Origin of the sequence: Pseudaestuariivita rosea (assembly GCF_017592335.1) — a bacterium.
GTDB classification, from domain to species: Bacteria; Pseudomonadota; Alphaproteobacteria; order Rhodobacterales; family Rhodobacteraceae; genus Parasulfitobacter; species Parasulfitobacter rosea.
In genome coordinates, this window is sequence record NZ_JACNMP010000005.1 from 1 (window position 1) to 172982 (window position 172982).

Here is a 172982-nt window from a genome sequence, read left to right on the forward strand (position 1 = left end):
TCGCCTCCGATTACGTGGCCCATGCGGCGCAAACGGTTCGAACGGCTTACGCGGCCCCACTGGGGCCACGGTCCATTCTCACTCCATCCTCGCCGCCACCGCCCAGAACCTCCGCAAACTCGCAAAGCTCATCCCGGCTTCACAAAAGATATCCGCCATATGACCAAGATCTCGGCTGGGCAGATACCAAGGACAAACCCAAGCATTCAAACCGTAGAGTTTTTCAACGGAATAAGCCCAGACCGGATGTTCGCAGTATCATATCATGTCGATCCACGGACATACCCAGACACAGACCTCGGAGGTCTACACAAAAGGAGTCGAACGCTGGAAAATGGTCGCCGATGCGATGCGGAAATTAGAGTCGATAGAGTGGTAAGTGTCCCACGGTCAATTATTACATGGGACAGGTTTAATAATAACCTATTGAATTACAAAAATAATATTTTTTAAAATGGAGCGGGCGATGAGATTCGAACTCACCACCCTTACCTGTCTCTGAAAACTATTGGCTGACTTGCAAGGTTCCCGATGCAGCTTGTTGGCAGGCAGTTTGAGCTAGAAATTCAGTATGTGCCCTTTCGCCCTGACCATTTGCGTTCAAGCGGACATAGTAAGGCTTGAAGCCAACATATGCGCCAAAGCTATTTTTACCGTTCACTTCGCCACAAACAACAGTGCCGCCTGTAGCCATACGATAAACTCTTTCATTTCTGAATTGAGCGGCGGCAGGGTCTTTGAAGTTGAGGCCTACTGTCAATGTATTTCGCGCCGTTGCCAAAGTAGTTTCGTTTGCGACGATCGGAGTAACCTGCACAGGTGTTGGTGGTGGACCGCAGCTTGCAACAGTTCCAATTATTAGCAGAGCAAAAATTCGTTTCATTGTATAAACCCAAGTTACTGTTCAAAGATTGGTTACGTATCAATCCTGACGAAAGTTTGGCCAATAAAAGGTATCGGTCCTTTTGCTTGCTAGACCTTAAGTGACTTCGATGGCCATTGAACTGTCGGACCAGCCGTTATGGGGAGGGATTCGCGCCTATATTGTTTGTGATAAAAATACCGCAAAATTTCTACCCCATTGTACACCCCAGCACTCAGAAAAGCAAAAAGACCGCTGGAGCAGTCTCATGCTAACCAATTAGTTTTTCTGTATTTTTTGGAGCGGGCGATGAGATTAGAAAATCCTGATTTATTTAATAATATCAATAGCTTTATGTCCCACAAGCGCACTATAATCGCTCTAATGAAATCAATAGGTTACAATGGAGCTGTCCCACGATAATCAGCTACATTTAGACACTTGAACCATCCGACAACCAAGCTCTAGGCCGATCCATGCCACATATTTTTCAATCATTATGCCTTTATAACTGATACACTTTTTGCAGGTATAATTCAGGCGGAAATTCAGCTCATAGCTGACAAGCTCTTGGCAAGACTGATCTTATCAGAATAGATTAACTGAGTTGGTTATTTGCAGAGGACTTATTTGATGAACACGCGTGAGGCTCTGACATAACCTTATCAGTTTAAGTTCCAAAAAAATTCTGAGAGATTTAACCAGTCCATGATCGACTACGATGGCATAAACTTCAACCAGTGGGATATGGCAACCGAGCCACAGACGGCACCCGACAGCCCCGGCCTAATCATCGAAACAATCGATGGCGTTGAACCGCTGGATGATCAGTTTGGGGTTGATCCCAAAAAGACCGTACCTGACGCGCTCTATGATTCCCTCTTCGGCCAGCCCACCCCAACCGCAGCCGAATTTCAGGCGGTCAGTGGCGGCCGACTGCTGCACACCTACGCCATTCTCGATGCCGCCAAAGTACCCAATCTGCCCGAATTGCTGGCCAGCTCTGACCTTGAGCATAGCTGCCTCTTCAAAGGCCAGGCCCAGGACGACCTCGGACATGCCGCTCCTTGGTTGGTCAGAATGCTGGAGGACAGAAGACTCACACGAAATTTATTCACCCATGACGAAAAAACAAACGATGCTATGGGGTATCAATGGGCGCGGGAACCTGGTGTTTTTGTCCGTACAACTGCGGATTTTGAAGCTGTCTGGAAACATTTTCGTAGATTTACAAAAGTGCAGGCTGAAAACGGAAAGTGGCATTTCTTCCGGTTTTATGATCCCGCAGTGGCATCTCCATTTTTTGAACACAACCGCCTGGATACTTCGCTTTGCGATACGTTTTTCAAATCAAACGATATCACTATTCAAAGCTTGATCTCTGTGCGCGGGCTAACTGGTAAAGCGGATATTTTCAAACCAACGGCTTCAGAAACATCCATAAAACGCCCACCTCATCTAACCCTAACGGATCAACAACTGATCCCATTCCGCATGACGCAAGCCGACAAAGACATAACCTCGATGGCTCAGAATTTGCGCCAGGACTTCCCGAACGAACTGCACACCCAATCCGATACACAGCTACACCAAGCAATTAAGACATCAATCAACCGCATGACGGCTTACGGCTTTCGTCAGAAAGAAAACCTTTATATTCTGGCTGCATGGGATCTGTTTCTTGGCAAAAACTTCGAAAGCCGTGAAGAAACTGGAACCCTTAAATCAATCTTGGAAAACGACACGCCGGAAACGGTGAAGATGCAGAAACTCAAATCCCTTCTAGGTCAATCCCATTTGGAAAGAAGCTCATAATGCAGCCCGGAGACATCCTGACACGAACCGAGCACACAGCTATGCGCAACGCAGGCGAATTCGGTTGTCCAACACAGAAATGCGGCCGAGCGCTTGGCGTTCAGTTTTTCTATGACGATCCACTTCAAACACCGATTGTCGGTTTGGAAATCGATCTTCAGGACGCACAGGGAAATGTCCTGATCCCGAGTATTCCGACTGAAACCCCTATGGCGCGGGGTATGGAGGATGGCACACAACATGTTGCTGAGGTGCGACAGGACCTTGGCGGTGTAATTCACGGGGAGGTTCCTCTTTCAGCCGGAGCATCCGTTGCAACCACAAATCCGTCTCAAGACATCGAGAGTGCTGCTGATGAGGCATGGGAGATCGAAAAGCAGATTGTCGGCAATCTGTGGGACTTCGAGCAACAGATGAAAGCCGCTTTCGCTGAATACGTGCAGGAATGGGAAGAGGAAGGCTGGCTGGGTGCCGGCGGTGATTTTGTAAGCGGAATCGGCTCGGGCATCGCTGCATGGTGGAACGGCGAGAAAGAATTCTGGGGATCGATCTGGGGTGCCCTGCGCAGTACAACAGCCGTTCCCGTGACACGACCGGTTGTCCCGGTCAGAACTGTTTCGTCAGCTCGCTTACCTGGACAGATGGGTGACATCCCGCGCGGTTATGAAACCAATATGTTGGATCATATGGCGCATATGGACCATTTCCATCGGACGGGTGAGAATGCCGTGCCGGGGATCCATGGCGACTATCCAGGTCAACAACCGCCGCCACCCGAGACATCAGACGGTCGTAGCTGGGGCGATATCCTTGATGCCGGCGTCGAGATGGCCAAACCGTTGGTCGAACTGATGCGGGCCATGCTGACCGGCGATATCGATGAGATTATGGCGCGCATGCGCGATTTGCGGCCGCTTGAAAAAGTCGGTGGTGTTATTGGCGAATTTGCAGCTGCTCTGCGTGAGGCACTGGACAGAGGCGTCATCTGGCTCGGCAATATGATTGAAATGTTCCGCCGAACGCCGGTGTTAAACTTGATCTGCAACACGATGATGCGGGTCATCACCATGATGACACCCAATTTCTGGGCCAAAGCTATGGGGCAACTCGTGGGCTTTATCATCCCGGAAGTGATCATCACAATTGTCTCAAAGATCATTGCAGCGCTTGCCAGTGTAACAATCGTTGGTGCCGCAGCGGGGGCCGCCCTTATCGCAGCGCGTTTTGCCCGGATCGCAGACATGGCCCGAAGTGGCATCAAAGCTGTACCACACGTCGCTAAGGTTGGCACATTTGTTGATGAACTTGGTAAAATTATCAAAGACCTACCCAGACTGGCCGGTGCGCTTGGACGCAGCATCAAGGAACGTGCCGACGACATCTGGACAAACAGGCAACAGTTTTTTCGTACAAGTCGGTATTGGAACACCAAGTTGGATGACCTTGCACGACAAGGACATGGTCCACAGAAACATGAGGGCGATGTCACGGGCACACAATTATTCGACCGAGTTTATCGAGGTGTTGACCCTGAAACCGGCGCGATACGTCGAAATGCAAAAGGAAACATTATTGGTGTAGGCAAGCATTCAACCAAGTTTAATACACCTGCTGACTACGTTAGAGCATATGAAAAAGCGCTAAAACACCCTGATTATGATGCATTTGTTAAGTCTGCAGATGCTAGAGTTGAGATTACGGTTAAAATGTCAGATGTTTTTGGCTCGAGATTTCACTCAAGAATTTCAGGCTACTCGATTGTTTCAGGCAAAGTAGGGCAAAACCCAACTATAGCTAAAACAGCTTTTGGACCAGATACAAATATCATTGTACGATTTCGGCGCGAAAACGGTATCATAAAGTTAACAACTCTATATCCAAATCCATAGATCTTGGAGCAAAAGATGAGCTTGAATGTATCAGCACGTATGAAAACTTTACTTGGATCATACCGCCCCGAAGTTTGGGAGGTTGATGACATACCCGAAATAATTGCATCCTTTGGTGTCGAGGGTGTTTCGAAATTGCATGAAGAAGCTGAAGAGCTTCTTCGTAAAAAAAGAATTAATACAGAATTTATAGAAGCAATGACGGCTTGGGAGCTACCAAACGACAAAAAAGCGCGTGATTTTTTCATACAGTTTAGCCAGTTATTAAGCGGAAACGCAGACATAGTGCCTGATATTGCTGATTTTACTGACTGATTTCAAATGCTTTGCATGATTACAATCTTATCGCGAACATTTTGTATCAGCGAGGTTGATGCAGCCACTGAACTCAAAGGCCGCGCTAAGGTAATCGACGGCGACACTCTTCAGGCAGTCCGTACTTGCTAACTACGTATCCAAATCCGTGAAGAGAATTAACATGGCGAACAGTAATCAAATATCAAATAATCTGAAAAACCTACTCAGCTATTTCGACTCTAACGCTTACTATCCAGATGAGGTGAAAGAATACATTATCGAGTGCTCAGATGATAAACGGCAAGAATTAGAGCTAGAGCTGAAGAGAATGATTTCTGGCTCGGGTGATGTCGCCAACATTTTAGAAACCAATACTGGTTTTGGTATAAAAGATCAGAAAACTGCAAAGAAATTTTTTGATGATTTAAGAATACACCTTTTTGATAACGGCCCCGTTCCTGAGATTTGAGATGGCTTGCTATGATATCAGTACATCTTCGCACACTATTGAGCAGCTATCACCCAAACTCCTTTGCCCCGAACGGCATTGGTGCTGACGTCGAGCCATATCTAGCCGCTTTGAGCCAAGACGATATAGATGCGCTTTATGAGGAAATGAATAAGCTCTTGAAGGATAAGAAGGTGGACAAAGAATTCATGGAGCGCGCTTTAGGTGAAAATCTTTTGGATGAGCAGTCTGCCATCAAATGCTTTAGTGAATTAAGAGATTTCTTTTGCGGTAAACGCTCTGAGCCTGACATTGCCGTGTACTTTGAATGACCAGAAAGTGCTGACTGTCTGTCAGAATGTAAACACTTCTTGGATCATGCTATGTCGATGGAAACAAACTCGCGGCATCAGTAATTGCAAACAGTAATACCGTAGATTGCCCAAGATATTTGGGTGGTGGTATCGGCAGTTTGAAACGCCAGATTTAAGGCGGTTTATTCGACAGGCGCCATATTGTTAAATGTTCGGAAGACTGGCATTCACCGGCGACGCGAACGGAGTATCATTTTGCAACAAAAGCGGACTTTGGCTTCTAGTAGGAAAGCCAAGTTTAGACTTTAATCAAGCAATAAGGTTTTGGACGTCGTGACCACTTATGACGATAAGCGAAAAAAGCGAAATTGACGACTGGACTGCTGAGCAAGAAAAAAAGAAGGGGAGCAAAAATGACAGGTCAGCAACGAGCCGAGGCTCTGCGCCGAGAAATCTGGCAAATTGCCAACAGGGTGCGAGGAGCGGTTGACGGCTGGGACTTCAAACAGTTTGTCCTGGGCGCACTGTTCTATCGCTTCATCAGCGAGAACTTCATCAGCTACATCGAAGGTGGTGACGACAGCATCAACTATACCGGTATGGCCGACACAGACATCCCCGATGAAGCCAAAATCGATGCGATCAAGACCAAAGGATACTTCATCTATCCAAGTCAGCTTTTTGAAAACGTGGTCAAAACAGCAAACCAAAACGACAGCCTGAACACAGACCTGGCCGAAATCTTTACAGCGATTGAGGCCTCGGCCAATGGCTACCCATCCGAGCAGGACATCAATGGTCTCTTTGCCGACTTCGACACCACCAGCAATCGCCTTGGCAGCACGGTCAAGCAAAAGAACGAAAGGCTTGCAGAAGTCTTAAAAGGGGTGGCTGGCTTGCCGCTGACATTCGAGGAAAACAAAAACGACCTCTTCGGCGACGCTTACGAGTTCTTGATTTCAAACTACGCCGCCAACGCTGGTAAGTCGGGTGGTGAGTTCTTCACGCCGACGCATGTGTCCAAGCTGATCGCGAAACTGGCCATGCACAAGCAGACCAACGTCAACAAGATCTATGATCCAGCGGCGGGTTCCGGATCGCTGCTTTTGCAGGCCAAGGAGGAGTTCGACAACCACATCATCGAAGACGGCTTCTTTGGGCAGGAGATCAACTACACCACCTACAATCTCGCCCGCATGAACATGTTCCTGCACAATATCAACTACGACAAGTTCAACATCCAGTACGGCAACACGCTGGAAGATCCGCATTTTCAGGATGACAAGCCCTTTGACGCCATCGTATCGAACCCACCGTATTCAGTGAAATGGAAAGGCGCGGATGATCCAACCCTGATCAATGATGAGCGCTTTGCGCCCGCCGGTGTTCTTGCCCCAAAGTCGAAGGCGGATTTCGCCTTTGTCCTTCATGCGCTGCACTACCTGTCGGCCAAGGGCCGCGCTGCGATCGTTTGCTTCCCTGGTATATTCTACCGTGGCGGGGCAGAGCAGAAGATCCGCAAGTATCTGGTCGACAACAACTTTGTTGAAACGGTGATCGCGCTCGCGCCGAACTTGTTTTTTGGCACGACCATCGCGGTGAACATTCTTGTGCTGGCAAAGAACAAGACTGACACGGCCGTTCAGTTCATCGATGCCACGGGCGAAGAGTTCTTCCGCAAAGGCACGAACAACAACTTCATGGAAGACCGGCACATTGCCGAGATCATGAAGATGTTCGACAACAAAGAGAACGTGCCTCATGTAGCTGAAACCGTCCCCTACGATACGATTGTCGAGAAAGACTATAACCTGTCGGTCAGTGCCTATGTTGAACCCAAGGACACCCGCGAAGTTGTCAATATCAAGGAGTTGAACGCGAAGCTGGTGTCCACTGTCGCCAAGATTGACCAGCTACGCGCAGACATCGACGCCATCGTTGCGGAGATCGAGGCATGAGCGATCTAAGCTTTCTGGAAAAGCTTCTGGATGGGGCTGCGGTCGAGTGGAAATCTGTTTCTGATATCTTCCATGTCAAAAACGGGTATACGCCGAGCAAGAGTAACAAGGCGTTCTGGGAGCATGGCACGGTTCCTTGGTTCAGGATGGATGACATCCGTGAAAATGGCCGAGTGTTGAGCCAATCGCTCCAGAATATCACTGAAGATGCAGTGAAGGGGGGGAAGCTGTTCCCCGCGAATTCGATGATATTTGCCACCTCGGCAACCATCGGAGAGCACGCACTGGTCACTGTTCCATACTTGGCAAATCAGAGGTTTACCAACCTCGCTTTGAAAGATGAGTATACAGAAAGTTTTGACCGTAAATTCTTGTTCTACTATGGTTTTTTGCTGGCAGATTGGTCCAAGAACAATACGACGAAATCCAGCTTCGCATCTGTAGATATGGACGGTTTTCGCAAGTTTCCTGTGCCCATCCCATGCCCTGAGGACCCAGAAAAATCGCTCGCGATCCAAGCGGAGATTGTTCGGATTTTGGACAGCTTCACCGAGCTGACAGCCGAGCTTAAGGCCCGTAAGCAGCAATACAACCACTATCGAGAGCAATTGCTAGACTATGAGGGCCAAGACGTTGAGCATTTGCCGATGGGTGACGAGCGGGTGGGATCCTTTACGCGCGGCGGCGGCCTTCAAAAGAAAGACTTCGCAGAGTCTGGAGTGGGCTGCATTCACTACGGTCAGGTTTACACCCACTACGGGACCTATGCCCACACAACAAAAAGCTTTGTTTCAGAAGAGTTTGCGAAGAAAGCTCGCATGGCAAAGCCGGGCGACTTGGTGATTGCGACAACGAGCGAGAACGATGAAGACGTCTGCAAGGCCGTCGCTTGGCTCGGCGATGAAGATATCGCGGTTAGCAGCGACGCGTGCTTTTACTCGCACAAGTTAAACCCTAAGTTTGTCGCCTACTTCTTCCAAACGGAGCAGTTTCAAAAACAAAAACGGGTTCACATTACTGGCGCAAAGGTCAGACGTGTGAATGCCGACAACCTAGCCAAGATCTTGATCCCTGTCCCTTCTGCCGAAGAGCAAGACCGTGTTGTCGAAATCCTCGACACGTTCGACACGCTGACCACATCGCTAAGCGAGGGCTTGCCGCGTGAAATCAAGTTGCGTCAGCAGCAGTATGAATACTACCGCGACCTTCTCTTGAGCTTTCCCAAACCCGAGGAGGCCGCGTTGTGAGCCAGACCCTCGAGCAGATCGCGGAGCATCTGCGAGATGCCAACAAAAAGGTGCAGTTGATCTACGCTTTCAATGGCACCGGCAAAACCCGTCTTTCCCGCGCCATGAAAGACCTGATTGCCCCCAAGCCTGAAGAAGGTGAGGATGGCGAACCGTCTCGCGAAAAGGTGCTGTATTACAACGCGTTCACGGAAGACTTGTTCTACTGGGACAATGACCTTTTGGGCGATGGTGAGCCCAAACTGATGATCCAGCCGAACACTTTCACTGACTGGATTCTTGGGGAGCAAGGCAAGGGCAATGAGGTAATTGCGAACTTCCAGCACTATACGAACAAGAACCTGACACCCGTCTTTTTGGAGGAAGACGGGTCATCGGCGGGTGGAAAAACCTATCCGTCGGTGTCTTTCTCCATAGCGACCGGAGATGACGAAGCTTCGAGTGGGATCAAGATTTCAAAAGGTGAGGAAAGCAACTTTATCTGGAGCATCTTCTATACCCTGATCGACGAGGTGGTTTCGGTTCTAGCTGTTCCTGAGCCTGCCGACCGGAGCACCAATCAGTTCGATAATTTGGAGTACGTGTTCATCGACGATCCAGTGAGCTCGCTGGATGACAATCATCTGATTGAGCTGGCTCAGAACTTGGCGACATTGATCAAGATGGCTCCGCAAGATGGGCCAAAGTTCATCATCACCACTCACAACCCGCTGTTTTTTAATGTTCTTTTCAACGCTCTTAAGAAGGGGCTGAAGTATCGGCTTTCCCACAACGACGACGGAACCTTCTCGCTTGAACCGCTACGAACCGATAGCCCTTTTTCCTACCATCTTCATCTGATTGAGCGGTTGAAGTCGGCCTCAGATGCCGACGCCTTTGAAAAATATCATTACAATTTCTTGCGAAATATCTTGGAGAAAACTTCGACCTTTCTGGGGTATGACGACTGGTCAGAGTTGCTGCCAAAGACGGCAGACGGAACCAACGATGCATACTTGAAGCGCATCGTCGATATTTCGAGCCACTCAAAACACTCTGGTTATGAACTGGCGGAACTCTCACAAGACGACAAGCGTGTCTTAGGCTTTCTTCTGGGTGCTACGGCCAACAAGAAATATGAGTTTCCTGACAGGTATCAGGTGCCTTTGAGGGACGACGCGCAAGATGATTGAGCAGACGAAAACTATAGCCGAAACGAAGAATTTCATCGTCCTCGACAAGTATACCAAGGAGTGGGACGCCGCTGATCGGTACCAGAGCGAAGACGATCTGGAGCGCGAGTTAGTGCAGGATTTGGTCAATCAGGGCTATGAGTTCCTGCCCGCCCTGACGAATCCAGACGCGATGCTTGCCAACGTCCGAGTGCAGCTGGAACAGCTGAACAACGTCACGTTTTCAGATGATGAGTGGAAGCGTTTTGTGGAGACCTACCTCGACAAGCCTAGCGACGGCATCGTCGACAAAACCCGCAAGATTCACGATGACCACATCCATGATTTCGTTTTTGACGACGGGCGCATCCAGAACATCTACCTCTTCGACAAGAAGAACATGGCCCGCAACAATCTGCAGGTGATCAAGCAGTTCGAGCAAGTCGGTACGCACGCCAATCGCTATGACGTGACGATCCTGGTCAACGGTTTGCCATTAGTGCAGATCGAGCTGAAGAAGCGCGGCGTTGCGATCCGCGAGGCGTTCAACCAAATCCACCGCTATAGCAAAGAAAGCTTCAACAGCGAGCATTCCCTGTTCAAGTTCCTGCAGCTCTTCGTGATTTCGAATGGCACGGATACCCGGTATTTCGCCAACACGACCAAGCGTAACAAGAACAGCTTCGACTTTACCATGAACTGGGCAAAGTCCGATAACAGCTTGATCAAAGACTTGAAGGATTTTACAGCGACCTTCCTCCAGAAGCGTACGCTGCTGAACGTTTTGTTGCAGTATTCGGTTTTTGATGCGAATGACACCTTGCTGGTCATGCGCCCTTACCAGATTGCCGCGACAGAACGCATACTGTGGAAGATCAAAAGCTCATATGAAGCCAGGAAGTGGCGAAAGCCGGAGGGAGGAGGCTTCATCTGGCACACGACCGGCTCTGGCAAGACTCTAACAAGCTTCAAGGCCGCGCGGTTGGCGACCGAGCTGGATTTCATCGAAAAAGTGTTCTTCGTCGTGGACCGCAAGGACCTCGACTACCAGACCATGAAAGAATACCTGAGGTTTTCACCTGACAGCGTCAACGGCTCTGACAGCACGGCCGGGTTGAAGCGCAACTTGAGCAAGGACGATAACAAGATTATCGTCACAACGATCCAGAAGCTGAACAACTTAATGAAATCGGAGGCTGACCTGCCGGTCTATGGTGAGCAAGTGGTCTTCATTTTCGACGAATGTCACCGCAGTCAGTTCGGCGAGGCGCAGAAAAACCTGAAGAAGAAGTTCAAGCGGTTCTATCAGTTTGGCTTCACCGGAACGCCGATCTTTCCCGAAAATGCCCTGGGGGCCGAAACGACCTCAAGCGTGTTTGGGCCTGAGTTGCATTCCTACGTGATCACTGACGCTATTCGCGATGAAAAGGTACTGAAGTTCAAGGTCGACTACAACGATGTGCGCCCAAAGTTCAAAGCCATCGAAACAGAGCAAGACGAGAAAAAGCTCGGCGCCGATGAAAACAAGCAAGCGCTGCTTCATCCAGAACGTATTCGAGAAGTCTCTCAGTACATCCTGAACAACTTCCGTCAAAAAACACATCGGATGCAGGCAGGAGGTAATGGGTTCAATGCCATGTTCGCCGTCAGCAGTGTAGAGGCGGCAAAGCTCTATTATGAAACCTTGAACGCCCTGCAATCCGATAGCGAAAAACCGTTAAAGATCGCGACGATCTTCTCGTTTGCAGCTAACGAAGAGCAAGATGCGATCGGGGACATTCAGGATGAGAGTTTTGATGTGTCAGCGATGAATAGCAGCGCGAAGGAATTTTTGAGCGCCGCAGTCGAAGACTATAATGCCTTTTTCAAGACAAATTTCAGTGTCGATAGCAGTGGTTTCCAAAACTACTATCGCGACCTTGCTAATCGCGTTCAATCGAAGGATGTCGACCTACTCATTGTCGTTGGCATGTTCCTTACGGGCTTTGATGCTCCAACGCTAAACACCTTGTTCGTCGATAAAAATCTCCGCTACCACGGATTGCTACAAGCGTTCTCGAGGACCAACCGAATCTTCGATGCGACTAAGAGGTTCGGCAATATCGTCGCGTTCAGGGACCTTGAGCAAGCCACCGTTGATGCGATCACGTTGTTTGGTGACAAGAACACTAAGAACGTCGTACTGGAAAAAAGCTACGACGAGTACATGAATGGTTTCGTTGACGAGGAAACTGGCGCGGCGCGGCGCGGCTTCATTGATGTTGTGAACGAGCTAACCGAACGCTTTCCCAATCCGGATGAGATTATCAAAGAAGAAGATAAGAAGGAGTTCGCGAAGCTTTTTGGTCACTATCTTAGGGTAGAGAACGTGCTTCGGAACTACGATGAGTTCTCTGCATTGAAAGCCTATCAAGGTCTGGATGTACAAGACGCTGATGCTGTCGAAGAATTTAAGCAAAGGTACTACTTGAGCGACGATGATCTCCGTGACCTAGAAGCAATATACCTGCCTTCAGATAGAGCAATTCAAGACTATAGATCGACGTACAATGACATTCGCGATTGGCTGCGACGTGAGAAGTCATCAGCTGGGCAAGAACAGAGCAATGTCGAGTGGGATGACGTTGTTTTCGAGGTGGACCTTCTGAAATCTCAAGAGATCAACCTGGACTACATCCTAGAGCTGATCTTCGAGAAGAATAAAGAGGCGAAGAGCAAAGGAGATCTAATTGAAGATGCGCGCCGTGTAATTCGCGGTAGTCTTGGTCACCGAGCGAAAGAAAATTTGATCGTTGATTTTCTCAATCAGACTGACCTCGACCAGGTTGATGACAAGTCGGGTGTGCTGGAAGCATTTTATTCCTATGCTCAAGCCGAGCAACATAAGGAGGTCCAGGAGCTTATAAAGTCAGAGAACTTAAATTCTGACGCCGCTAAGCGTTATATTTCAGCCTCTATCAGACGTGAATTTGCAAGTGAAAACGGTGCTGACCTAAATACCATACTTCCTAAAATGAGCCCATTAAATCCGGAGTTTCGCACTAAGAAGAAGAACGTCCTTGAAAAGATTTCATCCTTCGTCGAAAAGTTTAAAGGGGTGGGCGGACAAATCTAGTAAGTTCGGGGAAGTGTTCAAACCTCACACACCATAACGCCTAAACTTGGATCCCTTTTGCTACGGTTTTGAAAAAAGATCATTACAAAACAGAAGAAGTAACGTTCCAACAGCACCATCGACAATTGCGAAGTAAGTATTAAGCCTTTGCCAATCCCAGTTCTCAGCACCTGTAATATATCTATATGGACCTAGTGCTAAAGCCGCACAATACACTATGAATAGTAGAACAACGGCAAATACATATACAAAGCCAACCTCATTTATAACATCTACGCGCCCTTGATTTGCTACTATCCAATTTGACACAGTCACTGCATAAGCCATTGTGATTGGTAAGCTTATTTCAGCGATAGCAACTTCTTCTTGAAATGCTTCGTCAAAATAGAAGAATAAAAGTCCGCTTAATGCACAGTGCATGATTAATAATGCACAAGCCAACGTACCTGAAACATATCCTTTTTTCATAATTCACCCATTTGGTGATACATCATTCAACACTTCGTCAAACGTTTGAAAATGCTTCGCGATGTTACCGGCGCCTCTATCACTTAAGTTCACTATACCTGGTTGATCCAATGCGCGGACTGCATCATTAAATGCAGCCATCATCTCAAGTCCTCCTGCGGAAACTGCTAATGCTTGCGCGTTCAACCGTGCGCTGTTTGTATTCGATCCTGAAGCAATGCGAACTTTTGATGCACATTCAGTGGCTTGGGTAAGCGAATTTAATAGACTTGATCGCCCAAGTCGTCCTAAGTCAGAAAGTACGGTGCTATCGCCTCTTTTTTGACGTCCTGCAGCTGCAATAGCCCTCAGGACAGTTGTAGACAGACGTATGCAATGATCGTGAAGATCAAGGTCGTTAGCTGCGGCAATCGACTGATCCGCTTCCCTGAAGGACTGTTCAAACAGTCTACCGCTGTAGATAAGAAGCAATTCTTCAATCGTTCTTTCATGCAATTGTCGTCCACGGATTGGACGGTCGCTAATATCTCTAAGTATTTTATTGAGGATGCGTGCATGTTCCTCAACATATTGAGAATGTAAAGTTGAGTCTGACAAGCTTTCGCCAATACTACCCAGATATTCGAATACTCTAAGGACTACTGAGGGGTCTCCTTCAGCTACATAACTGATGTTCCTTTTAAATGTGAATACAAGAGCCTCAAACTGATCTGCAGTGATCTCATCGTTGGTCAAAAGGAAATCAATCTGCTTTTGCATCGCCCGAAGCCGAGCCATTTGATCATCACTTCGACTAGTTGAAGGAGTAAACGGAAAGCTTTCCCGAAAAAACCTATTAAGATTGTTAACAACACGCAGATTTATGCGTTTTTCGTTACCCTGCACAACAACCCTAGAAATAGGAACATAGCGCAGCGGTTCGCCCTCTACACTTTTAATCACGCCCCAAACTAGTAAGTCATCAAACTCGAAGTTAAGGTTTTTTATTATTTCTGGTTTGAGATTCACCACAGACGTCTCACCGCGCCCGCTGGATTTCGTATTCCAACTATGAAGAAACGGAGAGAATTCACTATCTGGTGGAAGATTTGATCCTACAAATAAGCTAAGATCGATAGTCACTTCTTGAAAACCCGAACCCACTCCTGCGACAGAACCCGTCAGCCGTAGATCACGATCTTCCGCAAAAAGTGGAGATGTAAGCATGAATACCAAACAATAAAGAAAGCTAATTCGAAGCATTATAAGACCTGAAAAGACACGAATTTACAATCTGTGATTGATATTATCAGCCATCACCCTGAAATTTCAAGTAATAAGTGTATTTATCCGTTTTTTTCCAAACACTCCCTCTCATACGCCCTATTCGTCTTCACATCTTTCGCGAGGTTCTCGCGATCATGCTGGATGCGATACTGCAGCACATCCTCTGACGGAAAGACGCGGGGTTCTTCGATGTCGCAAAAGAACGGCCCGCCTTGGGGCGGGTTAATCCTGTCGCAGCCACTCACGAGCGGCGTCAAGAAGACTGTCGTCAGGCAGGCGATCCACTTGGCTGTCACGGGCTTTGTCCTTTTCGATGTGGGTTTTGCGGGCGTCCTGGGCGGCGCGCTGGCAAGCCTGTTCCCCGGCGGTGTAGCGGGCGTTGCCGAAGGCCCAGAGGCCGCCCAAGAGGATAAGCGCCAGAACGAGGATGAGCTTGATCCGGGTCATGACGTGGCCCCTTGCTTGGCCAGCAACGCTGCGATCTGATCGCGAATGTCCCGCTTGACCCCGCTGGCGAAGATCGGGCGATAATCTTCGGTCAATCGTGTGATCTCCAGCACGGTGCCGTCGTTCGACCACTCCCCATGGAAGAACAGATCGCGTTCCTTTTCCCGGCGGGGAAGGATCTCGGCCGGTCGTCGCCAGTTCATAAAAGCCTGGCGCGCGCCGTCGATGTTACCCTCGTTCCAGAGCCGCACCCAGGTGGCGCGATGAACGCCGCCGGTGTTGAAGTCAAAGGACAGCGCGGCCGCAAACTGCGCCTCATTTAACGTGCACAAACGGAATTCTCGGCGTACGCGGTCTGCGTAGCGCTGCAGCGACCAGACATAGACTTCAAGACAGCGTTCCAGCGAGGCCGGGTTGTCCTTGTAGCGCGGATAAACCTGATGCCCCGAGGCATTGGTCAGACCGATGCTCCAGGTCCAGACACCAACGCTGTCGCGATAGGCTTGCCGCACAAGGGCTTCATGATGCGCTATCTCTAGCGCAACTTTGGCAGTGATTTGCATGGGGGGAGATTCCTCAGAGGTAGGCGTCAGAATGCAGACGATCCATGATCGCCCAAAGCGGATCAAAATCGCCTTTAGCCATCAGTTCGGCAGGTGCTGTGCCCCTAAGTTGCGGGTGTGGGCTTGTCAGCCAAATGCGGGTTTCGTCTTCTGTGTAATAATGGCCGAGTTCATACCAGAGGTTTCGATCACAATCTGTCTTCATCTGCGTGTCCTTTCTGTCAGCCAACCCACATTTCCCAAAGCACCGTGATCAGCACGAGGACCAGGATGGCGATGATCCAGGCGCGGCATTCTTCGCCCGCCAGCTGGCGCAGGCAGGCCCACAGGCTGCGGTGATGGTCATCGTCTGGTCTATCGCTCATTTCCCACCTCCGATGCGCTTGGCCTGGGCTTCGACGAGGGAGACGACCATGCGGGCGACGGACATGCCGACGAGGCCTGCCAGAAAGCCGCTGGTCATATAGAGATCGGGGCCGGTGTCGAGTTTGAGGCCCGCACTGGCGAGCAAGGCCAGCACGATAGGGCCGAGGTAACTGGCGGCAATGGCGCCCGAGATCACCGAGATCACACCATCGCGCAGCTTGCGGCGCTCGGCCATGAACCAGCGATAGAGGCCACCGAAGGCGCCAGCCGAGACCGCGCGGCCGGTTTCTCCGGTGAGCCAGGTCAAGACCGCCAGCCCGCCCTGGACCAGCCGATCCCAAAGGGTCGGATCATTGAGGGACATGTTTTCGGGATCCTTTCTCAGTATTCACGCCACCAGACATTCGGCGTCCGGTTGAGGCGGTAGTACCATCCAGGGGGCACCACATAGGGACCCTGGGCTATCATGTTGATATGCGAGTTTGAGCTGCGGTCTAAAGCGGACTGACCGATAATCGTGAACGTGACCCCGTCATGCGAGATGTAAAAGAAGTTGGGGCCATCATTGTCGATGCGGGATTCATAAATTGACACATATCGCGGCCGCGCCCAGGTGTTCTGGTAGACCGTCCCGCCCGTGCGTTGTGCTGTGACATCCTGCACGCCACCGGGATCGCCGGGCTGACGTGCGTCAAAGGCCGTCCCGACCAGATTGGCATCCATGATCCCCGGCCCGGTCAGCGCTTCGGCCTCGGCAACCGTCGCCTTCGGCCGATTGCCGTCATGCCAGACGTCATGGCCATTGCGCCGGAGAGTAGAGCCACCACTGACATTGATGACGCCATTGCCTTGCTGGTCGATCACCAAGGCCCCATCGGCCCCCTGATTGCGATTGATCGAGGCCGCCGGGGTCACACCCGCTGCGTTGGCCGAGTAAAACCGGATCGCCGTCCAGAGGTTCGTGGTCAGCGCGGTGCCGAGATCAAGGGTTTGCCGCGTGCCAAAGACGCCCGCCACCCGCGCCGCAATCGCCTGAGCCACGCGCAGGGGCGTCATCAGTTTGCTGCTGATCACGCCCGCCTCAGCCTCGGCCTGAGTGGCGCGCGGGATGCGTTCGGCGGCAAACTCACCGCTGGTGATCAAAGGGGCACTGCGCAGGAAGGGCGCGACATCGGTGATGCTGTTGGTCTGGGGGTTGTAGCTCACCAGCGGGATATCCCCGGACCCGGTGAAGACCATCAGCCGGTTTTGTGTGGGCGTCTGTTCCTGCACCCACAGCAAGCCAGGCACGGCATAGCTGGGGCGCGTGGGGCCACTGTGCCGGGCGTGGATGGCATCGCGCAGCTGCATCAGCATATCGGCCAGCTCAATGCCCGAGGTGTCGGGATCGATGACCCCAAAATCATATTGCGTCATGTTTGAACTCTCCCATAGCCTTTCGCGACCCAATCGAATGTGCAGCTCACCCCCTGACCGGTGTCATCGACAAAGCGTTGCGTGAAGCCCGCCCGGCTGACCCCGGACCTTTCACTGACCGCGCCCGAGGGCAGACCCTGGCCGGTCACAGTGATCGCAGGCTTTTCCCGGAAGGCGGGCGTGAAGGGCACAAAGACCCCGGCCGGGGGACAGGGCACATCATCGCCCGCCTCAATGCGGTCGGGCATGTCGATCTCAATGGCGGCACTGTCCACGCGCACGGTGGCCTGCGGACTTGTGGTGGCCATCAGGATCCGGAACTGGAACCCGCGCGCAGCATAATCGCCCACGTAGAAATCCGCCCACTCAGTCCAGACCGCGGCCAGATCGGCAGGATCATCGACGGTAGTGCGCAATTGCAGCCGGATCGACCAGGCGGTATCGGCGACCCCGGTCAGGCTGTCTACATCGCGCAAGCGTTCCCAACTGGAGATCGCATTGGTCTCGCTGAACCCGAACGCGCGCAGCCGGGCGGACAGACGCGAGGCATAGACCTCGGTCAGATCGACCCTCTCGGCAAAGCTGTAACTGCCTTCGGTGATATCGCCGCCATCGTGGCGCAAGATCAACGATCCTGCCTCGATGACGACAGGCCCGCTACGGGGGCCCGGAAAGGCTGGGGCCTCATCCAGGGTTTTGACGACATTCAGCGCTTGCACGCAGCAGATCGCATTCTCGGCCGTGATCGCACTGCGGCTTTGGAAGCCAAAGATCGACACGGCCTTGACCAGATAGGTGCCCTGCAGGGCGGGCACCGACAGGCTGCGGCCGGGCACCAGGGGATCGACATCAACGGCCTGGGGCCAGCCACCGGGCAGCCCGCGCGCCAGGAATTTCACATGGTAATGGGCCACAGCGCCTGTGGCCTCAGGCCAGGCCAATTCGATCCGCTCGCCCACCGCCGTGATCCGCAGGTCCGGCACATCGCCCGGAAAGAGCAGATCGGGGCCGACGGAGAAGGTCTTTTGGGTCACGCCAGAAGCCACGCCCAGGGCGTTCTGCGCAGAGACAAAGACCTCGAAGGGGCCTGTCGCTGTCCCCTCCAGGGGAATGTCGATGGATTGCACACGGGTCTCGGCCACGAGCGCCCGCACCCCATCGGCCCCTTTGAACTCGACCCGCCAGGATAGCACCGTCGTACCGCCCGGTTGCTCCCAGGAGACTGTGGCCACCAGACCCGCCGGTTGCCTGCGATAAAAGAGGCGCGTCGCCAGGGCCTGGGGTGCGAGCGGGGGCCCCGTCACATCGGGCAGGAGATAGGGCGGTGGGTCTTCAACGCGCAGACCCTCTTCGATGCGCGCATATTTGTTCGGATCATCTTCGACAGCCACAATGGTAAAGAGATGCTTGTCTGGCGTGTTGCTGATCACGCGGAACAAGCGCGGCGGCAGATTTGTGGCCCAGAGAATAAAGACCGCGCCCGGCACCACGTCAGGCGGCAGAGGTGTGCTGAGTTGGAGCCTCTGATGCAGATTGCCCGGTCCGTCGAGGCCCAGAACCACATCCACGCGGGTGATGTCGCCAAGCGTTTTGGCGACCAGCAGTTCCTGAGAGGCGTTCGGGTCGACGAGCGCAGGCGCATCGAGTTCGACCTCTCGCCGGTCGGGGCTGATCGAGACCAGACGCCCGGTCATCCGAAAGCCACTGCGATATCTGTCCGAGATCAGAACACGGTCGCCCGGCCGGATGGCGGCATGATCAAACCCCGCCTGATAGGTGACACCTTCCTGCTGATTGATGTTGGTGTCGACCAGCCATTTGGCCTCGCGCAATGCGCCGCCGCGGCTGGTTTGATAAGGCAGACTGATGTCCACCTGCCGACGGTCAAACCTCTGAATGGCTTCAATGTTCTCATGCACCAGATTGGCCTTCAGCCGGTAGTGATCCGTGGGATCGCGATAGCTGGCCACAACGGCGGTCTTATGCGCAGCCAGCGCCGCCCCGGAATAGGTGAACGCGCCATCGACGACATTGGCATTGCTCACGAGTTTCACCGGATCGGAGGGCGCGTCCTGGACAGGCACAATCGCCCCCGCGCCCCAATAGGTCACGCCGCGGAAGGTCGCCGAGAGCTGTGTGACCACATCATAGGCCGCTTCCCGTGTCATCATCACACCATTGATCGTAAAGCGCGGCTCCTGTCCGCCCTGACCGTCATCGACCAGCGCATCGCAATACTTACCGATCTGATAAATCCGCCATTTATCGACGAGCTGTGGATCGATCCGCTCGCCCAACCCCCACCGGTCTTCAATGTAGACGGTATAGGTGAAGAAGGCCGGGTTATTGCTATAGGCGAGCTTAAAGGTGCCATCCCAGATCGTGGTTTCATCGTAGGTCCGGGTTTCTGGATCGTAGTTAATCGGCACCCAGCATTTGATGCCCTTCAGCCGATAGGACCGCCGGGGGATGCGCCCGCCAAAGGCCTGCGCCGGGACTGCTAGGGCGACATAGGCGGTGTTGGGATAGGTCAGCTTGGCGTCGATGATCTCGGCATAGGACACAAAGAAGGTATCATTCTGCAGCGCGGAGGACTCAGAGTCTGGCGTCTCGCGCACCAGGCGGATCGAGACTGGGCGGATGTCTGGCAGCTCAACGCGGTAGGCCCTCTGATAGCCCGAGGTGGTTTTGCCGCTGGTCGTATAGGTGCCAACGCGCTCCCAATTCCCGGCCCCGGCTTGCATATCAATGTGATAGGTGACCGAGGTGCCTTTCAGATCGCCATCGTCTTCCTGTTTGGTCAGCACCGAGAACCCGACCTTGATCCGGACGGCATCGACATCGGCCGACGAGATCGTGCGGGTGACAGGCAGGTCTTTGGTGAACTGCACCCCGACGTTGATCTCGTTCTCGACCTGGGCAAAGCCCGGCACCGGCTCCTGATCCGGCAGCCCCGTGCGCAGAAAGAACTCAACGCCCTCGACGGTGAACGTCCCGTCTGCACTCTGCAGCGGTGTGTCGTCGAAGTAGATACATTTGGCGGGGTTTTCGGGGTCTGCCCAACCCTCAATCGGCCCCTCGGAAACGACATCGATGATATAGGCTGTTGAGTCCGTCAGAAGGTTATCGGGCGCTTCTTTCGGCGTGCGGCTGGACCCGCCGCCCTTACCGCCGCCCCCTGCGCCACGAAGGGGCTTGGTCATGCGCGATCCTCAATATGGATGGCGGCCGAGGCGACGACCGATCCCACCTCGCATTCGCCCACCAGCACCGGCACCGCGACCCCCGGCGTGGTGACATTCGTCGCGCTGTTGAAGAGTTGGGACTTGGGCTGTTCCCGGTCATCGTAATCCGCCTCAATCGGCGGTGGGGCCAGCATCTGCGAGATGCCGCCCAGCACCATCGCCGCGCCCATTTGCGTGAGCGCCGCGGCAAAGGCCGGACCGACCCCTGGAATGAACGAGGCTGCAATCAGAACCGCGCCAGTGATGATCTTGCCGAGACCGCCGTCTTTCGCGCCTTGCGCGCGCGGCACGATATGCAGCTCGGTCTCCTCCGGGGCAAAAGCGATATGCAGCTCCTGGGGTGACTGATCGCGCCCGTCGACCTCGGCCCCGCGAAAGACCTGATAGAGCCGGTCCCGCACATGGGCCTCAAACCCCTCAACCAGGGTGCAGAGTGCGCGCACCGCCTCGGCCGGGGTGTCGATGGCCAAGCGATGTTCGCGACCAAAGGCTTTGCCCAGGGCCCCGTGTAGGTAGATGGTGCGGATCATCGGCAGAAAGCTTTGCACATTGTCTCTTGCGTTTTCATACTTATTTGTGCATAAAAAACCGTGACCAAGAGACGCGATATCATCAAGGCGCTGGAAGCGGCCGGGTTTGTCAGCAAAGGTGGCACCAACCACGAGAAGTGGCTCCACGCAGATGGGCGCAGCACCATTGTGGGACGCCACAAGGACATCCCGCTGCCAACCGCCCGGATGATCGCAAAGCAGGCTAAAATCAAACTGCCGAAGTAGGAAAGACCGAGATGCCAAAGACGATCAGTAAGGAAGTCCGGCTCTACCCCGTGGTTCTGCACCGGGAGGGCGATATCTGGGGGTATTTCAGCCCGGAATTCGGCGGCGGCGGCGCGGCCACCGAGGCCGATGCCCTGCGTCTGGCCCAGGAGATGGTGGAGAGTGCCCTGGCAGAGCTCTCCGAAGAGGGCCAGGACCTGCCCGAGCCCACAGGACTTGAGCACCTTGAAACAGATGGCGGCAAACTGGTGTTCATTCCGGCGATGATCAGCAATGCGGCCGAGCGCATTTTTCTCACCTTGCCAAAATCCCTGATTGCCCGGATCGATGCGGTTACAAGCAATCGGTCTGCGTTTTTCGCGGAACTGGCGCGCGAACGTTTGGAGTCGCATTAAGCCCCCTTAAACCTCAACCAATGGGTGATGTGTTTCAGCTTGCGGGCAATGGGTTCGCGATGGGACAGGTTGCCCTGCATGTGTTCCAGCAGTAGCCCGTCGCCCAGGTAAATCCCGCCGTGGTTCGGCACGCGGGACCGCACTGCCATCAGGTAGACATCGCCCGGTTGGGCGATGGCGGCATAGGTTTCCGGGGCCGTGGACAAGATTTCGAACCGCTGCCCATGCAGATTGTCCAGGTACATCCCGGTTTTGAGATCCTTCTCGGTCCACCATTCCCAGTCGCGTGGCATCTCGTCGAGGATCTCGCCGTAGACCTCGGCATAGAAATCCCGAATGAGCGTATAGCAATCGCTCACCCCATGCAGAAAGGCGCGGGGCACATGCAGATCGCCCTGGAACACCGGCGGGCGTGTCCCGCCCCAATGGCAGGCGAGCGCCGCACTGTCCTCGCCCGGCACCAGGATCGCCCAGGGCACATCGGTCTCGATCTGGCCCAGCATATCGGCTTTCGACGGCCACCAGGGCCCGCCGGGATGGGAATGGATCACACCTTCCAGATCGCCTGCCGCATAGGCTTCTGCAATGTCTTTTGGCGCGATCTCAAAAGCCGCTGTGGGATCCGCGGCCCGGTTTTCGCAGGGCACGAAGTTCCCCGCCCGAACCAGCCCACAGCGCTCGACCGTTGGGTCTTCACAGACCCAGGCCATGGCCTCCTTTAAAACCGCCTTCGTAAACGGGGCCACTGGCTGGCGAAAGAAATCAGGACGGAGCATTGTTCTTACGCCCGGAACTTTCCAGCGCCGGGGAACCCGCCGAAGGGCAGTCTGGCATTTTCCCCGAAGCGCAATTTGCAATCGGTGAGACTTTTGCCGCAGCGATCCTGGGTGACAGACTCCACCCTATTGCCATTGGCGTCAAAATACATCGGGCCGACATAGGGACAGGTGGCATTGGTGTAATCGAAGGTCCCATCCGGATTGGCCCGCCGATAGGTCCACTGGCAATAGTTCAGCACCTGGCGGCGGGGCAGTATGACGTCTTCCAGATCCAGCGCGGCCTGCAGTTGGAATTCGACCATCACTGGCGTCTGGTTGGTCTTCTGCGCGACGATATAGATCTGCACGCCCAGATGCGCCTGCGGATTGGGATCGTCCCCATCGTCGAGGTGCTTGCGCAGGGTTTGCATGCGGGTGAGTGTCGCGCCCAGAAAGTCATTATAGACCTCGACCAGGGACAACAGGAAGGCCGCGGCCGAGGCCTGATCCCCATCCTCCCGCGCCATCAGAAAGCGCACCGTGGGCCTCGGCAAAGGTCCACCAGCCACCCAGTCCCAGCCCTCGGACTCAAACGGAATGACCGTATAGCTTTGACCCGCAAAGACGGGCACCTGCTGTTGTCCCGCCGCATTGACAACAGGCGTCGGCGCGAAGTGATAGACATCTCCGCCGATCTTGCGGGCATCGACGGTAAAAAGATCAATGACCTCGCCCACCTCGAATGTTTCCAGTTCGGCCCGGACGCTGTCGACAAATTCATCCATCACAGAATATCAAACTCCTGTCTGAAAGTGGCGCGCAGGCGCCAGAAAGGCGTTGTGCCACGCCAGCCGATCGGGGCCTGTGTCCAGGCCGCGCATGTCCAAAGCCGCGCGGTGCTTTGCCAGGGCAGCTGATAGAGAAAGGCCTCGGCCCCGCGGCGCGCGGCCAGGAACCGGGCGATGACGTCTTTGTCCGGCTCGGCCAGGTCCCAGACCAGGGCCGCGGTTTGGCGCAGCGCATTGGGACCGGTTGTCGAGCGCTGGCTGTAGCCGCCCTCGAACTCGGCCCGGCGCGTGCTTGTCTCGTAGCGCTCTTCATAGCCCTCGATCGTGGGCTGGACGGGCGGGGCAAAGACCAGAGCCATCAGGTACCCCTTTTGCGCTCATAGGTCTGATCCAGATACCCGCCGCCGCGGGATGCCCTCTGCAGGCTGCGGGCAAACATCTGCTCAAACATCCCCTCAAACTGACGGACCATTTCACCCGCCATCGCATCCGGTTCGTCAGATTGGGTGTGGATCACAATATCGCCGGTAAAGCTGACACTGACATGCATGCCGCCCTCGGCAGACCCCGCACTGGATGTCATCCCCTCAGGGATCACCGGCACCTGGGCTGTGACGCCAAGGCGCCCATCGGGCCCACGCTCCAGGGGTAGAATGGCCTCTGGTCCCGCTTCGCCCATCACCCCAAGCCGACCGCCGCCATACATAAACCCGGTCGGCCGGGTGACGACACCGCCGCGCGCAAAGGGCGTGACATCGCCGCGGTCAAAGACGTTACCGCGGGCGCTGAAGAGCGACACACCGAAGGAGGCCAGCGCTCCGCCCAGTCCGCCGCCACCTCCGCCGCCCAGGCCTGCAAAAGCACCGGCGATCCGCTCGGCAATGATGTCAAAGATCTGATCGGCTGCCAGATCGTAAAGCCGATCCGAGATCGAACCGATGGCATCGGCGACATCGCCGGTGCGGCGATAGGCTTCCAGGGCGCCTTTGACCACGCTTTCAGTGGCCCGTTCGCTGGCTGTTTTCACCTCGTCCAGCCGTTTCTTGTAGTCATCCAGCTGCGCATTAACAACGTCTTGGGCATCGGCTTCGCTCAAACCTGAAGAGATCAGCTGTGGCATCAACGCCAGCAAGCGTTCCTTTTCGCGGGTGATTTTTTCGGCGTCTGAAAGCGTTCGCGCTTCATACTCTGCAATAGCCGCGGCCGCCTCTCTTTCCTTATCGCGCGCCTCCTGGCGGGCCAATCGACCTGCATCCGACCCGGCAAAAGCCCCACCCTCGATCTGCTGTCGGCGCAAAAGATAAGCCTCCTCGGCCCGCGTCAGATCCTCTTGCGCCGCTCCGGCCGCTTTCAGTTCGGCCACAATGCCGCGATAGCGCGCCTCTTCCCGCGCCAGGGCTTGTTGGCGCCGATCGAGCTGACCGATTGCAGCTTCCGAGGCATAGTTTCGCGCGGCGTCCTGCGCGTCCTGCAGGGCCTCGGTGCGCTCGCGCTCGGCCGCGACCACGCCCAGGATCTCGCGCGCGGCCTCGCGGTAGAGCGCGTTGATCTGCTCGACCTCAGACAAATCGGCGGCCCCCGCCAGCGCCTGATCGCGGGCCTGCCGCGCGGCCGCCAGATCCTCTTCAACGCGCAGACTTGAGCGCAATCGCGGGATCAGCCGGATCAGCCCATCCACCTGACCTGCGGCCGTGGCCGCCGCAGTGCCCAGGTTTTCTGCGGCCTCCGTACCGCTGTCCAGTCCACCTTCGAGCGCCGGCGTCCCATCAGTCAATATCCTGATCTGGTCGTCCAGGGCGGCCATTTTCAATTGCGCCTCATCGGTCTGAACCGCCAGGGCGATGACCTCTTTTTGCAGATCGGTCAGTGGCTCGCCCGCGGCCGCAGCGGTCTGGGCTGTTGCCAAAAACTCCTGTCGCATGGCTTGCATGTCCGCCTCAAAGCCGTCGCGATCGAGCAGGACCTCAAAGGCCATGCCGAGACCGGAGCCAGGCCCGCGCAGTCCGGTCTGTAGCGCAAGACTGCTGTCAGTGATCAGTTTTTCCAAATCCTGCTGCGCCTGTTGCCGCTGCACCTGCAATTGCGCGATGAGATTGCGGCTCATCTCTTCATTGGCCGCAATCCGACGCTTGATGTTGGCGACATCGGCGTCTGCGGCCTCTTTTGAGGCCTGTTCGCCGGCGCGGATGGCTGCTTCGACCCGCTGATTGGCCTTTTCAAGCAAGTCATAATCTTTCGCCAGGCTGCGATTGACATCACCGAGCCGCGACAGATCCGTCTCAAGGGTCTGCAAGGTGTCAGAGAGCCGATCGCCGGTGGACTGCATGGTGGCAAAATAGCCCACGGCCAGACTGAGCCCGGTCAGGGCCAACCCGAGCGGGCCGCCAAAAAAGGCCATCACCCCGCGCAGCGCGGTCATGGATCCGGTTGTGACACGCGCGGCCAGCGAGAGCCGCCGCAGGGCGGCCTCCTGCCGGGCTGTGGCGGTCAAAATGCCGGTGCTGGCGGCCAGTTGCTGACGGATTGCGGCATTGAGCGCCTTTTGCTCGCGGGTCAGCTGCGCTTTGCTGGCTCCTTCCTGGCGCATGAGCAGGAGATTGGTTTGCCGTTTGCGCACTTCAGCATCGGCGGCGGCGCGAGCGAGTTTCGATTGCGTTAGCTGTGCCTGTGCTGCCTGGACATCCTGTTGCCGGGCCTGGGCGGCAGATTGGAACGAGCGCGTCAAAGCCCCCAGACCGCGTGCACCTGCAAGCCCCAGAGCTGCAGTCGTCACCAACGTGAAGGCCCGCGCCACAGTCTCCGCACCGCCGGCATTTTCCGACAGGATGCGCCCCAGACCCGCCATCGCGCCATTCATGGCCTCGGTCGCGCCGAGGCTCTCATCAAGTTGGCCCACATAGGCCACAAGTCCGGTGCGCAGGATGGCAAAGGCTTCTTCGCCCGACACGGCGAGCCGGTCAAAATTTGCATCGGCCGATGTGGCCAGACTGTCCAGGGCCTCCAGCACCACATCCGTGGTCAGTGCCTGGGCTTCGGCTGTCGCCCGCAATTCGGCCCGTGTGACGCCTGCCGCTTGCGCCAGCGCGTCCAGGAACTCCACCGGGGCGGTTTCCCGGATCGACCGGAATTCGTCCCCCGAGAGCACACCCGATTGCAGGGCCTGACCGAGCTGCAGCGTCACCGAAGAGCGCTCGGCCCCGGTGGCCCCGCCTGCGGCCAGCAGTTTCTGCAGGGTTTCCACCCGCCGCACTGTGGTCTCTAGGTCGTCGCCCGTCGAGCGCGACAAACGCTGCACCGCCGCGGCCGTGCCTTCCAGCGAACTGCGGGTCCGCAGTGCGAGCCCCACCAGCGCCTCTTCGGCGGCCGTGCCGCTTTCGCCGATCGACAGCAACCGCCGTTCCACGCTGCGCCAGGCCTCGCCATATTGCCGCAATTGCGCCAGCGCCGCCCCAGAGAGAACCCCCGTCAGACCCGCCACCGCGGTCCGCATACCTGTGATCGCACGCGTGGACCGTTCCCATCGTTTGTCGATCCGATTGAGACGGGTGTTGGTCAGGCGTTCCTGACGCGCCAGGCTGCGATCATAGCGCGCGGCCCCCCGGTCATAGGATCGGGTATCGGCCAGATATTCCGTCAGAATGACGTTTTTCATCGCCGCATTTCTTTCGGAGCCTGTGCCTCATAGAGACGCAGTTGCAGCTCCCAGGCCGCCCAGAACTCCTGCGGGGTGGCCGCCCAGAATTCAGACGGGGGCCAGCGCAGCACCCCGGTGGCCGCAGCGCAATGCTGCATCAGCCAGCCGCCTCGGTCGCCAGATGCGGCAGCAGCTCTGTGTCGAGCTTTTTTTTTGCCTCTGCCGGCGCGTAAAGACAGTGCGTCAGATAGACCACAAGCGCCTCGCGCACCGGGGCGGCGGTCAGACGCAATTCAAAGATCGCCTTGCCAAGCGCCTCCATCGAGCTGAACCCGGCGCCACCCGCTTCACAGGCACACCAGAAGATGATCACCGCTTCCTCGATCTTCAGACGACCTGCCAGCGCCAGGTCCAGAAGCTCGGCGATCGTCAGATCGCTGCGCGCCTCAATATCGCGCATTGCCTGATAGCTGGGGCGCATGACATAGCGCTCGCCCCCCAGCTCCAAAACCTGCAGGCTCATGGTCCGGCCGGAGGGGCGGGGGTGACGATATGGGTGGTGTTGTCCACAAAGGACAACGTCACCTCTGTGGTGACCACACCCTCGACATTAGTGGTCTCATTGCCGAGGGTGACCATGGCCTGGCCGCTCCGGCCCTCGCCGCCCTCTTTGGGGTCCTTGTATTCTGCAGCAATGATCTCACCACTCTCGGCCACCTGGCGCAATCGGTTATGGACGGCGAGTACGGGGCGTTCTTTCTCAAAACTGAAGGTCACGGTCTCACCGGCCTCGGTCTGATAGGGGTGCTTACCGTTCTTGGTCACCGAGATTTCGGCGGTGCGACCCGAGGCATAGGTGGCATCGCCCTGATAAGGCACCTCCACCATGGTCCTGGTCCCGTCGTCGATAAAGACCAGAACCTCTTTGCCGTTTACTGCTGTTGCCATCGTTTTTCTCCTAGGCTTGTGTTGAATTGACTGAGCCCGTGCATCTGACGGGCGGGGCGGCTGGTGGTTTCGGCCTCCTCTTCGGTCAGCGCCGATGAGAGGTGAGTGATCGGAGCGGCGCCCGGCAGCGGGGCCCAGTCCTCAAGTGCCGCGACGCAGAGCGCCTGCAGCTCCGGAACGAGGTGCACCGCTTCGGTGGACCGGTCGCTGCGGATGTCATCAAAGACATGTACGGCGAAACGACAGAGCCCATGGGTGGCACCTGGTCGCCGACCGGGCAAGAGAAAGAGCCCGTCCACGCGAACATGCAGGTGGTCCTCGCGCTTGGGCACAAAATCATAAACGGGCACCACCCGCCCTGACGGACCCGCCGTCTGCAAAGCTGCTTTCAGGCGCGCCACAAGAGCGGGCAGCAGATCCCCCAGGCTGACCGCGGTCATGACCGCAGCGCCTTCCGGACGGCCCGGCCCATGCGGCGCAGATGCGGGGCATCCTCCTGCGCCACCGCCTGGTCATGGAACGGACGGGCCTGCAGGCGGCGTGTGCCGTCATGGACAAAACGCGCGTAAAAGGCCTCCCGCCGGGCCCTGCGTGTCAGATAGCCCACCCGCCCGAGCTTACGGGCCCGACTGATCGATTTGCGGTAAAACCGCGACAGACGCCCGCTGCGCCGTCGCACCATGGCCTGGATATTCTGCCGCCCGGCGCGGTGAACCGCATCGACGGTCTCGGCAAGCGCGTCCAGACTGGCCTCTTCCAGCGCAGAGACCGACCGCCGGACCCTCGCCCGGGCGCGTTTAAAGCCCTTTGCCCGCATCTTTACCCCCGCTCACAGATTTTCGGCCGACGGTAGCGGATCTGCTTGATCATCCGCGTGGCCCCCATCAGATACTGTGGTGCGCTCTTGCTCTCCGGGCTGACGCCTTCGTCAAACCAGTCGCGCGTGATCAGGATGATTGCCTGCAGGAGCCCCGCCGGAGCCTCAGCCGGGGCGGCATAGCCAATCTCGGCCTCCAGGATCAGCTCCCGGGTCTCCGCAGGTACCAACCCCTCTGGCAGCGTGACCTGCGGTTCATCCCCCCCGCGCCAGAGCTGCACCGCGGACAGATCGAGGGCTGTCGCCGCCCCGCTCTCGGGGGCGGCCAGCAGCCCCGTGATCAGCCGCACCGGACGGACCGGCAGCCACCAGCGCCGCAGATCCGTGGCCGGCAGGGTAAATCGACAGGTCATCGGTACCGCCGCATGATTGGTCGCCCGCAACACCACATCCTGCGCCGCCCGCAGATAAAGCGCGATCACATCATCCTCCTGGATTTGATCCGGCCGCAGATGCACCGCTTTACGGAAGTCCTCGACCGTGACGGCCGAGGGCACCTGATCCGCATTGAGGATTTCCATGCCGCCAGGCCCGTCAGCCTTTGGATTTTGCGGGCTGTTTCACCCCTTGAGGGGCTGGATCCTTGGGCGCAGGCTCTTTTGCAGCTGGCTTCGCGCCCTGCGGGACGGGCTCTTTTGGTGCTGGTTCTTTGACGGGGCCCGGTTCCGTCGCGGCTGCAGGCGCTGGCGCGGGGACAGGCTCTGGGGCCTGCAGAACACTCTCCGCGGCCTCCGGATCAATCTCAACAGCGACCTTGGCCAGCTGCGTCAGATTATAGGCCACATCGTCACTGAAGCTGGCCCGTTCGCCCTTGGTATAGACGCCGTGTTGCGTGGTGAATTGAACGATTTTCATCTGGATTTCCTTTTTGAGTTTGAAGGGGAGGGCGCGGGTCAGAGCGTCCAGTTCTTGACCCGCAGAATGCCGATGGCCTCATCATGCATTGGCGCGATATCGTGCTCGGCAATGGCGCGCATGACGGTCTGATCGGTGGCAAAGGCCGAGACCATCTGACCCCCGGTATCGACATATGCCGCGACGTCTGAAGTGGCCGCCGTGATCTGCAGCGTGTCCCCGATCATGATCTGGCTGAAATCGGCAAAGGTGATCTCGCTGTAATCGGTATCCACCCCGATGGTCAGATTGATCGGGATCTGGCTCGTCACCCGGATTGGATAGCCGCGCAATGTGCCCGAGGCCTCGATGCTGGGAAAGATATAGGCGCCGGAGTTCGGATCGCGCAGGCTGGCCAGGAAGTCCCTAACCGTGGCCCGCATGATCCAGCCGCAGCTCATCATCGGGACATTCTTGTCTTCAACCAGGCTGACAATCCGGCGGATGGCCTGCTCGGCGGCCAACGGCGTGTTCAGTGCCATATCGATCAGCTGATCCGGCAAAACCCAGTGGCGCAGGCCCCTGGGAGCCTCATTTGAGCCATCAAATCGCAGAAACGCCACATCGTTTTTCAGGCCCATCTGCTCAATCATCAGATCCCGCACCACACGGCCTATTCCGATCGAGGACTGTCGCATCAGCGAATTGCCAATGGGCACAAGCGAGGTCAGTTTGCGGAACTTCTCGTCCACTGCATCGAAACTGGGCTCACTGGCCTGGATCGTCTGGTTTTCTCCGGCATAATTCGCCGTAGGCCCCGAGGCCACACGCGCATTGCGCAGCTGACCGGCCGGCATGTCATGCACCCGCGCCCCGGACGCCCGCACCGTCACCCGCGGGGTCAGCAAATCGATCAGTTCCTGTGACAGGGGCCGCGGGATCGTCACCCCGCCACCGGCATCGGTTACACCACTTAAGGCGGCAGAAATGCCACTGTGACCGGCTGCCTCGAGTTGCGCGGCCGCGCGCTCCACATCGTTGCGGTGATTGGCAAGCGCGCCGAACATCAGCCCGGCCGCCACACCTTTGTCCTCTTCGGTGAGCGCCACGGCCGGAACCGTTGGTGCAGTGGGGGGCGTGGCTGTCGCTTCCGGTTGCGCGCTCACAGCCCGGGCCGCCTCAACCGCCTCGGCCCGTTTGACCTGATCGTCCAGCCGCTTGAACCGCGCCTCGGCCTCGTCAAAAGCCGCAACAGCGGCTGTCACCGCCTCTATATCGGCGTTCTCCTGGTCTTCCAGAGCCGCCAGCGCATCGGCGGCCGTCTGCATGGCCTCTGCGGCCGCCCTGCGGTCCCGCCGCAGGTCGTTGATATCGGGCATCTCTTTTCTCCTTTTCAGCCTGACAGATTGCCCGGCCCCCATGGCCCGGACGGGATTTCAGATCATGGTCTGTGGGGTTGCGCGTCAGCCGGTCGCGGCGATGGCGCGGGCCGCCTGCGCCTTGGCCTGGCGGCCGCGGGCGGATCGGATCTGTGGCCGCTGCGCAGATTTGGGCGGATAGCTCTCCATCATGCGATCATAAAAGACCTCGCGCGTGGCTGTTGCATCCGCAAACCCGCGGGTCTGCGCCACCGCGGGCGAGAAGGTCGCGCCGCCGTCGGTGACATCCTGACTGACCGCATTGGCCGCCAGAAACTGCTCCCGGGTCATTCCGCGGCCGCGCTGCACGGCTGCGGCAAACTCGGCCTCGACCTCATCGAGCGCGCGCTGCAGTTCCGTCTGGCCGCGGTCGGTCGAAGGATCGGGGGCCTTGGCCCTGGCATGGGATGAGGTCAGCACATAAAGCCGGTCGCCAAAGAGACTGGGCCCCACCGGAGCCGAGGCCATCTGCATCACTCCGATCGAACCCACCAAAGACCCAGGGGCCATGGTGATGTCCCGCGCCTGGCTGGCGAGCCAATAGCCGCCACTCGCTGCCAGCGGATCGACAAAGGCATGCACGGGCTTGACCCGGCCCGCGGCCGCAATGGCCTCGGCCGCCCCGGAGGCCCCAAGGGCCATACCGCCTGGCGTGTCGAGCTCCAGCACGATGGCCGTGACCGACGGGGCCGCTGCCAGATCCTGCACAGCCTGGGCAATCCCATGATAGGTCGACCAGCCAAACCAGCGCGCCAGACGGTCGTTGTTTGGCGTCAGGACCCCGCGCACCGGCACGATCCCCAGGCCCTGCGTGATCTGGATCCCGGAGGTTTCACCCGCGACTTGCCCATTGGGTGATGCCGCCGTTTGGTCGGGCAAGGTCTGTTGCAACTGACTGCGGGCATGATCTGGAGCCAGCACCACCGGCGCATCGCTCACCAGGGTCGCCACTGTTCTAACCGTCATCCTCGTCCTCCACTTCGTCATCGTCAGGCCCCGCCGTCTCGCTGCGGGTCATGTTCGGCGGCGGGTTCAATGTATCATCGCCCGGCGTGATCGGCAGATTGGCAATCTGTTGCGCCGTATTAGGGCTCATGATCGGCCCGCCCGTGGCCAGGACCAGCGCCTCATATTGATCCCGCACCGTGGGCTGCATCAGCCGCCCGAAGTCGTGGCGGAAAAACAGCCCGCGCTCACGGCGCTCGCGCTCCGTCAGCAAGGTCAGATTGGCCTGCGCCTCCACCTGATCGGCCCAATGCAGCAGACAATCCGTGCGATAATCGATCGCCTGCTGTTCGCCGTTGGCCTTCACCCCATATTCGAGCATCTGTAGCTTCGAAGGCGGCATCCGATACATCGCCGCGATCTGTTCGCGGTCCATCTTGCGCGAGGCCAATAGCTCCTGATCGGCCGCCGAGATGTCGAGGCTTTTGATATCCTCGGTGGCCGACAGCACCGGAAACCCTGCCGCTTCAGGGTTCAGGAGCGCCTCCCGCACGCGCTGCGCATTGCGCACCCGCGCCTCCTCATCCTCATAGGTCTCTTCCAGCTTGATCACCGCCTTGAACGTCCCGCCCTGGGCGGTGCGACCGGCCGCCTGTTGACCTGCCAGCGCCAGGGCTACACTGTCGCTGGCCACCTGGATGGGCGAGCGGCCGCGCCAGCCGTCCTGCGGCAGATATCGCAGATGCACCATCGCGCGCGCCGGGACCCGCCGCGGGATATCCGCCCCATCGACAAAATCATAAAACCGGACGCGGTCGGTTTTCAGAAGACCCACCGAGGATTGCGGCACCAGCTCAATCATCTCGATCTCGCCACCGCCATCACGCGGCGCATAGGCATAGCTGTTGCCCCGCAACGCCAGGGCATAGACCAGCACAAACCGCAGCACCTTGGCCGACATCCCCGCGCCGCATTCGACATTGAGGAGATATTCCAGCGGATGCTCCCGCACCCGGACCTCTTCGCCGCCCGCTTTGCGCTCATAGACCTTCAACGGCACCTTGCTCAGATCGCCCGCGATGATGTTGCAACAGGCAAAGACTGTCGCATGACGTTCGGCGAGCTCCGCCGAGACCCGTGGCAAACCCCGCATGGCGGGCGGGCTGCCCCATCCTACCTCCGTGAGCCAGGGTTTCGGGGTCGCCGTCCCCGACGGCTCTGCCGACACCAACGGCGGCTCAACCCGGACGGGCTCTTGGGAACCCGCGCGGCTGATCTCAAAGCCCAGAAGCCTCATACGATCGGCACATCCCGCGGTTTGCGTTTTTCGAGCGCCGCCTCGGCCCGTCCAAGCGCCATGATTGCCGCCACTGCCGGATCAATCCGATGTTTCGACTTGCGCTTGTTGGGTTTGATATTTTCGGCCGCATCCATGTCCATCACCACATTGCCCACAGCCCAGGCCAGAAGCGGATTGCCCCCATGGCGCACCCGACCTTGCATCACGGCTGTTTCAAACCGTTTCGAGGGCGCAGACATCGAGGCATAACCCTGGCGATGTTCGGACAGTGGAAAACGCCGTTTGTCGAGTTCCTTGGCGACATATTTCATGCCCCAGGGGTCATAGGCCACCTCCTGCAGGTCAAACCGCGCCCGCAGCCACATCAACCGCTCGATCACCTGATCCTCATCGATCGAGCCGCCGCGATGCACCTCAAGCCAGCCCTCATCGCGCCAGGTCACATAGGCGCGGTTTTCGGTCTGTGCCCGCGCTACAAACCCCTTGGCCCCTTCGGCGATAAAGCTGTAGCAGATCAGGTAAATTTGGCCGTCCTTTGGCACCGCGACCGCAATCGCGGTCAGATCCGTGGTCCGCGACAGATCCACCCCCACATAGGCCCGGCGTCCGTAAAGGCTTTCACGCTCAAACGGTACTGCGCCGGTATCCCAGATGTCCCGCCCAATCCAGGTCTGATCGCCCTCGGTCCAGAGATTGAGATGCAACCGGCGGAAGTTCGGCATCTGCCCCTGAATGGCCAGCGCCCGAGTATAAATTGCCTCAAAATCCTCCTCCCGGAACGCAATGCCGAGGTTCGGATTGCCCATGCGCCAGGCCACGGGATCCCCAGGATCGCAGTCCTCGGGTGGTTCGGCCACATAGGCAAAAAATGTATCATCGCTGACATCCCCCCGCAGCACCTGTTCGGCATAGGTGCGGATTTCGCCACAGATCGACATCCGGTCCGCCCCGGCCGTCGTGATCGCCCAATCAATGGGCTGCGCCCGACCCACCATCGAATTGACCACAACTTCGGCCAGTTCCCGATCCGTCCAGCGGTGCACCTCATCGCGGGCGGCAAAATGCGGGTTGATCCCGTCCGCGGCATTGCCGTCGCGGCTCAGACAGGCGATCATCCCATCGGTGGCCTCGGTCACGATACTGTTCTGATAGACCGCCATCAGTTGCGACAGTGCGCCCGACCGGCGGATCATCCGTTTCATCTCCCGAAAGAGCAGCGAGGCCTGGTCCCGTGTTGTGGCCGCGCAATAGCCCTGCGGGGCCGCTTCTCCATCGAAAAGCTGCGTATAGAGCATCGGGATCGCCGTATCGGTCGTCTTGCCGTTTTTCTTGCCCACCTGATGATAAGTCAGACGAAACCGGCGGTGGCCGGTTTCCATATGCTTCCAACCGAAGATCGAACCATGCCGGAAGACCTGCCAGGGCTGCAGGTCCAGCGGTTTCCCGGCCAGCGGCCCGGTCGTATGACGAACGAGACCCGCAAAGCGCAAAACCCGATTGGCCGCAGCACAATCAAAGATCAGACCCCGCTCGGCGCCATTGTCCAGATCCCGCAGGTGCCGTTCGCAGGCCAGATGCACCAACCGGCCCGCCACCGCACGCCCCGAGACCACATCCAGTGCATAGCGCGAGACCGGATGATCAATCGGATCCATTCAACTGCTCCATCAGATCGCGGAAGAGATCGCCCTGGTCGGTATTCTGCAGCCGTGCCTCATCGACCGGCGACATGCCAAAGAGCGCACCCACCTGACGCATGTTCGCCAGAGCGTCCTGCCGCAGCCCCCAGGCGGCGCGTTTCTTTTCCTGATGCCCGTTGCGGGTCTGCACGGTGTAATACATTCCCTCCAGCGCCAGGCAGGCCGTCGCCCGCACATAATCGGCCGCCGCCTCGCAATAAGCTGCAAAGAGATCCTCATGAGATGGCGCCAGCCGTCCCTTGGCTACGAGCCCCTCGGCCAGTCGCGCCCAGACCGCGCGGCCCTCATCGGTCATCCAATCGGGCGGCTGCGGCACCTGGGGCGTCTCATCGCCCTTCATCGGCACCACAACGGAAAGTTTCGGCTTTTGGCCTTTCATCGGATCCTTCAGTTTCCCCTGTCAGGGTGGGCTTTTTTTCTCAATTCGGGCTGACCATACAGAACACTCCCACGTGCGGTCCCCGCCATGCGGCCAGAATTCCTGACCCACCCCCGGTCCCTCATTTTGAGTGCAACACCTCGCGCGCCGTCTTGCGCGCATGGCACCGGTGACACAGCGGCTGCCAGTTCGACCGGTCCCAGAACAGCTTGCGATCGCCGCGGTGCGGGACGATGTGATCCACCTCGACCGCTGGCTCGATCACCCCAAGCTCCAAACAATCCACGCAATGGCAATGCCGCTGCAGATAAAGCTTCGAGACCCGATCCCACCGTTTGTCGTAGAGCGCTCGCCATCCGGCGACATCGTCCCGACCATGCACCGCGCGGTCGCGCGCCCGCTTGCGGGTCGCCGCCTTCGCCAGATGCTCATCGCACAGCGCATGTCCCACCACCGCAAGCTCCTCACAGCCCGGGTGGACGCAGATCAGTCGTTTCAATGATCAGATAACCCCAAACAAAAACGCCCGTCAGGGGGTGATGTCCTGCGGGCACATTTCCGGATGATAGAGATATGGATGCATCCGGCCGTCCTAACTGTCAACCATATTTTGTAGGATATCTGTTCAGATGCCATGCATACGCTCCAGAATGAGGCAGAAGGCCATGCGCAGACGCTTTATGGTTTTTCCGGTGTTTTGCCAGTGATGCGCAGCCAGAACCTCGCTGAGCGATTGATCCTGCAAACACACCCGATCGACGAGCACCCGATCGAAGATGGCGCGCCGTGTGAGTGCCTCACCGGATGATTTGCGCAGGATGGGCAAGGCGATGCCATTCCCAATCGCGTTGTGGAACCGGCGCAGACGTTGACGATCAGTCATATACGCCGTCAGGAAGTCCGTCTGGCCTGATCCACCGGTCTGAACATCGAAAGCCTGCGAGCACTTGACGCCTGCAGCCTCGACCCGTTCGGTGAGCGCGCCATAGGTACGGCCGGCGTCCACTTGTGCGGCGGTAAATGGAGCGGTCCCGCCACAACGCAAGGCCTGGTCAGTCATATCGTCAAAGACATCCCGCACCATACCGGGTGTGCCAGCCTTGTAGCGCTCTTCCACCTCTTTGAAGTCGTCAGTGCCCACCGGCACCATGTGCACCTCGCGCATCGATTTGACCGACCCGCGCGCGGGCGCAGGAACGATCTCATCGCTGCAATCTGCATCCACATCCCCCCGCGCTTTGACACCCGCCAACCGTCGAGCTTCCTCTTTGGCCCGTTCGGCGCGACGATCCAGACGCCCGAGGGCGTCGGCGATGTTGCCACTGTTGCGTGTCATGACGCGGTGTCCTTCGTCGCCAGATCAGCGATCCAGCGGCATTTGTCGACATCGGCCAGGCGGTTCGCCCGCCAGGCCTGTTCATCGCGGGTGATCTCACCGCCGCGGGCCAGATGCTCTTCGATCCGCTGCAACCGACGGGCGGCCTCGCCGGCCCGATCCTTGACCGTCTTGATCACCCAGGCTGTGGGCCAGCGCCGGGTCTTGCGTACCTCGGCCAGCAGCTCAGGCCCCCAACCCTCCGCCAAGGCGGTCTGTCCGACGTCATGGGTAAAGACCGCCCGGATCAGCGGTGAGGCATCATCGGCGGGCGGCTGGATCTTCAAGCTGCGCTCGAGAATGCGGTTGGCAATGGGAAAGCGGTCCCGCTCTTTGCCGCCGGCCAATTGCGCCGCCTCTTCCTCAAGGGCGGCCAGCTTGTCCTCCGCCATATAGGCCAGTTTGGCACAGAGACCGTTCAGCATCTTTTCAAAGGCGGGTTTGGTCATGGTGCTGGGTTTCATCAAGCCCCGTTGCAATAGTGGATCGATCAGCACCTGTCTGACCCGTGCTTCGCCCGCTGCCTGATCCTGCCTGTTCATCTGCCGCTCTCCTCTCTTCTCAGTTCTGCCGCTCTCTCCGCACGCGCAGGCGTTAAAAGCGGCGCGCTGCGGAAGGTTTCTTTTCCTTTCATTTCTTCTCTTTTCCTTTCAGCCGCTCGGTTTTTGGACCAAATAAAAACCGCAAAAAACTTCCGGAAAATTTTTAAAACTTCCGGCGGAAGAATTTGGGAAGATTTCACGAGGCCGTTGAGAGTGCATTCAAGGCCTCCTTGATCCGCTTCAAGGTGGCGCTGCCGCCCGGATAGGTCACATCGATCCAGTCGCTGATGGCATTGATCTTTTCGTCGTTCCCGGCGATGTGCTGGCCGCCAGGGATACTCTTGGTCAGATGCCCGGCAATCGTGCCAAGACGCTTGCGCATGCGGTCATCGGCGTTTTTGGCGTCATTCCGACGCTTGCCGTTCAATGCCTCAAGAGCGACCTCGGTGACCACCGGGTGTGCGAAGCGAACCTCACCGGTATCGCAGAGCACCTTATGCCAGTTATGGAGGGGCGAGACATCCCGTTTCAGCAGGCCTAGCCAGCGCTCGAGCGGCAGGTTCAACGCAAAGGCCAGGCTTTGATCATTGCAGGGTAGCGTACCGATCGGGGTCTCATCCTGCGCAATGCAGAAGAGATTAAAGCCGTACCAGCCGACATCCGCATCCACATTGCGACGGAACTCACTCGCCCGCCAGCGTTTGAGGTTCCACTGCAAAAAGTAATGGCTGTCCAACCGCGCGGTGGCCGAGATCGGGTATGCGGGTAGATCGCTACCATCGATCAGCTGGATATGCGGGCGCGGTCCGGTCATGGCGCGGGGGCCCGTTGCAGCGCAGCCGCCCGTGCCTGGCGATCGGCCAGCCAGGCTGATTGCACATGGGTGACATGCCGCCGGGCGGCACGGGTCAGATCGCGGACCGCATCATCATCCTGCTCATATTTGCCCATCCGCCAGATCAGCGCTGAGAGCGCCAGGCGGTGGCCCCATTTGCGCAGCTCGGCCGTGCCAGCCCGCTCACAAGCGGTCGAGCAATAGATTTGCCAGGGGCGACGGGGAACGAAGTGCTGCCCACACTCGGGCAGAAAGCAGATGCCTTGCGTCCAGAGCGGCGCGGCCAGGAGTTCGGACTGCGCGTAGACCTGGAATTTCTCCGGTTCAAAATGCCGTGCCACGGCATTCGCGCAAGGGGATGCCGGAAGGGTCATGGTGCCGAACGCCCCTTTGCGGTGCTCTGCGGGGCGCTGAGCGAGGACGCGCCAAAGCGCTCCAGATGGCGCGCATAGCGCATAGCCGCGCCCAGGATGCGTTCCTGCATGGCCAGAGAATTAGTCTTGTTTGCCCTGTTGATGTAATTCCGACCGAACCCAAGTGCGCGCGAGGCCTCGGCCAGTGAGGCAAAGCACAAAGGCCCAATCACAAAGGGCTTGGGTTGAAATTGTCCCGTTTTGCCCTCATTGCCCAGGCCACAGCGATCGAGCGTACCGGCGCGCGCATGATCCCTAACCGTGCTGGCGGTGATCCCAAAGGCCGCGGCCACCGCATGGGCATCAGCATAGATCACCCCGCGGACGTCCAGATCGGTGTAGAGGCGCTGCGTCATGATGGTGCTCTGGAAACGATACGGATCGCATAGCGCCACATACTAATATGATTAAGAAAGTGGCCTCGTCCGAGAACTTGGGAGCACAGACGAGGCCAGATGGTCCGCCACTTGGACCCGCTAGGGCGACCAGGGATTGTTTCACGCCGCCCACAGCGATGAGCATATAAAGAGGTAGTAAGAGCGACTTGTACTCGCAAGGGTGTCGTATAGGGTCTCAATGCAAAGCATACCGCCGAAACGAGAAAGGCAAATCGATGAAAAGATACTGCTTTGGTTTGGTTTTGGGGTTTATAGTGATGCCTGCAAACATTTCTGCAGACAGTTTCGTTGATGAACTTATGAGTATCAAATGCAAAGCTGCCTATGATCAGATGAACGTACGCGATGATTTGGGGATGGTTATTTTCCATTATATCGTGGGTGCAACTGCAACAATAGCTGAAAAAGATCAAAGCGTTTGGGGCGAATTTACATATACTGCCACAGCGATGGATATATCCTGCACTGAAGACCCAACACTCACTCTTGGTGACTTTCTGCGTCGATTGGGGACTGGAGAATATAATGCGCTGTTGCGCAAAATGAGGCAGATTCATTCTCTGGATTGACAAAGTCATTATTCGCCACGCCCCTTGACCCTGCGGAAAAACTTTTCCGATTTGGCCTCGAACCCATCCGCCCGCCGCCGGTAGCGATGGGCCAGCCGGCGATAGAACCGGCCAAAGATCCGCCAGAGCCAGGTCATGAGACCTCCGGATCAATGATCTCAAAGACCCGCTCGGCTCCCGCCAGTGCCAGGATCCGCAGCACATAGCGGAAATGCGGCGCATTCTGGCAGCGCAACCAGTTGCGCACGGTCTTCGGATGAATGGGTCGTTTGTCCGTGGTCAGAACCTCGGCCACCAGTTCAGAGAGATGGTTCTCCGACTGCGCTTCGGGAAAGGCTTGCCACAAAACCCGGGCAAACCACTCCCGCTCGTTTTCTTCACTCAATGATGATTTTCGATAAGACTTTTCCAATGATCCAATCCTAGGCTGCTTACATGCAACGCGAGCAGCATCGGAAAGGGTGGAGGGCGTCGCATGTTTCATGCGGCGTCCTCTTTTTGATCAACCGGCGTCAGTTGCTTGAACGAGAACAAATGCAAAGGAGGTTCATCGACGGCACGATGCTCGGACAAGTCATAAAGCGCTTTATACCAACTCGCTGGAAAACGGCCGGCGCTGATATGCGAATGAACGGTTGTGTATCCAACGCCCAGTGCAACGGCGATGGTATGATTACCACCAAGCTGTTCAGCATATTCACGAATGCAAACCATACGATGAAATAAATCCATTATTTATGGACTGTCAATGATCAGTAAAAAGAGAATTCAAAAAAAGTGGATTTGATATACAAACCTCTCATGAGATTCGACGAGAAAGAAAAGCTTTTTCGGCTTGGAGATAGTAGCCGAGAAGCCATCGCCCGCCGCCTCAGAGCGGGAAGAATGGCCACTGGCCTGAGTCAACAAGATTTTGCCAAATCAGTTGAACTCAAGAAAACCACATACAGCGCCCAGGAAAATGGTGACTCTTCGCCCTCTATAGCTGTGATGAGAGCTCTTTATCGAGAATATCGCATAGATTTTAATTATGTTCTTCACGGCGATTTTTCTCAATTGCCTTCTGACGTTCAGGATAAATTGATAGAGGCTCTTTCCTCCTTTTAGCTTCTCGTGCGTCCAGCAACCAATTGACGTTTAAACCACACCGACGCAGGAGAACACTCAGCAAGATGATAGTTCTCATGTCTCCTCCTAATGGTCGAGTGATGAGTTACTTAATCATCTTATGGTTAAATAACATCTGACAATGAGTCCAATATATTTGGACAAACACCTTTACAAGTCCAAAATAAATGGATTATGGGTTATCCAACAAAAGGAGATCAGCCATGTCCCTGCCGTTCCCGCCGCCACAGGTCGCACCGCGCCATGTCACGGCTCTGAAGTCATCTCGCGAGACACCCGCCAAAGCCAGGCCAGATGAGATCACCGACGACGGTTTGGGTATCATCCGCCATTCTCGATCGACTGGATTGCGGACCTTTTTCATGACCGGTGGCGCGCAAGCACGTGGGTACTATGCTCGAGCTGATCTGCCGTCGCGCATCTGGACTGGGCCGCATCCGACACGGCGGGCTGCGTTGCTGGCGGTTAAGGCGCAGCGCTTGGTGATTAAATGACAGCGGCGCGCGATCTCCGTCATTTGGAAGCCGCTCTGGATCTAATGGCGCGGACTGACCCGTTAGAGCGGTTGCAGTGCCTCAAGGCGCTCTGTGTCACCTACGGCCTCTGGACCATCCCAGAGCCCCCGACGCTCTACTCGCCGGTCATCTATGAAATCCAACTGTTCGGTGTCGCGGCGATGGCCAGCGATATCGAAGCGCTGCCACGCAACTGGATGCGTGCTGCGCGCAATGTCTTGGACGGTCTCGACGAAGGCCAGGCCGCATGACGTCACTTTTCCCCCTGATCCCACGTCCATCCCAAAACACTGCCTGGGATCGGGCACCTGCCAGAGGGGCACGCCCCCACCCACGTCCCAGCCCCTCTGGCTCTTTCCTTATTCCATCACTAAAACTGCTTCGGTTCGCTTCCGACAGGGCGTGCGTCACTGCCTCCACTCACGGTATCAGCACATGGCGCACGCCCATATCCACGATTTTTCAGCCTCAAATGAATAGCCCGTTTCGCCGTGTGCAGGATGGGTGATGGCTAAGACCGCATCTGTCACGGAAGCCGATATGAAGCGCGTCGTGAAGGTCGCACAGGATCAAGGCTTGCGCGTACAACGATGCATAATGACGCCAAAACGCGTGGAGTGGATCTTTAGCGATGTTGACGGCACACTGGATGCTGACGATAGTCCCAAGCCAAAGGAATGGCCCAGGTGACGGATGTGAAGGTCAATTATCCCGGCTTGTTGAAAGAACGACTGCCATCTGGCAATTATAGGTATCGCGTCCGGGTCGAGGGTAAACCCGGCAAACGGATCCGTTTGCACATCGGTCCAGATCATAAAGACTTTGCAGAACACTATCGCGCTGGCCGCGCAGGCGTAGAGATCAAGCTAGACGCCGAACCAGTCGACAACACCATCCGAGGGTCCATTGCCTGGTTGTGCCGCAAATACCTGGCTGATCTGGAAAGACAGACATTAGCCGGACTCGCATCGTCGCTGACGCTGAAAAAGAAAACGATGTATCTCAAGCGGCTTGAAAAACATTATGGCGACTATGCGATGGTGATGCCGCAAACCGAAGTTGTGGCTATCCGCGATGCATACGCCGAAACGCCCGCAGGTGCCGATAGCTTAGTTGAGTCTATTCGTTCAATGTACCGATGGGCCTGCGAGCGCGGCATCTGCGATATCAATCCCGCCATTGGCGTGGCCAAGATCGACAGAGGAAAGGGCGGGGCGAAGCCTTGGACCGTTGATGATCTTAAAAAGTACCGCGAGCACCACTGTGAAGGAACAACGCCACATCTGTGTCTGACACTGTTCATGTTCACAGCCTGTCGGATCAGTGACGCGGTTCGGTTAGGCCGTACCAATGAATTTGAACGCAACGGTATTCGCGGTTTGGGATGGCAGCCCAGTAAGAAGGGGTCGGCCTATGTGGAAATCCCGATGTTGCCACCGCTTTACAAAGCGACACGGGCCGCAACAGTTCAGGGACCAACTTACCTTTTGACCGAGCATGGCAGGCCCTTCAAAACGCCGGATTCACTCGGGCAACTCTTTCGGCGATGGTGCCGGGATGCAGGTTTGGAGGGTCGTTCTAGCCACGGCATCCGTAAAGCGGCCGGGCACCTTTTGGCCCAGGCTGGATGTTCGCAATATCAGATCATGTCGATCCACGGACACACCCAGGCGCAGACATCCGAGGTCTACACAAAAGGAGTCGAACGCTGGAAAATGGCAGCCGATGCGATGCGAACATTAGAATCGATGGAGTGGTAAGTGTCCCACGTACTATTTTTGCGTGGGACAGGTTCAGTAATAACCTGTTGAATTGCAAAAATAATATTTTTGAAAATGGAGCGGGCGATGAGATTCGAACTCACGACCCTTACCTTGGCAAGGTAATGCTCTACCCCTGAGCTACGCCCGCGTCCGTGGGTGAGCTGTCAGATATAAACAATGCGCGTGCACTGCAAGTGGAAAATTGCAATACCCGCGAAAATCTGATCGTGCGGCGGTCACATGGACAATTGACGCGTCCGGGGATCCCATGTCAGGCCGATATTCATGCTAAGTTTTCTTTGAAAGGTTTTGTTCAGCTTGTGATTGTTTATCGTCTTGCTCCAGACGTGAACCGGGACCACCGTGCGTTCGCCAAATCCGTCTATGGCGACGAAACTGTCGGTTTTGTGATCCCACACGATATTATTCGGGTGCAGATCGCCCGCAACGATGCGCAGCTGAAAAATCAGTCTGACAAAATCATTCAGTCGCTCAAGGTGATGATCGGTGAACAGACCCTTGCTTTGCAGTTGGCTCAGTTGCGGTGCAAGTGACCCGTCATCCGCCGTGATTTTTTCGACGGACAGTCCCAGTCCCTTGGTTGTGCGCACCAATCCGGCTGTCTGAACCAGCGGCAGCCGGGCCAGGTTGACAGGCGCCATTCTGGCCGCGCGATAGATCGTCGAAATCTCACGCATGTATTCCCAGGTGTAGGGCGGTTTATAGATGCGTTCCCAGAAACTGCGATCGCGTTCCTTTTGCTGGCGGCGTGGCAGGATGACCTTGATGATCTGAGTCGGATCATTCGGGTGATTATAAATCTCCCGCTTACCCCCTTGGGAAATGGGGGGGGCGTTGTCCAGATCGATCAGCATTATCTCAAGCTCGCGAAAATCACAAAAGTTACATTAATCTGTTACATTAAGGTTGTTCTGAAAGAATTTAAAGCGTGCTTGTTAATGATCCATCAGGGCCACAGGCCAGTATGTGACACCCTTAATGCATTAACGTGACGTTTGGGTAAGGTCCGCGGCAGGCTTTTAGGGCAAAACGACGTGGCGGTCGATATAGTCATCAAAGTGGATAACGACCTGATCCGCATCGGCCAGAACGACCGCCATCTGCGCAGGGCCCTCGCGCCGTTCAAGTTTTGTCGGATCACGGTGCAGTTTGATATTATAGTGACTTCCCGCCAGTGACGAACAGGGAATACCGCGCCGAATAGAGGTCGTTGTCGAATGCACGTGCCCTGTGATGATGTGGTGAACTTGCGCATGGGTGGTTAAAACATCCAGCAAGGCATCGCTGTTTTGCAGCAGGTAACGGTCCATGAAGTTATGCAGCCGGTTGATATGGTGATGGGTCACGACAATGACGGGGCGATCCGCGGCCTCAGCCAGCCGGTCCCTGATCCAGTCCAACTGCTGTGGTTCGATCCGCCCGGTCACTTCGCCATCCAGCAGGCTGTCGATCAGCAAAATGCGATAGCCGCCAGCATCTATCACCTTATCGACAAAGCCCGTTGGCGCGGCAAGATCGTCGCCAAAGACCTGCAGAAAGGTATCCCGGTTGTCATGATTGCCCAAAGTCATATGGACAGGGACGGTCAGATCGGCCAGCAGGTCCTCAAGACGCTCATAGGATGGGCGGTCACCCAGATCGACCAGATCACCGGCCAGAACGCAAAAATCTGCATCTGAATGCCGATCATTGATCTGATCAATCGCGCGACGCAGACGGTCGGCCGGATCAAGGCCTGCATAGGTCTGGCCCTCTTGCAGCAGATGCAGATCGCTTAGAACAATAAATTTCAGCATATCAATACCCATGGTTCAAAGGCTTTCTGCAATGGCCTGCCCCGCGGCCCAACCCGACGACCAGGCCCATTGAAAGTTGTATCCCCCAAGCCAGCCGGTGACGTCAACGACCTCGCCAATGAAGTAAAGGCCGGGCACCTCTTTCGCCTGCATCGTTTGCGACGATAGCGCATCGGTGCCGACACCGCCCAATGTGACCTCGGCGGTGCGATAGCCCTCGGATCCGGTTGGGGTCAGTTCCCAATGTGTCAGCAGATCGGCCAGCGCCGCCAAGGCACGATCCGACTGATCCGCCAGATTGCCGTTCAGCATCGACAGATCGACCATGTGCTGGGCCAGTCGGGCCGGCAGAATATCGGCCAGCGCCGTCGACAGATTGCGGCGCCCGGCCGTGCTGCGGCGGGTTTTCAGGGCGCTTAAAATATCCTGGTCCGGCTCCAGATGAACAGAAACCGCATTGGTTTCGCGCCAATAGGAACTGATCTGCAGGATTGACGGCCCGGATAGCCCGCGGTGGGTAAACAGCAGCCCTTCATCAAAACTGGTTCCGTTACAGGACACGCGCGCAGGTACCGAAAGGCCCGCCAGCGGCTTCAGATCGGCCATGATATCCTGCCCAAAGGTCAGCGGCACAAGGGCAGGGCGGGTATCGGTCACGGGCAAACCAAATTGCCGCGCAATCTGATAGCCGAAGCCGGTCGCCCCCATCTTGGGAATCGATTTGCCGCCGCAGGCAATGACCAGATTGCGGCATGTAAGTGTCTGCTGCCCACCGCGTTCAACCACAAGGTCGAAACCACCATCCCGCTGGTGAATGTCCTGAACGCTGGTCTGCAGCCAAAGTTCGGCCCTGGCCTGCGTCATCTCATCCAGCAGCATCCGGATGATGTCCTTGGCCGAGGTGTCGCAAAACAGCTGCCCCAACGTCTTTTCGTGATACGGAATGCCATACCGCGCGACCTGATCGATAAAATCCCACTGGGTGTAGCGGCTGAGAGCAGATTTGCAGAAATGCGGGTTTTCAGACTGAAAATTCTCAGGCGCGGCATAAAGATTGGTAAAGTTGCACCGTCCGCCACCTGAAATACGTATCTTTTGACCGGCCGCCTTGGCGTGATCAATGACCAGCGTCCGACCGCCCGAATGCGCGGCACACATCATGCCCGCGGCCCCTGCGCCAATGATCACCGTATCCCAGTCCATAGCCCCCGATTGGCGTGAAATGGCGGTTTTGGCAAGTGCTGCGCTATTTCTCTGGAATCGCAGAAGATTTGCGGGTAATGTCCCAATCAGACCTCGAAAAGAGGCGATATATGAGGCAGTTGAGCGGTAATCCATGACGGAAATGGTCTATGGCGCGGTTCCCGCGCGGGCAGGGGATCCTATTCTTCCACGCTGGTGGAGGACAATCGATAAGTTGTCGATGTCCTGTATTCTGATCCTGTTTGGCATCGGCATGTTGCTGGGTCTGGCGGCGTCGCCTCCGCTGGCGGCGAAAAACGGATTTGCACCCTTTCACTATGTCGAACGTCAGGCGTTTTTCGGCGGGCTGGCGCTGGCCGCGATGTTCTTTACCTCGATGATGACACCCAGCCTTGTGCGGCGACTGGCCGTGCTGGGGTTCATCGTGGCGCTGATCGCGGTGATGCTGCTGCCGGTCTTCGGCACGGATTTCGGCAAAGGCGCTGTGCGATGGTATTCGCTAGGCTTTGCGGCACTGCAACCGTCGGAATTTCTGAAACCCGGCTTTGTAGTCGTCGCCGCCTGGATGATTGCGGCCAGTCAGGAAATCAACGGCCCGCCGGGCAAGATGATGTCCTTTGTCATGGCCGTTATCATCGTCGCCTTTCTGGCGATGCAGCCCGATTTTGGCCAGGCCGCACTGGTGCTTTTTGCCTGGGGTATCATGTGGTTTGTTGCAGGTGCGCCGATGCTGCTTCTGGTTGGTATGGCCCTGCTGGTTCTGTTTGCAGGAACAATCGCCTATAACAACTCGGACCACTTTGCGCGGCGGATCGATGGTTTTCTGGCGCCCGATGTCGACCCGAACACCCAGCTTGGCTACGCCACCAACGCAATCCGCGAAGGTGGCTTTCTGGGCGTCGGCGTGGGTGAAGGTCAGGTGAAACAATCGCTGCCCGATGCGCATACCGATTTCATCGTCGCCGTCGCGGCCGAAGAATACGGGCTGATCATGGTTCTTTGCATTATTGCACTTTATGCCACGGTTGTCGTGCGGTCTCTGGTTCGGCTGATGCGCGAACGTGATCCCTTTATCCGCCTGGCGGGCACCGGGCTGGTCTGCATGTTCGGCGTTCAGGCGATGATCAATATGGGCGTCGCAGTCCGAATGCTGCCGGCCAAGGGCATGACGCTGCCCTTTGTCAGCTATGGCGGATCATCGCTGATTGCAGGCGGAATTGCGGTCGGTATGCTGCTGGCGTTCACACGCACGCGACCGCAGGGCGAAATCGGTGATATCCTTCTTAGACGAACGCGGTAGGGGGATATCATGAATAACAAGCCACTTCTGGTGATGGCCGCAGGTGGAACGGGCGGTCATATGTTCCCGGCGCAGGCCCTGGCCGAACAGATGCTGGCGCGGGGCTGGCGGGTGAAATTGTCGACCGATGCCCGCGGCGCGCGCTATATCGGCGGCTTTCCTGACGCGGTTGAGATCGAACAGATTTCCAGCGCTACCTTTGCCCGCGGCGGCATTTTCGCGAAACTGCTGGTGCCTTTTCGAATTTTCGGTGGTGTGATCAGCGCCACAGTGCAAATGATGACGGATCGCCCGACCGTGGTGGTCGGCTTTGGCGGTTACCCCAGCATCCCTGCGCTATCGGCGGCCTTGCTTCTGCGGCGCCCCCGGATGATCCATGAACAAAACGGTGTTCTGGGCCGCGTCAACCAATTGTTTGCCAAGCGCGTCGATGCGGTGGCCTGCGGCACCTGGCCCACGAAAATGCCAGCGGGTGTGCGGGCCTTTCACACCGGCAATCCTGTTCGCGGTGCTGTGCTGGATCGGGCCGAAGCGCCTTATATTCCGCCCGGTGACTACCCGATCAGCCTGCTGGTCATTGGTGGATCGCAGGGCGCGCGGATCCTGTCTGATATCGTGCCCGAGGCGATTGCCAGTCTGCCGGGCGATATCCTGGGCAACCTGCGTGTCTCGCATCAGGCGCGGGACGAAGACGGCGAACGCGTCACGCAATTCTATGCAAATCAGGGCATCAGCGCCGACGTTCAGCCCTTTTTCACCGATGTGCCAAGCCGCATGGCGGACGCGCAACTTGTGATCAGCCGCGCAGGCGCGTCATCTGTTGCCGATATCAGCGTGATCGGGCGGCCTTCGATCCTCATACCACTGGCCTCAGCCATCCGTGACGAACAAACCGCAAACGCCCGCGCATTGGTCGATGCGCAAGCGGCGGTTCTGATCCCGGAAAGCAAGCTGACGGTTGAAACACTGGCCGAAAATATCACAGCCATCCTGACCCAGGGCAAGGCCGCTGTTGCCATGGCGCACGGGGCTGTTTCGGTCTCGAAACCTGACGCAACGGGTGCCCTTGTGGACATTGTCGAAGAACTGGCACAAAAGACAGGATACGAAAAATGATGGACGGCGGGGCACTGATGAACGCGGCGACGAAACTTCCAACCGAGATGGGGCCGATCCACTTTGTGGGCATCGGCGGCATCGGCATGTCGGGCATCGCCGAGGTGCTGTTGAACCACGGCTACCGCGTTCAGGGTTCTGACCTAAAAGCTACGAAGATCACCGAACGGCTGACGGCCCTTGGGGCGAGGGTTTTCGAAGGCCAACGGGCGGAAAATCTGGACGGCGCTGAGGTTGTCGTGATCTCAAGCGCGATCAAGTCGGGCAACGCCGAACTGGATGAAGCACGCCTGAAGGGCCTGCCTGTCGTCCGCCGGGCCGAGATGCTGGCCGAACTGATGCGCCTGAAATCGAACATCGCCGTCGCCGGCACCCACGGCAAAACGACGACCACAACAATGGTCGCAACCCTGCTGGATCACGGCGGGATCGATCCTACGGTGATCAACGGCGGCATCATCCACGCCTATGGCTCGAACGCGCGGATGGGGCAGGGCGAATGGATGGTGGTTGAGGCCGACGAAAGCGACGGTACCTTCAACCGCCTGCCCGCGACGATTGCGATTGTCACCAATATCGACCCTGAACATATGGAACACTGGGGCGATTTCGACACGCTGCGTCAGGGGTTTCTGGATTTTGTCTCAAACATTCCGTTTTACGGGCTGGCGATCTGCTGCACCGATCACCCTGAGGTCCAGTCGCTGGTCGGCAAGATCACTGACCGCCGTGTCGTGACCTTTGGATTTAACGCGCAGGCCGATGTCCGGGCTGTGAACCTGACCTATAAGGCCGGTGTGGCCCATTTCGACATTGCACTGCAGGGCGAAGATAAGGTGATCGAGGGCTGCAGCCTGCCGATGCCCGGTGACCATAATGTGTCCAATGCCCTGGCCGCTGTCGCCGTGGCGCGGCATCTGGGCATGAAAACTTCTGAGATCCGCGAAGCGCTGGCCCATTTCAAAGGCGTCAATCGCCGCTTTACCAAGGTGGGCGAGGTCGACGGTGTGACGATCATCGACGACTATGGCCACCACCCGGTTGAGATCGCCGCCGTCCTGAAAGCGGCCCGTCAGGCCAGCGAAGGCCGCGTGATTGCGGTGCACCAACCGCATCGCTACAGCCGGTTGTCATCGCTGTTCGAAGATTTCTGCGCCTGTTTCAACGACGCCGATGTCGTGGCCATTGCCGAGGTCTTTGCCGCCGGTGAAGACCCCATCGAAGGCGCCAGCCGCGATGACCTTGTCTCGGGCCTGATCCGCCACGGCCACCGCCACGCCCGCGCCATCGTCAGCGAAGACGATCTGGAACGCCTTGTCCGCGAACAGGCCCGCCCGGGTGACATCGTCGTCTGCCTGGGTGCCGGCACGATCAGCGCATGGGCGAATGGGCTGCCAGAGCGGTTAAAGGTATAGGTCTATCGCCTGGCCAGGTCATTAATTGATCTTAGCCAGACGTTTTCCGCGTCTCAGTGGATAGACAATGGCTGGATGCAGACCATTAAACGCTGAAGCCCTTCTTAATCTTTTTATTTTCAATCACCCACTGCTGGCCTGTCGCATCAACAGCTGCAAATCTCGATAGCATGTCACTATTATTGGGATAAACATCCAAAGCAGCTGTCAACCACGCCTCTACGATTTCATTATGCGGCATACGTGCGTTATCCACTTTTGCGAAAAAACCCTTATCACCCTTTAAAACGTTGTCGACGATCCCTAGGTCTGTCATTCTGCGAAAACCGATCATTGCAGTTGAGTAAATTGCCGAAGAGGTGGCAGGAATAATAGGCGGTTCTTCAAGTGCAAATTGTGGCTTCTCTGTACTGTTTGTTCGTACCGTAGGAGGCTGGATAATAAATTTCCCAATGCTTCTTTTAGGGGCTAAGTCCGCAATCTTTGTACCATTAAAAAGACTCATCAGCTTTCTAGCGCGACTCTCATCCACGAGTGTGTTGCATCCACCCCAAAGTATAACCTTGGCAGTTGTGTAAAGGTTGAAGTCTTTAGAGTATTTGCGAAAATTATAGCTATCTAGCCCTACAACGATTTTGGTTTTATCATCACTGGTAAAATAAACACCGGCATCGTTATAAAGGGACCTCTTATACATGGCATGATTGTATAATACGTCTTCATGCCACGGGCTTCCATTGGCAAACTGATAATCTGAAAAGTGACCACCGAAATAAAGCCAATTGCCTTGGGATGTGAAAAAAGACTTCATCGCTTTCATGGACGGTTTGGGAAGACGTATCGATACACTGCATGTCATGCCAAGTTTTTGGCAACCCTCTTCCCATGTTACTGCATCGCGGCGTGTGCCAAGACATAAAGTTGAATATTTCATTTGGCTAATCCCATGATTTATTTTCGATTTAGATGTTTGTATAAAAACTTGGTATTTTGTTATTTTCAAAATTCCTGAATTGCAAATCGTATCTATGGAAATGCGAACTAGCTTATGTTTGATTTTTCAGTGTAGAGACGGATAGTGCCGAAGTATTCATCTTAGCGTTAAGGAAACTGTGCAAAAAGATCACGCCCGCTGCAGTTTCACCGCCTCAGTACGTGCCAGTCGGATCAGATGCGCCATGAAGGGCTTCGTCGTCTCATCCGTTCGTGTTGCTGCGTACAGCCGGCGGGTGATACCATCAGCAGTCAGTGGGCGGGTCACATAATCTGAATTATACTTCACCTCGCGCACCACCCAGTCGGGCAGAACCGCCACGCCGCGGTTCGAAGCCACCAGCAACAAAATCACCGCCGTCAATTCAACCTGACGGATCGCAGCCGGTTCGATCCGCGCGGGCATCAGAAGCTGACTGAACACATCCAGCCGCGCCCGATCTACCGGATAAGTGATCAATGTCTGACCGATAAAGTCCCGTGCCTCGACATGGCTCTTCTGCGCCAGAGGGTGCTGGCTGGAGGCGACAAAAACCGGCGAGTAATCAAAAAGGGGTGTGAAATCCACCCCCTGCAAATCCTCGGGGTCCGAGGATACAACCAGATCGACCTTTTCCCGTTGCAGCGCGGGCAGGGCATCAAAGGCCAGACCGGGCAGAATATCCACGTCGACATCCGGCCAGGCCTTGCGGAATTCCTCCAAAACCGGAAACAGCCATTCAAAGCAGGCGTGGCATTCAATCGCGATATGCAGCCGTCCTGATTTGCCCGACTGAAGCCCCGCAAAGTCGGCCTCAAGTGCGGCCATCTCGGGCAGGATCCGCTCGGCTGCGGCCAACAGCTTCATGCCTGCCGCCGACAGTTTCAGCGGCTTTGACCGGCGCACGAAAAGCTCAACGCCCGCCTGTTCCTCAATCCCCTTCACCTGATGGCTCAGCGCCGACTGCGTGATGTTCAACTGTTCGGCCGCCTTGGCCAGACCGCCCGTGTCATGAATGGCCTTTATTGTGCGCAGGTGACGGAACTCAATATGCATATCTGCGTTCGACTCATAGTTATCTTGAGAATTATGAGGTTGTTTCATCTTTGCCCAGATGCGACAAGAGCGAAACCAAAAACGACTGGATCCAGCAGATGCGCCCGCAGATATCGTTCGAATTCTTCCCGCCGAAATCGCTTGAGGCCTCATTCCGGCTTTGGGATACCGTGCAAACCTTGTCGCCCTTACAGCCTGAGTTTGTATCGGTGACCTACGGCGCCGGGGGCACGACCCGCAAACTGACGCATGAAGCGGTGGATGCCATTCACAAAACCAGCGGCCTGAATGTGGCGGCACACTTGACCTGTGTTGATGCAACACGCGCTGAAACCCTTGAAATCGCTGAAAGTTATGCCGCATCCGGTGTCACCGATCTGGTGGCGTTGCGGGGCGATCCGCCCAAGGGCAGCGGGCAGTTTACGGCACATCCGGAAGGCTTTGCTAATTCCTGTGAACTGATCGAGGCCCTGGCCCAGACCGGAAAATTCAACATCCGTGTCGGTGCCTATCCCGAAGCCCACCCCGAGGCCGCCAGCACCCAGGCCGATGTCGATTGGCTGAAGCGCAAGGTCGACGCGGGTGCCCATTCGGCCATCACGCAGTTTTTCTTTGAGGCCGACACATTCTTCCGATTCCGCGATGCCTGCGACAAGGCGGGCATCACCGCGCCAATCCTGCCGGGCATTCTGCCCATTGAAAACTGGAAAGGTGCGCGAAAATTTGCCCAGTCCTGCGGCACCAGTATCCCGCAGTGGTTGGATGAAGCCTTTGAAAAGGCTGAACGCGATGACAGGCAAGATTTGCTGGCCACGGCCATCTGCACGGAACTGTGCAGCGACCTGTTGGACGGCGGTGTGGAACATCTGCATTTCTACACGCTCAATCGTCCCGAGCTGACGCGCGATGTCTGTCACGCCCTGGGTGTCACACCGGAAGTGCGTCTGGAAAACGTCGCATAAGGCACATAGTCTCTGCCTGAAACCAAGGCGGAGACACCCATGCTGAAAGCCCAAACACCCCAGGACCTTGCCAGTCGCGAAACGCTTTTGTCTATGTCGGGGCTTGAGGCGATGCAGGCCTTTCGTGACGGCACGCTGCCCGGCCCGCCGATTGCCCATCTGATGGGCTATGCCATCCACACTGTTGAACCGGGCCACGTCACCTTTCGCGGGACACCTGGCTTCGATGTGTTGAACCCGATGGGCACCGTTCACGGTGGCTGGTACGGCACGCTTCTTGACAGTTCCATGGCCTGCGCCGTGATGACGACGGTGCCCAAGGGGTCGATCTACACAACCATGGAATACAAGATCAACATCGTCCGCAGCATCCCCTTGGGCACGGAAATCGAAAGCAGCGGGGTCGTCAGCCACGCAGGCCGTTCCAGCGGTATCGCCACAGGCGAAATTCGTGGAGTTGAGGATGGAAAGCTTTATGCCACAGGGTCAACCACTTGTATTATAATGAAGATAGATGAGGGCAGCTAGCGCTGGCGACCTTACTGTAAATGAGGGCAGCGACCGTCCGCGGGTGGGCGTGAAGCGCCCGCCCATGGGGGGCGGTCGGGCGCTGCCCGGTGCTACTCACCGGGCGGGATGGTTGGGCAGAGCGTCTCGAAATTTCAGGATTATGCGCCAGATGTGTTTTCAATAATCAACCTCACACTGGCTTTTCCAGCCATCGCCGATTACCCTGATCCCCGTAACGATCAGGCCATAAGATTTAAATGAATATCCTCAAAGATTTTGCCCCCCTATCGCCCGCCGAAGAAAAGCTGCTGGCCGAATGCGCCAGCCCGTCGCGCATCACCATCGGCGACGGCGAACAGCCCATTGAAAACACGCCCGACCTGACCATCCGCGCCGATCTGATCCGCGCACTGATCCTGGGCGAAGACCCCAAGCAGAAATTGCACGACAAGGGTATGCGCCTGCGCGGCGCCTGGATCACCGGCCCGCTGGACCTGCAGGGGTGCGACCTTACCCAGGATATCACCCTGACGCAGTGCACGCTGGACGCCGATATCTCGCTCATCAATACACGCCTGCGGGGGCTGCACCTGACGGGCACAGGGGTCAAGGGCATCTCGGCCGATAATGCCAGCTTTGGCGGGTCGCTTTATCTGCGCGCAGACACCCGTGTCGATGGCGAAATCAGTCTGGCGGGCGCGCGTATCGCCGGTGACCTGCAGCTTTGCGGGGCTCAGATCAACTCACCCGATCAGGATGCGGTCTTTGCCCCGTCGCTGCGCGTCGAAGGGTCTGTCTTTCTGGGCAACTACCCCTATTCCGACGGCCAATCGACGCTGGCTGTGACGGGCACATTGTTTTTCGCGTCAGCCCATGTGGCCCACGACTTTTTCATCACCAACACCAGCATCACCCTGACCGAAGGCATCCTGGGCGAAGGCGTCTTTGACGGAACCGAGGAACACGGCCGCGACATCGCCCTTAGCCTGGCCCGCGCCCAGATCGGCGGTATACTTTATTTCAAAGACAATCAGATCAGCCAGGGCATCGTGAACCTGGCCGGGGCCTCGGCCGACAAGCTGAAAGACGAACCCGAAGGGCCCGGCGTGGGCTATCCCATCCGCCTGGACGGATTTCGTTATAGCGACTTTTCCCGCCACACCGATACGGGCGTGCAGGCGCGTCTGCACTGGCTGGACAGACGGCCCGAGGGCATGCCCTTTACCGCCCAACCCTATGAACAACTGGCCAGCGTGTTGCAGCAGTTGGGCCACCGCAACGATGCCCGCATGGTGCTGATGCGCAAGGAACGCTTGCTGCGGCGCGAAGATCGCATTCTGTTTCGTGACAAGAACGGGCGGGGTGTGCGTTGGGCCATGATGTGGCTGTCCGACACGATCCTGCGCGTCATTGTCGGTTATGGCTACAAACCCGGTCGTGCCGTATTGTTTGCGGCCCTCCTGATCATGGGGCTGGGTCTGTTTTTCCAGAAAACATGGGATGCGGGCGACATGACGCCCAATGCGGCACCCATCCTGGTGTCACGCGACTGGATCGCCGCCACCGAAATCGCGCCGGGCAACCCGGGCGCCTATTGGTCACAGCCGGGGCAGGCGGGTCAGGATTGGGAAACCTTCAACGCCTTTGCCTATGCCGCCGATCTTGTGATCCCGCTGATCACCTTCGGCCAGGAAAATGCCTGGGCGCCCTCGACCTCTCGCAGCCCATGGGGCCGTGCGGGCTGGTGGATCAGATGGTTCGCCAAGGCCATCGGCTGGATCGTCACCGCCCTAGCCGCCGCAGCCCTGACCGGTTTGATCCGGCAAGAGTAGCGGCATAAACTGGACCAGAAATCTGGCTATTCCTGTCATAATCAATCATGGTAGTCTGGTCCATAAAACATCAGGATCAGCACCATGCCATATTACGCCCTGACCATGCTGGCCGCCGGGATCGGCATCCCCGTGTTGGCCGCGTTGAACGCGGCCCTTGGCACCCGCATCGGTTCCCCCGCCGCAGCCGCTTTCGTTCTGTTCATCGTCGCGCTACTGGCCACAACTGCTGTCATGGTCATCACCGGGCCTCAGGCTTTGACGCGTCTTTCCGGTACGCCCAAACATCTGCTTCTGGCGGGCCTGCTGGTGGCGTTTTATGTCTTGTCGATCACCTACATCGCGCCGCACTTCGGGGTCGGCAATGCGGTGTTTTTCGTCTTGCTGGGCCAGTTGGTATCCGCCGCCGTCATCGACCACTTTGGACTTTTCACGGCGGTTCAGACGCCGCTTAGCCCGACCCGCGCATTGGGCATCGCGGTCATGGCGTTGGGTGTTTTCATCACGCAAAAGGTGTGATGCATAAATGTGCAAATTACACATTTATTTTGGATCGTTTTGGCAAAAATGTGCATATTACACATTTATTTTACCTAAAAATCGCGAATTTGAAGAGAAATGTGCAAATTGCACATCTTTCTTGTGTTCGTAAAAACTACAATAAAATCAAACCGCTAAGCGCTGGCGCCCGTTGGCCGTAAGCATCCAGCTTTCATCGCCTTCAAACACCACGGGTACCAATGGCCGACCGTACCCCGCACCCCCGTCCAGATCGATGCGATTGCCAAAATGTTGTGGAAAATCAAGGGCCGTATGCCCGTGGATAATCAGTTTTTCATGGCGTCCCTCATGATCGACAAAGCCTTGCCGGATCCACAGCAGGTCTTCCTCTTTCTGCTGTTCCATCGCCACGCCCGGGCGGATGCCCGCATGGACAAACCGTAGATTTTTATAGTCTTTCCAAAGCGTTAGGCTTTCCAGGAACGCAATATGATCTGCGGGAACGGCCTCCAACGCCTCGGCATGCAGATCGCCCAACCGCCGACGCTCGGTCGTTTCAATCCCGTAAGACGCCAGCGTCGCCAAACCACCCAACCGTTCATGCAACCAATGCAGATCAATGAACAGATGCGGGTCCTGTCGCGGGTGATCCTGCAGGAACCATTCGAACATGCGATCATGATTGCCTTTTAGGCAAACCCATGATTTTCCAGCATTAATTCCGTCGGACAGCAGTTGCAAAACACCCCTGCTGTCCGCGCCGCGATCCACATAATCCCCCAGAAAGACAACCTGAGCGTCCGAGCCGCCATCGGCGTAGATCAGTTCCAGGGCCTGTTCCAGCATGCCCAACTGACCATGAATGTCGCCGACAGCGTAGATCATCTAATTTACCTCAAATTGCAGCGGTTTGACCTGCCGAAACTTGCCCGTCGCGCTGAGTTTGTCCAGTACGTCCTGCGGTACGGCCTCATCCACATAAAGCAGCGCAATCGCCTCGCCGCCCACAGCTGACCGACCCAGGGTAAAGTTCGCGATATTCACACCGTTCTCGCCCAGGGTCTGCCCCAAAAGTCCAATGATTCCAGGAGTATCCTCGTTCGTGGTATACAGCATATGCGCGCCCACTTCGGCGTCGATATTGATGCCCTTGATCTGGATAAAGCGCGGTTTGCCGTCGCTAAAGACCGTTCCGCCGATGGACCGTTCGCGCTTATCCGTGACGACGGTGACCTTGATATAACCCTCAAACGCGCCCGACTGATCCTGACTGGTGGTCGAGATCTGAATGCCGCGTTCCTTTGCGATCACGGGGGCCGACACCATGTTCACATCCGGATTGGACTTTTTCATGATTCCCGCAACGACAGCGCAATTCAGCGCCTCAAGGTTCATTCCAGACACTTCACCGTCATACAAAATATTGATCGCCTTGATCGGTTCGTCCGTCATCTGCCCGATGAACGATCCCAGATGCCCGGCCAGTTTGACCCAGGGGCCCATGATCTTGGCCTCTTCGGCGGTCACCGATGGCATATTTAGTGCGTTGGTCACAGCCCCGGTCAGCAGATAATCCGACATCTGTTCGGCCACTTGCAGCGCGACATTTTCCTGCGCCTCGGTCGTGGCCGCGCCCAAGTGCGGGGTCACAACGACATTCGGCAGGTTGAACAGGGGGCTTTCGGTGGCGGGCTCAACCGCGAAGACGTCGAAGGCGGCACCCGCCACGTGGCCGGATTTCAGGGCTTGGGCCAGGGCCTCTTCATCGACCAGACCGCCGCGGGCGCAGTTGATGATCCGCACACCGGGCTTGGTTTTGGCGATATTCTTAGCCGATATAATATTTTTTGTCTGATCCGTCAGCGGCACATGCAGCGTGATAAAGTCAGCTTTTTCAAGCAGTTCGTCCAGTTCGACCTTTTGCACACCCATCTTGTCGGCCTTTTCCTGACCCAGATAGGGATCATAGGCCATGACCTTCATTTTCAGACCGTGGGCGCGATCACACACGATCCCGCCGATGTTACCAGCCCCAATGACACCCAGGGTTTTACCGGTCAGCTCTACCCCCATAAAACGGGATTTTTCCCATTTACCGGCGTGGGTTGAGGCATTGGCCTCAGGAATTTGCCGCGCCACGGCCATCATCATGGAAATCGCGTGTTCGGCGGTGGTGATCATGTTGCCGAAGGGGGTGTTCATGACGATCACACCCTTTTTGCTGGCGGCTTCCCGATCAACGTTGTCCACACCGATCCCGGCACGACCGATGACCTTCAGATTATCGGCCGCGGCCAGGATTTTTTCGGTGACTTTTGTGGCGGATCGAATGGCAAGGCCGTCATATTGGCCGATGACTTCCAGCAGTTTTTCCTTGTCTTTACCAAGGTCTGGCTGGAAATCCACATCGATCCCGCGGTCACGGAAAATTTGTACAGCGGCATCGCTGAGTTTGTCGGAAATAAGAACTTTGGGGGCCATTTGGGGCTCCTATCTTTGAAAGTGGGCGCATCCGGACCGCTTTGGACCCGTCTTTAGATCGGGGTCCGCAACGGTCGGCATGCGATCAGGCTGCTTGAGAGTGTGCTTCGATTTCGGTGGCAAAGGCCCATTCGAGCCAGGGCAACATCGCCTGGATATCTGCGGTCTCAACCGTGCCGCCGCACCAGATCCGCAGACCGGCGGGTGCATCGCGATAGGCGCCGATGTCCAGCGCGATGCCTTCCACCTCAAGCCGTTTGGCCACGGCTTTCGCGAAGGCGGCGCCATCAGTGATCCGGTCATCGGTGAACTTCAGGCAGACCGAGGTATTGGACCGGGTCGCGGGATCGACCGCCAGATTATCAATCCAGTCGTGCCTGTCACAAAAATCCCAGATGGCCTGCGCATTGGCGTTGGCGCGTTTGATCAGCCCAGGCACACCGCCCACGGATTTCGCCCAATCGAGGGCAAATAGGTAATCCTCAACACACAGCATCGAGGGTGTGTTGATTGTTGCACCCTCAAAAATACCGTCGATCAGTTTGCCACCCTTGGTCAGGCGGAAAATCTTGGGCAGGGGCCACGCGGGCGTATAGATTTCCAGCCGCGTGACGGCGCGGGGCGACAGGATCAGGATGCCATGGGCCGCTTCACCGCCCAGCACTTTTTGCCAGCTAAAGGTCGTCACATCCAGCTTATCCCACGGCAGATCCATCGCAAAAGCGGCCGAGGTCGCATCGCAAAGCGTAAGACCCGCGCGATTTGCAGGGATCGCATCGCCATTCGGCATTCGCACACCCGAGGTCGTGCCGTTCCATGTAAAACACACGTCCTGATCATAATTCAGCGCCGCCATATCGACGATTTCGCCGTATTCGGCCGTGTGAACGGTATGTTCGATTTTCAACTGCTTGACGGCATCGGTGACCCAACCGGCGCCAAAGCTTTCCCAAGCGACCATCTGCACAGGCCGTTCGCCCAGCAGTGTCCACATCGCCATTTCATAGGCGCCGGTGTCCGAGGCAGGCACGATCCCGATCTTGTAATCCGCAGGCACGCCCAGAACCGCGCGCGTTGTCTCAATCGCGTCTTTCAGCTTGGTCTTGCCCACAGCGGCGCGGTGGCTGCGGCCAAGGGCAGCATCCTGTAAGGCGTCCAGAGTCCATGTGGGGGGTTTGGCACAGGGGCCAGAGGAAAAACGCGGATTTACCGGCCGCGTCGCCGGTTTTTGCATAGCCATGTCTGCTATCCTTCCAGATAAGCGCCCTTCGTTGGGGAAGGGTGTCCCACGGACGCCTCTACGGAAAACCAATAAAAAAAGCAATAAATAAAAGGGCCTGTTGTGCAGATTTCTGCGAATCAATGCAGAACAATGCAAGAACGATCACCCCTGATCCGTGCAAAATCCGTGCAATTTGTTCTGCAGACGTTCCAGTGGTTTACCCAAAAGAAAACCCCGGCGCAGCGGACACTGCGACCGGGGCCAATAGTGATAGCGAAGCCGTCAAACTTCGTCGTCACCATACCACCCCTGGTCGCATTATCAAGCTGCATTGGGGGGTCGCGTCATGAAAATGTCCGTTCATCGCACCCCGATCAGCGCCGAATTGCCGTTTGTCCTGGCAGACGTGAAAGACCATATCCGCATCGATGGCGACACGAGCGAGGATGCAGCGATCGCGCGGATGGCTCAGACGGCCGCAGCTGAGATCGAGCATTTTGCGCAGATCGCGCTGCTCACCCAGACGATCACGGTGACGATTCTGAACCCGTCACGGGGGCACACACTGGCCCTGCCCATTGGCCCGGCTCAAACGACCGACAGGCCGGTGGTTACCATCAACGGGGATCCGTTCAGCGCCTTTGGCTTTGTGGCCGGGTTTCGCCCGATCATCCATTGGACCGCTGACTTTCAGGCCATGGCGCCCGTTGAGCCGGTCATCGAATACACCGCCGGTTTCGGCCTGACCGCCGCAGAAATCCCGCATGACCTGGCCCAGGCGCTGCTGGATCAGGCTGCCTTGCACTATGACGGCCGGTCGCCGATGGACGCCAAATCGCTCACCACATCGCCCCATATGGCCCGCGTCGGGGCGCGCTACCGGGGGGTGTCGCTATGACCGTCCAAACCCTCAATCGCCACGATTGGTTCCGCGCTGTGATGCAGGTCGAGGGCCTGTCGGCCACCGCCAAGAACGTTGCAGGCGCTCTGTCCATCCAATTCGCCAACGATGAAACCGGTCGGCTGGACCCCTCCCAGGAGACGCTGGCCGATTACTTGAAGGTCCACAAGGACACGATCAGGCGTGGCCTGCGCGAGCTGCGCAATGCTGGCTGGTTGCTTTCTTTGGGGGATGGCGGGCGCGGCCGCACGCTCATGATGCGCCTGATTTCCCCGTCCAAGATCATCCCGTTTCGTGCCCGTAAAGGGGTGCAAAATGACCCGGAAAACCGCGCAGAAAGGGGTGCAGATATGCACACCCAAGCCCGTAAAAAGGTGTGCAGTTCTGCTGCGAAAGGGGTGCAGAATTGCACACCGCTATTAAAGGAAGAACAGGCTTATAAACAGGATACGCGCGCGAGCGGACCACCGCCTTGCCCTGTGGACCAGTGCGCTGTCATCCTGGCAGGTTCGCACAACGAGCAAGCCTGGGACGAATGGCTGACCAAGCACCGTTGGCCGACCGTCCGCGAGATTGGCATCCGTCTGAATGACGGGTGGCGAATGACGTTCCCAACCCCACCCAGTGATCCCCATGGCATCCAACGGAATATCACTGAGAAGTTTCTCAGTTGGGCTGTCTCACGGATGCGGGAACGTCAGGAGAAATCGGCATGACCAAGGCAGAGAAGAAAGCAAGGAAGTGGGTCAAGGCTGACGGGTCACCGATGCCCCCTGTCATGCCACCGCCTGCGCTGTCGGATAATCAACCTGACCTCTTTGGAAGCGGTCCCAATGCCGCAACTTTGACAGGCCTGAGAGACCGAGAGAGAGAGTTTTCAATTTTCGCGCCCGGCGGGGAATTGGCCGACGCGGCGCCTGCCGTGAAAGCTTTGCATTTTATGCATACCCTGGCAATCCCGGAAGGAGAGAACGCGGGCAAGCTGATCACCTTGGCGCCTTTCCAGCGCCAGTTCATCGAGGGCGCGATGGGTGACGGCATCGCCAACGCCGTCCTGAGCATCGGGCGCGGCAATGGCAAGTCTGCGATTACCGCCGGGTTGGCGCTTGGCGGTCTCTTGGGCGTTTGGGATCGTCAGCCCCGCCGGGAAATCATTGCGGCCGCGAACACGCGTGAACAAGGGCAGATCATCTGGAACTTTGTGAAGGGTTTCGCAGCCAGCTTACCTCTGGAAATCCAGCGGCAGCTGCACTACCGCCGCGCCCCGCGACTTGAGATTGAGTACGAGGGCGACGGCGGCCAGCACGTCTTGAGGGTCATCGCTTCGGATGCGAAATCCGCCCTGGGCGGGGCGCCCACCATGGCCATTCTGGACGAAAGGGGTCATTGGGCATTGGATCGCGGGGATGATCTGGAACACGCCCTGTTGTCCGGCCTGGGCAAGCGGGGTGGGCGCGCCTTCCTGATCAGCACCTCGGCTAGCAATGACACCCACCCGTTCTCAAAGTGGATCGATGATCAGATCCCCGGAACCTACGTCCAGGAACACCGCCCTGCGCCTGGTCTGCCCGCCGATGATCTCGAAAGCCTGCTGATCGCCAACCCGGGCGCCGAACATGGTATCGGCAATGCGCCAGATTGGCTGGAAGGCCAGGCCAAACGGGCTATCGCGCGCGGTGGCTCGGCTCTCTCGAGCTTCCGTTTGTACAACAGAAACGAACGTGTGTCCGGCGAAACGCGGGATCTTTTGATCACCGTCGACGAGTGGCTCAGCTGCGAAACCGACACACTGCCACCCCGTGAGGGCGGTGTGGTCATCGGCATCGATCTGGGCGGCTCGGCCTCGATGTCAGCGGCAGCGTTTTACTGGCCCGAAACGGGCCGTCTTGAAGCATTGGCGACGTTTCCATCAAACCCCAGTCTTCTGGATCGTGGCCAGCGGGACGGTGTCGCAGGCCGCTACGTCGAAATGCGCGACCGGCGGGAATTGACCACACTCGGCGACCGGACCGTACCAATCGCACCATGGCTTATCGAGGTGATGCGCCATGTCGAAGGTGAACAGATCCTTTGTCTTATTGCAGATCGTTACAAAGAGGCCGAATTGGCCGAGGCCTATGCCAAGACAGGTATCAAATCGCCGCTTTTGTGGCGTGCTACAGTTTGGAAACAAAGCAATGAGGATTGTGAGCGTTTCCGCCGTGCTGTGTTCGATGGAAAAATCAAATCAAAGCCATCCTTGTTGCTGAGGTCGGCCTTTGCCGATGCTGTCTGCAAGCGCGATGATTCCAACAATCTCAAATTGGCCAAAGCGCGCAGCAAGGGCAGAATCGATGCAGTCCAAGCGGCCGTTATCGCTGTCGCCCAGGGCGCGCGGATCGTGGCGCAATCAAAATCCAAAGCAAAGGTGTATTTCGCATGATCAGCGCAGGGCAGCTCAATCGTCGTATTCAGGTTCAAAGGGCAACCAGAATTCCTAATGGTGCGGGCGGTTTCACTCTCGAATGGAGCGATTACGGCGCGCCCATCTTTGCGATGCGGCGGGATGTGTCAGATCGAGAGCTGTTTGAAGGCGGGCGTTTGGGAAGTGTTCTTATGACGCGCTTCACTGTTAGATCGACCGCTTTTACGAAGACAATCCGGCGCACGGATCGCATTGTTCACGAAGGGATGTTTTTCGGGATCGAGGGCATCAAGGAAGTGCCCCCTGGCAAAGCGTTTTTTGAAATCACCGCGCAGACCGGGCTTGCGGGGTTCAGCGAATGAGTATCCGGCAGACCCATCACCGCCATTCGAAAAAGGTCACGCGGGGCGCCCGTTGGACGGTCCTGCGCGCTGCCATTCTGGAGCGGGATGGCTACCGTTGTAGGGAATGCGGCGCACGCGGGCGGTTGGAAGTGGATCACATCAAGCCAGTTCGGACGCACCCACAGCTGTCTTACGACCCCGATAACCTACAGTCGCTTTGCCCGTCTTGTCACACCAAGAAAACCAGACTTGAATGCGGGCATCCCCCGCTTTCGCCACAGCGCCAGGCCTGGCGCGATCTGCTGCAAAAACCGCAGCCCAAACCCGTCGAGCAGAAAGGGAAATAATATGCTTGAATCTGTCGTTATCACCCGTCGTCAGTCGGAAATTCGCCAGCAGCTGTCAGAACTGGCCGCCAAGCCGGAACCGACTGAGGATGAACTGCGCTCCATGGATGACATGGACCGCGAATATCGCACCAACGAAACCCGCTATCGCGCGGCCTTGATTGCCGAGGATGAAGAGCGCCAAGAGGCTGGGGCAGAACTCGAAACCCGCTCGGCGCAGGAATGGTCGGACATGCTGGCCGGTTTCGAAATGCGCCAGGTGGCCCTGGCCCTGGATGAGGGGCGGCAGCTGGACGGTCAGACGGCCGAGATCGTCACCGAGTTGCGCAGCGCCGGTGGATTCCGGGGTATCCCGGTGCCTTGGGAGGCGCTGGAATTGCGGGCGGGGGAAACCACGGCGCCAGGCACACCGAACCCGATCCAGACCCGGCCGATCATCGACCGCTTGTTCCCGCAGTCCGTCGCATCCCGCATGGGCGGGCAAATGATCAACGTGCCCCAGGGCGAGGTCGAATACCCGGTTGTGACAAGCGCTGTCAGTGCCTCATGGCAGGGGTCTGAGACGGGTAACACAGCATCGCCGCAGCGGTACCAGACGGCCGACCGACCGCTGAAACCCGACAACACGCTCGGCATTCAAATGAAGCTGACCCGGAAGTCTATGAAACAGTCGGGCGCAGCTCTGGAACAGGCCGTGCGTCGGGATATGAATGGCGCGATTGCGGCTGAAATGGACCGCGTCACCTTCCAGGGCGCAGGCACAGGCGGCGAACCCAACGGGGTCGTAGCCGGGGCTGGCAGCTATGGCATCACGGAGACTGCAGTTGCGGCCGCAGCGAGCTGGTCGGCCTTCCGTGGATCTGTGACCCGGTTCATGCTGGCCAATGCGGCCGGGGCGCCCTCGGCCGTCCGTCTGCTGATCCGGCCTGAGGTCTGGGACACAATGGACGACGCCTACATCGACACCGGCACGGGCGTCACGGAATGGGACCGCCTGGTCAAGAACATCCCGGCCAGCAACATCGCCATGTCCCCCAACTCCCTGGCTGCGCCCACCGGCACACCAGAGGCCAGCTCGGCATTGCTGACCACCAACGTGGGCGGCGTCGCGCCCTTTTTTGTTGCCACCTGGGGCGCAGTGGACGTGATCCGCGATCCCTACAGCGATGCGCAGCAAGGGGCGCTGCGGCTGACGGCCCTGGCCACGATGGACATCACAATTGCACGCCCCGTGCAGCTCGAAGTCCTGACGGGCATCCAGTGATGCTGTTCGGCGGCGCGCTCGGCGGGCTTGAGGTTCGCCAGGACGGTGAAGCGGTGCGTGTGGCGGGCCGCTTCCCTTATGATACCCGGACAGAGCTGGCGCCCGGGTATTTCGAAACGATCGCGCGGGGGGCTTTTGCGTCCCGCGTGAACTCAGACGAGGATCTGCACTTTCTCAGCGGGCACGATTTCGAAAAGCCCTTGGCCAGCCGCAAGGCAGGCACATTCGATGTGCGTGAGGATGACGACGCCCTGACGTTTGAGGCCACAGTGGCCAGCGCGACGACCTGGGCGCGTGATTTTCTGGCGGCACACCAGGCGGGATTGATCCGGGGTCTATCGCCGGGGTTTCGGGTGCCGAAAGGCGGTGAGCGTGTGACGCGCGACGGCGAGATCATGCACCGCATGGTGACTGCAGCGGACTTGATTGAAGTCTCGGCCGTCACTCGGCCTGCCTACTCAGCGGCCCAGATCGAGGCGCGCAATTGGACGCCCGAACGGGTCGCAACGCTGCGCCAGGTCTCGCGTCCTGCTGCGTGGAAATGGAGGTGAGCATGTTTGCTTGGATCAGAAACAAACTGCGCCCGGTTGAAACCCGGTCCAGCGGGAGCGGCTACACCGCCCAGGTGATGGCAGCCCGCGATAGCTACCTCAGCGGCCGTCGCGGCGTGGCCGAGCTAACCGCGACGGTGCAAAGCTGCGTCAGCCTCTGGGAAGGCGCTTTCGCTATGGCCGACGTGACCGGCACGGATCTGTTAACACGCCAGGCCATGGCCACCTTGGCGAGATCCATAGCCCTTCGCGGCGAAGGCATCTACCTGATCCGAGATCAGGGCCTGGTGCCTGCCGTCGATTGGGATGTCACCACCCGCTTTGGCCTGCCCCGCGCCTATCGCCTATCTCTGCCCGAAGCCGGGGGCGGACGCACTGTCACGGCCCTTGCAGCTGAGGTTCTGCACCTGCGCATCGGATCAGATCACGTGACCCCATGGATCGGCACCGCGCCGTTGCGGCGGTCAAGTCTGACGGGGGCGATGCTCCATGCGGTTGAAGCCGCTCTAAGTGAAGTTTACGAAACAGCCCCTTTAGGTAGCCAGATCATCCCCTTGCCCGATGCTGGCGCCGATGAAATGGCCAATCTGCGCCATGAGTTGAAAGGACGCCGTGGGGCCTCGCTGGTGATCGAGGGGATTGCCCAGGCCACAGCGGCGGGCATGAACCCGCAGATCGGACAGAAGCCCGACCAGCTGTCGCCCGACTTGTCCAAGTCCATGACGGCCGAGACGCTGGCCGCGGCCAGGGAAGGCATTCTGTCGGCCTATGGCGTTCTGCCGGCACTGTTCAACCGCGCCGCCACCGGCCCCGTTGTCCGTGAGGCGCAGCGCCAGCTGGCCACCTGGACGCTGCAACCCATCGCCGCCCTGCTAGCCGAGGAAGCCTCGGTGAAACTCGGTGGCATGGTCGAGATCGACACACTGACGCCCCTACAAGCCTTCGATGCAGGCGGTCGTGCACGGGCGCTGACGGGCATCGTCAAGGCGATGACCGACGCCCAGGCCGCAGGCTTGGCCCCAGGCGATCTGGCAGGCGCTCTGCGCTTGGTTGGTTGGCAGGAAGGAACAGAATAGGACTGGTCACCTTGGGTTTTGGCAATTTCCCCAGAACGACCCGGTATCGACGGCGAGTCACGTCAGAACCCCGTCAGAGTGCTGCCGCTGGCATCCAGGCGGCGTGGCACTCAGGGGCCAGGTAGTGACAGCCTGGCCCTTTTTCATGCGCAGCGCACCCCGAAGGGCGCTCTTGCTTCGCATAGCGATTTAGGGCAAAGATATCTGTGGGCGTCAGAACCCGGACCACGATAGACCGACAACCCTTGGCGAGGTTCCATCCGTTGGCGCGGATGGCGGTCAAAGCTGCGAACGCTTGGCGGCGTATCGCACTCTGATAGATATATGTCGGGGTGACGACGCTATACAAGACCTTCGTGGAAAATCGTCGTGCCTGTCTCGTGGCAGGTTCTGAACACCCCGGCGCCAGTCCGCCACTGGCACGGCTGTCAGAAGCCAAAACCGCGAGGAACTACCATGACAAATCCAAACGAGAGTGACGCTGAAGCGCGCACGGCAATCCGCGCCATCGAAGAATGGGAAAATACCGCTGCCAAAGGCCTGGCGCGATGTGCACCGAAGATTTTCGACGAGCAAATCAACTATATTCAAGGCCTTAGAGAGCGTCAGAAAGACTATCTGGCCTCTTTGCCCAAGGATCCCGAACAGGCTATTTCGGAAGCGTCCAAAGTGCTCGAGGAGATTTTTGACGACCACCCTAATAGCATTCGTGAAACTCTGATGCTGGCCCAGGTGCTCGAAGAACTCTTCGCAAACAGATGTCACCCTGATAATCTTTTCGAACGCGATCCGGCCGCCGTCGTCATCGAGCAGTTGGTGGAGGTGCTCAAAACCTATGTCGCAGCGATAGGCCGTATTAATGATCTACTCAGAAATTCACGGCGAAAGGGTTAAAGTGTGTATATTGACACGCTTTTAAAATATGCGTAATGCTACACAAAACAAGAAGGTGTAGCTTATGAAACTGGAACTGGAAACCTACCTTCCAGCCGAGGCCGAGGAAATTACGGGCGTCAAGCAAACGACAGTTCGCAACTGGCGGCGCGCCGGTCATCTTCCTCGGCACCAGGGCCATGCGCGTTACAACTTGGCCGACATGCTGGTCATGTTCGTCATGGGAATGCTGGTTTCGCGCGGCATGACCCCGGAAGCCGCAAAGGAATTCTCGGGACAAACGGCTCGCGCTATTTTCCAAAGCGCGATCCACAGCAAACAGACCTTTTCCGACTCGGTGCGCGCCGAGGCCAAGGCCGAGATGGGCGAAATCCCTGACGACGAGGTGGCCGAGCTTAAAGCCCAGATTGGGGACGGGTTTCGCCTTGATATGATTGAATGGGCGCGCTGCCAGAAAATTATGATGAACGCAGCTGAACAGCTTGCTGGCATCTCGGGGGTGGAGCAGCCAGAATGGTTGATCGTTTGGGCCCATGGAGAAAGCCAGTTCTTGTATGATGGCGATCCTTTCGAAGATACCTTTTTGGCTAACACTTTCTTTAGTGATCACTCCGCAGGACCGATCACGCTCTTTCACCTCGACACTTTAGCGCAAATGGTGATCGAGCGCCTGCCGCGCCCGGCGATCCGCTTGGCTGATCAATAATGTCCTTACTGCCCGACCACACGACGCCCACAGAAGTGGCCCAGCATTTTGGGGCTAATGAACGTTTTGTGGCGGACAAGGTGCGGGAGCTTGGTTGTTTTGCGAAAATCGGTGCGCGCGTGGTAATGTTTCGGCACCATGTTCAAACTTTTATAGAGGCAATGGAATGTCACTCACCCTCAAAAAGCGCAACAAAATCTGGTACATCCGAGGCACTGCCGCCGGACGTGAATTCTACAAGTCTACTGGAGCGACTGAACGCAAAATCGCCGAAAGGATCAAAGTCGATTTCGAAAAGAAAGCCTGGGAACGTCGTCTCGATGGACCGGGGGCAAACCTGACGATGGCGCAGGTATTCGCTTACTATCTTGAGGAGGGAAAGCCCGACCGGTTTATTGAGGAATTGGTAAAGCATTGGGGTGATGATTTGGTTGCCGACATCACGCCTGACAGCATCCGCAAGGCTGGTAAAAAGATTTACCCCCACGCGAATGAGCCGACATGGAACCGCCAGGTGATTGCCCCTACACAAGCTGCGATCAATCTTTCGGCTGGCATGGGATGGTGCAATCGCATTTCAGTCAAGAAGTATACCGAAAACCCTAAGAAAAAGACTCCTGCCGATTTGGAATGGGTGCTCGCTTTCTGTGATCAGGCCATCAAGGATGAGTTGCCGCACCTAGCTGCGCTTTGTTTGTTTATGTTTGGGACTGCAGCGCGCATTGGCGAGGCCTGTCGCCTGACATGGCACGACTTCGATCTGACGGCTGCCAAGGCAACGATCCAACTTTATAAGCCGACCCCGTGGATCCGCATTGCCCATCTACCGCCAGATGTGGTCGCAGCCTTGGCCAACATCCCGTCAAATCGCAATCCCGGTGATCGGGTGTTCGGTTATGCCGGTCGTGGCAGTGTGCGCGATCCCTGGAACAACGTTTGCAAACGGGCCGGGATCGAGAGGTTAACACCGCATTGCTGTCGCCACGGCTTTGCAACATCCATGCTGCATATGGGCATCGATCCGAAAACTGTAGCAGAGCGCGGCGGCTGGAAAGATGCGGCAACTGTGCTGCGCACATATGCCCATGCGCTCAAGGACGAGACCATCACAGACCAGCTTTTCCGTGCAAAATCCGTGCAGCCGGAAATCGAAGAAGACTTAACTAACGGAAATAAAAGGAGAAAATAGACATGAACGCCTACCTTCGTTGGGAAGGGTGTCCCACGGATGCGTCTATGGGCTGGGGTGAGTCGAGGCAAGTGCAAAATAGTTGCAAATTGCAGGGTTTTCGGTGGTTTTGGGCGTCTGCTGTTTACGATCGGAAACCTTGGTGCTGGCACTTTGGCGAACATCATGGTTTATGCGACGCGATCAGACGAATGGATGACCTTGATGTATACTGTGACCTTGTTGACCAACCCCGCGAACCAGCCGCTTGACCCGGCCTTGCCAGAGGCGCTGCGCAATGCCTGGGGGGGCGATGACGTCGTGTGGCTTGCCCCGGATGAGGCGGCAGAGTTTTCGGTGGCGAACAGGCCCGACAACCAATGGTCTGTCTGGGAAGACCTGCAAAAGCAGGGTGTGGATCTGATCCTGCAACCCACCGATGGCCGCCGCAAAAAGATGCTGTTGGCCGATATGGATAGCACGATGATCCAGCAGGAGTGTATCGATGAGCTTGCCGATATGGCCGGTGTGGGTGAGCGTGTGAAAGACATCACAGCACGCGCCATGAACGGCGAACTGGACTTCGAAGGTGCGCTGACAGAACGGGTCGGGTTACTGGCGGGTTTGCCTGTAGATGTGATTGATCAGGTACTGTCCGAGCGGATCACGTTCATGCCCGGCGGACGGGCCTTGGTGGCGACGATGAAGGCCAACGGGGCCTATGCCGCCTTGGTGTCGGGCGGGTTCACCGCCTTTACTGCGCGCGTGGCATCCGAACTGGGTTTCGATGAAAACCGGGCCAATACGTTGATCGCGGAAAACGGCAAACTGACCGGTGACGTTGGACGTCCCATTTTAGGCCGTGAAGCCAAGGTGACGGCTTTGGAGGAAATCACCGGCAAACTTGGCATTAGTGAAACAGAGGTTCTGGCCGTGGGGGATGGGGCCAATGATCTGGGGATGTTGAAACGTGCGGGCGCAGGGGTTGCCTTGCACGCCAAGCCGTCAGTCGCGGCGCAGTGTGACATTCGTATCAACCACGGTGATCTGACGGCTTTGCTTTATGTGCAGGGCTACAGCAGGGATGAGTTCGTCGTCTGACCGGACGGCCTGGTCACCCGGCAATCGCCGCGCGCATATGGCCCGTTTGCAAGCCGCGCCAATTGGTGATTGGACCATATAGCCGCTTTTGCGACGCAGGGTGATCGGCATCCAGCACACCAAGTCTGACCAGCAGGGCCGCAATGGTACATTCACTGGCGCGCGTGGCACCGTCCGAGATTTTCAGGGCGATGCCCAGTTTCTTTTCGGGGACAATCGCGATAAAGACGCCCTCTGCACCCGTCTTGATGGCCACACGACCCCCCATTGCGCGCATCAATTCGGTGCAGGCGCGGGTTTCACCAGCAACGAGTTCGGGAAAACGGGTCATTGCGTTTACCAGTTTTTGGGCCGCTGTTCCTCGTGCGCCGTTATCTTGCGCTGCGGCAAAGAACGCCATGGCTCGGGCCAGCCCATGGACAGTTGTCGCGAAATTGGGCGCTGAACATCCGTCAATGCCGTAGGTCGGGCTGGGCGCACCCGTTAACTCCTCAAAGGCCGCGCGGCAGGCTTTTTGCACCGGATGATCGATATCGATATACTCGGGACCGGCCCCTAAATGCTTTGCCAGCGTCAAAAACCCCGCGTGTTTGCCAGAGCAATTGTTGTGGATCTGACAGGGCGACGCATGCGCCCGCACCATCGCATAGCGCGCGTCTTTATCAGCGGGCTGCTGCGGACCGCACCGCAAGTCGCTGTCGCCCAATTCCAGATCCGCCAGCCATTTTGACACCCGGTCCGTGTGAATCGCCGCGCCCTGATGTGATGCGCAGGCCAGTGCAAGATGTTCATCCGTCAGGCCAAAGGCATCGGCCGCGCCGCTTTCCAACAGCGGCAGGGCCTGCACCATCTTGCACGACGACCTGGGATAGATCAGCCCATCCGGATCGCCCCACGCATCGACAATCTGGCCGGTGTCATCACAGACCACCGCATGGCCCAGATGGACGGACTCAAGAAGGTCGCCGCGCCAGACCTCGGCCAGGGGAACGGGTTGCGTCATTGTCATCCTTTCGCAAAAATCCGCATATCGTGATCCGATCAGGGGTTTTCCCGACCGGTTGTTTTGCGATAGTTAGGCTGTATCGAGATGTGATGGCACCTGCCAGCGAAAAAATGCCCCGAAGATGGGCGGGCTGATAGGTGTGAATGAGGCTAAAGCAGCTTGGAGGCTGTAATGATAAAAAAACTAATTGGGTCAGTTGCGGTTCTGACATGTCTTTTGGGTGCTCAGGCGGCGCTGGCACAGGAATCCACAAATCAGGTTTCACAAAACACGGATTGGGCTGTTTTCGTTGAAAGCAATCCGACGGAATGCTGGGCCGTTTCTGCGCCCAAGGAAACGGTGAACACGCGCGATGGTCGTGTTGTGGCGGTGCGTCGCGGTGACATACTGCTGTTCACCTTTTTCCGACCTTCCGCCGGTGTTGAAGGGCAATTAACCTTTACGGGGGGCTATCCCTTTGCTGAAAATTCAGCCGTGACGCTGCAGGTCGGGGACAGTGAGTTCAATCTGTTTACCCAAGGCGAATGGGCCTGGGCCAGTTCCGCCGAAGAAGATCGCCAGATCATGGCGGCCATGCGCCGTGGCGCTGATGCCGTCCTGACGGCCCGGTCGTCGCGTGGAACACAGACGCAGGACACCTTTTCTTTGCTGGGATACACCGCCGCCATCGAAGATGCACAACGCAGATGTTCCAACTGATATTGGCGTATCGCTTCGGTCACCTACATAGTCATCGTAAGTGAACGGAGGATCCCATGTTCCAACTTCTGCGCAAAAAGGTCGAGATGGTCGAGCCGTCCGACGCGTTGCCTGGCCGTGATGCGGCCATCCCGACGGCTGACACCCATTTTGTGAACGGACGCCCTCTCAAGGCGCCTGTACCCGATGGCATGGCTGAAGCGGTGTTCGGCATGGGGTGCTTTTGGGGTGTCGAACGGATGTTCTGGGGGCTTGAGGGTGTGTATCTGACCATGGTTGGCTACGCCGGTGGCTTCACGCCAAACCCGACCTATGAAGAGGTCTGCACGGGTCGCACCGGTCACAATGAGGTGCTGCGCGTTGTCTACGACCCTGCGGTGATATCTTACAACGATCTGCTGCGGGTCTTTTGGGAAGGGCATGATCCGACGCAAGGAATGCGTCAGGGCAATGATGTTGGCACCCAGTACCGCAGCGGAATCTACGTTTATTCTGACGATCAACGGGCGGCGGCCGAGGCGACGCAGAAAGACTTTCAGGCCCGATTGTCCGATGCGGGCTATGGTGCGATTACGACCGAGATTGTCGACGTCCCCGAATTCTACTATGCCGAAGATTATCACCAGCAATATCTAGCGAAAAACCCCAATGGATACTGCGGAATAGGCGGTACTGGGGTGACCTGCCCGATTGGAACGAAAGTCTGACACACAGCATGGTATTGACCCGACCGGCGCGGGTGGTTACGGCGCACAAGCGTTATAAAGGATTGTGATGCCTACCTATTCTGCCTTGACCACCCTGCATGGCCGCGATCAGGCCGAAGCTTTGGGGATCGCGATGGAGCGTCTGACACCCGAACCCACAGGTGTCGGCGTGTTTGAGATCGAAGACGGGTCCGGCCTGTGGGAGGTTGGCGGATATTTCATGGACCCGCCCGATGATATTGCTCTGTCAGTCCTGGCTGCTGCTTTTTCTGCGAATTCGTTCGTTGTGTCAGAAGTGCCCGACGTAGACTGGGTGGCCAAGGTCCGCCGCGAACTGTCCCCGGTCGAGGCGGGGCGGTTTTTCGTCTATGGAAGTCACGATGCAGATAAGGTGCCGGAAGGCCGGATCGCGCTGCTGATTGAGGCATCGATGGCCTTTGGAACAGGGCACCATGGCACGACCCTGGGATGTCTGCGCGCATTGGATCATCTGATCGATGCCGGATTTGAGGCACGACAGGTGATTGACGTCGGCTGTGGTACAGCTGTTTTGGCGATGGCGGCGGCCAAGGTCTGGTCACACCCTGTTTTGGCAAGTGATATCGATCCTGTTGCTGTGGACGTGGCACGCGCCAATGCGGTTGCGAATGGCCTGGCAGAGCAAGTCCGCTGTATCGAGGCGACCGGCCTGGATCACCCCGATATCCTGTCCGCAGCGCCGTTTGACCTTGTGTTCGCAAACATACTGAAAGCGCCGCTGATGAACCTTGCCCCGTCAATTTCGGCAGCTACCTGTGCGGGTGGCTATGCGATTCTATCGGGATTGTTGAACGATCAGACACAAGACGTGGTTAAGATTTATGCGAAAAATGGATACAAAAACGTTTGGACCGACAGTATTGGTGAATGGTCAGCGCTAATCATGAAGAAAAGCGGCTAGTTTTAGGCGTATTTTTGCGTGAATGTTGCGCGCGCCCCATTTTTGTCACAATATGATTCAATAAAATTTAATCTGTTCGCTTGCATTGGAGGCCACGTTGGACAAGTCACACGTAGAATTTGACCGACGCCTACGTAAAATTGGTAAAAAACATTCTCGCATGGCACGCGGGATGGTTACGTCGGTTAATCATGACGGATTGATCATTGCGCGCCCGCGCCGCGCCGGACCCAGGTTCCCTGTAAAGGGCATCATGCTGCTGATTGTAGCGTTCTTTGTCTTCAAGGGTCTGATGCTGGCACATTTGGGTGTTGCAGACTATGAAAATCAGATCGTTTTGCTGCAGCAGGGGACATCTGTTGAACAGGCAGGTGCCTGGGCGATGCAGGTCGATCCGTTGACGCAGTGGCTTGCTGCTCAGATCGGTCCTTATCTGAACTAAGATCAATCGCTACACAAAAAAGCCGCGTCATCGTACGCGGCTTTTTTGTTTCCAGGATTAGAAATCAGATATTTTTCAGGCCAATGATGACGTGTTTGGCCAAGGCTGCGTCGAAACGATCAGATGCCGTGGGAACCACGCCAATATCTTTCAGTTCGCGCGAAGACAGGGTCGAGACCGTCTTGCGTGTTGCGCGTTTATCCTGCCATACAGCCAGTCCGCCAAATGCGGTCACGAATAGTTTTGCAAACCCGCGGCTTGCAGGCACGTGTGTCGTGTCGATTGCTGCCATTTTATAATCTTTCTTGGTTTGAGGTGTTGCGATTACCTTGTTGTTCTTGCCCAGATAGAAGGCCGAATTTCACACCGCTACCCCCAGTTTTTGCATGGGTTCCATGCCTGTTTTGCATAGGTCGTTTTTGTTTTAACCACTTGTCGTTTATGGAAAAGTCGGCCTTTGAAAATGTCGTATTTGACAGGCCGAGTGACGAAAAATCGCTATTTGCGTCGGGGCGGAAAAATATGCCGATTTTCGCTTAAATTTCACGGTCCTTTTCAAATGTTGCAGTCTTGCCATAACTTTACTTTCTATTTGGAGTTTGTTCGCCTTTTGTGCTAGCTGACAACAAACAATAATAAACAAAAGGCGATCGGGCATGCGGATCTTGGGAATCGATCCAGGACTTCGAAATATGGGCTGGGGCGTGATCGAGGCTGAAGGGACGCGGTTGCGTCATGTCGCAAATGGGGTGTGCAAGTCCTCGGGCGATGATTTGGCCTATAGGTTGCTGTCGCTTTTTGAACAGCTCTGTGAAGTGGTCAGGCTGCACGCGCCATCTGCGGCGGCTGTGGAAAATACCTTTGTAAACCGGGATGGTGTCGCGACGCTAAAGCTGGGTCAGGCCCGCGGTATCGCGATGCTGGTGCCTGCAAACGCCGGATTACCGGTTGCCGAATACGCCCCGAATGCCGTGAAAAAGACCGTCGTGGGCGTCGGCCATGCTGAAAAGCAGCAGATCAATCATATGGTTCGGTTGCAGCTGCCGGGGGTTGAACTGGCGGGGCCGGATGCCGCCGATGCCCTGGCCATTGCCATCTGTCACGCGCATCATGCCCAAAGTGCAGGCCGGCTAGAGGCGGCGATGAAAAAGGCCATGGTATGATTGGGAAGCTGTCCGGGCGTCTGGACTATCGTGGCATGGACCACATCATGATTGATGTGCGTGGTGTGGGATATATTGTTTATTGTTCTGACCGGACATTGGCGGCACTTCCATCCGTGGGCGAGGCCGTGTCGGTCTATACCGATCTATTGGTGCGGGAAGATCTTTTGCAGCTTTTCGGGTTCACATCACTGGTCGAAAAGGAGTGGCACAGGTTATTGATGAGCGTTCAGGGCGTTGGGGCAAAGGCCTCGATGGCTATTCTGAGTGCTTTGGGGGCCGACGGGGTCAGCCGCGCTATTGCATTGGGCGACTGGAATGCGATCAAAGCCGCGAAAGGAATTGGTCCAAAGACCGCGCAGCGTGTGGTGAATGAACTAAAGGACAAGGCGCCGTCGATTATGGCGATGGGTGGCACAGTCGAAGTTGCGCAAGGGGGGGCGGTCGTGGAGGCCATCGAGGCCCCCAAGCCCGCGGCGCCTTTGGCGCGATCGGGATTGGCTGAGGCAGAAGCGCTATCGGCGCTGGGCAATCTGGGGTACGCGCCTGGCGATGCGGCGGCCGCAGTGGCTGAGGCCGCGCGCGATTTGCCCGAGGCCGACACCAACGCCTTGATCAAAGCTGCGTTGCAGCGACTTGCGCCAAAGGGGTAGTGCATGAGCGAACCTGACCCCACCTTGCGCCCTGAACGTCAACCTGAGGACCGCGCCCTTCGTCCGCAGAACCTGGACGAATTCATCGGTCAGGCCGAGGCACGCGCGAATCTGCGCATTTTCATTCAATCGGCACGCCAACGCGGCGAGGCGATGGATCATGTGCTGTTTCACGGACCCCCTGGGTTGGGGAAAACCACATTGGCGCAGATCATGGCGCGCGAGTTGGGCGTGAATTTTCGTATGACGAGTGGGCCTGTTCTGGCCAAGGCTGGTGATCTGGCTGCCATTTTGACCAATCTGGAAGCGCGTGATGTGCTTTTCATTGATGAAATTCACCGGCTGAACCCCGCTGTGGAAGAGGTTCTGTATCCGGCGATGGAAGATTACGAGCTGGATCTTGTGATCGGAGAAGGACCAGCAGCGCGAACGGTACGGATCGAACTGCAGCCCTTTACACTGGTTGGGGCCACGACGCGGCTTGGTTTGCTGACGACACCCTTGCGTGATCGCTTTGGCATTCCCACACGGCTTCAGTTCTACACCGTCGATGAATTGCATGAGATTGTAACGCGCGGCGCGCGATTGTTAGGCGCACCGGCCGAACCCGAGGGCGCGCGCGAGATTGCCAAACGGGCCAGGGGTACACCGCGTATTGCCGGCCGCCTGCTGCGGCGGGTTGTGGATTTCGCTGTCGTCGAAGGTGATGGACATGTCACACAGGCGATTGCAGACAACGCGCTGACACGGCTTGCCGTGGATCATATTGGTCTTGATGGTGCGGACCGGCGGTACCTTACGCTGATTGCCGAGAATTACGCTGGCGGGCCTGTGGGGATTGAAACAATCGCGGCGGCGCTGAGCGAAAGTCGCGATGCGCTGGAAGAGGTGATTGAGCCCTATCTTTTGCAGCAGGGGCTTATTCAACGTACACCTCGGGGGCGGATGCTGGCTCAGAAGGCCTGGGCGCATCTGGGGATCCCTGCGCCCAAAGGGCAGACGGATTTGTTTGAGTGAAATATCGGGGTTTGAGTATTTGGGGAACAATAAAGGCATGACAGCGGACGAGGTTGAGGCGCTTTTTACCCGGTCGGACGGGCGATATGTCTTTGCGCGGTGGGAGCGGCCGATTGCGCCGGTGGTTTTTGGTGTCGATGAGCGGACGCTTGAGGTCTTTAAGGGCGCGATCGAGGCGGTCGTGACGCTGGCTGGCCATCAGATGGCTGAGACTGATCCTGAGCTTGGCGCAAACCTGATGGTGTTTTTCTGCAAGGACTGGGATGAACTGCCAGCCGTGCCGCATCTGGATAAGCTTGTCCCTGATCTGGTGCCCCTGGTGGATCGGTTAAAGCAAGCCGACGCCAATCAGTACCGGATTTTCCGATTTGATCAGGCAGGTGGCATTCGGGCCTGTTTCAACTTTATCCGCATTGATGACCATATGGCGTCGGTGCCAGCTGATACGCTGAGCTTAAGTCAGATGGCGCAGTCTGTTTTGTTGTGGTCGGATGAGGCTTTTCTGAAAAGCTCGCCCCTCATATCATTGCCCGATGACAAAGGCGTGGTGCTGAAGCCCGAGATCGCATCGCTGATCCGGGCAGCCTATGATCCTGCTATGCCTGTCGCCGCCGATGACGCCAGCCACGCTTTACGTCTGTTTGCACGGTTGGAGAATCTGCAATGATTCATCAGCTTCCGCTTCGGGTTTACTACGAAGACACGGATTTTGGGGGTATTGTCTATTACGCAAACTACCTGAGGTATATTGAGCGGGGTCGGACGGAATATGTGCGTGAACTGGGTGTTGATCAGGTGCGCTTGAAGGCTGAACATGGGGTGGTTTTCGCGGTCAGCCGGATTGAGGCGGATTATAAAAGCCCCGCGAAATTTGACGATATGTTGCTGGTCGAAACAACTGTCACGAAAATGACGCCAGCGCGGATGATTTTTTATCAACAGGTCAAACGCGACGATCATGTCCTGTTTTTAGCCCGTGTAACCGTTGTCGCGCTGAATGCTGCCGGTCAGGCGACCCGTCTTCCAGCAAACATTCGCCAATCCAGCGATTGATTTCAGATAAAATCTGCGGATAACACGGTTGTCATGGCAATTCCTGCCGAATTACGGTATCGGTATAGCAAATCAGAGCCGGAAACACGGCCGACATAAAAGAGCAGGCGGATGGAAACTGTAGATTATTCGATATGGGCGCTTATTGAAAAAGCGACCCCTGTAGTAAAACTTGTGATGCTCACGCTGGTTTTGGCTTCATTCTGGGCATGGGCAATCATCATCCAGAAAACAATCGCTTATCGAAAGGCACGGACAGAAGCGGAACGTTTTGATCGTGCCTTCTGGTCGGGTGAGCCTTTGGATGGGCTGTTTGACCGGATCGGCATGTCGCCCACCGGGCCCGCGGAAAAGATATTTGCCGCCGGAATGCTGGAATGGCGAAGGTCCCATCGCAATGGCGGTGGCATGATCGCCGGCGCACAAAGCCGGATAGAACGCACCATGGATGTGGCCATCGCGAAAGAGGCCGACATCCTGCAAAAGGGGTTGATCGTTTTGGCGACTGTCGGGTCCTCGACGCCGTTCATAGGGCTTTTCGGCACGGTTTGGGGTATCATGAATACTTTCATAGCCATCAACGAACAACAGAATACCAACCTTGCTGTCGTGGCGCCTGGTATCGCCGAGGCGCTGCTGGCCACGGGGCTTGGTCTGTTGGCGGCGATCCCTGCGGTGATCTTTTATAACAAGCTAAGTGCAGACAGTGATCGGATATTAGGCAATTACGAAGCTTTCGCTGATGAATTTTCGACCATTCTAAGTCGCCAGCTGGACGACTAGACCATGGGTGCTGGTATTGTTCAAAAAGGCGACAACGGGGGCCGACGCCGCCGTCGCCGCCGCGCGCAGCCGATGGCTGAGATCAACGTGACGCCCTTTGTGGATGTCATACTGGTGTTGCTGATCATTTTCATGGTCGCGGCACCGATGCTGACGGTCGGTGTGCCTGTTGATTTGCCCGACACGGCTGCGAATGCGCTAAGTACGGATCAGGAAGAACCGTTGACGGTCACGCTGACCGCCGAAGGTGTCATCATGATCCAGGCGACCGAGACACCCGATGGCGAACTGATCAGCAAGCTACGCGCAGTTGCTGAAGAGCGCGCAAGCGACAAAATATTCCTCCGGGCCGACGGAACCATTCCCTATGAACGTGTCATGCAGGTGATGGGGGCGCTTAATGCGGGTGGGTTTTCGAACATCGGTTTGGTGACAGATATTGGCGGTCCGACAATGGACACGCAGTAAAGAGGCTGAGTTGAACATCGGTTTCTATATCTCGGGCATTGGTCACGCGCTTGTCATTGGATGGGCGTTTTTTGGCGGTATTTTCCGGTCCGAGCCGTTTCCATTTGAAGATGTGCAGGTCTCGGTCATCTCGGGCGAGGAATTCGCCGCCCTGACGGCACAGCCCATTGCTCCGAATGTCGTGACCGATACCCTTGTGCCGGTCGCACCCGAGATTGGCGAAACCCCGAATTTACCACAACTGGATGAGCCCGAACCGACCGAGGCCGCGGCGCCCCCGCAGCCGCAGCAACCCGATGAACAGCCCGATACGGATGTCAGCGTCCCGATGCCGCCGCCCGAGCCTGAGGTAGCAGATATGCCCGCTGACCGGCCCGGGTTGGAACAGACCGATGTGGTCAGTGATCAAAACGCCGAACCCGCTGAACCCGAGGTAGACGTCGCCGATCAGGCACAAGAGGCGGTGACGCCGGATGATGCGGGCGATGTTGTGGCCGAAGAACAGCAGGAAACAACCGTCGAACAGGGCGGCCCCCAGATCGTGACCGAGGCCGAGGCAGGTGGCGCACCGGACCGGTCCCTGCGCCCACAGATCCGACCTGCGCGGCCTGACCCACCCGCCGTCGCACAGGAAGACACGCCAAGCGATACCCCGGACGAGGAAACGGAGACAGCTTCGAACGATACCAGCATCGACGACGCAGTGAATGCAGTCTTGGGTGAGGCCGTGTCTGACACATCTTCCGGCCCACCCATGACCCCCGGCGAAACCGAAGGTCTGCGGTTGGCGGTGCAGGAATGTTGGAACATCGGTGCGCTTGGAACAGATTCGCTTCAGGTCGTCGTCGTTGTCGGCTTTTCGATGGAGCAAACCGGTTCACCTGTTGGAGACTCAGTTAGGCTGATCTCTGCCTCGGGCGGTAACGATGCGGCGGTCAGTCGCGCGTACGAGGCAGCCCGCCGTGCCATTTTGCGTTGCGGCGCGCGGGGCTATAACCTGCCACCAGAAAAATACGATCACTGGAAAGAGATCGAGATAACCTTCGACCCAACAAGAATGGGGATCAGATAATGCGGTTCATACTGGCTTTCATACTGGCACTTTTCATTTTCATCCCGGCTGTTTCGGCAGCGGAACCGCTTAGGATCGTGATCGATAATCCGAATATCGAGCCGATGCCCTTTGCCACCCCGGCGTTTCAGGCTGAAACACCCGCGGCCAATGATTATGCCGCGCGAATATCACGTGTGGTGGCAGATGATCTGGTTGGGACGGGCCTGTTTCGTGAAATTTCACAAGATGCTTATATCTCGACCGTCAGCAGCTTTGCGTCGCCTATCCAATATGCCGACTGGCGTGCGATCAACGCACAGGCCCTGATCACCGGCGCCGTTAGCGTTGATGCAGGCGGACGTCTGGTTGTGAAATTCCGCCTTTACGATGTCTTCTCGGGCGCCGAGATGGGCGAGGGATTGCAGTTCGTGGGCAGCACAGACGCATGGCGGCGCATGGCGCATAAGGTGGCCGATGCGGTTTATGAACGGATCACCGGCGAAAGCGGCTATTTCGACAGCCGTGTTGTGTTCGTCAGTGAAACCGGCCCCAAAGACAACCGCGCGAAACGCCTGGCGATCATGGATTATGACGGTGCCAATATTCAGTATCTGACCGACAGTTCATCAATCGTTCTGGCGCCGCGCTTTTCGCCCACCGGGGACCGTGTGCTTTATACAGGCTATGAAACCGGTTTTCCGCAGGTCTACCTGCTGGATGTCGCAAACGTCGGACGCCGCGCGCTGCAACTGCCCGAAGGCACGATGAGCTTTGCGCCGCGCTTCGCACCCGATGGGCAAACGGTTGTCTTTTCGCTGACCACAGGCGGCAATACAGATATCTATCGGCTGAACCTGAACAGTGGTGCCCTGGCGCGGCTGACAAACAGCCCCGCGATCGAAACCGCGCCCAGCTTCAGCCCCGATGGGTCACAGATTGTCTTTGAAAGCGACCGCAGCGGCACGCAGCAGCTGTATATCATGTCCGCAAATGGGGGTGAGCCACGCCGGATCAGCTTTGGCACCGGGCGCTATGGCACACCCGTCTGGTCGCCCCGCGGCGATCTGATTGCCTTTACCAAACAGGCCGGTGGGCGGTTCCACATCGGGGTCATGAATGTCGATGGCAACCGCGAACGGCTTCTGACTGCCAGCTTTCTGGACGAAGGCCCGACATGGTCGCCCAATGGGCGTGTGATCAAATTTACCCGCGAAACCCAGGGGGCAGGTGGCGCGCCATCGCTTTATTCGGTCGATATCTCGGGCCGTAATCTGCGCCGGATACGGACAGATAATGCAGCATCTGACCCCTCTTGGGGGCCACTGCAGCCTTAGGATTTTCAAGCACTGGCTTCGGTGCTAGACTGGCGGTAACAACAAAAGAACCCTTGGAAGGACAGAGCAGATGAACACCTTTAAAAAAGCAGCGCTGGTGATGGCGTTACTGGGGGCCGCGGCCTGTACAAACCCCGACAGGTTTGGCGAAAATGGCGGTGCCAATGGCCCCGGCGGTGCAAACGGCGGTATCGATACATCGCGACTTGATCCCGCAACGCCTGAATATTTCAACGAAGCGGTTGGCAACACGGTTAACTTCGCGGTTGATCAATCGACCCTTAGCCCAACAGCTCAGGCCGTTCTGGATAGCCAGGCACAATGGCTGATGGCCAACCCGACGTACGTTGCCATTATCGAAGGGCACGCCGACGAACAGGGCACGCGCGAATACAACCTTGCCCTTGGTGCCCGTCGGTCGGCCGCTGTGCGTGATTATCTGGTGTCACAAGGTGTGGCCGGATCACGCCTGCGGACATTGACATACGGCAAGGAACGCCCCTTGGCGGCCTGCTCGACTGAGGCGTGCTATGCCCAAAACCGTCGTGCCGTTACGATCATTTCCGCCGGATCAGCAGGGGTAAGCTAAGGCCATGAAACGCTTTCGTGCCATTCTGCTTGCGACAGCACTTACGGTTCCGTCGATTGGGTCGGCGGAAACTCTTGCGGATGTTCGCAATGAACTGGGTGCGCTTTACCAACAGATTGAGATGTTGCGATCCGAGCTTTCGGCGACAGGATCATCATCGTCTGTTGGACAGGATGGCACGATGCTGGATCGGATCAACTCGATCGAAAGCGAATTGACCCGCCTGACCGCGAAGACCGAACAACTGGAATTCCGGATCAATCAGGTTGTTCAGGATGGCACCAATCGCGTCGGTGATCTTGAATTCCGGATTTGTGAGCTGGACGCAAACTGCGACATCGCCACATTGGCCGAAACTCCGCCCTTGGGCGGGCAAGTGCCAACGGCGGTGTCCCCCGCCTTCGGGGGGCCGCAGCAAACAGCGGATACACCGCAAATGGCGGTCGGTGAAATTGCCGATTTCGATCGCGCCAAGGCAGCGCTGGACAGCGGTGACTATGCGTCAGCTATTCAGCAGTTCGACGCCTTCGGCCAGGCCTATCCAGGTGGGCCGCTATCAGGTCAGGCCAGCCTACTGAAAGGGCAGGCGTTTGAGGCAACTGGCCAGATGGCATCGGCAGCCCGGGCCTATCTGAACGCTTTTTCAAGCAATCCCAGTGGGCAAGAGGCGCCCGAGGCTTTGACCAAGCTAGGCGTTGCCTTGGGCGCCCTGGGCCAACAGCAAGAGGCTTGCGTGACACTGGGCGAGGTTGGCATCAGATTTCCGAACCATGAACAAGTTCCGCTTGCGCAAACGGAAATGCGGAACCTGGGGTGCAGCTGACCACGCAGGACGCATTTGAGCACAATCTCGACACCCTTTTGGGTGGCATTATCCCGAAATCCATCGCAATCGCAGTGTCCGGTGGCGGCGATTCGATGGCTCTTTTACATCTGACACGGAACTGGGCGCGGGCAAAATCTTGCAAAACACATGCCGTGACCATTGATCATGGGCTTCGACCAGAAGCCAAAGATGAAGCTGATTTTGTCGCAAAAACCTGCCGTAATTTGTCGGTCCCGCATTCAATTCTGAGCTGGAAACAGCACCCCGGCACAGGCAATCTGCAGGCGCAGGCGCGTGAGGCGCGATATGACCTGATCGGCGATTGGGCGCGAGCCAATGACATCCCCGTTCTTCTTCTTGGCCACACGTCTGATGATCAGGCTGAAACGGTTCTGATGCGGCTGGCGCGCGGGTCGGGGGTCGATGGTCTGGCTGGTATGCCCCGCAAGCGACAGGATCGCCAAGTGCAATGGCTACGCCCGCTTTTGAACATCTCACGGCAGGCCTTGCGCGATGATCTGACGACCATTGGCGCTGCTTGGATCGACGATCCGTCGAACGACGATCCCAGATTTGATCGGGTCAAGGCCAGACAACTAATGCAGGCGCTTGCACCGATGGGGCTGACCCAAAAGCGGCTGGTGCAAATGGCGCAGCACATGGCCGATGCACGACATGTGCTTGAGATCGCGACGAAAAAACTGGCGGAAGACAGTGTTCAGATTATTGCAGGAAGTGTGCGTATCGAAACCGCGATATGGCGTGATGCCCCCGCCGATTTAAGGCATCGGTTGCTGGCCCATGCGTTGTGCTGGGTCAGCCAACAGACCTATCGACCCCGCTTTTCCGCGTTGACAAAGCTGGCAAGGGGCCTGATCCAGGGCGACAACGGGTCACTGCATGGCGCGCTTGTTTTTCAAAAAGCGGACCACATTTGGATCACGCGTGAACTGAAAGCAGTTGCGAAGACCAGTTTCATATCAGATCAAACCTGGGATGGGCGCTGGCGTATGATCGGACCGGTTAAGCCAGACCAACGGATTCGCGCACTGGGCGATGAGGGCCTTGCCCGCTGCGAAAACTGGCGCGATACGGGCCTGCCCCGACAGGTTTTGCTATCATCCCCCGCGATTTGGCATGAAACTGAACTGATTGCCGCACCTTTCGCTGGACACTCCAACGGATGGACTGCAGAATTGATGGCAAATCACGATGATTTCTTCACATCTATTATAACGCATTGAAGAAAGTTTCATGATCTCTATTTTAACAGGTAAGATCCGGGTTATGTAATCTGGTCACCGGTATTCGAAGGAGAGTTTCCTTGGGCAACGCGAGAAACATCGCATTCTGGGTCGTCTTGTTTTTGATGATCCTGTTCTTGTTCAACCTGTTCAACAACACGCAGGGAACTGCGCGCAATCAGGATATCCAGTATTCTGAGTTCCTTGATCGCGTCGAACGTGGCGAGGTTTCGTCGGTTGAGATCGACAATCAGACCATTCGCGTCACAGGCAGCGATGGTGGCACCTATGCGACGGTTGCACCGCAGAACGCCGAGGAACAGTATCTGCCTATTCTGGAAGAAAATGGCGTTGCGATCAGTGTCGAAAATCAGGAAACCTCCGCTTTCCAAAGCTTCTTCATAACTTTGTTGCCCTTCCTGCTGCTGATCGGGGTCTGGATTTACTTCATGAACCGGATGCAGGGCGGCGGTCGCGGTGGGGCCATGGGCTTTGGCAAATCGCGTGCCAAGCTGCTGACAGAAAAGCATGGTCGCGTCACATTTGATGATGTCGCCGGTATTGATGAAGCCAAGGAAGAGCTGGAAGAGATAGTCGAATTCCTGCGCAACCCGCAGAAATTCAGCCGCCTTGGTGGTAAAATTCCCAAAGGTGCACTTCTGGTCGGCCCCCCCGGTACCGGTAAAACGCTGTTGGCCCGCGCCATTGCGGGCGAGGCCGGCGTGCCATTCTTCACGATCTCGGGCTCTGATTTTGTTGAGATGTTTGTGGGTGTTGGCGCCAGCCGGGTCCGTGACATGTTCGAACAGGCCAAGAAGAATGCGCCTTGTATCGTGTTCATCGACGAAATCGACGCCGTCGGTCGCCACCGTGGGGCTGGCTACGGCGGTGGCAATGACGAACGCGAACAGACATTGAACCAGCTTCTGGTCGAAATGGACGGGTTTGAGGCGAACGAAGGCGTTATCATCGTCGCGGCTACAAACCGCCGTGATGTGCTTGATCCCGCATTGCTGCGTCCGGGCCGTTTTGACCGTCAGATTACTGTACCGAACCCCGATATCAAGGGCCGGGAAAAAATCCTTGGCGTCCATGCCCGCAAAACACCGCTTGGACCGGATGTTGATCTGCGCATCATTGCCCGTGGTACGCCCGGGTTCTCGGGCGCCGATCTGGCCAATCTGGTGAATGAGGCCGCATTGATGGCGGCCCGCGTCGGGCGCCGTTTTGTGACCATGATCGATTTCGAAAATGCCAAGGACAAGGTCATGATGGGCGCCGAGCGCCGCAGTATGGTCATGACTTCTGAACAAAAGGAAATGACTGCCTATCACGAAGCTGGACACGCCTTGGTTGGGATCTCCCTGCCAAAGTGCGACCCGGTTTACAAAGCCACGATCATCCCGCGCGGCGGCGCTCTGGGTATGGTGATGAGCTTGCCTGAGATGGACCAGCTGACGTCTTTCAAAGACGAGATGGAACAAAAGATCGCCATGACCATGGCCGGTAAAGCGGCCGAAGTGTTGAAATATGGTGCTGAAAGCGTTTCCAGCGGGGCCGGTGGTGATATTCAGCAGGCATCCCATTATGCCCGTGCCATGGTGATGCGCTACGGCATGTCGGATAAGGTCGGCAACGTTGACTATGCCGAAGCCCACCAGGGATATCAGGGTCAGACAGGCGGTTTCTCTGTATCGGCCGCCACGAAAGAGCTGATCGAAGATGAAGTAAAACGCATCATCGAGGAAGGCTATCAGACCGCTTTGAGAATCATCAAGGAACGCTGGGATGATTTTGAACGTCTGGCGCAGGGTCTGCTTGAGTATGAGACACTGACCGGTGATGAAATCGAACGCGTGATGCGGGGTGAACCACCGCATTCCGAAGATAAAGATGACAAACCTGATCAGGGCAGCGCGCCCTCGGTCACGGCTATTCCAAAAACCAAGCCGAAAAAACCACGTGCTCCTGACCCGGGTCTGGAACCCGAACCAACGACATGACAACCCCAAAAGCCCCAAGGATAGAACCCTTGGGGCTTTTTCGTTACGGTCCTGTTCAACACTATTGAATAGGGATCGATATGCCTGCTTTGAAACCGACTGATCACTATGGCGAAATTGTCTGGCTGGGGTATGTGTCGGATCGTGACAAATCGCTTAGATCGGATGTGCAAACCACCTATCACCTGGGTTTCGGCGGTATGTCCGGCGAAAGCCATGCGGGTCTGACGCGTTTATCGTGCAGCCGTGTCACGTCTCAGTATCCACGTGGAACCGAAATCAGGAACGTGCGGCAGCTGTCGATTGTATCAGCGGAGGAACTAGCGCAGATCGCTGACGATATGCAGTTGCCAAACCTCGAGCCCGCATGGCTTGGCGCATCGATGGTGATCAGGGGCATTCCCGATTTTACGCACATCCCGCCCTCATCCCGTCTGCAGACGCAGACAGGCACCACCGTGGTCGTCGACATGGAAAACCGGCCCTGCCACCTGCCTGCAAAAGTCATCGACGAAGACGCGCCCGGTTTCGGAAAATCGTTCAAAACCGCAGCAAAAGACAGACGCGGCGTAACCGCCTGGGTCGAGCGGGAGGGGGCAATCAGCGTCGGCGACACCGTCAGGCTGCATGTCCCGGATCAGCGGGTTTGGCAGCCTTAGAGTATCGTTCTAGAAACCCTCAACACTATATCCACTCATCCCGCCCGGTGGGAACCACCGGGCAGCGCCCGACCCGCCCCCCAGGGCGGGCGCTTTCAGCACCCACCCTCGGGCCGGGCGTTGCCCTCGGCTTTAATTAAATACAGCGCAGATATTTAGCACGATCATCTAATCGCCAGCCAGAACAAATCGATCCCCGCCGTCGCTTATGCTTTTTTGACCGCTTCCACAAATCGCGCGATCTCGTCATGGGTGTTAAAGTAATGGACTGAAGCTCGCACCAATGCGTTCAGATTACGCGGCTCAAGGTCAAGGCGGGCCGCGGTTACAGGCGAGACAGACACATTAATGCCACTCGTGCGAAGCATTTCTGCAGTAGCTTTGGGGTCGATGCCGTCTTTCGTAAACGTGACAATGCCGCATTTTTTCTGGCCCAGATCATGCACTGAAATCCCATCGACGTCAGAAAGCATATCACGCAGATCCTGAGCCAGCCTGGTCACCCGGCCCTCAATATTTGCAAGACCGATGTTCCGCGCATAGCGGACGGCTTCCATCAGACCCACGCGGCCTGCAACATAGCTTTCCCAGTTTTCGAACCGCTTGGCACCAGTGGCGAATTCAAAGCCGTTTGCCTGTGTCCAAACGGCCGAATGCAGGTCCACAAACGGCGGGTCGATCTGATCGATAATGCCTTTCCTGACATAGAGAAAACCCGTACCCCTTGGCCCGCGCAAAAACTTGCGTCCTGTGCCGGAAAGAATATCGCAGCCGATCTGGGCGACATCCACATCAATTTGCCCGACCGATTGACACGCATCCAGCAAATAAAGAACACCATGTTTTCGAGCGATCTTCCCCACTGCAGCAGCGGGGTTAACCAAACCACCCTGCGTCGGCACATGCGTAATAGCGATCAGTTTCGTCTGCGGTCCGATCATGTCATCCAATGCGTCGACATCGATCTGGCCGGATAGGTCCGACGGCGCAAGATCAATTTCAAACCCAAGCCGACGGGATTGCTGTAACAGCGCAAGATAGTTGGACGCATATTCGGACGCATGGGTGATGACCCTGTCCCCTGGCTTCAAATGCAATCCATAGAACGCCATATCCCACGCACGCGTCGCATTTTCGACAAAGGCGATCTCATCCGGGTCGGCATTCAGAAGACCAGCAAACTCAGTATAAAACGCCTGAATACCATCCTGTGCCCGTCGTTCGGCCTCATACCCACCGACTTCATTTTCGTCGTGCAGCACACGTTGAAGCGCATCAAAAACGGGTGTGGGCATCAGCGACGAACCAGCATTGTTGAAATGCAGCACGTTTTCACAGCTTGGGGTGTCCAGACGGACTTTGTTAACATCGATCATAGTTTGCATCCTTTGATCGACGCCTAGCCCGGCATGTGGGTCAATACAATTGGTCGGTAAATGAACGCCCGATTCCGGGCGCCCATGATTATGCAAAATGTCTATGGGTACGCAGCAAGAGACATCAAAAACAGACGTATTTTCAAGCCAGTAAAACGACGGCTAACCCCAAACCAATGGCGAACCCGGTATGGATGCTGATTGTGATGGCAGTCATCTCAGTCTCCTATCATCTGACTCACCTACGCGTCAGCGGTCCGATTTGTTCCAAAGATTTCCCATAGGCGACGAGAAAAACAATCTCCGCCGATTCTGGTGGTGGAAATGTCGGAAACGCATTGGTCAGGGGGGTGTGTCATCGTGCTAGGCCGGATATAGACACGCCACCTTTCCAGACGGGACACCACATGAACCATAAATCCGATATCGAAATCGCCCGCGAGGCAAATAAAAAACCCATACAGGAGATCGGCGCGAAGCTGGGTATCGGTTCTGATGACCTGCTGCCCTATGGCCATGACAAGGCCAAGGTCAGCCAGTCGTTCATCAACTCGGTCCAGGGGCGGGAAAACGGCAAGCTGATCCTGGTGACCGCGATCAACCCAACCCCCGCGGGTGAGGGCAAGACGACCACGACAGTCGGCCTGGGAGACGGCCTGAATGCCATCGGGAAAAAGACCGCGGTCTGTATTCGCGAAGCCTCGCTAGGACCGTGTTTCGGGATGAAGGGCGGTGCTGCTGGCGGTGGCTATGCCCAGATCATCCCCATGGAAGAGATGAACCTGCATTTCACAGGTGACTTTCATGCGATCACGGCGGCACATAATCTGCTGTCAGCCATGATCGACAATCATGTGTATTGGGGCAATGAGCTTGAAATCGACATCCGCCGCGTCGTCTGGCGACGCGTCGTCGACATGAACGACCGCGCGTTGCGTCAGATCACGGCGTCCTTGGGTGGTGTCGCGAACGGCTTTCCGCGTGAGGCCGGCTTTGACATCACCGTTGCCTCAGAAGTGATGGCCTGCCTGTGCCTGGCCAGCGACCTGAACGATCTGCAGAAGCGTCTGGGTGATATCATTGTGGCTTATCGCCGCGACCGTTCGCCTGTTTATGCGCGCGATATCAAGGCCGACGGTGCAATGACCGTGCTGCTGAAAGACGCGATGCAGCCCAATCTGGTGCAAACACTGGAAAACAACCCGGCCTTTGTGCATGGGGGGCCCTTTGCCAACATCGCGCATGGCTGTAACTCGGTTATTGCAACGACCACGGCGCTGAAGGTCGCCGATTATGTCGTGACCGAGGCTGGTTTTGGCGCCGATCTGGGGGCCGAGAAATTCATGAACATCAAATGCCGCAAGGCCGGATTGGCACCCGATTGCGTCGTGCTGGTCGCGACCGTCCGCGCTATGAAGATGAACGGCGGTGTGGCCAAGGCCGATCTTGGCACCGAAAATGTGCAGGCTGTGCAGGATGGCTGCCCCAACCTGGGCCGTCACATCGGCAACGTCAAAAGTTTCGGTGTGCCGGTCGTTGTTGCCATCAACCACTTTGTCAGCGACACGGATGCCGAAATTCAGGCTGTCAAAGACTATGTCGAAAGCCAGGGGGCCGAGGCGATTTTGTGCAAGCACTGGGCCCACGGGTCCGAGGGCATCAAAGATCTTGCCACCCGCGTGGCCGAGATTGCCGACAGCGGCGTCAGCCAGTTTGCCCCGCTTTATCGCGATGACATGCCGCTTTTCGAAAAGATCGAAACCATCGCCAAGCGCATTTATCGCGCGGATGAGGTCCTGGCCGATCAGAAAATCCGCGACCAGCTGCGCACATGGGAAGATCAGGGCTTTGGTCATCTGCCGATCTGCATGGCGAAAACACAATATTCCTTCAGTACCGACCCTAATTTGCGTGGCGCGCCTACAGGTCACGGCGTTCCGGTACGCGAGGTCCGTTTAAGCGCCGGGGCAGGCTTCATCGTTGTGATCTGCGGTGAGATCATGACAATGCCTGGACTTCCGCGTGTTCCATCGGCTGAACAAATCATGTTGAACGATGCAGGTCATATTGAAGGGCTGTTTTAAACAATGGCAGATATTCTGGATGGCAAGGCCTTCGCCGCAACGGTACGCGACCGGGTCGCAACCCATGTCGCGCGTCTGAAAGAGGAAAACGGGATCACACCGGGCCTGGCCGTCGTTCTGGTCGGTGAAGACCCTGCCAGTCAGGTTTATGTCCGGTCCAAGGGCAAACAAACGGTCGAGGTCGGCATGACCTCATTCGAACATAAACTGCCCGCCGATACGTCCGAGGCTGACCTGCTGGCCCTGATTGATCAACTGAACGCGGATACTGCTGTTCACGGTATCCTTGTGCAATTACCGCTGCCGTCGCATCTGAATTCCGATCTGGTCATCAATTCCATTGATCCCGCGAAAGATGTGGATGGGTTCCATATCTCGAATGTCGGTTTGCTGGGAACGGGTCAGAAAGCCATGGTGCCCTGCACGCCGCTAGGGTGTCTGATGTTGCTGCGGGATTATCATGGCGACCTCAGCGGGATGAATGCGGTTGTCGTCGGACGCAGCAATATCGTGGGCAAGCCGATGGCAAATCTGCTGTTGGGGGACAGCTGTACAGTGACTATCGCCCACAGCCGGACAAAAGATCTGCCGGCGGTTGTTCGTCAGGCCGATATCGTCGTGGCCGCCGTGGGCCGCCCGGAAATGGTCAGGGGCGATTGGATCAAGCCCGGCGCCACGGTCATCGATGTCGGCATCAACCGCGTTCCGAACGGCGACAAAAGCAAATTGGTGGGCGATGTTGATTTCGCGTCAGCCAGTCAGGTCGCCGGTGCAATCACCCCGGTGCCTGGTGGGGTCGGACCGATGACGATTGCCTGTCTTCTGGCCAACACGGTCACCGCCTGCTGCCGTGCCAATGGGTTGGGCGAACCGACGGACCTGACAGTCTGATCGACATCAGGACAGTCGCGAAAAAACATCACCGGGCTTTATGTAACCGATGGTCTGATCGCCTTTAATGACGGCCAGAGGATGCGGATCGTCTGACAGCAGTGTCATGACTGTTTTCAAACCCGTGTCCCAATCAACAGTCCGATCCGTCTGCACGACATCCTGCACCATCACATCATGGGCCAGCAGCACCTCAAGAGGGTTCATATGTGCCACGAAATCCGCAACATAGTCATTGGCCGGGGCCGAATAGATCTGTTGCGGCGTGCCGCATTGCACAATGCGCCCGCCATCCATGATCGCGATCCGATCCCCGATCTTAAAGGCCTCATCCAGATCATGGCTGACGAAAATGATGGTCTTGCCAAGCCGTGATTGCAGATCCAGCAGTTCATCCTGCAGCCGCGTGCGGATCAGCGGATCAAGCGCGGAAAAGGGTTCGTCCATCAGCAAAATCGGTGCCTCGGTCGCGAAAGCGCGGGCCAACCCCACCCGTTGCTGCATCCCACCCGACAGTTCGCCAACCTTTCGGTCCGCCCAGTCTGACAGACACACGATTTCCAGATGTTCCAGAACTTTCCGGTGTCTTTGCGCCTTGGGCATCCCGCCCAGTTCCAGCCCCAGCCCCACATTTTCGGCAACTGTGCGCCAGGGCAGCAGGCCAAACTGCTGAAATACCATGGAAATCTGTCGCAACCGTATATCACGCAGTGTCTTTTTGTCGGCTTCGGTGACATTGACCTTTTCGCCGTCGCGATCCACATAGACGGCACCGCGCACAACCGGGTTCAGGCCGTTTACAGCGCGCAACAGGGTCGACTTACCTGACCCCGACAACCCCATCAGCACCAGAATCTCGCCGTCACCGACCTCAAGCGAACAGTCATGAACACCCAGAATCTGTCCTGTTTTCTGTTCAATGTCGGTGCGTGTTTCCCCACTGTCCATCAACGGCAGGGCGCGCGCGGGCCGATTGCCGAAAACGATCGAAACGCCGTCAAAGATTACTGCGCTCATCTCGTGCTCCTTAACATGCGGTCCAGCACGATGGCGATCACAACGATCACAAAGCCGCTTTCAAATCCAAGGGCGGTGTTGACCTGGCTTAGGGCACGCACCACCGGCACGCCCAGCCCGTCGGCCCCCACCAGTGCGGCGATCACTACCATCGACAGTGATAGCATGATGGTCTGGTTCAGCCCCGTCATGATTTGCGGTTGTGCATAGGGCAATTCGACCTTCCACAGCTTTTGCGACGGCGTCGCGCCAAAAGCATCGGCTGCTTCCAAAAGGGCTTTGGGGGTCGAGGTCACCCCAAGATGGGTCAATCGGATCGGTGCAGGCAGAACGAAAATCACCGTGGCGATCAGACCAGGCACCATGCCGATCCCAAAGAAAACGATGGCCGGGATCAGATAAACAAAGGTTGGCAGGGTCTGCATCAGATCCAGTACCGGGGCCACAAAGCGGTAAAGATGCGGGCGATGGGCCAGGGCAATGCCGATGGGCACGCCAAGCCCCATGCAAACCACGCAGGCCGACAACACCAGTGCTAGGCTTTCGGTCGTTTCTTCCCAGTACCCCTGATTGACGATGAACAACAGGCCCAGAACAACGCCCAGCACGATCCAGATATTTCGTTGCAACGCCCAGGTGATAGCGGCAAAAATCGCAATGATCACAAGTGGATGCGGCGTTTGTAGGCACCATAAAATCGCGTCGATCATCGTCTCAAGAACATCTGACAGGATATCAAAGAACCATGCGCCGTGGGTCTGAAGCCAGTCAAACAGTTGCGCGGCCCATCGGCCCACGGGAATTTTGTGATCAGTCAATATGTCCATGAAAACAGGGATAGGCCCCGGGTCGCCCCGGGGCAATGGCCTTAGATACCAAGGGCCGTTTTGACCGCCGCAATAGCATCACCGCCATCCCGCGTTGTCACGCCATCCAGCCAGGGCATGAAGGCATCCGGGTTTGCTTGCAGCCAGTTGGTGGCGGCATCCGATGGCTCGGCGCCATCGTTCAGAATGGCCCCCATGATTTCATTTTCCATTGCAAGCGAAAACTCCAGGTTTTGCAGCAGTTGACCGACATTTTCGCACTCACTGACAAAACCCGCGCGCGTGTTCGTGTAAACCGTCGCACCCCCCAGATTGGGACCAAAGAAATCATCGCCACCTGTCAGATAGGACATCTCAAAATTGGAATTCATAGGGTGCGGCTCCCATCCCAGAAAAACAATTGGTTCGCCCCGGCGATTGGCGCGCGCAACCTGCGCCAGCATCCCCTGTTCCGAACTTTCAGCGACCTCAAATTCGCCCAACCCAAAGGCATTGTCGTCGATCATCGACTGGATCAGCCTGTTGCCATCATTGCCGGGTTCAATGCCGTAGATCTTGCCGTCAAGCGCATCCTGCTGTGCCGCAATATCAGCGAAATCCTGAAGGCCCATATCGGCGGCAATCTTGTTCACGGCCAACGTATATTTTGCACCCTCAAGATTGGCGCGGACCGTATCAACGGTGCCTGCCTCACGATAGGGGGCGATGTCGCCTTCCATGGTGGGCATCCAGTTGCCCAGAAAGATGTCAATGTCACCTGCGGCCAGTGACGTATAGGTCACGGGAACCGAAAGGATCTTGATGTCGGTTTCATATCCCAGGGCCTCCAGAACCACGGTCGTCGCCGCTGTCGTCGCGGTGATATCGGTCCAACCAACGTCAGAAAACGTAACCCTGTCGCAATTTGCCAAAGCTGGCGTGGCCATCAGGACCGCCAGTGCCGAAAGTGTTGCTTTTATTTTCATGTATCTCCCTCACTCATTCAACTTGCGTTTTGTTGATTGACCAGTCAATTAAAAACAAACTCAATCATTTGATGGCGACAGGATATAAAATGCCCAAAGTCGGAATGGAACCCGTCCGCCGCAACGCCTTGTTGGACGCCACTATAGCGGAAATCGGGGCAAGCGGTACTCTTGATGTCACCGTGTCCCAGATTGCCCGCCGCGCAGGCGTGTCATCGGGTCTGGCGCATCATTATCTGGGCGGGAAAGAGGATATGTTCATCGCCGCCATGCGCCATATCCTGACGCTCTACAGCATTGAAATCCGTAAATCTCTTGCGGGTGCAGCGGGGTCAAGACAACGGCTTGAGGCGATTGTTCACACCAGCTTTGCTCAGATACATTTTCAGCCAGAAATGATTTCGGCCTGGTTGAATTTTTACGTCATGGCCCAACGGTTGCCCGCGGCGCAGCGGTTGCTGCACGTCTATCGCCGCCGCCTGCGGTCAAACCTGATCCATGCGCTGCGCCCGATGACCGACCGCCCCGATAGGGTCGCTGACACCCTTGCTGCGCTGATTGACGGATTATACCTGCGCCAGGCCTTGAACGACACGTCGGTCCCCGCGAAAGAGGCCACAGCCCGGATCATGGCCGCCGCCGATGATCTGATCAACAGCAAAGGGGCCAGATCATGACAAAGCTGCAACCCCAGGCCAGCCATTTCATCGCAGGCGTTTATACTGAGGATACGCAGGGCGATCCGCTGCCCGTCATCTATCCTGCCACGGGTCAGGTGATTGCCGAACTGCATCAGGCGACGCCCGCGATTATCGAACAGGCCATCAGCTCTGCACAAACAGCGCAGGTCGAATGGGCGGCGATGTCTGGGACAGAACGGGGCCGCATCCTGCGACGGGCCGCTGACATCATCCGCGACCGCAACCAGGATCTGTCGGTTCTTGAAACCTATGACACCGGAAAACCCTTGTCAGAAACCCTGGTCGCCGACGCCACCAGCGGCGCGGACGCCTTGGAATACTTCGGCGGTCTGGCGGCCTCGCTGACCGGCGAACACATCCAGCTTGGACAGGATTGGGTCTATACCCGGCGTGAACCGCTTGGGGTATGTGTGGGGATCGGGGCCTGGAATTATCCCACCCAGATCGCCTGTTGGAAGGCCGCGCCAGCACTGGCCTGCGGCAATGCGATGATCTTTAAACCGTCCGAGGTCACGCCGCTTGGCGCGTTGAAAATCGCTGAGATTCTGTGTCAGGCGGGGCTGCCTGCGGGTCTTTTCAATGTTCTGCAGGGCGGCGGATCGGTCGGGGCTGCGATGATTGCAGATGCCCGCATCGACAAGGTGTCGCTGACAGGATCAGTGCCGACAGGGCGCAAGGTCTACGCCGCCGCCGCGCAGGGCCTAAAGCACGTCACGATGGAGCTTGGCGGCAAATCCCCCCTGATCATCTTTGAAGATGCCGACCTGGAAAATGCCGTCAGCGGCGCCATTCTGGCGAACTTCTATTCCTCGGGTCAGGTCTGTTCCAACGGCACCCGCGTTTTTGTCCAAAACGGCATCAAGGACAGGTTCCTGACCCGCCTGACCGAAAGGTTGCACGACTGCGTCATCGGCGACCCGCAGGATATGGCGACGACCTTCGGTCCGATGACCAGCGAAACCCAACTGCAGATCACGCTTGACTACATCGCCAAAGGTCGGGCCGAGGGCGCGCGACTGATCCACGGCGGTAACCGTCTGGATCAAAAGGGGTTTTACATCGAACCCACCGTCTTTGCGGACGTCACAGACGACATGACAATCGCGCGTGATGAAATATTCGGCCCCGTCATGGCCGTTCTGGATTTTCAGACCGAAGATGATGTGATCGCCCGCGCCAATGCGACTGATTTCGGTTTGTCCGCCGGTGTCTTCACCCGTGATCTGACGCGCGCGCACCGTGTGATCGGCCAGATCCAGGCGGGGACGTGTTTTATAAATTCATACAACGATGCCCCGGTCGAGGCCCCCTTTGGCGGCATGAAACTGTCAGGCGTCGGTCGTGAAAACTCGAAAGAGGCCATCAATCACTACAGCCAGCTGAAATCCGTCTATGTCCGCATGGGCGATGTCGAGGCACCCTATTGATGCAGGCCGATTTCGTCATCGTCGGCGCAGGCAGTGCCGGATGCGCGATGGCCTATCGCCTGTCTGAGGCGGGTGCGTCTGTTCTGGTCATCGAATACGGCGGCAGCGACGCAGGCCCCTTCATTCAGATGCCCGCCGCGCTGTCTTTTCCGATGAATATGGCGACCTATGACTGGGGGTTTTCAACGCAACCCGAACCCCATCTGGGCGGGCGGCGTCTGGCCACCCCACGTGGCAAGGTCATCGGTGGATCGTCCAGCATCAACGGCATGGTCTACGTGCGCGGACATGCGCGCGATTTTGACCATTGGCGCGACAGCGGGGCCGACGGCTGGGCCTACACCGACGTGCTGCCATACTTCAAGCGCATGGAAAACGCCGCTGCCGGTGACCCAGACTGGCGCGGCAAAACCGGCCCCCTGCACGTGCAGCGCGGCCCGCGCATGAACCCCCTGTTTCATGCCTTTGTCGAAGCGGGGCGGCAGGCCGGATATGAGCTGACGGATGACTACAACGGTCACAAGCAGGAAGGCTTCGGTGCGATGGAACAGACCATCCATCAGGGGCGGCGCTGGTCGGCGGCCAATGCCTATCTGCGACCTGCGCTGAAGCGCGATAACTGCGACCTGATCCGCGGGCTGGCCTGCAAAATCGTCATCGAAAACGGCCGCGCCACGGGGGTTGAGGTCATGCGCGGTACCACCCGTCAGATCATCCACGCCCGGCGCGAGGTGATCATCGCCGCATCGGCCATCAACTCACCCAAGCTGCTGATGCTATCGGGGATCGGCCCGGCGCAGCACCTGACCGATCACGGCATTCCAGTTGTGGCTGATCGTCCGGGCGTCGGTCAAAACCTGCAAGACCATCTGGAGCTATACATCCAAATGGCCTCACAACTGCCTGTAACCCTTTATAAATACTGGAATTATATCAGTAAGGCGCTGATCGGTGCGCAGTGGCTGTTTACAAAGACGGGGCTTGGCGCCTCGAACCAATTCGAAAGCACGGGCTTCATCAGATCCCGCGCCGGTGTCGAATACCCCGACATCCAGTATCACTTTCTGCCGCTTGCCGTCCGCTACGACGGCGCGCTTGCTGCGAAACAACACGGATTTCAGGCGCATGTCGGCCCGATGCGGTCCGCGTCACGTGGCGCTATTACGCTGACCAGCGCAAACCCCTTCGATCCCCCCGATATCCTGTTCAACTACATGAGCACTGCAGAAGACTGGCGTGATTTTCGCACCTGCATCCGACTGACCCGCGAAATCTTTGCGCAAGATGCCTTCAAACCCTTTGTGCGGCACGAAATTCAGCCCGGCGCGCATCTGCAAATGGATGAAGACCTGGATGGTTTTATCCGCGATCACGTCGAAAGCGCCTATCACCCCTGCGGCACCTGCAAAATGGGGGCGAAAGACGATCCGATGGCCGTTGTTGATCCCGAAACCCGTGTGATCGGCGTTGATGGCCTGCGCGTTGCCGACAGTTCGATCTTTCCACGGATCACAAACGGCAATCTGAACGGTCCCAGCATCATGACCGGCGAAAAAGCCAGTGATCATATTCTGGGCAAAACGCCCTTGGCCGCGATGAATATGCAGCCGTGGGTGCATCCAGACTGGAAAACCGCGCAACGGTAAACACGCCGCCCGTTGACGAAGTCCGCCCGCAGATCATCTTTAATATAAACCGGTCGGGGATGATCACATGCGGATAACAGCTGCGGCGGCTTTTCTGGGTCTTGCGTCACCGGCGCTGGCTTTGGACCTTCAATTGCTTGAAACCTATACGCTGAACCGCCCGGCCAGTCTGGATTATGATCCGACCTTCTGCGGTCTTTGGATCGCGAACGAAGGCCCCGAGGCTATTCTGGTCACGCTCGACGGGTCCGAATTGCGGCGCATCCGGTCGGATATGTCACGGATCAAGGCCATTTCATTGGAGGACGACCACCTGATCGTGTCCGACGGGGCAGGGATGTTTCAAAGGCTGTCCAAGAACGGCGACGCCCTTAGCCCGCCCTTCCGCATATCGTCAGGGTGGGCCGATACCGAAGGCATCACCATCGACGCCGACGGCACCCTGATCACGGTCGAAGACGACCCCGAATACCTCAGCTGGATATCGCCCGACGGGCAAATTCTGCGCCGGATTGACACCATGACGCTCGACCCACCCCTCAGCGAGGCCCAGGGGATCGCCCGCGATCCCCGCACCGGCCATCTGCTGATCGTTGACGATTTCGAAGGCACCAACAGCCTTTATGAATTCGACGCCCAGGGCAATCTGCTGGCCACCGAATCCCTGGTGCCCTACGGCCTTGACCCCGAAGGCATTGCCATCCGCCCCGGATCAAACGAACTGTTCATCGCCTTCGACAGCGGCGCACTGATCGCCAGTTTCAGCTATACGCCGACTCTGCCCGAAGGCTCTGACCCCTTGCCGCCCGGCGCCGATTGTATGATGTTCTAACGATTACGCCTGTCCAGGGGGATCGTTCAGAATGGCCTTCACTTTGCGCCAACTTCGCTATTTCGCGTCCGCCGCGCGGCGCGGGGGTGTCAGCCGTGCCGCGCAAGAGCTGTGCATTTCCCAAAGCGCCGTGACCGAGGCGATAAAAGAACTTGAGGCCGACCTGGGCGTCACCCTGTTTGACCGTCATCCCCGCGGGCTTGCGCTGACCTTCCAAGGCAATCAGTTCCTGCGCCACGCCGATAAAATCTTGTCCGAAGTCAGCGTCGCGCGCCAAAGCTTCGAACGCGACATGCAGGTGCAGGAAGGGCATTTGCATTTGGGCGTGACCTCACTGATGGCCGGTTATGTGCTGTCCGACGTTCTGGCGCGGTTCAAGCGGGTCTGTCCGGGGGTCGAGGTCTCGGTGACCGAAGACAGCACCGAATACCTGGAACATCTGCTGATTGGCGGCGAATTGGACGTTGCTGTCATGATCGACGGTGCGCGGCGTGAACGCACGGCCCTGAATACCGAGGTTCTGTCTGTTTCCCCCTTCCGTCTGTGGATGCCATCGGGGCACCGTTTTCTGTCGCAGGAAAGCGTGTCGCTGAACGAGGTGACGACAGAACCCCTGATCATGCTGCAGGTCGATGAAATGGAGGCCGCGGCGGTCAACCTGCTGTCCGCACTGGGGCGGCGCCCGCAGGTGGCCTTTCGCACCCGCTCGGTTGAAGCGGTGCGCAGCATGGTTGCAACCGGTGCGGGATTGGCCCTGTTGCCTGATCTTGTCTACCGCCCGTGGTCGCTGGATGGTGACAGGATCGAAAGCCGCGATGTGTCGGGTGCGCTGCCGGTCGTCAATGTCGCCGTCGTCTGGCGCAAGGGCGCGCCTTTGCCATCACCTGCGTTGGACTTCGTCGACATCGCCAAGGAATCCCCTTTGATCTGATCGTTCGGAAATTCCGATATCAGGCTTCCGAAAATTGAATTTGCAAAGGCTCGTGGCGCGGCCCCATCATTTCCGAAGATTCGCCGCGTCAGATGGCACGAAACAGGGAGACATCGCATGAAAAAGACTTTTAGGGGTGCGGCCGCATCCATTCTTGCTGTGGCAATAGCCCAGTCGGCCATCGCCCAGGACATGATAACCGAAATCGGCGAAGCCGAAGGCCAACTGCGTATCGTGGCCTGGCCCGGTTACATCGAACGGGGCGAAACCGACGCTAAATTCGATTGGGTGACGGGCTTTGAACAGGCCACTGGCTGCGAAGTTCTGGTTCAGACCGCCAATACATCGGACGAAATGGTCGCCCTGATGAACGAAGGCGGTTTTGACCTGGTGACAGCATCGGGCGACGCGTCGCTGCGTATGATCGCCGGCAACCGGGTTCAGCCGGTAAACATCGACCTGATCCCATCGTGGAACACCATCGACGACCGGCTGAAACAGGCGCCTTGGCATTATGTCGACGGAACGCACTATGGGGTTCCCTATATGTGGGGGCCCAACGTACTGATGTACTCGACCGAGGTTTTTCCCGAAGCGCCCACATCCTGGTCCGTCGTTTTCGAACCCCAGAACCTGCCCGACGGCCAACCCAATCAGGGCCGTGTTCAGGCCTATGACGGGCCAATCCACATCGCCGATGCCGCGCTTTACCTGATGACACATCAGCCTGAACTGGGCATCGAAAGCCCCTATGAGCTGAACCAGGAACAGTATAACGCCGCGCTGGATCTTCTGCGTCAGCAACGCCAGCTGGTCAGCCGCTACTGGCACGATGCCTTCATCCAGATCGATGACTTCCAGAATGAAGGCATGGCGGCCTCCGGGTCCTGGCCCTTTATGGTCAATCTGCTGCAGGCCGCCGAGGCACCCGTGGCCTCGACCATTCCGCAGGAAGGCGTCACGGGCTGGGCCGACACCACCATGATGCATTCCGAGGCCGACAATCCCAACTGCGCCTATATGTGGATGGAGCACACGCTTAGCTCAAACCTGATGAGCGATCTTAGCGTCTGGTTCGGTGCCAACCCGGCCGTGCCCGAGGCCTGCACCGATGGCCGCGGTATGCAAACCGCAGAAGGCTGCACCAGGAACGGGTTTGACGATTTCGAACGCGTCCGCTTTTGGCAAACGCCTGTCACACGATGCGAAAGCCAGGAACAATGCGTTCCCTATTACCGCTGGGTCAGCGATTATATCGGCGTGATCGGTGGACGGTAATTACTCTTTCCAAAGCGGCGCCCGCCCCGATCAGGCGGGCCGCATATCGGATAAATCAATGAAAGCTGCAGTAGAATTCAGTCGCGTCGCCCGTCACTTCGGGGCGGTGCGGGCCGTAGATGATGTCGACCTGTCCATTGCCGAAGGCGAATTCTTTGCCATGCTCGGGCCATCCGGGTCAGGCAAAACGACATGCCTTCGTCTGATCGCGGGGTTTGACCGGCCGACCTCGGGCGACATCGCGATCTTTGGGCAGTCGATGGGCAACGTCCCACCCTATAGACGTCCGGTGAACACCGTGTTTCAGGACTATGCGCTTTTTCCGCACCTGAATGTCCGTGACAATGTCGCCTATGGTCTGATGATCGTGGGCCAGAACAAAAAGGCACGCCGTCAGGCCGCAGACGAGGCACTTGAACTGGTCGCCTTGCCCGGATTTGGCGACCGCAAGCCCTCGCAATTATCGGGCGGCCAGCGTCAGCGCGTGGCCCTGGCCCGTGCGCTTGTGATGAAGCCCAAAGTGCTGCTGTTGGACGAACCCCTGGGCGCGCTGGACCTGAAGCTGCGCGAAGCCATGCAGGACGAGCTGAAGAACCTGCAGCGCCACCTGGGCATCACCTTCGTCTTCGTGACCCATGATCAGGGCGAGGCCCTGTCGATGGCCGACCGCGTGGCGGTTTTCAACGAAGGCCGTATCGTCCAGGCGGGCACGCCCCATGACATCTATTATCGCCCCGAAACGCCCTTTGTTGCTGATTTTGTGGGGTCTTCAAACCTGCTGCAACCTGACCTGACCGAACGCCTGGGCGGCGGGCGCGTCCACGCAGCCCTGCGCCCCGAAGCGATCCGCCTGACCGAGCAGGGGCACGCCGCACAGGTCGTCAGTCAGGCTTTCCTGGGAACAGCCACGCGGCTGACCCTTGATATGGACGGTCACCGCCTGACCGCGCTTGTCCCCAAAGGCGACGCACTGCCCGCGGTCGGCGATACCGTTCATCTGGAATGGGCGCCCGGCGATCTGCATCTGATGAAGGCAGGTGCATGACCGTTCTGGATAACACCACATCGCCTGCACCGGCGCGCGGGCTGTTTGAACGCCTGTCAGACGTGCTGTGGCGCCGTCCGCGTCTGTTGGTCGCGCTGCTGGTCCTGCCGCCGCTGGCCTGGCTGGGGATCGTCTATCTGGGCTCGCTCTTTGCCCTTCTGGTGCAAAGCTTCTTTTCCATCGACGAATTTTCCGGTCAGATCCGCTATGAATTGACGCTCAGCACCTATGCTGAACTGTTCCGCGCCTATAATCTGGACATCATCCTGCGCACGGTCGCCATGGCGGCCGCCGTCACTGTCGCGGCCGCCATCGTGGCCTTTCCCATAGCCTATTTCGCCGCCCGTTACGCACGCGGCCCGATGAAAGCCCTGTTTTATCTGGGTGTCATGTTGCCCCTTTGGTCCAGCTATCTGGTCAAGGTCTATGCCTGGAAACTGATCCTGGCGCGCGAAGGCATCCTGAACTGGGCCTTCGAATCCGCAGGCCTGTCCTGGTTGCTGAATGCCTATCTGTCGCTGCCGGGTGTCGGCGGCAATTCTTTATCAGTATCCTGGACGGGCACGTTTCTGGTCTTTCTCTATGTCTGGCTGCCCTTCATGATCCTGCCCGTGCAGGCCGCGCTGGAACGCGTGCCGCCCTCGATGCTGGAGGCATCGGGTGATCTGGGCGCCAAGCCGGGCCAGACCCTGCGCCACGTGCTGATCCCACTGGCCCTGCCGGGCATCATTGCGGGCAGCATCTTTACCTTTTCGCTGACGATGGGCGACTATATCGTGCCCCAGATTGTCGGTACCTCGGCCCGGATGATCGGACAGGCCGTCTATCAGTATCAGGGCACCGCCGGAAATATCCCATTGGCCGCGGCCTTTGCCGTTGTGCCGATCCTGATCATGGGTCTTTACCTGTGGTTTGCCAAACGAAAGGGGGCTTTCGATGCGCTCTGACCGTGCCCCCCTTGGCCTAAAGATTGCGGCAATCGCGGGGCTGTTGTTCCTGCACCTGCCGATCCTGCTGATCTTCGTCTATGCCTTCACGACCGAGGACCGGTCCTATCAGTGGCCGCCCCCCGGTTTCACGCTGCAATGGTTCAGCGTCACCTGGAACCGCCCCGATGTCTGGCAGGCCCTGTGGCTGTCGGTGCGCGTGGCCTCGATCAGCACCGTCATCGCGCTGATCCTGGGCACGCTGGCCGCCGCCGCTGTCGCACGCACCCGTTTCTTCGGCCGCGAAACCATCAGTCTGCTGGTCATTCTGCCAATCGCGTTACCCGGCATCATCACCGGCATTTCCCTGCGTTCGGCCTTTAATCTGGCCGATATCCCGTTCAGTTTCTGGACCATCGTGCTGGGGCACGCGACCTTTTGCGTCGTGGTCGTCTATAACAACGCCGTCGCGCGGTTCCGCCGAACATCCGGCAATCTGATCGAGGCCTCGATGGACCTGGGCGCCAACGGCTTTCAGACCTTTCGCTTCGTCATCCTGCCCAATGTCGCGACCGCGTTGCTGGCGGGCGGGATGCTGGCCTTTGCCCTGTCCTTTGACGAAGTCATCGTGACCACCTTTACAGCCGGGCAGCAGCAAACCCTGCCCATCTGGATGCTCGAAGAACTGGTGCGTCCGCGCCAGCGCCCTGTCACCAATGTCGTTGCCATGATCGTCGTGCTGGTCACGTTCCTGCCGATCCTGGCGGCCTATTATCTGACCCGCGGAACGGACACCGTCGCGGGAAGCGGAAAATGAAGGAGGAACCAATGGATACCCAGATGCTGATCGGCGGCGCCTTTGAGGCGGGCACGGATACCGAAGAACAGGTCCTGAACCCGCGCACAGGCGAGGCCATCCTTGCCATGCCCGAAGCTGACCCCGGCCAGATCGACCGTGCCGTGGGGGCTGCGCGCAAGGCTTATAATAGCTGGTCCAGAACAACCCCCGCCGACCGGTCCACCGCGTTGCTGGCCATCGCCGACGCCATCGAAAAAGATGCCGAAGGCTTTGCCCGGCTCGAGGCACTGAACTGCGGCAAACCCTATCCGGCCGTTCTGACCGATGAAATCCCGGCCATTGTGGACTGTTTCCGCTATTTCGCGGGGGCCGTGCGCAACATGCAGGGCAGCGTGTCGGGCGAATATATGGAGGGCCACACCTCAATGATCCGGCGCGACCCGATTGGCGTCGTGGCCTCGATCGCGCCATGGAACTACCCGCTGATGATGATGGCCTGGAAAATCGCGCCCGCGCTGGCCGGCGGCAATACCGTCGTGCTGAAACCATCGGAACAAACGCCCCTGACGGCCCTGAAACTGGCCCGCACCCTGTCCGAAATCCTGCCCGAAGGCGTCGTCAACGTCATCGTGGGGCAGGGCGAAAGCGTCGGCAACGCCCTGATCAGTCACGACGGCGTCGACATGGTGTCAATCACCGGTGATATCGCCACAGGCAAGAAAATCCTGCAGGCCGCATCGAAAACCGTCAAACGGACGCATCTGGAACTGGGCGGCAAGGCCCCCGTGATCGTCATGGATGACGCCGATATCGGCGCCGTGGTCGAGGGGCTGAAGGCCTTTGGATACTATAACGCCGGTCAGGACTGCACCGCCGCCTGCCGCATCTACGCCGGTGCCAAAATTCACGACGCGCTGGTGGCGGATCTTTCGTCGGCCGTGTCCTCGATCACCTATGCGAATGAAAACGATGACGAAAACGAAATCGGCCCGCTGATTTCCCGCCGCCAGCGCGACCGTGTCGCCAGTTTCGTCGCCCGCGCCGCCGAACAGCCGCATATGGAGATCACAACCGGTGGCGCGATCCACGACGGCCCGGGCTTCTATTACCAGCCCACCGTCGTCGCGGGCGCCCGCCAAAACGACGAAATTGTCCAGCGAGAGGTCTTCGGCCCCGTGGTGTCGATCACGCGCTTCGATGACACCGACCAGGCCATCACCTGGGCCAATGACAGCAAATACGGTCTGGCCTCGTCTGTCTGGACCAAGGACATCGGCACAGCCATGCGCGTGTCATCGCGGCTGCAGTACGGATGCACCTGGGTGAACACCCACTTCATGCTGGTCAACGAAATGCCCCACGGCGGTCTGAAACAATCGGGCTACGGCAAGGATATGTCGATGTACGCGCTCGAAGATTACACCGCCGTGCGCCACGTCATGATTGCCCACTGACACCCGCCGTCAAATCCCGCCATGCCCTGTGCGTGGCGCTTACAGGAGTTGCAAATGAACAATAGCAGCATCGCTGCACGCCGTGAAACCGCCATCGCACGCGGTGTCGGTATGATGACGCAAATCTACGTCGAACGCGCTGAAAACGCGCTGGTCTGGGATGTCGAGGGCAACCGCTATATCGACTTCGCCGCTGGCATCGCCGTTGTGAACACCGGCCACCGCCACCCCCGCGTGACCCAGGCGCTGCACGATCAGGTCGATGCCTACACCCACACCTGCCACCAGGTCATCCCCTATGAACCCTATGTCCGCCTGGCCGAACGCCTGAACGATGCCGTGCCGGGGGATTTTCCCAAGAAAACGGTCTTCGTGACCACAGGGGCCGAGGCGGTGGAAAACGCAATCAAGGTCGCCCGCGCCCACACCGGCAGGCAAGCCGTGATCGCCTTTGGCGGCGCCTTCCACGGCCGGACGTTCATGACCATGTCCCTGACCGGCAAAGTCGTCCCCTACAAGGCCGGGTTTGGCACCATGATGCCCGATGTCTATCACGTGCCGTTTCCGATCGACCTGCACGGCGTTTCCACCCAGACCGCCATGGACGCCATCGGTCAGCTGTTCAAGACCGACCTTGATCCGTCCCGCGTGGCTGCCATCATCTTTGAACCGGTGCAGGGCGAAGGCGGCTTTTATCCCGCGCCCGCCGATCTGGTCAAAGGCATCCGCGATCTGTGTGACACCCACGGCATCGTCATGATCGCGGATGAGGTTCAGACAGGCTTTGCCCGGACGGGGCATCTTTTTGCGATGCACGCCCATGATGTTGCCCCCGATATCACCACCATGGCCAAGGGTCTGGCGGGCGGCGTCCCCCTGGCCGCGCTAACCGGCCGGGCTGAGATCATGGATGCGCCGGGGCCCGGCGGATTGGGCGGCACCTATGGGGGCAACCCCCTTGGTATCGCCGCAGCCCACGCTGTTCTGGATGCGATTGAGGACGAAAAGCTCTGCGACCGCGCCAATGCCCTTGGCTCACGTCTGCGCCAACGGCTTGAGGCGATCCGCGCCGATGTGCCCCAAATCGCCCAGGTGCGTGGGCCGGGGTTCATGGTGGCGGTCGAATTCATGTCCGACGGCGCCCCCGATCCCGATATGACCGCCCGCGTCAAATCCGAGGCCCTGAAACGCGGTCTGATCCTGCTGACCTGCGGCGTGCACGGCAACGTCATCCGCTTCCTGGCACCAATCACGATCCCCGACGACCTTTTCGCCGAAGCTTTGGATATCCTCGACACGTCCCTTCACGCCGCTGTGGCGCACTAAGGCACCGAACCCTCAGTCTTTGCCAAAGTGCCACGACCCCAAGCGCGGCGATTGGCCGGTGGGCGGGCGCTTTTAGCACCCACCCTCGGGCCGGTCGCTGCCCTATGCTCCTAAATCGTTTTTCGTTTACCTCGGTTTACACCCTAAAAAACAATATCGAACTGCGTTCCGGTTTCGGTCGGAACATGCCGTATTTCCGCGCCCTTGTTCTGCAGCAACGTCGCGATGATGCTCAGGCCCATGCCGGTGCCGCCCCGGTCCCGCCGCGTGGTGAAAAACGGGTCGAAGATCCGGGCCTGGTTGCCCTTGGATATCCCGCTGCCGTTGTCCTGAATGCTCAGCATCGGCGGTGTCTGGGCGGTCAGCTGAACCTCACTTGCACCATGCTGCCGGGCGTTCTGGATCAGATGCGTCAGCACGATCGACAGCCCCTCGGCCATCATTGGCAACTCAATCGTCTCGCCCGCCGCTACAATATCAAGCCCTGGAAAACTGCTGCGCAGGGCGGGCACGATCTGATCCAATGTCGTGATGCCGTCGGGCAAAGGTTCACGCGCGGCCGCCAGTTCACGCATCGCGTCCAACAGCGCCCCCATCCGCTGCGTCGCCTGCTGAACCGAGGCCGCCAGTTGCACACGATCCTCGGCCGACAGATCATCCTGCAACAACTCGGCCGCCCCCTGCAATGTGGTCAGGGGTGACTTCAGCTCATGCGTAACGTGGTTGGTATATGTCCTGATCGAGGCCTCACGATCCTGCAACGTCGTCGCCATATTCACAACGGCATAGCCCAATTCGCGCAATTCCTGCGTGCCGTAATGGGGCAGGGGATCCAGAATGCCAGCATCGCCCGCCTCCATCGCCTGCGCCCGGTCCGCCAGCGCCGTGATCGGCCGTAACAACACCCGCGCCAGCACATAGCCCAGCACCAATGTGAACAACACTGTCAGCACCGCAATCACCGTCGCCGTCACGGGCAGCCCCATGTCACGGGTCAGCCAGGGCAGGGTGATCAGCCCCAACAGCGGCACCAAAAGCACCGCCGCCAGTGTCACCCCCAGAACCAGCCCCAATGACGGGCGCCACTTGTCATCTATGTCCCGCGGCATTCACCCATCCGCACACCCACACCATGCACCGTCTCAATCGCGTCAGCACAGCCGGCGTCAGCCAGTTTGCGGCGCAAGTTCCGCAAATGGCTGTCCAGTGTTCGGTCCGACACGTGAATATTCGTCCCATAAACCGCATCGGTCAGCTGCGGTCGGGGCGAGATCTGATCCGGCCGCTGCATCAGCTTCGCCAATATCGCCATCTCCGTCGCCGTCAGCGTCACCGCCACCCCGGACACCGCACAGAAATGCCGCGTCGCGTCCAGCTCAAGCGCGCCGCGCCTCTGCGCGCCATGCTCAGCCGGCGCACCGTTCGTCCGCTTCAAAATCGCCTTGATCCGCGCCACCAGCTCACGCGGGGAAAAAGGCTTGGTCACATAATCATCGGCGCCCATCTCAAACCCCAGAACGCGATCAATCTCATCATCGCGGGCCGTCAGGAACAGAACAGGCGTGGCGTGACTGGCCCTTATCCGGCGACAAACCTCAAGCCCGTCCATTTCCGGCAGACCGATATCCAGCACGATCAGATCAGGCGGCTGCGCGCTAATCTCGCGCAGGGCCGCCGCCCCATCGCCTGCCAGCCGCACCGCATAATCGGCCTTGGCCAGCGCAATCCGCAGCAGATCACGAATTTGCGGATCATCATCCACTACCAGAATCTGCGCCGTCGTCATCGATGCCCTCGTCTTTTTTCTGTTTTTCCCGTCATATCAATAAAGTCGCGGCTGTGCAGCCCATGCCGCGGCGTTGTGCAGATTTTGTGCAGGGGCTTTTGCAGGCCGATGCCGCGTGCTAGGCCATCGCGCGATGATAAAGGCCGACCCATACCCCAAACTCGCCAGCTGCTCGACCGCAGGCAGCGGCCTGACGCGTGTGTCCGACGTGCCCCAGGCCTATTGGGGCCCGAATTATCAGGCCGAGTTTGACCACGACACCCTATGGTACGACGCAATCGGGCTGGGCAACCGCGTCCGCCTGGTCTGCCCCAAGCTGCTGAACCTGCAAGAGATTTTCAGAAAAGGCGAGGTCCTGCTGGATGGCCAGCCCGCCACCGCCCGCATCAGGAAATACCGCCGCCACGATCTGATCGACATCCCCTGCCGCAGCCCGGCCTCTCAGATCCAGATCCGCTATGGCGACTGGGTCGGCACGTCCGCGGTCAATCCCGCGATGCCCGACAGGCTGGCCGGTCTGAACGTGCATGTGGCCATTTCAAAGAACAATGACCTGCAATGGTTGGCCGATTTCGCGCGCTATCACATCCACCACCACGGGCTTCAGGCGATGGTGCTGATGGACAACGGCTCGGACCGCTATTCGGTTCAAGACATCCACGCGACCCTGAGTGAAACCGGCCTGCAGGACGTCATCGTTCTGGACCTGCCGTTCCCCTATGGCCCCCGCGGCATCAAAAAGATGAAGCGCAAGAACAAATACCTGCAGACCGCCATGCTGAATGCCGTCCGCTTTCGCTTCCTGTCCCAAGCGCGCGCCGTGCTGCAATGCGATATCGACGAACTGGTCTGGTCAGGCGGCACCTCAATCTTTGACATCGCAACGCAAAGCGCCTTGGGCTATGTGCAGTTTCCGGGTGAATGGCGCTATCCCCGCGACGGCACAGGCCACGCCGCCCATAGGTATTGGCTTGAGGGCCGCGCAGGCTGCCCCACCAAATACTGCATCGTCCCCCGTGGCCCCCTGCGCCGGTTCAGCTGGGATATCCACCGGCTCGAAGGCCTGCCCTTCGGCCAATTCCTGAAATCCCGCCAAGCGGGCTACTGGCACTGCGCCGGGATCAGCACAAACTGGAAAGAGTGGAACCGGCTGCATAATCAGGACAAAACAAACCTGGACCCCATCGCCGACGCCGCGATGAAAGCGGTGAATTGGGACTAAACCACCTTCTCGAAACGCCCTATCCACCCATCCCGCCCGGTGGTCACCACCGGGCAGCGCCCGACCCGCCCCCGTCGCGCCGCCCTCGGGCCGGCGCTGCCCTCAGGTCTGCAGTGCTTACGATCATATTTTTGTACAACGCTTTGCGGGACAAAGTGAGCTTTCGCTGCGACTGCTCCAACGGCTGCTTTGTGAGTTGAAAGGTCAGCATAGGGCATGTGCAGAATGTGCCATTTAGCCACGTTCGGCGTCTTTGAACATTCGCTCAAGTTGATCCAGATTGGCATATAGACGCGTCAACTCATCTTGCCCAAGCACTGATAAGGTGCGTTCAGCCAATGCAATTTTGGCATCAGCTCCGATCCTCAGTGCGTTTGCGCCCTTCTTTGTGGGCCGGACAAGCATCGCCCGACCATCTCCTGGGTCTGGCACTCTTTTGACGTAACCGTTGGCTTCCAGTTCCGCGACCAACTTTCCAGTCGCCTGCTTGGTGCGGCGATTAGCTCGCGCAAGGGTGACCGTTTGCGCGCCGTGTTCGGGTAACTGCGCGAGCAGGGTAATGGTGGCGGGTGTAAGGCCAACAAAGCCATGCTCTGCTAGAGCCGAGACGACGGAGGCCACATAGGCACGCGATACGGCACGCATTGCCTCTGCCACACGTTCCGTCAGGTCGGCTTGGGCCAAACCAAGGACATCGTCCTCTACCAAATGCATATTTTTGTTACTCAAGTCTTGCTTTTCCATTTTAGACATCCTAGTTGTCCAAATATAGACAACTATATTTACCATATTAACCAAATGACAACAACCACGCGATGCCCGAAAGGAACCCGGCCATGTCAACGTTCAAGTCAATCTTTATCACTGGCGCATCCTCAGGCATCGGACTTGCGACGGCCAAACTGTTCCATGACCAAGGTTGGCAGGTTGCCGCAACGATGCGCGATCCCGCGGACGCCGCCAGTTGGATGACGGGTGAGCGTTGCGTAGTGCGAGACTGTGACGTGACTGACCAGTCCTCACTTGATATGGCAGTAAAGGAAACGCTTTCGAAATTCGGAAAGATCGACGTGGCTTTCGCCAATGCGGGATATGGTTTGAACGGACCGATTGAAGGCGCAACGGATGAACAGATGCTGCGACAGTTCGACGTGAATGTGCTTGGCGTGGCGCGTACGATCAAGGCTGTCGCGCCGGACATGCGCGCGCGCAAGGCGGGACTGATCATCACCACATCATCCATCGGTGGCCTGATCGGGATGCCGCTTGCGCCTCTCTACATCTCTTCAAAACACGCGGTGGAGGGGCTTATCGAATCCGCCCGCTTCGAACTCGCGCCCTTCGGCATCGGAATGAAGCTTCTGGAACCTGGCGGCATAAAAACCGATTTCAGCCGCCGTTCCGCCGACTGGACGGATCATCCGGCTTACACAGACGCGATTGCCGCCGGCAAGAAGATGGCAGTCGACCTGCTGGACAGTGCGCCCGATCCCGTGAAGGTCGCAGATATCGTCTTAAAGATGGCCACCGACGGCAAGAAGCGTCTGCGTTACCTCGCCAAGCCGGGGCCATATGTTGCGATGTACAAGATGCTGCCGGACCGCCTGTGGCGAGGCATGATCCAGATGGCGCTCCGAAGCGCATCTAAAAATTGATGACATCAACGATACGCGGCTTCGTTTGACGCGACATACTTGGTGAAAGCGGACTTTTGAACAACCCGCAGCATCGGTAAATTTGGGCTCATAGCCGACATCCCCCATTTTCTTACCCAAATCTTAACACTGCAAACTTGCAAAGTTTTCGATTCGATTTTTGCAAAGTTGCAAAGTTTGGCACCGTGCGGTGCGATTTATGATAGGTTAACGGCTTCGGGAAATGGTTAATTCGGGCGGTTTGTTAAGGATGCCTGACGGGACCGAACGCATTGACATAAATTTTATCCACAGGGTCATTTCAGGCAAAATCCGCGGGAATCATGAAATCGCGGTAAATCCCCCGAAAAATGTGTAAATTGCACATCTGAATTATCCGGTTTCGCCGAAAATGTGCAAATTGCACATGCGATTTTGGCCCCTAAAACCCTCAATTCCTGCATTAACTTTTATGACGTTGCGTCCAAAGCGTCGCCTCACACTCCGTGGGTCCTGTCATAGCCGTTGATCTGCGGGGCCGACCATCCGCTCAGTGCGTTTTCTTCGGGCCTCAGCACTGTCACCTCAAGCGGATAACACGGGGCCGCATCGCTGGAATGTTCAGACGAACAATCCCCACCGGGGCATGCGCTCAGCACACCCAGAAGATTAATTTCTGCAAAGAATTCAATATGACCGCCGGGGCGCACCGGGCTGGCCTTCATGAAATACTGCCCCGTATCGCGTGTAAATCCCGTGCACATAAAGACGTTCAGAACATCATGCACATGCCCCTCGGCCACCTCCAGCGCCATCCCCCGTGCCCCTGCCAGCTCGCGCGTCAGATTGGAATGACAGCACTGATGATACTGCCCACCCGCCAGCAGATTATGCGTGTAAGGATCACACCGCGTCCCGATCACATCATGCACCCGCCCGCCATGCTCATCCGTGCCGTACCACCCCAAAGTATCGTGGGTGATCGTCGCCATCGGCCGCAAATATGGAAGACAGGACCACATCCGATGCCCTGTCGTCAGATGCGTGCCATGCAGCGCGCGGGTCTTGCCGGAATAAAAGCGCTCGGATAAGTCATTGAAATTCCATAAGTTCAGGTCGCCGACTTGTGGCCCTTCGATGCTGGTGATCCGAAAGAAATGCCCGGCGGGGACGTGAAAACTGGCAGCGTCCCGCGGTGGCACGATGACCTGATCGACTGTGGTTAACCCCTGCCGCGCCGCCGTATAAAGGGCCATGTCCGGCTGCGGCAACGTCTGCGTCGGATAACAAATCACCGGCTTGACGGCGCGCCGGGCCGCGGCATCATCCGGCGTCACGCCGATTGCCCCGCCTTGCGCCCCGAAAAGATACAACCGCCCAGAAACGTGCCTTCCAGCGCGTTGTAACCGTGGTAGCCGCCCCCGCCAAAGCCGGAAACCTCGCCCGCCGCAAACAGCCCCTCAAAGGCCGTGCCATCGGGGCGCAGCACCTGGCCCGTGATGTCCGTATGTAGTCCACCCAACGATTTTCGCGTCAATATATTGAGCCGAACGGCGATCAAAGGCCCGTTCTTCGGATCAAGAATACGGTGCGGTTTCGCCGTGCGGATCAGCTTATCGCCGCGATAATTTCGCGCCCCCCGGATGGCCGTGATCTGGGCATCCTTGGAAAACGGGTTATCGATCTGAGCATCCCGCGCCTGAATCTGCCCCCGGATATGATCCAGCGACAGCGGCGCTTGCGGCGTCAGTTCGTTCATGCCCGTCACAAGCGTTTCCAGGTCATCCGCAACGACGAAATCCTCACCATGCTTCTTGAATGCCTCGACCGCATCGGTCGCCCCCTTGCCCAGACGCGCCTTGATCACCTCGCCCCATTTGCCGGACACCAGGTCGGGGTTCTGTTCCGACCCCGACAGGGCAAATTCCTTTTCGATGATCTTTTGCGTCAGCACGAACCAGCTGTGATCATGGCCCGTCTGCATGATGCGTTTCAGCGTGGAGAGGGTATCAAAGCCCGGCAAACAAGGCGCGGGCATCCGGTCGCCGTTGGCATCAAACCACATCGACGAGGGCCCGGGCAGAATGCGGATACCGTGGTTGGGCCAGATCGGATCCCAGTTTTGCAACCCTTCGGTATAATGCCACATGCGGTCGGCGTTGATCACGGCCGCGCCTGCGGCCTCGGCCACTTGCTGCATCTGGCCGTCTACATAATCGGGCACGCCCGCCACCATCTTGATCGGCGCCGCCCCCAGGCGATCGGTGGGCCAGTATTTGCGGACCATATCGTGATTGCCACCTATCCCGCCCGTGGCGACGATAACGTTTTCGGCCGCGTACTCAAAGCCGCCCGTCACATCGCGGTTGGTGCTTTGTCCGCGTTCTTTGTCACTGTCGGCCAGGATATCGCCGTGAACGCCGGTGATACGGCCGTTTTCAGTCTTCAAGCCCGCAACGCGGTGGCGGAAACCGAATGTCAGGCGCCCCGCGTCCCTGGCTGTATAGGCCAGCTTCATAAAGGGTTTCACCACGCCCGTGCCAGCCCCCCAGGTGATATGGAAGCGTGGTACCGAATTGCCGTGACCGTCGGCATGCGACCCGCCCCGTTCGGCCCAGCCCACAACCGGGAACCAGCGAAAGCCAAGGCTATGTAGCCAACTGCGCATCTCGCCTGCGGCAAAATCCAGATAAGCGTCGGCGACCGCGCGTGGGTTGGCATCCTCAGCCCGGTCGAACTGAGCCGACCCCATCCAGTCAACCCGCGCCAGATCGATGCTGTCCCTGATGCCCATACGGCGCTGTTCGGGCGTGTCGATCATGAACAAGCCGCCAAGCGACCACCATGCCTGCCCGCCAAGGGATTGTTCGCCTTCCTGATCCAGAAGCAACACCGATCGACCCCTTTGCGTGGCCTCGTAGGCCGCGACAAGGCCCGCAAGTCCGCCGCCAATAATGATGACATCGGCTGATTGTTTTTCCACGTCGGCTCCTCCGCCTTTTTTGGGCAGAGTATTGTGGGGTTTGGTCAGCTTGAAAAGGTGCAAATAAAATGCCCCTGCGTTAACAGGGGCATCTTTGCGAAACATATGCTGTTTGCTTAGCCCGGCGACGGGCTTGCCGGGGGTGTTTCGTCCTTGCGGCCAAACCACCTGCGCGACTTTTCGGATTTGGCGGGGCCGTACCAGTCTTCGTTCCGGGTGGCCCACATGGTGCCCGCCAGCGCGATGAAGGCCAGGACCGTGCCTGCCAACAACGCATAATCCGCACTGCGCAGGATAAGGTAAAGCACGGCGTAAAGCACCGTCAGCATCCCGCCCAGAACCCATGCGCGCTGCTCCAGTTTCAGCGCAACGAACCCGAACATCGTCAGCAATCCGATGGTCGCCGCGCTGGCCAGCGCATAGGCCGCGCCAAATCCGATCTGTTCAGCGAATGACACCATCAACAGCACAAAAATCGATTGCGCCAGACCGATCAGAATATATTGCACAGGGTGCGTGGGTTTACCCGTGCGTCCCTCGATCAGCAGCACCGTCAGGAAGGTCAGCGCGATGAAAAGGATGCCATAGCGGGCCGCGCGATAGGCTTTCTGATAGAAATCATTGGGCTGAAAGAACAACACACCAAAGGCTTCGCGCCGCGCTTGGCTGTCGTAATCCGTGCGCGATGTCTGGGGTAGGGCGCGCGCCAGGTGGGGAATGGTCCAGGTGGCCTGAAACCCCTCATCTGAGATCTGCGACTGATCGGGCAGGAAAGCGCCGGTAAAGCTGGGATGCGGCCAGTCGCTGATCATCTGAATACTGCTGGTGCGGCCGACAGGGGCAATGAAAAGCCGCTCAGCTCCATTGAAATCGAGAGTCATCTCAAATAGTCCAAGATCACGTGGGTTGCCGATAGTGGCGTATATACCGCCGGTTCTGTTGCTACTGCTGGCAAAGGTTTCAATTGCAAGTAGTCTTTCGTCCACAACCGGGCCAGACAATCCATTGGTATTGGAAACACGACTGGCCAAAGGCATAAACTGAAACGACCTGCCGTTCGCTGTAACCTCTGCTTCGCCACGCAAGGCCCGATTTGAGTCTATAATAACCCTTAGATACGTCTGATCCCAAAGCGCGGTTTCATTTTCATCCAACTGCGCTTCGACATCTGAGACATCGAAATCAAATTGCGTCTCAAGATCGGCCGAATAGACCGGCACCACGAAAATCCCGCGACTGCGTTCCTGGCTGGTGGTGTTCAGTGCCACGTCAAATCTGTCGGGATAAACATAGATGGATGCCTTGCGCACGATCTCGGTCACTTCGAAATCCTGCGTGACGACGCGGTTTGTCTGGGGATCGCGGACATTGCGTTGTTCGGTCCGCGTGACCGGCCCCTCGACCGGGATGACCAGTTGCGGACCGCTTATGGTCTGCCGGCCACCCCATTCCCGACCGACACTTTGGACGCTGGAACGGGAATAGCCGTCGCGCGAGTCGATGATCGAACCAACGAAAAACAGCGGGATGAACATTAGCAGGACCAAAAGCCCTACGATCAGAAATCTAAGTCCGGCAGACCAGCGCATGCAAATCCTCCTTCAAAATGAATTGCACGGCCGTTATGCGGGTCGGTCGTGCAGGTCATTAAGGCAGGTTTTGCAGATTTTGTGCAGTCTAAACCGTGCGTTCCACCATCATCTTTTTGATGCTGGCGATGGCTTTGGCGGGGTTCAGGCCCTTGGGGCAGGTCTTGGCACAGTTCATGATGGTGTGGCAGCGATATAGCTTGAACGGATCTTCCAGATCGTCCAGACGTTCGCCCGTCGCCTCATCCCGGCTGTCAATAATCCAACGGTAGGCGTGCAGCAGTGCCGCTGGCCCAAGATAGCGGTCGCCGTTCCACCAGTAGCTTGGGCAGGACGTCGAACAACAGGCGCACATGACGCATTCATAAAGACCGTCTAGCTTCTTACGGTCGTCAATCGATTGCTTCCATTCCTTGGCGGGGCGGTTCGTTTTGGTTTCCAGCCACGGCATGATGCTGGCGTGCTGGGCGTAAAAGTGCGTCAGATCGGGGATCAGATCCTTGACCACGGGCATATGGGGCAGGGGATAGATTTTCACATCACCCTTGATCTCATCCATGCCATAGATACAGGCCAGCGTGTTGATCCCGTCGATATTCATCGCGCAGGACCCGCAGATACCTTCGCGGCACGATCGGCGGAAGGTCAGGGTGGGGTCAATTTCGTTCTTGATCTTGATCAGCGCGTCCAGAACCATCGGACCGCAGGTGTCCATATCGACGAAATAAGTATCCACCCGCGGGTTTTCCCCGTCATCCGGGTTCCAGCGATAAATGCTGAACTTCCGTACATTGGTCGCGCCCTCGGGCTTGGGCCATGTCTTACCGGTCTTGATCCGGCTGTTCTTGGGTAATGTGAGCTGAACCATGGTACTTTCCTAGTTATCCGATCTGCTGTGGACGGACAGCGTTAGTGTCTTGATATCATTTCTTTTACAGTGGTGAAACGGCATGTTTGTCGCATTTGCGGAATTGCTATTTGGCTGGTCGTCCGCTGTTTGGCACCTTAAACGCATAGGTCGAGGTTTCGTCCGCAGCATGTGGATTTTCTGCCGGGTGAAATCTTTGTATATGGTGTTTTCAAAACCGACAAACTCAAGCCAGTGCGGGAAGGTCGCAGGATTTGTGCAGATCACGGGTCACTGCTTTCAAACAATCTGAAAAAAGCGAAAGTTGTTTGATCGGGGTCGCTGTTTTCTGTAAGCGGATAGGGTTGTTTCCAGGTCTGGATGCAATTGAAATTACTGCGGTTTTTCTCGATCCAACCTGAATAATGTCTATGTTTGACATGAATGCTATCTGTTGTAGCGTCATGGTCAGACGCGTATATCAAAACATATTTTCCAGAGCTGTCAAAAAGCTTCTGCATATAGTCATCAAAAGTATCATCTTCGATCAAGTGGTATATGACGTCCAGAGACATCGATAGATCATATTGTCTTTTGTTCTTAAAGGTTTTCGTCAAATGAAATTGCCATTTTTCTCTATCAGAGAAACGCTTTCGGTTTTGCTTGACAACTTTCCGCGAAATATCAAGGCCTGTGTAATTAGAGAAATCGAAAAGTGACGCCTGATTTCCGTCACCACAGCCAAACTCTATCACCGAGTTGATGGACTTTTCCTTGACCAAATCATTTATGACTTGGGCTTTGTATTCTGCCAACTTTCCGTAAGAACCTGCGCCAGAATTTTGCCCCGATATATATCGCTTGTTCCAATATGAGCCGCTTGAAAAAGGTGTTTTCTTGGGCGGAGTGCGGCGAAATAATCTCATGATTTACCTGCGTGAAATTTTTTCTGACAAAGCCTTCAACGCATCTTCGATCATGTGCGTATTATCGCGTTGATAGGTGTGACGATTTGAATTGTCCGGTGTGTCGTTTCGTGATCGATCCTTGTTGCACCAGCGATATAGTGGATAACGACGACACTGGCCGACATGATGTCTATGATGCCACCAGTGACGGGTCAAGGGCCAAAGCAGCGTGTGTGCCGGACTTGCCCTAAAGCGTCTCACCTCGGTTTTTGACCTTAAAGGCGTATGTCCAGATTTCATCGGCAACGTGTTGTTTGTTCTGCTTGGTAAAGTCTTCGTAGATCGATTCATCAAATCTGACCGTGCCCAGCCATTTTGCGGCCTTGGGCAGGGCGATGGGCGTTAAACCCTTCTCGAAACACCACTTAGCCAGCCGCACATCGACAAATTTCTGGCTGTCCTTCATATATTCATAGGGCGGCATGTCGGCCGCTTTCAGGATCGCCGCGTTTGTTGCAACCTGATCGACGACAACCGGCTCATCCAACTGATTATAGAATATGTAAACCTTACGATGATTTGCGATGTTTCTTGACTGAAGAAAGTCAAGCCACTTCCTCAGACTAAGTTTCGGCTTGCGATAGAGCGAGGCATGATAACCCGCAACAAACCCACCCGCACCAAGGGCTTCGAAACGTTCAACTGTCTTGCTGACATAGTCACTGGGATAAAGCAGATCATCGTCAATCAGCAGTACATAGGTGGCGCCATCCAGTTCGGGATAAAACTTGCCGGCATCTTTGGTGTCATGGTCCGGGATGACCGCCCTTACATTCGGAAAGGACGCCAGTTGTTCCGGAATGCTGTCATATTCGTTCAGCACGACATTCAACAGGTCAACCTGAGATGCGATGCTGGTCACAACTGGCAGCAGATTTTCATGTCGGGGTGGATATGTTGCTAGATTTGCGACGATTGTCATATCGTTCTGACTTTCCTCGACCTCAAGATGTTATCGCGCATTAGCGATCAGAATAGGCAACGCATCTTCGGCCATGCATGTGATCGTTTCAGGCCGTGTGGCGATTTCAACCACCAGGTTTGTCGTTTCCTGATCGATACCGGTCACGCTGGCGCTGGCGATGCGCAGGATTTCGCGGGCGGATGCGTTGTCGATGATACAGTCGGTCACAGGCTCGACGTTCGCACCGGGGAAACGGCGGTCTATGACGCGATTGACGACCTCTTTGGCCTCTTGTCGGGCCACCTGGTCGGCCAGGCCGTCGGGTTCACAGGCCGTTAGGAAAAGACCCGCGATCAGGGCCAACAAAACTTTGATACGCATTAATAAACCCTTGCTTTTGGTGCGATTTTCTTAGGATCGATGCCGCCGTCATTATGGCTGGTCAGCGGGTTCAGGTGGACACCGCGGAAGCCAAGGCTGGCCTCATTTCCCTTAAACCAGATCAGCGAATGCTTGCGCCAGTTTTCATCATCGCGGTCTGGATAATCCTCATGCGCGTGGGCGCCGCGGCTTTCCTTGCGTGCCTCGGCCGCAACGATTGTCGCCACGGCGTTGGGCATCAGGTTCGCCAGTTCCAGAGTTTCCATCAGGTCCGAGTTCCAGATCAGCGATCGGTCGGTGACGGCCAGATCGTCCATCTTGCCTGCGACGCCTTCCATTTTCTTGACACCCTCGGCCAATGTCTTATCGGTGCGGAAGACTGCCGCGTCGGCCTGCATGGTTTTCTGCATCTCAAGCCGCAACTCGGCCGTGGTGACTTGACCGGCGGCATAGCGCAATCCGTCAAAACGCGACAGGGCGGCCTCAATCGACCGTTTGTTTGGCGTGGGCACGGCGGTTGACGGATCAACGACCTGACCCGCCCGGATCGCAGCCGCACGGCCAAAGACCACAAGGTCGATCAGAGAGTTCGACCCCAGACGGTTCGCCCCGTGGACCGAGGCACAGCCAGCTTCGCCCACGGCCATCAGACCGGGCGCGACGTTGTCTGGGTCTTTCTTGGTGGGGGCCAGAACCTCGCCCCAGTAGTTCGTCGGGATACCGCCCATATTGTAGTGCACGGTCGGCAGCACGGGGATCGGTTCCTTGGTCACATCGACACCCGCAAAGATACGCGCGCTTTCTGAAATACCCGGCAGACGCAAGGCCAGCGTTTCGGGTGGCAGGTGGTTCAGGTGCAGGTGAATATGATCACCATCGGCCCCCACACCGCGGCCTTCGCGGATTTCCATCGTCATGCAGCGGCTGACGACATCGCGGCTGGCCAGATCCTTGTAGGTGGGCGCATACCGTTCCATAAAGCGTTCGCCTTCGGAATTGGTCAGATATCCGCCTTCGCCGCGTGCGCCTTCGGTGATCAGACAGCCTGCACCATAGATGCCGGTGGGGTGGAATTGCACGAACTCCATATCCTGCAGCGGCAGACCTGCGCGGGCGACCATACCACCACCGTCACCGGTGCAAGTATGCGCCGACGTCGCGCTGAAGTAGGCACGACCATAGCCACCAGTGGCCAGAACAACCATTTTGGCAGCAAACAGATGCAATGTGCCGTCATCCAGTTTCCAGGCCAGAACGCCCTGACACTGGCCGTCCTCACTCATGATCAGATCAATGGCGAAGTATTCGATATAGAATTCGGCGTTGTTTTTCAGCGACTGACCGTAAAGCGTATGCAAGATCGCGTGACCGGTCCGGTCGGCGGCAGCACAGGTGCGTTGCACGGGGGGACCTTCGCCAAATTCGGTCGTGTGTCCACCGAAGGGGCGCTGATAAATCGTGCCCTCTTCCGTTCGGCTGAAAGGCACGCCGTAGTGTTCCAGTTCATAGACCGCCTTGGGCGCTTCGCGGGCCAGATACTCCATTGCGTCGGTGTCACCCAGCCAGTCCGACCCTTTGACGGTATCATACATATGCCACTGCCAGTGGTCCGGCCCCATGTTCGACAAAGACGCGGCAATACCGCCCTGTGCCGCGACGGTGTGCGACCGCGTCGGGAAAACCTTGGTCACACAAGCAGTACGCAGGCCCTGTTCGGCCATGCCCAATGTCGCCCGCAGTCCGGCGCCACCGGCCCCAACCACCACAACATCATATTCGTGGGTTTCGTAATCGTAGGCTGCCATAAAAGTTGCTCCGATCCGTTAAAGCGCGATGCGCGCGATGGCGAAAAGACCTGTGCCTGCAGCTGCATAGCTTAGGCAGATCATAGCGATGATCAGGACTTTGCGCATTATACCATGGACGTAGTCCTCGATCAGGACCTGAACGCCGTTTTTGAAGTGCATGAACCCGACAACCAGCGTTAGTGCTGCGACGATGGCGGGGAAGGGGCGGGCAAAGTACGCCACGACCGCCTCATGCGGTTGGCCCAGCATCGGGCCAAAGGTGAAGATGAACAGGGGCACCAGAACCAGCAGACCAGCTGAGCTGACCATCATGTTCCAATGATGTTGGGTGCCCTCTTTGGCCGACCCCATGCCGCTGGCGCGTTTACGATCTGTCAGAAAAGCCATTTCGTGTTCCCCTTACACAATCGCGATGGTCAGAAGTGTCAGCACCAGCGACCCACCAATCATGATATAGCCCATCATGTATGAGCTATCCAAATCCAGGCCGTACCCCATATCCCAGACCAGATGGCGCAAACCGCCCAGAAGGTGATACCAAAGCGCCCAGACCGACCCCAGCATGACCAGATCGCCAAACCAGGATGTGATCACGCCATCGGCGACCGCAAAATATTCCGGTCCGGTCGCAGCGGCAAGGAACCACCACACCACCAACAGTGCGCCAATCAGCAGTGCATTTCCGGTAACGCGTACGAAAATCGACGTCATCGAGGTCATCTGAGGGCGATATATCGTCAAATGCGGCGAAAGCGGGCGGTTGCCCCGGTTCACATCGGCCATTGCGGTTCCCATCGTTTATTTTGTTTGACCCTTTGATACTGATTTTTTCGTCGCTGTCACGTGCCGCAAGCGGATTTAGGCGCGGTTTGATGGCGCAGACAGGCAGTTTTTAGTAGCTTGTGATCACAAAAATAAGAAATGATGTCACGAACTTAGGTTATGGGAAAGTCTGATTTGTGAATCAGTTTACCGATTGAAACCAAGCTATGATTTTGGCGCGCTCATCGTCTTCCATATAGGACAGGTTCGCAGGTGGCATCGCATGACTGACCCCGGATTGCAGGTAAATGGCACGCGCCTGTTGGGCAATCTGCGCCTCGGTTTCCAGCATAACACCCTTGGGCGGCCAATGCAGACCTGACCATACGGGTTCGCGTGCGTGGCACATGGAACAGCGGCCCAGAACGATATCGTGGACCTCATCAAAGCCATCAGCCGCGGCAAAACGCTGCGCGGTTTCCGTCATCGCCTGATCGTCCTGATTTTGAAACAGCGGCGCGGTGGACAGCCAGGCAATGATCAGAAACAGGATCGCGGTCGCAGCCCAGGTCCAGGTCGGATTGCCCTGTTTCGCGTGGATGGTGTTGAAATAATGCCGGATCGTAACACCCATCAGAAACACAAGGCTGGCAATCAACCAGTTGTATTCGCTGGCAAAAGCCAACGGATAATGGTTGCTAAGCATCAAAAACAGCACCGGCAGCGTCAGATAGTTGTTGTGGGTGGACCGTTGCTTGGCGATTTTGCCGTACTTCGCGTCGGGCGTGCGACCGGCCAACAGATCTGCCACAACAATCTTCTGGTTCGGGATGATAATCATGAAGACATTCGCCGACATGATCGTCGCGGTAAAAGCCCCCAGATGCAGCAGCGCCGCGCGGCCGGAAAACACCTGCGTATAGAAATACGCCATGCCCACCAGAATGATGTACAGCACGATCATCAGCCGGGTGTTATTGTCGCCCAAGGGGCTATTGCAGATCAGGTCATAGGCCAGCCATCCAAGCCCAAGCGACGCCAGCGAAATAAGGACCCCGGCCCAGACCGGAATATCTAGCACATTTGCGTCGATCAGATAGAACTCGGCCCCAAGGTAATAGACCAGAACCAACAGGGCAAAACCACTTAGCCAGGTCGCATAGCTTTCCCATTTGAACCAGATCAGGTCATCCGGCATGCGTTCGGGCGCGACCATATATTTCTGAATGTGATAAAACCCGCCGCCGTGCACCTGCCATTCTTCGCCATCTGCACCGGTTTCCAGCCTGCGATCGCGGCGCAGCCCCAGATCAAGGGCGATGAAATAGAAAGAAGACCCAATCCACGCAATCGCTGTGATCACATGTAACCAGCGCACCGCAAATTCAAGCCAGGCGCCCATGACGGCGAAGTCATACATAAAGAAAAACCCGTTCCACTTTTGGTGTCAGTTGAAACCAGTGAAACGGGATTTACCAGAGGCAAGACGCCACATTCGAACAATTGTGGCGTCTTTGATGTTTATTTTTGCAGTCGGTTACAGATAGATGCCGCCTGCGCTTTCGGTTCCGGCGGTGTCGCCCGGCAGGTAAGCGGCACCCTGTCCACCGATGTTGATCACGCTGCCCGCCCAACTGTCATACCGCTTACCGGTGGCAGCGCCTGTGAAGGTCACACCAGAAAACTCGGCGACACTGGCAGTAAAGCTACCGAGGAACTGCGATGCAAAGGTGGGCGTATTGGTCAGGGTGATCTGCGCATTTGAGACCTGCAGCGATGACATATGGCGCAGATTGATGTGGCTATCCGCGTCGCCAGCGATTTCGCAATCACCGGTGACCGCGCAGTGCCCACGGTCCAGCTGAACATGCGCGCCCGAGGCGGGGCCAAAGCGAATGTTCTGATAGCTGACCATCGCACCATCGTGCACGGTGATGCAGTGACCGCTGTTTGTTTCCAGCGTCATCCCTTGCAGCCGCAAACGCCCCGCGGAAACTGCAAAAAGATCGGACGCGCCGTTGATGACAACCGCCGCCGGATCGGTCAGATTGCCGATGACTTCGATTGCTTCAGCCTCAGGTACAGCTTGGTTAACGACAAGCGGACCGGTCAGGGCATGGGTGCCGTCCGCCAATTGCAGCCGCACCGCGTATCCACCCGCATCAACGCCCATCACATGCTGCAGACCGCGCGCAATTGTGGCGTAAGGCGCGGTAATGCCGTCATTCTGATCATCGCCCGCCACCGGATCAATCAGCACCGTCAGATCAGCGGTCAACTGCGGTCTGACACCGCCCGAGGGGAAAGCGACCATGCCGTTTTGATGATCAATAGCTATAGCGGTGAACCAGTTTGAGCCATCGCTGACCTTGATCTCAAAATCATTCGAGCCCGCCAGACCCATCTCGGCATAACCGGTCCAGGCGCTTTGCATCAGAAGCGATGCGGTGTCGGACTGACTGTTCTTGTTCAGCTTCAACTGATGACCCGCGCCTGCGTGGCTCAGCAGCGTGGCATCGGCCGCAACCGCCAGTCTGTTAGTTGCGTCAGCGGTTGTGTTGATCCCGACACCGGGCAGATTGGCCAGGTCATCAGCCTGTAAGCCGCCGGACACCTTCACCCAGACTGACCCATCGAAGGCCATCAGTTCAGTCGTCGCCAGAACAAAGCACCGCCAACCCGCAGCCGCTTCGATAAACACCCAGGACCCGCTTTCGGATTGTGCAATCTTACCAGCGTGTCCAGCCCATGCGCCGGTCGCGCCGTTTGGAACGATGTAACGGTCGCCTTCTGCGGCGGCAGCGGGCGGGTCCGTACGATCGGCCGCAACGGCGGTCAACTGAACAATCGTATCCAGCGTGCGGATTGCTTCGTTGTGGGTCACATGCTTTTGCGCTTGCGAGGGCTGGATATAAGGCAGTGACAAGATTGGCGATGTGTCTGACATCGGGGCCTCCGGTTCATGAAAACGTTGGGCCGAATAGACACTTCAAATAGCTGCTTAGTTCTTACCGAACCGTTCCGCGCGTTAAGAAAGTATTAGGAAAATGGGCGCCTTACGACGCCCAAAATCCGGATTACTCCAGACCCATGCAATTCGCATAATAGGTGATGGTCGCAGGCCAGTCGCTGAAAATGCCAACAACACCAACGTCTTGGGCCAGCACATCGATCAGTTCGTACATCACGCCATCGCTGTCGGTCACTTCGGCGATCGACTGATAATACCAGCCACCCCCGCGCACCAGCGGGCCTGACCGTTCAATCGTCCAGGTGATGATGTTCAGCCCGGCGGCACTGGCTTCGCGGGCCCAAAGCGATGGAACAATTTCACCATTTTCGACTGTGACCAGAACCCAGGTGGGGGGCGCGATATAATTGATGCCCATCTCCTTGTACTCAGCCATGGTCTGTGGCCAGGTCGAGGCGTCCATCGGGTCCCACTCCTCCAGATCATAGTGATCAATCAGGTAAACGGCCTGCGCCCCGAATTCCGGTTCATTTTCAATCCAGTACAGAACATCTTCCAGATTGAAGGACTGCGCCCAAACATCCGACGCCGGAACGCCAGCAGCTTTGTATTCATCAATCAGTTTCTGCGCATAATCCTGCTGGCTGAAGCCCTCAAACGGCATCTCAGCCGATGGCGTTTTCAGCTCGGGCGTGAACTTCGCGCCCAGTGACCGGAACAGTTCAATCGATTCTGCGTGCGTCATCAGCGTCGCGGGCTCGGCCGAATACAGATCGGTGCGCCAGTCAGCCGTGCCGCCCAGATACTCTTCCACCATCATGGCCTGGCTGTTCGATGCATCCATTTTCGGTGTCAGCGTCCGGTATTCGGCCAATGTTATTTCAGACGTACGGCATTCCGCCGTTGCATTCGTATCGCCGCTTGCGGGCGAAAACGGCGTGATGCAGGTATCGGCCAGATCAGTTGCAAGAATATTGGTTGTCGTATGCAGATCATTCTGCGCGTGACGGCAAACCAGTTCCTTATCCTGGGTAAAGGTCACGTCGCATTCCAGAATACCTGCGCCCATCCGCGCTGCAGCCAGATTTGATTCGACTGTATGTTCCGGAAATTGCATCGGTGCACCGCGATGCCCGATCGAAAAGTCGGATTTTTCAAAAGGCCCGGTCGCACAGGACAGCAGCCTTTCCTTCAGTTCGCCATCCTCCATACGATCAATCAGATAATATGGACGTGGGCCAAGATCGACGACATCCGCCGTCACCGGCAAACCACAGGCCAGAATAATACCACCTGTCAGGGCAAGTCTTAGATTTTTCATTGATATTCCCCAGTTTTACTTCGTTTTAACGGTAAACACCGGAGACATGATAGTATTATGACACCGCTATCAGGGTGTGCGGCGCGGCAGATACCTGGTTATCTGCCGCAGGCCGACTTCTGAATGACCCGATTATCCCCAGGGCCATTCATTCCATCAGAGCAGAGGAAATCAGTTGTCGTCGCTTGTATCGATCAGCCAGCCGCCGGGGCCGGCCACATCATCAGGCAGAACAACCTTGGCCAATTCGTAAATTGTGCAAACGGCCAGCAGGCTCATTGCAATTTCAAAAAACGTAATTTGCAGGATCGGGTCCATAATCGTCTCGCCTTTATCTTTCGTTAACCACGTATTGCCTTTGGATCGGGGCGGAAAAGTGACCGAACATGGACGCTTCCAAAACTTCTTTGGGGAACTGTCTGGCCGTCATTGTGGCTATTCCAAGGCACCGGACCCCGCGCAAAGCCTTTTCATGCAACATATCAATGTGTTTCGGTGCCAAAGTTGGTAAACTTCCTTACGTCAGCTGTTTGCCCCCTCATTGCCACATTCTTTCAGCTTCAATTTTCAGCCTGTTGGATAAATCTGAAGAAATTGTAAACAAAGTCACGGTTGACCACTTTATCTACGATCTTTGGTGTTCTGGCCTTGTTATTGGCGTGTTCGGCGATAAACAGGGCCATCCGACATGACTGGGGACGATACCGAATGACAATGCTGGGGACATTCATCAAGCCTGTTCACCGGGAAGGCTATAAATTCATAGCCATTTTCGCAGTGGTAACAGCACTTCTGTTCCTTTTACCGATCAAGATTTTCGGCTGGATCGGCGTTGGATTGACGGTCTGGTGCTATTACTTTTTTCGTGACCCCAAACGCGTCACACCTGAAAGACAGGGCCTGATCATCAGCCCGGCAGATGGCGTGGTGTCCATGATCCAACCTGCTGTTCCACCGGCTGAACTTGAAATGGGTGACGATCAAATGCTGCGCATCAGCGTGTTCATGAATGTCTTTGATTGCCACGTGAACCGCGCCCCCATTGCTGGTGTTGTCGAAAACATCTCATACCGGCCAGGAAAATTCTTCAACGCCTCGCTCGACAAAGCCAGTGAACACAACGAACGCAACAGCCTGTCCATCCGCATGGAAGACGGCCGCAAGATTGCAGTGGTTCAGATTGCCGGACTGGTCGCGCGCCGCATCGTCTGCGATGTAGCCGAAGGCACCGGTCTGGAAACCGGCGAACGCTTTGGCATGATCCGCTTTGGATCTCGTCTGGATATCTATCTGCCCGATGGTGTCCAGCCGCTGATCGCGCTGGGTCAATCGACATTGGCCGGAGAAACCGTACTGGCTGATTTAGCATCAGACGAACCTGCCCGCACAGGTAGAAAACGCTAGGCATGTCAAAACGCAAACATAGCGATGGGCTGCCTTTTCTAAGCCTGTTGCCAAATCTGGTCACGCTTCTGGGGTTATGTGCCGGTTTGACATCGATCCGTTTTGTACTGGCCGAGCGGTACGACATCGCCGCAGGCCTTATCATTGCCGCGGCGATCATTGATGGCTTGGATGGCCAACTGGCACGACGCCTGAATGCTACAAGTGAAATGGGGGCAGAACTGGATTCGCTGTCGGATTTCCTGTGCTTCGGTGTGGCGCCCGCACTGCTGCTGTTTCAATTCGCTTTTCAGGATGCCCGCGGCATCGGGTGGATTTGTGCCTTGATCTATGCCAGTTGCTGCTGTCTTCGATTGGCCCGTTTCAACGTCATGACAGGTCAGGCCGAAAACGACCCTGAACTGAAGAAAAGCCACTTTGTCGGTGTTCCGGCCCCGGCAGGTGCGCTTTTGGCGATGTTTCCGGTTTTCTTGACCTTTGAAGGTGTGTTCAACGTTGCAAATCTGGACATCGGATTTGCAATCTATCTGGCTTTGATCGGTGCCTTGATGATCAGCAAACTACCAACGATTTCGGCTAAATCGCTGGTCATTCCACGGGATAAGATCGCTTTGCTTTTTGTCGCCACTGCGGGTTTGGTCGGCCTTATGCTGACCCGTTTTTGGCTTTCGATGGTGATTATCTGCCTGATCTATATTGCATCTTTAGTTCATTCCTTTATCCAAATGGTCCGCAAGGCAAAGTAATCGCGGCAGGGGGCAAATTTGGAAATATCAGCAGTCAAGAATTCGTACAAACGCTGGGCGCCGGTCTATGATAAAACCTTTGGCGCCATTACCCGCATCGGCAGGCGCAAAGCGGTTGAGTACATCAATGCCCATCAGGGCAGGGTGCTTGAAATTGGCGTGGGTACAGGGCTGTCTCTGCCGCATTATAAAACCCATCTTGAGATCACGGGAATAGACGTATCATCCGACATGCTGGACAAGGCACGTGAAAAAGTGGCGGATCTGAAGCTGCAGCATGTTGTTGAACTGCGTGAAATGGATGCGCGTTTTCTTGATTTTCCCGATAACCACTTTGACACCGTCGTGGCCATGTATCTGGTGTCGGTCGTGCCCGAGCCGGAAAAGGTCGTTGCTGAAATGGCGCGGGTCTGCAAGCCGGGCGGATCGGTTCTGATTATCAATCACTTTAAGCGGGAAAAGGGCGTTCTGGCGATTTTTGAACGTATATTTGCACCCCTGTCGAATGTGCTGGGGTGGCATTCCGATTTTGATATGAACCGCGTTCTGGGGGCAAATAAACTGGAAGTGGCCGAACGCAAAAGCTTTCCACCGCTTAAGATGTTCACATTCCTTTTGCAGAAAAAGGCCAGCTGACACACCGTCCAGTGCTGCTCTAATCAGAAATCAATCGCGATCCCCTTCGCCTCCCAATCGCCATAGCGAACAGGTTCGGGGCCATCGCGACCGCCAAGCTCTTTGGGCAGGTCAAGCGCCTTGGCTTTTTTGCGCCGTTCTTCGGCCTCGGCCAATGCGCGTTGGGCTTCGGGGGGCAGATCGTCGCGATCCTGGCTCATGTCTGTTCATCCTTGTGCCTGTCTGGTGCTTGATATACCCCGCAGACCTGTTCTGACAAGCAATGGGTATAATGACCGATCCATCCGGTATCATCGCACGACGTGCTGCCGTCCAGGCGCTTGACGCCATTCTGGCGGATGCTCTCCTTATGTCTGAATTGGCAGACCTCTTTGCACCTCTGTCTGCTCAGGATCGTGCCCGCGCGCAACGTCTGGCGCTAACCACCTTGCGCGAATTGGGGCGGGCGGATCGGGTGCTGAAGGGGTTTCTGCGCAAAACGCCCGATCTGACGGTTATGAATGTCCTGCGTGTTGCGACTGTCGAACTTTGCAGTCTGAATGCTGCTTCGCACGGTGTGGTCAATGCGGCGGTTCAGCTGGTCGCGTCAAATCGAAAAGCCGCCCACGCCAAGGGCTTGGTCAACGCGGTGCTGCGCAAAGTATCAGAAGCTGGACCGGATCAGTGGGGCAAGCTGGCCACGCCGCAACTGCCCAAATGGCTGCGCCAACCTCTGATCGCGGCCTACGGCAATTCGGTGGTTCAAAAGATCGAAGGCGCCCATCTGCGGCCCGTCCCGCTGGATATTTCGGTGAAAAATGACCCTGCCCAAGCGGTAGACGCTTTGAATGGCACCGTCCTGCCAACGGGCACCGTGCGGCTGACCAACTACGGTCAGGTGTCCAAACTGCCGGGGTTTGCCGAAGGCGATTGGTGGGTGCAGGACGCCGCCGCGGCTCTGCCTGCCAAAATACTGCAGCCCCAAAAAGGGGAACACATCCTTGATATGTGCGCCGCACCGGGTGGCAAAACGCTGCAATTGGCGGCATTGGGCGCCAATGTCGTGGCGCTGGACCGGTCCGAGGCCCGGCTGCAACGGCTGCACGAAAACCTGCAACGCTGTCAGTTGACGGCCGAAGTCGTCGTCGGCGACGCGCTTGACCATGCCGGACAGTTCGACGCCATCCTTCTGGATGCGCCCTGTTCTGCCACCGGTACCATCCGCCGCCACCCCGATCTGCCCCATGCCAAAGACGGCTCGGACTTTAGCGACCTGATTGACCTGCAGGCCCAAATGCTTGACCACGCCGTGACGCTTTTGAAACCCGGCGGGCGACTTGTTTATTGCACCTGCAGCCTTTTGCCCGACGAAGGCGAATGCCAGATTGATGACTTACTGCTACGCCATCCGCAAATAATTGTCGATAAATCCGCCTTGACCCTGCCAGGGGTTGATCCCGACTGGATAACGCAGGAAGGTGGACTGCGATTGCGGCCCGATTACTGGCCCGAACAAGGAGGGATGGACGGGTTTTACATCGCGTGCTTGCGCAACCCGGCATAGATTCAGGAATGACTTCAAACGTCGCGCCCTATATTCTTTTTGCAAACAATATGATGCAGGTTGATTTCCATTGACCGGCGACAGTAGGTTTTCAACGCGGTTTAGCCGCTGGCGCAACCGCAGACATGCGCGTCGTGCGGCCCGTTCACGGCAAAAGGTCGAACTGGTCGAACCGCCAGAACCGCGCACAATCGGCAGCTATGGCCGGGGCCGTCACCTGTTGTCGGGCAAGGTCATGCTGGCGGGCTATCTGGTCAGCGCGGGCCCTCAGAATATTTGGGAATTACGCAGCCCTGTGCAGGCCTTTGATGATGCACGCCACGGGTTTGCCTGGCTTGATGACCTGGCTGCGGTCGGCGACACGGTCGCGCGCAATGTGGCACAGACCTGGGTGCTGGAATGGATCGTCAGGTTCGGCAAAGCAAAGTCGGGTGGCTGGACACCGGAACTGACCGGCCGGCGCGTGATGCGCTGGATCAACCACGCCGATTTCCTGATGCGGGGCCTGAATGACGACCAGACAGAGCAATTTCTGAAATCACTGGGCCAGCAATCGCTGTTTTTACATCGTCGCTGGCACGGAACACCGGACGGTATCGCGCGGCTTGAGGCGCTTTTGGGTCTGATCTACGCGGGGCTCTACCTGAAAGGCCGGGAAGATTATGTTGACCCCGCCGCGCAGGCCCTGTCAGAGGCTGCCGAGGTTCTGGTCGATGAAGAAGGCGGGATCACCAGCCGCAACCCCGAAGAACTGCTTGAAATCTTTACCCTTTTGACACTGGCGGCCGAGGCTTTGGAAAAATCGCGCCACAGGCCCCAGGACGAACATATCGCCATCATCCAGCGCATTGCTCCGATTTTGCGCGCCCTGCGCCATGCCGATGGGGGGCTGACCCGGTTTCATGGTGGCGGGCGCGGTCTGGATGGGCGGTTGGATCATGCCTTGGCGCGCTCGGGCGTAAAAACACTGCATAAAACCGGCAATGTCATGGGATATCAGCGCCTGTCGGCCGGTCGCATCACGCTGATTGCCGATGTCGCCCCGCCACCGATGGGGCAGGGATGCGAAACCGGCCATGCCTCGACCCTGGCGTTTGAACTGACATCGGGGCGCCGCCCCGTTATCGTCAATTGCGGCGACGGGCGCATATTCGGCCAGGATTGGAGCCGCGCCGGACGAGCCACCCCGTCCCATTCCACCCTGGGGATCGAAGGGCATTCTTCGGCCCGTATCGCAGAAAATGCTAACTATCTGTCCAGTGGGCCGGAAAAAGTCCCGCTTGAAATCATCCGCGCCGATGACAACAGCGTCATGATCGAAGGCGCCCACGACGGTTACGCCGCCAGTCACGGGTTGTTCCACATCCGCCAGCTTGAACTGTCGCCCGATGGGCGGACCATTTCAGGCAGCGATGCTTTGACCGCCGTCAATGACCTGCATAAAGCCCGGTTTGACGCGGTCCTTGATAATTCACTTCTGCAGGGCGTCCTGTTCCAGATCCGTTTTCACCTGCACCCCGACGTCCATGCAACCCTGGATATGGGCGGCAATGCTGTTTCCCTGACCCTGAAAAGCACCGAGGTCTGGGTGTTCCGCCATGATGGCCGCGCCAGCATGACGCTGGAACCAAGCGTTTACCTTGAAAAGGGTCGTCTGCACCCCCGCGCCACAAAGCAGGTTGTCCTTACTGCCCGTGCAATGACATATGCAACCCGAGTCACCTGGACGCTGGCCAAGGCGAAAGACACGCCAAACGCTGTTCGCGATCTGGAAGAAGGTGACCTGTTTGTACTTGAATAACCCAAAGGGCCTTAAATGACCGACCTCGTCCCCGTCCGCCGTGCATTATTATCCGTATCAGACAAGGCCGGCTTGACCCGGTTGGGTCAGGCATTGGCCGCACGTGGGGTCGAACTGCTGTCAACCGGCGGCACGGCCCGCAGCCTGCGGGACGCGGGACTGGATGTGATCGATGTGTCCGATGTCACGGGCTTCCCCGAGATGATGGATGGCCGCGTGAAAACCCTGCACCCCAAGGTCCACGGCGGCCTGTTGGCCCTGCGCGACAACGACGACCACGTCGAGGCGATGAAAATCCACCAGATCGGCGCGATCGACCTGCTGGTCGTCAATCTTTATCCGTTCGAGGAAACCGTCGCCAAAGGGGCCGACTATGCAGACTGTATCGAAAACATCGACATCGGCGGGCCTGCGATGATCCGGGCTGCGGCCAAGAACCACGCCTTTGTCAACGTCGTTGTGGATGTTCAGGACTATCAGCCGCTGCTGGATCAGTTGGATCAGAACGGCGCCACCACCACTTATGCCTTCCGGCAGCAGCTGGCCCTGACCGCCTACGCCCGCACCGCCGCCTATGACGCTGCTGTCTCAACCTGGATGGCCGACGCCCTGAACCAGCCCGCGCCGCGTCGCCGCGCCTTTGCCGGAACATTGGCACAGACCCTGCGCTATGGCGAAAACCCGCATCAGACGGCCGCGTTCTACACCGACGGCAGCGACCGCCCCGGTGTCGCCACCGCGCGGCAGGTGCAGGGCAAGGAACTGAGTTATAACAACATCAACGACACCGACGCGGCATTCGAACTGGTCTCGGAATTCCTGCCCAAAGATGGCCCGGCCTGCGCGATCATCAAGCACGCCAACCCCTGTGGCGTGGCCCGCGGCGACACGCTGAAACAAGCCTACATGCGCGCCTATGACTGCGACCGCACCAGCGCCTTTGGCGGCATCGTGGCATTCAACATGACGCTCGATGGTGAAACGGCGGATGAGATCACGAATATCTTCACCGAGGTCGTCATCGCCCCCGGCGCCCATCAGGATGCCCTTGATATCTTTGCCCAAAAGAAAAATCTGCGTCTGCTGCTGACCCCCGGTCTGGCGAACCCTGCCGCAGCCGGATTGGTGCTGCGTCAGGTGTCGGGCGGGTATCTGGTGCAGGACAAGGACAACGGCCAGATCAGCGCTGATGACCTGAAGGTGGTCACCAAGAAAGCCCCGACCGACACCGAACTGGCCGACCTGCTGTTCGCCTGGAAGGTCGCCAAACACGTCAAATCCAACGCCATCGTCTACGTCAAAGATGGTGCAACAGTCGGCGTGGGCGCGGGGCAGATGAGCCGCGTCGACAGCACCCGCATCGCCGCTCGCAAGGCCCAGGATATGGCCGACGTGCTTCAGGCATCTGAAACGATGACAAAAGGCTCTGTTGTGGCCTCGGACGCCTTCTTTCCGTTCCCCGATGGTCTGCTGACCGCGGCTGAGGCTGGCGCGACCGCTATTATCCAACCCGGCGGGTCCATGCGTGACGACGAAGTGATCGCCGCCGCCGATGACGCGGGCCTTGCCATGGTCTTCACCGGCATGCGCCATTTCAGACATTAAGGAACCGACATGCGCCTTGTATATTGGACAGCTTTCTGGGTCTTCCTGATCGATCAGGTCAGCAAATACCTGATCGTACAGGTCCTTGATCTGAAAACGGCTGGAACAATCATAGTTATTGATCCTCTCCTAAAGTTTCGCATGGCATGGAATTACGGGATCAACTTCGGGATATTTGGCGGCCCGGACACGCCGGAATATGCCCGATGGATTCTGATCACCATCGCTTTGATCATCTGCGTTTTGGTTCTGTTCTGGATACGGCGTGAAAAAACCGGCAACCTCGGCTATATCTCGGCCGGATTTTTGGTGGGTGGCGCGCTGGGCAATGTGGTTGACCGTATCGTCTACGGCGCCGTCGCCGATTTTCTGAATATGTCCTGTTGTGGTATCGAAAACCCCTATTCTTTCAATGTCGCCGATATCTCGATCTTTATCGGGGCAGTTGGATTGATCTTTTTCACCGGTGAAAAGAAAGAGAAGAGGGCGTGACCATCCCGGCCATATCCGCTAAAAGCCCCCAAGACATTTTAAGGAGAACCGCGATGCGTGCGTCGCTTGGCATAACGCTGTTGATTTCATGCTTTGCTTTGGCCGCTTGTGACAGGGGCGATCCCGAATTGATGAACGTGCGCGCATCAGGTGAGGGCCCCGATGAATTCGGCATCCTGCCCGTCAAACCACTTGAGGTACCGCCAAACCCGAACGAACTGCCGACGCCCACACCGGGCGGTACAAATATCACCGATCTGCAACCCAATGAGGACGCCATCGTGGCCCTGGGCGGCAACCCCGCACGTGCCTCGGCCGGTGGCATCCCTGCATCTGATGCGGCGCTTGTGAACCACGCGTCGCGACTGGGGCGCGATAGCACGATCCGGCAGACACTGGCGCGCGAAGACCTGGATTTCCGCCGCCGCAACCGGGGTTTGCCGCTGGAACGCGCCTTCAACGCCAATGTCTATTACCGCGCGTATGAGCCTATGACACTGGACAGCTACCGCGAACTGGAACGGTTCCGCCGCGCCGGTGTACGCACCCCCGCCGCCCCACCCCCGCCAGAAGATGACTAGCTCACATCTTTGCCAGCCAACTTGAACATGGCTGCATTTGGCGTAGCTATAGCTAAATCAGTAACGGAGAAGCCCATGCGCCGCTTTCTGGCAGTTTGCACCTTTATCCTGACGGCCGTGCCCCTTTGGGCACAGGAAAATGTCACTACCTTCACGCTGGATAACGGCATGGACGTTGTGGTCATCGAAGATCACCGCGCCCCGGCTGTTGTCCATATGGTCTGGTACAGGGTAGGTGCCGCAGACGAACCGCCGGGTACCTCGGGCATCGCGCATTTCGTGGAACATCTGCTGTTTAAAGCCACCGACGATCTGGAATCGGGCGAACTTTCACAGATCGTTGCCGCGAACGGGGGCACGGACAATGCCTTTACCAGTTGGGACTACACCGCCTATTTCCAGCGTGTCGCTGCTGATCGTCTTGGGCTGATGATGCAGATGGAGGCCGACCGAATGCGTGACATTCGCCTGACCGATCGCGATATTCTGACCGAACGCAATGTCATTATCGAAGAACGCAACCAGCGCACCGAAAACAACCCCTCGGGCCTTTTCACCGAAGAACGCCGCGCGGCGCAGTACCTGAACCATCCTTACGGTGTCCCGATCATCGGCTGGCGGCATGAAATGGAACAGCTGTCGATGGACGACGTCATGTCATTCTATCGCACCTACTACGCGCCAAATAACGCCATTCTGATCGTTGCAGGCGATGCTGATCCTGATGAGGTCCGCCGCCTGGCTGAAACCCACTACGGCGTGCTGGAACCGTCCGAGGCCCTGCCGGAACGCGCCCGCCCCCAAGAACCCCCGCAACGCGCCGAACGACGGATTGTCTTCGAAGACGCCCGCGTCGCGCAGCCATATGTCTTGCGCACCTATCTGGCCCCAGAACGTGACAGCGGCGATCAGGAACGCGCCGCCGCCCTTGTCATGCTGGCCGAGCTGTTGGGGGGCGAGGGCGCGACATCCTACCTGGGCCGCAAGCTGCAGTTCGAAACTCAGACCGCCATCTATACCGCGGCCTTCTATTCCAACGTTTCGCTCGATGACACGACGTTCGGTCTGGTCATCGTCCCCGCCGCCGGTGTCACCCTGCAACAGGCCGAAGATGCCATGGATGAAACCGTCGCGCAGTTCATCGAAGACGGCATCGATACCGAAGCGCTGGACCGGATCAAAATGCAGATGCGCGCCCAGATCATCTATGAAAAAGATGACGTCAGCGCATTGGCCCGCCGCTATGGTGTCGCCCTGACCAGCGGCCTGACGGTTGAGGATGTGCAGGCCTGGCCTGACATCCTGCAAGCCGTGACCGAAGACGACATCATCGCCGCCGCCCGCGATATATTCGACCGCAGCAACGCTGTGACCGGCTGGCTGACCAGCCCCCAAGTACAAGAGGTTTCCCAATGATCCGCGCTATCTTCACCGCCTGTGCTTTCGTCATCGCCACACTGCCCCTGCGCGCTGAAATTGATATACAAGAGGTCACATCGCCCGGCGGCATCACTGCCTGGCTGGTCGAAGAAAACTCAATTCCCTTCACCGCGCTGGAAATCCGCTTCAAAGGTGGCGCCAGTCTGGATGCCGAGGGCAAACGCGGCGCCATCAACCTGATGACCGCCCTGCTTGAAGAAGGCGCCGGCGATCTGGACGCCCGCCAATTCGCCGCCGCCCGCGATGCACTGGCGGCTGATTTCAGCTTTGATGTCTATGACGATGCCATGTCGATCTCGGCCCGGTTCCTGACCGAAAACCGCGATCAGGCGGTGGCCCTGTTGCGCTCGGCCCTGATCGAACCACGCTTTGACAACCCCGCCATCGACCGCGTCCGCGCCCAGGTGCTGTCGATCATCCAGTCCGATCAGAAGGACCCCGAAACCATCGTGGGCGACGCCTTTGCCGAACTGGCCTTTGGCGATCACCCCTATGGCAGTTCGATCAACGGCACGCTGACCACGGTCGCGGCCCTGACCCGTGACGACATGATCGAGGCCAAAGATCGCGTCATGGCCAAAGACCGCATCTATGTCGCGGCTGTCGGCGATATCTCGGCCGACGCCCTGGGCGCACTGCTGGATGATCTTCTGGGCGATCTGCCCGACACTGGCGCGCCCATGCCCACACGCGCCGACTATCTGCTGACCGGCGGCATTACCGTCGTGCCCTTCGACACGCCGCAATCCGTGGCCCGCTTCGGACATCAGGGCATGACCCGCGACGATCCCGACTTCTTCGCCGCCTATGTCATGAACGTCATCCTGGGCGGTGGCGGGTTTGAGGCCCGCCTGATGAACGAGGTCCGCAAGGAACGTGGCCTGACCTATGGCGTCTATTCCTTCCTCGCCCCGCGCGACCACGCCGAACTGGTCCTGGGCCAGGTCGCCTCGGCCAACGACCGCATTGCCGAGGCGATCGAGGTCATCCGCGACGAATGGTCCAAAATGGCAACCGAAGGCGTGACCCAGGATGAACTCGACCGCGCCAAAACCTATCTGACCGGCGCCTATCCCCTGCGGTTCGACGGCAACGGCCCGATTGCGAACATCATGGTGGGTATGCAGTTGCAGGGCCTGCCCATCGACTACATCGCCACCCGCAACGATCAGGTCGAGGCCGTGACCCTGGAAGACGTAAAACGCGTCGCCGCCGAACTGCTGCAACCCGAAAACCTGCACTTCGTCGTAGTCGGCCAGCCCGAGGGGTTAGAGACGACGAATTAGGGCGCACCCGCATTACCTGATTGTGTAACGACCAATCCGCAATCGATTTACCCTGATCTACGCAGTCCCGGACTTGATCCGGGACCTCTTAATCTCTAGTGCTATCAAGTCATTTGCGATTATAGTTCCGGTCGATGTGGCCACAAATCTTTACAGAAGCGATCTGATCGCCAAACACGAACCTCGTATCCTTGTCGACTTCTACAAACCGTCGAAAATTCCACGAACCTGTTGCAATGCAATCATGCCGGGCCCGTTTACGGCGCGACCATGGCGACTATCCATAGTATTATCCCGATGATCGCCCATCACAAAAAAATATGAGTCTGGAACAGTGATCTCTGCCATAAAATCAGCCGGTGTGGGTCGTGTATCAAATATCTCATAGGATTTGCCAGTCAGCGCAGTCTCGCGATATTTCGGCCGGACACATACCTCGCCGGGTTCCACAATATCTTCGCACATTGGCGCCGGCGGATAATCGGGAAAAATGATTTCATCCCGTGCAACAAATACTTGTTGCAAAGGCTGTCCGTTCAGGATGACTTGTCCCTCATAAAGCGCAATGGTGTCGCCGCCCTTCGCAATGACCCTTGATATAAATATCCCCTGTTTTGTGTCCTGCTCAAACCCGATGACATCACCATATGTGATTGGTTCTTCCTGTGGATCGATATGGCGCATTGTAGCGCAAAACCTGACGTCCAGCGTCGGCGCCATAGACTCGCCTACAGCATGAAAACTTTCCAGTTGGGGATCCCATATGCAGGTCCAACAAATGCAAGACGCCATGACAGGCGACCCCATAAGAAATAGACCAAGGCTTGAAAGTGAATTGAATAGTATGGAGCGCGATAGCATTTGTTGTCTTATCTCAAATAAGCCTATATTTCGCGTTTTGGTATTGTGGGACGGCTTCGATGACAAGGGCTGACGGCTATTCCGGTGCTATGTAAGTACACTAACATTGCAATGAATAATGCTTGAACTTAACCTGATCTTAGGTTGTACAAAAATCGAAGCGACAGACTGCAGATATATCCGAACATTTTGCTAGCGCTGCCATGCCTCATAGTGGTTGCTTGGTTAACAAGTCTATAACATCCCCCAAAATAGTTAACCCTGCCAGAGTGTTACTCAGGTCAATCTAAACCGGGCGTATTGACGGGGTGTCACGCAACGCCAAGAATCGTACAAAACCTGTGTACGAAACGTACGTTTTGTCACAAACCCCGCACCGCGATCGGACGAAACGCCCGAAAATGTGCAATTTGCACACGTGATTTCGGCTCAAAATGCACCTGTGCGATGCGTTAACTTTCGTGACGCTGCGTTATGCGCCCAGGCGCAGAACGCGGCGTTGGCTGTGTTGTAAAGCATTGAAATAAAGCGATATTACTTACTCAGACCTTCAGGTTTTTCGCTGAATCCTTGATATCGCTATACTGCCCCGATGGCCGGAAACGCCACAAATAATCCGGCAAAACGGCCTCTAACGCCGTCGGCACAATCCCCAGATCGGCAAAGGTCATAGCCCCTTCAGACACCACATTATCCTTGCGCAAATTCTTCACCTGATCGCGTGTGATCATCCCGTTGGTGAATAGCCCGAACGAAATTTTCTGAAGCATATCAAAGCCAAAGGCCATAATCCGCGCTGCCCAGAACGGTACATTCACGATCAAACGCCGCCGCCGGATCACGCCCAGCATTTCCTGCATCAACTCGCGAAACGTCAGAATTTCCGGTCCGCCCAGCTCATAAATCCCGCTTTTGACCTGCCCTGTCAGTCCAATCACACCGGCCTTCGCCACATCATCCACATAAACCGGCTGAAATCGCGTCGCCGCCCCCACCACCGGCAGCACTGGCCCCATCATCGCCATGCTGGCAAACCTGTTGAAAAAGCCGTCTTCCGGCCCGAAAACAATCGACGGGCGCAGAATGACGGCATTTGGCATATGACGCAAAATCGCCTCCTCGCCCAGGGCTTTGGTGCGGGCGTAATCGCTTTTACTGTCGCGATCGGCGCCTATGGCCGAGACATGGAGCATCTTTTCAACGCCTAACTCATTGGCAATCCTGGCAATTCTTTCGGCGCCTTCATTCTGCAGAGCGTCAAATGTATTCTTGCCGGTTTCATTCAGAATACCCACACAGTTCACAACGGCATCGGCACCCTGCATGACCTCACGCACGGATGCGTCATCGCGGATGTTGCAGAAAATCGGCTCGACCTGGCCGACAACGCCATAGGGTTTGACGAAGATGGCCTCATTCGGTTTGCGCACCGCGACCCTGACACGCCACCCTTCCTTGGCCATCCGACGCGCGATATATCGCCCGACAAAGCCCGAGCCACCATAGATCGTTACAAGTTTCGACATTGGCCAAACCCCATCAAGATATCTGCGCTTACATAGCGCCGTCGGTCAAAAGGAACAAGTCACCATGCCGTCGCAGATATTGCCATTGACAGTCGCCGGAACGAAAGTTAAATGCCGCTTTTACGACACCGGCCCAGGTGGCGGAATTGGTAGACGCGCTAGCTTCAGGTGCTAGTGTCCGTATGGACGTGGAGGTTCGAGTCCTCTCCTGGGCACCATTTCACATTTTTCTTTGATGGTGTCTAAAAACCGAAAGATTACAGAGGGTTGCGGAGTTCGAAACCCTTGTTTGCGGTCGTAGGCCAAAGGGGCTGCGAAAGCCGTCTTTAGGATGGTTTTCTTCATCAACAGGCCGCCTTTTTCATAGATATTCCAAGGGCTTGAAAGATAGCTCATCAAAAGTTCGAAAATTTCATCCATGGTATGCCTGGGCTGCGCATTCTGGGTCAGTTGATCGTTCAAGCGCAACTTATTTTCTTCCAGTTTTGTGATTTTGGATTCAAGGGCACTAATCACTTTCGAATTTGAGGTTTCCACAATTCGGTCCAGTAATGCATCCTGCTGTTTTTCCAGGTCGCTGATTTGACGCCTCAGAACAGTTTTGGTCTGCATCGCTTGTTCTCTGCGTTGTCCCCACGCGGTTTTGAGCATCGAACCTGCCATTGTGAGCAGGCGCTTGCTGGGTGTCATCGCGCGCAGGATAGCTTCAAAGCCCGTATCGATTTTCTCCGCCCGGATGCTCTTGCGATATTCTGAACAATCCCGCGTTTGGCACCAGTAGTATGGGTAACGTTTTCCAGTGGCACTCTTGGACCAACAGGAGGTCATGGGCTGATCACAGCAGGCGCAGGTGACGGCCCCGCGTAGCGGAAAGTCTTCATGAATGTCTTTGCGCTTGGGTGCGATGGTTTTTTCTGCCTTACGGGCTTGGACCTTTTCATAAGTCTTCAATGAGATGATGGGTTCGTGATGTCCTTTGCGGCGAGGGATGCCCCATGGTTCATGCTCGATATAGCCTGCGTAGATCACACGGTTGAGAAGATCACTGATCCTTTGCTGGCGGATTTCCCCATGTGGCAGGTCTTTGGGAAAGTCTGGCTGGGCTTCAAAGAACCGTTTCAGCTCGGCCTGGGTTGCAAAGCGGCCTGAGGCATAGCCTTCCAGTCCTTCCTGAATGATCGAAGCCAAGGGTTCATCGCGGGTGAGCAGTTTGCCGTGGGCGCCGGTCTTTTTGTACTTGTAGCCCATGGGGGCTGCGAAGACGGCATAGCCGTTCATCATGCGCCCCTTCATGCGGTTGGACGTTTGTTCGGCATTCTTCTCCCGCTGGTGTTGAGCGACCGAGGCCAGCATATGTTCCACCAACCGTGAGTCACTGTCTTCTCCAAACTCGATCGAGGGACTTTCTAGAATACCGCCTGCGTCAGCTAAGGTTTCCCGCAGTTTGATATGGGCCTGCACATTGCGGGCAAAACGGCTAATATCATCGATGATGACCACGACACTGCCCTTGGGATGCAAACGCAGGAAGGCCAGCATGCGATCCATCGCGGGGCGGCGCTCGAACTTGCCCGACATATCATCGGCAAAGACTTCCACCACATCATAATCTTTGTAAGTGGCATATTCTCGGCAGCGGTTTTCTTGGGAGGCCAGACCATCGCCTTCGCGCACCTGTTTTGCCCCGGACACACGGGCATAAATCACCGCCTTGGTCGGCTTACCATTTTGTTGTTTTACTGCTCGCATGTGGCCTCCTTTCGGAAGTGAGTTTTCAATCCATCGGTCTTGGTCCAGGATACCAGATCCGGCGCCTCATTCGCCAATAGGTCTTCCAGTTCTCCACAGCTTTGTTGCACCGGGTGAATGCCGAAGCCCAGATCAACGAAGGCTACGACAATAGACCAGAGGGTTTCGATCAATTCGCGTTTCTGGTCATCTGGTATGTCTTCATCTTCCAGCAAGGGCAGATAGGCCTCCCAGTCGAGAGTCAGCTTTGGCAGCTGTTTCGGTCTTTGTTCGTCATCGTCATTCGCATCCATCATGTCCGTCCTTTCTCGGTCCCCACTGGACCGGGCCTGCGATACACATTTCCCATGCACCCAAAGGTGGTGAGTGGGATCAGGTTGAAGGGTCAGGTGACCGGGTGAGGCCGATGGCATCGATCGTCTGCGCCATGTTGCGGCCTCATGAATGCTTTTAGCATTCAACCTCAGGTCGTTCCGATGGTAATATGCCGGTAAAATCTGGTAATTTCGGGGCAGTGTTTGAAGCAATGGAATTTGACTGGTCAGGGGCACGTGAAGAAGATCGCAAACGGCTCTATCGCTGCTGCAAGGTAATTGTGGATCTGAAGCATGTCACCTGGGACGCTCTCTACGCCCAGAGCTTCGGCACACCCTTTGCCCGCAGCACAGATTTCGACAGCAACTTTAGCCGTGGCAAGATTGCGCGGTCGAAGGCGGCCCTAATCCATCACTGGATCACAGAGACCTATCCTGAGATTGGCAAAGCGATTGCGCCGAGCCTTTTCACCACAAACAGTGACACAGGCTGGGAACAGCTGATCGACAATGAAAGCACCTACGGCCACCTCCACATCCGCCCGTTCAGCGCGCGCAAAGGCATCGTCCAATCCGCCCTCAAACACCCGGTCTCAGACACAGTGCTCAAACTGGGCCAGCCCTTTTGCTTTGATCTGACCACACAGAGCGCAGGTCATATTCTGGCGTTTCAATCCATCAAGGACGACTGGTATTCAATGCCGCTCGATATGCAGACGGGACAATTGTCCGTTCATCGACCTATAGGACAGCATCTTTTGCCGTGGGACGACACAGAAAACGCACCACATCCTATCGCAGAATACAGCCACGCCGGACTGCACAGGTTTGTCTTTGTTCTGGGAGCAGAAGATGTGATCCAGAAGCTGGAAATTGATCTATACTCTGGCATTGCAATCCGACCGAACAAATTGCAGAGCATTGCAAAGATGCTGAGATCGCAAAATGAGGGGCGCGTCTTTCACAGGCTGAATGTCGTGTTTGGGTGACAGGTGGCATTTGCAAGATAGGCTGAGCATACACATTTAGTTTCATCTACCCACACTTCTCAACCTGGGGTATTGTATATGGATCGAGTTATTTGAGATTAATACGCAATGCATTTGAACAAGATAAGACTTAAGAACTACCGTCGCCTCGCAGACGTCAAGATTGATCTAGATCGCGAAATATCGATTTTCGTCGGTGCGAATAACAGCGGCAAGACTTCTGTTGCCCATGCAATGCATTTCTTCATAAGCGGTGCTCGTGACCGTTTCAGCTTTCATGACATAAGCGCGTGTCGATGGAGCGACATCAATGCGTTTGAAGCCGGTCAAGCAGATGCTGCACTTCCAGTCTTGTCGCTTGATCTATGGTTCGGGGTCGAGCAAGCTGATTTGCATCGTGTTATCGACCTCCTTCCCAACCTTGAATGGCAGGGAGTGATGGTTGGCGTTCGCATCACCTTCGCGCCGCGTAACGAAGATGAGACTTTGGCTCGTTTCCAGGACCGACATGCTCAGGCACAAAAAGCGGTCGCCGACTTGGAGACGCCGGAAGGTGAAGAACCATATGTTGCCCCGCCGCGTACGCTGCGCGAGTACCTCGAACACGAGCTCCAGCGCGAGTATGAGTTCAACTATTTCGTCCTCGATGAAGCTCAGTTCAACGATGAGCTGGAGCCAAACGAAGGTTACGAACCGCAAGAGCTGCTACGGGAACAGGGTCGTACGGGAAAGGACATCGTCAACTCACTGATCAAAGTCGATTTCCTGCACGCACAACGCCATCTTTCAGACAATGAGGGAGGCAGCCGCGCAGAAGAACTATCCCGGCACCTTAGCCGCTATTACCAAAGGAACCTTCAGCGCCACGCAGACGATTACAATGCGATCAGGGCGCTAGCGGATTCGGAGATACTGCTGAACCAGCATCTCGAACAAGTCTTCGCGGACACCCTCCAGCGGTTAGCCCAGTTGGGATATCCGGGGCTGACTAATCCGCGCCTCATGATCAAATCCGCGCTTAATCCTGCGACAGTAATGAACAGCCAAGACGGTGCCCATGTTCACTACGCCCTAAACGATGAAGGTCTGACTCTTCCTGACAAATATAACGGGCTTGGTTTCAAAAACCTGATCTATATGGTGGTCGAACTTCTTGATCTTCACGCACAGTGGCTGGCAACGGAAGAGAAACGCCCGCCTTTGCATCTGGTTTTTGTCGAAGAGCCGGAAGCGCATTTGCATGCCCAGTTGCAGCAAGTCTTCGTCAAAAAGGTTTTGGAAATTCTGGCGGCGGAGGATGACGCGCCAGACGGTTTCCACACGCAACTCGCGCTGACAACGCATTCTCCGCACATCCTATACGAGCGCGGTTTCCAGCCCGTTCGCTATTTCAGGCGTGAAGGTACAGGCATTGCACAAGCGTCCAAGGTCCTTAACCTGTCGGAGTTCTACCGTACTACAGCAAATCCGAGCCGTGATTTTCTGGAACGCTATTTGAAGCTAACACACTGTGACCTTTTCTTTGCCGACGCGGCTGTGCTCGTTGAGGGCAATGTCGAACGGCTGGTGATGCCGCAGATGATCGCTAAAGCAGCGCCCGGTTTGCGTTCCTGCTACCTTAGCGTTCTCGAAATCGGGGGAGCCTACGCTCACCTGTTCCGGACACTTATAGAGTTCATCGGAATAACGACTCTCGTCGTCACCGATCTGGACAGCGTAAACGGACCAGCCAACGACGAAGACGAGAATGATGCCGAACCGATGGAAGACGACGAGGACCAGGATGAGGATGAAGTTGCGGCAGGCAGCACATGCACGCCAGAAACACCGGATGCAGTGACGTCGAACCAGATGCTTGCCCAATGGTTGCCCGGCAGGCAAAGCATCGATGAGCTACTTTCTATTGAAGGCTGCTGTAAGGAGCTCCCCGCTGATCTGTCGAGAAATGGAGCTATTCGCGTCTGTTACCCGGGCACTGTTACTCTCGAGCGCAATGGCGAACAGATAGAGCGCGCCGGTCGCACGCTCGAAGTCGCCTTCGCATTCGATAACCTGGAGTGGACACAGGAATTCGCCAATCGGAAGTTGAAACTACGGGTGCGCACTCCCCAAAATCTGGCAGACCTCGCGGAGAAGTTGCACAAAAAGGTGCACAGCTCAAACTACAAGAAAACGGATTTCGCGCTCGCATTGCTCGCCAAAGACCCTGACGCCTGGAACGTCCCTCACTACATTGCCGAAGGCTTGGAGTGGCTCGAAGCCACTTTGGGCGTCGCAGTGGAAGTGGAAGAAAAGGAAGAAGGTGACGCCGCATGACAAGCCGCATCGGTAAGCCCAATACAGATACCGACACAGCGCTTCACGAGCGGCTCGCGGGCGACGGCAACCGGCATTTTGTGATGGTGGCGGGAGCGGGTTCGGGAAAGACAACATCGCTCGTGAAAGCCCTTGCGCAAATCGAGCGCACCCAAGGGCCTGTCCTGCGCCGCAACGGGCAACAAGTCGCTTGCATCACTTACACCGAAGTGGCCGTGGACGAAATTCGCGGTGATGTCGGGAATGACGAACTGTTCCATGTCTCCACGATCCACAGCTTTCTCTGGACTGTCATCAAGCCATTTCAGAACAATCTTCGGGAATGGGTGAGCAACCGGCTGCACGAGAAGATTGCCGTAGAACAAGCTAAAATCGAAAATCCCCGCACTAGAGAAGCCACCAAAACCCGCGCAGCGGAGAACATCGAACGGTACAATCGACAATTAACCGAAATCGGTGCGGTGAAGACCTTCCGATACGGCACAGGTAGTGACTACGCGAACGGCGTTCTCGGCCATAGCGATATCCTGAAGATTGGCCCCGAATTTATCGCCGGACATGCATTGATGCAGACCCTTCTGACACGTCGTTTTCCGGTCATCTTTGTCGATGAGAGTCAGGACACAGACCCTGCATTTGTTGATGCACTCCGCGAAGTGGCGCGGGCGGTTCCGCTAGGCTTCTGTCTCGGCTTTTTCGGCGATCCGGTACAAAAGATTTACATGCAAGGTGCCGGACCTATTCCACCAGAAGAGGGATGGGAGATGCTTGAAAAGCCGGAAAATTTCCGGTGTCCGCAGGCCGTTCTTCGCGTCATCAACCGCATCAGGGCGGAAGACGACCAGCTTGAGCAAACGCGCGGACGCCACATCGTCTTGAACGGGGAGGACGTTCCTGTTGAAGGGTCAGCCAGAGTATTGATCCTGCCCGCCGATGATCGGCGACATGAACGCCTGGAAGAGGCGCGTCGCTGGCTGGCAGAACAGGATGGTGATGAAGGTTGGTTGGAAGAAGAAGACGAGGAAGCGTTGCGGCTCTTGGTACTGGTCCACAGGATGGCGGCCACCCGACTTGGTTTTCCAAACCTCTACAGCGCGCTCAATGACAAATCGCCGGAGGAGCTTAGTAGCGGCCTGATTGACGGGACTGCCTGGGTGGTGCGCCCGTTTTTGTCGTACGTCCTTCCAGTGGTGCTTGCGCGTCACGAAAGGCGAGAATTCGAGATCATGCGCCTACTTCGCAAGCACTGCCCGCGGTTGCAGCCGGATGCGCTGGCTGGTGTCGACACCGCGGGACTTCTGAATGGTCTGCAAGGACAGATCGGCGAACTAGTGGCGATGTTGGAAGCCAGGGGTGACGCGCGCGTCGGCGATATCATCCGCTTCATGAAAGGCAATAACTTGATGGCGTTCGATGATCGCTACGTTGAGCTTATCGACCTCTACGCGGATACGGCTGAACCTGTTTCCGAGCCCGCCACAGACAATGCCGCTCTTCGTTTCATGCAGTGCGATGCATCGGAGCTATGGGGATATCGAAAATACATCGAGAAGATGTCACCGTTCGCCACGCAGCAAGGCATCAAAGGCGCGGAGTTCGACAAGGTGATTGTGGTCGTTGACGATCAGGAAGGACGAACCAACACTTTTTCCTATGGCAAGTATTTCGGCGTGACGCCACTATCGGATAAAGACCACGAGAATATTGCTGCAGGAAAAGACTCCGTCATAGATCGAACGCGGCGCTTGTTTTACGTGTGCTGTTCGCGGGCTCTAACTGATTTAGTCGTCGTGATTTTTACAGAAGACGCAGAGCAAATGCACGCAGCTTTAACTGCAAAAGCATTTTTTGAACCGGAAACCATTCATGTTTTCAAGTAGTTTCAAATGAAATTGTCGGTCGTCAGAGTTTTTCGGAGAGTTGAGGCGTTTTCATAACGGAGGCTCTCTGTGGCCCTATGCTCCTGCGACCCAGTTTTTGCATCGGATGTCCGGAGACTAGAGGGCTGGGTCAATATCTCTTTACTGAGGGGTGGTTGCTAAACAATACTGTTTCTATGATGAACAAACAGCAAGGAACACCAATGAAAAATTATTTTCAAAAATTTTCAATCGCATTCGTGATAGCATTTTCGTTTGCAAAAACCGCTTATGCAGATTGTTCGGATGTCTTGAGAGTTGTTGGAGCCAATTACAGCCAACAGTTTACAACACGAGACCTAAAGAGCTTCGCTTATGAAGAATTGTGTAAGTCAAATAGCAGCAACCAATCTTTAGATGTCTTCGCATTCTATGATGATATCGGTTTGGATATTGGAACATCTAGAGCAAGTGCAGACAAATTCTGCTCAGAAAATGCAAACTTCACATCCAATCAGGTTACTGCCGAAAGGGTCAGCAGGACTGTCTACGGCCCAGCAGTTAAGGCATGGGAAAGTTGTAACCGCGCAAAGAGCAAAGGCTTAGAAGTCAATACCTCAGTGTCAAATAATGGGGAATTAGTTAGTTTTCTACTTACCAACAGGTCGACCTCAGATGCACTTTTTTTGGGAGCAGCAATATCACCTTCCGAATCTGTAAGCTGCAACTATGTTGACGAGCGTGGTAACAATTCAGACGTCACACTTACAACTCGGGCGAACATAGCTCGAGGCGGAATTGGAACGATGGACTGCTTTGTATCACGCAACAGCGACGGAAGTATACCAGGGTTTGCATTAAATATTAGGTCAAGCATTGAAAGCTTCCAAATCAGCCTTCCAGAAATCCCTGCGTTTGATGATACGCCTCAAGAAGTAATCCCTCAAAAAACGACGATAAATCTGACGGGACGCCCTTGGCAATCGCAGGCATACTGGACAAACAAGCAAAATGGAACGGGGTGGATACAGTGCCCAAGAAGTATCTACGGTATTCCTGATGACTTTGATATTATTGTTCTGTCGACTCGGAAAGAGGAATGGGGGCGAGGGCATCGCGACCTGTCCTGTGGTCACAGACCAGAATTCTGTGATGGCGACGAAGAACACTGTGCCGACATATATATCGTGAAAGGTTGTGCAATAAATCGCGACTATCACGATTACTACAAAGCGCGAATGGATGAGCTTGGATTTGCATACTCAGGCGATCCGCTCTGTCAGTAAGTGCAGTTCACACAACCAGCATTATAGGTGGCGGTTCGATCGGGATGATTGAGGCAATCTCCCCGTTTGGGGGAGATCCTCAGGTGAGTTTGGCACTCAACTCCACCCATTCTTTTGCCCCTGGCGCACTCAGCTGATCCCATTGCCCAATTTGTGCATTCTGGATATCTGCGAAAAACCGCGCCTGATCGGTGAGATCACGTGTGGCGGTCTGTGCGGCGGACGCTTTGGCAAGGATCAGGGCATCGTTGAAAGCGGGCAGGATGACCTGTTCCTGATAGGCGGCGATTTCGTTCTGGGGTGGTAGGTCTGCAGGATCGATCTCTGTTGCGCCAAGTTCTTGGGCTTTGAGGAGTGCAGGCACCGACCAGAGTTGGGTCAGATGCCCCAGAAGTTGGAAGATGCGGGTGGCCGCTTTGGGATGGGTGGTGAGACCGGTGTGGTGCGTTTCATCGGCTTTTTCGATCAGGATCATCAGGGCCGAGATGCAGGCGGCGCGGGCGCGCAATTCGGGCCAGGCCTCGACGGAATAGGCCTCCAAGAGAAGCTCAATGGCCTCATGATCCGCTTCCAGCTCCCTCTGTTTTGCACGGGTCTGGCGGGCTTCTCGGGAAAGTATCTTTTGTTGCTTAGATAATGATGGTTTGGCGCTTGTGATGAGCCCGAAGCGTTGCGGTGCGGCTTCGATCAAGGGCAAGGGCGCCGCCTCGTCAAAATGCCTCAATCCAAAATGCTCCATTTCGTGGAAGATCAACCAGATCAGTGACAGCTGTGTCAGATTATGTGGATCGTTGGAAATTTGCTGGTCCCCAAGGCGCAGCATCGCGGGATCGGCAAGTGCAGTTGTCCATAGGGCGTCCAAGGCCGTAACGGTGCCCGTGCTGATGTGCAGGTTGAGGGTGTTCTCCTCAACATCGGCAAAGGCACAGATCTGCGGATCGGTGATCACGGTTAGGGTCGGTGTCACCGCAAAAGACGTGCCCATGACCTCTGCGTAATGCTGCAGCGCTGTATTGAGCGCCTGATCCAATCGCGTTTTGTCTGCAGGAGTGGTCATAGGGCCATCCTGATCTTTCTATCCGTGTTTTTGCAAGCGCCTGTTTGTTTTGACTCCTGTCGCGGCAGACGCCGCTCTTTGGGGTGTGTCTGGAGGGCCAGCCCTCCCCGCGCAACAGCAAACATCGGCGGCCCAGAGGGTTTCCCCGACCTTCCTCTGCCTTTGGCGCCGTGCAGGCCGGGCGATCCCCCTCCCTCTGGCCCTTGAGTTTCCTATTGCACGGGCCCCCTCCCGCCCTCGCCGGGGGGCAGGGTTTGAAGGAGAGGCGCGCATCTCCGCGCGAGGCCTCGCCTCCAAAGCCCTGCACCCAGTGTGACTGGTCCTGCAAGGCCTGAGACCACCGCAATGAGACGAGAAAGGACCCGACCCATGACATGCACATTTTATGCCCAACCCTATGATATCAGTGCCCATGGCTTCTATTTTGACAACGCCGAAGAGTTTCACCTGAAAGCCAGTGCCCTGCGCAACACCCACGGCGACCCGGTAGAAGAATTTGAACTGCAGTTTATCGAGGGCGATGCTTTGGACGCCGCAGTGGTCGAGGCTCTGGGGATCACTCAGGGTACTCTGGCGCAGGTGATCACCGTCCTTAACGACTGGGACAATGATCAGAAGACGCGCGTTGTTCTGGCGGTTGGGGAATGTGGTTGCGCTTTTGATCTGGCCAGCGACCGCCCCGATGATCTGGACGTAGATGTCTATTATCTCGACAGCCTGCGCGATCTCGCCATGGAATTCGTGGCCGAGGGCATCATGGGGGACATCCCCGAAGCGCTAGAGATGTATTTCGATTACGACGCCTTCGCCCGTGATCTGGCCATGGATTACAGCGAAACCACCCTGGCCGGACAACGGCTGATCTTTCGATGTGCGTGAGACAAGGCGGGGGCTGCGGCAGCGGCGTGGATGTCTTGATCGGACCCGCGTCCCTGTCCCAGACCCTGCCGTCCCATTGGGACCAGCGTTTGGATGTAATCCCCTCAACCCTCTCGAAAGGACACCCCCATGACACAGCATGACACCATTTTGCACACTGCCTCAGAGACCCGCCGATCCCCTGCCGCGATACAGGCAACGGATCAATCACCATCGGTACTGATCGATATTCCCCTGAACCACTTGACCCTATCCCCGCTCAATCCCCGACAGGCCTGCACTGCAGAAGATATCACCGCTCTGGCCACATCCATCCGCACGGTGGGGCTGATGCAAAACCTGATGGGGTTCCAAAGTGCAGAGGGTGACAGCGAAACAACCATCGCCATTGTCGCGGGCGGGCGTAGGCTGCGCGCCTTGCAACAAATCGCAGCCGAAGATGGCACTGATCCATCCACCATCGTGGTGCCGGTTCGGGTCACCGATGATCTGGCGCAGGCAAACTATTGAGCCAGCAGTGAGAACACCGCCCGCATCGCTCTGCATCCCGCCGAGGAAGTGCAGGCCTATCATCAGATGATGAAGGCCAAGGCCAGTATTGACGATATCGCCAAGGCTTTTGCCGTGACCACACGCCATGTGCGGGGGCGGTTGCGTCTGGCCAAACTGCCCACCTCTCTCTTGGAGGCCCTGCGCCGCGATGAGATCACATTGAATGTGGCCGCCGCCTATACCGTCAGTGAGGACACAGCCGCACAGGAAACCCTCTTTCAAAGGCTGTCCGGCACATGGCAGGCCGATCATGTGGAGCATATCAAACGCACGCTGATGATGGATCAGGACCGCAATTGCGACAGGCTGGGCCGGTTTGTGGGCTGTGATGAGTATGAAGCCGCAGGCGGTGTGATCCGCGAAGACCTATTTGGCGAGGATATCTATTTTACCGATAGCGCCCTGTTGCAGGCGTTGGCAGAGTCCAAACTGGACGCGATCCGGCAGGACCTTTTGTCCGAAGGCTGGCTCTGGGCCGAGGCCACATTGGCCCCGATGGACTGGCAGGCGATGGAGTGCTTTGCACGAACCTATCCACAACAGGTCGAGATCAGTACGGAAGAGGAAGAGCGCTATAACGCACTGGCCGACCTGACCTGATCGAGGGGGACGTCTGTGATGCCGCAGGCGTTGCTGAGTTTGCCGCTTTGGAAGAGAAGCTGAATATGGAAATCTTCACCGCGGATCAGAAAACCTTAGCGGGGGTGATGGCGCATCTGGCCCATGACGGGACAGTCACACTGACCCAAGGACTGATCCGCCCCGAGGATCGGGAGGCCGCCATTGCAGCGGGTCTCTGCAGCGCAGAAACCTACCAAATCCGCTAAGCCAAAGGGGCTTTATTCTGCAGCGCTGACCCAAGACCTCAGCACGATCCGCACAGTGGCCCTGCAAGCAGCCCTGATGCAGCAGTCTGAGATACTGCTGGACCTGATGCGCTTTGCCCTGACCACCCCCTGTTTTGCAGGCGTATTGCCTTTGACAGACACACGGCTGGACCCGGAGGCCGTCAAAACCATCGCCGGTCTCATACTGCCCAAAGGCCTGACCGCCCAAAGCCAGATGGTACCCCTGAACGCGCAAGAGGCAACTGAGGCCTTCGCGCGGTTCCGACGCAAGACAAAGTCCGGTAAGGACAAACAGCTGATCCAGACCCTTGTGCGCCGTATCCGCATCGGGTTGAAGGATGACAGCGCCAATCCCATGGTGGAACAGCTGATGGAGATCACCAAGGCTGATGTGCGCAGCATCTGGACCCCGGAGCGCACGTTCTTCGCGCGGCTAACCAAAGCCCAGCTTCTCGACATCCACCACGAGGTCATGGGGTCTAAAACCCCCAGCACCAAACTGGCCAAAGAGAGCAAAGCCCAGATCGCAGACTATCTGCACGACCTGTTCAACAGTACCAAAGCCGCGCCCACCTTGAGCGAAGAGCAGCAGGCCGGCGTGCGCGCATAGCGGCCAAATGGCATGTGAACGCTGATATCATAAAAGGCTCTAGACCAGGAATAATCCTCTATTAGGGTTATTCTATGAACAAAAAGAATGGGTTATCAAGATATCGCCGTGCAAAACTGATCCGGGCTTTTGCAGCAGATCTCAGCGCGTCGCAAGCGGCCGAGGTTTTTGGCCGCTCGCGTACGACCGTCAACCGCTATTACCGCCTGTTCCGCGAGGCCATCGCGCAGCATCAACGGACGCAGAAAGACATGTTGGTCGGCACCGTCGAACTTGATGAAAGCTACTTTGGAGCCACCCGCCTGCGCGGCGCGCCCGGCAAAACCAGGCGCGGGCGCGGCACGTCAAAGCAGCCCGTTTTCGGCATATTCGAGCGCGGAGGGCGCGTGTTCACAGAGATCGTTCCAGACACGAAAAAGGCGACTTTACAAGCCCTTATCAGAGACAGAGTGGCACAACAGGCTGTCGTCGTCACCGACGGTTGGAAAGCCTACGATGGCCTGGTGGACGTCGGCTACGACCGCCATCTGCGCATCAAAAAGGCGCGACCAACGACGTTTTCCAAGAACGGCGTGCACATCAACGGCATCGAGAGTTTCTGGTCTTTCACCAAGCGTAGGTTGACCAAATTCAACGGCGTACCGCCCGCGACATTCGAGCTACATCTCAAAGAATGTGAATGGCGGTGGGGTAAATCCGTCGATATACTCGAAAAAGAACTCAAAACATTCCTGGTCTAGAGCCTCATAAAATACCGGAAAGCCCCGCGCAGGTGGGGCTTTTTGTTTAGTTAACGGACTTATTTTGGCGTGGGTGGCCACTGTCGGGCCGTATGCACCACCGATTGCACAGTCAGATCAGTTGGGGACTGGATTTCATAGATGACGATGTAAGGCATTCCTGTCACCGTCAGTTCTCGGGTGTTTTCAAGGCGGCCTGGACGCCCCATCAAGGGAAATGTGCCCAAATATGCAATCGACTGAAACAGGCGCGCGATTGTCTTGTCAGCCGCACTGGGATTGCGCTCCCCCAGATAGCTGTAGATATCTGCAATGTCCTTCCGCGATCCTTCAGAAAAGTTAATATTCAAGGCCGTATTTCTTTGCCACGTCTCGCAATGGCTTCAGGCTTTCAGGATGCTTGCGCGAATGCTCTATCGCCGCGCGCACTTTTTCGTCGCGCCACGCCAGATAGTCCGGTTCAGTGGACTCGGGCTGCGGGCGCAGCATGTCTTCTATCGTTGGTGTGTCGTCTTGTTTTGTCTCAGCCATATCTGCCTCCTGACATCAGTATAGCATATCTGAAATCGCTGTGTCATCTTTTTGCAACATGGGCATCCACAGCGCTGGTGTCCTCTGATGTCTGTCTTTCTCCACCCTTTTGCACACCCGGCGCAAGCACCGCATCCGGCCTCACCTCATGGGTCTACCCACCGCATCGACCGGATCAATGGCCTGCCCGCACCAGGTCGCATACGCTCCCCCGTGTGGGCCATGATCCTGTCGATCTGCGCGGTGTGGTTCTTCATCCCCATGAGGCCGGACGCGGGTGTCCTGGCCAGAGCAAAAAAGGAGTAAGACAATGACACAAGAAACAGAAACCAAGCGCCCAACCCATGCGATCTATCAAGTGATTGGCGAAGGCGAGACATCCTACTGGCACCGTGTCGGCGCTGCCTGGGCCAACAAAGACGGCAAAGGCCTCAGCCTGAAATTCGACGCCATGCCGCTGCACGGTCGCACAATGATCCGAGAAATCGATTATGGTGCGAAAGAGAAAAAGCAAGCCGAGGCGCGAAAAATTAAAGAGTAAAATCACTAAATGAAAAGGTTAAATATAGCCTTTTCATTTAATCAGAAAGGATGTGCTATTACACTCGTCTCAACGATGTATTCTACTCCAATCTTCGATTGCAGTTCTTGCAAATCATCAAGATCGGATGTAACTTCTGCAATATATCCACCGCGACCAACTTCAATAGTTTTGATAAAGGTACAGTTTGAAAATGTCGAAACTAAATCTGGTACATCTCCACCAGATAGTCTCTGCGACATAAGTTTTTCACCATATGTAATCGTTGCACTAATCATAAATTTGCCTCACCTTTCAGAGTTAGTTATTATATTTAGGTACTATTATAAAGCACACCATATTTTATTCTCTCTATCGCTTTACGAGCATATTTCGAACGCTCTAATCCTTTGAGATTTGAGAATACACCATCTTCTGACAATAAAGAAGCTAATAGCCCAACAATCATTGGGCATGAATAGGATGTACCTTCTATATCTGTAATGTAATCATTTGCAAATGTCAAGGTGACACCAATACTAGGAGCAAGTATGTCTACATTTTCATCATTTTGACAGTGTGGGGAAACGAACCAATCACTATTGTCGTTAATGGTTAAATAACGTTCAGTAATTTGCCTATCTGCAACAAGTGCCGCATAGCTATTATTCGGATAGGCTGTCTTCAAGCCGAGTCCACCTACCCCGACCACTTCGCTGAAACATGCAGGAGCAGCACATGGTAGTGATGCGTCATTTCCTACCGCAGCAACAACTAAAGTTCCAAGATTTTGCGCAATCTTTACCGCGCGATGTAGAGCATCAAAACCACGCTTGTCGTATATACCACCAGCTATACAAATTATATCAACCCCTAAATCATTAGAAAGATATAAGATGCCATCATAAATAGCGGAGGAAACGTATTTTTCGTTATCTAGAATTTTTGAAAGTGGTGGCGTTGTATCATAAAAAGATAAGTCAATTTGATTGCAAATCCCTTCATTAACTAACCCGTTGTCTTGTTGGTTTGTTAGTATTCTACATACTCTACTACCATGGCCATTATTGCCGGGCTGACTATGCTGCCAATGTTGGAAGTAAGTTACGTCTGAATTAACTTTTAGGGCTGCATTGTTGATGTCAATGACGCCTACTTTAATATTTTTTGCTTCTATTGGTCGCCTTATACCAAGAGCATTAAGCCACCAAACTTTGTCACGATTTGAAATTCGTTTGCAGTAACAAGTATCTTGATCTGATGGATTTGTCAGAACTGATCTCCAATAGCCGCCATTGGGCCAAACCAATAAAAAATCAATTTCGTACTTTGGAAAGATATCAATGTAAGTACTTTGTTCATGCGGTTTGTTTGGCAAATTTCCGACTATTGTCGGTTGGTAATTTTCTTTTTTCCCATTTTTATAAATACATCTGACCTGGGCACCAAGTGGTTGTTCACTTTCAGATTTGACGTATATTCGCATAGGTTGAATCACTGTATTGAGGAACAAATGAATAACGAATTGCATAGCAAGCTAGTTTCTTTAGGGCAACACCTCACTAATTTAGGATGGGAACCTGATGATGCCATCTCTCAGGTGTTTGACTTAGACGACCGTCCCCCTGAGGAAACCAGTTTAGAAAAAGCGAAAGCTTTTTTTGTTCAAGTTCATGCAGAATTAAAGTCTAAAATATGCATTGATGGTAAACCGAAGGACCAAGTAATCACTACTAGCTCGCTTCTATTAGCATGTAAGGACGTTATATTGACACTAACTCAATTGGAGATTGAAGCGCAGTTTGTATTAGATGTTTTAGTGCAAATTGGATTAGATGAGTTCTGCAAATCATAATACGATAAAGAATTAAACTCACTAATTCGTTTAGCAACTCGGCAGCTCAACTGTTGCAAAGAATTGAGCTAATAAGAACATACGCAAGATGTGTGGGGTAGTACCCCACATCTTGACAAGGGGGCCCGCTGCGCGCCCCCGTTGTATCCCCCAGGGCCATGGCTCGGATCGGACCGTTGAGCCCGTCCCAAGCCAGTAGACCGTATCGCCGGTCAAACCCTCGTCGGGGAGAGGTCTCTCTCCCCAACACCCCATAGATCAACCCTGCGCGGATTGAAGGCCGCCAGCGTCTCGGCGCTGGACCCGACCAAGGGGGCAATGCGTGCCCCCTTGCAACCAACGCGCAGGCGTTTGAACGCTGCATCACCAGTCAGGGGCGCGAGGTCACTCCCCCCCGACACCCCCAAGGCCAGGCCGTTTGAGGCAGCCCCTTACCAGCCGTTGTTGTCTTCGAAGATAAAGACATCCGGGTTGGATACGTCGATGATGGTCTCAGGTGCAGGTTTTTCGTCCTTGTCCCGATCGGGCACAGGCATGACGCAGATCAACGGATCAAAGTCCACAAGACCGGGCGTTCCGTCCATGATACAGATGTCGGTCTCGACAGGTTTGAGAATGATCTCATCTGTGCTTGCATCGTCCTGAACCGATAGGCCTGCGTCATGACTGGATAAGGTCGATGCGGCTATTTCTGGACTATCAATCAAAGTAGCGCCCCCCACTGACTGATCAGCAAGCAGCTGTGCGTTGATCTCGGTCGTATCCCACACTGTTCCATCCTCAAAGCGGATTTCTTCGATCCGGTCGTAGCCGTCGTTGTTCAGCATCCCATTGATCGTGATGCTATCGGTGGTGCCTGCAAAGCTGATCAGTAAGCGATTGTTGCCGCCATCCGACAATGTCAGTTGATCTGTCGTGTAGCCGCTGATACTCAGGACGTCCGTGTCCTTCCAGCCATTGTCGTCAATGACATCCTGACCGTCACCTGCCGCGAACAGATAGGTGTCCGACCCATTGCCACCGCTGAGCGTGTCATTGCCCGCGGCGCCATAGACCGTGTCCTCAAGCGTGGTGCCGACCACAATGTCGTCGCCCGCTGTCGCCTGGCCCGCGATCAGCTGTGCTGCGATCTCGGCCGTGTTCCAAACCGTGCCATCCTCAAAGCGGATTTCTTCGATCCGGTCGTAGCCGTCGTTGTTCAGCATCCCATTGATCGTGATGCTGTCGGTGGTGCCTGCAAAGCTGATCAATAAGCGATTGTTGCCGCCATCCGACAATGTCAGTTGATCTGTCGTGTAGCCGCTGATGGCCAGTACATCCGTGTCCAGCCAGCCATTGTCGTCAATGACATCCTGACCGTCACCCGCCGCGAACAGATAGGTGTCCGACCCATTGCCACCGCTCAGCGTATCGTCCCCGGCGGTACCGGCCAACGTGTCATCACCTGGTCCTCCGATTAGAGGATAGGGGCCGGGATCGACGGTACCATCCGTCGCCCCTGTGATACTTACCGCCAGATTGGCCGTCGAGGTCCCGCCTTGGCCATCCGAGATGGTATAGGCAATGGTCTCAAGGGCGCTGTCGCCATCATTCAGGCTTTCATAAGCGCCGTTCTGGTCGAACTGCAGCTGGCCATTGGCCAGAAGCGTGACAATAGCCCCAGAGGCCAGTGTGACGGATTGCCCGGCCGAGATCGCTTGTCCAGCGAGCTGTGTAATCGTCAGCGGATCACCATCGGCATCGCTGTCGTTTGACAGGACATCGATATCAACCACCGCCTCTTCGGCCACAGTGACCGCATCATCGACAGCAACAGGCGTACCATTAGCAGCGACGCCCTCTCCCGCGATGGTCACCGCCAGTTCGGCCGTAGACGTCCCGCCTTGACCATCCGAGATCGTATAGGCGATGGTCTCGATCGCGCTGTCGCTATCATTCAGGCTGTCATAGGCGCCGTTCTGATCAAACTGCAGCTGACCATTGGCCAGAAGCGTGACAATGGCCCCAGAGACCAGGGTCACCGATTGCCCGGCAGAGATCGCTTGCCCGGCCACTTGCGTCACGGTCAGCGGATCACCATCAGCATCCGTGTCATTCGAGAGAACATCAATCTCAAGCACGGCTCCCTCAGCTACGCTGGCGACATCATCCACAGCGGTGGGCGGTCCGCTGAGATTGGCTTCAATACCCGCTAAATCAAGCACGGTGCCATCGGCAAAGACAATCTCTTCGATATCTTCCGAGCTGTTGACGAAGTGGTCCCACACGGTGATCACCTCGCCGCCGACCGTCGTCATCACCATATCGCCACCGGAACTTTTTGTGAACCGCACATCCCCCAGGTTCAGATCGGTGAACACGAATTGATCATTGGAAGCGCCGAATTCCAGGATCGTGTAAGACCCGTCGCCGGATGTATGGAAATAGGTCTCACTCAAATGCGTGCCGCGTACGAAGCCGGTGGCTTTTTGATCGGCAATCGACTTCGCACGAATGCCGTCGAGGTCCAGCACCGTGCCATCAGCAAAGCGGATTTCCTCGATATCCTCTGAAATATTGGCAAAGTGATCCCACACCGTGATCACTTCCCCGCCGACTGTTGTCATCACCAGATCGCCGCCGGAACTATGCGAGAACTGCACATCGTCCACGGTCAGATCGGTAAACACCAACTGATCGTTGGCATTCCCCGTTTCCTGAATCGTATAGGAGCCATCACCCGCGGCATGCTGATAGACATCCGTATTCCTGGAGCCGCGTACGAAGCCACTGTCCTTCTGATCGGCAATCGATTTCGCGCGGATACCGTCGAGGTCCAGCACCGTGCCATCGGCAAAGCGGATTTCCTCGATATCCTCTACATCAAAAAAACTGTTAAAGTGATCTGTCACCGTGATCACCTCACCCCCTACCGTGGTCATCACCAGATCATTGCCAGCATTATGTGAGAACTGCACATCGCCCACGTTCAGGTCGGTAAACACCAACTGATCGTTGGCATAACCTGTTTCCTGAATGGTGTAGGACCCATCACCCGATGTGTGGACATAGGTCTCAGCCCAACCTGTGCCAACAACAGTCCCGGTGGCTTTCATGTCCGAGACCATCTGGTTGCGCATTGCGGCGTGATCCCAGATTGTGCCATCGGCAAATTCAATGGTCTCAATGATATACCAATCGTCGCGCAAGGCATCGACCAGTGTGATCGATCCGCCATCCGGCATCGTCATGATCGCGTTATTGCCGCTGCGAGATACGGTGACATCATCAGGTGTTATGCCGTTCAGAACCAGGCGGTCAGCAGTATGAGAACCGAACTGATAATCCATAATCAGATCACTGCCGTCCCCCAGAGCATAGACATAGGTATCTGATCCAGTACCACCATTCAGGGTGTCATCGCCCAGACCACCAACAATGATGTCATTTCCGTCTGTGCCATTCAGCGTATCATTCTGATCCGTGCCATAGATCGGCTCATCCAGACCATTGATTGTCGCAGAAATTGTGGCTTGCGACGTGTCGCCCTGAGCAGAGATTGTATAGGTGAACTCCAGCGTTCCGGTATCGCCGAGGTTTAGCGCCTGGAAAGCGTCATTCTGCAGAACCCGCAACCGACCATCGTCCAGAAGCTCAATCGATACGCCTGAGGCCAAAGTAACAATACCGCCCACCGCAATCGCCTGACCATCGATGGCAGTGATGGTTAGTGTCGTCCCATCCGGCCGCAAATCATTCTCAAGGGGATTGAAGATCAGTTCCGCATCTTCATCGATGGTCCCTGCATCATCGTCCAGGGCGAGCACTGGAACAGGCAGGCTATCAAACATCTCACTAAAGCTGAGCGTCTGATCCGTGAAGGCAAGGGTTTCGACATCATTGAAGACTTGGTCAACATCGCCCGCTGCATTGGTAATCAAGATGGCGTTTTCTGTTCGTTCAAAGCTCAGATCGCCATAGGCCTCTTCAAAGACAGCCGTGTCGATCCCGTCACCGCCGCGCAGGAGGTCGCCGCCGGTCCCGCCATCCAGTAGATCGTCGCCAGCACCACCATTCAATGTGTCTTCAGCGTCGCGGCCAAGCAATGTATCATTGCCGCCACCGCCATTCAGAATATCATGACCAATGTTGTTCGAATTTAAACTCGATCCTGACCTGTGGCCATCAAGCAAATTGTCCTGATCATTTCCCGTGATTGTATCGTTACCATTCCCGCCAATGACATTTTCAATACCGCTCATGCGTCCTGTGTCTTTGTTTATTCTGCCCGTCGAAAGATCAATTTCAGTTAAAAAAACCTCCCCCCCAGGGACAACGACGAGAAATGTATCGTTACCAGCACCGCCATGAATCTGGTGATCTGTTTTGAAGGTCCTGACGAAAAGATAATCGTCTCCGGCGCCTCCATAAAAAAGACTGCGGCCCCCTTCGTCGACGCCGCTTGTTATTTGGTCGTTGCCGTCATTCCCATATATTGTGTCGTTGCCACCCCGACCTAATATTCTGTCGTTGCCAGCACCACCCTCGATGAAGTCATCTCCGACGTTGCCTTCTATATAGTCATCGCCATCACCACCATCTATGACATTATTGGTCACAACGTTGTCTTCGAGCCAAAGGCCCCCCCCGCTAATGATCCTGTCATCGCCAGCCCCACCAATAAGGGTGTCATTGCTTATTCCTCCACGTAAGTGATCATTTCCAGCGCCGCCCGAAAGAACGTTATTAACCGCATCACTGCCCTCAAGTATGTCATCAAAATTACTGCCAATCACGTTTTCAATGCCAATCAGCACATCACCGTAGGCGTCGGCAATCATCCCTGTGCCACTTTTCAGGCTGACATGAACTCTAAAGCCAGCTGACGCATAAATCGCCGTATCCACACCAGCACCGCCATCCAGCGTATCTGCACCCGCGCCGCCTTCGACAAAATCATCGCCAGCGCCAAGCGAGATCGAATCATCGCCGCCAAGGGCACTGACGCGATCCGATGTATTTAGGCCGACAAAGCTATTTGCATTTTCATCACCAACCATTTCAGGAGGTAAATCATCAGGAATGTCGGCACGTTCTTCGGTAGAGGACTCTGCAGCAGCATCGGCTGTGTCTGTCAGAGTTTCGCTGATAAACGCTGTCCCAAGATCGTTCCAGTCTACAAAGCGGTTCCACTCGTGAACGGTTTGATCGTCAAAAACGATGTTGAAAGGCGAATAGATCTGCGGCTGGACATAGATGCTGCCCCCAGGGTGGTTCGCCCCGCCGATATAACTGCCAGAGACCTGTTCAATATAAAGACTACTGCGTGTGTCATTGACGATAATCTCAATGCTGCCAACAACCTGATAAAGCGGGTAATCGAGTGGATCAAATCCTGATGTACCAATCAAATGCCCAAAAATAGACTGGTATTCCAGAGTAAACTCATCAAGTTGCGTTGTTTCATGAATATGAAACCGAACCTCAACATCTTTCCGGTTCAAGCCCTCAAAAACAACCTGACCAATTCCTTGCCCAGATCCGACAATCGTATCATGGCCAAAATACGTTGTTTCATCGTTTGGGTCTTCAGACAGGACAATGGTCAATATGTCAGTCGATGCATTTTGTACCGAAGTTGAAAACGAAAGGTAGCTGTCATCGCCGGTGCCACCGATAAATGTATCTGTTCCACCAGTGTAAACCAACGCATCTGCACCAGACCCACCGTCCAGAGTATCATTACCTGCGTTATAACCAAAAAGACTCTCTTCATATTCTGCGGGATCATCGCCCTGTTGAAAGGGGCGATCTGCACCACTATCGAACATCAGATCGGCGCCTGAACCTCCGATAAGGTGATCATTCCCGTCACCTCCGTGAAGGTCATCAATGCCTGACCCCCCGCGTATCAGATCATCGCCATCGTTTCCGTACAAAAGGTCGCGCCCGTCGGTGACTGATTTACCGCTCAACCAACCCCACAGCGAATTATCATAGTTTTCATCAATAGGCTGCGTGCTAATGTCACCACCGTCTAGGACATCATTCCCCAAGCCGCCAATGACAACGTCATTCCCAAGACCGCCGCGGACGTAATCAGCGCCATCGGCTCCGAATAGAAAATCGTTACCAGTTTGGCCCCAAAGTGCATCATCCCCGGCACCACCACTCATTTGATCGCTGCCGTGCCCGCCAAGAACCAGATCATCGCCGCCCATTGCATCGATAAAGTCATCACCGCCGGTCAGCATAAGCAGATCACGTTCATTCGTAGCGGTTTGCGAAATACGAACAACCGGATCGGTAACATTTGGGTAGGACGCCGGGTTGTTGTCGCCATTGTATGCGCCGTCGGAATATTGCAGGAAATTCAGACGCGCTTCCCGGTATTCGGGGGTAACTGGATCGCCAAGACCATTGGGGTCACCAACTCCACCCATCAGGTCGTAAATGGTCTGGGGATTATTGCCGCCTAAAACAGCATTCCCGATTGCCGCATTTGCTTCCAAAAGAAAATCTGAGGAAATGAAATTTGCAACATTGCGGCCTTCGCTGTCGATCACGATTTGTCCGTTGCTGATGTCTAAAATCGTGTACCCAGGTGCATTCAGATAGTCTTCTATTCTGCCACCCGTGAAATGAGCGTATGCCGCCCCGAACAAAGAGGCACCGGTGCCTGGATTGGCGGTAAATAAATCACCAATATCGCTGATTTCTTCATTGAAGCTCTCACCACCATAAAACGGAAGTGCGGAAATCAAGTTACCAGGGAAAAGGTGACCTAAATTAAGCTCTACCCAAGCTGCTTCGGCGGCATCAAAATGCTCATCATAGGTAAGATAGCCAGAACCTTGATCATCAATAATACTTGCTTGGATTGTATCTTGAATGCTTACAGCTACTGCTTGAGATATCAAATAAATACCTGCATATGGATTTGTTGAGTGTTCTCCATAAATCTGTTGAAGATACCAGTTTGCACCAAAGGACGCGCCGCCGACAAGTCCGCTAAAAGTCGCGATTTGTGCGGTTAATCTTGCATCATCATTGTCTGCCATTTCACCATACAGCAGATGATATCCACCCCGGTCACCAGCATTCAATAAATCAGTTAGAAATCCAAGCTCGTTTGAGGAAAAGGTAACATAGCCATCTGCGGATAAACGTATATCGTTTGTCATTGTCTAGGTCCTTTGGATTAAGGTGTGCAGTCTTGGAGATTTTGGTCGAAATAGGTCTTTACGGCTGCCCGAACATTTGGCCATAAATCAATGCGGTCACGAGGCACAAATGCTGTGGCACGCCACGCATTCTCAAATTTGTATCTCACTCGGCAATTCGGTACGTATTCCTGTGATGCACAGCTTATGGATGTATTTAAGTTGTCAAGCGAGATATCTTGGGGGATGTAAAAGGTACTGATATTTGAGACTGGGCAAGACATGTTTTCGCCCGCTACAAGTTCCAACAGGCCGTAATCAGCATCGCGTACATCACAGTATTGTGTGCGTCGATCTTGTGAAGGTAGTTGCTCATAGTTAATCCTTGGCGGACTTGGCAAAAATTTAACATTGATATCTATTTGTTCATTTATGTTACTGTATTCATGCAGCGGAACGGTAAAGAATTGCACGCGCGCATTCGGGTTAGAGATTTGACCAAAAGTCGTGATATTCACTTCGTCAGGATCGAAACGCAGACAGCCATCGCCGAAACTGAACTCTCGCGGTGCTGCTATTGATGCAGATATCGAAAAAACAGACAAGGCCATTGCCGCCAGAAGTGCCCTGCTTTTTCGCTGTCTAGAAGGTATCATAGATATCTCTCCATCAAATGGATTGAAAATCAGAGTTCTTTTGCAGAGTGGATCGCGGCGTCAACCCACTGTGTTTATTTATCAATCCTCACGCGAATCTATGTGTCAACTTAAGCTTACAGGTAGTCATCTAAGGGTTGAAGTATGACTTTTTCTATTTCTGCAAACTAACTGTAAATAAAGCAGAATTCAGCCTATTGAGATTGATCGCAAGCAGGTATTCGCTGGTTAAACCTTACTCTGAATTTTTGTCATATATCACTTACACAGTGAGATTGAGGTTCTGTAATCACATATTAAATTACCCAACTTTGCTCCATGCAAAAGCCACACAATCAACTAAAGATAGTTCACCAAATGGCTTGCTTATCCAAGTGTTTTAGTACTCATGGCTGCAACCAGCCGCGATTATTCGCGGCTGAATTTCTTTTCTAATTGCCAATCCCTTATGACTTATTCTGATTATAGGCCGCCATCCTTGTCTGATATGAGATAGCACTTTCCCCGGGTTGTTGCGGGGAGGGTTGCCAGCCTTTCTGGGCCTCATCGCGGCCCTGATTGGTGGAGCCCGCGTGGGTGTTCTGGCCGTTGGTTTTGTAAGGATCGTTCGTATTGGTCATCGTGAGCACTCCTTTCTGTTTGGCTCGGTGGGGTTGAGGCTTAGAGTTCCGGTGTGGTTGTGGCGGCCGCGTTGAGACGGGCCAGTGCGCGCGTGATATCATCCTGGAGGTCTTTCCGCGCCTCGGACCACATTTCTGTGGCCAGTGCCTGGTGGTCAAAGAAGATCGCTTGGGCGTTTTCCAGACTACCATCCGCGCGGGCCAGGATGGTGTAATTCAGAGAATATCCGCAGCCATGACGGGGTTGCAGCATCGGTGTGAAGGCCCCGCTGCCCGCGCGGGCGCGACCACTGCTCAGAAACTCCAGCGCACTAAAGCGCATGGCCACCATGCGCCTTGGGCCGCTGCTTTGCACACGCCGTTGACAACGCTCCAGAACAGTACCTGTGGCAAGTTGCCCTTCTCGGTCAAAGTGCCAGTTATAGGACTTGCGCCGGTTGCTTGTGTCTTGATCAGCGGGAGTGCCATAGGTGGTGATCAGTGCCGTGGTAAAAGCCTCTGTGGTTGGCGCGTTTAGCGGGGATGGCGCATAAAACCGCGTGATCGCCATCACACCTGCATTGGCATCGCCGGGCACATGATATAACGCCAGATTGTCTTGGCTGTAATCGCGGAACTCACTCTCGGCATAGGGCACGGTGATCTGACGGTAGCGCCCGTCGAGTTGCCGCGCCCCCTGAACCACACGGCGGGAGGATTTGGCGATACTGATGCTGCCACCCTCAGGCACGAACCGGTCCAGATCCCCCAAGGGCGTGCCCAGGGTCACCCCGCGAATGGCGGGGTCTGGAAAGATGCGGGTCATATGGGGCGGCCCGTTGACCTGGATCAGCTGCCCCTTTGTGCCTTGCCATTGGTCCACCAGTTCCAGGGTGAGGCTAGCCTCTGTTGTCTGCAGCACCATCTGATCATTGCGACAATTGCCATTGCGGTCCTTGATGACAAAGGCTGGGAACTGTCCCGCCTCTGATCCCTCGGGCGCGATCACATAGTCACAATTGACGGTCAGGCGTTTGACATTGAGCAGCGCGCCTTGATCTGTGACCTGCAAGCTCAGATCCAGATGCCCGCCGATGCCACTGGTCTTCACACGGCCCTCCCAGTGCCCCTCAATCTCATCAAGCGTTTGAACGGGCCGTTCGGCCTCCGCCAGACCAAGCATCATGGCAAGGCTGAGGGCACTCAGGGCGGGGGTGAGAACGGGATGTGCAAGCATCAAGGGGATCCTTTTTTGAGCGGTGGCGCGGGCTTCAAAAGGGATCCCTTTTGATAGGGCTAGCATATCCGCTTCGCTTTTGTCCCCGGTGCCTGGTTTTCCACAGTTTTTTCGGCGGAGTTGGGCCGTTCAACACCCCACTCACGGCGGTTTCAAAAGGGATCCCTTTTGGAAAGAGGAAAATGCGCCATGATTAAAGATTGCGTGATGTATGAATCGGTTCAGACTTTGAGAATGGGCAAACGAAAGCCAGCAGGTCGAAAGATTGGGTATGTGCGTGTTTCAGACGCGGATCAGTCAGAAGATTTGCAGATTGATGCGCTGAAAGATGCGGGTTGTGTTAAGCTGTACAAAGATCACGGTGTATCCGGTGCCCAACGGCATCGCCCAGGATTGCAGGCGATGCTGAATGATCTGATCGCCGGGGACACACTCACAGTCTGGAAACTGGATCGGCTGGGCCGTTCGACATTGCATCTCATGACGATCCTAGAGGACCTGCAAAAACGCGGCATTCACTTTCACGCAATTACTCAGGGAATCGATACATCAACGGCCGTGGGCCGGATGATCTTTGGCCAGTTGGCGGTCTTTGCGGAATATGAGCGTAGCCTGATCAGCGAGCGCACCAAGGCGGGGATGCGGGCCGCCAAACGCCGTGGGCAGAGCATTGGACGCACGCGCATGATCACCGCCGATGAAGCACGTGCCCATGCCAAACGCATCGACAGTGGCGCTATCACATTGCGTGATCTGGCCCGACAGTTGGATGTTTCACAACAAACCCTGGCCCGGGCCATTCACGGGGTGCGGCGCTAACAGGTTTGTGCGCAGTTTATGAGCCAATGGTCTTCACGCAGCAATACATACACGGTCTACAACAGCTCAATCTTGCGCCCCGCATAGGGATCATATTGCGAAGGCGGTGGTGTCCCAATAGCATGGATGATGCTGTTGATCCAAACCACGATTTCGGCGGAATGATATTTATTGACCAGATAAGGTAAGTCTTCGCCCCAAGGACCATAGGTGAGACGCAGCGCCATCAATCCGGTGCTGATATCAAAAAAATCGTTCTTGAGCCCTTCGCTTGACTGTATCGAGTATCCGACCTGCATACCATCACTAAAAGCACGGTCATAACGTTTGCCGCGCACATAGATTGCATCCTCATTGACGGTGATCTGCAATTGAATGCGTGTCATAAAATAAGCAATGACAGGCAAAGTGAGCAGCACAGCCGTTGTCCAGAACATTCCCGTCAACACATAAGGCCAGAAATTCGGGTCCCACCGGGCATTGCCGCTGCGGTTCTCGAAATTCTCCCACCCGATCACAGCCCCAAGAATAGGACCGCCGACAATGGCAAAGATGGACAAAGCCACGGGTGCAAACCAATACCAGAACCGGATCACCGCTTTGATATAGAGTACGGCCTGATCATCGTTTTGCTTGCTCAAAGACGTGCCTTTGGGGGTTTTCCGAACGGGCTGAGAGGGCGTGAAGTATCCCGGTTGGCGCACGGGTTCTAGTGTGACGGGTTCAGATAGGATTTCCGTCTCGCCACCACTCTCATCTGTCTCACTGCTTTGGGGCTGCTGCGTTTTCTTTTCCTCTTTTGGATACCAGAACCAAGACAGAAACGACCAGCGTTTGGACAGATGGAAGGTGCCCCATATCAACAAACCCCATATCACTGGGAAGCGCAGAAAAGACTGTCCCCACCACCAGTCCCATCTTTGTGGAAAAATAGCGAAGGCAATCTCGTTCACAATCAGATATGCAACCATGCCAAGAACAAAGAGCCCAAGCACAGTGAGAGTTGCAAAGAGCGGTTCGGTTTTGAAGACGGTTTTCATCTGCCAGAAAAAACGCAGGACAGGTTTCATGGGGACGGCCTCACATCAGATCAAAAAGAGAGATTGAACCAAAGGGACTTGAGAAAAACTATTCAAGATCATGCCAATGCATCGTGGTAGGTCAAGCGATTCGAAGCGTCGTAAATTATATTTCTGACACTTCTGATCATTGCCAATGGTGATGCATTGGATGTCGGTCAGTTCAATAAATCTATCTTTGAACAACAACTTTGGGTTGCTGAATCGCTCAGATGCTGAAACGATCCTTTGCAGTAGAGCCAAGGTATTTCTGTCTTCTTTTTTCGGTCATGGCGATGTGATGAGTGCCAACTGATTTCAACCGCCCTCAAGCATTGCAAAGGACCTCCATGCAATTCAATGACCTTCCCCGCGGTCTGCCCGAAACACCGGCTGCCTTCGACAAAGCCCCGCGCGCCCTTTGGGTGGCCCCCGATGTTTTGAATGACAGTGATGACTGGCGCTACAGCTCAGAAAAAGTCTTTCTGGGACAAAGTGGTGACGGTTTCATCGGCACCCAGGACAACCGCCATCTTTTGACCATTGCAGGATCGCGCGCGGGCAAAGGCACCTCGGCCATCGTGCCCAACCTGTTGCTTTATCCTGGATCCGTCGTTGTGCTGGACCCCAAAGGCGAGAACGCCAGCCTGACCGCCGAGCGCCGGGGCAAAGGCCGTGGGATCAAGGACGGCGGGTTGGGCCATGAGGTCTATGTGATTGATCCCTTTGGTGTGGCCGATGTGGATGAGGCCTATCGCGCGGGGTTTAACCCGCTGACCGATCTTGATCCGCTGTCAGATGATTTCGTCGATGATTGCGATGCCATTGCAGATGCCCTGATTGTCGAAGAGGACAAAGGCGCCAACCGCTATTTCTATGATGCGGCGCGTCTTGTGCTGCGCGGCTATATTGCCTTTGTCGCCGCCCATCCGGAGATCAACGACAAGTCTCTTCTGGAAGTAAAGCGCTTGCTTTTCGCCCAAAGGGTCGTTGGACCCGAGGACGAAGACCAAAGCCCAGAAGTACCCAACGTCAATGATCCCAACCTGACCCTCGATCAGGTCAATGCACTGATGAGCAGCACGGCAGAGTTTGCCCATGGCATTCCCTTTGAAGCGGCCTCCACCCTGTCCAGTCTGGGCAGCCGTGAGTTTGGCAGTGTCATGTCCACCGTGCGCAATCAGATCGCCTTTCTGTCCCCCAGACCCATGGCGCGCACCCTTTCTGCGGTCACCCGCGCCCCGGACCTCAAACGTTGGAAACAGGGACACCAATCGGTCTATCTCTGTTTGCCTGCGGGGCGTCTGCATCGACATTTCCGGTTTTTCCGGCTCTATATCAACCGTCTGATGAGCGCGATTGAGGCTGATAAGACGCTGCCCCAAATCCCCGCCTTGATGATCCTTGATGAGATGCATGTGCTGGGTCATATGAAATCTCTGGAAATGGCAGCCGGTCTTGTAGCGGGCTTTGGCGTGCGTATCTGGTCGTTTTTTCAGGACCTCTCACAGCTGCGCCAGATTTACGGCGACCGGTGGGAGACCTTTCTGGGCAATGCCGGGATTTTTCAGACCTTCGGGCTGAATGATCTGGGCTCGCTCAAATATGTCTCAGAGCGCCTGGGCCAATCGGCCATGCTGAAGGTCTCCCATGGGGAACAGAGTATGACCCAGGCGGCCTCAGGCTTTACCGGACAATCGAAAAGCATTGATGCGATCCCGCTGCTGACGCCCGATGAGGTCGCGGCGTTTTTCTCACGCCAGTCGGACAATCAACTGATCCTTTATCCAGGCACCAGTGCACTGTTTCTCAAACGGGTGCCCTATATGGACGACTATTTTAAGGACACGCGCCCAAAGGAGTAAATCACCAACCCCAAAGGTCAGATCAGTCCCAGTCAATCTCCTGGTTCTGCTGTAGCTCTTGGGTTCTCTTTTGAGCCTGACGATAGGCTTTGGCATAGGCCTTCTCAGCTGAAACAGATGCATCGGTCTCTTTTGGTGGGACCGCTGCATCTGTTTCCCGGCTTTGATCCGACAAAGCGCCTCGAATGCAGTCCTGCATCAGGCCATAGTCTGCATCATTTGACCGGATGGAGGCGGCAATCCAGTCTTTGGTATCGATCTGCGTCAGATCGATGGGATGGCCTGCTTTTTCCGCCAATTGCTTGAGATACTGCATCTGGGTGCGCCCATTGCCCTCACGAAAGGGATGGGCGTGATTCAGATCGCCAATCAGCTCCCCTGCCTGTTGCGCAAAGGCCTCCGGGGATGTGCCCTGCAAATAGTTGGAGGCGACAATGCGTTTATGGATATCGTTGATTCCAGTCTCAATGAATTGGCGCGGCATGAACTGCGTCGGCCCTTTGCTGATTTCCAACTGACGGGTTTCTCCCGCCCAATCCATAGACATCCTGAAACAGATGGTGATGGATGGCCTTCAGATGCGCGAGATCGAAATCCCCTGTGGGGCAGCCTTTCTCGATCCGATCCGCAACAAATTCACGTTCATAATAGTCGAGTTGTTTTGCATCGCGAAGATCGAGCTTATTGCGCAGAACGCGGTAATCGGGCGGATAACAATAAATCTCGTCCGTCATTCGGGTTGACGGGCAGCAGCAGCTGCCGCGTGGGCCCGTTGCCTGATATAGTCTGTACGCTGTTCATCGCTCCAACGTTCCCGTTGAAACATCTCAAACATCGCTAGTTGGTCCTCATCAAGCGGATTGTTTTCGATCTTTTGCAGATGCACCGCTTCCAAAAAGCGCTCGCGCCGCGCTTGGATTTCTTCGTCTGTTAAAGGAGGTTGTTCAGTCATGACTAAGTATAGCACAGTGGTAGGTTTTTGTGGGAATTTTCTTTTTGAAATAGGTAGTTATCGATGCCGCCACAGCTGCCATCAATCCCAATCCAAACCCTGTTCGCGCTGCACCGCAATCGTCCGATCCCGCGCCCGGCGAAACGCCTTAGCGTACTCAGTTTGAGAGGGTTGCGGGTCTTCAGGTTCGGCCTTCTCTGCAGCCGTATCGCCTGCGCCTTTCGCTTCCTCTTCTGAGATATAGCGATATTCGTTGTAGAATGCCTCCACCTCAGAATCATTCGGATCAATTGCTGTCGGTCTGGTGTCTTCAGGTGGGGTTCGGTCTTGCGTGTTGGCTGTCGGTTCAGGCGGTTCGTCAAATTCCATTGTGACGCGCACGACTCGCGAGGTGCCTGTGGGAGAAAAAGACAACCCCGCCGGTTCTCGTCCCATGTGACCACCAGGCGCTTTGTCCTTTGATTTTGCGTATTTGGGCCGGAAGTCAGGAGATGTGTTGTCCTTGACGCCTTTGTCATCATCATCCATGTCTCACCTATGGGCAGCCACAGCCGTTGATTGAAGCCTAGCAGGTCTCAGTCAGATGTCCACGAATTCTGCAGGATGCGCCGCACCGCACCAGCCCGGTCTCGGCAAACCATTCTTTTCCCGCCAGAGGTAGGTTGTACGAACGCAATCTTCCATCCACCGGTGGCGACAGCCATCTTCAGGTCGTCTTTTCAGTTCGGCATCAACCAGATATTTCGCGATATTGCCTTTTTGATCCGCCTCCAGCCAATCGAGATAAGCCCAATTGATCCGCGACATCTGAATTGTCAGATCTTCTCCAAATGGCCCAGTGACGATACGCCCCACCTTCTCAAATGGGTCTTCGTCAAAATGATCCCACCATGTCTCTTCTGTCATAACCTATTATACAAAATCTGCACCTCCAGCGTCAAATTTATGTTTCTCATCAGAAGGTTATCCCACGAATATGCCGAACGCTTTAAGATATCTCAAAGCCACGATCCCGCCGTCGTTCCATCCTCTGTGCCCGCGCCTGATCCATGGCTTGGGCATAACCAGATTTCATCCGCAGAACCGCGCTGATATCGCGCGCCAATGTGGCCTGTTCGCGTTTTTGCACATCGCGCAGTTGGATGAACCGTTGCTGCAATTCACGCCGATCCTGCATCTGATCGACAACTAGCTGATCCCGTTGGGCCTGATCGCGTTTGGCACAGTGATAGGCCTCCAAAGCATTCTGATCTCGGGTCTTGCGGGCCGTGCCTGTAAAACGATCGAAGAGACCGCGCAATCCGCCATTAAGGCGTTCAGATCGGGCCTTGGCCTCTGCCCGCCAGCGCTTTTGCTGTTTGGAGTGCAAGCGCTGACGTTCGGCACGGTGTTGAGCGATGATGTCTGTTTTCTCCTGCAGCAGCGGCTCCGCGTCTTTGCGATGTTTGGCTTTCACTTGCGCAATATAGCCCCGCATCTGATCGGTGACTTTGCCTTTGATCTCTGCTTGGCGCTCACTGACCGAAGGGAGTTGATCCGGACTGCCCAGCCTCTCTTTGACCTCTTTCGCTTTCAAGCCTGTCCAGCGGGGCAGTGAATACACCGTGCACTGAATATCCAAAGCGACAAACCCGCGCCGATCGCCTTTGGCGAGGAAATAGCCACGCTCTTCCAGGGCATTCTGTAGGCCCTTGAGACTGTCGGATCGGTCCCACGCCTTGCGGAAAAGCTGTTTGATCTCCCGTGGATCAAGATCAAGCCGCTTGGCCTGTTGCCATTCGGCCAGCGTGAAGTTCAAGGGACTCTTGCCGCCATGGGTTCTGAGACCATCGGGCAGGTCCCAGCCATGATCGAGATAAAGCTCTTTCGACAGCGCCATAAGTTTGCGCTTGAAATGCGGCAGGTTGATCGCCCGCAGATGCGCGGGATCAATCCGCGACCAGACCACATGGGCATGGCGCCGTCCTTCTTTCTCATGCAGGATCACCGCCCGCGGTTGGCCAGTGAGGCCCAGGTGCTCTTCCGCGCGATCTGCCGCTGTCAGGAAATCCTGTTCAGAGGCGATATGATTTTGCGGGGGGTTAAGACTGAGCGAGAACATGAATTGCTGACAACGGGTGGCTTTCGAAATGGCATGGGTTTCCAACAAAGCACCGTGCAAGCGATCCGAGACGAATCCTCTCAACTCTAGGATGTTAACATGATCATTGTCACGTGTATTCGTCAGGTGATCCGCCAAAGCAGACGCCCCAGCCCGTTGTGAACCCTTGAGGATCATGGCTTCATCCCCAAAGCCTGCATCAAAGTGACGCGCATCCATGCCACTTCCGCAATGGCGATCTTCAGATCCGCTTCCAGATCTTCATCAATGACAAGCGTGCCCTGGTTCAGATGCTTGGCGATCTGGTTCAGATTATTTGCCGTCCGGGTTTTTCCCAATTGCGCCAGCACGGCCGCCAAAAGCTGTTGCTCCGCAACAGGTGGTTTTTTCCTCTTCCGGTATCTGGGGGCCTCCGAGGCAAAAACCACGGACTTGATGTACGACCCAAGCGGCATTGACCCAGCCTGGGCTTCCAGTTGCTGGCGTTCCTCAGCAGTCAGTCTCAGCGAAAACGGGGCAGCACGGCTCATGGGCGTGGCCCTCGCAATTCATCTGCGTGAGGTTTAAGCACGTCGTGCCAGCGTTCTAGTTCTTCAAAGAGTTCGTCATATTGATCCGGTGACAGAAGTGGATCATCATTTGCAGAGGCTTCAAAATCAGGTGCGGATGAGTTCGAACTTTCTCTGTTCGAGCGCACCAGTCTTTCCCTTAGATGGCATATGTTCTTTCATTGTTTTGCCTTTCTGCTCGTTTTGTTCTGGAGTTCCCCCGGTTTGATGGACGGTTATGGGCTTAGAGTTTCCAGCCCCTCAGCAGCGGTCCTTTCGTAGTTGATCGGCGACTTGTAACCCAATGCTGAGTGGCGACGCGAGGGGTTGTACCAGC

General features: G+C 56.3%; 184 protein-coding genes, 2 tRNA genes and 1 pseudogene. 97 read left to right on the forward strand and 90 right to left on the reverse strand.

Annotated elements, in window-relative coordinates; translation table 11 throughout:
• Positions 1-505 precede the first annotated feature (505 nt).
• A complete protein-coding gene (locus H7848_RS05095; RefSeq protein ID WP_208348649.1) occupies positions 506-883 on the reverse strand; it encodes a hypothetical protein in 378 nt (125 codons plus the stop codon).
• A gap of 687 nt (positions 884-1570) precedes the next feature.
• Between H7848_RS05095 and H7848_RS05100 the strand changes: the two genes are divergently transcribed.
• From H7848_RS05100 to H7848_RS05140, 9 genes are all read left to right on the forward strand, one after another.
• The gene (locus H7848_RS05100) at positions 1571-2677 is read left to right on the forward strand and encodes a DUF4123 domain-containing protein (RefSeq protein ID WP_208348651.1); all 1107 of its coding nucleotides are present in this window, start codon (positions 1571-1573) and stop codon (positions 2675-2677) included.
• A 41-nt stretch (positions 2678-2718) separates the two neighbouring features.
• Positions 2719-4566, forward strand: a complete 1848-nt coding sequence (locus tag H7848_RS05105; RefSeq protein WP_208348654.1) for a hypothetical protein — start codon at positions 2719-2721, stop codon at positions 4564-4566.
• A 15-nt stretch (positions 4567-4581) separates the two neighbouring features.
• The gene (locus tag H7848_RS05110) at positions 4582-4881 is read left to right on the forward strand and encodes a hypothetical protein (RefSeq protein WP_208348657.1); all 300 of its coding nucleotides are present in this window, start codon (positions 4582-4584) and stop codon (positions 4879-4881) included.
• Positions 4882-5044: 163 nt separating this feature from the next.
• Entirely contained in the window at positions 5045-5332 is a 288-nt protein-coding gene (locus H7848_RS05115; RefSeq protein WP_208348660.1) for a hypothetical protein, read from the forward strand.
• A gap of 11 nt (positions 5333-5343) precedes the next feature.
• Positions 5344-5643 (forward strand): hypothetical protein, encoded by a 300-nt coding sequence (locus H7848_RS05120; protein ID WP_208348662.1) that lies wholly within the window; start codon positions 5344-5346, stop codon positions 5641-5643.
• Between the two features lie 395 nt (positions 5644-6038).
• Complete coding sequence (locus H7848_RS05125; RefSeq protein ID WP_208348665.1) at positions 6039-7583, forward strand: type I restriction-modification system subunit M; 1545 nt, start codon at positions 6039-6041, stop codon at positions 7581-7583.
• Positions 7580-8830: a restriction endonuclease subunit S gene (locus H7848_RS05130; protein WP_208348667.1), complete on the forward strand. Its 1251-nt coding sequence runs from the start codon at positions 7580-7582 to the stop codon at positions 8828-8830. Before H7848_RS05125 ends, H7848_RS05130 begins: the two co-directional genes overlap by 4 nt.
• The gene (locus H7848_RS05135) at positions 8827-10002 is read left to right on the forward strand and encodes an AAA family ATPase (RefSeq protein ID WP_208348668.1); all 1176 of its coding nucleotides are present in this window, start codon (positions 8827-8829) and stop codon (positions 10000-10002) included. The genes H7848_RS05130 and H7848_RS05135 overlap by 4 nt, the downstream gene beginning before the upstream one ends.
• Positions 9995-13096, forward strand: a complete 3102-nt coding sequence (locus tag H7848_RS05140) for a type I restriction endonuclease subunit R (RefSeq protein ID WP_208348669.1) — start codon at positions 9995-9997, stop codon at positions 13094-13096. The genes H7848_RS05135 and H7848_RS05140 overlap by 8 nt, the downstream gene beginning before the upstream one ends.
• Before the next feature lie 60 nt (positions 13097-13156).
• Here H7848_RS05140 and H7848_RS05145 read toward each other — a convergent pair whose 3' ends face one another.
• Positions 13157-13564 carry a hypothetical protein gene (locus tag H7848_RS05145; RefSeq protein ID WP_208348670.1) on the reverse strand — a complete coding sequence of 136 codons (408 nt, stop codon included), beginning with the start codon at positions 13562-13564 and terminating at the stop codon, positions 13157-13159.
• A 3-nt stretch (positions 13565-13567) separates the two neighbouring features.
• Positions 13568-14806 carry a hypothetical protein gene (locus tag H7848_RS05150; protein WP_208348671.1) on the reverse strand — a complete coding sequence of 413 codons (1239 nt, stop codon included), beginning with the start codon at positions 14804-14806 and terminating at the stop codon, positions 13568-13570.
• 213 nt (positions 14807-15019) lie between these two features.
• Here H7848_RS05150 and H7848_RS05155 point away from each other — a divergent pair, with 213 nt between their 5' ends.
• The gene (locus tag H7848_RS05155; protein ID WP_208348672.1) at positions 15020-15316 is read left to right on the forward strand and encodes a hypothetical protein; all 297 of its coding nucleotides are present in this window, start codon (positions 15020-15022) and stop codon (positions 15314-15316) included.
• Here the strand turns inward: H7848_RS05155 and H7848_RS05160 are convergent.
• Genes H7848_RS05160 through H7848_RS05190 form a run of 7 tightly spaced genes read right to left on the reverse strand, consistent with a single transcriptional unit; the run spans position 15274 to position 21415 of the window.
• Entirely contained in the window at positions 15274-15840 is a 567-nt protein-coding gene (locus H7848_RS05160) for a lysozyme (protein ID WP_208348675.1), read from the reverse strand. The genes H7848_RS05155 and H7848_RS05160 overlap by 43 nt on opposite strands.
• 13 nt (positions 15841-15853) lie before the next feature.
• The gene (locus tag H7848_RS05165; RefSeq protein ID WP_208348678.1) at positions 15854-16045 is read right to left on the reverse strand and encodes an antitoxin Xre/MbcA/ParS toxin-binding domain-containing protein; all 192 of its coding nucleotides are present in this window, start codon (positions 16043-16045) and stop codon (positions 15854-15856) included.
• Positions 16046-16061: 16 nt separating this feature from the next.
• Entirely contained in the window at positions 16062-16205 is a 144-nt protein-coding gene (locus tag H7848_RS05170; RefSeq protein WP_208348680.1) for a hypothetical protein, read from the reverse strand.
• Positions 16202-16570, reverse strand: a complete 369-nt coding sequence (locus H7848_RS05175) for a hypothetical protein (RefSeq protein ID WP_208348681.1) — start codon at positions 16568-16570, stop codon at positions 16202-16204. Before H7848_RS05175 ends, H7848_RS05170 begins: the two co-directional genes overlap by 4 nt.
• A 17-nt stretch (positions 16571-16587) precedes the next feature.
• Complete coding sequence (locus tag H7848_RS05180; protein ID WP_208348683.1) at positions 16588-17622, reverse strand: hypothetical protein; 1035 nt, start codon at positions 17620-17622, stop codon at positions 16588-16590.
• The gene (locus H7848_RS05185; protein ID WP_208348684.1) at positions 17619-20825 is read right to left on the reverse strand and encodes a TipJ family phage tail tip protein; all 3207 of its coding nucleotides are present in this window, start codon (positions 20823-20825) and stop codon (positions 17619-17621) included. Before H7848_RS05185 ends, H7848_RS05180 begins: the two co-directional genes overlap by 4 nt.
• A complete protein-coding gene (locus H7848_RS05190; RefSeq protein ID WP_208348685.1) occupies positions 20822-21415 on the reverse strand; it encodes a tail assembly protein in 594 nt (197 codons plus the stop codon). Before H7848_RS05190 ends, H7848_RS05185 begins: the two co-directional genes overlap by 4 nt.
• A 42-nt stretch (positions 21416-21457) precedes the next feature.
• Here H7848_RS05190 and H7848_RS05195 point away from each other — a divergent pair, with 42 nt between their 5' ends.
• Together H7848_RS05195 and H7848_RS05200 are read left to right on the forward strand one after the other, a co-directional pair.
• Complete coding sequence (locus H7848_RS05195; protein ID WP_208348686.1) at positions 21458-21643, forward strand: type II toxin-antitoxin system HicA family toxin; 186 nt, start codon at positions 21458-21460, stop codon at positions 21641-21643.
• A gap of 11 nt (positions 21644-21654) precedes the next feature.
• Positions 21655-22038 carry a type II toxin-antitoxin system HicB family antitoxin gene (locus H7848_RS05200; RefSeq protein ID WP_208348687.1) on the forward strand — a complete coding sequence of 128 codons (384 nt, stop codon included), beginning with the start codon at positions 21655-21657 and terminating at the stop codon, positions 22036-22038.
• Here H7848_RS05200 and H7848_RS05205 read toward each other — a convergent pair.
• The 22 genes from H7848_RS05205 to H7848_RS05310 form a co-directional block, all read right to left on the reverse strand.
• Positions 22035-22814, reverse strand: a complete 780-nt coding sequence (locus H7848_RS05205; RefSeq protein ID WP_272874380.1) for an NlpC/P60 family protein — start codon at positions 22812-22814, stop codon at positions 22035-22037. The genes H7848_RS05200 and H7848_RS05205 overlap by 4 nt on opposite strands.
• A gap of 5 nt (positions 22815-22819) precedes the next feature.
• A complete protein-coding gene (locus H7848_RS05210; RefSeq protein WP_208348689.1) occupies positions 22820-23581 on the reverse strand; it encodes a phage minor tail protein L in 762 nt (253 codons plus the stop codon).
• Entirely contained in the window at positions 23581-23943 is a 363-nt protein-coding gene (locus H7848_RS05215) for a phage tail protein (RefSeq protein ID WP_208348690.1), read from the reverse strand. The genes H7848_RS05210 and H7848_RS05215 overlap by 1 nt, the downstream gene beginning before the upstream one ends.
• Positions 23943-27236, reverse strand: coding sequence for a tape measure protein (locus H7848_RS20295; protein ID WP_208348693.1), 3294 nt, complete (start codon positions 27234-27236; stop codon positions 23943-23945). The genes H7848_RS05215 and H7848_RS20295 overlap by 1 nt, the downstream gene beginning before the upstream one ends.
• The gene (locus H7848_RS05225) at positions 27233-27376 is read right to left on the reverse strand and encodes a phage tail assembly chaperone (RefSeq protein WP_208348694.1); all 144 of its coding nucleotides are present in this window, start codon (positions 27374-27376) and stop codon (positions 27233-27235) included. Before H7848_RS05225 ends, H7848_RS20295 begins: the two co-directional genes overlap by 4 nt.
• Positions 27376-27741 carry a GTA-gp10 family protein gene (locus H7848_RS05230; protein ID WP_208348695.1) on the reverse strand — a complete coding sequence of 122 codons (366 nt, stop codon included), beginning with the start codon at positions 27739-27741 and terminating at the stop codon, positions 27376-27378. Before H7848_RS05230 ends, H7848_RS05225 begins: the two co-directional genes overlap by 1 nt.
• Positions 27738-28166 (reverse strand): phage tail protein, encoded by a 429-nt coding sequence (locus H7848_RS05235; RefSeq protein WP_208348696.1) that lies wholly within the window; start codon positions 28164-28166, stop codon positions 27738-27740. The genes H7848_RS05230 and H7848_RS05235 overlap by 4 nt, the downstream gene beginning before the upstream one ends.
• Positions 28151-28606 (reverse strand): hypothetical protein, encoded by a 456-nt coding sequence (locus H7848_RS05240; protein ID WP_208348699.1) that lies wholly within the window; start codon positions 28604-28606, stop codon positions 28151-28153. Before H7848_RS05240 ends, H7848_RS05235 begins: the two co-directional genes overlap by 16 nt.
• Positions 28603-28983 (reverse strand): HK97-gp10 family putative phage morphogenesis protein, encoded by a 381-nt coding sequence (locus tag H7848_RS05245; RefSeq protein ID WP_208348702.1) that lies wholly within the window; start codon positions 28981-28983, stop codon positions 28603-28605. The genes H7848_RS05240 and H7848_RS05245 overlap by 4 nt, the downstream gene beginning before the upstream one ends.
• A 2-nt stretch (positions 28984-28985) precedes the next feature.
• A complete protein-coding gene (locus tag H7848_RS05250; RefSeq protein ID WP_208348705.1) occupies positions 28986-29564 on the reverse strand; it encodes a head-tail connector protein in 579 nt (192 codons plus the stop codon).
• Between the two features lie 13 nt (positions 29565-29577).
• A complete protein-coding gene (locus H7848_RS05255; RefSeq protein WP_208348708.1) occupies positions 29578-29898 on the reverse strand; it encodes a hypothetical protein in 321 nt (106 codons plus the stop codon).
• 38 nt (positions 29899-29936) lie between these two features.
• Positions 29937-31256, reverse strand: a complete 1320-nt coding sequence (locus H7848_RS05260; RefSeq protein WP_208348710.1) for a phage major capsid protein — start codon at positions 31254-31256, stop codon at positions 29937-29939.
• A gap of 84 nt (positions 31257-31340) precedes the next feature.
• On the reverse strand, positions 31341-32261 hold the full coding sequence (locus H7848_RS05265; protein ID WP_208348712.1) for a S49 family peptidase: 921 nt from the start codon (positions 32259-32261) through the stop codon (positions 31341-31343).
• Positions 32251-33393, reverse strand: coding sequence for a phage portal protein (locus H7848_RS05270; protein ID WP_419555494.1), 1143 nt, complete (start codon positions 33391-33393; stop codon positions 32251-32253). Before H7848_RS05270 ends, H7848_RS05265 begins: the two co-directional genes overlap by 11 nt.
• Before the next feature lie 140 nt (positions 33394-33533).
• Positions 33534-35195 carry a terminase large subunit gene (locus H7848_RS05275; protein WP_208348716.1) on the reverse strand — a complete coding sequence of 554 codons (1662 nt, stop codon included), beginning with the start codon at positions 35193-35195 and terminating at the stop codon, positions 33534-33536.
• Complete coding sequence (locus H7848_RS05280) at positions 35182-35619, reverse strand: phage terminase small subunit P27 family (RefSeq protein ID WP_208348719.1); 438 nt, start codon at positions 35617-35619, stop codon at positions 35182-35184. Before H7848_RS05280 ends, H7848_RS05275 begins: the two co-directional genes overlap by 14 nt.
• A 121-nt stretch (positions 35620-35740) precedes the next feature.
• A complete protein-coding gene (locus tag H7848_RS05285) occupies positions 35741-36118 on the reverse strand; it encodes an HNH endonuclease signature motif containing protein (RefSeq protein WP_208348722.1) in 378 nt (125 codons plus the stop codon).
• A 126-nt stretch (positions 36119-36244) separates the two neighbouring features.
• Positions 36245-36955, reverse strand: coding sequence for a hypothetical protein (locus H7848_RS05290; protein WP_208348725.1), 711 nt, complete (start codon positions 36953-36955; stop codon positions 36245-36247).
• Positions 36952-37536: a hypothetical protein gene (locus tag H7848_RS05295; RefSeq protein ID WP_208348728.1), complete on the reverse strand. Its 585-nt coding sequence runs from the start codon at positions 37534-37536 to the stop codon at positions 36952-36954. Before H7848_RS05295 ends, H7848_RS05290 begins: the two co-directional genes overlap by 4 nt.
• Positions 37537-37732: 196 nt before the next feature.
• Positions 37733-38350 (reverse strand): hypothetical protein, encoded by a 618-nt coding sequence (locus H7848_RS05300; protein WP_208348729.1) that lies wholly within the window; start codon positions 38348-38350, stop codon positions 37733-37735.
• A complete protein-coding gene (locus H7848_RS05305) occupies positions 38347-38745 on the reverse strand; it encodes a hypothetical protein (protein WP_208348731.1) in 399 nt (132 codons plus the stop codon). The genes H7848_RS05300 and H7848_RS05305 overlap by 4 nt, the downstream gene beginning before the upstream one ends.
• The gene (locus H7848_RS05310) at positions 38742-39140 is read right to left on the reverse strand and encodes a hypothetical protein (protein WP_208348733.1); all 399 of its coding nucleotides are present in this window, start codon (positions 39138-39140) and stop codon (positions 38742-38744) included. The genes H7848_RS05305 and H7848_RS05310 overlap by 4 nt, the downstream gene beginning before the upstream one ends.
• 257 nt (positions 39141-39397) lie before the next feature.
• Between H7848_RS05310 and H7848_RS05315 the strand changes: the two genes are divergently transcribed.
• Complete coding sequence (locus H7848_RS05315; protein ID WP_208348735.1) at positions 39398-39751, forward strand: hypothetical protein; 354 nt, start codon at positions 39398-39400, stop codon at positions 39749-39751.
• A gap of 8 nt (positions 39752-39759) precedes the next feature.
• Here H7848_RS05315 and H7848_RS20150 read toward each other — a convergent pair whose 3' ends face one another.
• The 3 genes from H7848_RS20150 to H7848_RS05325 are packed head-to-tail and all read right to left on the reverse strand — an operon-like array spanning position 39760 to position 40483.
• Positions 39760-39888, reverse strand: a complete 129-nt coding sequence (locus H7848_RS20150; protein ID WP_272874381.1) for a hypothetical protein — start codon at positions 39886-39888, stop codon at positions 39760-39762.
• Positions 39885-40235: a hypothetical protein gene (locus H7848_RS05320; protein WP_237072596.1), complete on the reverse strand. Its 351-nt coding sequence runs from the start codon at positions 40233-40235 to the stop codon at positions 39885-39887. The genes H7848_RS20150 and H7848_RS05320 overlap by 4 nt, the downstream gene beginning before the upstream one ends.
• Complete coding sequence (locus H7848_RS05325; RefSeq protein ID WP_208348737.1) at positions 40232-40483, reverse strand: hypothetical protein; 252 nt, start codon at positions 40481-40483, stop codon at positions 40232-40234. Before H7848_RS05325 ends, H7848_RS05320 begins: the two co-directional genes overlap by 4 nt.
• 69 nt (positions 40484-40552) lie before the next feature.
• On the opposite strand from H7848_RS05325, the gene H7848_RS05330 reads away from it, so the two are divergent.
• The 5 genes from H7848_RS05330 to H7848_RS05350 all read left to right on the forward strand — a co-directional run bounded on the left by H7848_RS05330 (position 40553) and on the right by H7848_RS05350 (position 43154).
• Positions 40553-40858 (forward strand): helix-turn-helix domain-containing protein, encoded by a 306-nt coding sequence (locus tag H7848_RS05330; protein ID WP_208348739.1) that lies wholly within the window; start codon positions 40553-40555, stop codon positions 40856-40858.
• 224 nt (positions 40859-41082) lie between these two features.
• Positions 41083-41373 carry a hypothetical protein gene (locus H7848_RS05335; protein WP_208348741.1) on the forward strand — a complete coding sequence of 97 codons (291 nt, stop codon included), beginning with the start codon at positions 41083-41085 and terminating at the stop codon, positions 41371-41373.
• Positions 41370-41645 carry a hypothetical protein gene (locus H7848_RS05340; RefSeq protein WP_208348744.1) on the forward strand — a complete coding sequence of 92 codons (276 nt, stop codon included), beginning with the start codon at positions 41370-41372 and terminating at the stop codon, positions 41643-41645. The genes H7848_RS05335 and H7848_RS05340 overlap by 4 nt, the downstream gene beginning before the upstream one ends.
• Positions 41646-41901: 256 nt before the next feature.
• A complete protein-coding gene (locus H7848_RS05345; RefSeq protein WP_208348747.1) occupies positions 41902-42084 on the forward strand; it encodes a hypothetical protein in 183 nt (60 codons plus the stop codon).
• A complete protein-coding gene (locus H7848_RS05350; RefSeq protein ID WP_208348750.1) occupies positions 42072-43154 on the forward strand; it encodes a site-specific integrase in 1083 nt (360 codons plus the stop codon). The genes H7848_RS05345 and H7848_RS05350 overlap by 13 nt, the downstream gene beginning before the upstream one ends.
• 76 nt (positions 43155-43230) lie before the next feature.
• Here the strand turns inward: H7848_RS05350 and H7848_RS05355 are convergent.
• From H7848_RS05355 to H7848_RS05370, 4 genes are all read right to left on the reverse strand, one after another.
• Positions 43231-43305, reverse strand: a tRNA-Gly gene (locus H7848_RS05355).
• A gap of 88 nt (positions 43306-43393) precedes the next feature.
• On the reverse strand, positions 43394-44032 hold the full coding sequence (locus H7848_RS05360) for a YrbL family protein (protein WP_208348753.1): 639 nt from the start codon (positions 44030-44032) through the stop codon (positions 43394-43396).
• A gap of 165 nt (positions 44033-44197) precedes the next feature.
• Positions 44198-44974 carry a phosphodiesterase gene (locus tag H7848_RS05365; RefSeq protein WP_208348756.1) on the reverse strand — a complete coding sequence of 259 codons (777 nt, stop codon included), beginning with the start codon at positions 44972-44974 and terminating at the stop codon, positions 44198-44200.
• A 15-nt stretch (positions 44975-44989) separates the two neighbouring features.
• Positions 44990-46177 carry a BaiN/RdsA family NAD(P)/FAD-dependent oxidoreductase gene (locus H7848_RS05370; protein ID WP_208348757.1) on the reverse strand — a complete coding sequence of 396 codons (1188 nt, stop codon included), beginning with the start codon at positions 46175-46177 and terminating at the stop codon, positions 44990-44992.
• A gap of 133 nt (positions 46178-46310) precedes the next feature.
• Here H7848_RS05370 and ftsW point away from each other — a divergent pair, with 133 nt between their 5' ends.
• From ftsW to murC, 3 genes are read left to right on the forward strand one after another with little or no spacing between them, the layout of a single operon-like run.
• Positions 46311-47477, forward strand: a complete 1167-nt coding sequence (gene ftsW / locus H7848_RS05375; protein ID WP_208348758.1) for a putative lipid II flippase FtsW — start codon at positions 46311-46313, stop codon at positions 47475-47477.
• A gap of 9 nt (positions 47478-47486) precedes the next feature.
• A complete protein-coding gene (locus H7848_RS05380; protein ID WP_208348759.1) occupies positions 47487-48593 on the forward strand; it encodes a UDP-N-acetylglucosamine--N-acetylmuramyl-(pentapeptide) pyrophosphoryl-undecaprenol N-acetylglucosamine transferase in 1107 nt (368 codons plus the stop codon).
• Positions 48594-48610: 17 nt separating this feature from the next.
• Complete coding sequence (gene murC / locus H7848_RS05385; RefSeq protein ID WP_208349004.1) at positions 48611-50008, forward strand: UDP-N-acetylmuramate--L-alanine ligase; 1398 nt, start codon at positions 48611-48613, stop codon at positions 50006-50008.
• An 85-nt stretch (positions 50009-50093) separates the two neighbouring features.
• On the opposite strand, the gene H7848_RS05390 is transcribed toward murC, so the two are convergent.
• Positions 50094-50942 (reverse strand): hypothetical protein, encoded by an 849-nt coding sequence (locus H7848_RS05390; protein ID WP_208348762.1) that lies wholly within the window; start codon positions 50940-50942, stop codon positions 50094-50096.
• A gap of 189 nt (positions 50943-51131) precedes the next feature.
• Positions 51132-52037, reverse strand: a complete 906-nt coding sequence (locus tag H7848_RS05395; protein WP_208348765.1) for a LysR family transcriptional regulator — start codon at positions 52035-52037, stop codon at positions 51132-51134.
• A 98-nt stretch (positions 52038-52135) separates the two neighbouring features.
• On the opposite strand from H7848_RS05395, the gene metF reads away from it, so the two are divergent.
• From metF to H7848_RS05415, 4 genes are all read left to right on the forward strand, one after another.
• On the forward strand, positions 52136-52999 hold the full coding sequence (gene metF, locus H7848_RS05400; protein ID WP_208348768.1) for a methylenetetrahydrofolate reductase [NAD(P)H]: 864 nt from the start codon (positions 52136-52138) through the stop codon (positions 52997-52999).
• Positions 53000-53038: 39 nt separating this feature from the next.
• Positions 53039-53527 (forward strand): PaaI family thioesterase, encoded by a 489-nt coding sequence (locus H7848_RS05405; RefSeq protein WP_208348771.1) that lies wholly within the window; start codon positions 53039-53041, stop codon positions 53525-53527.
• A gap of 239 nt (positions 53528-53766) precedes the next feature.
• The gene (locus H7848_RS05410) at positions 53767-55341 is read left to right on the forward strand and encodes a hypothetical protein (RefSeq protein ID WP_208348774.1); all 1575 of its coding nucleotides are present in this window, start codon (positions 53767-53769) and stop codon (positions 55339-55341) included.
• An 84-nt stretch (positions 55342-55425) separates the two neighbouring features.
• Positions 55426-55860, forward strand: a complete 435-nt coding sequence (locus tag H7848_RS05415) for a DMT family transporter (RefSeq protein WP_208348776.1) — start codon at positions 55426-55428, stop codon at positions 55858-55860.
• Positions 55861-56007: 147 nt separating this feature from the next.
• Here H7848_RS05415 and H7848_RS05420 read toward each other — a convergent pair whose 3' ends face one another.
• The 3 genes from H7848_RS05420 to H7848_RS05430 form a co-directional block, all read right to left on the reverse strand.
• Positions 56008-56727, reverse strand: coding sequence for a metallophosphoesterase family protein (locus H7848_RS05420; protein ID WP_208348778.1), 720 nt, complete (start codon positions 56725-56727; stop codon positions 56008-56010).
• The gene (gene serA / locus H7848_RS05425) at positions 56728-58323 is read right to left on the reverse strand and encodes a phosphoglycerate dehydrogenase (protein ID WP_208348780.1); all 1596 of its coding nucleotides are present in this window, start codon (positions 58321-58323) and stop codon (positions 56728-56730) included.
• Positions 58324-58408: 85 nt separating this feature from the next.
• Positions 58409-59563, reverse strand: coding sequence for a phosphoserine transaminase (locus tag H7848_RS05430; RefSeq protein ID WP_208348782.1), 1155 nt, complete (start codon positions 59561-59563; stop codon positions 58409-58411).
• 328 nt (positions 59564-59891) lie between these two features.
• Here H7848_RS05430 and H7848_RS05435 point away from each other — a divergent pair, with 328 nt between their 5' ends.
• The 12 genes from H7848_RS05435 to serB all read left to right on the forward strand — a co-directional run bounded on the left by H7848_RS05435 (position 59892) and on the right by serB (position 70301).
• Entirely contained in the window at positions 59892-60443 is a 552-nt protein-coding gene (locus H7848_RS05435; RefSeq protein WP_208348785.1) for a head-tail connector protein, read from the forward strand.
• Positions 60440-61162, forward strand: a complete 723-nt coding sequence (locus tag H7848_RS05440; RefSeq protein WP_208348789.1) for a helix-turn-helix domain-containing protein — start codon at positions 60440-60442, stop codon at positions 61160-61162. Before H7848_RS05435 ends, H7848_RS05440 begins: the two co-directional genes overlap by 4 nt.
• Positions 61159-62868, forward strand: a complete 1710-nt coding sequence (locus H7848_RS05445; protein ID WP_208348791.1) for a terminase large subunit domain-containing protein — start codon at positions 61159-61161, stop codon at positions 62866-62868. Before H7848_RS05440 ends, H7848_RS05445 begins: the two co-directional genes overlap by 4 nt.
• Entirely contained in the window at positions 62865-63212 is a 348-nt protein-coding gene (locus H7848_RS05450) for a head-tail adaptor protein (RefSeq protein WP_208348793.1), read from the forward strand. The genes H7848_RS05445 and H7848_RS05450 overlap by 4 nt, the downstream gene beginning before the upstream one ends.
• Complete coding sequence (locus H7848_RS05455; RefSeq protein ID WP_208348795.1) at positions 63209-63541, forward strand: HNH endonuclease; 333 nt, start codon at positions 63209-63211, stop codon at positions 63539-63541. The genes H7848_RS05450 and H7848_RS05455 overlap by 4 nt, the downstream gene beginning before the upstream one ends.
• Position 63542: 1 nt before the next feature.
• Positions 63543-64805 carry a phage major capsid protein gene (locus H7848_RS05460; RefSeq protein WP_208348797.1) on the forward strand — a complete coding sequence of 421 codons (1263 nt, stop codon included), beginning with the start codon at positions 63543-63545 and terminating at the stop codon, positions 64803-64805.
• Positions 64805-65356 (forward strand): HK97 family phage prohead protease, encoded by a 552-nt coding sequence (locus H7848_RS05465; protein ID WP_208348799.1) that lies wholly within the window; start codon positions 64805-64807, stop codon positions 65354-65356. The genes H7848_RS05460 and H7848_RS05465 overlap by 1 nt, the downstream gene beginning before the upstream one ends.
• Positions 65357-65358: 2 nt before the next feature.
• On the forward strand, positions 65359-66432 hold the full coding sequence (locus tag H7848_RS05470; RefSeq protein ID WP_208348801.1) for a phage portal protein: 1074 nt from the start codon (positions 65359-65361) through the stop codon (positions 66430-66432).
• A 456-nt stretch (positions 66433-66888) separates the two neighbouring features.
• Positions 66889-67326 carry a hypothetical protein gene (locus tag H7848_RS05475; RefSeq protein ID WP_208348804.1) on the forward strand — a complete coding sequence of 146 codons (438 nt, stop codon included), beginning with the start codon at positions 66889-66891 and terminating at the stop codon, positions 67324-67326.
• Between the two features lie 64 nt (positions 67327-67390).
• Positions 67391-68032 carry a MerR family transcriptional regulator gene (locus H7848_RS05480; protein ID WP_208348807.1) on the forward strand — a complete coding sequence of 214 codons (642 nt, stop codon included), beginning with the start codon at positions 67391-67393 and terminating at the stop codon, positions 68030-68032.
• Between the two features lie 166 nt (positions 68033-68198).
• Complete coding sequence (locus H7848_RS05485; protein ID WP_208348809.1) at positions 68199-69221, forward strand: tyrosine-type recombinase/integrase; 1023 nt, start codon at positions 68199-68201, stop codon at positions 69219-69221.
• A 204-nt stretch (positions 69222-69425) separates the two neighbouring features.
• Entirely contained in the window at positions 69426-70301 is an 876-nt protein-coding gene (gene serB / locus H7848_RS05490) for a phosphoserine phosphatase SerB (RefSeq protein WP_208348812.1), read from the forward strand.
• Between the two features lie 13 nt (positions 70302-70314).
• Here serB and H7848_RS05495 read toward each other — a convergent pair whose 3' ends face one another.
• Complete coding sequence (locus H7848_RS05495) at positions 70315-71304, reverse strand: asparaginase (RefSeq protein ID WP_208348816.1); 990 nt, start codon at positions 71302-71304, stop codon at positions 70315-70317.
• Positions 71305-71478: 174 nt separating this feature from the next.
• Here H7848_RS05495 and H7848_RS05500 point away from each other — a divergent pair, with 174 nt between their 5' ends.
• From H7848_RS05500 to H7848_RS05515, 4 genes are all read left to right on the forward strand, one after another.
• Positions 71479-72006 (forward strand): invasion associated locus B family protein, encoded by a 528-nt coding sequence (locus tag H7848_RS05500; RefSeq protein ID WP_208348818.1) that lies wholly within the window; start codon positions 71479-71481, stop codon positions 72004-72006.
• A gap of 56 nt (positions 72007-72062) precedes the next feature.
• A complete protein-coding gene (gene msrA / locus H7848_RS05505) occupies positions 72063-72713 on the forward strand; it encodes a peptide-methionine (S)-S-oxide reductase MsrA (RefSeq protein ID WP_208348820.1) in 651 nt (216 codons plus the stop codon).
• Between the two features lie 67 nt (positions 72714-72780).
• Positions 72781-73653: a 50S ribosomal protein L11 methyltransferase gene (locus H7848_RS05510; RefSeq protein WP_208348823.1), complete on the forward strand. Its 873-nt coding sequence runs from the start codon at positions 72781-72783 to the stop codon at positions 73651-73653.
• Between the two features lie 253 nt (positions 73654-73906).
• The gene (locus H7848_RS05515; RefSeq protein ID WP_208348825.1) at positions 73907-74095 is read left to right on the forward strand and encodes a hypothetical protein; all 189 of its coding nucleotides are present in this window, start codon (positions 73907-73909) and stop codon (positions 74093-74095) included.
• Between the two features lie 64 nt (positions 74096-74159).
• Here H7848_RS05515 and H7848_RS05520 read toward each other — a convergent pair whose 3' ends face one another.
• Positions 74160-74387, reverse strand: coding sequence for a DUF1127 domain-containing protein (locus H7848_RS05520; protein ID WP_208348826.1), 228 nt, complete (start codon positions 74385-74387; stop codon positions 74160-74162).
• 364 nt (positions 74388-74751) lie between these two features.
• On the opposite strand from H7848_RS05520, the gene ruvC reads away from it, so the two are divergent.
• The 14 genes from ruvC (at position 74752) to H7848_RS05590 (ending at position 86941) form a co-directional block, all read left to right on the forward strand.
• Positions 74752-75258 (forward strand): crossover junction endodeoxyribonuclease RuvC, encoded by a 507-nt coding sequence (gene ruvC / locus H7848_RS05525; protein WP_208348827.1) that lies wholly within the window; start codon positions 74752-74754, stop codon positions 75256-75258.
• Positions 75255-75911 carry a Holliday junction branch migration protein RuvA gene (gene ruvA, locus H7848_RS05530; RefSeq protein ID WP_208348828.1) on the forward strand — a complete coding sequence of 219 codons (657 nt, stop codon included), beginning with the start codon at positions 75255-75257 and terminating at the stop codon, positions 75909-75911. The genes ruvC and ruvA overlap by 4 nt, the downstream gene beginning before the upstream one ends.
• 3 nt (positions 75912-75914) lie before the next feature.
• Positions 75915-76928, forward strand: coding sequence for a Holliday junction branch migration DNA helicase RuvB (ruvB, locus tag H7848_RS05535; RefSeq protein ID WP_208348829.1), 1014 nt, complete (start codon positions 75915-75917; stop codon positions 76926-76928).
• A 37-nt stretch (positions 76929-76965) separates the two neighbouring features.
• The gene (locus H7848_RS05540) at positions 76966-77595 is read left to right on the forward strand and encodes a hypothetical protein (protein WP_208348830.1); all 630 of its coding nucleotides are present in this window, start codon (positions 76966-76968) and stop codon (positions 77593-77595) included.
• A complete protein-coding gene (gene ybgC / locus H7848_RS05545; protein ID WP_208348831.1) occupies positions 77592-77981 on the forward strand; it encodes a tol-pal system-associated acyl-CoA thioesterase in 390 nt (129 codons plus the stop codon). The genes H7848_RS05540 and ybgC overlap by 4 nt, the downstream gene beginning before the upstream one ends.
• Positions 77982-78092: 111 nt before the next feature.
• Positions 78093-78764, forward strand: coding sequence for a protein TolQ (gene tolQ / locus H7848_RS05550; RefSeq protein ID WP_208348834.1), 672 nt, complete (start codon positions 78093-78095; stop codon positions 78762-78764).
• 3 nt (positions 78765-78767) lie between these two features.
• The gene (gene tolR, locus H7848_RS05555) at positions 78768-79232 is read left to right on the forward strand and encodes a protein TolR (RefSeq protein WP_208348837.1); all 465 of its coding nucleotides are present in this window, start codon (positions 78768-78770) and stop codon (positions 79230-79232) included.
• Positions 79204-80304, forward strand: coding sequence for an energy transducer TonB (locus H7848_RS05560; RefSeq protein ID WP_208348840.1), 1101 nt, complete (start codon positions 79204-79206; stop codon positions 80302-80304). The genes tolR and H7848_RS05560 overlap by 29 nt, the downstream gene beginning before the upstream one ends.
• Complete coding sequence (tolB, locus tag H7848_RS05565) at positions 80304-81620, forward strand: Tol-Pal system beta propeller repeat protein TolB (RefSeq protein WP_208348843.1); 1317 nt, start codon at positions 80304-80306, stop codon at positions 81618-81620. The genes H7848_RS05560 and tolB overlap by 1 nt, the downstream gene beginning before the upstream one ends.
• A gap of 70 nt (positions 81621-81690) precedes the next feature.
• Complete coding sequence (gene pal, locus H7848_RS05570; protein ID WP_208348846.1) at positions 81691-82209, forward strand: peptidoglycan-associated lipoprotein Pal; 519 nt, start codon at positions 81691-81693, stop codon at positions 82207-82209.
• Between the two features lie 4 nt (positions 82210-82213).
• Entirely contained in the window at positions 82214-83032 is an 819-nt protein-coding gene (gene ybgF, locus H7848_RS05575) for a tol-pal system protein YbgF (protein WP_208348848.1), read from the forward strand.
• The gene (gene tilS, locus H7848_RS05580) at positions 83023-84279 is read left to right on the forward strand and encodes a tRNA lysidine(34) synthetase TilS (RefSeq protein ID WP_336512064.1); all 1257 of its coding nucleotides are present in this window, start codon (positions 83023-83025) and stop codon (positions 84277-84279) included. Before ybgF ends, tilS begins: the two co-directional genes overlap by 10 nt.
• Before the next feature lie 80 nt (positions 84280-84359).
• Positions 84360-86282 (forward strand): ATP-dependent zinc metalloprotease FtsH, encoded by a 1923-nt coding sequence (gene ftsH / locus H7848_RS05585; RefSeq protein ID WP_208348851.1) that lies wholly within the window; start codon positions 84360-84362, stop codon positions 86280-86282.
• 80 nt (positions 86283-86362) lie between these two features.
• Positions 86363-86941, forward strand: a complete 579-nt coding sequence (locus H7848_RS05590; protein ID WP_208348854.1) for an MOSC domain-containing protein — start codon at positions 86363-86365, stop codon at positions 86939-86941.
• 206 nt (positions 86942-87147) lie between these two features.
• Here the strand turns inward: H7848_RS05590 and H7848_RS05595 are convergent, their stop codons facing one another.
• Complete coding sequence (locus H7848_RS05595; protein ID WP_208348857.1) at positions 87148-88317, reverse strand: aminotransferase class V-fold PLP-dependent enzyme; 1170 nt, start codon at positions 88315-88317, stop codon at positions 87148-87150.
• A gap of 407 nt (positions 88318-88724) precedes the next feature.
• On the opposite strand from H7848_RS05595, the gene H7848_RS05600 reads away from it, so the two are divergent.
• Positions 88725-90401: a formate--tetrahydrofolate ligase gene (locus H7848_RS05600; RefSeq protein ID WP_208348860.1), complete on the forward strand. Its 1677-nt coding sequence runs from the start codon at positions 88725-88727 to the stop codon at positions 90399-90401.
• Positions 90402-90404: 3 nt separating this feature from the next.
• Entirely contained in the window at positions 90405-91292 is an 888-nt protein-coding gene (gene folD / locus H7848_RS05605; protein WP_208348863.1) for a bifunctional methylenetetrahydrofolate dehydrogenase/methenyltetrahydrofolate cyclohydrolase FolD, read from the forward strand.
• Between the two features lie 6 nt (positions 91293-91298).
• Here folD and choV read toward each other — a convergent pair whose 3' ends face one another.
• Genes choV through H7848_RS05620 form a run of 3 tightly spaced genes read right to left on the reverse strand, consistent with a single transcriptional unit; the run spans position 91299 to position 94101 of the window.
• Entirely contained in the window at positions 91299-92309 is a 1011-nt protein-coding gene (choV, locus tag H7848_RS05610) for a choline ABC transporter ATP-binding protein (RefSeq protein WP_208348866.1), read from the reverse strand.
• Positions 92306-93136: a choline ABC transporter permease subunit gene (choW, locus tag H7848_RS05615; RefSeq protein WP_208348868.1), complete on the reverse strand. Its 831-nt coding sequence runs from the start codon at positions 93134-93136 to the stop codon at positions 92306-92308. The genes choV and choW overlap by 4 nt, the downstream gene beginning before the upstream one ends.
• 41 nt (positions 93137-93177) lie before the next feature.
• Positions 93178-94101, reverse strand: a complete 924-nt coding sequence (locus H7848_RS05620) for a choline ABC transporter substrate-binding protein (protein ID WP_208348871.1) — start codon at positions 94099-94101, stop codon at positions 93178-93180.
• Between the two features lie 89 nt (positions 94102-94190).
• Between H7848_RS05620 and betI the strand changes: the two genes are divergently transcribed.
• From betI to H7848_RS05675, 11 genes are all read left to right on the forward strand, one after another.
• On the forward strand, positions 94191-94778 hold the full coding sequence (gene betI / locus H7848_RS05625; protein WP_208348873.1) for a choline-binding transcriptional repressor BetI: 588 nt from the start codon (positions 94191-94193) through the stop codon (positions 94776-94778).
• Positions 94775-96229: a betaine-aldehyde dehydrogenase gene (gene betB, locus H7848_RS05630; protein WP_208348876.1), complete on the forward strand. Its 1455-nt coding sequence runs from the start codon at positions 94775-94777 to the stop codon at positions 96227-96229. Before betI ends, betB begins: the two co-directional genes overlap by 4 nt.
• Positions 96229-97875, forward strand: a complete 1647-nt coding sequence (gene betA, locus H7848_RS05635) for a choline dehydrogenase (protein WP_208348878.1) — start codon at positions 96229-96231, stop codon at positions 97873-97875. The genes betB and betA overlap by 1 nt, the downstream gene beginning before the upstream one ends.
• 67 nt (positions 97876-97942) lie before the next feature.
• Positions 97943-98707 (forward strand): SdiA-regulated/phytase-like domain-containing protein, encoded by a 765-nt coding sequence (locus tag H7848_RS05640; protein ID WP_208348881.1) that lies wholly within the window; start codon positions 97943-97945, stop codon positions 98705-98707.
• Between the two features lie 31 nt (positions 98708-98738).
• A complete protein-coding gene (locus H7848_RS05645; RefSeq protein WP_208348883.1) occupies positions 98739-99638 on the forward strand; it encodes a LysR family transcriptional regulator in 900 nt (299 codons plus the stop codon).
• Positions 99639-99755: 117 nt separating this feature from the next.
• Positions 99756-100916, forward strand: a complete 1161-nt coding sequence (locus tag H7848_RS05650; protein WP_208348886.1) for an ABC transporter substrate-binding protein — start codon at positions 99756-99758, stop codon at positions 100914-100916.
• A 58-nt stretch (positions 100917-100974) separates the two neighbouring features.
• Positions 100975-101961, forward strand: coding sequence for an ABC transporter ATP-binding protein (locus H7848_RS05655; protein ID WP_208348888.1), 987 nt, complete (start codon positions 100975-100977; stop codon positions 101959-101961).
• The gene (locus H7848_RS05660; protein WP_208348889.1) at positions 101958-102908 is read left to right on the forward strand and encodes an ABC transporter permease; all 951 of its coding nucleotides are present in this window, start codon (positions 101958-101960) and stop codon (positions 102906-102908) included. Before H7848_RS05655 ends, H7848_RS05660 begins: the two co-directional genes overlap by 4 nt.
• A complete protein-coding gene (locus H7848_RS05665) occupies positions 102898-103704 on the forward strand; it encodes an ABC transporter permease (RefSeq protein ID WP_208348890.1) in 807 nt (268 codons plus the stop codon). The genes H7848_RS05660 and H7848_RS05665 overlap by 11 nt, the downstream gene beginning before the upstream one ends.
• Positions 103705-103715: 11 nt before the next feature.
• Positions 103716-105140: a gamma-aminobutyraldehyde dehydrogenase gene (locus tag H7848_RS05670; protein WP_208348891.1), complete on the forward strand. Its 1425-nt coding sequence runs from the start codon at positions 103716-103718 to the stop codon at positions 105138-105140.
• 54 nt (positions 105141-105194) lie between these two features.
• Positions 105195-106466: a 4-aminobutyrate--2-oxoglutarate transaminase gene (locus tag H7848_RS05675; RefSeq protein ID WP_208348892.1), complete on the forward strand. Its 1272-nt coding sequence runs from the start codon at positions 105195-105197 to the stop codon at positions 106464-106466.
• Between the two features lie 143 nt (positions 106467-106609).
• On the opposite strand, the gene H7848_RS05680 is transcribed toward H7848_RS05675, so the two are convergent.
• The gene (locus tag H7848_RS05680; RefSeq protein WP_208348893.1) at positions 106610-107575 is read right to left on the reverse strand and encodes an ATP-binding protein; all 966 of its coding nucleotides are present in this window, start codon (positions 107573-107575) and stop codon (positions 106610-106612) included.
• The gene (locus H7848_RS05685; protein ID WP_208348896.1) at positions 107560-108252 is read right to left on the reverse strand and encodes a response regulator transcription factor; all 693 of its coding nucleotides are present in this window, start codon (positions 108250-108252) and stop codon (positions 107560-107562) included. The genes H7848_RS05680 and H7848_RS05685 overlap by 16 nt, the downstream gene beginning before the upstream one ends.
• A gap of 133 nt (positions 108253-108385) precedes the next feature.
• On the opposite strand from H7848_RS05685, the gene H7848_RS05690 reads away from it, so the two are divergent.
• Entirely contained in the window at positions 108386-109474 is a 1089-nt protein-coding gene (locus tag H7848_RS05690) for a hypothetical protein (RefSeq protein ID WP_208348898.1), read from the forward strand.
• Between the two features lie 234 nt (positions 109475-109708).
• Here the strand turns inward: H7848_RS05690 and H7848_RS05695 are convergent, their stop codons facing one another.
• Entirely contained in the window at positions 109709-110218 is a 510-nt protein-coding gene (locus H7848_RS05695; protein WP_208348900.1) for a MarR family winged helix-turn-helix transcriptional regulator, read from the reverse strand.
• 92 nt (positions 110219-110310) lie between these two features.
• Between H7848_RS05695 and H7848_RS05700 the strand changes: the two genes are divergently transcribed.
• The gene (locus H7848_RS05700) at positions 110311-111129 is read left to right on the forward strand and encodes an SDR family oxidoreductase (protein ID WP_208348901.1); all 819 of its coding nucleotides are present in this window, start codon (positions 110311-110313) and stop codon (positions 111127-111129) included.
• A 476-nt stretch (positions 111130-111605) separates the two neighbouring features.
• On the opposite strand, the gene H7848_RS05705 is transcribed toward H7848_RS05700, so the two are convergent.
• The 14 genes from H7848_RS05705 to H7848_RS05770 form a co-directional block, all read right to left on the reverse strand.
• Positions 111606-112445: an urea carboxylase-associated family protein gene (locus H7848_RS05705; RefSeq protein WP_419555495.1), complete on the reverse strand. Its 840-nt coding sequence runs from the start codon at positions 112443-112445 to the stop codon at positions 111606-111608.
• A complete protein-coding gene (locus H7848_RS05710) occupies positions 112442-114091 on the reverse strand; it encodes an FAD-binding dehydrogenase (RefSeq protein WP_336512065.1) in 1650 nt (549 codons plus the stop codon). Before H7848_RS05710 ends, H7848_RS05705 begins: the two co-directional genes overlap by 4 nt.
• Before the next feature lie 116 nt (positions 114092-114207).
• The gene (gene creD / locus H7848_RS05715; protein ID WP_208348903.1) at positions 114208-115680 is read right to left on the reverse strand and encodes a cell envelope integrity protein CreD; all 1473 of its coding nucleotides are present in this window, start codon (positions 115678-115680) and stop codon (positions 114208-114210) included.
• Between the two features lie 88 nt (positions 115681-115768).
• The gene (locus H7848_RS05720; RefSeq protein WP_208348904.1) at positions 115769-116548 is read right to left on the reverse strand and encodes a succinate dehydrogenase iron-sulfur subunit; all 780 of its coding nucleotides are present in this window, start codon (positions 116546-116548) and stop codon (positions 115769-115771) included.
• A 263-nt stretch (positions 116549-116811) separates the two neighbouring features.
• Positions 116812-117453, reverse strand: coding sequence for a class I SAM-dependent methyltransferase (locus tag H7848_RS05725; RefSeq protein ID WP_208348905.1), 642 nt, complete (start codon positions 117451-117453; stop codon positions 116812-116814).
• 229 nt (positions 117454-117682) lie between these two features.
• The gene (locus H7848_RS05730) at positions 117683-118417 is read right to left on the reverse strand and encodes a glycosyltransferase family protein (protein WP_208348907.1); all 735 of its coding nucleotides are present in this window, start codon (positions 118415-118417) and stop codon (positions 117683-117685) included.
• Between the two features lie 30 nt (positions 118418-118447).
• Positions 118448-118780 carry a succinate dehydrogenase gene (locus H7848_RS05735; RefSeq protein WP_237072598.1) on the reverse strand — a complete coding sequence of 111 codons (333 nt, stop codon included), beginning with the start codon at positions 118778-118780 and terminating at the stop codon, positions 118448-118450.
• Entirely contained in the window at positions 118780-120585 is a 1806-nt protein-coding gene (gene sdhA, locus H7848_RS05740; RefSeq protein WP_208348908.1) for a succinate dehydrogenase flavoprotein subunit, read from the reverse strand. Before sdhA ends, H7848_RS05735 begins: the two co-directional genes overlap by 1 nt.
• An 18-nt stretch (positions 120586-120603) precedes the next feature.
• The gene (gene sdhD / locus H7848_RS05745; protein ID WP_208348910.1) at positions 120604-120975 is read right to left on the reverse strand and encodes a succinate dehydrogenase, hydrophobic membrane anchor protein; all 372 of its coding nucleotides are present in this window, start codon (positions 120973-120975) and stop codon (positions 120604-120606) included.
• Between the two features lie 12 nt (positions 120976-120987).
• On the reverse strand, positions 120988-121371 hold the full coding sequence (sdhC, locus tag H7848_RS05750; RefSeq protein ID WP_208348913.1) for a succinate dehydrogenase, cytochrome b556 subunit: 384 nt from the start codon (positions 121369-121371) through the stop codon (positions 120988-120990).
• A gap of 181 nt (positions 121372-121552) precedes the next feature.
• Positions 121553-122770 carry a urate hydroxylase PuuD gene (locus H7848_RS05755; RefSeq protein ID WP_208348915.1) on the reverse strand — a complete coding sequence of 406 codons (1218 nt, stop codon included), beginning with the start codon at positions 122768-122770 and terminating at the stop codon, positions 121553-121555.
• A 117-nt stretch (positions 122771-122887) separates the two neighbouring features.
• Positions 122888-124297 carry a DUF2793 domain-containing protein gene (locus tag H7848_RS05760; protein WP_208348917.1) on the reverse strand — a complete coding sequence of 470 codons (1410 nt, stop codon included), beginning with the start codon at positions 124295-124297 and terminating at the stop codon, positions 122888-122890.
• Between the two features lie 130 nt (positions 124298-124427).
• Positions 124428-125642, reverse strand: a complete 1215-nt coding sequence (locus H7848_RS05765; RefSeq protein ID WP_208348918.1) for a glycerophosphodiester phosphodiesterase family protein — start codon at positions 125640-125642, stop codon at positions 124428-124430.
• 171 nt (positions 125643-125813) lie between these two features.
• The gene (locus tag H7848_RS05770; RefSeq protein ID WP_208348919.1) at positions 125814-125960 is read right to left on the reverse strand and encodes a hypothetical protein; all 147 of its coding nucleotides are present in this window, start codon (positions 125958-125960) and stop codon (positions 125814-125816) included.
• A gap of 68 nt (positions 125961-126028) precedes the next feature.
• Between H7848_RS05770 and H7848_RS05775 the strand changes: the two genes are divergently transcribed.
• Genes H7848_RS05775 through H7848_RS05790 form a run of 4 tightly spaced genes read left to right on the forward strand, consistent with a single transcriptional unit; the run spans position 126029 to position 128428 of the window.
• Entirely contained in the window at positions 126029-126334 is a 306-nt protein-coding gene (locus tag H7848_RS05775; RefSeq protein ID WP_208348920.1) for a hypothetical protein, read from the forward strand.
• Between the two features lie 16 nt (positions 126335-126350).
• Entirely contained in the window at positions 126351-127046 is a 696-nt protein-coding gene (locus tag H7848_RS05780; RefSeq protein ID WP_208348921.1) for a phosphatidylserine decarboxylase, read from the forward strand.
• Between the two features lie 2 nt (positions 127047-127048).
• Positions 127049-127792: a CDP-diacylglycerol--serine O-phosphatidyltransferase gene (gene pssA / locus H7848_RS05785; RefSeq protein WP_208348923.1), complete on the forward strand. Its 744-nt coding sequence runs from the start codon at positions 127049-127051 to the stop codon at positions 127790-127792.
• Between the two features lie 18 nt (positions 127793-127810).
• Positions 127811-128428 carry a class I SAM-dependent methyltransferase gene (locus H7848_RS05790; protein WP_208348925.1) on the forward strand — a complete coding sequence of 206 codons (618 nt, stop codon included), beginning with the start codon at positions 127811-127813 and terminating at the stop codon, positions 128426-128428.
• Positions 128429-128451: 23 nt separating this feature from the next.
• Here H7848_RS05790 and H7848_RS05795 read toward each other — a convergent pair whose 3' ends face one another.
• Complete coding sequence (locus tag H7848_RS05795) at positions 128452-128628, reverse strand: DUF1674 domain-containing protein (RefSeq protein WP_208348927.1); 177 nt, start codon at positions 128626-128628, stop codon at positions 128452-128454.
• A gap of 71 nt (positions 128629-128699) precedes the next feature.
• On the opposite strand from H7848_RS05795, the gene H7848_RS05800 reads away from it, so the two are divergent.
• From H7848_RS05800 to H7848_RS05830, 7 genes are all read left to right on the forward strand, one after another.
• Positions 128700-129971 (forward strand): RsmB/NOP family class I SAM-dependent RNA methyltransferase, encoded by a 1272-nt coding sequence (locus tag H7848_RS05800; RefSeq protein WP_208348930.1) that lies wholly within the window; start codon positions 128700-128702, stop codon positions 129969-129971.
• Between the two features lie 70 nt (positions 129972-130041).
• Complete coding sequence (locus H7848_RS05805) at positions 130042-131772, forward strand: heparinase II/III family protein (RefSeq protein ID WP_208348932.1); 1731 nt, start codon at positions 130042-130044, stop codon at positions 131770-131772.
• A 15-nt stretch (positions 131773-131787) separates the two neighbouring features.
• Positions 131788-133377, forward strand: a complete 1590-nt coding sequence (gene purH / locus H7848_RS05810; RefSeq protein WP_208348934.1) for a bifunctional phosphoribosylaminoimidazolecarboxamide formyltransferase/IMP cyclohydrolase — start codon at positions 131788-131790, stop codon at positions 133375-133377.
• A 9-nt stretch (positions 133378-133386) separates the two neighbouring features.
• A complete protein-coding gene (gene lspA / locus H7848_RS05815) occupies positions 133387-133869 on the forward strand; it encodes a signal peptidase II (protein WP_208348936.1) in 483 nt (160 codons plus the stop codon).
• Positions 133870-133922: 53 nt separating this feature from the next.
• Complete coding sequence (locus H7848_RS05820) at positions 133923-134450, forward strand: DUF3035 domain-containing protein (protein ID WP_208348939.1); 528 nt, start codon at positions 133923-133925, stop codon at positions 134448-134450.
• Positions 134451-134525: 75 nt separating this feature from the next.
• Positions 134526-135866, forward strand: a complete 1341-nt coding sequence (locus H7848_RS05825) for a M16 family metallopeptidase (protein ID WP_208348941.1) — start codon at positions 134526-134528, stop codon at positions 135864-135866.
• Positions 135863-137176 (forward strand): M16 family metallopeptidase, encoded by a 1314-nt coding sequence (locus H7848_RS05830; protein ID WP_208348943.1) that lies wholly within the window; start codon positions 135863-135865, stop codon positions 137174-137176. Before H7848_RS05825 ends, H7848_RS05830 begins: the two co-directional genes overlap by 4 nt.
• 201 nt (positions 137177-137377) lie before the next feature.
• Here H7848_RS05830 and lepB read toward each other — a convergent pair whose 3' ends face one another.
• Positions 137378-138037: a signal peptidase I gene (gene lepB / locus H7848_RS05835; RefSeq protein ID WP_336512066.1), complete on the reverse strand. Its 660-nt coding sequence runs from the start codon at positions 138035-138037 to the stop codon at positions 137378-137380.
• Positions 138038-138579: 542 nt separating this feature from the next.
• Positions 138580-139563, reverse strand: coding sequence for a complex I NDUFA9 subunit family protein (locus H7848_RS05840; RefSeq protein ID WP_208348945.1), 984 nt, complete (start codon positions 139561-139563; stop codon positions 138580-138582).
• 131 nt (positions 139564-139694) lie between these two features.
• On the opposite strand from H7848_RS05840, the gene H7848_RS05845 reads away from it, so the two are divergent.
• Positions 139695-139781, forward strand: a tRNA-Leu gene (locus H7848_RS05845).
• On the opposite strand, the gene H7848_RS19745 is transcribed toward H7848_RS05845, so the two are convergent.
• A complete protein-coding gene (locus H7848_RS19745; RefSeq protein ID WP_237072609.1) occupies positions 139735-140391 on the reverse strand; it encodes a hypothetical protein in 657 nt (218 codons plus the stop codon). The genes H7848_RS05845 and H7848_RS19745 overlap by 47 nt on opposite strands.
• Positions 140392-140532: 141 nt before the next feature.
• Here H7848_RS19745 and H7848_RS19750 point away from each other — a divergent pair, with 141 nt between their 5' ends.
• Complete coding sequence (locus H7848_RS19750) at positions 140533-140712, forward strand: hypothetical protein (protein ID WP_237072599.1); 180 nt, start codon at positions 140533-140535, stop codon at positions 140710-140712.
• Between the two features lie 180 nt (positions 140713-140892).
• Here the strand turns inward: H7848_RS19750 and H7848_RS19755 are convergent.
• Positions 140893-141312 (reverse strand): annotated as a pseudogene (locus tag H7848_RS19755) (recombinase family protein); the annotation flags it as partial.
• A complete protein-coding gene (locus H7848_RS05855; RefSeq protein ID WP_208348946.1) occupies positions 141300-141605 on the reverse strand; it encodes a hypothetical protein in 306 nt (101 codons plus the stop codon). The pseudogene H7848_RS19755 and the gene H7848_RS05855, both read right to left, overlap by 13 nt.
• Positions 141606-141796: 191 nt before the next feature.
• On the opposite strand from H7848_RS05855, the gene H7848_RS05860 reads away from it, so the two are divergent.
• From H7848_RS05860 to H7848_RS05875, 4 genes are all read left to right on the forward strand, one after another.
• A complete protein-coding gene (locus tag H7848_RS05860) occupies positions 141797-142615 on the forward strand; it encodes a hypothetical protein (protein WP_208348947.1) in 819 nt (272 codons plus the stop codon).
• A gap of 108 nt (positions 142616-142723) precedes the next feature.
• A complete protein-coding gene (locus H7848_RS05865) occupies positions 142724-144931 on the forward strand; it encodes an ATP-dependent nuclease (RefSeq protein WP_208348948.1) in 2208 nt (735 codons plus the stop codon).
• A complete protein-coding gene (locus H7848_RS05870) occupies positions 144928-146811 on the forward strand; it encodes a UvrD-helicase domain-containing protein (RefSeq protein WP_208348950.1) in 1884 nt (627 codons plus the stop codon). Before H7848_RS05865 ends, H7848_RS05870 begins: the two co-directional genes overlap by 4 nt.
• Positions 146812-147014: 203 nt before the next feature.
• On the forward strand, positions 147015-148076 hold the full coding sequence (locus H7848_RS05875) for a hypothetical protein (RefSeq protein ID WP_208348951.1): 1062 nt from the start codon (positions 147015-147017) through the stop codon (positions 148074-148076).
• Positions 148077-148155: 79 nt separating this feature from the next.
• Here the strand turns inward: H7848_RS05875 and H7848_RS05880 are convergent, their stop codons facing one another.
• Positions 148156-149133 (reverse strand): hypothetical protein, encoded by a 978-nt coding sequence (locus H7848_RS05880; protein WP_208348953.1) that lies wholly within the window; start codon positions 149131-149133, stop codon positions 148156-148158.
• Between the two features lie 369 nt (positions 149134-149502).
• On the opposite strand from H7848_RS05880, the gene H7848_RS05885 reads away from it, so the two are divergent.
• The 6 genes from H7848_RS05885 to H7848_RS05910 all read left to right on the forward strand — a co-directional run bounded on the left by H7848_RS05885 (position 149503) and on the right by H7848_RS05910 (position 152762).
• On the forward strand, positions 149503-150012 hold the full coding sequence (locus tag H7848_RS05885) for an antirestriction protein ArdA (RefSeq protein ID WP_237072600.1): 510 nt from the start codon (positions 149503-149505) through the stop codon (positions 150010-150012).
• Positions 150013-150141: 129 nt separating this feature from the next.
• A complete protein-coding gene (locus H7848_RS05890) occupies positions 150142-150522 on the forward strand; it encodes a ParB/Srx family N-terminal domain-containing protein (RefSeq protein ID WP_208348957.1) in 381 nt (126 codons plus the stop codon).
• 30 nt (positions 150523-150552) lie between these two features.
• Positions 150553-151164, forward strand: coding sequence for a ParB/RepB/Spo0J family partition protein (locus H7848_RS05895; RefSeq protein ID WP_473774347.1), 612 nt, complete (start codon positions 150553-150555; stop codon positions 151162-151164).
• A 65-nt stretch (positions 151165-151229) separates the two neighbouring features.
• On the forward strand, positions 151230-151391 hold the full coding sequence (locus tag H7848_RS05900; RefSeq protein WP_208348961.1) for a hypothetical protein: 162 nt from the start codon (positions 151230-151232) through the stop codon (positions 151389-151391).
• The gene (locus H7848_RS05905) at positions 151348-152022 is read left to right on the forward strand and encodes a hypothetical protein (RefSeq protein ID WP_208348963.1); all 675 of its coding nucleotides are present in this window, start codon (positions 151348-151350) and stop codon (positions 152020-152022) included. The genes H7848_RS05900 and H7848_RS05905 overlap by 44 nt, the downstream gene beginning before the upstream one ends.
• A 74-nt stretch (positions 152023-152096) precedes the next feature.
• Positions 152097-152762: an IS1595 family transposase gene (locus H7848_RS05910; protein ID WP_208348965.1), complete on the forward strand. Its 666-nt coding sequence runs from the start codon at positions 152097-152099 to the stop codon at positions 152760-152762.
• Between the two features lie 59 nt (positions 152763-152821).
• Here the strand turns inward: H7848_RS05910 and H7848_RS05915 are convergent, their stop codons facing one another.
• Positions 152822-153112, reverse strand: coding sequence for a type II toxin-antitoxin system RelE/ParE family toxin (locus tag H7848_RS05915; RefSeq protein WP_208348967.1), 291 nt, complete (start codon positions 153110-153112; stop codon positions 152822-152824).
• Positions 153102-153293 (reverse strand): hypothetical protein, encoded by a 192-nt coding sequence (locus H7848_RS05920; RefSeq protein ID WP_208348968.1) that lies wholly within the window; start codon positions 153291-153293, stop codon positions 153102-153104. Before H7848_RS05920 ends, H7848_RS05915 begins: the two co-directional genes overlap by 11 nt.
• A gap of 310 nt (positions 153294-153603) precedes the next feature.
• On the opposite strand from H7848_RS05920, the gene H7848_RS05925 reads away from it, so the two are divergent.
• Positions 153604-153834: a hypothetical protein gene (locus H7848_RS05925; RefSeq protein WP_208348970.1), complete on the forward strand. Its 231-nt coding sequence runs from the start codon at positions 153604-153606 to the stop codon at positions 153832-153834.
• Positions 153835-153875: 41 nt separating this feature from the next.
• Here H7848_RS05925 and H7848_RS05930 read toward each other — a convergent pair whose 3' ends face one another.
• Positions 153876-154112 (reverse strand): hypothetical protein, encoded by a 237-nt coding sequence (locus H7848_RS05930; RefSeq protein ID WP_208348971.1) that lies wholly within the window; start codon positions 154110-154112, stop codon positions 153876-153878.
• Positions 154113-154147: 35 nt separating this feature from the next.
• Complete coding sequence (locus tag H7848_RS05935) at positions 154148-155344, reverse strand: S8/S53 family peptidase (RefSeq protein ID WP_208348974.1); 1197 nt, start codon at positions 155342-155344, stop codon at positions 154148-154150.
• Between H7848_RS05935 and H7848_RS05940 the strand changes: the two genes are divergently transcribed.
• The gene (locus tag H7848_RS05940; protein ID WP_208348977.1) at positions 155327-155668 is read left to right on the forward strand and encodes a hypothetical protein; all 342 of its coding nucleotides are present in this window, start codon (positions 155327-155329) and stop codon (positions 155666-155668) included. The genes H7848_RS05935 and H7848_RS05940 overlap by 18 nt on opposite strands.
• Before the next feature lie 431 nt (positions 155669-156099).
• On the opposite strand, the gene H7848_RS05945 is transcribed toward H7848_RS05940, so the two are convergent.
• The 4 genes from H7848_RS05945 to H7848_RS05960 form a co-directional block, all read right to left on the reverse strand.
• On the reverse strand, positions 156100-162411 hold the full coding sequence (locus tag H7848_RS05945) for a calcium-binding protein (protein WP_208348979.1): 6312 nt from the start codon (positions 162409-162411) through the stop codon (positions 156100-156102).
• A 437-nt stretch (positions 162412-162848) separates the two neighbouring features.
• On the reverse strand, positions 162849-163466 hold the full coding sequence (locus tag H7848_RS05950; protein ID WP_208348982.1) for a hypothetical protein: 618 nt from the start codon (positions 163464-163466) through the stop codon (positions 162849-162851).
• A gap of 446 nt (positions 163467-163912) precedes the next feature.
• Positions 163913-164086: a hypothetical protein gene (locus H7848_RS05955; RefSeq protein WP_208348985.1), complete on the reverse strand. Its 174-nt coding sequence runs from the start codon at positions 164084-164086 to the stop codon at positions 163913-163915.
• Between the two features lie 40 nt (positions 164087-164126).
• Positions 164127-165302: a hypothetical protein gene (locus H7848_RS05960; protein ID WP_208348988.1), complete on the reverse strand. Its 1176-nt coding sequence runs from the start codon at positions 165300-165302 to the stop codon at positions 164127-164129.
• 189 nt (positions 165303-165491) lie between these two features.
• On the opposite strand from H7848_RS05960, the gene H7848_RS05965 reads away from it, so the two are divergent.
• Positions 165492-166121, forward strand: coding sequence for a recombinase family protein (locus H7848_RS05965; RefSeq protein WP_237072601.1), 630 nt, complete (start codon positions 165492-165494; stop codon positions 166119-166121).
• Positions 166122-166177: 56 nt separating this feature from the next.
• Here the strand turns inward: H7848_RS05965 and H7848_RS05970 are convergent, their stop codons facing one another.
• Positions 166178-167191 (reverse strand): hypothetical protein, encoded by a 1014-nt coding sequence (locus H7848_RS05970; RefSeq protein ID WP_208348989.1) that lies wholly within the window; start codon positions 167189-167191, stop codon positions 166178-166180.
• A gap of 338 nt (positions 167192-167529) precedes the next feature.
• On the opposite strand from H7848_RS05970, the gene H7848_RS05975 reads away from it, so the two are divergent.
• The gene (locus H7848_RS05975; RefSeq protein ID WP_208348991.1) at positions 167530-169044 is read left to right on the forward strand and encodes a type IV secretory system conjugative DNA transfer family protein; all 1515 of its coding nucleotides are present in this window, start codon (positions 167530-167532) and stop codon (positions 169042-169044) included.
• Between the two features lie 22 nt (positions 169045-169066).
• On the opposite strand, the gene H7848_RS05980 is transcribed toward H7848_RS05975, so the two are convergent.
• From H7848_RS05980 to mobC, 7 genes are all read right to left on the reverse strand, one after another.
• Complete coding sequence (locus H7848_RS05980) at positions 169067-169558, reverse strand: Fic/DOC family protein (protein WP_208348993.1); 492 nt, start codon at positions 169556-169558, stop codon at positions 169067-169069.
• Entirely contained in the window at positions 169509-169778 is a 270-nt protein-coding gene (locus H7848_RS05985) for a hypothetical protein (RefSeq protein WP_208348996.1), read from the reverse strand. Before H7848_RS05985 ends, H7848_RS05980 begins: the two co-directional genes overlap by 50 nt.
• On the reverse strand, positions 169775-169996 hold the full coding sequence (locus H7848_RS05990; RefSeq protein WP_208348998.1) for a hypothetical protein: 222 nt from the start codon (positions 169994-169996) through the stop codon (positions 169775-169777). The genes H7848_RS05985 and H7848_RS05990 overlap by 4 nt, the downstream gene beginning before the upstream one ends.
• An 81-nt stretch (positions 169997-170077) precedes the next feature.
• Positions 170078-170524 (reverse strand): hypothetical protein, encoded by a 447-nt coding sequence (locus tag H7848_RS05995; RefSeq protein ID WP_208349000.1) that lies wholly within the window; start codon positions 170522-170524, stop codon positions 170078-170080.
• Positions 170525-170575: 51 nt separating this feature from the next.
• Positions 170576-170902: a hypothetical protein gene (locus H7848_RS06000; protein ID WP_208349002.1), complete on the reverse strand. Its 327-nt coding sequence runs from the start codon at positions 170900-170902 to the stop codon at positions 170576-170578.
• A gap of 82 nt (positions 170903-170984) precedes the next feature.
• Positions 170985-172316 carry a relaxase/mobilization nuclease domain-containing protein gene (locus H7848_RS06005; RefSeq protein ID WP_237072602.1) on the reverse strand — a complete coding sequence of 444 codons (1332 nt, stop codon included), beginning with the start codon at positions 172314-172316 and terminating at the stop codon, positions 170985-170987.
• Positions 172271-172627, reverse strand: a complete 357-nt coding sequence (gene mobC, locus H7848_RS06010) for a plasmid mobilization relaxosome protein MobC (RefSeq protein ID WP_237072603.1) — start codon at positions 172625-172627, stop codon at positions 172271-172273. Before mobC ends, H7848_RS06005 begins: the two co-directional genes overlap by 46 nt.
• Between the last annotated feature and the right edge of the window lie 355 nt (positions 172628-172982).

Coding starts and splice junctions, on each gene's coding strand:
- H7848_RS05855 (WP_208348946.1), bottom strand. CDS start 141,605: ATGGATGCGAATGACGATGACGAACAAAGACCGAAACAGCTGCCAAAG.
- H7848_RS06005 (WP_237072602.1), bottom strand. CDS start 172,316: ATGGATGCGCGTCACTTTGATGCAGGCTTTGGGGATGAAGCCATGATC.
- H7848_RS05825 (WP_208348941.1), top strand. CDS start 134,526: ATGCGCCGCTTTCTGGCAGTTTGCACCTTTATCCTGACGGCCGTGCCC.
- H7848_RS05735 (WP_237072598.1), bottom strand. CDS start 118,780: ATGCGTATCAAAGTTTTGTTGGCCCTGATCGCGGGTCTTTTCCTAACG.
- H7848_RS05700 (WP_208348901.1), top strand. CDS start 110,311: ATGTCAACGTTCAAGTCAATCTTTATCACTGGCGCATCCTCAGGCATC.
- H7848_RS05235 (WP_208348696.1), bottom strand. CDS start 28,166: ATGGCAACAGCAGTAAACGGCAAAGAGGTTCTGGTCTTTATCGACGAC.
- H7848_RS05600 (WP_208348860.1), top strand. CDS start 88,725: ATGAACCATAAATCCGATATCGAAATCGCCCGCGAGGCAAATAAAAAA.
- H7848_RS05115 (WP_208348660.1), top strand. CDS start 5,045: ATGGCGAACAGTAATCAAATATCAAATAATCTGAAAAACCTACTCAGC.
- tolR (WP_208348837.1), top strand. CDS start 78,768: ATGGGTGCTGGTATTGTTCAAAAAGGCGACAACGGGGGCCGACGCCGC.
- H7848_RS05185 (WP_208348684.1), bottom strand. CDS start 20,825: ATGACCAAGCCCCTTCGTGGCGCAGGGGGCGGCGGTAAGGGCGGCGGG.
- H7848_RS05520 (WP_208348826.1), bottom strand. CDS start 74,387: ATGGCAGCAATCGACACGACACACGTGCCTGCAAGCCGCGGGTTTGCA.
- H7848_RS05995 (WP_208349000.1), bottom strand. CDS start 170,524: ATGGATGATGATGACAAAGGCGTCAAGGACAACACATCTCCTGACTTC.
- tolQ (WP_208348834.1), top strand. CDS start 78,093: ATGGAAACTGTAGATTATTCGATATGGGCGCTTATTGAAAAAGCGACC.
- H7848_RS05665 (WP_208348890.1), top strand. CDS start 102,898: ATGCGCTCTGACCGTGCCCCCCTTGGCCTAAAGATTGCGGCAATCGCG.
- H7848_RS05885 (WP_237072600.1), top strand. CDS start 149,503: ATGACATGCACATTTTATGCCCAACCCTATGATATCAGTGCCCATGGC.
- H7848_RS05870 (WP_208348950.1), top strand. CDS start 144,928: ATGACAAGCCGCATCGGTAAGCCCAATACAGATACCGACACAGCGCTT.
- H7848_RS05865 (WP_208348948.1), top strand. CDS start 142,724: ATGCATTTGAACAAGATAAGACTTAAGAACTACCGTCGCCTCGCAGAC.
- H7848_RS05830 (WP_208348943.1), top strand. CDS start 135,863: ATGATCCGCGCTATCTTCACCGCCTGTGCTTTCGTCATCGCCACACTG.
- H7848_RS19750 (WP_237072599.1), top strand. CDS start 140,533: ATGTCCTTTGCGGCGAGGGATGCCCCATGGTTCATGCTCGATATAGCC.
- H7848_RS05935 (WP_208348974.1), bottom strand. CDS start 155,344: ATGCAATTCGTTATTCATTTGTTCCTCAATACAGTGATTCAACCTATG.
- H7848_RS05500 (WP_208348818.1), top strand. CDS start 71,479: ATGATAAAAAAACTAATTGGGTCAGTTGCGGTTCTGACATGTCTTTTG.
- H7848_RS05640 (WP_208348881.1), top strand. CDS start 97,943: ATGCGGATAACAGCTGCGGCGGCTTTTCTGGGTCTTGCGTCACCGGCG.
- H7848_RS05695 (WP_208348900.1), bottom strand. CDS start 110,218: ATGGAAAAGCAAGACTTGAGTAACAAAAATATGCATTTGGTAGAGGAC.
- H7848_RS05365 (WP_208348756.1), bottom strand. CDS start 44,974: ATGCTGAAATTTATTGTTCTAAGCGATCTGCATCTGCTGCAAGAGGGC.
- H7848_RS05680 (WP_208348893.1), bottom strand. CDS start 107,575: ATGCCGCGGGACATAGATGACAAGTGGCGCCCGTCATTGGGGCTGGTT.
- H7848_RS05205 (WP_272874380.1), bottom strand. CDS start 22,814: ATGCTCCGTCCTGATTTCTTTCGCCAGCCAGTGGCCCCGTTTACGAAG.
- H7848_RS05215 (WP_208348690.1), bottom strand. CDS start 23,943: ATGGCTCTGGTCTTTGCCCCGCCCGTCCAGCCCACGATCGAGGGCTAT.
- H7848_RS05180 (WP_208348683.1), bottom strand. CDS start 17,622: ATGACGCAATATGATTTTGGGGTCATCGATCCCGACACCTCGGGCATT.
- H7848_RS20150 (WP_272874381.1), bottom strand. CDS start 39,888: ATGACCTGGCTCTGGCGGATCTTTGGCCGGTTCTATCGCCGGCTGGCC.
- lepB (WP_336512066.1), bottom strand. CDS start 138,037: ATGCTATCGCGCTCCATACTATTCAATTCACTTTCAAGCCTTGGTCTA.
- H7848_RS05405 (WP_208348771.1), top strand. CDS start 53,039: ATGCTGAAAGCCCAAACACCCCAGGACCTTGCCAGTCGCGAAACGCTT.
- creD (WP_208348903.1), bottom strand. CDS start 115,680: ATGCGCTGGTCTGCCGGACTTAGATTTCTGATCGTAGGGCTTTTGGTC.
- betA (WP_208348878.1), top strand. CDS start 96,229: ATGCAGGCCGATTTCGTCATCGTCGGCGCAGGCAGTGCCGGATGCGCG.
- H7848_RS05330 (WP_208348739.1), top strand. CDS start 40,553: ATGAGATTCGACGAGAAAGAAAAGCTTTTTCGGCTTGGAGATAGTAGC.
- H7848_RS05230 (WP_208348695.1), bottom strand. CDS start 27,741: ATGAGCCTGCAGGTTTTGGAGCTGGGGGGCGAGCGCTATGTCATGCGC.
- H7848_RS05840 (WP_208348945.1), bottom strand. CDS start 139,563: ATGTCGAAACTTGTAACGATCTATGGTGGCTCGGGCTTTGTCGGGCGA.
- H7848_RS05295 (WP_208348728.1), bottom strand. CDS start 37,536: ATGAACAGGCAGGATCAGGCAGCGGGCGAAGCACGGGTCAGACAGGTG.
- H7848_RS05930 (WP_208348971.1), bottom strand. CDS start 154,112: ATGATTAGTGCAACGATTACATATGGTGAAAAACTTATGTCGCAGAGA.
- H7848_RS05310 (WP_208348733.1), bottom strand. CDS start 39,140: ATGACGCAGCGCCTCTACACCGATCTGGACGTCCGCGGGGTGATCTAT.
- ruvA (WP_208348828.1), top strand. CDS start 75,255: ATGATTGGGAAGCTGTCCGGGCGTCTGGACTATCGTGGCATGGACCAC.
- H7848_RS05380 (WP_208348759.1), top strand. CDS start 47,487: ATGAATAACAAGCCACTTCTGGTGATGGCCGCAGGTGGAACGGGCGGT.
- H7848_RS05125 (WP_208348665.1), top strand. CDS start 6,039: ATGACAGGTCAGCAACGAGCCGAGGCTCTGCGCCGAGAAATCTGGCAA.
- H7848_RS05100 (WP_208348651.1), top strand. CDS start 1,571: ATGATCGACTACGATGGCATAAACTTCAACCAGTGGGATATGGCAACC.
- H7848_RS05370 (WP_208348757.1), bottom strand. CDS start 46,177: ATGGACTGGGATACGGTGATCATTGGCGCAGGGGCCGCGGGCATGATG.
- H7848_RS05960 (WP_208348988.1), bottom strand. CDS start 165,302: ATGCTTGCACATCCCGTTCTCACCCCCGCCCTGAGTGCCCTCAGCCTT.
- H7848_RS05340 (WP_208348744.1), top strand. CDS start 41,370: ATGACAGCGGCGCGCGATCTCCGTCATTTGGAAGCCGCTCTGGATCTA.
- H7848_RS05485 (WP_208348809.1), top strand. CDS start 68,199: ATGTCACTCACCCTCAAAAAGCGCAACAAAATCTGGTACATCCGAGGC.
- H7848_RS20295 (WP_208348693.1), bottom strand. CDS start 27,236: ATGAAAAACGTCATTCTGACGGAATATCTGGCCGATACCCGATCCTAT.
- purH (WP_208348934.1), top strand. CDS start 131,788: ATGACCGACCTCGTCCCCGTCCGCCGTGCATTATTATCCGTATCAGAC.
- betB (WP_208348876.1), top strand. CDS start 94,775: ATGACAAAGCTGCAACCCCAGGCCAGCCATTTCATCGCAGGCGTTTAT.
- H7848_RS05900 (WP_208348961.1), top strand. CDS start 151,230: ATGGAAATCTTCACCGCGGATCAGAAAACCTTAGCGGGGGTGATGGCG.
- H7848_RS05165 (WP_208348678.1), bottom strand. CDS start 16,045: ATGAAGACAGATTGTGATCGAAACCTCTGGTATGAACTCGGCCATTAT.
- H7848_RS05685 (WP_208348896.1), bottom strand. CDS start 108,252: ATGACGACGGCGCAGATTCTGGTAGTGGATGATGATCCGCAAATTCGT.
- H7848_RS05510 (WP_208348823.1), top strand. CDS start 72,781: ATGCCTACCTATTCTGCCTTGACCACCCTGCATGGCCGCGATCAGGCC.
- H7848_RS05770 (WP_208348919.1), bottom strand. CDS start 125,960: ATGGACCCGATCCTGCAAATTACGTTTTTTGAAATTGCAATGAGCCTG.
- ybgF (WP_208348848.1), top strand. CDS start 82,214: ATGAAACGCTTTCGTGCCATTCTGCTTGCGACAGCACTTACGGTTCCG.
- H7848_RS05795 (WP_208348927.1), bottom strand. CDS start 128,628: ATGAGCCAGGATCGCGACGATCTGCCCCCCGAAGCCCAACGCGCATTG.
- H7848_RS05595 (WP_208348857.1), bottom strand. CDS start 88,317: ATGATCGATGTTAACAAAGTCCGTCTGGACACCCCAAGCTGTGAAAAC.
- H7848_RS05410 (WP_208348774.1), top strand. CDS start 53,767: ATGAATATCCTCAAAGATTTTGCCCCCCTATCGCCCGCCGAAGAAAAG.
- ybgC (WP_208348831.1), top strand. CDS start 77,592: ATGATTCATCAGCTTCCGCTTCGGGTTTACTACGAAGACACGGATTTT.
- H7848_RS05590 (WP_208348854.1), top strand. CDS start 86,363: ATGCCTGCTTTGAAACCGACTGATCACTATGGCGAAATTGTCTGGCTG.
- H7848_RS05620 (WP_208348871.1), bottom strand. CDS start 94,101: ATGAAAATAAAAGCAACACTTTCGGCACTGGCGGTCCTGATGGCCACG.
- H7848_RS05950 (WP_208348982.1), bottom strand. CDS start 163,466: ATGATACCTTCTAGACAGCGAAAAAGCAGGGCACTTCTGGCGGCAATG.
- H7848_RS05250 (WP_208348705.1), bottom strand. CDS start 29,564: ATGGAAATCCTCAATGCGGATCAGGTGCCCTCGGCCGTCACGGTCGAG.
- H7848_RS05280 (WP_208348719.1), bottom strand. CDS start 35,619: ATGAAAGGCCAAAAGCCGAAACTTTCCGTTGTGGTGCCGATGAAGGGC.
- H7848_RS06000 (WP_208349002.1), bottom strand. CDS start 170,902: ATGACAGAAGAGACATGGTGGGATCATTTTGACGAAGACCCATTTGAG.
- serA (WP_208348780.1), bottom strand. CDS start 58,323: ATGGCCCCCAAAGTTCTTATTTCCGACAAACTCAGCGATGCCGCTGTA.
- H7848_RS05990 (WP_208348998.1), bottom strand. CDS start 169,996: ATGACTGAACAACCTCCTTTAACAGACGAAGAAATCCAAGCGCGGCGC.
- H7848_RS05475 (WP_208348804.1), top strand. CDS start 66,889: ATGACAAATCCAAACGAGAGTGACGCTGAAGCGCGCACGGCAATCCGC.
- H7848_RS05345 (WP_208348747.1), top strand. CDS start 41,902: ATGGCTAAGACCGCATCTGTCACGGAAGCCGATATGAAGCGCGTCGTG.
- H7848_RS05450 (WP_208348793.1), top strand. CDS start 62,865: ATGATCAGCGCAGGGCAGCTCAATCGTCGTATTCAGGTTCAAAGGGCA.
- H7848_RS05160 (WP_208348675.1), bottom strand. CDS start 15,840: ATGCAAATCACTGCCAAAGTTGCGCTAGAGATAGCGCATCATGAAGCC.
- ruvB (WP_208348829.1), top strand. CDS start 75,915: ATGAGCGAACCTGACCCCACCTTGCGCCCTGAACGTCAACCTGAGGAC.
- serB (WP_208348812.1), top strand. CDS start 69,426: ATGTATACTGTGACCTTGTTGACCAACCCCGCGAACCAGCCGCTTGAC.
- H7848_RS05130 (WP_208348667.1), top strand. CDS start 7,580: ATGAGCGATCTAAGCTTTCTGGAAAAGCTTCTGGATGGGGCTGCGGTC.
- H7848_RS05455 (WP_208348795.1), top strand. CDS start 63,209: ATGAGTATCCGGCAGACCCATCACCGCCATTCGAAAAAGGTCACGCGG.
- H7848_RS05120 (WP_208348662.1), top strand. CDS start 5,344: ATGATATCAGTACATCTTCGCACACTATTGAGCAGCTATCACCCAAAC.
- H7848_RS05335 (WP_208348741.1), top strand. CDS start 41,083: ATGTCCCTGCCGTTCCCGCCGCCACAGGTCGCACCGCGCCATGTCACG.
- msrA (WP_208348820.1), top strand. CDS start 72,063: ATGTTCCAACTTCTGCGCAAAAAGGTCGAGATGGTCGAGCCGTCCGAC.
- H7848_RS05720 (WP_208348904.1), bottom strand. CDS start 116,548: ATGGTTCAGCTCACATTACCCAAGAACAGCCGGATCAAGACCGGTAAG.
- H7848_RS05880 (WP_208348953.1), bottom strand. CDS start 149,133: ATGACCACTCCTGCAGACAAAACGCGATTGGATCAGGCGCTCAATACA.
- H7848_RS05210 (WP_208348689.1), bottom strand. CDS start 23,581: ATGGATGAATTTGTCGACAGCGTCCGGGCCGAACTGGAAACATTCGAG.
- H7848_RS05170 (WP_208348680.1), bottom strand. CDS start 16,205: ATGAGCGATAGACCAGACGATGACCATCACCGCAGCCTGTGGGCCTGC.
- H7848_RS05730 (WP_208348907.1), bottom strand. CDS start 118,417: ATGACAATCGTCGCAAATCTAGCAACATATCCACCCCGACATGAAAAT.
- H7848_RS05925 (WP_208348970.1), top strand. CDS start 153,604: ATGACACAAGAAACAGAAACCAAGCGCCCAACCCATGCGATCTATCAA.
- H7848_RS05540 (WP_208348830.1), top strand. CDS start 76,966: ATGACAGCGGACGAGGTTGAGGCGCTTTTTACCCGGTCGGACGGGCGA.
- H7848_RS05200 (WP_208348687.1), top strand. CDS start 21,655: ATGCCAAAGACGATCAGTAAGGAAGTCCGGCTCTACCCCGTGGTTCTG.
- sdhD (WP_208348910.1), bottom strand. CDS start 120,975: ATGGCTTTTCTGACAGATCGTAAACGCGCCAGCGGCATGGGGTCGGCC.
- H7848_RS05800 (WP_208348930.1), top strand. CDS start 128,700: ATGACCGATCCATCCGGTATCATCGCACGACGTGCTGCCGTCCAGGCG.
- metF (WP_208348768.1), top strand. CDS start 52,136: ATGCGCCCGCAGATATCGTTCGAATTCTTCCCGCCGAAATCGCTTGAG.
- H7848_RS05965 (WP_237072601.1), top strand. CDS start 165,492: ATGATTAAAGATTGCGTGATGTATGAATCGGTTCAGACTTTGAGAATG.
- H7848_RS05360 (WP_208348753.1), bottom strand. CDS start 44,032: ATGCTGATCGATCTGGACAACGCCCCCCCCATTTCCCAAGGGGGTAAG.
- H7848_RS05970 (WP_208348989.1), bottom strand. CDS start 167,191: ATGAAACCTGTCCTGCGTTTTTTCTGGCAGATGAAAACCGTCTTCAAA.
- H7848_RS05940 (WP_208348977.1), top strand. CDS start 155,327: ATGAATAACGAATTGCATAGCAAGCTAGTTTCTTTAGGGCAACACCTC.
- H7848_RS05275 (WP_208348716.1), bottom strand. CDS start 35,195: ATGGATCCGATTGATCATCCGGTCTCGCGCTATGCACTGGATGTGGTC.
- folD (WP_208348863.1), top strand. CDS start 90,405: ATGGCAGATATTCTGGATGGCAAGGCCTTCGCCGCAACGGTACGCGAC.
- H7848_RS05420 (WP_208348778.1), bottom strand. CDS start 56,727: ATGATCTACGCTGTCGGCGACATTCATGGTCAGTTGGGCATGCTGGAA.
- H7848_RS05445 (WP_208348791.1), top strand. CDS start 61,159: ATGACCAAGGCAGAGAAGAAAGCAAGGAAGTGGGTCAAGGCTGACGGG.
- H7848_RS05460 (WP_208348797.1), top strand. CDS start 63,543: ATGCTTGAATCTGTCGTTATCACCCGTCGTCAGTCGGAAATTCGCCAG.
- H7848_RS05920 (WP_208348968.1), bottom strand. CDS start 153,293: ATGGCTGAGACAAAACAAGACGACACACCAACGATAGAAGACATGCTG.
- H7848_RS05095 (WP_208348649.1), bottom strand. CDS start 883: ATGAAACGAATTTTTGCTCTGCTAATAATTGGAACTGTTGCAAGCTGC.
- pssA (WP_208348923.1), top strand. CDS start 127,049: ATGTCAAAACGCAAACATAGCGATGGGCTGCCTTTTCTAAGCCTGTTG.
- H7848_RS05875 (WP_208348951.1), top strand. CDS start 147,015: ATGAAAAATTATTTTCAAAAATTTTCAATCGCATTCGTGATAGCATTT.
- H7848_RS05645 (WP_208348883.1), top strand. CDS start 98,739: ATGGCCTTCACTTTGCGCCAACTTCGCTATTTCGCGTCCGCCGCGCGG.
- H7848_RS05675 (WP_208348892.1), top strand. CDS start 105,195: ATGAACAATAGCAGCATCGCTGCACGCCGTGAAACCGCCATCGCACGC.
- H7848_RS05390 (WP_208348762.1), bottom strand. CDS start 50,942: ATGAAATATTCAACTTTATGTCTTGGCACACGCCGCGATGCAGTAACA.
- H7848_RS05985 (WP_208348996.1), bottom strand. CDS start 169,778: ATGACGGACGAGATTTATTGTTATCCGCCCGATTACCGCGTTCTGCGC.
- H7848_RS05910 (WP_208348965.1), top strand. CDS start 152,097: ATGAACAAAAAGAATGGGTTATCAAGATATCGCCGTGCAAAACTGATC.
- H7848_RS05650 (WP_208348886.1), top strand. CDS start 99,756: ATGAAAAAGACTTTTAGGGGTGCGGCCGCATCCATTCTTGCTGTGGCA.
- H7848_RS05245 (WP_208348702.1), bottom strand. CDS start 28,983: ATGCGGGCAAAGGGCTTTAAACGCGCCCGGGCGAGGGTCCGGCGGTCG.
- lspA (WP_208348936.1), top strand. CDS start 133,387: ATGCGCCTTGTATATTGGACAGCTTTCTGGGTCTTCCTGATCGATCAG.
- H7848_RS05760 (WP_208348917.1), bottom strand. CDS start 124,297: ATGTCAGACACATCGCCAATCTTGTCACTGCCTTATATCCAGCCCTCG.
- H7848_RS05765 (WP_208348918.1), bottom strand. CDS start 125,642: ATGAAAAATCTAAGACTTGCCCTGACAGGTGGTATTATTCTGGCCTGT.
- H7848_RS05820 (WP_208348939.1), top strand. CDS start 133,923: ATGCGTGCGTCGCTTGGCATAACGCTGTTGATTTCATGCTTTGCTTTG.
- H7848_RS05860 (WP_208348947.1), top strand. CDS start 141,797: ATGCCGGTAAAATCTGGTAATTTCGGGGCAGTGTTTGAAGCAATGGAA.
- choV (WP_208348866.1), bottom strand. CDS start 92,309: ATGAGCGCAGTAATCTTTGACGGCGTTTCGATCGTTTTCGGCAATCGG.
- H7848_RS19745 (WP_237072609.1), bottom strand. CDS start 140,391: ATGACCTCCTGTTGGTCCAAGAGTGCCACTGGAAAACGTTACCCATAC.
- H7848_RS05255 (WP_208348708.1), bottom strand. CDS start 29,898: ATGAAAATCGTTCAATTCACCACGCAACACGGCGTCTATACCAAGGGC.
- betI (WP_208348873.1), top strand. CDS start 94,191: ATGCCCAAAGTCGGAATGGAACCCGTCCGCCGCAACGCCTTGTTGGAC.
- H7848_RS05435 (WP_208348785.1), top strand. CDS start 59,892: ATGAAAATGTCCGTTCATCGCACCCCGATCAGCGCCGAATTGCCGTTT.
- H7848_RS05515 (WP_208348825.1), top strand. CDS start 73,907: ATGCTGCTGATTGTAGCGTTCTTTGTCTTCAAGGGTCTGATGCTGGCA.
- H7848_RS05780 (WP_208348921.1), top strand. CDS start 126,351: ATGACAATGCTGGGGACATTCATCAAGCCTGTTCACCGGGAAGGCTAT.
- H7848_RS05775 (WP_208348920.1), top strand. CDS start 126,029: ATGGACGCTTCCAAAACTTCTTTGGGGAACTGTCTGGCCGTCATTGTG.
- H7848_RS05670 (WP_208348891.1), top strand. CDS start 103,716: ATGGATACCCAGATGCTGATCGGCGGCGCCTTTGAGGCGGGCACGGAT.
- H7848_RS05240 (WP_208348699.1), bottom strand. CDS start 28,606: ATGACCGCGGTCAGCCTGGGGGATCTGCTGCCCGCTCTTGTGGCGCGC.
- ftsW (WP_208348758.1), top strand. CDS start 46,311: ATGACGGAAATGGTCTATGGCGCGGTTCCCGCGCGGGCAGGGGATCCT.
- H7848_RS05440 (WP_208348789.1), top strand. CDS start 60,440: ATGACCGTCCAAACCCTCAATCGCCACGATTGGTTCCGCGCTGTGATG.
- H7848_RS05260 (WP_208348710.1), bottom strand. CDS start 31,256: ATGCCCGATATCAACGACCTGCGGCGGGACCGCAGGGCGGCCGCAGAG.
- H7848_RS05270 (WP_419555494.1), bottom strand. CDS start 33,393: ATGCGGGGTTTGCCACGGGTCTCGGCGGAGCTCGCCGAACGTCATGCG.
- sdhC (WP_208348913.1), bottom strand. CDS start 121,371: ATGGCCGATGTGAACCGGGGCAACCGCCCGCTTTCGCCGCATTTGACG.
- H7848_RS05155 (WP_208348672.1), top strand. CDS start 15,020: ATGTCGCAAAAGAACGGCCCGCCTTGGGGCGGGTTAATCCTGTCGCAG.
- H7848_RS05105 (WP_208348654.1), top strand. CDS start 2,719: ATGCGCAACGCAGGCGAATTCGGTTGTCCAACACAGAAATGCGGCCGA.
- murC (WP_208349004.1), top strand. CDS start 48,611: ATGAACGCGGCGACGAAACTTCCAACCGAGATGGGGCCGATCCACTTT.
- H7848_RS05265 (WP_208348712.1), bottom strand. CDS start 32,261: ATGACGGTTAGAACAGTGGCGACCCTGGTGAGCGATGCGCCGGTGGTG.
- H7848_RS05955 (WP_208348985.1), bottom strand. CDS start 164,086: ATGACCAATACGAACGATCCTTACAAAACCAACGGCCAGAACACCCAC.
- H7848_RS05725 (WP_208348905.1), bottom strand. CDS start 117,453: ATGAGATTATTTCGCCGCACTCCGCCCAAGAAAACACCTTTTTCAAGC.
- H7848_RS05495 (WP_208348816.1), bottom strand. CDS start 71,304: ATGACGCAACCCGTTCCCCTGGCCGAGGTCTGGCGCGGCGACCTTCTT.
- H7848_RS05975 (WP_208348991.1), top strand. CDS start 167,530: ATGCAATTCAATGACCTTCCCCGCGGTCTGCCCGAAACACCGGCTGCC.
- pal (WP_208348846.1), top strand. CDS start 81,691: ATGAACACCTTTAAAAAAGCAGCGCTGGTGATGGCGTTACTGGGGGCC.
- H7848_RS05290 (WP_208348725.1), bottom strand. CDS start 36,955: ATGACACGCAACAGTGGCAACATCGCCGACGCCCTCGGGCGTCTGGAT.
- H7848_RS05480 (WP_208348807.1), top strand. CDS start 67,391: ATGAAACTGGAACTGGAAACCTACCTTCCAGCCGAGGCCGAGGAAATT.
- H7848_RS05890 (WP_208348957.1), top strand. CDS start 150,142: ATGACACAGCATGACACCATTTTGCACACTGCCTCAGAGACCCGCCGA.
- H7848_RS05755 (WP_208348915.1), bottom strand. CDS start 122,770: ATGTATGACTTCGCCGTCATGGGCGCCTGGCTTGAATTTGCGGTGCGC.
- H7848_RS05315 (WP_208348735.1), top strand. CDS start 39,398: ATGAAAAGATACTGCTTTGGTTTGGTTTTGGGGTTTATAGTGATGCCT.
- H7848_RS05415 (WP_208348776.1), top strand. CDS start 55,426: ATGCCATATTACGCCCTGACCATGCTGGCCGCCGGGATCGGCATCCCC.
- H7848_RS05395 (WP_208348765.1), bottom strand. CDS start 52,037: ATGCATATTGAGTTCCGTCACCTGCGCACAATAAAGGCCATTCATGAC.
- H7848_RS05655 (WP_208348888.1), top strand. CDS start 100,975: ATGAAAGCTGCAGTAGAATTCAGTCGCGTCGCCCGTCACTTCGGGGCG.
- tolB (WP_208348843.1), top strand. CDS start 80,304: ATGCGGTTCATACTGGCTTTCATACTGGCACTTTTCATTTTCATCCCG.
- H7848_RS05430 (WP_208348782.1), bottom strand. CDS start 59,563: ATGGCTATGCAAAAACCGGCGACGCGGCCGGTAAATCCGCGTTTTTCC.
- mobC (WP_237072603.1), bottom strand. CDS start 172,627: ATGAGCCGTGCTGCCCCGTTTTCGCTGAGACTGACTGCTGAGGAACGC.
- choW (WP_208348868.1), bottom strand. CDS start 93,136: ATGGACATATTGACTGATCACAAAATTCCCGTGGGCCGATGGGCCGCG.
- H7848_RS05150 (WP_208348671.1), bottom strand. CDS start 14,806: ATGCTTCGAATTAGCTTTCTTTATTGTTTGGTATTCATGCTTACATCT.
- ruvC (WP_208348827.1), top strand. CDS start 74,752: ATGCGGATCTTGGGAATCGATCCAGGACTTCGAAATATGGGCTGGGGC.
- sdhA (WP_208348908.1), bottom strand. CDS start 120,585: ATGGCAGCCTACGATTACGAAACCCACGAATATGATGTTGTGGTGGTT.
- H7848_RS05660 (WP_208348889.1), top strand. CDS start 101,958: ATGACCGTTCTGGATAACACCACATCGCCTGCACCGGCGCGCGGGCTG.
- H7848_RS05305 (WP_208348731.1), bottom strand. CDS start 38,745: ATGACCCTTCCGGCATCCCCTTGCGCGAATGCCGTGGCACGGCATTTT.
- H7848_RS05145 (WP_208348670.1), bottom strand. CDS start 13,564: ATGAAAAAAGGATATGTTTCAGGTACGTTGGCTTGTGCATTATTAATC.
- H7848_RS05320 (WP_237072596.1), bottom strand. CDS start 40,235: ATGAAACATGCGACGCCCTCCACCCTTTCCGATGCTGCTCGCGTTGCA.
- H7848_RS05110 (WP_208348657.1), top strand. CDS start 4,582: ATGAGCTTGAATGTATCAGCACGTATGAAAACTTTACTTGGATCATAC.
- H7848_RS05140 (WP_208348669.1), top strand. CDS start 9,995: ATGATTGAGCAGACGAAAACTATAGCCGAAACGAAGAATTTCATCGTC.
- H7848_RS05350 (WP_208348750.1), top strand. CDS start 42,072: ATGGCCCAGGTGACGGATGTGAAGGTCAATTATCCCGGCTTGTTGAAA.
- H7848_RS05175 (WP_208348681.1), bottom strand. CDS start 16,570: ATGTCCCTCAATGATCCGACCCTTTGGGATCGGCTGGTCCAGGGCGGG.
- H7848_RS05225 (WP_208348694.1), bottom strand. CDS start 27,376: ATGCAGCATTGCGCTGCGGCCACCGGGGTGCTGCGCTGGCCCCCGTCT.
- H7848_RS05690 (WP_208348898.1), top strand. CDS start 108,386: ATGATAAAGGCCGACCCATACCCCAAACTCGCCAGCTGCTCGACCGCA.
- H7848_RS05470 (WP_208348801.1), top strand. CDS start 65,359: ATGTTTGCTTGGATCAGAAACAAACTGCGCCCGGTTGAAACCCGGTCC.
- H7848_RS05300 (WP_208348729.1), bottom strand. CDS start 38,350: ATGACCGGACCGCGCCCGCATATCCAGCTGATCGATGGTAGCGATCTA.
- H7848_RS05465 (WP_208348799.1), top strand. CDS start 64,805: ATGCTGTTCGGCGGCGCGCTCGGCGGGCTTGAGGTTCGCCAGGACGGT.
- H7848_RS05325 (WP_208348737.1), bottom strand. CDS start 40,483: ATGGATTTATTTCATCGTATGGTTTGCATTCGTGAATATGCTGAACAG.